The organism is Bifidobacterium sp. ESL1130 (genome assembly GCF_058507935.1).
The window spans coordinates 1,441,787-1,672,472 of sequence record NZ_CP196379.1 but is presented as its reverse complement, the minus strand read 5'-3'; the positions used below and the strand labels follow the sequence as shown (position 1 = coordinate 1,672,472).

Annotated in this window: 171 protein-coding genes, 5 tRNA genes and 5 pseudogenes (2 of these 181 cut by a window edge); 125 read left to right on the top strand and 56 right to left on the bottom strand. The window is 57.7% G+C overall.

From position 1 onward, the window contains the following. Window positions 1–4,827, bottom strand: partial view of an RCC1 domain-containing protein gene (locus tag ACSYSO_RS06550; RefSeq protein WP_489760309.1) — the 5' portion only. Its footprint begins 243 nt before the window's first position; 4,827 of the gene's 5,070 nt are visible here — the first part of the coding sequence; the start codon lies at window positions 4,825–4,827; the stop codon falls past the left edge of the window. A 477-nt stretch (window positions 4,828–5,304) separates the two neighbouring features. Here ACSYSO_RS06550 and obgE point away from each other — a divergent pair, with 477 nt between their 5' ends. From obgE to ACSYSO_RS06470, 16 genes are all read left to right on the top strand, one after another. After that, window positions 5,305–6,981 carry a GTPase ObgE gene (gene obgE / locus ACSYSO_RS06545; RefSeq protein ID WP_489760308.1) on the top strand — a complete coding sequence of 559 codons (1,677 nt, stop codon included), beginning with the start codon at window positions 5,305–5,307 and terminating at the stop codon, window positions 6,979–6,981. A gap of 26 nt (window positions 6,982–7,007) precedes the next feature. Continuing rightward, window positions 7,008–8,138: a glutamate 5-kinase gene (proB, locus tag ACSYSO_RS06540; protein WP_489760307.1), complete on the top strand. Its 1,131-nt coding sequence runs from the start codon at window positions 7,008–7,010 to the stop codon at window positions 8,136–8,138. Between the two features lie 221 nt (window positions 8,139–8,359). Beyond that, window positions 8,360–9,565 (top strand): pyridoxal phosphate-dependent aminotransferase, encoded by a 1,206-nt coding sequence (locus ACSYSO_RS06535; protein WP_489760349.1) that lies wholly within the window; start codon window positions 8,360–8,362, stop codon window positions 9,563–9,565. Window positions 9,566–9,602: 37 nt separating this feature from the next. Continuing rightward, window positions 9,603–9,731: a hypothetical protein gene (locus ACSYSO_RS06530; protein WP_489760306.1), complete on the top strand. Its 129-nt coding sequence runs from the start codon at window positions 9,603–9,605 to the stop codon at window positions 9,729–9,731. Continuing rightward, window positions 9,730–9,805 (top strand) — tRNA-Trp (locus ACSYSO_RS06525). The genes ACSYSO_RS06530 and ACSYSO_RS06525 overlap by 2 nt, the downstream gene beginning before the upstream one ends. 31 nt (window positions 9,806–9,836) lie before the next feature. Beyond that, a complete protein-coding gene (gene secE / locus ACSYSO_RS06520; RefSeq protein ID WP_489760305.1) occupies window positions 9,837–10,061 on the top strand; it encodes a preprotein translocase subunit SecE in 225 nt (74 codons plus the stop codon). A 48-nt stretch (window positions 10,062–10,109) separates the two neighbouring features. Beyond that, window positions 10,110–11,027: a transcription termination/antitermination protein NusG gene (gene nusG / locus ACSYSO_RS06515; protein ID WP_489760304.1), complete on the top strand. Its 918-nt coding sequence runs from the start codon at window positions 10,110–10,112 to the stop codon at window positions 11,025–11,027. A gap of 528 nt (window positions 11,028–11,555) precedes the next feature. Beyond that, entirely contained in the window at window positions 11,556–12,572 is a 1,017-nt protein-coding gene (gene add, locus ACSYSO_RS06510; RefSeq protein WP_489760303.1) for an adenosine deaminase, read from the top strand. A gap of 1,345 nt (window positions 12,573–13,917) precedes the next feature. Further along, the gene (gene rplK / locus ACSYSO_RS06505; protein WP_489760302.1) at window positions 13,918–14,352 is read left to right on the top strand and encodes a 50S ribosomal protein L11; all 435 of its coding nucleotides are present in this window, start codon (window positions 13,918–13,920) and stop codon (window positions 14,350–14,352) included. A 13-nt stretch (window positions 14,353–14,365) separates the two neighbouring features. Further along, window positions 14,366–15,061 carry a 50S ribosomal protein L1 gene (rplA, locus tag ACSYSO_RS06500; protein ID WP_489760301.1) on the top strand — a complete coding sequence of 232 codons (696 nt, stop codon included), beginning with the start codon at window positions 14,366–14,368 and terminating at the stop codon, window positions 15,059–15,061. A gap of 187 nt (window positions 15,062–15,248) precedes the next feature. Continuing rightward, complete coding sequence (locus ACSYSO_RS06495) at window positions 15,249–16,169, top strand: HAD family hydrolase (protein WP_491701710.1); 921 nt, start codon at window positions 15,249–15,251, stop codon at window positions 16,167–16,169. A 202-nt stretch (window positions 16,170–16,371) separates the two neighbouring features. Beyond that, window positions 16,372–17,307, top strand: a complete 936-nt coding sequence (locus tag ACSYSO_RS06490; RefSeq protein ID WP_489760298.1) for a phosphate/phosphite/phosphonate ABC transporter substrate-binding protein — start codon at window positions 16,372–16,374, stop codon at window positions 17,305–17,307. 127 nt (window positions 17,308–17,434) lie between these two features. After that, complete coding sequence (gene phnC / locus ACSYSO_RS06485; RefSeq protein ID WP_489760297.1) at window positions 17,435–18,193, top strand: phosphonate ABC transporter ATP-binding protein; 759 nt, start codon at window positions 17,435–17,437, stop codon at window positions 18,191–18,193. Beyond that, a complete protein-coding gene (phnE, locus tag ACSYSO_RS06480; protein WP_489760296.1) occupies window positions 18,193–19,008 on the top strand; it encodes a phosphonate ABC transporter, permease protein PhnE in 816 nt (271 codons plus the stop codon). Before phnC ends, phnE (ACSYSO_RS06480) begins: the two co-directional genes overlap by 1 nt. Further along, a complete protein-coding gene (phnE, locus tag ACSYSO_RS06475) occupies window positions 19,008–19,853 on the top strand; it encodes a phosphonate ABC transporter, permease protein PhnE (RefSeq protein ID WP_489760295.1) in 846 nt (281 codons plus the stop codon). Before phnE (ACSYSO_RS06480) ends, phnE (ACSYSO_RS06475) begins: the two co-directional genes overlap by 1 nt. 84 nt (window positions 19,854–19,937) lie before the next feature. Beyond that, the gene (locus tag ACSYSO_RS06470; protein WP_489760294.1) at window positions 19,938–21,308 is read left to right on the top strand and encodes a metallophosphoesterase; all 1,371 of its coding nucleotides are present in this window, start codon (window positions 19,938–19,940) and stop codon (window positions 21,306–21,308) included. A gap of 1 nt (window position 21,309) precedes the next feature. Here ACSYSO_RS06470 and ACSYSO_RS06465 read toward each other — a convergent pair whose 3' ends face one another. The 4 genes from ACSYSO_RS06465 to ACSYSO_RS06450 all read right to left on the bottom strand — a co-directional run bounded on the left by ACSYSO_RS06465 (window position 21,310) and on the right by ACSYSO_RS06450 (window position 24,608). Continuing rightward, the gene (locus tag ACSYSO_RS06465; RefSeq protein ID WP_489760293.1) at window positions 21,310–22,122 is read right to left on the bottom strand and encodes an amino acid ABC transporter permease; all 813 of its coding nucleotides are present in this window, start codon (window positions 22,120–22,122) and stop codon (window positions 21,310–21,312) included. Further along, window positions 22,113–22,796: an amino acid ABC transporter permease gene (locus tag ACSYSO_RS06460; RefSeq protein ID WP_489760292.1), complete on the bottom strand. Its 684-nt coding sequence runs from the start codon at window positions 22,794–22,796 to the stop codon at window positions 22,113–22,115. The genes ACSYSO_RS06465 and ACSYSO_RS06460 overlap by 10 nt, the downstream gene beginning before the upstream one ends. A gap of 15 nt (window positions 22,797–22,811) precedes the next feature. Further along, window positions 22,812–23,792, bottom strand: a complete 981-nt coding sequence (locus tag ACSYSO_RS06455) for a glutamate ABC transporter substrate-binding protein (protein WP_489760291.1) — start codon at window positions 23,790–23,792, stop codon at window positions 22,812–22,814. Between the two features lie 207 nt (window positions 23,793–23,999). Continuing rightward, on the bottom strand, window positions 24,000–24,608 hold the full coding sequence (locus ACSYSO_RS06450) for a C39 family peptidase (protein ID WP_489760290.1): 609 nt from the start codon (window positions 24,606–24,608) through the stop codon (window positions 24,000–24,002). Between the two features lie 332 nt (window positions 24,609–24,940). Here ACSYSO_RS06450 and ACSYSO_RS06445 point away from each other — a divergent pair, with 332 nt between their 5' ends. Both ACSYSO_RS06445 and ACSYSO_RS06440 read left to right on the top strand, forming a co-directional pair. Further along, a complete protein-coding gene (locus ACSYSO_RS06445) occupies window positions 24,941–26,542 on the top strand; it encodes an amino acid ABC transporter substrate-binding protein/permease (RefSeq protein ID WP_489760289.1) in 1,602 nt (533 codons plus the stop codon). A 142-nt stretch (window positions 26,543–26,684) separates the two neighbouring features. Next, window positions 26,685–27,452 (top strand): amino acid ABC transporter ATP-binding protein, encoded by a 768-nt coding sequence (locus tag ACSYSO_RS06440; RefSeq protein WP_489760348.1) that lies wholly within the window; start codon window positions 26,685–26,687, stop codon window positions 27,450–27,452. Between the two features lie 32 nt (window positions 27,453–27,484). Here the strand turns inward: ACSYSO_RS06440 and ACSYSO_RS06435 are convergent, their stop codons facing one another. Together ACSYSO_RS06435 and ACSYSO_RS06430 are read right to left on the bottom strand one after the other, a co-directional pair. Further along, complete coding sequence (locus tag ACSYSO_RS06435) at window positions 27,485–28,399, bottom strand: nitroreductase family protein (RefSeq protein WP_489760288.1); 915 nt, start codon at window positions 28,397–28,399, stop codon at window positions 27,485–27,487. A 119-nt stretch (window positions 28,400–28,518) separates the two neighbouring features. Then, a tRNA-Lys gene (locus ACSYSO_RS06430) sits at window positions 28,519–28,591 on the bottom strand. A gap of 152 nt (window positions 28,592–28,743) precedes the next feature. On the opposite strand from ACSYSO_RS06430, the gene ACSYSO_RS06425 reads away from it, so the two are divergent. Continuing rightward, window positions 28,744–30,468 carry a C69 family dipeptidase gene (locus ACSYSO_RS06425; protein ID WP_489760287.1) on the top strand — a complete coding sequence of 575 codons (1,725 nt, stop codon included), beginning with the start codon at window positions 28,744–28,746 and terminating at the stop codon, window positions 30,466–30,468. A gap of 91 nt (window positions 30,469–30,559) precedes the next feature. Here ACSYSO_RS06425 and ACSYSO_RS06420 read toward each other — a convergent pair whose 3' ends face one another. Beyond that, window positions 30,560–31,276: a TetR/AcrR family transcriptional regulator gene (locus tag ACSYSO_RS06420; protein WP_489760286.1), complete on the bottom strand. Its 717-nt coding sequence runs from the start codon at window positions 31,274–31,276 to the stop codon at window positions 30,560–30,562. Window positions 31,277–31,638: 362 nt separating this feature from the next. Here ACSYSO_RS06420 and ACSYSO_RS06415 point away from each other — a divergent pair, with 362 nt between their 5' ends. The 4 genes from ACSYSO_RS06415 to ACSYSO_RS06400 all read left to right on the top strand — a co-directional run bounded on the left by ACSYSO_RS06415 (window position 31,639) and on the right by ACSYSO_RS06400 (window position 42,044). Further along, window positions 31,639–32,670, top strand: a complete 1,032-nt coding sequence (locus tag ACSYSO_RS06415; protein ID WP_491702078.1) for a glycosyltransferase family 2 protein — start codon at window positions 31,639–31,641, stop codon at window positions 32,668–32,670. 306 nt (window positions 32,671–32,976) lie between these two features. Continuing rightward, window positions 32,977–35,874: a glycoside hydrolase family 3 protein gene (locus ACSYSO_RS06410; RefSeq protein WP_489799881.1), complete on the top strand. Its 2,898-nt coding sequence runs from the start codon at window positions 32,977–32,979 to the stop codon at window positions 35,872–35,874. 399 nt (window positions 35,875–36,273) lie between these two features. Continuing rightward, a complete protein-coding gene (locus ACSYSO_RS06405) occupies window positions 36,274–39,213 on the top strand; it encodes a glycoside hydrolase family 3 protein (RefSeq protein WP_489799883.1) in 2,940 nt (979 codons plus the stop codon). A 323-nt stretch (window positions 39,214–39,536) separates the two neighbouring features. Beyond that, the gene (locus ACSYSO_RS06400) at window positions 39,537–42,044 is read left to right on the top strand and encodes a glycoside hydrolase family 2 TIM barrel-domain containing protein (protein WP_491701709.1); all 2,508 of its coding nucleotides are present in this window, start codon (window positions 39,537–39,539) and stop codon (window positions 42,042–42,044) included. A 158-nt stretch (window positions 42,045–42,202) separates the two neighbouring features. Here ACSYSO_RS06400 and ACSYSO_RS06395 read toward each other — a convergent pair whose 3' ends face one another. Beyond that, a complete protein-coding gene (locus tag ACSYSO_RS06395; protein WP_491701708.1) occupies window positions 42,203–44,116 on the bottom strand; it encodes a hypothetical protein in 1,914 nt (637 codons plus the stop codon). Window positions 44,117–44,490: 374 nt separating this feature from the next. After that, the gene (locus tag ACSYSO_RS06390) at window positions 44,491–46,383 is read right to left on the bottom strand and encodes an isopeptide-forming domain-containing fimbrial protein (RefSeq protein ID WP_491701707.1); all 1,893 of its coding nucleotides are present in this window, start codon (window positions 46,381–46,383) and stop codon (window positions 44,491–44,493) included. 542 nt (window positions 46,384–46,925) lie between these two features. Here ACSYSO_RS06390 and ACSYSO_RS06385 point away from each other — a divergent pair. Beyond that, on the top strand, window positions 46,926–50,981 hold the full coding sequence (locus ACSYSO_RS06385) for a DEAD/DEAH box helicase (RefSeq protein ID WP_491701706.1): 4,056 nt from the start codon (window positions 46,926–46,928) through the stop codon (window positions 50,979–50,981). Window positions 50,982–51,105: 124 nt separating this feature from the next. Here ACSYSO_RS06385 and ACSYSO_RS06380 read toward each other — a convergent pair whose 3' ends face one another. The 3 genes from ACSYSO_RS06380 to ACSYSO_RS06370 form a co-directional block, all read right to left on the bottom strand. Then, window positions 51,106–52,326 carry a helix-turn-helix domain-containing protein gene (locus ACSYSO_RS06380; protein WP_491701705.1) on the bottom strand — a complete coding sequence of 407 codons (1,221 nt, stop codon included), beginning with the start codon at window positions 52,324–52,326 and terminating at the stop codon, window positions 51,106–51,108. A 186-nt stretch (window positions 52,327–52,512) separates the two neighbouring features. Next, on the bottom strand, window positions 52,513–52,968 hold the full coding sequence (locus ACSYSO_RS06375) for a hypothetical protein (RefSeq protein ID WP_489760481.1): 456 nt from the start codon (window positions 52,966–52,968) through the stop codon (window positions 52,513–52,515). 98 nt (window positions 52,969–53,066) lie between these two features. After that, window positions 53,067–54,074 (bottom strand): hypothetical protein, encoded by a 1,008-nt coding sequence (locus ACSYSO_RS06370; RefSeq protein WP_489799897.1) that lies wholly within the window; start codon window positions 54,072–54,074, stop codon window positions 53,067–53,069. 190 nt (window positions 54,075–54,264) lie between these two features. Between ACSYSO_RS06370 and ACSYSO_RS06365 the strand changes: the two genes are divergently transcribed. Then, the gene (locus ACSYSO_RS06365) at window positions 54,265–54,801 is read left to right on the top strand and encodes an NADPH-dependent FMN reductase (protein ID WP_489760479.1); all 537 of its coding nucleotides are present in this window, start codon (window positions 54,265–54,267) and stop codon (window positions 54,799–54,801) included. Between the two features lie 85 nt (window positions 54,802–54,886). After that, a tRNA-Ile gene (locus ACSYSO_RS06360) sits at window positions 54,887–54,960 on the top strand. Between the two features lie 78 nt (window positions 54,961–55,038). On the opposite strand, the gene ACSYSO_RS06355 is transcribed toward ACSYSO_RS06360, so the two are convergent. The 3 genes from ACSYSO_RS06355 to ACSYSO_RS06345 all read right to left on the bottom strand — a co-directional run bounded on the left by ACSYSO_RS06355 (window position 55,039) and on the right by ACSYSO_RS06345 (window position 57,444). Then, entirely contained in the window at window positions 55,039–55,674 is a 636-nt protein-coding gene (locus tag ACSYSO_RS06355; RefSeq protein WP_489760484.1) for an ECF transporter S component, read from the bottom strand. 238 nt (window positions 55,675–55,912) lie between these two features. Then, window positions 55,913–56,650, bottom strand: a complete 738-nt coding sequence (locus ACSYSO_RS06350) for a response regulator (protein ID WP_489760477.1) — start codon at window positions 56,648–56,650, stop codon at window positions 55,913–55,915. 164 nt (window positions 56,651–56,814) lie between these two features. Further along, window positions 56,815–57,444: an NAD(P)H-dependent oxidoreductase gene (locus ACSYSO_RS06345; RefSeq protein ID WP_489760475.1), complete on the bottom strand. Its 630-nt coding sequence runs from the start codon at window positions 57,442–57,444 to the stop codon at window positions 56,815–56,817. Between the two features lie 123 nt (window positions 57,445–57,567). Here ACSYSO_RS06345 and ACSYSO_RS06340 point away from each other — a divergent pair, with 123 nt between their 5' ends. From ACSYSO_RS06340 to ACSYSO_RS06325, 4 genes are all read left to right on the top strand, one after another. After that, window positions 57,568–58,347 (top strand): ABC transporter ATP-binding protein, encoded by a 780-nt coding sequence (locus tag ACSYSO_RS06340; RefSeq protein ID WP_489799903.1) that lies wholly within the window; start codon window positions 57,568–57,570, stop codon window positions 58,345–58,347. Beyond that, window positions 58,344–59,783: an FtsX-like permease family protein gene (locus ACSYSO_RS06335; RefSeq protein ID WP_489760472.1), complete on the top strand. Its 1,440-nt coding sequence runs from the start codon at window positions 58,344–58,346 to the stop codon at window positions 59,781–59,783. The genes ACSYSO_RS06340 and ACSYSO_RS06335 overlap by 4 nt, the downstream gene beginning before the upstream one ends. Before the next feature lie 66 nt (window positions 59,784–59,849). Further along, complete coding sequence (locus tag ACSYSO_RS06330; RefSeq protein ID WP_489760471.1) at window positions 59,850–60,110, top strand: AbrB/MazE/SpoVT family DNA-binding domain-containing protein; 261 nt, start codon at window positions 59,850–59,852, stop codon at window positions 60,108–60,110. After that, window positions 60,107–60,478 (top strand): type II toxin-antitoxin system PemK/MazF family toxin, encoded by a 372-nt coding sequence (locus ACSYSO_RS06325; RefSeq protein WP_489760470.1) that lies wholly within the window; start codon window positions 60,107–60,109, stop codon window positions 60,476–60,478. The genes ACSYSO_RS06330 and ACSYSO_RS06325 overlap by 4 nt, the downstream gene beginning before the upstream one ends. 82 nt (window positions 60,479–60,560) lie before the next feature. Here the strand turns inward: ACSYSO_RS06325 and ACSYSO_RS06320 are convergent, their stop codons facing one another. Next, window positions 60,561–61,076 (bottom strand): ClbS/DfsB family four-helix bundle protein, encoded by a 516-nt coding sequence (locus ACSYSO_RS06320; RefSeq protein WP_489760469.1) that lies wholly within the window; start codon window positions 61,074–61,076, stop codon window positions 60,561–60,563. Window positions 61,077–61,427: 351 nt separating this feature from the next. On the opposite strand from ACSYSO_RS06320, the gene ACSYSO_RS06315 reads away from it, so the two are divergent. After that, complete coding sequence (locus tag ACSYSO_RS06315) at window positions 61,428–62,078, top strand: ABC transporter ATP-binding protein (protein ID WP_491701704.1); 651 nt, start codon at window positions 61,428–61,430, stop codon at window positions 62,076–62,078. A gap of 176 nt (window positions 62,079–62,254) precedes the next feature. Then, window positions 62,255–64,324: an FtsX-like permease family protein gene (locus ACSYSO_RS06310; RefSeq protein ID WP_489760467.1), complete on the top strand. Its 2,070-nt coding sequence runs from the start codon at window positions 62,255–62,257 to the stop codon at window positions 64,322–64,324. Window positions 64,325–64,359: 35 nt separating this feature from the next. Here the strand turns inward: ACSYSO_RS06310 and ACSYSO_RS06305 are convergent, their stop codons facing one another. Continuing rightward, window positions 64,360–65,685, bottom strand: a complete 1,326-nt coding sequence (locus ACSYSO_RS06305) for a sensor histidine kinase (protein WP_489760466.1) — start codon at window positions 65,683–65,685, stop codon at window positions 64,360–64,362. Window positions 65,686–65,855: 170 nt separating this feature from the next. Here ACSYSO_RS06305 and ACSYSO_RS06300 point away from each other — a divergent pair, with 170 nt between their 5' ends. The 7 genes from ACSYSO_RS06300 to ACSYSO_RS06270 all read left to right on the top strand — a co-directional run bounded on the left by ACSYSO_RS06300 (window position 65,856) and on the right by ACSYSO_RS06270 (window position 74,115). Then, complete coding sequence (locus ACSYSO_RS06300; RefSeq protein ID WP_489760465.1) at window positions 65,856–66,761, top strand: ABC transporter ATP-binding protein; 906 nt, start codon at window positions 65,856–65,858, stop codon at window positions 66,759–66,761. Continuing rightward, window positions 66,758–68,428: an ABC transporter permease gene (locus tag ACSYSO_RS06295; RefSeq protein WP_489760464.1), complete on the top strand. Its 1,671-nt coding sequence runs from the start codon at window positions 66,758–66,760 to the stop codon at window positions 68,426–68,428. The genes ACSYSO_RS06300 and ACSYSO_RS06295 overlap by 4 nt, the downstream gene beginning before the upstream one ends. 72 nt (window positions 68,429–68,500) lie before the next feature. Continuing rightward, the gene (locus ACSYSO_RS06290; protein WP_489760463.1) at window positions 68,501–69,130 is read left to right on the top strand and encodes a DNA-3-methyladenine glycosylase I; all 630 of its coding nucleotides are present in this window, start codon (window positions 68,501–68,503) and stop codon (window positions 69,128–69,130) included. Window positions 69,131–69,187: 57 nt separating this feature from the next. Further along, window positions 69,188–71,488 (top strand): DUF2207 family protein, encoded by a 2,301-nt coding sequence (locus tag ACSYSO_RS06285; protein ID WP_489760462.1) that lies wholly within the window; start codon window positions 69,188–69,190, stop codon window positions 71,486–71,488. 137 nt (window positions 71,489–71,625) lie between these two features. Continuing rightward, window positions 71,626–71,838 (top strand): 50S ribosomal protein L31, encoded by a 213-nt coding sequence (rpmE, locus tag ACSYSO_RS06280; protein ID WP_489760461.1) that lies wholly within the window; start codon window positions 71,626–71,628, stop codon window positions 71,836–71,838. A 111-nt stretch (window positions 71,839–71,949) separates the two neighbouring features. After that, window positions 71,950–73,041, top strand: a complete 1,092-nt coding sequence (prfA, locus tag ACSYSO_RS06275; RefSeq protein ID WP_489760460.1) for a peptide chain release factor 1 — start codon at window positions 71,950–71,952, stop codon at window positions 73,039–73,041. Window positions 73,042–73,050: 9 nt separating this feature from the next. After that, window positions 73,051–74,115 carry a N5-glutamine methyltransferase family protein gene (locus tag ACSYSO_RS06270; protein ID WP_489760459.1) on the top strand — a complete coding sequence of 355 codons (1,065 nt, stop codon included), beginning with the start codon at window positions 73,051–73,053 and terminating at the stop codon, window positions 74,113–74,115. A gap of 159 nt (window positions 74,116–74,274) precedes the next feature. Here ACSYSO_RS06270 and ACSYSO_RS06265 read toward each other — a convergent pair whose 3' ends face one another. Next, window positions 74,275–74,931: a sugar O-acetyltransferase gene (locus tag ACSYSO_RS06265; protein ID WP_489760458.1), complete on the bottom strand. Its 657-nt coding sequence runs from the start codon at window positions 74,929–74,931 to the stop codon at window positions 74,275–74,277. A 167-nt stretch (window positions 74,932–75,098) separates the two neighbouring features. On the opposite strand from ACSYSO_RS06265, the gene ACSYSO_RS06260 reads away from it, so the two are divergent. The 7 genes from ACSYSO_RS06260 to ACSYSO_RS06230 all read left to right on the top strand — a co-directional run bounded on the left by ACSYSO_RS06260 (window position 75,099) and on the right by ACSYSO_RS06230 (window position 83,916). Beyond that, a complete protein-coding gene (locus tag ACSYSO_RS06260; protein WP_489760457.1) occupies window positions 75,099–75,797 on the top strand; it encodes an L-threonylcarbamoyladenylate synthase in 699 nt (232 codons plus the stop codon). Window positions 75,798–75,801: 4 nt separating this feature from the next. Further along, window positions 75,802–76,956 carry an MraY family glycosyltransferase gene (locus ACSYSO_RS06255; protein WP_489760456.1) on the top strand — a complete coding sequence of 385 codons (1,155 nt, stop codon included), beginning with the start codon at window positions 75,802–75,804 and terminating at the stop codon, window positions 76,954–76,956. Between the two features lie 111 nt (window positions 76,957–77,067). Next, window positions 77,068–78,615, top strand: coding sequence for an IMP dehydrogenase (gene guaB / locus ACSYSO_RS06250; protein ID WP_489760455.1), 1,548 nt, complete (start codon window positions 77,068–77,070; stop codon window positions 78,613–78,615). 391 nt (window positions 78,616–79,006) lie between these two features. Next, window positions 79,007–79,714: an oligoribonuclease gene (gene orn / locus ACSYSO_RS06245; RefSeq protein ID WP_489760454.1), complete on the top strand. Its 708-nt coding sequence runs from the start codon at window positions 79,007–79,009 to the stop codon at window positions 79,712–79,714. A gap of 21 nt (window positions 79,715–79,735) precedes the next feature. Continuing rightward, window positions 79,736–81,145, top strand: coding sequence for a PIF1 family DEAD/DEAH box helicase (locus tag ACSYSO_RS06240; RefSeq protein WP_489760453.1), 1,410 nt, complete (start codon window positions 79,736–79,738; stop codon window positions 81,143–81,145). 50 nt (window positions 81,146–81,195) lie between these two features. Further along, window positions 81,196–83,016 (top strand): proline--tRNA ligase, encoded by a 1,821-nt coding sequence (locus ACSYSO_RS06235; protein WP_489760452.1) that lies wholly within the window; start codon window positions 81,196–81,198, stop codon window positions 83,014–83,016. A 327-nt stretch (window positions 83,017–83,343) separates the two neighbouring features. Beyond that, window positions 83,344–83,916, top strand: a complete 573-nt coding sequence (locus tag ACSYSO_RS06230; RefSeq protein ID WP_489760451.1) for a single-stranded DNA-binding protein — start codon at window positions 83,344–83,346, stop codon at window positions 83,914–83,916. 261 nt (window positions 83,917–84,177) lie between these two features. Here ACSYSO_RS06230 and ACSYSO_RS06225 read toward each other — a convergent pair whose 3' ends face one another. Further along, entirely contained in the window at window positions 84,178–86,259 is a 2,082-nt protein-coding gene (locus ACSYSO_RS06225; RefSeq protein ID WP_489760450.1) for a M13 family metallopeptidase, read from the bottom strand. Between the two features lie 134 nt (window positions 86,260–86,393). On the opposite strand from ACSYSO_RS06225, the gene map reads away from it, so the two are divergent. Then, window positions 86,394–87,170: a type I methionyl aminopeptidase gene (gene map, locus ACSYSO_RS06220; protein ID WP_489760448.1), complete on the top strand. Its 777-nt coding sequence runs from the start codon at window positions 86,394–86,396 to the stop codon at window positions 87,168–87,170. Between the two features lie 204 nt (window positions 87,171–87,374). On the opposite strand, the gene dapD is transcribed toward map, so the two are convergent. Beyond that, the gene (gene dapD / locus ACSYSO_RS06215) at window positions 87,375–88,337 is read right to left on the bottom strand and encodes a 2,3,4,5-tetrahydropyridine-2,6-dicarboxylate N-succinyltransferase (RefSeq protein WP_489760446.1); all 963 of its coding nucleotides are present in this window, start codon (window positions 88,335–88,337) and stop codon (window positions 87,375–87,377) included. A 175-nt stretch (window positions 88,338–88,512) separates the two neighbouring features. Here dapD and ACSYSO_RS06210 point away from each other — a divergent pair, with 175 nt between their 5' ends. The 13 genes and pseudogenes from ACSYSO_RS06210 to ACSYSO_RS06150 all read left to right on the top strand — a co-directional run bounded on the left by ACSYSO_RS06210 (window position 88,513) and on the right by ACSYSO_RS06150 (window position 103,899). Then, complete coding sequence (locus tag ACSYSO_RS06210) at window positions 88,513–88,641, top strand: hypothetical protein (RefSeq protein WP_491701703.1); 129 nt, start codon at window positions 88,513–88,515, stop codon at window positions 88,639–88,641. 54 nt (window positions 88,642–88,695) lie between these two features. Beyond that, on the top strand, window positions 88,696–89,817 hold the full coding sequence (gene prfB / locus ACSYSO_RS06205; protein WP_489760482.1) for a peptide chain release factor 2: 1,122 nt from the start codon (window positions 88,696–88,698) through the stop codon (window positions 89,815–89,817). A gap of 202 nt (window positions 89,818–90,019) precedes the next feature. Then, window positions 90,020–91,112 (top strand): annotated as a pseudogene (ftsE, locus tag ACSYSO_RS06200) (cell division ATP-binding protein FtsE); the annotation flags it as partial. Between the two features lie 205 nt (window positions 91,113–91,317). Next, window positions 91,318–92,241, top strand: a complete 924-nt coding sequence (gene ftsX / locus ACSYSO_RS06195; RefSeq protein WP_489760445.1) for a permease-like cell division protein FtsX — start codon at window positions 91,318–91,320, stop codon at window positions 92,239–92,241. A gap of 96 nt (window positions 92,242–92,337) precedes the next feature. Further along, window positions 92,338–93,678 carry a CHAP domain-containing protein gene (locus ACSYSO_RS06190; RefSeq protein WP_489760444.1) on the top strand — a complete coding sequence of 447 codons (1,341 nt, stop codon included), beginning with the start codon at window positions 92,338–92,340 and terminating at the stop codon, window positions 93,676–93,678. A 140-nt stretch (window positions 93,679–93,818) separates the two neighbouring features. Then, window positions 93,819–94,304, top strand: a complete 486-nt coding sequence (gene smpB / locus ACSYSO_RS06185) for an SsrA-binding protein SmpB (RefSeq protein ID WP_489760442.1) — start codon at window positions 93,819–93,821, stop codon at window positions 94,302–94,304. A gap of 202 nt (window positions 94,305–94,506) precedes the next feature. Then, window positions 94,507–96,132 carry a cell wall-binding repeat-containing protein gene (locus ACSYSO_RS06180; protein ID WP_489760440.1) on the top strand — a complete coding sequence of 542 codons (1,626 nt, stop codon included), beginning with the start codon at window positions 94,507–94,509 and terminating at the stop codon, window positions 96,130–96,132. A 292-nt stretch (window positions 96,133–96,424) separates the two neighbouring features. Next, window positions 96,425–97,345: an ABC transporter substrate-binding protein gene (locus ACSYSO_RS06175; protein ID WP_489760439.1), complete on the top strand. Its 921-nt coding sequence runs from the start codon at window positions 96,425–96,427 to the stop codon at window positions 97,343–97,345. Window positions 97,346–97,595: 250 nt separating this feature from the next. Continuing rightward, window positions 97,596–98,588, top strand: a complete 993-nt coding sequence (locus ACSYSO_RS06170; RefSeq protein ID WP_489760437.1) for an amino acid ABC transporter permease — start codon at window positions 97,596–97,598, stop codon at window positions 98,586–98,588. Window positions 98,589–98,601: 13 nt separating this feature from the next. After that, a complete protein-coding gene (locus ACSYSO_RS06165; protein ID WP_491701702.1) occupies window positions 98,602–99,441 on the top strand; it encodes an amino acid ABC transporter ATP-binding protein in 840 nt (279 codons plus the stop codon). An 82-nt stretch (window positions 99,442–99,523) separates the two neighbouring features. Continuing rightward, a complete protein-coding gene (gene glmS / locus ACSYSO_RS06160) occupies window positions 99,524–101,413 on the top strand; it encodes a glutamine--fructose-6-phosphate transaminase (isomerizing) (RefSeq protein WP_491701701.1) in 1,890 nt (629 codons plus the stop codon). A 52-nt stretch (window positions 101,414–101,465) separates the two neighbouring features. Next, window positions 101,466–102,407 (top strand): pseudouridine synthase, encoded by a 942-nt coding sequence (locus tag ACSYSO_RS06155; RefSeq protein ID WP_491701700.1) that lies wholly within the window; start codon window positions 101,466–101,468, stop codon window positions 102,405–102,407. A 79-nt stretch (window positions 102,408–102,486) separates the two neighbouring features. Further along, window positions 102,487–103,899 carry an ABC transporter substrate-binding protein gene (locus tag ACSYSO_RS06150; RefSeq protein WP_489799957.1) on the top strand — a complete coding sequence of 471 codons (1,413 nt, stop codon included), beginning with the start codon at window positions 102,487–102,489 and terminating at the stop codon, window positions 103,897–103,899. A 135-nt stretch (window positions 103,900–104,034) separates the two neighbouring features. Here ACSYSO_RS06150 and ACSYSO_RS06145 read toward each other — a convergent pair whose 3' ends face one another. Further along, window positions 104,035–104,802 carry a type III pantothenate kinase gene (locus tag ACSYSO_RS06145; protein WP_491702077.1) on the bottom strand — a complete coding sequence of 256 codons (768 nt, stop codon included), beginning with the start codon at window positions 104,800–104,802 and terminating at the stop codon, window positions 104,035–104,037. A 306-nt stretch (window positions 104,803–105,108) separates the two neighbouring features. Here ACSYSO_RS06145 and ACSYSO_RS06140 point away from each other — a divergent pair, with 306 nt between their 5' ends. After that, the gene (locus ACSYSO_RS06140; RefSeq protein WP_491701699.1) at window positions 105,109–106,707 is read left to right on the top strand and encodes a glycosyltransferase family 39 protein; all 1,599 of its coding nucleotides are present in this window, start codon (window positions 105,109–105,111) and stop codon (window positions 106,705–106,707) included. Window positions 106,708–106,729: 22 nt separating this feature from the next. Here ACSYSO_RS06140 and ACSYSO_RS06135 read toward each other — a convergent pair whose 3' ends face one another. Next, window positions 106,730–107,488: a hypothetical protein gene (locus ACSYSO_RS06135; RefSeq protein WP_491701698.1), complete on the bottom strand. Its 759-nt coding sequence runs from the start codon at window positions 107,486–107,488 to the stop codon at window positions 106,730–106,732. A gap of 305 nt (window positions 107,489–107,793) precedes the next feature. Here ACSYSO_RS06135 and nusA point away from each other — a divergent pair, with 305 nt between their 5' ends. From nusA to ACSYSO_RS06105, 6 genes are all read left to right on the top strand, one after another. Further along, window positions 107,794–108,948 (top strand): transcription termination factor NusA, encoded by a 1,155-nt coding sequence (gene nusA, locus ACSYSO_RS06130; RefSeq protein WP_489799992.1) that lies wholly within the window; start codon window positions 107,794–107,796, stop codon window positions 108,946–108,948. 241 nt (window positions 108,949–109,189) lie between these two features. Further along, window positions 109,190–112,045, top strand: a complete 2,856-nt coding sequence (gene infB, locus ACSYSO_RS06125) for a translation initiation factor IF-2 (protein WP_491701697.1) — start codon at window positions 109,190–109,192, stop codon at window positions 112,043–112,045. 163 nt (window positions 112,046–112,208) lie between these two features. Next, window positions 112,209–112,802, top strand: coding sequence for a 30S ribosome-binding factor RbfA (gene rbfA / locus ACSYSO_RS06120; RefSeq protein WP_491701696.1), 594 nt, complete (start codon window positions 112,209–112,211; stop codon window positions 112,800–112,802). Next, window positions 112,795–113,982 (top strand): tRNA pseudouridine synthase B, encoded by a 1,188-nt coding sequence (locus tag ACSYSO_RS06115; RefSeq protein ID WP_491701695.1) that lies wholly within the window; start codon window positions 112,795–112,797, stop codon window positions 113,980–113,982. Before rbfA ends, ACSYSO_RS06115 begins: the two co-directional genes overlap by 8 nt. A gap of 89 nt (window positions 113,983–114,071) precedes the next feature. Then, window positions 114,072–115,277: a riboflavin kinase gene (locus ACSYSO_RS06110; protein WP_491701694.1), complete on the top strand. Its 1,206-nt coding sequence runs from the start codon at window positions 114,072–114,074 to the stop codon at window positions 115,275–115,277. 119 nt (window positions 115,278–115,396) lie between these two features. Further along, window positions 115,397–118,669 carry a glycoside hydrolase family 2 TIM barrel-domain containing protein gene (locus ACSYSO_RS06105; RefSeq protein WP_491701693.1) on the top strand — a complete coding sequence of 1,091 codons (3,273 nt, stop codon included), beginning with the start codon at window positions 115,397–115,399 and terminating at the stop codon, window positions 118,667–118,669. 168 nt (window positions 118,670–118,837) lie between these two features. On the opposite strand, the gene ACSYSO_RS06100 is transcribed toward ACSYSO_RS06105, so the two are convergent. The 4 genes from ACSYSO_RS06100 to ACSYSO_RS06085 all read right to left on the bottom strand — a co-directional run bounded on the left by ACSYSO_RS06100 (window position 118,838) and on the right by ACSYSO_RS06085 (window position 122,798). Then, the gene (locus ACSYSO_RS06100; RefSeq protein ID WP_489799993.1) at window positions 118,838–119,575 is read right to left on the bottom strand and encodes an amino acid ABC transporter ATP-binding protein; all 738 of its coding nucleotides are present in this window, start codon (window positions 119,573–119,575) and stop codon (window positions 118,838–118,840) included. Window positions 119,576–119,721: 146 nt separating this feature from the next. Next, window positions 119,722–120,570 (bottom strand): amino acid ABC transporter permease, encoded by an 849-nt coding sequence (locus tag ACSYSO_RS06095; protein ID WP_489799994.1) that lies wholly within the window; start codon window positions 120,568–120,570, stop codon window positions 119,722–119,724. Window positions 120,571–120,751: 181 nt separating this feature from the next. Beyond that, on the bottom strand, window positions 120,752–121,609 hold the full coding sequence (locus ACSYSO_RS06090) for an ABC transporter substrate-binding protein (RefSeq protein WP_491701692.1): 858 nt from the start codon (window positions 121,607–121,609) through the stop codon (window positions 120,752–120,754). A 325-nt stretch (window positions 121,610–121,934) separates the two neighbouring features. Next, window positions 121,935–122,798, bottom strand: coding sequence for an ABC transporter substrate-binding protein (locus ACSYSO_RS06085; protein WP_491701691.1), 864 nt, complete (start codon window positions 122,796–122,798; stop codon window positions 121,935–121,937). Between the two features lie 224 nt (window positions 122,799–123,022). Between ACSYSO_RS06085 and ACSYSO_RS06080 the strand changes: the two genes are divergently transcribed. After that, window positions 123,023–123,820, top strand: coding sequence for a 5'-methylthioadenosine/S-adenosylhomocysteine nucleosidase (locus ACSYSO_RS06080; protein WP_491701690.1), 798 nt, complete (start codon window positions 123,023–123,025; stop codon window positions 123,818–123,820). A 139-nt stretch (window positions 123,821–123,959) separates the two neighbouring features. On the opposite strand, the gene ACSYSO_RS06075 is transcribed toward ACSYSO_RS06080, so the two are convergent. Then, on the bottom strand, window positions 123,960–124,481 hold the full coding sequence (locus ACSYSO_RS06075) for a cupin domain-containing protein (RefSeq protein WP_491701689.1): 522 nt from the start codon (window positions 124,479–124,481) through the stop codon (window positions 123,960–123,962). Between the two features lie 135 nt (window positions 124,482–124,616). Further along, a complete protein-coding gene (radA, locus tag ACSYSO_RS06070; RefSeq protein ID WP_491701688.1) occupies window positions 124,617–126,032 on the bottom strand; it encodes a DNA repair protein RadA in 1,416 nt (471 codons plus the stop codon). A 342-nt stretch (window positions 126,033–126,374) separates the two neighbouring features. On the opposite strand from radA, the gene ACSYSO_RS06065 reads away from it, so the two are divergent. The 5 genes from ACSYSO_RS06065 (at window position 126,375) to ACSYSO_RS06045 (ending at window position 128,995) form a co-directional block, all read left to right on the top strand. Continuing rightward, window positions 126,375–126,782 (top strand): cupin domain-containing protein, encoded by a 408-nt coding sequence (locus ACSYSO_RS06065; RefSeq protein ID WP_491701687.1) that lies wholly within the window; start codon window positions 126,375–126,377, stop codon window positions 126,780–126,782. A gap of 1 nt (window position 126,783) precedes the next feature. Continuing rightward, complete coding sequence (locus tag ACSYSO_RS06060) at window positions 126,784–127,269, top strand: MerR family transcriptional regulator (RefSeq protein WP_491701686.1); 486 nt, start codon at window positions 126,784–126,786, stop codon at window positions 127,267–127,269. Between the two features lie 43 nt (window positions 127,270–127,312). Beyond that, the gene (locus ACSYSO_RS06055) at window positions 127,313–128,002 is read left to right on the top strand and encodes a hypothetical protein (RefSeq protein ID WP_489799977.1); all 690 of its coding nucleotides are present in this window, start codon (window positions 127,313–127,315) and stop codon (window positions 128,000–128,002) included. Between the two features lie 357 nt (window positions 128,003–128,359). After that, the gene (locus ACSYSO_RS06050; RefSeq protein ID WP_003817716.1) at window positions 128,360–128,449 is read left to right on the top strand and encodes a 30S ribosomal protein bS22; all 90 of its coding nucleotides are present in this window, start codon (window positions 128,360–128,362) and stop codon (window positions 128,447–128,449) included. A 369-nt stretch (window positions 128,450–128,818) separates the two neighbouring features. Next, window positions 128,819–128,995, top strand: coding sequence for a hypothetical protein (locus tag ACSYSO_RS06045; RefSeq protein WP_491701685.1), 177 nt, complete (start codon window positions 128,819–128,821; stop codon window positions 128,993–128,995). Window positions 128,996–129,688: 693 nt separating this feature from the next. On the opposite strand, the gene ACSYSO_RS06040 is transcribed toward ACSYSO_RS06045, so the two are convergent. Further along, window positions 129,689–130,669 (bottom strand): mucin-binding protein, encoded by a 981-nt coding sequence (locus ACSYSO_RS06040; RefSeq protein ID WP_491701684.1) that lies wholly within the window; start codon window positions 130,667–130,669, stop codon window positions 129,689–129,691. A 1,106-nt stretch (window positions 130,670–131,775) separates the two neighbouring features. Between ACSYSO_RS06040 and tpx the strand changes: the two genes are divergently transcribed. Next, window positions 131,776–132,282: a thiol peroxidase gene (gene tpx / locus ACSYSO_RS06035; protein WP_489760692.1), complete on the top strand. Its 507-nt coding sequence runs from the start codon at window positions 131,776–131,778 to the stop codon at window positions 132,280–132,282. A 169-nt stretch (window positions 132,283–132,451) separates the two neighbouring features. On the opposite strand, the gene rpiA is transcribed toward tpx, so the two are convergent. The 4 genes from rpiA to ACSYSO_RS06015 all read right to left on the bottom strand — a co-directional run bounded on the left by rpiA (window position 132,452) and on the right by ACSYSO_RS06015 (window position 137,833). Beyond that, window positions 132,452–133,150 carry a ribose-5-phosphate isomerase RpiA gene (gene rpiA, locus ACSYSO_RS06030; RefSeq protein WP_489760707.1) on the bottom strand — a complete coding sequence of 233 codons (699 nt, stop codon included), beginning with the start codon at window positions 133,148–133,150 and terminating at the stop codon, window positions 132,452–132,454. Between the two features lie 244 nt (window positions 133,151–133,394). Beyond that, window positions 133,395–134,636, bottom strand: coding sequence for a ribonuclease H family protein (locus ACSYSO_RS06025; RefSeq protein ID WP_489760693.1), 1,242 nt, complete (start codon window positions 134,634–134,636; stop codon window positions 133,395–133,397). Between the two features lie 276 nt (window positions 134,637–134,912). Further along, on the bottom strand, window positions 134,913–136,586 hold the full coding sequence (gene pgm / locus ACSYSO_RS06020; protein WP_489760694.1) for a phosphoglucomutase (alpha-D-glucose-1,6-bisphosphate-dependent): 1,674 nt from the start codon (window positions 136,584–136,586) through the stop codon (window positions 134,913–134,915). Between the two features lie 125 nt (window positions 136,587–136,711). Continuing rightward, entirely contained in the window at window positions 136,712–137,833 is a 1,122-nt protein-coding gene (locus ACSYSO_RS06015; protein ID WP_489760695.1) for a diacylglycerol/lipid kinase family protein, read from the bottom strand. 134 nt (window positions 137,834–137,967) lie between these two features. Here ACSYSO_RS06015 and serS point away from each other — a divergent pair, with 134 nt between their 5' ends. Together serS and ACSYSO_RS06005 are read left to right on the top strand one after the other, a co-directional pair. Next, entirely contained in the window at window positions 137,968–139,254 is a 1,287-nt protein-coding gene (serS, locus tag ACSYSO_RS06010; protein WP_489760696.1) for a serine--tRNA ligase, read from the top strand. A 233-nt stretch (window positions 139,255–139,487) separates the two neighbouring features. Then, a tRNA-Ser gene (locus tag ACSYSO_RS06005) sits at window positions 139,488–139,572 on the top strand. An 84-nt stretch (window positions 139,573–139,656) separates the two neighbouring features. Here ACSYSO_RS06005 and ACSYSO_RS06000 read toward each other — a convergent pair. Continuing rightward, window positions 139,657–140,472 carry a Fic family protein gene (locus tag ACSYSO_RS06000; protein ID WP_489760697.1) on the bottom strand — a complete coding sequence of 272 codons (816 nt, stop codon included), beginning with the start codon at window positions 140,470–140,472 and terminating at the stop codon, window positions 139,657–139,659. A 488-nt stretch (window positions 140,473–140,960) separates the two neighbouring features. Between ACSYSO_RS06000 and ACSYSO_RS05995 the strand changes: the two genes are divergently transcribed. The 5 genes from ACSYSO_RS05995 (at window position 140,961) to cydC (ending at window position 148,778) form a co-directional block, all read left to right on the top strand. After that, a complete protein-coding gene (locus tag ACSYSO_RS05995) occupies window positions 140,961–142,136 on the top strand; it encodes an NAD(P)/FAD-dependent oxidoreductase (protein WP_489760698.1) in 1,176 nt (391 codons plus the stop codon). A 45-nt stretch (window positions 142,137–142,181) separates the two neighbouring features. Beyond that, window positions 142,182–143,639, top strand: coding sequence for a cytochrome ubiquinol oxidase subunit I (locus tag ACSYSO_RS05990; protein ID WP_489760699.1), 1,458 nt, complete (start codon window positions 142,182–142,184; stop codon window positions 143,637–143,639). Next, the gene (cydB, locus tag ACSYSO_RS05985; RefSeq protein WP_489760700.1) at window positions 143,636–144,673 is read left to right on the top strand and encodes a cytochrome d ubiquinol oxidase subunit II; all 1,038 of its coding nucleotides are present in this window, start codon (window positions 143,636–143,638) and stop codon (window positions 144,671–144,673) included. The genes ACSYSO_RS05990 and cydB overlap by 4 nt, the downstream gene beginning before the upstream one ends. Window positions 144,674–144,772: 99 nt before the next feature. Next, window positions 144,773–146,830: an ABC transporter ATP-binding protein/permease gene (locus tag ACSYSO_RS05980; protein WP_491701683.1), complete on the top strand. Its 2,058-nt coding sequence runs from the start codon at window positions 144,773–144,775 to the stop codon at window positions 146,828–146,830. Window positions 146,831–146,834: 4 nt separating this feature from the next. Next, window positions 146,835–148,778, top strand: coding sequence for a thiol reductant ABC exporter subunit CydC (gene cydC, locus ACSYSO_RS05975; RefSeq protein ID WP_489760702.1), 1,944 nt, complete (start codon window positions 146,835–146,837; stop codon window positions 148,776–148,778). A 588-nt stretch (window positions 148,779–149,366) separates the two neighbouring features. Here cydC and ACSYSO_RS05970 read toward each other — a convergent pair. The 3 genes from ACSYSO_RS05970 to ACSYSO_RS05960 all read right to left on the bottom strand — a co-directional run bounded on the left by ACSYSO_RS05970 (window position 149,367) and on the right by ACSYSO_RS05960 (window position 152,551). After that, window positions 149,367–150,845, bottom strand: coding sequence for a mucin-binding protein (locus ACSYSO_RS05970; RefSeq protein ID WP_491701682.1), 1,479 nt, complete (start codon window positions 150,843–150,845; stop codon window positions 149,367–149,369). Window positions 150,846–150,945: 100 nt separating this feature from the next. Continuing rightward, a complete protein-coding gene (locus ACSYSO_RS05965; protein ID WP_491701681.1) occupies window positions 150,946–151,158 on the bottom strand; it encodes a hypothetical protein in 213 nt (70 codons plus the stop codon). Between the two features lie 442 nt (window positions 151,159–151,600). Further along, a complete protein-coding gene (locus ACSYSO_RS05960) occupies window positions 151,601–152,551 on the bottom strand; it encodes a DsbA family protein (protein ID WP_489760704.1) in 951 nt (316 codons plus the stop codon). Between the two features lie 290 nt (window positions 152,552–152,841). Here ACSYSO_RS05960 and ACSYSO_RS05955 point away from each other — a divergent pair, with 290 nt between their 5' ends. Beyond that, window positions 152,842–155,148, top strand: a complete 2,307-nt coding sequence (locus ACSYSO_RS05955; RefSeq protein WP_489760705.1) for an alpha-galactosidase — start codon at window positions 152,842–152,844, stop codon at window positions 155,146–155,148. Between the two features lie 99 nt (window positions 155,149–155,247). Here the strand turns inward: ACSYSO_RS05955 and ACSYSO_RS05950 are convergent, their stop codons facing one another. Continuing rightward, window positions 155,248–156,486: an ROK family protein gene (locus tag ACSYSO_RS05950; protein ID WP_489760689.1), complete on the bottom strand. Its 1,239-nt coding sequence runs from the start codon at window positions 156,484–156,486 to the stop codon at window positions 155,248–155,250. Window positions 156,487–156,704: 218 nt separating this feature from the next. On the opposite strand from ACSYSO_RS05950, the gene ACSYSO_RS05945 reads away from it, so the two are divergent. The 15 genes from ACSYSO_RS05945 (at window position 156,705) to fmt (ending at window position 176,526) form a co-directional block, all read left to right on the top strand. Beyond that, window positions 156,705–158,036 (top strand): ABC transporter substrate-binding protein, encoded by a 1,332-nt coding sequence (locus ACSYSO_RS05945; RefSeq protein ID WP_489760688.1) that lies wholly within the window; start codon window positions 156,705–156,707, stop codon window positions 158,034–158,036. Between the two features lie 14 nt (window positions 158,037–158,050). Next, window positions 158,051–158,977: a carbohydrate ABC transporter permease gene (locus ACSYSO_RS05940; RefSeq protein ID WP_489760687.1), complete on the top strand. Its 927-nt coding sequence runs from the start codon at window positions 158,051–158,053 to the stop codon at window positions 158,975–158,977. 10 nt (window positions 158,978–158,987) lie between these two features. Next, a complete protein-coding gene (locus ACSYSO_RS05935; protein ID WP_489760686.1) occupies window positions 158,988–159,986 on the top strand; it encodes a carbohydrate ABC transporter permease in 999 nt (332 codons plus the stop codon). Between the two features lie 245 nt (window positions 159,987–160,231). Continuing rightward, window positions 160,232–161,605 (top strand): tyrosine-protein kinase domain-containing protein, encoded by a 1,374-nt coding sequence (locus ACSYSO_RS05930; RefSeq protein WP_489760685.1) that lies wholly within the window; start codon window positions 160,232–160,234, stop codon window positions 161,603–161,605. Window positions 161,606–161,952: 347 nt separating this feature from the next. Further along, window positions 161,953–163,635 carry an ABC transporter substrate-binding protein gene (locus ACSYSO_RS05925; RefSeq protein WP_489760684.1) on the top strand — a complete coding sequence of 561 codons (1,683 nt, stop codon included), beginning with the start codon at window positions 161,953–161,955 and terminating at the stop codon, window positions 163,633–163,635. Window positions 163,636–163,663: 28 nt separating this feature from the next. Then, on the top strand, window positions 163,664–164,635 hold the full coding sequence (locus tag ACSYSO_RS05920) for an ABC transporter permease (protein WP_489760683.1): 972 nt from the start codon (window positions 163,664–163,666) through the stop codon (window positions 164,633–164,635). Then, window positions 164,632–165,705, top strand: coding sequence for an ABC transporter permease (locus ACSYSO_RS05915; protein WP_489760682.1), 1,074 nt, complete (start codon window positions 164,632–164,634; stop codon window positions 165,703–165,705). The genes ACSYSO_RS05920 and ACSYSO_RS05915 overlap by 4 nt, the downstream gene beginning before the upstream one ends. Then, the gene (locus ACSYSO_RS05910) at window positions 165,695–166,492 is read left to right on the top strand and encodes an ATP-binding cassette domain-containing protein (protein WP_489760681.1); all 798 of its coding nucleotides are present in this window, start codon (window positions 165,695–165,697) and stop codon (window positions 166,490–166,492) included. Before ACSYSO_RS05915 ends, ACSYSO_RS05910 begins: the two co-directional genes overlap by 11 nt. A 23-nt stretch (window positions 166,493–166,515) precedes the next feature. Continuing rightward, window positions 166,516–167,325: an ABC transporter ATP-binding protein gene (locus ACSYSO_RS05905; RefSeq protein ID WP_489760690.1), complete on the top strand. Its 810-nt coding sequence runs from the start codon at window positions 166,516–166,518 to the stop codon at window positions 167,323–167,325. Between the two features lie 195 nt (window positions 167,326–167,520). After that, window positions 167,521–169,458, top strand: coding sequence for a DNA helicase RecQ (gene recQ / locus ACSYSO_RS05900; RefSeq protein WP_489760680.1), 1,938 nt, complete (start codon window positions 167,521–167,523; stop codon window positions 169,456–169,458). A gap of 167 nt (window positions 169,459–169,625) precedes the next feature. Beyond that, a complete protein-coding gene (gene rpoZ / locus ACSYSO_RS05895) occupies window positions 169,626–169,916 on the top strand; it encodes a DNA-directed RNA polymerase subunit omega (RefSeq protein ID WP_489760679.1) in 291 nt (96 codons plus the stop codon). Window positions 169,917–170,148: 232 nt separating this feature from the next. Next, window positions 170,149–171,372 (top strand): methionine adenosyltransferase, encoded by a 1,224-nt coding sequence (gene metK / locus ACSYSO_RS05890; protein WP_489760678.1) that lies wholly within the window; start codon window positions 170,149–170,151, stop codon window positions 171,370–171,372. A gap of 118 nt (window positions 171,373–171,490) precedes the next feature. After that, window positions 171,491–172,795, top strand: a complete 1,305-nt coding sequence (locus tag ACSYSO_RS05885) for a class I SAM-dependent methyltransferase (RefSeq protein ID WP_489760677.1) — start codon at window positions 171,491–171,493, stop codon at window positions 172,793–172,795. Between the two features lie 149 nt (window positions 172,796–172,944). After that, window positions 172,945–175,401, top strand: a complete 2,457-nt coding sequence (locus ACSYSO_RS05880) for a primosomal protein N' (RefSeq protein WP_489760676.1) — start codon at window positions 172,945–172,947, stop codon at window positions 175,399–175,401. A gap of 144 nt (window positions 175,402–175,545) precedes the next feature. After that, window positions 175,546–176,526 (top strand): methionyl-tRNA formyltransferase, encoded by a 981-nt coding sequence (fmt, locus tag ACSYSO_RS05875; protein ID WP_489760675.1) that lies wholly within the window; start codon window positions 175,546–175,548, stop codon window positions 176,524–176,526. Between the two features lie 133 nt (window positions 176,527–176,659). Here fmt and ACSYSO_RS05870 read toward each other — a convergent pair whose 3' ends face one another. The 11 genes from ACSYSO_RS05870 to ACSYSO_RS05820 form a co-directional block, all read right to left on the bottom strand. After that, window positions 176,660–177,502, bottom strand: a complete 843-nt coding sequence (locus tag ACSYSO_RS05870) for an inositol monophosphatase family protein (protein ID WP_489760674.1) — start codon at window positions 177,500–177,502, stop codon at window positions 176,660–176,662. A gap of 169 nt (window positions 177,503–177,671) precedes the next feature. Further along, complete coding sequence (locus tag ACSYSO_RS05865; protein ID WP_489760673.1) at window positions 177,672–177,956, bottom strand: HU family DNA-binding protein; 285 nt, start codon at window positions 177,954–177,956, stop codon at window positions 177,672–177,674. 153 nt (window positions 177,957–178,109) lie between these two features. Continuing rightward, on the bottom strand, window positions 178,110–180,557 hold the full coding sequence (locus ACSYSO_RS05860; protein WP_491701680.1) for a lysylphosphatidylglycerol synthase transmembrane domain-containing protein: 2,448 nt from the start codon (window positions 180,555–180,557) through the stop codon (window positions 178,110–178,112). Continuing rightward, window positions 180,554–181,999, bottom strand: a complete 1,446-nt coding sequence (gene purB / locus ACSYSO_RS05855) for an adenylosuccinate lyase (RefSeq protein ID WP_491701679.1) — start codon at window positions 181,997–181,999, stop codon at window positions 180,554–180,556. Before purB ends, ACSYSO_RS05860 begins: the two co-directional genes overlap by 4 nt. Before the next feature lie 106 nt (window positions 182,000–182,105). Then, window positions 182,106–182,711, bottom strand: coding sequence for a DUF6466 family protein (locus tag ACSYSO_RS05850; protein WP_491701678.1), 606 nt, complete (start codon window positions 182,709–182,711; stop codon window positions 182,106–182,108). Next, entirely contained in the window at window positions 182,708–183,745 is a 1,038-nt protein-coding gene (locus tag ACSYSO_RS05845) for a vWA domain-containing protein (protein ID WP_491702076.1), read from the bottom strand. Before ACSYSO_RS05845 ends, ACSYSO_RS05850 begins: the two co-directional genes overlap by 4 nt. A gap of 25 nt (window positions 183,746–183,770) precedes the next feature. Next, window positions 183,771–184,853, bottom strand: a complete 1,083-nt coding sequence (locus ACSYSO_RS05840) for a vWA domain-containing protein (RefSeq protein ID WP_491702075.1) — start codon at window positions 184,851–184,853, stop codon at window positions 183,771–183,773. 26 nt (window positions 184,854–184,879) lie between these two features. Continuing rightward, window positions 184,880–185,461, bottom strand: a complete 582-nt coding sequence (locus ACSYSO_RS05835) for a hypothetical protein (protein WP_491701677.1) — start codon at window positions 185,459–185,461, stop codon at window positions 184,880–184,882. Continuing rightward, a complete protein-coding gene (locus ACSYSO_RS05830; RefSeq protein WP_491701676.1) occupies window positions 185,458–186,420 on the bottom strand; it encodes a DUF58 domain-containing protein in 963 nt (320 codons plus the stop codon). The genes ACSYSO_RS05835 and ACSYSO_RS05830 overlap by 4 nt, the downstream gene beginning before the upstream one ends. 5 nt (window positions 186,421–186,425) lie before the next feature. Next, a complete protein-coding gene (locus ACSYSO_RS05825; RefSeq protein ID WP_491701675.1) occupies window positions 186,426–187,508 on the bottom strand; it encodes an AAA family ATPase in 1,083 nt (360 codons plus the stop codon). A 66-nt stretch (window positions 187,509–187,574) separates the two neighbouring features. Beyond that, window positions 187,575–188,309 carry a uracil-DNA glycosylase gene (locus ACSYSO_RS05820; protein WP_491701674.1) on the bottom strand — a complete coding sequence of 245 codons (735 nt, stop codon included), beginning with the start codon at window positions 188,307–188,309 and terminating at the stop codon, window positions 187,575–187,577. A gap of 136 nt (window positions 188,310–188,445) precedes the next feature. Between ACSYSO_RS05820 and ACSYSO_RS05815 the strand changes: the two genes are divergently transcribed. The 9 genes and pseudogenes from ACSYSO_RS05815 to ACSYSO_RS05775 form a co-directional block, all read left to right on the top strand. Then, window positions 188,446–189,111, top strand: coding sequence for a LytR C-terminal domain-containing protein (locus ACSYSO_RS05815; RefSeq protein WP_491701673.1), 666 nt, complete (start codon window positions 188,446–188,448; stop codon window positions 189,109–189,111). A 316-nt stretch (window positions 189,112–189,427) separates the two neighbouring features. Next, the gene (locus ACSYSO_RS05810) at window positions 189,428–189,718 is read left to right on the top strand and encodes a cold-shock protein (protein ID WP_489797908.1); all 291 of its coding nucleotides are present in this window, start codon (window positions 189,428–189,430) and stop codon (window positions 189,716–189,718) included. A gap of 392 nt (window positions 189,719–190,110) precedes the next feature. Then, a complete protein-coding gene (gene groL, locus ACSYSO_RS05805) occupies window positions 190,111–191,739 on the top strand; it encodes a chaperonin GroEL (protein ID WP_489797910.1) in 1,629 nt (542 codons plus the stop codon). A gap of 443 nt (window positions 191,740–192,182) precedes the next feature. Then, window positions 192,183–192,773, top strand: coding sequence for a TPM domain-containing protein (locus ACSYSO_RS05800; protein ID WP_491701672.1), 591 nt, complete (start codon window positions 192,183–192,185; stop codon window positions 192,771–192,773). A gap of 66 nt (window positions 192,774–192,839) precedes the next feature. Beyond that, window positions 192,840–193,574: a response regulator transcription factor gene (locus tag ACSYSO_RS05795; RefSeq protein ID WP_489797912.1), complete on the top strand. Its 735-nt coding sequence runs from the start codon at window positions 192,840–192,842 to the stop codon at window positions 193,572–193,574. Window positions 193,575–193,588: 14 nt separating this feature from the next. Then, a complete protein-coding gene (locus ACSYSO_RS05790) occupies window positions 193,589–195,340 on the top strand; it encodes a sensor histidine kinase (RefSeq protein WP_489797914.1) in 1,752 nt (583 codons plus the stop codon). Between the two features lie 65 nt (window positions 195,341–195,405). Continuing rightward, window positions 195,406–195,795, top strand: coding sequence for a cold-shock protein (locus ACSYSO_RS05785; protein ID WP_489797916.1), 390 nt, complete (start codon window positions 195,406–195,408; stop codon window positions 195,793–195,795). Window positions 195,796–195,798: 3 nt separating this feature from the next. After that, window positions 195,799–196,833, top strand: a complete 1,035-nt coding sequence (locus ACSYSO_RS05780; RefSeq protein WP_491701671.1) for a DUF3027 domain-containing protein — start codon at window positions 195,799–195,801, stop codon at window positions 196,831–196,833. 117 nt (window positions 196,834–196,950) lie between these two features. Beyond that, window positions 196,951–199,497, top strand: a pseudogene (locus ACSYSO_RS05775) (ATP-dependent Clp protease ATP-binding subunit); the annotation flags it as partial. Window positions 199,498–199,963: 466 nt separating this feature from the next. Here ACSYSO_RS05775 and ACSYSO_RS05770 read toward each other — a convergent pair. Next, a complete protein-coding gene (locus ACSYSO_RS05770) occupies window positions 199,964–201,367 on the bottom strand; it encodes a DUF349 domain-containing protein (RefSeq protein ID WP_489797922.1) in 1,404 nt (467 codons plus the stop codon). An 86-nt stretch (window positions 201,368–201,453) separates the two neighbouring features. On the opposite strand from ACSYSO_RS05770, the gene hisS reads away from it, so the two are divergent. The 8 genes and pseudogenes from hisS to ACSYSO_RS05730 all read left to right on the top strand — a co-directional run bounded on the left by hisS (window position 201,454) and on the right by ACSYSO_RS05730 (window position 213,181). Then, window positions 201,454–202,857 (top strand): histidine--tRNA ligase, encoded by a 1,404-nt coding sequence (hisS, locus tag ACSYSO_RS05765; protein ID WP_489797924.1) that lies wholly within the window; start codon window positions 201,454–201,456, stop codon window positions 202,855–202,857. 442 nt (window positions 202,858–203,299) lie between these two features. Beyond that, window positions 203,300–205,096, top strand: a complete 1,797-nt coding sequence (gene aspS / locus ACSYSO_RS05760) for an aspartate--tRNA ligase (protein WP_489797926.1) — start codon at window positions 203,300–203,302, stop codon at window positions 205,094–205,096. Between the two features lie 300 nt (window positions 205,097–205,396). After that, a pseudogene (locus tag ACSYSO_RS05755) lies at window positions 205,397–206,131 on the top strand (amino acid ABC transporter ATP-binding protein); the annotation flags it as partial. Window positions 206,132–206,214: 83 nt separating this feature from the next. Next, window positions 206,215–207,069, top strand: coding sequence for a glutamate ABC transporter substrate-binding protein (locus tag ACSYSO_RS05750; RefSeq protein WP_491701670.1), 855 nt, complete (start codon window positions 206,215–206,217; stop codon window positions 207,067–207,069). Further along, the gene (locus tag ACSYSO_RS05745; protein ID WP_489797929.1) at window positions 207,066–207,743 is read left to right on the top strand and encodes an amino acid ABC transporter permease; all 678 of its coding nucleotides are present in this window, start codon (window positions 207,066–207,068) and stop codon (window positions 207,741–207,743) included. The genes ACSYSO_RS05750 and ACSYSO_RS05745 overlap by 4 nt, the downstream gene beginning before the upstream one ends. Window positions 207,744–207,747: 4 nt before the next feature. Further along, complete coding sequence (locus ACSYSO_RS05740; protein WP_491701669.1) at window positions 207,748–208,884, top strand: amino acid ABC transporter permease; 1,137 nt, start codon at window positions 207,748–207,750, stop codon at window positions 208,882–208,884. 213 nt (window positions 208,885–209,097) lie between these two features. Further along, on the top strand, window positions 209,098–211,653 hold the full coding sequence (locus tag ACSYSO_RS05735; RefSeq protein WP_491701668.1) for a DEAD/DEAH box helicase: 2,556 nt from the start codon (window positions 209,098–209,100) through the stop codon (window positions 211,651–211,653). A 67-nt stretch (window positions 211,654–211,720) separates the two neighbouring features. Next, window positions 211,721–213,181, top strand: a complete 1,461-nt coding sequence (locus ACSYSO_RS05730) for a replication-associated recombination protein A (protein WP_491701667.1) — start codon at window positions 211,721–211,723, stop codon at window positions 213,179–213,181. A gap of 229 nt (window positions 213,182–213,410) precedes the next feature. Here ACSYSO_RS05730 and ACSYSO_RS05725 read toward each other — a convergent pair whose 3' ends face one another. Then, window positions 213,411–214,766, bottom strand: coding sequence for a metal-dependent hydrolase family protein (locus ACSYSO_RS05725; protein ID WP_489797936.1), 1,356 nt, complete (start codon window positions 214,764–214,766; stop codon window positions 213,411–213,413). A gap of 486 nt (window positions 214,767–215,252) precedes the next feature. On the opposite strand from ACSYSO_RS05725, the gene ACSYSO_RS05720 reads away from it, so the two are divergent. From ACSYSO_RS05720 to ACSYSO_RS05690, 7 genes are all read left to right on the top strand, one after another. Next, window positions 215,253–215,885 (top strand): helix-turn-helix transcriptional regulator, encoded by a 633-nt coding sequence (locus tag ACSYSO_RS05720; RefSeq protein ID WP_489797938.1) that lies wholly within the window; start codon window positions 215,253–215,255, stop codon window positions 215,883–215,885. A gap of 60 nt (window positions 215,886–215,945) precedes the next feature. Further along, on the top strand, window positions 215,946–216,437 hold the full coding sequence (locus tag ACSYSO_RS05715) for an S-ribosylhomocysteine lyase (protein WP_489797940.1): 492 nt from the start codon (window positions 215,946–215,948) through the stop codon (window positions 216,435–216,437). Between the two features lie 172 nt (window positions 216,438–216,609). Next, entirely contained in the window at window positions 216,610–217,149 is a 540-nt protein-coding gene (locus tag ACSYSO_RS05710) for a GNAT family N-acetyltransferase (RefSeq protein WP_491701666.1), read from the top strand. Between the two features lie 75 nt (window positions 217,150–217,224). Continuing rightward, window positions 217,225–218,583: an alanine racemase gene (gene alr, locus ACSYSO_RS05705; protein WP_489797943.1), complete on the top strand. Its 1,359-nt coding sequence runs from the start codon at window positions 217,225–217,227 to the stop codon at window positions 218,581–218,583. Between the two features lie 60 nt (window positions 218,584–218,643). Continuing rightward, complete coding sequence (locus ACSYSO_RS05700; protein ID WP_489797944.1) at window positions 218,644–219,924, top strand: deoxyguanosinetriphosphate triphosphohydrolase; 1,281 nt, start codon at window positions 218,644–218,646, stop codon at window positions 219,922–219,924. Window positions 219,925–219,959: 35 nt separating this feature from the next. Continuing rightward, complete coding sequence (dnaG, locus tag ACSYSO_RS05695; protein ID WP_489797946.1) at window positions 219,960–222,044, top strand: DNA primase; 2,085 nt, start codon at window positions 219,960–219,962, stop codon at window positions 222,042–222,044. Window positions 222,045–222,155: 111 nt separating this feature from the next. Further along, on the top strand, window positions 222,156–223,277 hold the full coding sequence (locus ACSYSO_RS05690; protein WP_489760823.1) for an SLC13 family permease: 1,122 nt from the start codon (window positions 222,156–222,158) through the stop codon (window positions 223,275–223,277). Window positions 223,278–223,316: 39 nt separating this feature from the next. On the opposite strand, the gene ACSYSO_RS05685 is transcribed toward ACSYSO_RS05690, so the two are convergent. Beyond that, a complete protein-coding gene (locus ACSYSO_RS05685) occupies window positions 223,317–224,492 on the bottom strand; it encodes an ATP-binding protein (protein ID WP_489760822.1) in 1,176 nt (391 codons plus the stop codon). A gap of 192 nt (window positions 224,493–224,684) precedes the next feature. Here ACSYSO_RS05685 and ACSYSO_RS05680 point away from each other — a divergent pair, with 192 nt between their 5' ends. From ACSYSO_RS05680 to ACSYSO_RS05665, 4 genes are all read left to right on the top strand, one after another. After that, window positions 224,685–225,878: a thiolase family protein gene (locus ACSYSO_RS05680; RefSeq protein WP_489760821.1), complete on the top strand. Its 1,194-nt coding sequence runs from the start codon at window positions 224,685–224,687 to the stop codon at window positions 225,876–225,878. An 82-nt stretch (window positions 225,879–225,960) separates the two neighbouring features. Beyond that, on the top strand, window positions 225,961–227,226 hold the full coding sequence (locus ACSYSO_RS05675) for a hydroxymethylglutaryl-CoA reductase, degradative (protein ID WP_491701665.1): 1,266 nt from the start codon (window positions 225,961–225,963) through the stop codon (window positions 227,224–227,226). 47 nt (window positions 227,227–227,273) lie between these two features. Continuing rightward, window positions 227,274–228,437: a hydroxymethylglutaryl-CoA synthase gene (locus ACSYSO_RS05670; protein WP_489760819.1), complete on the top strand. Its 1,164-nt coding sequence runs from the start codon at window positions 227,274–227,276 to the stop codon at window positions 228,435–228,437. Between the two features lie 151 nt (window positions 228,438–228,588). After that, window positions 228,589–228,665 (top strand) — tRNA-Arg (locus ACSYSO_RS05665). An 80-nt stretch (window positions 228,666–228,745) separates the two neighbouring features. On the opposite strand, the gene nhaA is transcribed toward ACSYSO_RS05665, so the two are convergent. From nhaA to ACSYSO_RS05650, 3 genes and pseudogenes are all read right to left on the bottom strand, one after another. Then, window positions 228,746–229,927: a Na+/H+ antiporter NhaA gene (nhaA, locus tag ACSYSO_RS05660; RefSeq protein ID WP_491701664.1), complete on the bottom strand. Its 1,182-nt coding sequence runs from the start codon at window positions 229,925–229,927 to the stop codon at window positions 228,746–228,748. A gap of 308 nt (window positions 229,928–230,235) precedes the next feature. Beyond that, window positions 230,236–230,346 (bottom strand): annotated as a pseudogene (locus ACSYSO_RS05655) (transposase-like zinc-binding domain-containing protein); the annotation flags it as partial. A 184-nt stretch (window positions 230,347–230,530) separates the two neighbouring features. Continuing rightward, window positions 230,531–230,686 (bottom strand): annotated as a pseudogene (locus tag ACSYSO_RS05650) (hypothetical protein); it runs 55 nt beyond the window's last position.

Here is a 230,686-nt window from a genome sequence, read left to right as displayed (position 1 = left end):
GGTTTTCTTAGCGCCATTAGCCTCTGTCCATTGCAGCGTCATGTTGACCGTGCCCGGCGCATGGGCCGGCGTGTTGACGGTCCAGTTGCCGTCCTGTGTCCTGCTGAACGCGGTGCCGGACTTGTCTCCAAAGGTGAGGAGAGCGGGCTGGGGTGCGGGCAGTGACATGGTGACGGGCGTTCCCGTGCCGGAGGTGCTCCCGGTGCCGAGCTGGCCGTCGCCGTTGGCTCCCCAGGTGTAGGTGTTGCCGTCAGATCCGATGGCGGCACTGTGATATTGTCCTGCGCTGAGTTGAGTGAAGGTGACGCCTGCCGGAGCCTTGACCAGTGCCGGTGCCGCCGCGTTGCCGGTACTGGTGCCGAGCTGCCCGTTGCCGTTGTTGCCCCATGCCCAGGCATTGCCGTTAGAGGCGAGTGCGAGCGTGTGGTAGTTCCCGGCCGCCACATGCGTGAACTTGATGCCTGCCGGAAGGTTCACGGTGCTGACGGCCACGGGTGTGTGGCGGTCGGTGGAGGTGGCGTCCCCAAGCTGGTAGTAGGCGTTGTGGCCCCAGGCATAGACGCGGCCGTTGGTGCCGATGGCGTCGGAGAAGTAATATCCGGCGCTGACTTGGGAGAATGTGATCCCTGCAGGCATCTGCACCTTGGTGGGCGCGTTGCGCTGGACGGTGTCTGCGGTGCCGAGCTCGCCCTTGTTGTTGTTTCCCCAAGCCCAAGCATTGCCTGCTGAGTCAAGGGCCAGGCAGTGGGTGCTTCCGGCGCTCAAATGGACAAAAGTCGCACCATCGGCAAGGCCGGAGGCGTCTACTCTGTCGGGTGTGTCGTGGCTGTCGGCATCGCTGGTGCCGATGCCGAGCTGTCCGCTGCCGTTGTTGCCCCAAGCGTAGGTGTTGCCGTCGGAGCCTATGGCGATGGCGAAGTCTGACCCTGCACTGACCGAGGTGAACATGACGCCGTTGGGCGTGCATACTTGGGTCGGCGTGTTGTGGTTGGCGGTGTCTGCGGTGCCGAGTTGGCCGTGGTTGTTGTTGCCCCAGGCGTAGGTGTTGCCGTCGGAGCCTATGGCGATGGCGAAGTCTGACCCTGCACTGACGGAGGTGAACGTTACTCCCGAAGGCGCCTGAACTCTGGCGGGCGTGGTGTGTTTGGCCTTGTCGCTGGTGCCATTGCCCAGCTGGCCTTGGGCATTGTTGCCCCATGCCCAGGTGTTGCCGTCGGACCCGAGTGCCAGTGAGAATCCTGCTCCTGCGCTGATGTGGGAGAACCTGACGCCGCTTGGTGAGGCGAGGGTTATCGGGGTGTCTCCGGTATCGGGGACACGTGCCGGAACGGTTCCGGTGACAGCCCAGTCGTGGCTCCAGTGGGCTTGCAGCGTTGTGTCGGCGCTCAGCGGTGCTGAGAAGTCGAATGGTGTGTTCGATCCGGTTTGGTACCAGCCGTCAAAGTGCTGGCCGGCTTTGGCAGGGGAGATAAAAGCGGTGGCTGCTGACGCGCCGTCTTGTATGGTGTGGCACCACAGGCCTGCTTTGCCGGAGCATGGCACGATTCCGGAGGGTAGGGCTGTAGGCATGGTCCCGCCCTTGGGATCGTAGGTGAGTTTGTGTGTGAGTTCATAGGTGAAGCTGAACGTGGCCGGTGGTTGGGCTGCGCCGCCGAGCTCCCATTCAACGTTCATCGGCACGGTGCCGGCTGTATGGGCCGGTGTGGTGAGAGTCCATGTGGTGTCGCTGGTGTTTGGCGTGGAGACGGAACCTGTGGCTCCTCCAAAGGTGACGCGCGTGGGGCGGGGTGTGGGCGTTGCTGCGGTGACGGGTGCGGAGCGGTTGGTGGTGGTGCCGTCGGCGAGTTGGCTGAATTGGTTGTCTCCCCAATCCCAGGTGTTGCCGTCTGATCCGATGGCGGCACTGTGGTATTGTCCCGAACTGATTTGCGTGAATTTGACGCCGTTGCTGTAGACCTGCACGGGCGTGGATCTGCTGGTGGTGGTGCCGTCGCCGAGCTGCCCGTAGGCGTTCCAGCCCCAGGCGTAGGTGTTGCCGTCGCTGCCGAGAGCCAGGGACTGCCACTGGCCTGCGCTGACGGCGGTGAAGCTGATTCCTGCTTGTATGTCTGTCAGCTTGGTGGGAGTGCTGCGATCGATGGTGTCTGCGGTGCCGAGCTGGTCGAAGTTGTTGGCACCCCATACCCAAGTGGTGCCGTCGGATCTGGTGGCAAGGGAGAAGCAGTTTCCTGCGCTGACGGAAGTGAAGGGGTCGCCGTCTGATGACGTGACGGGAATCGCCGTAGTGATACCTGTTGTGTCACCGTCGCCGATTTCGCCACGGCTGCCGTCACCCCAGGCGTAGATGTTGCCGTCGCTGCCGATTGCCAGACTGTGGCTGGTTCCTGCGCTGATGGAGGTGAAGGTGACATCTTCGAGCTGGAAGAAGCCGATGATTTTCGAAGGTCGGGAATTTACGGTAACTCCTGTGTCGCCGTTGCTGAGTTGGCCATGGGTGTTATCGCCCCATGCCCAGATGTTGCCGTCTGCGCTGAGGGCGAGGGCGAAGTCGGAGCCTGCGCTGACGGTGGTGAAGGTGATGCCGTTGGGCGTTTGGACGTGAGTCGGTGCGTTGCGGTTGGTGGTGGTGTTGTCTCCGAGTTGGCCGTGGGCGTTGTCTCCCCAGGCATAGATGTTGCCGTCGGAGCTGAGGGCGAGGGCGAAGTCGGAGCCTGCGCTGACGGAGGTGAACGTGACGCCGTTTGGCGTGTGTACTTGGGTTGGTGTGTTGTGCTGGGCGGTGTCGCCTGTGCCGAGTTGGCCGTACGCGTTGTTGCCCCATGCCCAGATGTTGCCGTCTGAGCTGAGAGCTAGTGAGAATCCTGCTCCTGCGCTGATGTGGGAGAACTTGATGGCGGGTGGTGCAGTGAGCGTTATTCGTGTACCGCCGGTATCAGATCCGTGCGTGGGGTTTGGTTTGGCGGTGATCCAGTCGGGGCTCCAGTGGGCTTCGATGGTGGTGTTGGTGGTGAGTGGCTGGGAGAAGTCGAATGGGGCGTGCGATCCGGATGTGTACCAGCCGTCGAAGTGTTGGCCGCTTTTGGTGGGCAGTATGAAAGCGGTGGCTGCGCTGGTTCCTTTTTTCACTGCGTGACACAGTTGGCTAGTGTTGCCGGAGCATGGTGTGATTCCGTTGGGTAGTGAGGCGGGCGTGGTTCCGCCTTGGAGATCGTAAATAAGCATGTGATGGTCGTGGTAATAGGTGTAGTCGAGACTGATTGGTGTCTGGCTTACGTTCCGTAAGCTCCATGCGATGTTCACTGTCGCTGTTCCTGCCTGGTGCGGAGGCGTGGTGACGTACCAGGTCGTGTCGGTATTGCGGCTCAATGATGTGCCGGGAATCCCGTCAAAGCTGACACTGGTGAGCTGGGGTACTTCGAGCATTGGGAGGCTGTAGGGGAGGTCGCTGTTCGTGGTGTTTCCATTGCCAAGCTGATCTTGCTCATTGTTCCCCCAAGTACTGGCGTATCCGTAGGCGTCGAGATTAAGGCAATGGGAGCCTTTCAGGCTTATTTGTGTGTTTGAGTTACCAAGGTTGCGTACCGCGGTGGGGACGTAGCGGCTGGTGGTGTCTCCGGTGCCGAGTTCCCCGCTTTCGTTGTCTCCCCATGCGTAGACTTGTTTGTCAGTGCCGAGAGCCAGAGATGTGAAACTTCCTGCATTAATGTCGGCAAAACCCACACCCGCCGGCATTTGCGAGGTGTTGATGCGGGTGGGTGTGTAATGGTCGTTTCTATCTCCGGTGCCAATCTGTCCGAATCCGTTCATGCCTCCCCACCCGTAGGCGTTGCCGTAGGTATCGATGGCAAGCGAGTGGGTGAATCCTGCACTGATGTGTGTGAATCTGACGCCGATGTCAGCCACTGGAGTGGGTGTGTAGTGGTCGGTGGTGTCTCCGGTGCCGAGTTGTCCGTAGGTGTTCGAGCCCCAGGCATAGATGGTGCCGTCTGTGCTGAGGGCTAGCGAGTCGCCGGAGCAACTGGCGCTGATTGCGGTGAAGGTGGTTCCTGCGGGAAGTGCCTCGGTATTGATGCGTGTGGGTGTGTAGTGGTCGGTGGTGTCTCCGGTGCCGAGTTGTCCGTAGTTGTTCCAGCCCCAGGCGTAGATGTTGCCGTCGGTTCCGAGGGCTAGTGAGAATCCGTTCCCTGCGCTGATTTGCGTGTAGTGCATACCACCGGTTTGCACTTGAACGATTTTGTGCGGATCGCTGTTTCCTACTCCAAGTTGCCCGGTGTTGTTGGCTCCCCAGGCGTAGGTGTTGCCGTCGGTGCTGATTGCCAGAGAATGGCTTCCTCCTCCGCTGATTTGACTGAATTTGATGCCTGCAGGGAGAGAAGAGGTATCCAGTTTGGTGGGTGTGATGTTTGTGGCATCGGAATAGGGGTCTGCCTGATGTTTGCCGTTGTATCCCCAGGCATAGATGTTACCGTCTGATCCGATGGCAAGAGAATGCACGAATCCTGCGCTGATATGTGCGAATGTGACCTCTGGGACTGTGATATTCGCACTTGTACCGCCGGTATCCGGGCCATGGTCGGGGGAGATGGAGAACCCTTGTGAACTTGCTGAGCGGGTGAGATTGCTGTGTGCGGAAGTGTGTGCTGCAGCGGTTGTTTCGGTCTGCGCCTCGGCCCTGGCTGGCCGGGGAAGTGCTACGAGCAGTACCGTGCAGGCTATCGCCAATGCGGTTGCGGTAATCGTGGCGGTGATACGTTGGCGGTGGGTAGTACCCTCCACTGTATGCGTCCCGGGCGTTCTGCCGCCGGCGTTGTTGTAGTGGATGCTCATGCGCGGTCTCCTCATGGCGCCGTGCGCTACAGGCGTGGTGCCGGATGATCCAAGATGCTAAACTTATTAAACAATATTAGGTTAGATGTCTAGGCGTTAAGGGGAGTTATGTGCAAGTACTCCGTGTTGTGCGTCTCATTTCTGTAGAAAGGGTATGTGACGGAATGTGAGGCGACTTCCGCGATTTCCCTGCGATGATGCGGCTATTGCGTATTGCAGGCGGGCGCCTTGCGTTGTGTGAACTGTGAATGATGCGACAATAGATGCTGATACGACGATAGATGTTTGCGGCCGGTAATATAGGAAGCCACTCGCCGGCAGAGTGCGAACCATGCACGCGTCTTATGCTTGCGGTGACACCGATTCGTGCTACGCCGTATAATGACGAGCATTACGGATGACTGGGTGCGTTTGCATAGACGAAGAGCGTTATTTCGCGGCGAGTGCCCATAGGACTACTTCGAGGGGATTATTGTCGTGGATTTTGTAGATAGGGTCACCGTCCATGTCAAGGGCGGCGATGGCGGCAACGGTTCCGCCGGTATCAAGCGTGAGAAATACAAGCCGCTTGCCGGCCCCAACGGCGGCAACGGCGGTGACGGCGGTTCGGTGATCTTCGAGGCCAGCGCCAACGCCAACAGCCTGCTGGACTACCGTTTCGTGCCTCATCGCACGGCAGACAGTGGCACCATGGGCTTGGGCGACACCAAGGACGGTTCAAAGGGCAAGGACGTCGTGTTGCCGGTTCCGCCGGGGACGGTGATTTTCGAAGCCAAAGGCCAGGTGGGCGAGAGCAAACACCCCGGGCGTCAGCTGGCCGATCTGCGCCATGAGGGCGACCGGTTCGTAGCTGCCCATGGTGGTATGGGCGGTTTGGGCAATGCCGCGTTGGCGAGCAAGACGCGCCGCGCACCCGGCTTCGCTTTGCTCGGCGAGCCCGGTCAGGAACGAGACGTGATTCTGGAACTCAAATCCATTGCCGACGTGGCGCTGGTGGGCTTCCCCTCGGCCGGCAAGTCGAGCCTGGTGGCTGCCATGAGTTCCGCCAAGCCGAAAATCGCCGACTATCCGTTCACCACTTTGGTGCCGAACCTCGGCGTGGTGAACCGTGACGAATACCGTTACACCATCGCCGACGTGCCCGGTCTGATTCCCGGTGCCTCAACCGGCAAGGGCTTGGGGTTGGAGTTCCTGCGCCACATCGAGCGCACCGAGGTCATCGCCCATGTCATCGACTGCGCCACGCTGGAGGCCGGCCGCGACCCGATGTCGGACTATCTGGCATTGGAGAAGGAGCTGTCGCTCTACGCGTCTCAGCTCAAGCTGCCGTTGGGTGTCATTCCCATCGCCGAGCGCCCGCGCATCGTCATTCTCAACAAGACCGATGTGCCTGAGGCCAAAGAGCTCGCACAGTTCGTCAAACCGGAGTTCGAGAAGCTCGGCCTGCCGGTGTTCATCATCTCCACGGTCAGCCATGAAGGCATGGATGAGTTGGGCTGGGCACTGGGCAAAATGGTGACCGAACTGCGCGAACGCTTGGCGCAAGAGCAGCAGGAGGACGATGAGCGTGTGCTGATCAAGCCGCTCGAAGAGCCTCGGCGCCGTCGCAGAAGGGACGATGAGCGTGGAGGTTCGGGAGACTTCCACGTGGAACGCGAGACGAACCGTGCCGGTGATGTATGGTTCCGCGTCACCGGGCGCAAGCCGGAACGCTGGGTGCGTCAGACCAACTTCGACAACGATGAGGCAGTCGGCTACTTGGCTGACCGCTTGGCCGGTCTGGGTGTGGAAGACGCGCTGCGTCACGCCGGTGCCCGTCCCGGGGACGAGGTTCGTATCGGAGAAGGTGACGACTACATGGCCTTCGACTGGGATCCGACCATCGCTGCAGGCGCGGAAATGCTGGACGGCACGCAGCTGGGTGCCCGCGGCAAGGACCTTCGCCTTGAAGACGGTGAAGACAGTCGTGCCCACCGGCGTACGAACACCGAACGCCGCCGTGAATATCACGAGATGATGGACGCCAAGACCGCGGTACGTTTGGCCATGCATCAGGAACGTGCCGCAGGGCATTGGGCAGACCCGCGCATAGACGACGATCGCCACGACGAGCAGGCCATTCTCGGCGGGCACGAAGCGGACCGCGACGAGTAACAGTAAAGCGTAAAGAAGGAACAGCGGTGAATGAGCGGGAGCAAGAGGTACGGCAAGCGGTGGCGCATGCCGAAACCGTGGTGGTCAAGGTAGGGTCCAGTTCGCTCACCTTGCCTTCCGGTCACCTTGACGTGGCTCGTCTTGAAGCCTTGGTGCAGGCGTTGGTGCAGGCGCGTGAACGCGGCACCCATGTGGTGCTGGTCTCCTCGGGCGCCATCGCCGCAGGTTTCGGGCCGCTCGGTTTCGATACTCGCCCGCAAGACGTGTCCACCAGTCAGGCGGCCGCCTCGGTGGGGCAGGGGCTGCTGATGGCGCATTACGAGCGAGCGTTCGCCAGTGCCGGCGTACGCGTCGGGCAGATTCTGCTCACCGCCAGCGATACCGCACAAGCTTCGCGGTACCGCAACCTGCAGCGCACGTTCGACCGTTTGCTCGGCCTGGGCGTGGTGCCTATCGTCAACGAGAACGATGCGCTCGCCAGCAATGAGATTCGCTTCGGGGACAACGATCGCCTCTCCTCTCTGGTGGCCAATCTGACGCGTGCTGACGCCTTGGTGCTGCTCACCGATGTGGACGGCCTGTACACGGCACCGCCTTCAAGCCCCGGCGCTGAGCGTATCGGATTTGTGGCGGACGCCGAGTCGGCCGGGCAGCGCGTCACCATTTCCGGCAGTACATCGGGACTGGGCACAGGTGGCATGGTTACCAAACTCGAAGCTGCCCGCGTAGCCTGTGCCTCCGGTATTGCTGTGGTGCTCACCAGTGCCGCCAACGCCGGCAGGGCGCTCGCCGGGGAGCGGGTCGGTACGGCCTTTGCGCCCACATCGCATCGGGACTCGTCCAAACGCTTGTGGATCGGCTATGCCTCGAGCCCGAGGGGGGCTCTTGTGGCAGACGCCGGTGCCGCGCAGGCGGTGCTTTCCGGAAAAGCGAGTCTGTTGTCTGCCGGAGTGCTGGAGGTTCACGGTGACTTCTCCTCTGGTGACATCGTGTGGATCGACGACGAACAGCGGCATCACTTAGCGAGGGGAGTTTGTGATTTCGACTCGGAGGAGGTTCCGCGCACGCTGGGACGCACCACTGCTCAACTCAGCAGGTTGCTGGGTGAAGGGTACGCTCACCCGCTCGTGCATCGGGACAATCTCGTGCTGGTGTAGACGGTGACGGCGGTTTAGACGGTCTAGACGGTTTAGACGGCGAACGTGGTGATTGCCGTGCTGCAATCACGTTGCGGGCATCGTGCGTGTTGTGTGCGGCGTGAGCCATGGTATGCGTGGATTGCTGGTTTGCCAGATTATCAGATTGCTGGTGATGCCACCGATTGGTGAGACCAAGATGGTCTGTGGAGCGGTCATGCCGTAGAATCGAATCCATGACTATGGCAGACTGGCAAGTATTAAGTGAACGCATCAACGAGGTGACGCCGAGCGCCACCCTCGCCGTGGACTCCAAAGCAAAAGCGATGAAAGCCGCAGGGGTTGACGTCATTGGCTTTGGTGCTGGTGAACCCAACTTTCCCACCCCCGAATATGTGGTGCAAGCTGCTGTGGCTGCGTGCCGGGATCCTAAAAATCATCGCTACACGCCTACCGCCGGGCTGCCTGAGCTGCGGGAGGCGATTGCGGCTAAAACGCTCAGAGACTCGGGATATGAGGTTGAAGCCAGTCAGGTGGTCGTGACCAACGGCGGCAAGCAGGCGGTATATGAAACCATGCAGGTGTTGCTTAATCCTGGAGATGAGGTCATCATTCCCGCCCCATATTGGACCTCTTATCCAGAAGCGGTGAAGTTGGCCGGAGCCAAGCCGGTTCCGGTGTTCGCTCCGGCAGAGCAAGGGTTTGAGCCGAGTGTGGAAGCTATCGAGGCTGCGCGTACCGGGCGCACCAAAGCCATCATCGTCAACTCTCCCAACAATCCTACCGGTGCGGTATGGAGCCAGGAGACGCTCGAAAACATTGCCCGGTGGGCTGTGGAGCACCACGTTTGGGTCATCTCCGACGAGATTTACGAACACCTGACGTATGGCACTGCCAGCAATGTCGCCATCGGAGCGGTATATCCGCCCGTGCGCGATCAGCTCATTGTGCTCAACGGCGTGGCAAAAACCTACGCTATGACCGGCTGGCGTGTGGGGTGGGCCATTGCGCCCGCGCCGGTCGCCCAAGCCTTCTCCAAACTCCAAGGTCATCTCACTTCCAACGTGGCGAACGTCTCCCAGCGTGCGGCGCTCGCGGCGGTATCGGGTTCACTCGACGCGGCACACGAGATGCGAGAGGCATTCGGTCGGCGTCGGCAGGCCATTGTTGCGGCGCTTCGTGACGTGCGTGGTGTTACCTGCCCGGAACCGATGGGCGCGTTCTACGCTTTCGCTGATATCACTCCTCTGCTGGGGGAGCCGGTGGGGCCGAACGGTTCCGTGGCAACTACCTCCGCGGAGTTTGCTGCTCTATTGCTCGACGAAGCCCATGTGGCGGCTGTGCCGGGCGAGGCGTTTGGTGCTCCCGGATTCCTGCGTTTCTCCTACGCTCTGGCTGACGATGACTTGGCTGAAGGTATGCGCCGTTTCAAGCAGTGGGTGGGCTGAGTGCTTTTCGGCACGCTGCATATGGATCAAGTGCAAGATGGGACTTGTGAGAGGTGACTCGCCGAGCGTGAGTGCGCTGGACGAAAGTGCCGGTCTGCGCTATAGTGGTGACTCGGCGATTTCCAGCAGTCCCCAGCTTCGGGTACGCTGGACTACGTTCACCTAGGGAAGTGGCGCAATTGGTAGCGCAACGGTCTCCAAAACCGTAGGTTGTGGGTTCGAGTCCCGCCTTCCCTGCCACGCAATGCGAAACCCAAGACGAAGGATGGAAATGGCTAAGGCAAAAAAACCGAACAATGGCAAGCCAAACATTTTCATGCGCATCGGCCTGTTCATCCGTCAGTGCATTGACGAGCTGCGCAAGGTGGTCACCCCCACCGGTAAGGAGCTCGCCGGATGGTCTGTGGCAGTGTCCGTTTTCGTGTTCATCCTTATGGTCGTGGTTTCGCTGATGGATCTCGGGTTCGGCAAGCTCACACTGTTTATTTTCGGCTGAGCTGCAGCGCCAGGTCGTTGACCGTGTAACGAAAAGGTGACGAATAGCATGAATGAAGAAGTCAATCTCGAGAACCTCGATGCTCTGCCGGATATTCCGATGAGCGAGGGTAGTTCCGCAGATGCAGAGGCCGAAGCTCGGGCCAGTGAAAGTGCCGACGAGGTGATGGCGCAGGCACTGAACATGGGCGGTGACAACGCTGATGACGGTGTCGATGCCGATTCGGCTGCGCTGTCTCAGTCAGGCGCGTCTGAGGAAGGCACAGAAGAATCCTCCGATGCAGGCAAAGGCGATGAACCGCAAGCGGAAGATGCCGATGCTGCCAAGCAGGAGACACCTGCGGGAACGGATGCCGGAGCCTTGGCCATTGAGGAGTTCTCCAAGAGCCTGCGCGGTCTCGAAGGCAAATGGTATGTGCTGCACACCTACTCCGGGTATGAGAAGCGTGTGAAGACCAACGTGGAGTCCCGTATTCAAAGCTACGGTCTGGAAGACAAGATTTTCCAGGTCGAGGTGCCGCTTGAGGAAGTGGAGAAACATACGGATAAGGGCAAGAAGGTCATCACGCGTGTGCGTGTGCCAGGCTATGTGCTCATCCGCATGTACCCCGACGACGATGCACGCCGCATTGTGCGTGAGACCGAGGGTGTGACCGGCTTTGTAGGCCCCAGCAAGGAGCCGGCGCCGCTGACCCGCAAGGAAGTCGTGGAGATGATGGCTCCGATGATTTCCTCCCAGGCGCTCAAGGAGGCTGGCGACAAGCCTGCCGCAGCCAAGAAGCGTACGCTTGAGGTCTCTTATGCTGTGGGCGACCAGGTCACGGTTACTGACGGTCCTTTCGCCACGATGGCGGCTGTGGTTTCGGGTGTGGAGCCCACCACGCAGAAGCTCACCGTGCTGGTTTCCATCTTCGGCCGAGACACGCCTGTGGAGCTGGGCTTCGATCAGGTCGAGAAGATTGCCTGATATCGACAGACGTTTATAGCAGCGGGCGCTTGCACTTCTTGTGCAGGCGCCCGTTTGCGTTACTGCGTTACCCGTTATCTGTGTTGTTGCGTTGTTTGCACTGTCTGTGCTGTCTTGCGTTCTGTGCTGTGTGCGCATTTGTGCAACCGGGCCACGTGTGTTCGATGGCAAGCCATCTTGTGTGCTGCTCGCATACTACTGGCTTATGTTGCCCCATACTCGGGGCAGGCATCTCGGTGGAATTGCAGCGTGCCGGTGTGCGGATGATGGCGAAGTCACCGCTGACTATGCGTTAAGGGTGGTTTCGTCATCACGTACTGAAGTCGTTCTTGCTATAGTGCCGCCAGCTGCATGCTGAGTGTCGGCTCGCCGGAATGACCTAGGGCAGCCGCCGCTCCGGTTCGTGCACCGCTCCTCCTCACCGCTGCGCCTCTGCAGCTCCGCCTCGCAGCAGCGTTTGTGGGCACGAAATTGATATAATAGTGATGCAATTTACACACAATTGACACATCACAGAAAGAAATTCTCATGTCAGATGTAGCATTGCCATCCTTCGTTCACGACCTGCCCAAAGCTGAGCTTCATGTTCATATTGAGGGCACACTGGAGCCGGAGCTTAAGCTCGCACTGGCTCAGCGCAACGGTATTGAGCTTGAATACAACAGCGTGGAAGAAATTCGCGCCACTTACAACTTTGACGATTTGCCTTCATTCCTCGCGTCCTACTACTCCGGCATGAATGTGCTGCAGACCGAGCAGGATTTCTACGATCTCATGACGGCATACCTCACCCGCGCGCAGGCCAACGGCGTCAAGCACGCCGAGATTTTCTTCGACCCGCAAGCGCACACTAGCCGTGGTGTCGCCTTCAACACGGTGATTGACGGTTTGCTGCGTGCCATCGACGATTGCGATGCGGTGGACGCCCAGCTGGTCATGTGCTTCCTGCGCGATATGTCCAAGGAATCCGCGCGCCGCACGCTGGCTGAGGCTGAACCGTACCGTGACCGTATCTTGGGGCTGGGGCTTGACTCCGACGAGCATCATCATCCGCCGCTCAAATTCGCAACGCAGTTTGCAGACGGTGTGGCGCAGGGCTACCACATCACCATGCACTGCGACATCGATCAGGTGGATTCCATCGATCACATCAAGCAGGCGTTGGAAATCATCGAGGTGGAGCGCATCGATCACGGCACCAACATTGTGGAGAACCCGGATTTGGTTGCCTTTGCCAAGGCCAAAGGCACGGGCTTCACTAGCTGCCCGATTTCCAACAGCTTCATCTGCCCGCAGAACTGCAAGTCCAAGGAGATTCGCGAACTGCTTAACGAAGGTGTGAAGATCAGCATACATTCTGACGATCCTGCCTACTTCGGCGGCTACATTGCCGACAACTACCTGCTGCTGGGGCAGGAGCACGGCTTCAGTAAGGAGGAGTTGGCACAGTTGGCGCGCAACTCGTTCGAGACCTCGTGGATCAGCGAGGAACGTAAGGCTGAATATCTCAAGCAAATTGACGATTTCATGGCCGCAGCTGTGTAACTGCTCGTCCGTGTAGCTGCGTAGCTGTGGGCTGCAGACCGTGCAACCGCATGACCGTGGGCTGTGCGACCGCGTGGTTGTGTGACACTATATTTGTGTAACCGTGGCTATGTTGCTGCGCAACTGTGTTAGGACCAGCTCGATGTTGCACCAGACCTCGCCTAGCTGATAGGCGAGGTCTGTTCGTATGTGGTGCGTTTGCTGAGCTGGGTGAGTTAGGAGCAGAGTGCGCACCCAGCCCGTCGTTGAGCTGGAGTGAGCGTCGGTTCTGTTGCGCAGGGTGAGTGCCGTGCACCCAACCCGTCGCTGAGGCGGTGTGGGTGACGGTTGTGTTGCGTGAGGCGAGCGATGTGCTACTAAACCGTCGCTTAACAAGTTCGAGTGTCGATTCGGGTACGCGAGGATACAGTGATGCAACGGAACCAACAGTTACTGCTCAAACCTGAGCGTCGGTTTTGTTGCGTTGGGTGCGGAGTGCGCGTCCGAACCGTCGCTGAGTTGGTGTGAGCGTCGGGTTTTGTTGCGTTGGGTGCGCGGTAGGGGCTGGTGTCTGGTGCGATGCGTGGTATTGTGGCCGGATTGTACCTGTTTTGTGGTTTGTTTCTGAAGATGGGTACGGTTTGGTCAAGTAAGGGTGTGATATTGACCGAAATGTACCCGTTTGATGTGTGATATCCGAATTGTGGACATGGCTTGTTTGTGAAGGTTGGGTTTGGAGACCGTATCGTACCTGCTGTGGTGGTTGTGGTGGTTTGTGGGTACGGTTTGGTCATGAAGGTGGGGGGTTGGTGGCCGTACCGTACCCGGTTTGGTGGTTTATTGCGGAAGATGGGTACGGTCTGGTCAGGTCAGGGCGCAATATTGATTGAAATGTACGCGTTTGATTGTGATATCCGGATTGTGGGTACGGTTTGGACATTGGACATTGGACGTTGGACGTTGGGCAGTGGCCGATGACCGAGGCACCAAGAGCAAGCGAAGCGGGCGGATGAATGCGTGCTTGAGACAAATGAAATAGACAAGACAAATACAGCAGACGAGGCAAATGAACATGCCCGAGGCAAGCGGAACAGATGGACCGTTGCAAGAGAGCCTGTCATTGATTCTGAAGCGTAATGCTTGTCGGGCTTGAGAGGGACAATGGGAAAGCTTGCGCCTGGAGGGGAGACCCGCTAGCACAGCACAGCAATATCGATTGCGGGAGGAGACTTCCGGACACGGTGGCGCGCATGGTGAGTCGGCCAATAACCGGCTGAAACCAAGCGGAACGGCAGAGGTCGTAACGCGCGTGCTGCTGAATAGGGAAGCGACCGTTGGTACCGCACGAAAGAAAAGGAAGCATAGTATGGCTGCCAAGAATAAGAAGGTCACAGCTTTAATCAAGCTGCAGATTGAGGCCGGCAAGGCCAACCCGGCCCCGCCGCTCGGCCCGGCTCTGGGTTCGCACGGTGTGAACATCATGGACTTCTGCAAGGCGTACAACGACGCCACGAAGGACAAGATGGGCCAGGTTATTCCTGTTGAGATCACCGTCTTCGAAGATCGTTCCTTCACCTTCATCACCAAGACCCCTCCGGCCGTGGCACTGCTCAAGCAGGCTGCCGGCATCAAGAAGGGTACCGACAATCCTCTGACCACCAAGGTCGGCTCCGTCACCAAGGCTCAGGTTCGCGAAATCGCCGAAACCAAGATGCCCGACCTGTCGGCGCGCGACATTGAAGCTGGCATGAAGATCATCGAGGGCACTGCGCGCTCGATGGGCATCACGGTGAACGAGTAAGGGAGAGAAACAGATGGCTAAGAAGCACTCAAAAGCGTATCGTGAAGCGGCCGAAAAGGTCGATTCGAGCAATCTGTACACCGCCGCCGAGGCGGTAGCGCTCCTCAAGAGCATGCCCAAGCGTGGTTTCGACGAGACCATCGAGGCTGTGTATCGTCTCAACGTGGATCCTCGCAAGGCCGACCAGCTGGTCCGCGGCGTAGTCAACCTGCCTAACGGCACTGGTAAGACCGCCAAGGTGCTCGTGTTCGCTCGCGGCCCCAAGGCTGCTGAAGCGACCGAGGCTGGCGCCGACATCGTGGGCGATGACGAGCTGGTGACGAAGGTTCAGGGCGGGTTCCTGGACTTCGACTCCGTGGTTGCCACCCCCGACATGATGGGCAAGGTCGGCCGTTTGGGCCGCGTGCTCGGCCCCCGTGGCCTCATGCCGAACCCCAAGACCGGCACCGTGACCATGGATGTGGCCAAGGCTGTTGCCGACATCAAGGGCGGCAAGATCGAGTTCCGCGTGGACAAGGACGGCAACTTGGCGTTCATCATCGGCAAGATGTCGTTCGATGATGCCAAGCTCACCGAGAATTTCCAGGCTGTGGCCGACGAAATCAAGCGCCTGAAGCCCTCCACGGTGAAGGGACGCTACATCCAGGGTGCCACCATCACCTCGACGATGGGCCCCGGCATTCCGCTCGACATCGCCACGCTGCTCTAAGCGAGGCTGATGCGGTAGGCGTCTGCTTGCAGGCGCTGGGATGACTGCAAAAGCGGTGAGACGGTTGAGCTGTCTCGCCGCTTTTGCTTTTCTGAGGTTTCTGACAGTTCCATCACGTTAACAGTGTCCCATTCGAAAATGTGAGGTACGGGCGTGTTATATCTCTCTCTAAGCTATAATCGGACTTATGCCATTAGAGGAATCGCTCTTGCAGGAGTTCTCCACTGGTCGAACACAACGGCCAATTCCTTCTAACAAGTTATACCTCGGGACGGTGGTCTTCGACTTTGATGGCACCATAAGTCTGGGGGATGGCCCCGTTCTTGCTTACGCGCACCATGCATTCGCACATCTCGATGAGCCACGACGAGCTGAAGCAGAACATATGCTGTACCGCTATCTGCATGCTTTAGCAAATCCAGCGAATCCAGCGAATCCAGTAAATCCATCAGATTCTGAGGATTCCGCGAACTCAGAAGGGCCAAAGAACTCAGAAGGTCCAACGAGCCCAGAAAATTCAAAGATCTCAAAGGGCCCAGAAGATTCCGCGCAGGGTGAGATTGCGGGTGCAGTGGATTGGAACGACGGCTACGATGCCGTCGTTTCTTTGTGTGGGGAGTCTGTAGGGCCCGAGCTGCGCAATGAAGCGTACCTGGCCAGTCGTGAGGATCTGGCGTCCGGCTCAGTTTCAGTGCACGCTCCACATGGACTCCATGAGTTCCTTGAGACATTGGGAGAGCTGGGGTGCCGCCGTGTGTTGCTCTCCAATTCCCCGACGACCGGATTGGTGCAAACCCTGCAGCGTTTCGGGGTCGACGGCCTGTTCGATGAGGTCATTGCCTCCGCCGGCAAGCCTTCCCATTGGAACGAACATCTCGCTTATCTCACTGCTACCGCGCGCTCAACGCACTTGTTGAGCATCGGCGATTACTGGAGCAATGACGTTGAACCAGTGGTCGCACAAGGTTTTCAGGGAGCGCTCATCGGCGAGCGCACACCTGAATCATCTGTCTCAGGTCCGCATCCAACCTATCAGGCTGCGACGCTACCTGAGCTGTATCAGCCCATTATTGATGGGTGCTCGGCGTGGAGAGGGGAGGATGCTTGACATGACACCGTAAGTGTGCCGTTTCGTTGTGGACATACCGTTGCGTATGTTGATCGTTTGTAGTACTCAGCTGTATCAGCTATCTCAATATTTCATCGTTCATTATCGTTTCATTCATTAGTTCATCTTTCTTCGATAATCAATATCCACCTCATCGTTTCGCTACACAATGCATAGTGGTTGCTCTCGAAAGGACCATGTCATGAAAAAATCCTCCAAACTACTCAGAACGATGCTCGCTGCGGCTGCGGTCGTTGCGGTCAGCGCCTCGCTGGCGGCGTGCGGTAGTTCCAGCTCTGCCAAGTCGGACGACAAGCCGCTGACGTTGCAGTTCGTTCCCACCAACAACGACGGTTCCATGCAGGCCAAAGCCAAGCCGTTCGCGGACTATATGACGCGCAAGCTCGGCCGCACGGTCAAGGTGACGCTGGCCACCGACCACACCACCATTGTGGAGGCCATGTCTTCCGGCAAGGTGGACATCGGCGTCATGCCTCCGGCCGCTTATGTGCAGGCCAGGGATAAGAAGGCTGCCAAGGCTCTGCTGACTTCCGAGCGCGGTGGGTACGACCGCAAGACCGGCAGGCCGACGCCGGACAAGATGGTGAGCTCGTACAAGGCCGAGGTGCTGGTGCGCTCCGACAGTCCCATCAAGACGTTGAAGGATCTTAAGGGTAAGAAGATCGCGACGCTCAGCCCCGGGTCGGCCAGTGGCTACATTTACCCGGTGGTGGAGATGCGCAGCAAGGCTGGGGTGGACCCGGTCACCCAGTCCACGCTGACCACCGTCAACGATATTCCCAGCGAGCTGACCGCGGTGCTCGGCTCTCAGCAGGACGCGTGCTTCGGGTTTGAGGGGACGAGAAACGCCTTCGGCGACAAGTTCCCCGGCCATGATCTGTACAAGGAACTGCGAGTGCTGTACCTCACCGACGGTGACATTCCCAACGATGCCATCGCGGTGAACCCCAAGATGGATCAGGCCATGCAAGACAAGGTCAAGCAGGCGTTCCTTGACATGAAGAACGACAAGGAAGGCAAGACGGCGATGAAGATGTGGAACCATGATGGTTACAGTCCCGTCAACGAGAAGACCTATGACACCATCGAAAGCTACATCAACAAGGCGGCGGAGTAGACGCTGATATAACGACAGGGGCTGCGCGAGTTACTTGAGCGCAGCCCCTGCCGGCCCGTTTGCCTCGCCAAGATTCCAGATTGCGAGGCTGGGCTCTTGGCGATGAACGAGCAACAACGGAGACATCATGATTGAAATAGAACATGTCGTGAAACGTTACGACAACGGTACCGTCGGACTTGACGACATCAGCCTGAAGGTGAACGATGGCGAATTCGTGGCCATCATCGGGCCGAGTGGAGCAGGTAAGAGCACACTGCTGCGCTCCGTTAATCGGCTGGAAGACACGACTTCGGGAGATATTCGCATCGACGGCGAGTCGATCACGCACGCCAGCCGTCGCCAGCTGCGTAAGATGCGCTGTGCAATCGGCATGATTTTCCAACAGTTCAACCTGGTCGGCAATGCCACGGTTCAGAAGAACGTCATATCGGGGCGTCTTGGCCGCTATTCCACCCTGCAAACGCTGTTTGGCATCTTCCCCAAAGAGGATTATGCGTTGGTCGATCAGGCATTGGATAACGTCGGGCTGCTCGACAAGGCGCAGGAGCGCAGCGACCAGCTCTCCGGCGGCCAGCAACAGCGCGTCGCCATCGCCCGTTCCCGTGTGCAGCAGGCTCGGTTGCTACTGGCCGATGAGCCGGTTGCCTCGCTCGACCCGGTCACGTCCCAGACCATTCTCGACGACTTGCAGGTCTTCAACCGCGAGGAGCATGCCACGGTGCTGATCAGCATCCATTCGGTGGAGTTTGCCAAACGGTACGCCACGCGCATCCTGGGCATGCGTCGAGGTCGCATCGTCTTTGACGGGACCCCCGACGAGCTCAGTGACGACATATTCGCGCAAATCTACCAGTCCGCTTCCGACAGCGGCGAGGAGCGGTGATGGCACAGACAGTATCAACGGCCGCATCTGCTCGCCGTCCTCTCTCGCAGACCGTCCATCGTTCGTTGCTCAAGCGTGCGCTGACTTTTGCCGTGCTGGCCATATGTGTGCTCGCCGCTGCGAATATCACGGAAACCGACTTGGGTGAGGTGTTCTCCAACGCCGACCAGGCCGGAGACTTCTTCTCGAAACTGTTACGCCCCGACTGGGGATTCTTCCCGACACTGTGGACTCCACTGCTGCAGACGATCCGCATGTCGGTGGTGGGAACGGTGATCGGACTGGTGTTCGCTGTGCCGTTCGCATTTCTGGGCACGAAGATTGTGACTTCCAATATGGCGGTGACCGGTGTGGCCAGGTTTGTCATGGACATCATCCGCACCATACCGACCCTGCTGCTCGCCGCGCTGATCGTCACCTTCGTGGGCATCGGGCAGGTCAGCGGTGTGGCCACCATCGCCGTGTTCACGTTCGGCATCGTCGGCCAGTTGGTCTATCAGGCCATTGAAATCAGCAATCTCGGCCCGGTCGAGGCCGCACGGTCGGTGGGCGCCAACCGTGTGCAAATCGCTTGGACCGCCATCGCTCCGCAAATCATGGACGACATCGTAGGGTACGCCATGTATGTGTTCGAGATCAACATCAGAGCCTCGATGGTGCTCGGCTATGTCGGTGCCGGCGGCATCGGCGTGATGCTCAACTCCTCGTTGAGCCTCATGCGCTACGACCGTGTATCCCTCGTCATCCTTACTGTCCTGGTGCTGGTCGTCATCGTGGATACCTTGAGCGAGGCCATCAGAAAGGCGGTACGCTGATGAACAAGGTGGCTGCAACAACTGCTTCACGTCCCTCCGGCAATGCCGGGCATCGTTCCGCTGCTTCTTTGACAGCCATGCAATGGCTGAAACGGGCAGGCTACGCGCTCATGGTCCTGGTGGTGGTCTGGGCCTTCGCCACGGTGGATTACTCAGATAAAACACCGATGTCGTTCAGCACGCTCGGCACCACGCTCGGGCAGCTCCTGCATCCCGACTGGGGGTATGTCTACGACGGTTCGGGCGAGGATCTGGTGTCCCTTATGCTCGAAACCATCGCCATTGCGTTTTTGAGTGTCATCATCTCCACGGTCATCGCGTTCCCATGGTCGTTCATCAGCGCTACTACGCTGTGGCCGCATGCGCGTATCGTGCCCAAGGTCGCCAAGTTCATCACCGATGTGCTTCGTGCGTTCCCCGAGCTGGTCTACGCCATCATTTTCGTCAAGGTGGTCGGCCCCGGTCCCGCCGCAGGCGTTCTGGCATTGGGCGTGCATCAAATCGGCATGCTGGGCAAACTGTACACGGAGTCCATCGAGAACATGAACGATCAGCCGGCCGAGGCGATGGCTTCCGTCGGTGCAGGGTTTACCAAGACTCTGCTGTTCGGTCGTATTCCGCTGTTGATGCCCATTTTCGCGTCGCTGTCGCTTAATCATTTCGAGATTGCGGTGCGTTCCGCCGCCACGCTCGGTTTGGTCGGTGCAGGCGGTATCGGTGCCCCGCTGATTTTCGCCATTCAAAACCGGCAGTGGGACCGGGTGAGCATCCTGCTGTTGGGCATCATCGTGGTAGTTGCGGTCATCGACTTGGTGACCGGGTGGCTGCGCAAAAAGCTGCTCTAATCGATGCCTGCTGAACTCGATCAACGCGTTTAAAGCGTCTAACTCGTGCATCTTGCGGGCGGACGCATCGGTGAAGGAGATTGCATGACTGAAGTCACAGTGCTGGGAACCAGCGATTTGCACGGTTTTGTCCCGGCGGCTCTTGGGAGGGCCGCCGGGTGGGATGGCGACGATCCGTCCGTGGCAGGAGGGCACGCCGCCGGTATCATGGCGGGTTCTCTGGCCATGCAACGGTTCGACCCAGCCACGAGCATCCTCATCGATGCGGGGGACTTCTTCCTTGGCAGTGCATACACGTCGTTCTTGGAAGATGACCAGTGTGCTGCCAAGTCTTCCGTTCCCTCGCCGCTGTCCGATATGGCTGTGGAATTCGGGTATGCCGCTATGGCCCCGGGCAACCATGATTTCGACCATGGCTCGGACTTCCTGCGCAGGCAGGTGCCGGTGCTGGGGGAGCGTCTGGTGTGCTGCAATGTGACCGATGCGGACGGAGTCCCTCTCTTCCCCGCGTACCGCATGGTGCAGGTCGCTCAGGTGCGCGTATGCGTGATTGGAGCGGTTACAGGAGCGTTGCCGCAACTGACGGCATTCGCCAACACCGCCGACATCCATGTGCTCAATCCTGTGGAGTGCGTGCGTGACACCGTGACGCAGGTGCGGCAGGATTGCGATCTTGTTGTGGTGGCCTATCATGGCGGCATCGAATGTGACATGGGCGACGGGCATCCGACCGAATATGCGACCGGTGAGGATGAAGCCTACCGTATGCTCAGCGAGGTGCCGGGCATCGACGGCCTGCTGTGTGGGCACCAGCATCGGACCGCTTGCGGCGAGAGCCAAGGCGCGGTATATGTGCAGCCGGGCTACCAGGGCTCCCACGTTGGCTGCATGCGCTTCACCATCGGCGATGATGGCAGCGTGCTTTCGCGAGAGGCCAGTCTGATTGACATGCACGGAATGGATCCGGGTCATGGTGCCGACGAGCGCCGAGATGCTGATTGGGGTGGTCCCGGCAGTCGGGATGACGCGAACTTCCTGGAGAGCGGGCAGGAGGATCTTCTTGCCCGGCAACTGCGTCTTGAGGACTATCGGCACTGGATGGACGAGTCGGTGGATGTCTCCGGTTTTGCGCAATACGTGGCCGACAAGACCGGCATTGCCTCGTACCGGTACTCCTTCATGCCGCACGGCGGTGTGATTGCCCGGAAAGACTTCAAACGAGCGTTCCCGGCCCCGTACTCGCTTTCGGTGTTCCACCTCGGCGCCGAACAATACCGCCATTATGCGAATGCCGGTCTCATCGGGCATATCGGCGAGGCCGAACCGCAGGCCGACCCGCTGGGCGGGTATCGCATCATTACGAATGATCCGTCGGCCTTCCCTGCATATCGCTTGGAAAGCCGCACGGTCGACAACCTCTTCGACGAGTACCTGCACTACTGCAACGGTTGCTGATCTACTGTTTCCTGCCCATACGGTAGGTCAGCCAGCGTGCGAAGCGTGAAATCGCGTAGTTGACCAGGATGTAGATGATCGCAGTGACGAGGTAGACCGGCAGCAGGCTGTTGTAGTTGGCGATGATGACCTTGGTGTTCTGCATCATCTCCGGATAGGTGACCACATACCCGAACGTGGTGTCCTTGACCACCACGACCAGCTGGGTTACCAGAGTGGGCACAATGATCTGCATCATTTGTGGCAAGATGATGTGACGGTAGTTCTGCCACTTGGTCAGACCGATGGACAGACCGGCTTCTTTCTGCCCGGTAGGCACCGCCTGCACGCCGGCGCGATACACCTCAGCCAGCACTGCGGAAGCACCCAGAGAAACGGGTATGACCACCATCCAGTATGTGCTCAGGTGGATGCCGAACTGACTGGGTACCAGGAAGAAGAAGTAGATGAACAACAGGGTCGGTGTGCCCCGGACGAACTCAATGACGGCCGTGGCAATCCAACGAATCGGCGCAATGGTCGAGATGCGTCCGAACATGAGGACCAGACCGCCCACCAGTGCGATGGCTCCTGCTCCCAACGCGGCGCGAGCGGTTCCCACGAAACCTTGCCCCAAGAACTTCCACACGTTCACGTTGGCGAACAGGCTCCAATACATCGGGTCGAACTGGCCGTTCGCGTCAAGCTGCATGACCACCCAGACCACCAGAGCAGCCACGGCCACCAAAGCGATGGCGGTGCCGATGGCAATACGTCGCCGTGCGCGCGGCCCGGCGGACTCGAACAGTGCGGATTCAGTTGGTGTCATCGCCATAGCATGACCTTCTTCTCCAAGAAGCGACCGATGGCAGCAATGACCAATCCAGTACACACATAAAACAGCGCTGCGACGAAGAATGTGGGAATCCCCAAAGATTCGTCGTTGTTGATGCGCGATACCAAGCCGGTCAACTCAACGTGAGCCAACGGCACCATCGCTCCGGTCGAGGAGCTGATGATCAGCGAGATGAACAGAGTGACCATAGGCTGCACCACGGCTCTCAACGACTGCGGAAGCACGATGGAAGAAACGATATGGCGGAACGAAAGACCCAACGAGCGGGCCGCCTCAATTTGCCCTACGTCAATGGCGTTGATGCCTGAACGCAAGTTGTCGGAGCCGAAGGCCGAGCCGACCAATACCAGTGTGACAATTACGCTCGGCTCGTAGTCAAGCACCACACCCACTTCCGGCAGTGCGAAGACGATGAAAATCAGCAGGCTGAGCACTGGAATGTTACGGAATACCTCTACGTACGCGGAAACCGCAGTCCGCAGCGGAGGGATGGGACTCACCCTGAACACCGTGAGCACCAGCGCGAGCGCCAGAGCCAAGACGAACGAGATGACGCCGATGCGCAGTGTCACCCCGTAACCGGACAAGTAATCTCGCCAGTAATGCTGAAGGAGAAAAAGGATGCTGTCCCATCCCGAATTTGCTTGGGTCATACGCCACTGAACCTGTTACTGAACCGTTGGGGGAGTGGGGGCTTTGTCAACGCCGGTGCGGTCGCCGATGGTGAGTTGCCACAGCTTGGCCCACGTGCCGTCATCGATGATTTTCTTCAACCAGGCATTCACGAACGTGGTGGCATCGCTGCCCTTAGGCAAGCCGATGCCGGCGGGATCCTCGGTGCCGAAGCCTTCGCCGACCACCTTGAGCGACTTCGGGTCCTTTGCTACGTCTCCGAGCAGCAACGACTGTGTGACCACATAGGCATCCACGCGCTTCTGCTTCAGCGCCTGCACGATTTCGGCATCGGTCTGGAATTGTTGGATCTTGGCTTCTGGGGCATACTGTTTGACGATCTGGGGGCCTGTGGAGCCTTCCTGCACGCCTACGGTCTTGCCGGCCAGATCCTTGACATCCTTGATGTCGTCGTTGTTTGAACGCACCAGAATGCCCTGCTTGGAGCTGTAGTAAGGTCCGGCGAAGTCAACCTTTTCCTTACGCTGGTCGGTGATGGAATACGTGGCGAACACAGCATCCACCGTGCCGTTCTGCAGCACAGCCTCGCGAGTGGAGGAATCTACCACGTTCACGCTGGTCTTGGCGTCCCCGAGGATATATCGTGCCAGCAGTTGAGACAGGCCGGCATCAAATCCACGTAGCTTACCGTCGTCCGGGCTTTGCAGCGAGAACAGTGTGGAAGTCTTGACCGCGCCCACTTTCAGTGTGCCGTCCTTCTTGACCGATGCGGCCCACTTGTTCGCATTCACATCAGCTGCGGAAGCCACGTCTCCGCTCTTGATGAGAGCGTCGTAAGCCTTGGTGTCCAGCGGCTTGCCGACTGAGTTTTTCGTCTCGCTTTGCGCCGAGGACGAGGATTTGTTGTCGGCTTTGGTGTCGCCGGTGGCGCCGCAACCGGCCAACAGCATACCGGTTGCAGTGAGCGCTGCTATAAGAGATGCGGTTTTCTTGACATTTCGGGTAAGGACGGTCATGGCACTACTCCTTCTCTTGATTTTCGCCTCAAGTTGAACGTACGGATGCTGCACGCCGGAGCGAGGCTTCCAGTAAGTATAAAACAAGTTGGTTACGGAAATGGGCGGACACGGGTATTTACGATATTGATGTTGCTTATGCTGGACTATCAGCAAACCCCATCACACCGGTATGGCGGATGCCGGCAATTCGTACGGCGCCAGCTATCATGCATCGCCACGGTCAACAATGATGACGCGACGTTGGTGCTCGTCGTTGACCAAGGCGTACGGTCGGCGCTCACCGCCGTCGAACAACCGTACGGAGATAAGGCGATTGGCGCGTCCGGGCTTGTTTTCGATACGTTGGACCTGCATTTCATCGACAGCTGAATTCAGATAAGGGTCGAACACCTCCACCGCGTCCTGGCCGTCAGGAAGCCGAGAGAATCCGGTGACGAGCACATAATGGCCATTCATCTTGTTGGACCAGATACGTGCCATGCCGGCTCCCCCATCTTGTATCGCAGTGCGCAAAGGGCTTCCGGCTGCACCGGCCAGAGCCTGATCTCCCCGATACAGCTGTGCTCGTATGGGGAATCGTCCCGTCTCGCCGTACATGTTAAGCATGTCCATCAGCGCCAACATGGCGCTTGGTGAGGTGCCGTTGCCGGCAAAAGTGCCATCGGGATCGTAATTGTCCATCGTGCGGGTGAACACGGACCACACCACGTCCGGGCGCAGCTCCTCACGCTCGTACAGGTAGCGCAGCGCGTTGAACACGGTGGTGGGGGCGCATGTGTAGTCGGTGGACTGGTAGATCAAATCGTTTTTCATGATTCCCCTCACTTGCCGGTAGCAGGAACACAGGCTGTGCGCGTCTGTACAACAAGTGTAATGCCGGGCCGGAGTGTTGCGTGACTGTGTTCGGTCTGTCTCGGCGGTGATATATCTGTAACATACACGAAAACGGAATTGCTATAGGATGTTGCCATATCGTAATGAGACCGGACAACGAATACGGCATTAAGAGTTACTAAAAGCGGATGTTTGCTGAGCATCGCAGGCGAAGACCAAACATGAGTCTTGCTGAGCGTCAGTGAACCGCACAAACTGTTACGTCGAAAAGAAGGATATTTATGACTGGTTTTCCACATAGGACAACACATGTGAAGACGCGGGGATCGGCACATCAATGGCTCGCTTTCCTGCTGGCCGCACTGATGGTCGTGGCCAGCTTCGGCTTCTCTGTCGCATTCCCCGATGATGCACAGGCTTCCACTGCTGTGAGCGCAACGGCTGCAACGCAAGCCGAAGGCGCAAACAAAGGCATTGACCAGTCCGGCAAGTCGAGCGTCACCGACGAGACGAAGGCGCTCGCAGCCAAGGCCAAGGGGCGGCACTACACCATCGCCACGGATACCACATTCGCACCTTTTGAATTTAGGCAAAACGGCAAGCTCGTTGGTATCGATATGGACATTGTCAACGGCATCGCCAAAAGCCAAGGGTTCACCGTCACCATTCAGTCGCTTGGCTTCAATGCGGCAGTGCAGGCTTTGAGCTCGAATCAGGCCGATGGCGTCATCGCAGGCATGTCGATGACGGACGAGCGGCGCCAAGCCTATGATTTCTCCGACGCGTACTTCCAGTCCGGTGTGCAGATGGCCGTCGCCAAGTCCGACGACAGCATCAAGGGATACCAGGGGCTGAAGGGCAAGACGGTGACAGTCAAAACCGGTTCCGAAAGCGAGACCTACGCCAAGTCGATCAGTGAGAAGTACGGTTTCACTGTAAAGCCTGTTGACCAGTCGGCCACAATGGTTGAAATGGTCAAGTCCGGCAACGCCGCCGCCATGTTCGACGACTATCCGGTGCTCGCTTACGGCATCTCGCAAAACAACGGGCTGAAAGCCGTCACGCCCAAGGTTCCGGAAGGTTCCTACGGTTTCGCCGTCAACAAGGGGCGTAATGCTGAACTGCTCGCGGCCTTCAACGTCGGTCTTGCACAGCTGCGCGAATCCGGACAATACGACAAGATACTTACCACCTACTTGGGGGACAACGCCACTGGTTCGAAAGACACCAACAGCGTCAAAACCGTCAAGAAGGTAGGATTCTGGGATTTGGTCAAACAGTCCTTCCCGGCATTGATGACAGGCCTGAAAAACACGCTTATCATTACGGTGCTCTCGTTCGTGGTCGCCCTCATTCTTGGCTTGGTGTTCGGGCTGATGCGTGTCAGTGAGAACAAGATCCTTCAGTGGATTGCCAGGATCTATACGGCCATATTCCGCGGCACACCAGTGCTGGTCTGGGCCTTCTTCTTCTACTTCGGCATCCCGCAGATGGTCGGTCACTCGCTGCCGCACTGGCTGTGGATCTCCGGCTTGCTCACGCTTTCGCTCAACTCCGGCTCATACCTGACGGAAATTATCCGCGGATCCATTCAGTCGGTGGATGTCGGTCAGACCGAGGGGGCGCGCTCGCTGGGTATGACCAGTGGGCAGACCATGCGTAAAGTCGTGCTGCCGCAGGCCATTGCCTACGCCACACCGTCCGTGATCAATCAACTGGTCATTCTGCTCAAGGATTCCTCGCTGCTGCTCACCATCGGTTTCGCCGACCTGCTCTACCAGGCACAACAGCTCTATGCGGCGAACTTCCGCGTTACGGAGACACTGCTTATGGTCGGTGTCATCTACTTCGTGGCCATCACCGTGCTCACGTGGCTGGCGAACATTGTCGACCGACGTTTGAACAAGAAGTGAACCGCGAATCCACAACGATGATGCGACGATGAGAGAAATGCTGATGAGAAGAATGATGATGGGAGAAACCATGACGGACGAGATGATGGGTGTAGCCGGAGGAAACGCTACAGTATCGGGTGCGACCGCAGCTGATACTGCCATGACCGACGGCGCTGCAGCCGGCACAGCAGATGCAGGTGAACTGGTGGTGAACGTGCGCGACCTGTGCAAGAGCTACGGCGATACGCAGGTGTTGAAGCACATTGACCTGCAGGTGCGCAAGGGTGAGGTGGTGTGCATCATCGGGCCTTCGGGCGCCGGCAAATCAACGTTGCTGCGTTGCCTCAATGGCTTGGAAACGCCGACTTCGGGGTCGGTTGTGGTCAACGGTGAGGATATTGCCTCCAGGGACGTGAACATCGACAAGGTGCGCGAGCAGATCGGCATGGTGTTCCAGCACTTCAATCTGTTCCCGAACATGAGTGTGGAAGAGAACATCACGCTCGCTCCCACCATGGTGCGCAAGACACCCAAGGAGGAGGCTCGCCGAACCGCAGCCCGCTTGCTTGATTTGGTCGGACTGTCGGAGAAGAAGGATGCCATGCCGTCCTCTCTTTCCGGCGGTCAGCAGCAGCGTGTTGCCATTGCGCGGTCCTTGGCTATGAATCCGTCGATTATGCTCTTTGACGAGGCCACGAGTGCTCTTGACCCGGAGATGGTCGGCGATGTGCTTGAAGTAATCCGTCGTCTGGCGGATCAAGGCATGACGATGATTCTGGTTACTCATGAGATGGGTTTTGCGCGAGAGGTGTCCAGCCGCGTCATCTTCACCGATAGTGGTGTGATTGAGGAGCAGGGCACACCCGATCAGATTTTCAACCATCCTAAGAGCGAACGCCTGAAGTCGTTCCTCTCAAAGGTGCTGTAACAACCTAATCCGTCTATCGACCCGGGGTTGGATCACTGTTGATTTGCCGTGCGCCAGAGCAGCTGGTTGAAGTGTTCTGGCCCTGCGCCAATCTCGAAGTTGTACATGGCGCAGCCCAACCCCACGTGGGCGAAAAGCCCCTCGCTCGCTCGGGCGCTTACGGTCGCCTCGCCGTTCGTTCCGCTGTGCAAAGTGAAGACGAACGGCTGCTGGTTGAGCGATGTGGGAGCACGCATCGCGGCTTGCATGCCGTTCAGGAACCACTGCGGTGCCGGTTGGGATTCTCCCGCAGTTTGCGTCGGTGCAGCGGTTGTGCCGGGTTTGTCTGTGTTGGGTGAGCTTGCGCTGGGTAGGTTTACGCTTGGCGAGCCCGTACCTGTGCTGTTCGCTTCTGTGCTGGAGCAACCGCAATCCAGCGACATGTCATCGGGAATCTCGCACAATTGAGTCATGGCTTTGCTGCGACATTTCGAAATCCTGCCTGCGGGATGGCCGAACGCCAACACCCAGATGATATGTTCGCCCGGGTTGAGGTCCCACCAGCCATCGGTGGCATTGTCGAGCACGGCCCACGAGGTCGCCAGGCCTAGGCTCACCAGGAACACGCTCAGGTGCTCGCCCCAGTATCCGACGTTCGTTTGCAATGCGATTTCGTCGGCATCCTCTGCTGTTCCACTTGTGGCGGCGTGCTTGAGTTCGTCTCCAGTGAGTCCCTTGCCTTTGCCGATCAACACAATGGCGTTGTGGACATTGCGGAACCTGCCGTAATGCGTTTTGCAGCCCATGAAGGCGTCGTCCAATCCGCTTGTCATTTGGATGTGCAATCCGGAAGCTGCGTTGCAGACCTCGATTTCATGCTGGATGCGGGCCAAGGTTTCGCCATCGACGGCCTCGTCGGTGTAGGAGCGCACGGAATGTCGTTGTTCCAGATCCTCAAGTGTGTTCATGCTTACTATTTTCTCATGCTGCTGGAACTTAGCGTTTCGTGTTGGCTGCTGTGAATGGCCAATACACGGTACTAAGCACCTACATCGCTGAAAGTCGGGAATGCTGAACACAGCAAAAGTGCCCCCCGTCGGACTCGAACCGACAACCCACGACTTAAAAGGACGCTGCTCTAACCATTGAGCCAGAGGGGCACGAAAAGCCATTATACAGCGTTGCTTGACGAGACACACGGAAGTCTCTCGTTTTGTGAATTTGACTCTCCGGCGTTGCCGCCTGTCAAATTTGAATTGTTGTGGTATGTATGGTGCGGGCATGGGTAGTGGGCAGTAGGTAGAATCGGGCTATGTCTTGTACCACTCTTCTTGTAGGAAAAAACGCTAGCTACGACGGGTCCACGCTGATTGCGCGTGACGACGACTCCGGTCACGGTCGCTATGATCCCAAGCGTTTGGTGGCTGTGCGCCCCGAGGATCAACCGCGCCACTACCGCAGCACGCTCAGTCACGTTGAGATTGATCTGCCGGATGATCCCTGCGCGTACACGATTGCTCCCGATGCCTTGCGTGACCGCGGTATTCTGGCCGAAGCTGGTGTGAGCGAGCGTAACGTGGCAATGAGCGCCACGGAAACCATCGCCGTCAACGAGCGGGTACTCGGAGCCGATCCGATGGTCGAGCTGCGACAGGCGCGCACCGAACATGCCGCCGCCAATGGTTCCCAATCGCAGGGTGATGGCGGTGAGCTTGCCGTAGATCGGTTCTGGCGGTTGCACGGTGAGGCTGAACCGTATGACGGCAGCATTCTGGACACGGGCCTGCAGGTCAATGATTTGCTGCCTTCCGATGTGGCACCCAGTGCCTTGAGCGACATTCCCTCCGATGCGCAGGTGCGCGAAGAGGTTCCGGGGGGAATCGGCGAAGAAGATATCATCACTCTGGTGTTGCCGTATGTGCACACGGCTCGCCAAGCGGTGGTGCGCTTGGGGTCGCTGCTGGAACAGTACGGAACATATGAAGCCAACGGTGTGAGCATCTCTGATGTGAACGAAGTCTGGTACGTGGAAACCATCGGTGGGCATCACTGGATTGCCAAGCGTGTGCCGGACGACTGCTACGCCGCGATTCCCAATCAGCTGGGCATTGATGATTTCGATCTTGAGGCGGCACTTGCCTATGACGGTGATGAGCAAAAACCGTGTGATTTCCTGTGCTCGCAGGATATGCGCGAGTTTATTGCAGCCAATCATCTTGACCGGTCCATGGAGAGTGGGGAAGACCGGTGGCGTCACATGAACCCGCGCCATGTGTTTGGAACGGCCACCACCAAGGACCACATCTACAACACGCCTCGTGCTTGGTATATGCAGCGTTGCCTGAACCCGAGCGATGACTGGGATTCGCCGGACGCGCGTTTTACTCCCATCTCGGAGGACATGCCCTGGGCGCGCGTGCCTGAGCGTAAGGTGACGCTCGAAGACATGGACATGGTGCTCAGCTCCCACTACGAAGACACACCGTATGATCCTTACGGGCGTCTGGGGACCGAAGAGACTCGTCACCGGTATCGTCCCATCGGTATCAGCCGCACAGGCCACATGGCCATCATGCAGATCCGCCCGTACATGCCGGAATCTTACCGTTCGCTGATGTGGCTTGCCTTCGGCGCGCAACCCTTTACCTGCCCGGTGCCGTTCTATACGTCAGTGGCCGATACCCCTGCCTACTTGCGTGATACCACCGGTGAGGTGGACACTAACTCGTTGTATTGGACCAACCGTTTGATTTCGGTGATTGCCGACGCGCATTACAATCCCAACAGCAATGCGCTCGAGGCGTTCCATGAAGATGTGATGGGGCACGGGCACATGTTTGTGGACCAAACAGATCAGGCTGCTCACACGGTTGCGCAGTCAACGTCTCGCCAAGCGTTACCAACGTTGCTGGAACGTGCAAATCAGCGCATGTCGGACTACTTGCAGGCGCGCAATCAGAAGCTGCTCTCCCAAGTGCTCTTTACGTCGAGCGACCTGATGAACAATGCTTTTGCGCTCTCCGACCGCCCTCGCTGACATAGTGCGCTAGATATTGGTCAGGGGCAGCATGCCTGTTGAATTCGTTGGAGACAAGGCTCCCGAGTTTGCGGCGCTGCCCCTGGTGTGCTTACTCGGCGGGGCTGTCGGGACTGTTGGAATTGGCGGTGCTGCCAGCGTTGTCGATATTGTCAGCCTTGGCGGCACTGTCTATAGCTTTGCCGTTGTGGCCTTCGAATCGCAACTCCGGCTTGGGTTCGAGCCGGGAGAGACCGTGCCATGCCAGGTTGACGATGTGCGCGGCGATTTGTTCCTTGTTGATTTTTGGGTGGCTTGCCCAGTATTGCCCGGTGAATACGGTCATACCTACGAGCATCTGTGCGTAATACGGTGCGGTTTTGACGGGCAGATGATGGGCTTTGAATGCTTTGCCCAGCAGCTCTTCGACGTGCATGCTCACGTCTCCCAACAGCGAGCTGAAAGAGCTGGCCGGATCGGTGCTGGGGGAGTCTCGCACCAGCACTTGGAATCCTTCGGCATTCTCTTCGATGTAGGTGAGCAGTCCCAATGCGGTGCGCTCCACGATTTGGCGGGGATGCTCGTCGTTGGCTGACAGCGCGTTGATCAGGGTGTCGGTCAGCTTGCGCATCTCGCGATCCACCACTACGGCGTACAGCCCCTCTTTGCCTCCGAAGTGCTCGTAGACAATCGGTTTGCTCACTTTGGCGGCAGCCGCTATCTCCTCTACGCTCACCGCTTCGAAACCCTCTGCGGCGAACAGTGCGCGCCCTATGGCTATCAGCTGTTCGCGTCGTTGATATGATGTCATTCTCGAAGTGTTGGCCATACTGTCATCATACAGAATCTCCGCCCTTAGGTTTGCGGCCGTACCATGTTCTTCGGCGGCAGCTGCGATGAAGTGTGAGTGGAATTCTCGCTGCTGGTAAAAGCGGTGAAGCGATGTCTGCGCAGTGACGGCGCGCCGAACGCCGGTTTCGTGGTGGTTGTCAGCAGTGCTCAGTCTATGTGTGAAAGGTTACATTTCGTGTGATGGGCTTAGCGGCTCGGCTCAGGTGGTGCTAGATTTGTCTTGTTGTCTGAAGTCGGGCACATCGTACTTATTGAGGAACCATGCATCACAACAGCACTGCCGCATCTTCGCCGAGCCCACTCGGTACGCCTTTCCATGCGTCGCAAACGGTTGCGGCAATACCCTCCGGTGATGTAACGCTTACGTTCGTAGTCCCTGCATACAACATGGAGGACTATCTGGAACGCTGTGTCAACTCGCTGACGGCCACCGGTTCGGACGACGTGGAAGTGCTGGTGGTGGACGACGGTTCGTGCGACGGCACTGCGGCATTGGCTGATGCTTTGGCTGCGGCCAATCCTGGCGTAGTGCGCGCGATTCATCAAAACAACAAGGGGCATGGCGGCGCCACGAACGCCGGTGTGGCCCAAGCCCGCGGAGCCTATGTCAAAGTGGTGGATGCCGACGACTGGGTGGATGCAGGATCTCTGTCTCGTATGCTTGACGTGTTGCGCGCCCAGCAAGGCTCAACCAATCCGGTTGACATGGTGGTCACCGACTACGTGTACGACAAGGTGGGCAAGCGGCGCAAGCATGTGGTGCGGTTCAACCGTGTGATGGATGCCGACGTGCGTCTTGAATGGGATGACCTGCATCGTTTCGGCATCGCGCAATACCTCATCATGCACGCGTTGACCTTCCGTACCGAAGTGCTGCGTCAGGCGCATACCATCCTGCCCGAGCACACGTTCTACGTTGATTTCATCTATGCGTATCAGCCGCTGCCGTGGGTGTCTTCGCTCATTTATCTGGACACTCCGCTGTACCACTATTTCATCGGCAGGGACGGTCAGAGCGTACAAACCGATGTGATGGTGAGCCGTGTGGATCAGCTGGTGCGCATCAACCGCATCATGGCCGATGCCACGCCTGAACCCGGCATGGTCTCGCGCGGATTGTACCGATACATGATTCACTTCCTGTCCATCAACAGTGTGGTCGCCAGCGTGTTCCTCATCCTGTCGAAGGACCCGCACAATTACGAGGTGAAGCGCCAGATGTGGGACAATCTCAAACAACATTCGCCCGCCATCTCTCATGATGTGCGCAAGCAGTTGCCTTCCTTGGCTATCAACCTGCCTGGAGCCACCGGACGCTGGCTCATCCGTTACGGCTACCGTGTGGCCGAAAATGTGATCGGCTTCAACTGATTCCGAGTTCTTCTTGCATGGGACCTTCTCTCATGACAGGCACCGCAGCCTTTTCGGGCTCGTGACCGAGCAAGGAGATGTCTTCTCTCTGCCGAATATACGGTTATATGACGTTCGGTATGCACGAATGCACTGCGCTGCGAAGATACGCAGGTTGTGCTGATATTTTGACAGCTTGGCAGTTTTGCTGAAACTTCAGGTGCTTGAAGTTTGTTTGCTGGAATCAGACGCATGTGCCGTTCCTAGTCTTCCGCAATGTAGCGGTGATGTGTCAGAGAGATTTCAGTTATCCAAAGAAGGAGAAACATGCTCGGAGTCAATATCGACGACGTGATGGCCGTCGTCAAATCAATACGAGTGGAACTGGTGGTGATCGCAGCGGCGCTGGTGCTGGCGCTGATCGTCACCGCCGCAGTCAACAGGCGTACGGTGCAAGACCGTGCGGTACGTAAGCTCACACACTCGAGCGCCTGGGTTGCAGCCGCGCTCGCCAGCATCGCCGCCGTGGCCACCATGCTCTCCGGGCCGTTGAACAGCATGATCACCATGGCCACCGCGACCAAGCACACGCTGTCACAGTCCAGTATCTCCAAGACCAACAAGCTCGCGGTCGACATCGAACGCGAAGGCATCACCTTGCTGCAGAATAACGACGACATGCTGCCGCTGTCCAACAAAGGAGCTTCCAAGAACCTCAACGTGTTCGGATGGGCGTCCACCAATCCGGTCTATGGCGGCACCGGTTCCGGAGCGCTCGACGAATCATATTCCACCACATCGCTGCTCGACGGTTTGCAGCAGGCCGGATATAAGACCAACACCGACCTGTCGAAGTTCTACACCGGTTACGCCAAAGCCCGAGGCGTCATCGGCGTGACCGAAGCCGACTGGACGCTCCCGGAGCCTCCTGCTTCCAACTACAGCGACTCCATGATGAACGGCGCCAAGCAATTTTCCGACACCGCCATGGTGGTCATCTCCCGAGTGGGCGGCGAAGGCACTGATCTGCCCACCAATATGAACGCCAAAGGCATCACCTACCACAACAACTCCAAGGACTATGCCGACTTTACCGACGGTCAACACTATCTTGAACTCGACAAGTCAGAGAAAGACATGCTCGACCTGGTGTCGCGCAACTTCAGCAACGTCGTACTGGTCTATAACGGCGCCAACGCCTTCGAGCTGAACTTCCTCAAGGATTATCCCCAGATCAAGTCGGCGCTGTGGGTGCCGCACCCCGGTCAGGCGGGCTTCAAGGCCTTGGGCGAAGTGCTCAACGGCTCGGTCAACCCCTCGGGAAAGACCTCCGACACCTTCCTGACCGACATGAAACTCACGCCGTCATGGAACAACTTCGGTGATTTCCCCTACAACAACGTCCAGGAGTTCCAGATTGAATCGGCCAGAGGAACACGCTCGCCCCGATTCGTCAACTACACCGAAGGCATCTACGTGGGGTACCGATACTACGAGACCGCCGCGGACGAAGGGCTCATCAACTACGAGGACGTGGTGCAGTACCCGTTCGGCTACGGCCTGAGCTACACGAACTTCGACCAGCACATGGGCGAGGTGACCTACAGCGGGCATAAGGTATCGTTCGACGTGACCGTGACGAACAAGGGCAAGAACGCCGGCAAGGACGTTGTCGAAGTCTACAGCAATCCGCCGTACACCGACGGCGGCATCGAGAAAGCCAGCGCCAACCTCGTTACCTTCGCCAAAAGCAAGGAGTTGAAGCCGGGAGAGTCCCAGCGCATCCACATCTCCTTCAAGGACGATGACCTGGCGTCCTACGACTATAGGAACGCCAAGGCCTACGTGCTGGAGCAGGGCGACTACGGCATCTCCATCCGCTCCGACAGCCATCATGTCATCGGATCGCACACGCTGAACGTTCCCGACACCATCACCTACAACACGAAATCGAACACGCACGACGGCGACAAGGTGCCCGCCACCAACCAGTTCGACGACGTGGCAGGCAACGGCGTCAACTATCTGAGTCGTGCCGGGCATTTCTCCAATAGCAGCGCAGCGCTCGCAGCCCCGACTGACTATGCGATGCCCGACAATGTGAAGAAGACCTACTACAACAACGGCAACTACGATCCGAAGAAGTTCGATAACCCCGGCGATACGATGCCGACCACCAGTGCCAAGAACAATGTGCGTCTGGCGGATCTGCGCGGCAAGTCCTTCGATGACGGTCAATGGGACAAGTTGCTCGATGAGTTGAGCTTCAAGGACATGGACACGCTCATCGCTGACGGCGGCTATCAGAACGCTGCGATTGCATCCATAGGCAAACCGCGTATGTCCGACGTGGACGGTCCGGCGGCGTTGAAGGACAACTTCACCGGAGTGGGTTCCATCGGATTGCCTTCGAACGTGACGGTGGCCTGCACCTGGAACAAGGACATCGCGCACCGCTTCGGCGATGCGATCGGCACCATGGCACGCGATATGAACGTCTCCGGGTGGTATGCGCCTTCGGTCAATATGCACCGCAGTCCCTTCGGCGGCCGTAACTTCGAATACTTCTCCGAAGATCCGGTGCTCACGGGGGATATGGCTGCCCAGCAAGTGCTGGGAGCCGCCGACCATGGCATCTACAGCTTCACCAAGCATTTCGCGCTCAACGAGCAGGAAGTGCAGCGCAACGGTCAGCTGTGCACGTGGAGCAACGAGCAGGCCATGCGTGAGATCTATCTTAAGCCGTTCGAGATGGTCATGAAACAATCCAGCAAGACCCCACAGGCGTTGATGGGTGGGTTCAACTATGTGGGCAACACATATACCAGTGCGCAAAAGGCGCTTAATCAAACGGTGCTGCGCGGTGAGTGGGGCTTCCGAGGAATGATGGTGACCGACTACTTCTCCGGGCCGAATTACGGCTACCAGAATGCCGACCAAGTGATTCGCGGCGGCACCGACATCATGTTGGCCAGCACCGAGACCACCAACCATGTCACCGACCACAGTGCCACTTCGGTGATCGCCATGCGCCGTGCCTGCAAGAACATCCTCTACACCACGGTGAACAGTTGGATGTTCGAAAACGGTGAGCCCAAGCAGGCAACGCCGGCCTGGAAGATCGCCTACATAGTGACTGCTGTTGTCCTGGTGCTGGTGGCGGTTGTGCTGGAAGCGGTGGCCATACGGCGCTTTCTTGCACGTCGCAAGAAGCAAAGGGCATAGTGACTGCTGCCCTTGACAGGTGTTGAGAAAACGGCGGTGATAACGATGGAGCGGAAAGGAGAGTGATGCATACGAAAGTGAGTGGTTGGGGTTCGCGGTAGCCTCCTGAGTTCCTCGCCACTCACGCTCCATCGCATACCGCTTGTGGAATGTGGCTGCGCAAAACATGCACACCACGCTACAGTTTGTCGTTTACCCCTTATTCTCACAGCTCTTTCTGATGCAATAGACAGCAAGGCATAATGGGGTGCAGACCCTACGCTCGCGAAGGGATGCGAGTTAAGGGTTCACCTGATGGTGTGCGCGGCAAGTGGGCTGTGTGCGCCTGACTATGGTCGTCGACAAGAGCTGTCGGCGGCTCGCCTTGATCTCTGCGGAGATTCAAGAAGGAGGCAGACCATGCTGCAAATCAACATGGCTGATGTCGTCAACGTCTTGAAGTCGCTTATACCATATTTGGTGGTAATCGGCGTGCTTCTGGTGCTGGCTGTCGTCATCAGCGTCGCCGTCAATAAAAAGACGGTGAAGAACGTGGGCACACGCAAGATGGTGCGTAGCCAGACATGGCTGATCGTGATGGTTGCGATTGTGGCCGCAGTGTCGACGATGATGAACGGGCCGCTGGTCACGCTGCTCAACAACGCGTCGGCCCAGAAGTACGAGCTGCAGGATTCCACCAAGGCTCGCGCCCAGAAGATGGCTGAGGACGTGCAGGCTGAAGGCATTACCATGCTGCAGAACGACGACTCCAACCTGCCTCTCAAGGGCAAGAAGGTCAACGTGTTCGGCTGGGCTTCCACCAACCCCATCTACGCGGGCACCGGCTCAGGCCAGATGAACGACCAGTACAAGACGGTCTCCCTGCTCGACGGCATGAAGAACGCCGGCCTGCAGACCAACACCGAGCTGTCGGACATGTACACCAAGTACGCTCCCAAGCGCCCGGTGGCCAAGGTCATGTTCGGCCCCGAATGGGATCTGCCCGAAGTTCCCGCCAAGCAGTACAGCACGCAGACCGTGGACAACGCCAAGAAGTTCTCCGATGAGGCTGTCGTGGTGCTGGCCCGTCAAGGCGGCGAGGGTCTCGACCTTCCCACCAACATGAAGGCCGAAGGCGTTCCCTACAACAACAACTCCAAGGACTATGAGGACTTCAAGGACGGACAGTCCTTCCTCGAGCTCGATCAGACCGAGAAGGACATGATCGACCTGGTCACCAAGAACTTCCAAAACGTCACCGTGGTCTACAACGGCGGCAACGCGATGCAGCTGAGCTTCGTCAAGGACTACCCGCAGATCAAGTCTGTGGTATGGTGCCCGCCTGCCGGCCAGACCGGTTTCAACTCGCTGGGCAAGGTGCTTGCCGGTAAGATCAACCCTTCGGGCAAGACCTCCGACACCTTCCTGCAGGATGTGAAGAAGGGCGTCACCAACAACAACACCGGTGACTTCAAATACACCAACGTGGACGACCTGGCGCAGGAAGTGCGTGGCTTCAGTGGCAAGACCAACACGGTCAAGCCGACCTTCGTGAACTACACCGAGGGCATCTACGTGGGCTACAAGTTCTATGAGACCGCCGCCAAGGAAGGCCTCATCAACTACACCGACTACGTGCAGTATCCCTTCGGTCACGGCCTGAGCTACACCAAGTTCGACCAGAAGATGGGCTCCATCTCCCACTCGAACGGCAAGGTCTCCTTCGACGTGACCGTCAAGAACACCGGCGACAAGGCCGGCAAGGACGTCGTCGAGGTCTACTACAACCCGCCGTACACCGAGGGTGGCATCGAGAAGTCCAGCGCCAACCTGGTCAAGTTCGACAAGACCAAGGAGCTCAAGCCCGGTGAGTCCCAGACCCTGAAGATCTCCTTCAAGGACGACGACATGGCTTCCTACGACGAGAACAAGGCCAAGGCTTACGTGCTGGAGCAGGGTGATTACGACATCTCCATCAACTCCGACTCGCACACCGTGCTGGATTCCAAGACCGTGAACATTCCGTCCACGATCACCTACAACTCCAAGTCGAAGACCCACAACGGCGACAAGACCGTGGCCACGAACCAGTTCGACGAAGCCAAGGGCGAGGGCGTCACCTACCTGTCCCGCGCCGGCCACTTCGCAAACTACGCTCAGGCCACCGCCGCTCCGACGAACTTCACCATGAGCGACAAGGTCAAGAGCGAGTTCACCAACAACGGCAACTTCCAGAAGGCGTTGAAGAACAACGACTCCGACAAGATGCCGACCACGGGTGCGAAGAACAACGTGCGTCTGGCCGACCTGCGCGGCAAGGACTACAACGATCCTGAGTGGGACAAGCTGCTCGATGAGCTGACTATGAAGGATATGGACTCCCTGACCGCCAACGGCGGCTACGGCACCCCCGCCGTGGACTCCGTCGGCAAGGTACAGCTCACCGACGCCGATGGCCCGGCAGCTCTGAACAACAACTTCACCAAGGTCGGCTCCATCGGTCTGCCGTCCTCCGTGTCCGTTGCCTGCACCTGGAGCCACAAGATCGCCAACGACTTCGGCAAGATGATCGGCGACATGGCACACGACATGAACGTGACCGGTTGGTATGCTCCTTCGCAGAACATCCACCGCAGCCCGTTCTCCGGTCGTAACTTCGAGTACTTCTCCGAAGATGCCGTGCTCTCCGGTTACCAGGCCTCCGGTGAGATCGCCGGTGCCGAGTCGAAGGGTGTGAACGCTTTCATGAAGCACTTCGCGCTCAACGATCAGGAGACCAACCGTAACAACATGTGCCTCGAGTGGGCCAACGAGCAGGCCATCCGTGAGGTCTACCTCAAGTCCTTCGAGATGAGCGTCAAGCAGGGCGGCGCCACTGCCGTCATGAGCTCCTTCAACTACATCGGACCCACCTGGTCCGCTGCAAACCCGAAGCTCATGACCACCGTGCTGCGCGACGAGTGGGGCTTCAAGGGCTTCGCCGTCACCGATTACTTCGCGGGCTACGGCTACATGAACGCTGACCAGGCCGTGCGTGCCGGCAACGACACCATGCTGGCCACCACGAAGACCTCGAACCACGTGACGGACAAGTCCGCCACCTCGGTCAAGGCCATGCGTCAGGCCTGCAAGAACATTCTCTACTCTTCGGCCAACAGCTGGGTGTATGAGAACGGCGAGCCCAAGGTGCCGACCCCGATGTGGAAGACTGCGATGTACGTGGTCTGGGCCATCGCGGCAGTGCTCTTCATCGTCCTGGAGATTGTGGCCTTCCGCCGCTTCTTCAAGCGTCGTGCACAGAGCAAGGCTCAGGTAGCTGCGGCCACGGCTGCGGCAGAATCCGAGCCGGGACAGGAGTAAGCCTCCATCCCGCACCGTTCTCGCTCAGGCTTCCTGAAAGCCTGATTTGAGAGCAGGGGCAAACCGGTCTCCGGCTTGCGCCAACGCTAACGGGCAGTTGCAATTTCGGTTGCGACTGCCCGTTTTGTATGTGCTGGCGGATCAACTTGCTAGCTACCTGTTCTGCACATGCCGATAGCCGCGCATGATGAGCGTGGAGGTCTGGCTGATATCAGAGTGTCTGACTTAAGAAGGCCTGATTTAAGATACGTCCGGCATAGCGTTGAGTAGACTTGACTGCATACTGGCATATGGTTCGATGCCGAACCGGGAAGTAGGGGAAGATGCGTCGGTTGGATTTCAATGACGGGTGGAGTTTCCGGCACCTTGACACGGATGAGCCTTATGAACCAGTCACTCTGCCTCACGACGCCATGCTTGCCGAACCGCGCGCCCAGCAAGCTCCTTCCGGTCGCCATGCAGGCTGGTTTGAAGGGCGCGACTACGAGTATGTCAAGCGGTTTGTGCCCGAACCTTCGTGGCAGGGGATGGCGCTGCTGCTGGAATTCGAAGGTGTATACCACAACGCCGAAGTGTGGGTGAACGGCGAACGGTTGGTATTCAGGCCGTACGGGTACACCAATTTCTATGTCGACCTCGAAGACAAGCTTTATTTCGATCGTGAGAACGAGATACGGGTAGTGGCTCGCAATGCCGATCAACCCAACAGCCGTTGGTATTCAGGCGCTGGCATCTACCGTCCGGTGGGTCTATGGGTGGGTCCCGCAGGCCACGTGGAAGTCAACGGCGTGAGCGTTGCCACAGTGAGTGCCGACCCTGCGCGTGTGCAGGTTACGGTTCAGGCTACGGTGCCGGGTGAGGCGAGGGTGCGACTGTATCCGCTGGATGATGAACCTGACACCTGCGCTGCCGAAGGAACCGTGGACCTGCCTGCGGGCAAAGGTGCTGTGAAATTGGAAGTTCCGCAAGCCCGGCTGTGGTCTGTGGACGAGCCAAATCGTTACCGCTGCCGTGTGGATTTCCTGCCAGCAGCGGCACCGTCCCAGCAAACCGCAAGCCAGAGCGATGCCGCAGAGGTCACCTTCGGCATCCGAACACTGGAATGGGGCGAACACGGTCTACTGATCAATGGCGAACGCGTCATCCTCCAAGGAGCCTGCGTGCACCATACCAACGGTATTTTGGGGGCGGCGGCCTATCCGCAGGCCGAAGAGCGCAAGGTGAGCTTACTCAAACGGCAGGGGTACAACGCCATACGCTCCGCCCATAACCCGTGCTCAAAATCCATGCTGGAAGCGTGCGACCGCCTCGGCATGCTGGTGGTGGACGAATACGCCGACCAATGGTATATCCACAAAACCGCATACGATTACGCCTCCCAGCTGCCCCACTGGTGGCGCGCCGACCTGGCGGACATGGTGGCAAAAGACCGTAACCATCCTAGTGTGATCATGTATTCCACCGGCAACGAAGTGAGCGAAACCGCTCAACGAAGAGGCATTCGGCTGGCAGAGGAGATGAGCGAGCATCTGCACCGGCTCGACCCCACGCGCCCGGTGACCTGTGGCGTCAACATCTTCTTCAACCTGCTCAGCAGTCTCGGGTTCGGCCAATATTCCGATGCGAAGGCGCGGCATGAGATCGAATCGGCGCACAAGCATGAAGCTCACCAGTATGTGCCCGGTGAGAGGCCGAAGAACGGTGCGGTGCGCAGCATCGTTAGGCATGGTGCGCAGCGTGCCGGCACCGCCGACGTTCAGCGTGCGGTCGGCAGCGAATTCTTCAATCAGATGGCCGGGCTGCTTGGTGCTGATGTGATGAAAACAGGAGCGGCATTGCCTGCCTGCGACGCGGTGACCCGAGATGCCTTTGCTCGCATGGATGTGGCCGGATACAACTACGGCATCACGCGGTATCGCAAGGATTTGCAGCGATACCCACAGCGTCTCATACTCGGCACCGAGACCTTCTGCTCGGATGCATACGAGTTTCGGGAGCTGGCCAAAGCGAATCCCAGGCTCATCGGTGACTTCGTCTGGGCAGGCATGGATTACCTGGGCGAAGTGGGCGTGGGAGCATGGGAGTGTGACGATTACGCAGACTTGGGCAGCGACTTTGGTTGGGTTTCAGCGGGATCGGGCCGTCTCGACCTCAACGGATCGCCGCTTGGGGAAGCGCTATATACGAGGGTTGCTCTCGAAGAGGAGTCCGGGCCGCTTATTGCGGTCAGGCCGCCCACGCATGTTGGGAGCAAGCACTCGCCCAGCGCGTGGAAAATGAGTGATGCCGTACCCTCGTGGAGCTGGAACGGGTGCGACGGGATGCCAGCCTATATAGAAGTGTATGCGCGCGCCGCCACAGTGAAACTATGGCTCAACGGTAAGAACATCGGTACACGGCGACTGCACGGCGGCTGTGTGGCCCGATTCGCATGGCCATGGGCTCCCGGCGTTCTGGAAGCAGCGGCCTACGATGCCCGTGGTGTGGAAATCGGACGGCACAGGCTGGTCAGCGCAGGGGAGGATACCGAACTGCGGCTGGATGTGGAAACCGGGACTGCACAACAGCGGGTAATATTCGTCAACGTGCGCTACACCGACAGCCAAGGCACAATCAAACCCATGGCTCGCGGCACGCTGCACGCACAGGTATCTGGCGACGCGCAACTGCTGGCGTTCGGCAGCGCCGCACCATTCAACCGAGGCAGTTATCTCAGCGGTGAGAGCGAAACCTACTTCGGTCAGGCGCTCGCTGTGGTGCGAGTCGGAGGGTGTGACCGTCCCACTCTGACCGTGAGCGATGGAACCCATTCAGTCATGTGCGCGTTGTGACGAGGTAGGGTTTTCCATATATTAGCGGCATTGGCATCGGCATCGGCAGTGGCTTTGCGCGCTGCGAGAGATGCGAGAGATGCGAGTGCCCCTCCGGTTTTTCTTGACCGGAGGGGCACGTTCAGTCGAAGCAGAGAGCCTGGTAAACGAGGCTATTGCTACGAGACTTGTTCAAACTGTTGCTTGAGCGGCAGCACTGCGCTCTGCTTGTCGGAGAGTTCATCGCTCGCCTTCATGTTCTTCACGCTAGAAGCCGGCGCGTAGATGACTTGCACGTCAGCAGGCTTGGCTAAGCCGAAGTTCGTCACTGGGCAATCTAGCCCAGCAGTGCCCCAATTGCGTGCGCTGTTGTAGTAACAAGTCCTTAGGGTGATGGAGGGCAAGGTGAGTGCGGGAACGGTGGCGGTGTCAGACCAACTATGGCCGCCATCCACGGAAACTTTGTATCCAGACATTCTCGGCGCATTGACTGCCGGCAACTGGCTGGTCGGAGACCATTGATCCAAACCAGCCGACGTGAAGGCAATAGTATTGGTGAAACGTTGCAGCTGTTCGCTTTGATTGTCGCGCAACCGAGAAGAAGGTGCAGAAGTCCAACTGTATGCCCCGTAATATCCCACGCGTTGTGTGCTGTTCGATATGGGTGCTCTCCGCCACCACACGGCATTTCCCTTGGCGTCTTTGACGGTGACTTTGATGCTGCGTTGGGCCACTGGCTGCTTACCGTTAGGACTGTTACGCAGGAAGTTGGCACCTGCGGTAATCGAGTCTTTAATCATGCGGTATTGCACAGATGTGTTCAGGCTGCCATCCAGCATGGAATTAAGACTGTCATTATTGTACTGCATGACCAGCGGGCCGTTGATGTAGTCTCCTCTGCTGTCTGTGGATTGCGTAGGGTCGAGAGGATGGGTCAGTCCAAGGACGTGGCCGAGTTCGTGATTCATGTGTCTGACCCACGCCTTGTTGACAAGATCGATCCAGTATCCGTTGGCTTCCTCAAATGTTGAGCCTTGCGTGCATTCAAGATATGCTCCGCTTCCGCACCAGTTCCAACCCACTGCTGTGGTACGCTGCTGGCTTGGTTGAGTTTCATTGTCACGTTCGAAAGAGTATCCGCGAGTAAAGAACCCTCCTGGTGTGGCTTTCTTTGCAAACTCGGCAATATCGTCGTTATAAGAAGTCGTATTGATATTGAGTGTCTGATGGTTGGCTGATGCGGCGACTCCCTTGCGGTAATCGGTCGATAGCTGGAGGCATTGAATATAGTCACGTTCGGCGTTGGCAACGATTTTCCCGGATTGGTTGGTTGGAGTAAACGTGAGTTGTGATTTGAGCAGGAAGAAGTCCTTGCCGAGCAGCAAGTTCCAATTTTGCATGGAGCGTTGAAGGACTCCTGTCTTTAAGAAGGCGGCTACGTCAGCCGGTACTGTTTCATCGTTGAAGATGATGTGAGGATTATTGGAGATGAGTGAGAGCTGTTCTCCCAACGATGCATAGCTGGAAAGCCAGCTGAAAAGGTTCGTTTTGCGGTAGCACAGGTGCAGTGAAGCGTAGTTGTCGTTATCTGCGCTGCACCAGTAGGGAATCTGTGCGTTGTAGTCCTGTTTGACACCGTTGATGGAGATGCCGTCGGTGGTGCCTTGTGACGAGGGGGAGGCTTTAACCGCACTGGATGTGTATGTGGGGTTTTGCTGGGGAACCTGTACGCTGGAATTTTCAAGGAAGGTGATGCCTGGAATGGCCACGTCTCGTGGAGCTTCGCTGAGTTGTCCAGCAGGTACGTTTTCGGAATGTCCGGGGCGGGGCTGGGAAGCGGCTCGCGATGCTCCGCCAGAGGAAGAGCGAGTGGTTGGATTGTCTGGCGATTCTTGGGTTGTTGTCACTCCGATAAGCGAATCAATGTTGTCGGTTTGAAGATCAGTATCTTGGCTGTTGGGTTGTGATAGCGCGGTTGGGAATGACAGTTCCGCTGGTTCCGCAGCCTGTGCGGTCAGTGGTGCTGTCAGCCCTAGGGTGAGTGTTGCGGCTCCTAAAGTGGCGAGGAGTCGTTTTGAGTTGAGGTGTGTCATTGGAGTGCCTTTGGTTGAGGGTGCAGGTGTATTCACGCACTGCTATCAGGAAGGGGCACTGCTCATCTGTTACATCTCTAAAACTACTTTTCCCTGCCTGAATGTGTGAATCATCTGGAACGCGGTTGCGTTCTGTTTCAGTGTATCAGTGATGAGCCGATGGGAGACGGATATTGCAAGAATATGAGACTGACGCTGCAACTTCATGGTGCGGGTGCAACAGTACATGGCTGCAATGGTATGTTGCCGTAACGGTGCATGGTCGTAACGGTGCATGGTCGCAGGGCGCAATACAAAATTGTCCCCTCCGGCCAGAGCCGAAGGGGACAATCTCTGAATTCAGTTGTTAGTGCCTAGGCACTGAGCGGTGAGGCTCAGATGGCGGCAGCTACAACCTGCTTCTGCATCTTCTTCTTGTAGAAGGTCAGCGTGCCAGCGGCACCCAGGAGCACAATGGCCACGATGACGGCGAGAATGACGCCGGCGCCACCGGTCATAGGCAGCTGGGTGATGCTGTTGACGGAGTAGACGGTCACCACGTAGAAGGCAGTTGCGCCATCGATGTCGGTGGGGGTGCTGTTGGCCGCTACGAGACCCCAAGCATCGCCACTGTTGGTCCAGTTACCGTGAGTGGATACCGTGCTGGTGGAAGGATCTACAACCTCGTCAACGGTGACCGTGAACTCGGGCTTGAAGGTGTTGGAGTAGCCTTCGGGGCCAGCGGTCTGCGTGATGGTGTAGGTGCCCTTGGGCAGGTAGGTGATCTGCAGGATGCCATCGGCACCGGGATCGGTCACGGCAGCGCGAGGCACAACCATCTCAGTCACGGACTGAGCGGTGATGGCGGCACCTTCGGCACGGACGTACTCGCCGTTAGCGCCGAGGTTGAAGGTGACAGGGTTGCCAGCGGCATCCTTCATGGTGTACTTGGCGCCGGCGATGAGGCTCTCGTCAGCCTTGGACTTGTTGTCGAGCTCAAGCTTGTAGGTCTTGGCGCTGGGGGTACCCTGGGGGTAAGTAGCCTCGGTCGTGTAGCACTGAGGATCCTGGCTGGAGACGGTGGAGCAAGCAGTGTAGCGAGCCTTGTTGGACCAGCTACCGGTACCATCGTCAACTACCTTCATCTTGTAGGTGATGGTGATGATGGAGTCGAACTCGAGACCCTGATTCTTCACTGCGTTCGAGAGATCGAAGATGATCTGCGAAGTACCGTCGCCGGTCCAAGGGCTAGCGGGATCGGGAGCCGGAGTGCCCTCGATACGAATGGAGTAGTCACTCGGGGAGAGCACTGCTTCAGCAGCGCCCTTCTTCGTGGCCTTGATCTCAACATTGGAGGAGCCTTGCCACTGCAGACCGGTGCTCGGCGTATCCTTGATGAGCAAGGTGTAATCAGTAGCTGCGGCGGTGTTCGGCACGTGCTGCTTCAGTGTGTAGGTCAGAATGCTGCCGGGGCCTTCGGCGCCGGTTGCATTCGATTCCTTGGTCAGGCCGGGCTTCTCGTTCTTCATGTTGATGACGCCCAAGGGCTGGGCAGTGAAGGAATAGCCGCCAGTCTTCTGAGGAGCGGTCGCACCGTTGCCGACCGTGGTGCCCACAAGCATGGGAGCTGAGGAGCTGTGGCCAGTGGCAGGATTGGTGGAAGGCATGGCAGTGGTGTCAATGACAACGTAAATGCCCTCAGTGAGACCCGGAATGGAAACCGAAGCCGCGCCGGCTGCTGCTTCCGTGGTTTCCGTAGCTGCCGCAAGCGCAGCCTTGAAGGATGCGGTGTTCTGCAGCTTGGTCACGAAGTGGCGAAGAGCGCCGTCATAAGCGTGAGCGCCGTTCGACGTGGTGTCGACGTTGTTGGTGGCGGAGGCATCGGTATAGCCGAGCCAGTGCTCAGCAACCTGGCCGATGGCGTTGCCGGTGTAGTGAGGGTCAACTCCAGCGGTGCCGCCCGTGAAGCCCATGTTTTCGCCAGCAGCAGCCATCTCGCCGAGTACGGCGGCGGCATCGCTCTGGATGGCGGGGACGGTGTTTACGGAAACGTTGGTGAGGTCGGTGCCGTCGGTCTCAGCATCGGCGTATCCGCCAACCTGCACGGCCTTGAACTTGTGGCCGGACAGAGGATTGAGGGCATCTGAACCATTAATCGTGATAGTAGCACCGGAGCCAACAGGCAGTACGGTGGACGCAGCCATGGCGGAGCCGCTGACTGCAGTCAGGCCGAGCGAGGCGGCAACGATGGTTGCCAGACCCAGCGAGAGCTTTGATGATTTCTTCAATGTGAATCCTTTCAGGAAACATTTGCTGTACATGATTGGGCGAGCCCTAAGCCGCCCGCCCTGTCCAGGCGAATGAATCGTTGATATTATTCATGAAACTTTCGTTGTTATGTTTCGTAGCGCGTGCCACTCAGCATAAGTTTCAGGCTTCATAAGAAAGATTAGCATGCTAAGGTGCCTCCATTTTCCTCAAATTACCGCCATTTTTCAGACGTACAGTAGGAAACTGTCTAGTAAAATATGTGCTTACCTGAAAAAAGCCTGATAAAGCATAAAATAAATAGACATATACACGAGCGGCGACTATTGAGAATTTCTAAAATGTGATGCAAGTCACAAAAAGGAGTGATGGACTTCTGGTTTTCTGTTGATATATCAGCCTTTTGTGATGAAAAGTATCCTGAGAGAAAGCTGGGAATCGAACTCTTCCTCAGTGGCTCTCCATGTTGCAGGTTGCCGCATACAGAGGTAGAATCAAACTTTGCGTTTGCGCGGCCTGAAATCCGCGTTGTTGTGTATTGGGACATGATGGGAGGCCTACTGTGGACTGGCATGCTTCGGTGTATGGGTCAAGGACTGGTGGCTCCGGTGGATTTGGTGTTGATCCCACAGAATACTCCTTCAGCGGGTTTGATGAAGGGTATGAATACGACGATACCTCATATGAAGACGACAATGAAACCGGCTCCACGTTTGGTGCCGCAGGCCATCATCCGGTATCGGATACCACGCTTAAGGCTAGCGCTGGCAATGCTTTCTACCGTGCGCAGGAGATTATCGACAGTGGGCGCATGAACTCGTTGAACTGTGAATCAGAAGGAAAAGCGCTCCAACTGAGCTGTTCTGTGGATTCTGCAGGGCTCGACGGGGAATACGCAGTGTGGGCGAAAATCGACGAAACGCGCGGTGAAATCGTCGATTCGAGCTGTACGTGCCCGGCATATGGCAGGTATGGAAAGACGTGCAAGCATGTTGTGGCTCTCATCATGCGGTACAATCGACGTCCGCAGGATTTCGATCCGCAAAACCCCGTGGGTGCAAGGAACGGTTCTGAATTGTCTCTCCAAGCAGGCAGAAGAGTACGTAAGCGGACCTCATATACGCTGCAGCAGTTTATGGCGGCGCAAAGTTCGGCGCAACAGGAACAGGCAAAAAACCGGCAGCTGGAACTGCTCAAAGCCGTGGGCAGCAAAGCTTCGGGAGAAGGAATGGCTGGAGCTCAGGCAAGTCTCACCGTGACCCCCGGCAGCGTGGTGCTTCGCCCCTTGCTTGAGGATTTTCGTTCGGGACGTTGGGGTTTGCGCCTGCACATTACCGTCCCGCGGCGCAACATCTCGTATGTGGTCAAAGATATTTACAATCTGGTCGACGCAGTGAAGAACGGTAGGTTCTTCTCGTACGGTAAGAAACTGGCGTTCGTGCATACACGCGATGCGTTCGATGAGCGCAGTCGTGAGCTGCTGCATTTGGTGGAACGGGCAGTGGAGATTCGCAGTTCCATCACTCTCGGATACGATTATTACAGAACTAAAAGCGACAATGCGCACGTGGAATTGTCCGACGATGAGGCGGCGGAACTACTGAATCTCTATGTGGATCAGGATGCCACATTCGACTTTGCGGCCAGTGGCGGATGGCATACGGCGGCTACCCCCATGCATGTAGTGGACGGTGACCCGGACTTGGGCATTGAGATTGTGCCGAGTGATGTTCGTGATGAAGCCGGGCGCCGGACGGGTGTATCTGGCTCATATGGTGCCTCTGGAGTGAGGAATCGGCAGGCGGCCTCTCCTAGTGGGGGGCAAGGGTATGTGATTCGTCATCGGTTGAGCGTGGACCGGTTCATTGTGGGGTCTGTGGCGTCGTTCGTCATAGTTCATCCCAGCGGCGAAAGTGCGCTGCATGGAACGCAGGGGCAGGCCGTCCATCGGTGTTCGCAGAGCATGGTCGCCGAGCGTGAAGTGCTCACTGTGCTGTGTTCGCCCAGTGGTTCTGTGGAGGGCAGCGAATTATATTTGGAATCACGCGATGTGGAGGAATTTGCGCGCACGGTGTTGCCACAGCTGGTTCCTGTGCAACGCAAGCAGACAGATATGAATGGGCTTGCGGCGCAAAGCGAGATTGAGGGGCAAACGTCGTCGCATCAAGCGGATCATGACGCACTCGTGTCTGCCTCCACAGATTCCGGTACCGGTGTACAAGCACATGGAGCTGTGGTGGTGGTGCCTGATGAACTTTTGGCGTTGCGCCAGACTCCGTGTGAGATCGAGACTTATCTGGACCGTGACGAATACGGAGTGACCTGCGACATTCAAGCGCGCTACGGCGAAGAACGATTCCATGTCTTTCTCGGCATCGGCCCCAACGAGCCGTTGACTCGAGATAAAGACACCGAACGTTTGGCTGTGGAAGCTGCCCGTCATTACTTCCCGGCGCCGGACGGTATCTTTGCGCGAATTCGTGAAAGCGACGACGACGCCATATATAAGCTGCTCAACGAGGGGCTTCCCGTATTACGCAGCATTGGTCAGGTGTTCTGCACGCCTGCGTTTGATGGGTTGCGCACCGTCTCTCATCCGGTACTGAAATTAGGCCTGAGCGTACGTTCGGGGCTGGTTGAGATCTCGCCGATCGCCGATGAAATCGACCCTGCGGAAGTGCCGGCACTGCTCAAAAGCTACCATAAACGCCGTCGGTTCCACCGTTTGAGCAACGGAGCGTTCGTGGATTTAAGCCAGATGGACGCCAGTAAGCTCGACGAGGTAAGCGCTGACTTGGGGCTCAAACCCGGAGAACTTTCCGCCGGTCCAGTTGCCGTGCCAGCGTACGAAGCCTACTATCTGGACGCACAAGCCGACGAAGACGATAAGAGCGACGAATTCCGCTCCTATTTGAACGGAATGAAAACCGTTGATGCGGCGCGTTACCAAGTGCCCGAGTCTCTTAAGTCGGTGCTTCGGCCTTACCAGCAGGAAGGTTTCCGCTGGCTTAATGCGGCCTGGGACAAAGGGTTTGGCGGCATCCTTGCTGACGAGATGGGACTGGGGAAAACCGTACAGACGTTGGCGTTCCTGCTCTCCCGGGTCGATGAACAACGCGGAATAGGGCCCAATATTATTGTCTGCCCGGCGTCACTGGTGTATAACTGGGCCGCAGAATGCGAGAAATTCGCATCCGGTCTCAACGTTGCCGTGATGGCAGGGACGAAGAGTGAACGACGAGACGTGCTGCAACGCGTCGCGGCAGCGCAGAAAGATTCTGGCAAGGATTCGAGGAAGGTCGCGGACGCTGGCGGCGGCAGCGACGATACCGGCAACGGAGACGATACTCGGGTGCGCGCCGACGTGCCAGACGTACTGATTACCTCCTACGACTTGCTGCGTCGCGATTTGGAAGACTACCGTACTCTGCGCTTCTCGTGCATGGTGCTCGATGAGGCGCAATACATCAAGAACCACACCACCAAAGCCTCGCAGGCGGTGCGCAGTCTCAATGCGCAGCACCGGTTCGCGCTCACCGGCACGCCCATTGAGAACCGGCTTTCCGAGCTGTGGAGCATTTTCGACTTTCTTATGCCAGGCATGCTTGGATCATACAAGCATTTCCGGGAGCGGTTCGAGATGCCCATCATGAGTGGCGATGCCATAGTACAGAAGAAGTTGCAAGCGTTTGTTGGTCCATTCATTTTGCGGCGACTCAAATCGCAAGTGCTCAAGGATCTGCCCGACAAGATCGAGAACGTCATCACGGTACGATTGGAAGGCGAACAGCGCAAACTGTATGCAGCACTGGAACAACAATTGCGCGCCACGCTCAACAAGCAGCGAGACATCGAATTCAAAACGGGCAAGATTCAGATCTTGGCACAGCTGACCCGCCTGCGCCAAGCGTGCTGTGATCCGCGTTTGTTGTTTGACAACGTAGGCGTAAACGAAGTGAAACATGAAAGCCGGGCATGGGGGGCACCGGCACGAGACACCGCTGTGGACGAAGTGGAGGCAGGAGCAGCGCTTGATGCCGAGGCCACAGCCGCCGCAACTGCAGGCAGTGACGGCAAGCGTGCGCGAGCTGTGCCGTCGGCAAAATTGGATGCGATCGAAGAACTGGTGTCCAGCTGCCAGGATGCGGGGCAGAAGATGCTGATCTTCTCCCAGTTCACCAGCTTCCTTGACTTGGTGGCGCAACGGTTGCGGCGCGCGCACGTGGAGTATTACACCATCACCGGTGCCACTGCCAAACGCAAACGTCTTGAACTGGTCGACCAGTTCAACGCAGACTCCACTCCGGTGTTCCTCATCTCGCTCAAAGCCGGCAACACCGGTCTCAACCTTACGGGCGCGTCGGTGGTAGTGCATGCCGATCCATGGTGGAATGCCGCGGCACAAGATCAGGCCACGGACCGCGCCCACCGCATCGGTCAGAAAAACGATGTGAACGTGTATCAGGTGGTGGCCAAAGACACCATCGAAGAGCGCATTCTGGAAATGCAACGTACCAAAACCGATCTGGCGAGCCGATTCGTCGATGAAGCCAGTTCGAATTCCAGTGGCGGCATGGCCAAACTCAGCAAAGACGACCTGCTGGCGCTGCTGGGGTGAGACCGGCGGACGTTTTTGGGGCGCGGGCTGCTTCTATAACTGTGATATGCCGGTTTTGTTGTTTTGAGATGAGTGTCTTCATTGGTGGCCCTCCGCACAAGTGCGGAGGAAGGGGGTGGCGACGCTACCGTAACCCGCCCTTGTGCAAGGTGAGCGCGGGGCGTTGGAATGTCACGTTCTCGTCCGGATGTGGATTGTGTGATGTAACTGCCATGATTCTGCCGAAAGACAGGTCATGGATCTCTTGAGGAACCAATCCAGTTTCCTCGCTGAGCGTGCGTATCGAAATGCCTTTTTTCCTGTTTGACTCAGCAATGAAATTGAAAATCGTTGACTGTTCCGGTTCAATGCCGCGTGGTTCGGCGGTGCGATATCCCAATGAGGTGAGTTGTGAACAGACTTTTCGGTATGACCAGTCGGAGAGGCGGCCTAAATCGTGTGCACGGTGCGCCATAGCCATCGCAGAGACCTTGAAATATCGTTTTGCGTTGAGGATTTCTTTTGTTCCGCCCTCTGGAGGTATGAGGGACAGTACACGGTGCGCGGGCATGAGTAGTGCTGATGCGAATGCATGAGCCTCTTGCTCAATATCGCGCGGACGTGCTTTGTGGTGTGGAGCAGAGGCATCTGCGTCGAACGGGCGCTCACTCAACCCTGACTCGTGCATGACAAGATGGCCTAATTCATGCGCGATGTCGAAACGTATACGTTCTGCTGATTTTACAGTATCCACAGCAATGTATGGAGTATCCTGGAATACAAAGCTGAATGCATCGACTGCCTCATCCACGGGGGGCAAAGAAAATATCCTTATACCGTGTGATTCGGCTAGTTTGGTAAGGCTAGGCAGTGGATTTTCTCCATATCCCCAATCGCTGCGCAGCAGGGAGGCTGCATCCTGAGGGGAGAGGTTCTCTCCATTGGTGATGTCGAAGTTCAGTGGTGGCAGAAAAAAGTGTGCCTCAATCCAAGCGAATAACAGCAAGGCATAACGACCATGTCCGACTGCAGATTTCCGCTGTAAAGCAGTGGATTTTCGCATTGAACGGAACCAAACCTGACTTTCGTCAAGGTCGGTGACATGCAGTGTCTCTGGAGTGATGTCGAAATATGAGGGCATGACGTTGAGTGCCTGCGCGAGGTGTGTTCTGCTTTCTGCTGGGGCACCTGTCTTTTCGTAGTTTGATATGGTGCGCTCCGTGACACCCATGGCGTCGGCAAGACGAACTTTAGTCAGTCCGGCCGCTTCTCGCGCACTGGTGATTCGCCCGGGGTCAAGCAGGGAGCGGTGGGGATTATCGCTCGGAAATGGAGACAACGATATTCTCTTCTCCATTGCCGTCATCGTGGTGCTCCTCCATTAATTGCTCGGGATAGGAAGTATTCAAGCCTACCGGGTCAAGGATTATACGCTCACTCCACCCTTGAACGATATTGTTTGTGCTGACCGAGGATGGGAGCGATACTTCGATGTGTGCGGTGTCGTCAGGATTTTTGTGATAGACAATCAGCCATAGCGTCCCATGTTGCGCTATCTCTCGCCGGATAAAGAAACTCGAGAAGATGTCATCCTCCGCGCTGTTGCCTTCTGCACCTCTGTTGCGGTGGTGTTGCATAGGCTGACGCGAGGATGGGCTGAGGGGTCTTTCGCGCGTGAAAGGTTATGGACGACGGCAAAACCAATTCCGAGTCGTGAATGATAGGCGCGAGGGGAGGCGTTGATGTCGGTGAGGAGTTGTGCATCCCATTCTGGAAGGATGTCAAGGCTATCGCGCAACGCTATGACGAAATGATGATAGAACATCGCGCCTTTCGCACTTTGCTGTGCGTGCAAATCATCGATTCCGGAAGCCTCGCGCAAGGCGAGCGTTGCGGCTGATCGTATGAGGGAGGCAGGGAAGCCGAAACGGCGTTCTATTTCTGCGTCAGCGTCATCGTGCTGCACTCTCCGGTAGTTGCCGGCGAAATCTGCTTGTATTGTTCCCATCGCCCCCTCGATTCTATGTAGAAAACCGGAAATATATGAACTATGATACATGTGCGGCTACGTATGGTCAACTTGATGTGTGGATACTGCGTTTGATGTTATTGAAAACTCGCATAACGGCGTCTGTGGGTGGCGCTCATCCAGGGGTCGGGCCGATAGGTGGAGTCGAGATCGTCAGGCGGGATGGTGTTGATGTGAGTGGTTGCGGTACTCGCAGACATGATTGAATCCAGAAATACCGTAGCTCCTTCAGCGAGGCGTTCGGATATGTCTCGGGAGGAGCCTGCCTCGAATGGGTATGGAGCCGTGCACCAGACAGGGTTGACTTCCAAGATAACGGGTTTTGAGGGGCGGGATGACAACTGATCTAAAGCGTTTGACGAGAATGCGACAATCATGCTGGCAGTGCCGATATGCGCGGCTTGAGCGGCCTGCTCGGCGGCTTGCAGTGCCGTGTCTCGGTATGACATATGGAACCTGGCGCCGTCGAACACTGTTGTGACGGACTGTTCCTGGCTGGTGCGCTCGGCAAGGCCGATGCTGCCGGTCGGATGATGGACGCAGTATCCGCTTGCGGCAACGGCACGCCCTGCATGTACGAGAACGCACCATTCTTCACGAATGGAGGCAACATGGCCGTTGAGTTCGATGACGGATTCGGCAGGGGCTGGTGAGAGGTCGTGCTGCAATTCGTTCAACGTGCGGCGGGCGGCTCGAAATCCTGTGATGCGGCCCTGACGCAATCCTGACCATGGGCGGCTGCCAAGAGCGGACGGATAATCGGACCAACGGCGTATGGTGCCGACATCAGCAGCGATGCAAGCGCGTCCCAGTAGGTGTTGCTGCACATGCTCGGCCCAATCCGTACGAGGGGTTGCCAGCTGCAGATCGGATGCGCCATGCCTGGTACGCCACGCGTTCAACGCAACCAATAACTCGGGCGCAATCCACACGCCGTCCGTCTTTCCGATATCTTGCAGTGGGGATAACCCATGGTGGGTGTGCAGTTGGTATCGCGGTGGGTGCAGCCTTGCGTTGAGACTGGTAAATTCGTTGCTTACCCAAGTGAGCGGGCTGATCACATGGAGTGTGCTTGGCTCTTGCATGGTGCTTCCCTTCGTTCACAGGTGACCATTGCTCTCGCATATTCCATTGTATGGTGCGTATTTCCTCCAAGCGCAACGCGTGCAACACGCATGGGAGCATACTAGGCTGGGATGTGGAGACGGGTTCGTCGGCTGGCCTGAAACGTTGGTGCCGTGCGGATTCGTGCATGTGAATAACAAAGGAGTAATCATGGTCAAGATAGCTGTATTCGTAGGGTCACTGCGCAAGGACTCCTTCAATAAAAGTCTGGCTGAGAACGTCGAACGCTTGCTGCCCGACGGTGTGGAATTCACCTATGTGAACATGGATCTGCCGCTGTACAACCAGGATCTGGACGATAGCATGCCGGCCGAAGTGTTGAACTTGAAGCGGACAGTGGAGGATTCTGACGGTGTGCTGTTCGTCACCCCGGAATACAACAGAAGCTTCTCAGGCGTGATGAAGAACGCTATTGACTGGGCTTCGCGCCCTTGGGGCAAGAGCTCGTTTGCTGGCAAGCCTGCTGCGATTATCGGTGCGTCCATGGGCGCCTTGGGTACGACTCAAGCACAATCCCACCTGCGCAACGTGGCGCTGTTCCTTGACATGAAGCTTATGGGACAGCCGGAAGTGTATTTCAACGCGGCCTCAGGGCTGGACGATGAAGGGAATGTGGTTGAGGAGTCGAAGGACTTCCTGCGCAAGTTCGCGCAAGCATTCGCTGAGTTCGTGGAGAGCAACAAATAGCCGTTTGCATAGCGTGTTGTGCCTGAGCGTTTCGTATGGTCGGCGCTTCTGCTAAGCTTCTTGATGCTGGCGTTCGCGCCGGCGTGGGGCTGTAGCTCAGTCGGTTAGAGCATCGGACTCATAATCCGTCGGTCCTCGGTTCAAGCCCGAGCGGCCCCACTTAGCGGTGTGTCAGTTTTCTGTTTGCCTAGTTTGGTTTGTGTGCGGCATGAGTGACAAACCACCGACAGCGTCTGTTCACGCTTTGTGAGCCCGTACTTCACGGCCTGAGGCAAAACGGTCGAGTGCCCCGGTTTTGGCAATGGCGAGGAATAAGAACCAGCTCATCACTCCGGCGATAACGATGCCACCGATGATCTCGCACACCATGTGCGTGATGCCGCGCGGACTGAGGAACGCCACGCCTTGGAAGCGGAACAGAAGCACATAGATACCGTATTCTACCGCGGTGAGTGCTCCGGAAACAACGGTGAGAATCAGGTTGAAACGGCGGTAGCGCATCAGTGCGAACGGAATTTCGGCGCACAGTCCTTGCAGCAGCGCTGAGATGAACACGAACGAGAACGAATACTGGTTGCCGAACAGCATTTCTGCACTGCTACCCACAAAATTGACGAAGATTGCCGCGCCGGGTTTGCGAATGATCAGTACGGCGAGTGGGCCGGAAAAATACCAGAAGGCATGCAGCAGACTGGCGATGCCGGGTAGGATGGCTCCGAGCAGGGGCGACAGTGCGGAATAGGCGAAGTTGAATCCCCAAAACACCACACCACAGGCCACGCCTAATGCTGCTCCGACGGCGATGTCGGCGGTTCTCCAGCGCAGGCGATGTGATGTGGGTGAAGCAAGTGGTGAATGTTGAGATGGTTGAATGCGATTTTGGGCATGGTTGTCCACAGTGTTCCTCGTGTTTCAGCTGCGCACAGTGTATGAATAGCAGACGTCCCCTTGACCTGCGCAGCCCGGGCGGAGACGCCGGTTGCCACTCTAGCAGTAAAGGCGTCTGCGCAACGCCTGTGTTCGTAAATAGGTAACACAGGTGAGATTGAGCACGATATCATTCGAATTTATAGCAACGCTGGCCAATGCGCTAGCTAGTCCAAGGTGCTAGTTAGTTCAATGTGCCGTTCATGAGCGCTGTGAGTTCTGTGCGGTTGCGCACGCACAGGACTTGGAAGATATGGCTTATGTGGTTCTTGACAGTGCCGGTGGAAAGGAACACGGCTTTTGCGATTTCCGAGTTTGTCTTGCCGGATGCAACGAGATAGGCTATTTCGCGCTCGCGTTCGGTCAGCTCATCAAGCAGCGTTTGTGCTTCGAGAGCAGGTGCGGTGCCGAATGACTTTGGCAGGGTAGAGCTGGTGTCGGTACTCGCGAATATCGCATCGGGTGCAGCTGTGCGTGAGCCGTTGGCAATCACCTGCATGGCGCGGGGTACGGCGCTCGCGCCAAGTACCTGTCCGCCGGTTGCCGCCGTGCGGATGGCCTGTTCGAGGTCGGCTGCTGAAACGTCTTTCAGTAGGTAGCCCACGGCTCCGGCCTTGAGTGCGTTGATCAAGTTGTCGTCCTCGTCGAACGCGGTGAGCAGGATGCACTTGATGGTGGGGAAGCGCTGGTCGAACTGCGCGATGAGCTCCGGTCCGCTCGTCCCTGGCATGCGTGCGTCCACGAGTGCCACGTCGATATCCGGGTGAGCCGCGGCCAGGTCGAGCGCTTCGGCGGCATCGCGTGCCGCCCCGACCACTTCGATGCCGTCCATGTCGTCCACGAGCAGCGAGAGCCCGGTGCGTATCAGCTCCTGATCGTCCACGATGAGCAGCCCGACCACGCCAGATGTTTGCTCATTCATCCGTACTCCCATGCCCTATGACGCAATACCAAAAGTCTGTGTGAAACGTAACTTTCTCTAGTATAGTAGGGAACGTTTGAAAAGAAGGGAACTTTTCCTATCTACTAGGGAAAGTCATCTCGATGCCCTGTCCAGCAAAGACGCTTGTGTGCTTCGCGTCAGCCTCACGCTTGGCGTTGCGTCTCTTGTTGTTCTTGTGCCAGCAAGGAACCCAGCACTTTAATCTTCTCGATATGTTTGGCTGCGTGAGCGCGGGCTGCAGCCGAATCGTCGCCCATGCTCAGCTCGTCCACGTACACCAGCTCGGCATTATCCACGCCGCAGTAGTGGTGGAACATGTAGTAGATGATCTGCTTGTAGAGTGCATCGTGAATGCCGTTGTCGCGGTACCACTGCTCGGAGCTGCCGGTGAGCATGATGACGCGGAAGGTCTTGTCAGCGATGGCGCTCGGGCTTTTGTCCGGATTGTAGCCGAAATGACGGCAGAGCACCCGCTCGGTGAAGCCTTTCATCATCGCCGGCATGGTGCACCAGTAAATCGGAAAGACCAGCGCGATCACGTCGGCATCCTCGATCTTGCGCTGCAGTGCCGCCGCGTCCTCGGGCATCGGGCCTTCGTTCAGGTATTGCTTGCGGTCGGCCAGGGTGTAGGTGGGGTCGAAGCCGATTTCGTGCAGGTCCACGAACTCGGTGTCTGCGCCGGCCTCGGCCCCTCCCTCCAGGAACGCCTTGCCTACGGTTTGCGTCAGTGAGTTTGGCTCGGGATTGGCCGTAAATGTCAGTAATTTGGTCATACGCTCATTCTAGTTCCGTTCATGCTAAGCGGTTCAGCCATGGTATTTCAGGGTTCGATATGACTTTCGGCATATCACTCACTGTGCTGTAAAGCGGCAAGATAGTAAGCGAATGGTTGAACTATGGCTATGAGCGTACAGGAGGGAATTTCGATGATGAGCGCTGATGTGGTGAACGGTTCGGGTGCGCAGCCCGGCGCCATGGTGGTGGCGCAGCATCTGGGCAAGAGTTTCGTTTCCGGCGACGGGACCGCCACGCCGGTGTTCAGCGATCTTGCCTTCAACGCAGGCAACGGCATGACTGCCATTACCGGCCCGTCCGGCTGCGGGAAGAGCACGTTGCTGTACTGCCTGTCCGGGTTGGAGCCGATTTCGCAAGGTGGCGCTTGGGTACTGGGTGAGGCGATTCATGATAAAAGTCAGAAGGATTTGGCGCTGTTCCGCCGTTCGCACATCGGTTTCGTGTTTCAGGCCTACAATCTCGTCCCGTCCATGAACGTGCGCGACAACATTGAACTGCCGCTCAACCTCGCGGGTCGCAAAGTAAACCGGGCGGCTGTTTCAGAACTGATTGCCAAGTTCCGTATGGATGGTCATGAAAAAGACGCCGCCGGCTCCCCCTCGGGAGGCGAGCAGCAGCGGGTGTCCCTGATTCGCACGCTGGTGGCCGACCCTGACGTGGTGTTCGCCGACGAGCCCACCGGGGCGCTCGACCAGCGTACCGGGCAGCTGGTGTTTGACGAGCTCAAGGCGTACTCCCACCGGCCCGGCAAATGCGTCGTCATCGTCACCCATGATCCGCGACTGGCAAGCCTCAGCGATGTGGTCTATACCATGCGGGACGGCAGATTCGTCGGCGCGGCGGATATGCAAGCTGCTGCGCCGCAGGGGGCGCGCGCATGAAGTGGGCATGGAATGACCTCAAAACCAACAAGGGCATCTGGGCCGGGGTGCTGCTGGTGCTGGTCGCTGTGCAGACCATCCTGTGCGCCTTGAGCGTGAGCATGGGCGTCAACGACTACTACATGGGGCTTTCGGTCAAGACGCGCGACCCGGCCAAGTATCTTGCCTCAGGCTTAAGCATGGTGTATGCCACGGCCATCGCGCTGGGTTGCTTGGTCATCATGCAGACCTTGCAGGCCTCGATCCGGCAGCGCAGGCAGGGGTTGGCTTTGCTCTCGCTCTTAGGGGCCACGCCTCGGCAGGTGTTGCTCATCACCATGGCGCAAGTGCTGGTGCTGACCCTGCTGGCGTCGCTCGTCGGTGCGCTCGTCTCGCCATTGCTTGCCCCTCGGATCATCGATTTCTATTCTCCTGGTGCGCGTCTGCCTGTGCCGTTCACCTTTACGTGGCGCAATTTCCCGCGTTCTGTGCTGACCGGGCTTGCTACTGGGGCCGTCGTGGCCTTGCTGGCCACGCGCCTGACGCTGAAGGAACTGGAGCAGATGGTCCCGGTCCAGATGCTGGCTCGCGCGCAGGGCGATGCTCCTCAAGCAACTGCCACGCGTGTGCGAGGCAAAGTCGCGTTTGCCATGGCATTGCTCGTTCTTGTGATGCCGATCGTTCTGGCTCTCTATCTTTCGCGCGGCAGTTCTCAAGCGTTGAGTAAGGAGCAGGTTGTCACCGTCCTCAATTTCATCGGTTCCGGCCCGGTGCTGGGCATCATTCTACTGCTCGTCGCCTTGGCCCGTGCTGGCGGACCGGTTATCGGCGCGATCACCAGATTCTGGACCCGACTGGTGCCGGTGAAGTCGGCCATCTGGAAAATAGCGCGCTCGCAGGCTGCGGTGCGCAGCCGTGGCAAGGCGTTCAGTGCCACCATTGTCGCTCTGGCGTCATGCATTTTTCTGGCCGCCGGTATGCTCGCGGCCGGTCAGACCAGTACCGCCGCAGTGCGAGCCGTTCCGGGTTTGGAGAACCTCACGTCCGGCGGTCCAAAGGAGATACTGTCCGGCCTGTGGGCTGCGCTGCTTATCGCTTTCATCGGCGCTCTCGCCAGTTTCGCCATATCTGCCAGCGAGCGCAACCTCGACCTGGCCCTTGTTTCCGTGGCTGGTGCAAGTCCCGACCAACTCATCGTGCTCTCTGTCTTGGATGGCTTCATCCTCATGATGACCAGTATCATCATCGCGCTCGGAGAAACGGTCATGGTTGCGCTCCTCACCGCAGTGGCCTATATGCCGATATCCGGCAGCTTCGCACCCGTCGTTCCGTGGGGCCTCCTCGCCGCCGTGAGTGCGCCAATCGTCGTCATTGGGTCATTCGCCACATACGTGACAGCGCGCAGCGCCCTGCAGGAGTCGGCCATCGCCACCATCCAGACCACCATCGGCGAATAGCTGAGTGCGAGTGGTGTGTAAGGTATATACTGGGATATACGTTATGTGTTGTGATGGGAGGCTGCTATGACTACATTGACGCTGTCGAAATGGGGTAACGCCGAAGGTGTGCGTATCCCCAAAAGTATACGAGAACAAGTGGGGTTGAAGGACGGCGAGCAGGTCGAGGCCACGGTCCGCAACGGTTCCATCATCTTGAAGCCGGTTCGTACGAACATGCGGGTCATTCATGTAACCAATCTGGATGACTTGTTCAAGAATCGGAGTGAGCCTTACCGGGCGAGCGAGGACCCGTTCGGTGCGCCGGTAGGGGAGGAAGCGCTGTGAACTGGCATTATGGTGACGTGGTATTGGTGGGTCTTGACCCCTCCAAAGGTCATGAGCAAGCCAAGCAATGCCCTGCGGTAGTGGTGAGCAATGACGGTTTCAATCGCAACTGCAGCACGACCGTGGTGATTCCCATTTCGCATGGTAGGCCGGATTTCGAACTGCATCAACCATTGAAGAAGACCAAGCGGGAAGACGGTGAAGGGTGGATTGACGGTTACACCCAAATCGAGCAAATTCGGGCGCTTGACTTAAGTGCTCGTGAGGCTCGTAGAATCGGCCGTCTATGCGACGAAGACATGGACGTTATTACCTCACGCATCCTCGGCTGCTACGTTCAGCCCAACATGATGGTCATTCCGGTGTAGCTGTCTTTTTACTCATCTCTGAACGCAGATGCAGACAGTAATAGACCGTGCAGTGATGTCATGATTGACGTTTTGCCCTCAATTAGGACTGAGTTACCAGCTTTTTCCACTTTCGGATTTTGGGCCGGAAATTGGTGAAAGGAGCCACGGTGTTGATGTGCACCCATTTCCAAATCGGCCACTGGGCGCTATTGTTGGCCCATTGACGTTGCCCGGCTTCCAGGAATTCGGTTTGGCTGAGCGTTGCCACCCACTGGCACACCTGGGCGACTAATTGATCCAACTGTTTGCGTTGCTCTTTCAGTGTTTGCTTGCCGTAGTCCTGATAAAACTGCTGATACAGTCCGCCTAAATTGTTCCACTTGTAGCCGGGGGCCGGGGTTATGACAGTTTTGCCTTGGCTCTCATCGTGTTCCCAAGCCAGCAGCAACGTCAACCAGCCGATTTGATATGAAATCATTTGCGACGGTGTTTTATCGACACCGTCTACCAACACGTCGCGCTGCTCCTCGGGTACGGAATCGAACTCGGCAATGAACTTGTCATACCTGTTGTTGATTTCGCCGACCAGTTCTTCCGGGTTGGCATACGTGCGCATGTGCATCTCCTAATCTATAGGGGTGGTTTTTACAGCGTAGCATAAAGCTTATTTTGGCGCGTCTGAGGTGGGCGCTTTCTCATTTATCAAGGGAACAATGAGGGTGACTTGAGCGCCTGATGGATTTGCGATGCTGACTTCGTTGATGCCGTTGCTTCGGTCAGGGTTTGTTCAGGATATCCACTGTACAGACCATTGCGGGATTCAGGGTTCGACATGACGTTTGGCATATCGCTGTCCGCGCGTTTTCTCGGCATGATGGACGGTAGGTGCTCGGACGATGGACGACGGAACGGCAGGGAGAGTGATCTGACGAAGATGACAACGAGAACAGAACGCGCAAGGAATGCTGTGGGAACGGTGAACGATGAGGGTTTGCGGGACGACCCGCTGCAACTCAGTGGTGTTTCGTACCGCTACGGGAACGATGCCTCAGACTCCGCTCCTGGCATTGAAAACGTGGATCTCACCTGCGATCCGGGCTCGTGGACCGCGGTGATGGGGCCGAGCGGAGCGGGAAAGTCGACGTTGCTGTATTGCGCTTCGGGCCTGCTTCCGGTAGCACAGGGGTCGGTGCGCGTGGCCGGGCAAGACCTGACGACGATGGGTGAGGGTGAATTGACGCGCCTGCGGCGGGACCATATCGGTTTCGTGTTTCAGGATTACAACCTGGTGGAAGCGTTCACCTGCCTGCAAAACGTCATGCTTTCCGACCTGTTCGGCGGCAGACGCATTGAGTCAGACACAGCGGAGCAGGCGCTCGCCGCGGTGGGGCTTCAAGGCTGCGCAGAGCGTTATCCCAGTGAGCTTTCCGGCGGTCAGCGTCAGCGGGTCGCCATTGCTCGTGCGCTCGCGCTCCAGCCGGCCATCGTCTTCGCCGACGAGCCTACCGGCGCGCTCGACTCGCGCAGTGCCGCACTGGTGCTGGACGCGTTCTCGCGCATGGTGGAGCAGGGGCGCACAGTGCTCATGGTCACGCACGACCCCAATGTGGCCGCATGAGCCCAGCGCACGGTTTTCCTGCTTGACGGGCACGTGGAATCGGTGCGCAGCGGCGCCAGTGCTCAGGAACTTTCGGATCACCTCGTGCAGATGGCGCAGCAAGTACAAGCGTAGGAGCGTACGGGCGGCGCTGGGCGCGGTCATGCACAGGGTGTGCAGCCTCAGGCGGTGACACAATGAGCGCGAATGTCGATGATGCGATGGTGCTGGTCACGAGCGCCGGCGAATCTGGCGGAACCGGTAAAACCAATGGCGCCAACGAAGCCAACGGAATCGGCACTCGGCATCCTTCCTTCGCTTCCATGGTGAAGGCGCTGGTCAAGGCCCACCGTGCCTCCTACGCGGTGTTGTGCCTGGCAACGGCCTTGGCTTCTGTACTGACGAGCATGCTGCTGCAGATCCTCGGTTCCGCGCTGGCCCGCGATGGCGAGCCGGACCTTACCGGTATGAGCATGTACCAGCGCATTGTGGTCGATGGCGACTATACCTCGGCGATTATGCTTGCCGGCATCTCGGCGGGGTGCTGCATCTTGGTTGCGGTGTTTCTGACGCTCTCCTCGGTGTCGTTCCTGGTGCAGGAGCGCCGGCGCGAGTACGGGTTGATGCGGCTTGCCGGGCTCTCTCGCCGGCGTGCCATTACGCTTGCATTGGGCGAGTTTTCGGTGCCACTGGTACTGAGTACGGCATTGGGCACTGCCCTGAGCATGCCATTGGTCACTCCGGTGGGCCGTTTCTTTGCCTATGCTTCGCAGTGCTCGACATTGCAGACGCGGGCCCGGCTCAGTTTCGCGCTGCTTGGATTCACCCTGATGCTGGCGGCAAGCTTGCTTGGTGTGATGTTTTCCATGCGTTCCCTGCTGCGTGAGGCGCCGCTGTCCCTCCTGCAGCAGCAAAAGCTCGGCAAACGTGGAGTCGACAAGGTGCGTGGCACTGTGGCGGTGGCGGCATTCGCGCTTGCCATGGTGCTGGTGGTCTCTCCTATACCGGCGATGACGTTGGATGTGCGCACCATGCTGCTCGTCGTTGTGGTGATCGTGCTCGCCTATGCCGCCGCCCCAGTTTTGGTCGCCGCGATTGCGGTTCCAGTGGGTTCGTTGGTGAGACTGGCTTCGCGGGGTAGCGCCCGCGGTTCAGGGCTATTGGCTGCTCAGCGTTCGCGCCGGGAGACCGAGGGGTCGATTTCCGTGGCGATGCCTGTCATCATGGTACTAACTATCGTTGTCTCATTCCTGGGGCTTTCGCGTGCCGGTGCGGCAGGAGGTGCGATTCTGACTCTCGACCCGCTCAAAGCGGATGTGGTTGTCTCTACCGACAACGTGGCTCACGAGAACGCCATTGCCCAAGCCGTGAGCCGCCTAGGCAAACAAGCAAGTTCAGTACAGACCTACCGGACCCAGCGCTGGCTGGCGGAAGGATCCAGTGAGATTGTCAATGTCGCGTGGGCCGATGTCGCGCAGCTTGCCGACGAGGGCGGCAGGGCCAGTGTGCCTCATGTGACTAAAGGAAGTTTGCAAGACCTAGGTCCTGGCCGGGTGGCGATGAGTTCACAGGTAGTGGGGCACAAGCTCAGCGATACGGTTCAGCTCATTGACGGGCACGACCGCCAGCACGCTGTACGCGTGGTGGCGCTTATCGACCCGCCGCAGGGCATGCCGGACCTGCAGATGGACTTTCTGGCGCTGAACGGTACACTGCCGCAAACTGGAGACACTAACTGCGGTATCGCAGCCATTGCCGCAGCCTCGATGCATGATGTTCCTCGTATTGTGCGGCAGATCAAGAGCGCCGTTCCAAACGACGTGCGAGTAGAGACCAAACGTGAGTTCTCGGACCGATACATTGCCAGAGGACTGTCTGGGCAGAAAGCACTTTCCGTGATGATTGTGGGCGGGGCGGCGCTCGCGCTCATTTTCCTTATGCAGGCGGTCGCCATCATGCTGAGCGAACGGCGCGCTCAGAACCGACGGCTCCATCAGCTCGGTGTGATGAGCGGCTCGCTCACGCTTGCTGCCGTGCTGGAGACGCTGATTGACGTGGTGGTGGGTATCGTGATTGCCGTGGCGGCGGTGGCGATGGTGATGGTCGGCATCGCTTTCGGTTTCAACCGCGAGGGCATACCGGTTCGCGCCATGCCCATACCGTTCGGCTCGTTCGTGTGGCTCGCGCTGGCCCTGCTGGCAGTGGGGCTTGCGGTGACGCTGGTGTGCTCCTGGCTTGTTGCGCGCAATGGTTTGGTGCGAGGTTGAGTCTCAAGTTGATTGCAGACGCGCTGGTTTCGGGTTTACGGTTTCGCTGATGGGGCTGTTCGGAACGGTTGTGGTTGCGCGGAACGGCACGAGGCACGAGGTGCCACGAGCGTGATATCTGTGCCGCCCAAGGTCTGTGATTCGCCGACGGTCATGCTCCCGCCAGCCTCCTCGAAACGACGGCGCAGCGCCGCCAGTCCGAAGCCGTGATCAGCGTCTGCCTCGTCCATGCCGGGCCCGTCATCTTCCACAGTGAGGCGCGTGGAATTGACGCCGACGGTGAGACTGATATGCACATTCGTGGCGTGGGCGTGGCGCACTGCGTTGGTCAAGGTCTCCTGCAGTGCGCGGAACAGCAGTGTCTGTTCGGTCTCGCTTAAGAGCGCGGTGTCTCCGGTGATGCCGGTGGTCATTTTGAGGCCAGCCCCGGTGAAGGAATCGGCCATGCGTGCGATGGTTTCGTCATTGAGCTGTTGTCCAAAGGCTGAGGGGCTCAATGCCCGGGCCAATTGCCGCACTTCGGCAAGCGCATCCTTGGTGATGCTGTCCGCACGATTCACCGCTGCCTTTGTTGACTCGATATCTGCGAGCATTGCCGGTTTATTGCTGGTATCAGAGTCAGTGAATAGCGCTGTCGGGGATGCGTTGGTGTGTGGCGATTGGTCGTGCTGCCCCGATGGTGTGTCTTGCCGTGCGGGGTCTTCTGCTCGTGTCAGTGCACTCAGCGCCGATTCGTGGGCGTAATGGACGGCCGAGAGCTGCTGGCCGAGTGAGTCGTGCATCTCGGAGGCCATGCGCGCCCTCTCGCGTGAGAGAGTCAGCGACTCTATGGTGTCCACACTGCGCCTCAGCTGGTCATTGGCTCGCTGCAGCTTGGTGGACTGGGAAGTGAACACCATGAAGAGGATGCCCGCGAACAGTACGTAGACCGAGGACATGTAGTAGTCGTATTCTCGGTAGGCGCGCATCATATTGAGCATGGGGGAGAGCACCCACATCACGGGTGAGGCTACCGTGATGGTGACATAGCCGAACGCCTCATTGAACAGCAGCGACATTTCGGCGATGACGATGTAAGTCAGCAGATAGCCTCCGCGGCGCAGGAACGGAGCTGACCAAATGCATACTGTAATAAGCAATACCGCTAGTATTCGCTGCGCTGCCAGCTTTGGCACTTTGCGAATGCCGACGTACAGAAAGATGATGAGTAAGGGCTGGGCAATGAGCAGGGCAAGCCTACCCATATACGCCGAGTCCGGTATGGCGAAAACCACCCCGAGCGCAAACACCATCGTTGCGTACTGGGGGAAGGTCCGTGCCGGCTCCTGCCGGGCATGCTGCACACGTTCCTTGAAAGTCATACCGCTACTATACCGATGTTGCATGATGCATCGAATCAGGGTGGGTATGTTCAGTGGGTATGTTCAATAGGCGGAGTTTGGCTAAGTTTGGGCAGGTGTGGAATGTTGGTTTCGTTGACGAAACTGGTCGTATCAAGGCGGCATAGTAATAAATTCGGTATATTAAAACCATGAGAGATGATATTGAACACAATGTGGTGCGTCGCGTACTCCCTGCTCAGCAAGCGACTGCGGTCAGCATCGTAGGGCTGTGCATGAGTTTCAATGGCAAGCGTGCGGTTGCTGATCTGAATCTGACCATCCCCGCCGGTTCGTTCTATGGGTTGGTGGGTCCCAACGGCGCAGGCAAGACCACCACGCTACGTATGCTCACCGGACTGCTCAAACCTGATGCCGGCACCATCAGCGTGCTTGGGCATGACGTATGGAGCGATATCAATGTGACCAAACGACTGCTCGGCGTCATGCCTTCGACAGAACAGATTTTCAACCGCCTCACTGGTCTGCAGCTGCTTGTCTATTCTGGCATGCTGCGTGATATGAAGCGAGACGAGGCTGTCAAGCGTGCCCAGGATCTGCTTGCCGCTTTCGACATGAGCGACAGTGCGAACACCATGGTCAAGGATTATTCCACCGGCATGACCAAGAAGATCTGCCTGGCCAGCGCCATGATTGCCGATCCGCGCATTCTGGTGCTCGATGAACCTTTCGAATCGGTCGACCCGGTTTCATCGGCCAATCTCAAAGATATTCTGCTCGAGTACGCTGCCACGGGCGGCACGGTGATCATCTCCTCGCACGTCATGGCGCTGGTGGAGTCGATGTGCACCCATGTGGCCGTCATCGACCACGGCCAAGTCAAGGCCGCCGGTACCCTCGCGGAGGTTTCCGTCGGTGAGGACTTGGAAGACCGCTTCCTGGAGCTGGTAGGCGGTCGCCATGGTGCCGCGCACCTGGAATGGCTGACTGGTGGTGCGCAGTCTGGCGACGTTGAGGGCGTTGAAGGCACTAACGGTACTGACGCCGCCGGTCAGGTTTCACAGCCCACGGCACAAAGCGAAGGAACCGCACGATGAAGACGGCACTCACTATCGTCCAGATGCGCTGGGCCATCACGTGGGCCACGCTCAAATCCTCCGCATGGCAGCTCGCGAACTACGTCATCACCTGGCTGCTCGCCTTGGCTGTGGTCGTCGGCATCGGGCAAGCAGCATTCGGCGTAAACCGTGCGTTCTCGACAAGTATCACACCTGCGGACGCGACCCCGCTTATGCGCAACATCGTGGTGATTGTGGCACTCGTGTTCTCCTTGCTTGTCATCCTCATGCAAGTGCTCTACACCGGGCAAGGTTCCGGCCTCGACCCGAAGCATTTCGAACTGTACGGCATCCCCGATGCGCAGCTCCAAGGCGGCATGCTGCTCTCTGGCCTCTCCGGCACGCCCGCAATCACCTGCCTGTTGGCACTGCTGCTTTGGTCGGTGGCTTATATTCCGCTGGGTCCGGCAGCGTTCGTCATGGCTCTGTTGGCGGCGCCGCTGTTCGTGGTGACGCTCATGAGCATCTCCAAGTTGTGCGTCTCACTGATGAGTCTGGTGGCGCGATCGACCACCGTGATGACCTTGGTTACGCTTGTCTTCTGTATGGGTATGGGTGCCGGTTCTGGTTATCTTTCCTCGACGACTGCCTTGATGGGCGGAAGTGCAATTGTGGCAAAGATTACAGCCATATCCGCTGCTCTTACGAACTTCGCCGGCTTTGCAGCCTGGACTCCGTTCGCTGCAGCTATGCAACTGCCGTTCGACGCAATGGACGGCAACGCCATCGCCATCGTCGGCAGGATTGTGGTGCTTGCTCTCACATGTGTGTTGTGCTTCATGGGTTCCGTATGGTGTCTGCGGTTCGAGCGTACGCATACACCGAAAGTGCGTGAGGCCAAGCGAGTCAAAGGCATCGGTGCCTTCGCTTGGATGCCAGAGGGCCCCTCCGGGGCGATAAGCGCACGGTTGGTCGCTTGCCTCAAGCACGACCCACGCCAGTCGATGCTGCTGGTGATGCCGTTGCTGTTTGTAGCCATATCCGTTGTGCCGCTACTGTTCAAAGCGCCTCCTTTAGCATCTGCGACTTGGATGATATTACCGATCGCATCGTGCTTCATGATGATGTGTGAGAGCAATGGCCTGGCGTACGACGGCCAGGGGCTGACCATGCAAGTGCTCGCAGGGGTGAGCGGGCGTGACGACCGGCATGCCCGAGTGCGCGTCCAGGTCGTATACTCCACGATATACATCGCCGTGCTGGCTCTGATACTGCTTGCGGTATCCGGAGAATGGAAGACCGGTGCAGGTTGGCTGCGGTTTGCCTGTTTTGCTGCCATCAGTCTGGCCATTGCTTGGGCGATGCTGGGGCTGGCGGAAATCTCGTCGTGCACGATGCTCTACCCGGTGCCTTCACTGGAACGCCCGCTCAACACGCCTCAGGGCAGGGCCACGGCCCAGCTCGTTTTCCCGCTGCTCTATGCGCTGCTTACGTTTGTCGTCATGATCCCGACCCTGGCGGTGACGTTCGTTGGTCTGTTCGCAGTAGACTTTGGCGTTTTCTATGTTCCGGCCATTGCCATCACCGCCGTAATCAATGCCCTCATCGTCCTGGTGGCGGGCACGCATATCGGTGCCAAACTCTACGACAAGCGCCAGCTGCGCATCCTTGATACTCTGGAAGGTTACGCCACGCTTCAGCAGTAGGTTGGCGATGAATGGACTGCGGTTTTGTATAATGCATGGAAAATGTGCATCGACAGATGATGAGGTAATGCCATGCGCGATGAAGAGGTGACCGGCCCGGGCGACAGCGAGATGCAGACGCAGGCGCGGACCATTGTAGTGGGCCGGGACGGTGTGCCGCGCTGTTTCTGGGCATACACAAGTGAGTTGGAGATCGTCGACCACGACGAGGTATGGGGCAGGCCGTGCCGCGACTCGGACGAGCTCTTTGCACGTCTGTGCTTGGAGGCTATGCAGGCCGGGCTGTCGTGGAGCACCATTTTGAAGAAGCAGGCGCGCATGCGCGAGGTGTTCCACAATTTCATACCCGAAGAAGTCGCGCGCATGGATGGGGAAGTGCCGTCTTTGCTCGACGATGCCGGCATCATTCGTCACCGTGGCAAGATCGAGGCGGTCATCGCGAACGCCAAGATTGTTGTAAGCATGAAGCGCGACGGGGTCTCGCTGGCGGATTACCTGTGGGACCTGGTGGGCGGCAAGACGTTTGTGCGGCGTCCGGCCGCAGTGGAGCAGGTGCCGGCGATCACGCCCGAAGCCCAATCCATGAGCAAGGCGCTGAAAAAGCTTGGGTTCAAATTCGTAGGCCCTACCACTATGTACGCGTTCATGCAGTCCGCGGGCATGGTTGACGACCATCTTGACGGATGCTTCCGCGCCGGGTGAGTACGGCTGGTGCAAGCAATGCCGGTTGGAACCGTTGACTGACGACAAAGGATGTGTATGCCGAAAACACTGACCCGCAAAGCGGTCAACGATGCAGTGACGGTCGCGGTGATTGCGGTGGTCGCCGTTGTGGTGCTCCTGCTCCTCACCGTTGGGTTTAAGGGCGGCTCCCGGGACCGTGATGTCACTTACCGTTCGCTCGATTACGATGCGGTCGTCCACAAGAACGGCGACCTGCGGTTCACTGAGCACATCGATGTTTCCTTGCCTCACCGCAGCGCCCCGTGGCACCAGCTGTACCAGCGCTACCAGCTCAGTGACGAGCAGCTGAGCGCCATCACCGACGTCTCCGTGAAGGACGTTGCGACCGGCAAGGTATACCGGCACGGCACCACCGATTCCAAAGCGAACCTGGAGCGTGACGATTGGGATGAGGTGGATGCCGGCAGCTGGTACGCCTCCGTCAATGCCGACGAATGCAAGGACATGGACCTGTGCGCCTATAGACCTGCGGCAATGACGAGCAGCGAGTTCGACGCTGTGGCCAAGGATGCTCTCGTCGAAGACAAATACGGCGGTGAAGACGGTAAGAGTGGCGGCAATGTTGCCAGTGCCGATGACGATGCTGATGGCAGTGATGCCGACGAGGATGGTGATGACGAGACTTCGTCGAGCGATTCCAGTAACGGCCGTGCAGGGGACACTGTGGAGATCGGCTGGAACATTCCGGTCACCGACTCCGCGAGCAGCATGAAGTTCGATGTCTCCATGACTTTCAAGGACGTGGTGAGCGTTTATGACGATGTGGCGTACTTCAAGTGGGAACCGGTCGGTGACGACAACACAACGTTGATCGATACATTGAGTGCCGACGTCACGCTGCCGCAGGGGGTCGTCCCTGCTCGGTCGTGGGCGTGGCTGCACTACGGCGGGGCGAGTACCACGTCACGGGCCGCGGACGGGCACTTGAGGTTCGAAGCCAAGAGCGTGGAGCCGGAAAACCATGTCGATCTTGTATCGATGTTCGACCGTGCCGCGATGGGAACGGTCAGGCATCGCCAGCATGGCGAGCGCAAGGACGACATCATGGAGGAGGAGCGGCACGAGGAGGATTCTGCGCACTATGTTGCTCGCAGCAGGGGCGAACGATACCTCGCCTATGGTGTGAGCAATATGGTCGCCATAGCGCTGCTACTGGCCGCTGTAGTGCTGTCGAACCGTAGCGTCATGAACTTTGACGATGTCCGGTACAACCGCGAAATTCCTGGCATCAGTGCGTCGAGTGCGGCGAAACTGTATGGCTTGGTGAAAGGGCGGGAATCCAAAGTCGACTCGAGGAGCATGTCCGCCACGCTGCTGGAACTTGCCGGCATGCATCTCATCGCCCTGTATCCCGGATCGCACACATGGTACGGAAACGTCGATGGTCGCACTGCCGACAATGTGCAGGCCGGGATGATGGCACGGCAGCAAGGCGGGAACACGACGACGATCGTCATGACCGAGCGGCGGCCAGATGATGCCGGCCCGACTCTGTCGGATTCGCAGCGCGCGCTGCTGACCTTCCTGCAGGCGTGTGCGCATCGGTTCAATGCGCCTGTGTTCGATTTGCAGCAGGTTGGTAATGAGCTTGAACGTTGGAAGCACGGTGCCAAGTTGCATGCGCGATTCGCCACCTGTGCGCAGCGCGAATTCAGGCGTCAACGGCTGGCTCGCCCCGACTGGCTTGTGGCTCTGGCAGTGGTGGTGACGGTGGTGGCGTGCGTGACGGATGTGGTATTCCTTCTGTATGTGTGGTGGTATGAGGGATGGGGTTTCACGCTCCTGATGGGGCTTCCTGTCATGTTCTGCTACTTGGTTCTGCTGCAGCTTCCCCGTTATGCCAAATTGACAAGCAAGGGCGTGCGTGAGACTCGTCAGCTGCTGGGTTTGGAACGTTATCTTGACGATGTTGATGCAATGGCATCCGATCCTCCCGATGTGCGCCTGTGGAGCCGATACCTCGTCTATGCCACGGCAATAGGCTCGGACCGGTGGTTCATCGAACGCTTGGAGCGAGCCTACCCTCAGCTGGATGATGGTGACTGGCTTGACACACATGTCAGTGACCTGCCGCTGTACTGGTACTGTCGTGTGCCCGATAGGCTCACCGAATCCGACTCCACAGCTTCGTCGGATGCGCGAGGTGGTTTCGATTTCACCGATTTCGGGGCGCAATTGGCCTCCGGTCTTGACGATGTGCAGGCCAGCGTTGAGCATGTGCTCTCATCCGGCAGCTCGTCTGACGGCAGCTTCTCCGACGGCGGTTTTTCAGGCAGCGGCGGCGGTGCCGGCGACGGTTCATTCGGCGGCAGGTAGCGCGTGCCGCCGGCCGTTCGCCGTGAGACAAGCGTGCTGATGCGTCGAGGCCAATGGCTATAGTACTTACAGTTCCGGTTCACGTCTGACCAGCGGGGTTAGGCGACCCGGGTCACCTGAATTCCTTAGGAGACATTATGAAGCAGGGTATTCATCCTGATTATCACACCGTACAGGTCACATGCTCGTGCGGCAACACGTTCGTCACTCGCTCCACCGTTGAGGGCGACCACATGACGGCTGATGTGTGCTCGAGCTGCCATCCCTTCTACACCGGCAAGCAGAAGATCCTCGATACCGGTGGCCGCGTTGCACGCTTCGAGCGTCGCTACGGCAAGAAGAGCAAGTAGCATTCTTCACGCGCCAGCATGGCAGATTGGCTTGGGTATTCAGGCCTTCTGCATGCTGGCGTTTTTGTATGTACAGGCAAGGGTGCGACAGGGCGGAAATAGGTAGGGTAGATGGCAGACGAACAGTTCGCAGCAGCGGTCAAGGCTGAAGAAGAGTACAACGGCATCGAAGCGCAGATGAGTCAGCCTCAGGTTGCCGTCGATCCTGCGGCCATGCGCAAGCTTGGACGGCGCAGGGCCGAACTGGGGTCCATCGTCACTGCGTACCACGAATATTGCAGTGTGCGCGACGACCTGGAAGCAGCCAAGGAAATAGCCGAGGAAGACCCGGATTTCGCCGCCGAAGCCAAAGAGCTGGAAGCCAAGCTGCCGGGCGTGGAAGAGCAGCTGCGCACTGCGCTCATTCCGCGAGACCCAGACGACGCGCGTGACACCATCATGGAGATCAAGGCCGGTACCGGTGGCGACGAGGCAGCCCTTTTCGCCGGCGACCTGCTGCGCATGTATACCCGGTACGCCGAGAAGCGCGGCTGGACGGTTACGCTTCAAAGCCAGAACGGGACTGAGCTTGGTGGCGTCAAGGACGTGCAGATAGCCATCCGTGCCAAGGGCAACCCGGCGCCGGAAGACGGTGTGTGGGCAAGCCTCAAATATGAGGGTGGCGTGCACCGTGTGCAGCGCATTCCCGTCACCGAGTCGCAGGGGCGCATCCAGACCTCAGCAGCCGGTGTCATTGTGTTCCCTGAGGCTGACGACGATGACGATGAGATCGAGATCGATCCCAAAGACCTCAAAATCGATATCTTCATGAGCTCGGGCCCTGGCGGTCAGTCGGTCAACACGACCTATTCGGCCGTTCGTATGACTCACATTCCCACCGGTGTGGTGGTGAGTATGCAAGACGAGAAGTCACAGATTCAGAATCGTGCTGCCGCCTTGCGTGTCCTCAAGTCGCGTCTGCTCGCCATGAAACATGAGAAAGAAGCTGCCGAAGCCGCCGACATGCGTCACTCGCAAGTGCGCTCGCTTGACCGTTCCGAGCGCATTCGCACCTATAATTTCCCCGAGAACCGCATCGTGGATCACCGCACGAACTACAAGGCGTACAACCTCGACCAGGTGCTCGACGGCGACCTGCAGGCCGTGATCGACAGTGATATTCAGGCTGACGAAGCTGAACGATTGGGTGCGAATAAAGGCTGAGGGGTGCGGATGAGCACGACCGAATTGCTCGACGGTGCCGTACGCGCTCTCAAAGCGGCCGGTGTACCGACGCCGATGCACGATGCGAAGCTGCTGCTGGCGCATGCGTTCGGGGTCGAACTGCGAGATGTGGATACGGCGCTGCTGCTTGGCCGTGATGTGCCTGCTGGCAAGATCGATGGGTTTCATTCAGGCGCTCGCTATTCAAGCAGCCAAGATTGTGCTGGCGATGGCGAAGCGGCACAGCGAGAACATGATGACAACACGGCGGATGAGAAGGCTCGAGAGCAATTCTTCTGGCAAATGGTGGATCGACGCGCCGCTCGTGAACCTCTGCAATACATTGTCGGTCATGCGCCATTTCGATATTTTGACTTGCTGGTGGGGCCCGGAGTCTTTATTCCTCGCTCCGAAACCGAGACGGTGGTGCAAGTTGCGCTCGACTGGCTGACCGAGCAGCGCATACCCGCCCCACGATTGGTGGATTTGTGTGCTGGCAGTGGGGCTATAGGTCTGGCTCTCGTCAGCGAGGTGCCGGATGCCGAGGTATGGGCTGTGGAGCAGTCAAACGAGGCTTTGGTCTGGACGCGGCGCAATCGCGATGCGGTGCTCGGAGTACCGGCATCATCGCAAACCTTGGTTTCGAGTCCCGTTAAACCCGGCACTGCTGCCGCGGGTTCGGCTCAGCGAGATCGTGATGCAAGTCGATATCACCTGTTGCAAGGCGATGCCACAGCTGCCGAGACATTGTGTGAAATGGACGGTACCATCGATGCGGTGGTCACCAACCCGCCCTACGTGCCCGCGTCACAGGTTCCTGAACAGCCCGAGGTACGTGACCACGACCCAGCGATGGCGCTCTATGGTGGTTCAGATGATGGGCTGCGCATTCCCGAGCTCATCATTGCCCGTGCGGCAAAACTGCTTCGTCCTGGTGGTTTGCTGGTCATGGAGCACGACATCAGTCAAGGCAAAGCACTCGTCCAAGCCGCGCAATCGCAGGGTTTTGACCGTGCTGCCACCGGCAATGACCTCACTGGCCGGCCGCGATACCTATACGCGTTCAAGAGCTAGCAGACAAGCCTGTGTCTCGTTCCGTGAGTACATGCAACGAATAGTGTGCAGTTACCGATTTGCGGAATCGTTGAAATATCAACGATTCCTAATAACGATCTTGCCGTCTGACCCGGCAAGAGTGCTCACGGAACGAAATGGGATGTTGATAAGGCGTGCCTACTGCGCATATTCCTGATAGATGGCCGCATCGGCATCTCCGATGGTGCGAATCACCCGTGCAGGGTTGCCCACGGCCACGCTGTTGGCAGGAATATCGCGTGTCACCACCGAACCTGCGCCGATCACACACCCGTCGCCGATGGTCACCCCACCGATGACCGTCACATTGCCGCCGAACCAGCAATTCGATCCAATGGTAATGGGCTTGGCGAACTCATAGTCGTAGTAGCTGCCGTCGGCGCGACGGCGCATGTTGCGATCTTGCCAACGGATTGGGTGCGAGGCCGGCAGCAGGGAGACGTTCGGTCCGAAGAGCACGTCACTGCCGATGGTGACGGGCGCACAGTCGAGTATGGTCAGGTTGAAATTGGCATAAACACGGTCGCCGAATGTGGTGTGGCATCCGTAATCGAATGCGATGGGGCCGGCGATGTCCAATCCTTCGCCGTGGTGGGGCAGTAACGAGTTGAGTATATGTTCACGTTTCGAGGCGTCGCTTCGAGGTGTTGAGTTGAATGTGGAGCACAGGTCGGCGGCTCTCACGCGCATGGCTTCGAGCTGAGGGTCGGAAGCGTCGTAGATTTTTCCGGCGAGCATCTCGTCGAGTTCGCTGTCATGCGGCTGTTCCAGTTCAAACGGTGGTACTGATGCCATGCTGTCCTCCATTGGTATCGCTCGTGGCATGTGTTGGTTGATGATGTCATTGTATCGCATTGCAGTGAGGTTTGAAGTGTGTGAGTTGTGCCGCATATCGCACGGCATTGAGGGTGACGAAGTCGCGGCGCAATGGTGCAATTGGACAAGAGATTTGCGGAGGCGTCATGAGCGAGATATGCGAAATCAACGAGTCGTCGTTGGCTGGGGCAGGAGAAGTGATAAAAGCCGGTGGACTGGTGGTGCTGCCGACCGACACGGTATATGGCATTGCCTGCAACCCGTTCGATTCCCGCGCGGTGGCACGCATATACCAAGCCAAGCAGCGTCCGCTTTCCAAGCCGTTGCAGGTGCTCATGAGCTCCGTTGCCGACCTTGAGCGGTTGGGCTTGTATCTGTCCGAACCGTTGGAACGACTGGCTGAGGCTTTTCTCCCCGGCCCCTTTTCTCCGATTGCTCAGGCGCGTGAAGGCTGCCGGCTTGCGACTGTGGAATCGGACGGACACGGTCAACGTACTCAAGGGGTGCGTGTGCCTGACAGTGAGCCGTGTCTGCGAGTACTGCGCGAGGTTGGTCCGTTGGCGTGTTCGAGTGCTAACCGGTCAGGGCAGGAGAGTGCACAGACTGTGCATGAGGCATTCGCTGCGTTCGGCGATGATGTGGATTTGTATCTCGACGGTGGCCCCACCGGCGGGCACGTGGCGAGCACTGTGGTGATGGCGAATGACAGCGCACGGTACGGCGTCGAGATCGTTCGGGAAGGCAAGATTTCCTCAGCCGAAATTCTGTCGATATTCGCCGGTGAAGGCGCCGAGTGTGGCAACGCATCCGCTTCCGCAATGTCGAACTCTGACGTGCAGGGGTGAGCGCATGAGAGTGTATCTGTTCATCGCGGCCATCGCCGGCGGCGTCACATGGCTGGTCACACCTTTGGTGCGTCACTTGGCCATTCGCATCGGTGCCGTAGGTCAGGTGCGCGCCCGGGACGTGCACACTGTGCCGACTCCCCGCATGGGCGGCTTGGCCATGCTTGTCGGTTTTACGGTCGCACTGCTGTTTGCTAGCAGGATTCCTTTCATTTCCGGGCTGTTTGCGGGTTCACGCCAGGCTTGGGTGGTGTTGGCCGGTGCGGCGATGATCTGCCTGCTGGGCATGGCGGATGACTTGTGGGATTTGGATTGGATGCTCAAACTTGCCGGTCAGCTGCTCATCGCCGTTTTTGTGGCGTGGGGCGGGGTGCAGACCATCTTCCTGCCCTTCGGTTCGCTGGTCACCGCTTCTCCCAGCATCTCCATGGCCATCACCGCATTCCTTATCGTCGCTTCAATCAATGCGGTGAACTTCGTCGACGGTCTTGACGGTCTGGCCTCGGGCATAGTGGCCATAGGCGGTATCGCCTTTGCTATTTACTCGTACATCATTGCTCGCTCGTCGCCCAGCTATGCGTCCATGGCTATTTTGCTCGACGTGGCGATGGTCGGCATGTGTGTGGGTTTCCTGCTGCACAACTGGCATCCGGCGAAACTGTTCATGGGGGATTCAGGCTCCATGCTCTTGGGATACCTCATCACTTGCGCTTCAATTATCATGACCGGCCATCTCGATCCGGCATCGGTGCACACCAGCATCTATCTGCCGGTGTTCATGCCTATTCTGCTGCCGTTGTTGGTGCTGTTCCTGCCGTTCCTGGACATGGTGCTGGCCATTGTGCGTCGTTTGGCGAAGGGGCAGTCGCCCATGCATCCCGACCGCATGCACCTGCACCATCGCATGCTGCGCATCGGGCACAGCGTGCAGGGGGCGGTGCTGATTCTGTGGGGTTGGGCGGCTCTGATTTCCTTCGGTTCCATCATGATTCTGTTCTTCAAAGTGCGTTATGTGGTCAGCGCCATGATCATCGCCGCAGTGGTACTGACGGTGTTTACGATGATGCCGTATCTGCGACGAAGAATGCCGGAATGGCGTGAGGAAAATGCTGCGGCTGCTCTGCACGCGGCCCAAGAAGAAGACGAGAACGAGCGGTAGGCGGGCCCACCTTTCACTGAGATCGATTATTGCTGCAATGTCTGTTTCGCACGGCGCGCAGCGGGCTGTCTGACGGTCGCGTATGTCATATGCCGACCATATAGTTGTGCCATGGTTTTAGATTCAACACGTGATTCTGGTTCTTCGTATTCACCGTTACCTGACAAGTTCTCCCAGCTGGGTTTGGCATATGATGATGTGCTGCTGTTGCCCAACGAGACTGATGTGATTCCCTCTCAAGTGGACACCACCACGCATCTGACGCGTGAGATCACCATGAAGGTTCCTGCAATTTCCGCTGCGATGGATACCGTGACCGAGTCCGACATGGCCATTGCCATGGCCCGCAACGGCGGTATCGGCGTGCTGCATCGCAATCTCTCCATTGACGATCAGGCCGCGCAGGTCGATATCGTCAAGCGCAGTGAGTCCGGTATGATCACCGACCCGCTCACCGTCAATCCCGACGCCACGCTGGCGGATCTCGACAAGCTGTGCGGTCGCTTCCACATTTCCGGTCTGCCGGTGGTGGACAATGACAGCAAACTCGTCGGTATCATCACCAATCGTGATATGCGTTTCATCGCCGCCGAGGACTACGACCACTTGAAGGTCAAGGACGTGATGACTCGTGAGCATCTCATCACCGGTCCGGCTGACATCTCCCGTGACGACGCACACCGCCTGCTGGCGCAGCATAAGATCGAGAAGCTTCCCCTGGTGGATGCTGACGGCACTCTGGCCGGCCTGATTACGGTCAAGGATTTTGTGAAGACCGAGCAATACCCGGATGCCACTAAGGACGACCAGGGCCGTCTGCGTGTGGCCGCCGGCATCGGCTTCCTTGGGGATGCATGGCAGCGTGCTTCGGCTTTGATGGAAGCCGGCGTGGACGTGCTTGTGGTGGATACCGCTAACGGCGAGGCTCGTCTGGCGCTCGATATGATTCGACGTATCAAGTCCGATCCGGCCTTCGCTGGCGTGCAGGTCATCGGTGGCAACATCGCCACTGCCTCCGGCGCCCGAGCCATGATCGAAGCAGGCGTGGATGCGGTCAAGATCGGTGTCGGCCCCGGCTCGATCTGCACCACCCGCGTGGTGGCCGGTGTCGGTGTGCCGCAGCTCACCGCGGTCTATGAAGCGGCTCAAGTATGCCAGGCCGCTGGTGTGCCCTGCATCGCCGACGGTGGTATCCATTATTCCGGCGACATTGCCAAGGCGTTGGTGGCCGGTGCCTCCACGGTCATGCTCGGCGGCACGCTCGCCGGCTGTGAGGAAGCTCCGGGAGAGAAGGTACTGCTTCACGGCAAGCAGTACAAGATCTATCGTGGTATGGGCTCGCTCGGTGCCATGGCGCCACGTGGCAAGAAGTCCTACTCCAAGGATCGTTACTTCCAGGCCGATGTGACCAGCAACGACAAGGTCATTCCCGAGGGTGTGGAAGGCGAAGTGCCGTATCGCGGGTCTTTGAATGCTGTGCTGTACCAGATGATCGGTGGCTTGCACCAATCCATGTTCTACGTGGGTGCGCACAATATCAAGGAAATGTGGGAGAAGGGACGTTTCATCCGCATCACTGACGCCGGTTTGCGTGAGTCTCATCCGCACGACATCGTGATGACGGCCGAAGCTCCGAATTACAACGGCTTCCATAACTGATTTCCCTTCAAGGCAATCCCGGAGTTATTTGCGGATACCCTGCATTTTCGAACCCTCAAGGCCGGTAGGCCGAGCTTTACTCGAAAATACAGGGTATCCGCAAATAACTCCTCTTGAGGAAGGTGCTCGTTTCGCGCGCTGATAGTAGGTGCTGAGTCAGCAGTGGTGAGCTGGCGTAGACCATCAATGTCATGGCGATGATGGTTGTCTCTGCGAGAGTTGTGGACAGACACGCGTTGCGCCGGCGTAGGCTTGGCCGAACGGCCTTGAGTGTCCGGCGCAACGTATGTCTGCACACAGCCCGGACTCGTGCGGCCTAACTACACGCAATATGCGTCGTTGCTGCGCGGTAAAATCGTGAGTTCTGTAGAGCGAGGAAAGGTGGGCCGGGATGGCTGAGAACAATGAGGATTTGACATTCAGCGCGGAAGATTCCCGCATGATTTGGATTGACTGCGAGATGACCGGGCTTGACATCTTCAATGACGAGCTATGCGAGGTTTCCGTAGTTCCCACTGATTTCAACATGAAGGTGCTCGACGAAGGCATCGACTTGGTGATTCGTCCTAGCCAAGCCGCGGAAGACCATATGAACGATTTCGTGCGCAACATGCATACCTCTTCCGGTCTCGTGGACGAATGGCACAAGGACGGTTTGAGCCTTGAGGAGGCCGAACGGCAGGTCGTGGCCTATGTCAAGCGTTTCCTGCCCACACGCGGCAAAGCCCATCTTGCAGGAAACTCCGTCGGCTCCGATAAAAAATTCCTCGACAAATACATGCCAAAGCTCATGAAGCAGCTGCATTACCGCGTGATTGACGTGAGCACGATGAAAGAGCTGTCGCGCCGCTGGTACCCTGCGGTCTACAACAACAAGCCGGCCAAGCATGGCGGACATCGCGCGTTGGCCGATATCATCGAGTCGATCGATGAGCTGCGTTACTACCGTGAAGCCTTCTTCGCCCCGGCTCCCGGGCCTGACAGCAATCAGGCCAAGGCGCTCGCGGCTGAGGTGGAGAGCACCAGTTTGCTGCGCGTCTATGAGAACAACGGCAACCCGGTCGAAGACCCGAATCACCCGCAGAAGGCCGATTATTAAAGCGTCGCAGAGGAGTGAGTGATGAAACAATCTGAAGCGTTGACCATACTGAACGCTGGAGCGAACGTTTTCATCACCGGTGCTCCTGGGGCAGGAAAGACTTACGTGCTCAACGAGTTCGTGCGTCAGTCTCGTGCCAACGGGCTGAATGTTGCCGTCACCGCATCCACCGGTATCGCGGCCACTCATGTTGACGGCCTGACAATCCATTCGTGGAGTGGCGTCGGTATCGCGCAAGTGATGACACCGCCACTGCTGAAACGTATCCGAGCTCGTCGTAGCCGCAAAATACAAGCGGTTGACGTACTGGTCATCGACGAGGTCTCCATGCTGCATGCCTGGCTGTTCGACATGGTGGATGAGGTATGCCGTGCCTTGCGCCACAACCCCGAACCGTTTGGCGGATTGCAGGTGGTGTTGTCGGGCGACTTCTTCCAGCTGCCTCCGGTGCGTCGCTCTGGCAGGGCTGCTGAGATGCCCAGCCCAGAACTGGAAGCGTTTCGTGACGGATATACTGCTGCAGGCAAAGATCCGGAGGGGTTCGTCACGCAGTCGTTGGTATGGGACGAGCTGAATCCGGTTGTCTGCTATCTGACCGAGCAGCATCGTCAGGACAGTGGCCGACTCTTGGACGTGCTCACCGATATTCGCGAAGGGGCAGTGAGTCAGGACGACCGTGAAGTGTTGGTTGGCCGGCAAGGTATCGCACCGCAAGAAGGTGAGATTGCAGTGCATCTTTTCCCTGTTAACAAGCAGGCGGATGCACTGAACGATCTTCGTTTGGCGCAGATTCAAGATGAGACGCACGGCTACGATGCCGAGTCTGCCGGTGCTGCAGATCTCGTTGCCCGTCTGAAGAAGAACATGCTCGCCCCTGAGCATCTGGTGCTCAAAACCGGAGCTACGGTGATGGCGTTGCGCAACGATACCGACCGGCAGTTCGTCAATGGTTCCATCGGAACGGTGAAGGGATTCGTAGACCAGGACAAGGGTGGATGGCCGATCGTCACCTTTGAGAACGGCAATACTGTCACGATGAAGCAAGCGTCGTGGGACATGATGGATGGCGATACGGTGCTCGCTTCGGTCAAGCAGGTGCCGCTGCGCTGCGCATGGGCCATTACCATCCACAAGTCGCAGGGCATGACGCTCGACCGTGCGGTGATGGATTTGCGCCGCACATTCGTGCCAGGCATGGGATATGTGGCGCTTTCGCGTGTGGAGGGGCTGGACGGCTTGTATTTGGAAGGCATCAACGACCGTGCGTTCATGGTCGCACCGGAGGCGGTGATGTTGGACGGTGATTTGCGTGACCGTTGCCAGTCGGCGGTCGCTTTGCTGCAAGATCAGGGGGCGTTGGCATTTACTCGAGCGGCTCAGAGTCAGAATGGAGCCTCAGACGATGAATTCAGTCAGGATGAGCTGTTCTAAGAGCATGGTTGTCTTGTGCTCTTGTCGGCTCGGACGCATATTTTTGAGGTATGATTAAAGCACTTCGTATGTCCCAATTGTTCCTGCGCACACTGCGTGAGGATCCGGCCGATGCCGACGTTGATTCCGCACGTCTGCTCCAGCGCGCCGGCTACATCCGTAAAGCGGCCCCGGGCGTATGGACGTGGCTGCCGTTGGGGTTGAAGGTGCTCAACAAGGTCGAGGCCGTGGTTCGCGAGGAGATGAACGGCATCGGTGCGCAAGAGGTGCACTTCCCTGCGCTGCTGCCGCGGGAACCGTACGAGGCCACTCACCGTTGGGAAGAATACGGTGAGAATATCTTCAGGTTGAAGGATCGCCACGGTGCTGACTATCTGCTGGCGCCCACGCACGAAGAGATGTTCACGCTGCTGGTCAAGGACATGTACTCGTCTTACAAGGATTTGCCGCTCACGCTCTACCAGATTCAGACCAAGTACCGCGACGAGTTCCGCCCGCGTGCAGGACTGGTTCGCGGCCGAGAATTCATCATGGAGGACGGTTATTCGTTTACCCTCGATGAGGACGGGCTGAAGCAGGCATACGTCGACGAGCGTGACGCGTACGAGCGCATCTTCCAGCGGCTTGACTTGGACTATGTGATGGTGCATGCTGTCTCCGGTCCGATGGGTGGTTTCGAGTCTCAAGAATTCCTCTCTCCATTGGCCATTGGTGAGGACACCTTTGCTCAGGCTCCCAGCGGCAAGGCTTGGAATGTGGAGGCGTTGAAGACTCCTGATGTGCCTGAGATTGATTGCTCGGGTACGGCAGCCATGGAACTCAAGCCGTTGCCTGATGCTCGTTCGATTGACGATATGGTGTCGCAGTGCCAGTCTCTGTATCCGCGTGAGGATGGTCGCGCTTGGGAGCAGGCGGACATGCTTAAGAACGTGATTATCGCGGTCAAGCATGCTGAGGACGACGAGCATGATGAGCCGTGGCGCGAGATTGTGGCGGTAGGTCTTCCCGGCGATCGCCAGATTGATATGAAGCGTCTCGAAGCTCAGTTTGCTCCTGCGGAGATTGAAGAGGCGAGCGAGGATGACCTCAAAGCACACCCCGAGTTCGTCAAGGGCTACATCGGGCCGATGGTGCTCGGGCCCCAGGCTCGTGCCGAGGGTGCTGATGTGGAGCAGCCGGTGCGTTATCTGCTCGACGCGCATATCGCTCGTGGTTCGGCCTGGGTGACCGGTGGCGACCAAGAGGGCTTGGACGCATTCAACATGGTGTATGGGCGCGATTTCGAGGTTGACGGTACGGTTGAGGCGGTTCAGGTTCGTGAGGGAGACATGAGCCCTGATGGTTCCGGTCCGTTGTCCTTCCAACGCGGTGTGGAGATTGGCCAAGTGTTCCAGCTGGGACTCAAGTATTCCGAAGCTCTGGGACTCAAGGTGCTTGATCAGAACGGTAAGGCCGTGCCGGTCTGGATGGGCAGCTACGGCATTGGGGTGTCACGTGTCATGGCGTGCATCGCCGAGTCGCATCATGATGAGAAGGGCTTGGCGTGGCCGGTCGATATTGCTCCGGCTCAGGTGCATGTGGTGGCCACCGGCAAGAAGGAAGAGGCGTTCGAGGCCGCCGAATCACTGGTGGAGCAGCTGGAACAGCAAGGCATTGAGGTTATTTACGACGACCGCAGAAAGGTGTCTCCGGGCGTCAAGTTCAAGGATGCCGAGCTTGTCGGCGTGCCGTTGGTAGTGGTTGCTGGGCGCGATACCATCGAGAACGGTACGCTTGAAGTACGCGATCGCACCGGTGAACAGGTGCAGAGCGTGCCGGCTGAAGATGCGGCGGGCGTTATCGTCTCGAGGCTTGAGGCGTTGCGCGCGTAACAACCTGGAGGTATGAGCAATGATCGGGGTCGGCGGTTACCGCTGACCCCGTTTTGTTATGTAGTTGTGCAGATATGTAGAAGATGTCTATTTGTTGTGCTGATGATGTCTAACTGAGCTCTCGGGTTATCCACAGACACGCCGGGGTGCTGACCTTTCGTCCACAATACTCTGTTTATGACCGGTGCCGAGGTGAGATGCCGCATACTGGTATCACCGCAGAGGCAAGGCGGACATTGGGTTGAACAGCGCAAGCGTCCATTCTGCAAGGATGGGTTGCTGATAATTGCTTTGTCTCTGCAGTCAACTTGATAGACAGGAGACACTATGCAACGGGCAACGGTTACTATCAGCGGTTTTGTAGGTGCAGATCCAGAACGCTTCGGCAGAGAACAGGAACTGCTTGGCTGCACATTGCGCGTCGGATACACCCCGAGATATTTCAATCAGACGAGCGGCCAATGGGTTAACCGGCCTACGGTGTGGATTGCCGTAAAAGCGTTCCGCACATTGGCGCAGCACGTGGTGGATAGCGTGCACAAAGGGGACCCTGTTATTGTCACCGGTTCGTTAGGGGCCGAGGAGTGGAGCGTGAACGGTGAAACTCGCAGTCGTCTCGTGTTGGAAGCGGCTGGTATCGGGCATGATTTGTCACTGGGAACGGCGACGTTTGTCAAGCACAGCGCAGGGCGTGCTGAACATGGATCTGCAGAAGGCACAACAGAAGTTGACAACGCGGCGCAGACAGACCGCGAACCCTTGGAACAACATGTTCAAGGTGCAGAGCCTACCGACATACGCGATAAGCACACATTGCCGTGGGAAAACGAATCATCTCACGCAGCATCGGGTGAGATGATTCCCATACCTGCTGATGCCACTGGTGAGGACCCATACTGATACAAACGGAACAATGCGCGAATCAGATGATGCTGATGCCCAGGCATATACGGGGTGGACCTGCGTTGTGTAAATTTCTTTTCGATACACTGATCGAACAGCGGTCTGTAGCGACGTGACCGACAATGTGGCATCATGTCGGTCACGTCGATCGGCGGATGCCAGCACCAGTTGCAGGATGCCGTTTCCACCTCGGTGGTGTGCGTCCGCTGCGCACTTAGGAGAACGTGTGTAATGGCGGACGCACACCAAAAGTTGCTACTACCAGATGTGCACGCGATCTTGTGGAGCCAGCCAGAGTGCGTTATCCGGCGTAACGTCAAACGCCTGATAGAACAGGTCAACGTTTCGCGCTATGCCGTTGGTACGGCACTCCGAGGGAGAATGCGGATCGATCTGCAAGTACTGCTCGGTGAGCTCATCGCGCTGCTTAGTGCGCCAGATGGAGGCGTAGCTGAGGAAGAAGCGCTGCACACCAGTGAACCCATCCAGCACTGGGGCACTTGCCAGTGCCTGTTCAATGCCTTCTGCAGAGCTGTCAACCGGCTTGCCGGCGGCTTTATCCAGTGCGAATGCGTACGCCTTGAGTGAGATGTTGACGCCGCTCAGATCGCCGATGTTCTCGCCGATGGTAAGAGCGCCATTCACATGAGGCGCCTGATCGGGATTATCGGCATACTTGTCGAGCAGCTGGGAAGGGGTGAATGCATTGTACTGCTCAATCAGTGCGGCGGTAAGTTGTTGGAAATTCGCCTTATCTTCGGCGTTCCACCAATCGTGGAGCTTTCCGTCACCGTCGTACTGACTGCCCTGGTCGTCGAATCCGTGTCCGATTTCGTGTCCGATGACGGTGCCGATGCCGCCATAGTTGGCCGCGTCGTCCGCATCCGGATTGAAGAACGGAGGTTGCAGGATGGCCGCAGGGAACACGATGACGTTCATGGACGGGTCATAGTAGGCGTTTACCGTCTGCGCGTTCATTTCCCACTCTTCACGGTCCACAGGCTTGCCGACCTTGGAAAGCTGGATTCCATTCTCGAAGAAGGATGCCGCACGCAGATTCTCCACCAGAGAGGCATCGGCGCTCAGCGTGAGAGCGCTGTAGTCACGCCAGTGGTTGGTATAACCGATCATCGGAGTGAATTTAGAGAGTTTTTCCAATGCCTTGGCTTTAGTCTCCTCGCTCAGCCACGTGCTGTGCTCGATGGAGACGTGGTATGCATCGATAAGATTGGTGACGAGCTGTTCCACACGCTGCTTGGAGGTCTCGGGGAAGTGGCGCTTGACGTATTCGCGTCCGATGTCCTCGCCGCAGATGCCGTTAACCAAGGAGACACCGCGCTTCCAACGATCACGTTGTTGCGTGGTGCCGGAGAGTACACGACCATAGAAATCGAAGTGCGCCACATCAAAATCGTGGCTCAGCGCACTGGACCAGCCTCGGATAAGCGAAACCGAAGCCCACAGTTTCAAGTCTTCTAAGCTGGTGCGGTTCCAGAACGCGTCCAGACCGGAGAAGAAGCTCGGTTCGTGCACGATGGTCCTGGCCATTGCGGCTTTCAAATCAACCGGCTGAGTACTGCTCACCGTGGTGCCGTCATAAGACTGCTGCCACGCTTCAATCCATGCGGTAAGGTCGAAATGCTCGAGTGACTTGGCAAGCGCATCGAAGTCGGTGGGGTTGTAGGTCTGCTGGGAGTCACGCGTCTTCACATTGTCCCAATGGTGGGAGGCGATGGCGGTTTCCACTTCCAAGAAACGACTGGCTTGGGAAGATGCTTGACTGGCATCGGATGCACGGCCTGACAATTCCAGCAGCTTCGCCACCATGGCGGCGTACTGCTCGCGAACTGGCTGATACCGGTCTTCTCGATAATAAGCCTCATCGGGCAGTCCGATGCCGCCTTGTTCCAAGTGCAGAATATTCATCTCAGGATTGTCTGGGTCACCATACACGCCGAATCCAAACAAGCTCGGTCCGTCGGCAGGGTCGAGCGCGCCAAGCGCCCGAGTCAGGTCAATCTTGCTGTCTGCCTGATCGATGCGTTCCAAATCGGCGCTGATGGGCCCGATGCCCGCCTCTTCGATGGCATCGGTGTTCAGGAAAGAACGGTAGAGCGCCTGGGACTTGTGTGCCGGGCAGTCAGCATCCTCGAGAATGTCGCGAACCTGGCGTTCCGCATCCTCGGCGAGCTTGTCGAACGAACCGTAGCGGGCCCGGTCTTCGGGAAGGCTGTAGGTGTCCACCCACGGCCCGTTCACGAAACGGAATAAATCGTCTCCCGGTGTAATGACCGAAGAGAACGAGGAAGGATCAATACCTGAAATGTGAGAAGTAACCATGTCACCACTCTACGTGGCTTCGATGACACCGGCACCTGAGCATAGGTATGGCCCAACCTCGTGGCAGCACAGTGTTGCGGCGGGGCATTGTCGCTGTAGTTTCGATGTTGGGAACGCGCAGTAGGGTTAGAGGCATGATTGAACTGAAGACCCCCGCCGAGATAGAGGCGATGAAACCTGCCGGACGCCTTGTCGGCAGTATTTTGAAAGAGCTCAAGGAAGTCACCAAGGTCGGCACGAACCTGCTTGAGATTGACGACATCGTGCGCCAGCGCATCGAAAGCTGCAAAGGCGCCGAATCCTGCTATGTGGATTATGCGCCCGACTTCGGCACCGGCCCGTTCAAGCACTACATCTGCACCTCTGTCAACGATGCTGTGCTCCACGGTGTGCCCTACGACTACAACCTCAAGGAAGGGGACCTGCTCAGTCTCGATCTTGCCGTGAGCGTGAACGGTTGGTGCGGGGACTCCGCCATCAGCTTCGTGGTCGGAGCTCACCCTGATCCCGAAGATCTGCGTCTTATCAAATGCACCGAGGACGCACTTGTGGCAGGCATCGCCGCAGCTCAGCCGGGCAATCGTCTGGGCGACATTTCTTCTGCGGTGGGCGAGGTGGCTCATGAGCAGGGTTACAGTGTCAACCTTGAATTCGGCGGGCATGGCATCGGCCGTGTGATGCATGCCGATCCGCATGTAGCCAACGATGGTCGGGCGCATCACGGCTATAAGCTGCGTCCGGGCCTGACCATCGCCATCGAGCCGTGGTTTATGAAAACCACTGACGAAATCTACCAGGATCAGGGTGATGGCTGGACGCTGCGCAGTGCCGACGGTTCGCGCGGTGCTCACACCGAGCACACCATCGCCATCACGGAACACGGTCCTGAAATTCTCACAGTCCGCGAGTAGATAGGATACATTTTCTGCGCATAGTGCTTATTGGGTTGACTCTCATCATGCCCACGTAAGCGGAGCTTGATGAGAGTGCGCATGTATCAGGCTTTGCAGTCTGGCGATACTTACCGCATATGAGTAGATTCAAGCACGGCCTCTAGCAGCCCTTGCGAGTGCGAGATGGTTGCTAGAGGCCGATTTGTATTGCAGATTTTGGTTTTAGTTCTTGTGAAGTTTATCGTTGAGTTCGATACCTGTCTTGCGGTGGCGCGCTTCAATGGTGCCGGTCACGGAGTTGCGGATGAAGAGGATGTTGTCCTTGCCGGAAAGATCTGCACCCTTGACGATCTCCATCGGCTCTCCGGCAGCCAGCTTCGCCTTGTCGAACAGGGTGATTTTCGTACCGGCGGTGACATAGAGACCGGCCTCCACCACGCAGTTGTCGCCAAGACTGATGCCGATGCCTGAGTTTGCTCCAAGCAGGCTGTGTTCTCCGATGGAGTTGCGCAACTTGCCGCCACCCGAGAGAGTGCCCATGATTGAGGCACCGCCACCGACGTCGGAGCCGTCGCCCACCACCACGCCTTGCGATACACGGCCTTCGATCATGGAAGTGCCGAGCGTACCTGCGTTGAAATTGACGAATCCGGCATGCATCACGGTCGTGCCTGCGGCCAGATGTGCACCAAGGCGTACACGGTCGGCATCGCCTATGCGCACGCCTTCGGGCACCACGTAATCCACCATGCGCGGGAACTTGTCAATGCTGAGTACGGTCACGTCGTTGCCGGCAGCCATGGCGTCAAGTTTGCGTTGTGCAAAATTCGGCACGGCAAACGGACCCATATTCGTCCATACTACGTTGGAGAGTTCGGCGAAGATGCCGTCAAGGTTCAGTGTGTTCGGCGCAGCCAAGCGCATGCTGAGCAGATGCAGACGCAGATAGGCATCTGCGGCACCATTGACCGGGTCGTCAAGATTGGATTGCACGAACATGGCCTCACGGCGTATGCCTCGTGCATCCGCCTCATTGCGAACTAAAGTGCCGAAACGATGATTCGGCATCGAACTCTTGTCCGGTACTTCGCCGAGATGGGCTTCGGGGAACCACACATCCAGTGTTTCGCCTTGTTCGTCGATGGAGGCCAGACCCCAGCCCCACGCTTTGCGTTGTTCGTTCATACATCCTCCTGCAGGTATTGGCCGAAACGCGCACTGCCCGTTACGGAACTGATTACTGCTTAGTGTAGCGGTGCCGCGTGCCTACATCATAGTTCTTGCGGTATGTCTTTTGATCAAGTATGGGATTGATTCACAAGGCATGGCGAAATCAGGCGTCACAGATACAATGGCGAGCGTGAATGACTATAGGAATGAGCGGGAGCGGAGGGCGAGGCGCGAGCGAATGACGAAGCTGACGTGCATCGTCGTTGTGGTCGCCATGCTGCTGGCGGTGGTCGTTCCTGCGATATTCTCCGTGTTTTGATTGACTTGCCGGAACCGGCACAGATAATCGGTAGGCAGTGAGTAAGGGCGAATGATGGCAGATTTTGATTTTTCACAGAGCTTGGGCGAAGCGCGCACCAAGTTCGATTCGATATCCCAGGCGCTGGATGTGGATCGGTTGAAGTCCCAGATTGATGAGTTGGGACAGGAAGCAGCCAAACCGGATTTATGGGATGACACCGCGCACGCGCAGAAGGTGACCAGTCAGCTCTCGGCGCTGCAGGGACAGTTGAAGAAGCTGGAATCCATCGGAGCCAAGCTCGATGACGTGGAAACGTTGTTTGAGTTGGGGCAGGAAGAGGATGATGCCGATTCCATGGCGGAGGCCAAAGCGCAAGTGGCTGTCGTGCAGGCTGAGCTCGACCAGATGGAGATTCAGACGCTGCTTGACGGCGAGTATGACGAGCGTTCCGCTGTGGTGACGATTCGCTCGGGTGCCGGCGGCGTGGATGCGGCAGACTTCGCGCAAATGCTGCTGCGTATGTATCTTCGCTGGGCCGAGCGCAACGGCTATAAGGCGAAGGTGATGGATACCTCATACGCTGAAGAGGCGGGCATCAAATCGGCCACATTCCAAGTGGATGCGCCCTATGCGTATGGCAGACTCTCGGTGGAGGGAGGCACGCACCGTCTGGTGCGTATCTCGCCGTTTGACAATCAAGGCCGGCGTCAGACCAGTTTCGCGGCAGTTGAGGTCGTGCCTCTGGTGGAGGCCACCGACCATATTGATATTCCGGATTCAGATATTAGGGTAGATACGTACTGCTCGTCCGGTCCTGGCGGTCAGGGAGTGAACACCACGTATTCCGCGGTGCGCATTACCCATTTGCCCACGAATATTGTGGTGACGATGCAGGATGAGCGAAGCCAAATCCAGAATCGAGCCGCCGCCATGGCTGTGCTGCAATCCAGGCTGCTGGTGCTGCGCCATGAGGAAGAGGCTCGCAAGAAGAAGGAACTGGCCGGCGACATCAAAGCCAGTTGGGGTGATCAGATGCGTTCCTACGTGCTGCACCCTTACCAGATGGTCAAGGATTTGCGTACCGGTTTTGAAACCGCGCAGACTCAAGCGGTGTTTGACGGTGACATCGATGGATTCATCGATGCCGGCATTCGCTGGCGGCATGAACAGCGGCGGCAGACTGCCGAGAGCTAGCGTATTCACCCTGAAACAAGGGAAGAATGCACCGGTGAACTCACATAGTTCATCAGGTATTTGGGCAGATATGTATGCGGTACCGTCAGGTGTCGTGAAGTTGTAGTGTTATGGGTTGTATGGATTACACAGGCAACGCCTGTCAGGCCGGAGTTCAGGGTACATCTCGTACCGGGGCTTCTTCCGAACTGAAGGAGAGCGGATGGCGCTAATCACACTGGACAAGGTCACGAAGATTTATCCGAAGGGCACCAGAGCAGCACTGGACTCGATCGATCTGAACATCGATCGAGGAGACTTCGTCTTCTTGGTGGGTGCTTCGGGCTCAGGCAAGACAACGCTGCTGAGTTTGTTGTTGCGAGAAGAAGAAGCCACCGACGGGGAGATTCGTGTGGCCGGCAGTGATCTGCGACGTTTGACGTCCCGTCAGGTGCCGCAGTACCGGCGTTCCATAGGGTTCGTGTTCCAGGATTACAAGCTGCTCAACAACAAGACCGTGTGGCAGAATGTCGCGTTTGCCTTGGAAGTGATCGGCACCAATCGGTCCACGATTCGCTCCTTGGTGCCCAAAGTGTTGGAAACAGTTGGTTTGAGCGGCAAAGAGCGGAGTTATCCTCATGAGCTTTCTGGTGGAGAGGCGCAGCGAGTGGCCATTGCTCGCGCCTATGTGAACCATCCGCAGTTGCTGTTGGCCGATGAGCCTACAGGAAACCTCGACCCCACCACTTCGCTTGGCATCATGGAGGTGCTCGATGCCATCAACCGTACCGGCACCACGATTGTGATGGCCACGCACAACGAGGAAATCGTCAACTCGATGCGCAAGCGCGTCGTAGAGCTGCATAACGGCAAGATTGTGCGTAACGAGGCTCATGGTTCCTATGATTCGGCTCTGTACTTCCCGGATGCCGAAGTGGAGTCGAAAGCCGCGCAGGTCATCGACCCGGTGATGCATAACTCCGTACCGGTTCCTGCTGCAGCGGCTCCAAGCAGGGCGCAGGCGCCACAAGACTCAGTATCTGCGGTGCAGCCATTGCAAGTGCAGCAGACGATGCAGGGGACTCAGGCGGCACCGGCAATGCAAACAGCACAGACGGATAATCGTTCTGTGCGACGGCGCAATCGTTCCGAAGACACTCGTCAGGCTATGGATGCGGTAGTTGATGCGGTAAATGCTACTGCCAGCGGCGATGATGGTATTGCCAGATTGGCCAACTCAGTGCACTCAGGCAGAACAGGGCGGTACGGCGAAGTGTTCCAATCAGCTGAGACCACGATGACATGGGGGCGCGGCATCGGCGATTTGAAGCCCAAGGGTGGCGCTCGCAAAGCTGGTGCAGAGACTTCCATGAAAGAGCAAGTTCAGCAGCATGTCAAAGAAGAAAACGGGGTACGGAACGAGTCTGCTGCGCGTCATGCCGAGAATGGGAGAACTGCTCGCAGCCAATCAAATGGTTCGGCAGAGCGACAGCAGGGTACAGATAGAGGAGAAGGTCAGCAATGAGATTGCGGTTCATTATTTCGGAAACATGGACGAGCCTTCGTCAAAATGTCTCCATGATTTTATCGGTGATGCTGGTCACCTTCATCTCTTTCGTTTTCATCGGTGCTTCAGCGCTCATGCAGGCCCAGGTTACCAAGGCCAAGGGCGACTGGTACAAGGAAGTAGAAGTCGTGGTGTGGCTGTGCCCGGATGGCACCAGCCAAGTGGCCAACTGCTCCAGTGGCAAGGCTCCAACGCAAGGGGAAATTGTTGATCTGGAGAACAAAATCAACAGTGATCTGAGCGATGTGGTATCCAAAATCACCTATCAGAGCCGCGATGAGTTCTACAAGAACACGTTCCTCAAACAGTACCCGGATGGCGTCTATCAAGGACGGACCTTGACCGCGGCCGACATGCAGGATTCTCTGCGGCTCAAACTCAAGGATCCCACAAAATACCAAGAGGTGTCTGAGATACTCACCGGCAAAACGGGAGTGGAGGAAGTGCTGGATCAGCGTCAGATATTCGACCCCGTGTTCAGCATACTGAACAAAGCGACAGCAGTCACTGTTGTGCTGGCTGTGGTAATGGTGATCGTTGCGGTGCTGCTGACCGGCACGACCATCCGCATGAGTGCGGCGAGCCGAAAGAACGAGACTGAGATCATGCGGTTTGTTGGCGCTTCGAACTGGACGATACGATTGCCGTTCATCCTAGAAGGTGTATTTGCATCACTCCTAGGATCGGTGTTGGCATCCGCGGCGCTGAGCGCCATTGTACAAGTGTTCATCACCGATGGCATCGCCAAATCGGTGCAATGGATGCCGTTCATTGACCAGACCACAGTGTGGTTGACGGCGCCTGCGCTGATTGTGGGTGCCGCCGTGCTTTCGGCCATTGCCTCCGCAATATCGCTGCGACGTTATCTGAAGGTATGAGTTGTTGCCTCGAAATGTTGCAATTGCTCGTGCGACACGGGTTCAAGCTTAGTCCTGTACAATGGGTGCTTAGTTGCATAAGGATGGTGAATTTCTATGGGTAGGATGCGGCGTGTGAATGTGGTGGCTGGTTTGTTGGTGTCGGCTGTCACAGTGTTGAGTTCGGGTGCGTTCGTGTTGTCGGCTGGTGTGCCGCAGGCGCGGGCCAGTGTGGTGAATGAGTATCAGCAGCGTGTGGCTGAGCAGGCTGATTTGAAGAAGCAGTTGGCTGGTGTGAATCAGGATTTGGCGAATCAGATTCTGCAGCTTGATGATTTGACGTCCAATAAGATTCCTGATGCTCAGGCTGATGCTCAGAAGGCTGAGGATTCTGCGTCGCAGGCGAAGAGTCTGGCTCAGTCCACGTCGGATAGGTTGGCTGCTGCGAAGAAGGATAAGGCTAATCTGGAGCAGCAGATCAGGCAGACCGGTGCTGATTATGATGATGCCAAGGCCGGTGTGGCTCAGCAGGCTCGGGATAGTTTTCATGGTTCCGAGGCGTCGACGGTGATGGATGTGGTGACGAAGTCTTCTACGACGCAGGATTTTGTTGATAAGATGCAGTCTTCTGCTGCGGTGACTCGTAGTGAGGCTAATGCGGCTGCAGACGATGCCGTGACGTTGAACACTTCACAGAATCGTAAGCAGCGGTTGTCTGCTATTGAGCGGGAGATTGGGAAGTTGAAGAGTCAGGCTGATGTGCAGGCGGCTTCGGCTCAGCAGGCGTATGATGCTGCTTCTGCTAAGCAGGCGAGTTTGCAGGCGTTGCGTGATCAGAGTGCTGCTGCTCGTGAGAGGTTGGAGTCTCAGAAGAGTCAGTTGACGAGTGCTTCTGCCAGGCAGGCTGCTGATATTACGATTTTGGGTGCGAAGATCGACCAGATGAACCAAAGTGTAGCTCCGCAGTACACCACTGTAAACGCCCACTCAGGAGGAGCACAGCAGGTTTCTACAGGGAAGGCGCCAGCTCAAGTCGCTCCTGCGCCTAGTGCCCCCTCAGCTGGTTATGCTGGTCATCCGTCAGGTGATTCTGGTCAAGGTTATAGCTCGTACCCAGGGCGAAATTGCACATTGTGGGCTTATATACGCCGTCACCAGCTTGGATTGCCTGTAGGTGATTATTTTGGTAATGGCGCACAGTGGGCAGATTCTGCGCGGCGTAAAGGGTATAGTGTTGATCGTACTCCGCGAGAAGTCGGCGACATAGTGGTGTTTGCTGCTGGACAAAGTGTAGGCGGACATTGGACTGCTGATTCTACTTGTGGGCATGTGGCGATTGTGGAGGGTATCTTCAGCAACTCGATTGTGATTTCTGAAGGCGGCAAGGGTTTTGCGACCTTCCCGGCACGTGAGACTTTGACTGGTAATTTGGGAGCTTATGAGTATATTCATCGCTGATTACTCAGATAGGTTTATAGGGCATTGAGTTGAAAGTACGTCACTGCTACGTGGTGGTGTTTGCTGCATGTCAATCATGTACAGTTGGGATAAGAGATACCGTCTTAGACAGAGTAGTGGACACAAGGTTGGGGACAAGTATGGCGAATAACAAACAGCCTATTGAGGTGAATGTTGCACAGAATCGCAGAGCGCGCCATGACTATGTTATTGAAGACACTTACGAAGCAGGTGTGGCTCTGACTGGAACTGAGGTGAAGTCGCTGCGTGAGGGCAGGGCTTCGCTGGCAGAGTCATTTGTTTCCATCGACAGGCGTGGCGAAGTATGGCTGGAGAATGCCAACATTCCTGAGTACTTTAACGGTACATGGAACAATCACGCTCCCAAGCGTAAGCGCAAGTTGTTGCTGCATGCTGCTCAGATAGCCAAACTCAGCCGGCAGACCGATGCCAAGGGATATACTGTTGTGCCGTTGCGCTTGTACTTCAAAGGAAGCAGAGTGAAAGTCGAGGTTGCTCTAGCTCGAGGTAAGAAAGAATATGACAAGCGACAAGCCTTGCGTGAGGAACAAGATAAGCGCGAGGCCCTGCGTGTGATGAGGTATAAGAACCGTCTTCCATATTGATTGCAGCATAATTGGGAACACCAGTTCACCTCATATTGAATGTCTGGATGTAACAAGTGTTGTCGAGTTGAATTAGTTTATGTAATATAGATCACATGTGCAACATAGTGTTGTGCACGGTCGCCAGAAGTTGAGAGCGATGCAACGCAGTTTCTTAATAGCATGTTAAGGATGTCCCATGTCAAAAAGACACGTAGGATTAATGAAAAAATTAGCAGCCAGTATTGCCGCAGGTACAACGTTACTTGCGTCATTTGTGGCATCCGCAACTTCTGCACAAGCAGATGATGTTTCCCAGTCGACAATCTCGAGTAACGCGGTGTCTGCCAAGACGGCATGCGTACCTGATAAGTCTACGGTGCGTCAATGCTTCCCCGATCCTAACTTTGCTGAATTGATGTCGTGGTTTACTAATACAAAATCAGATAGTATTTTGACCAGTAAAGCGATATCTAAAGTAACATATATCGATACAGTGTTCACTGGTCCTAATCCTCATCCGAGTTGGGAATTAATTAGTGCAATTAAGAGTATTGAGGGTATACAAGTATTCACGAGCTTAACAAGTATACACTTTATTGGAACGCAAGTATCTGATCTGACTCCTCTTCGTGATTTACGGAAGCTCACATACTTAGATTTGAGTGACAACCGTATTAGCAATATTGATGCATTGCAAGGTTTAACAGGTCTAACGGTATTGTTTATCAAAAATAATCAGATTCGGAATATTCTGCCTTTGAAAACATTACTCGAATCAATGAAACCTGTTGCAAGGCTCGATCTCGATATTAGTTATAATCCGATTACTGATTTTTCTCCTATTCAGGGGTCAGCATGCCAAAGTAAAATCAGCAATATACAATTTGGTGTCACTCCTAAGAAACTAGCAGGTAATCTTCGATACGACACGGCCAGTCAGGTAGTGTCGGAAGCTTTTCCTGGCAAGTCCTCGACAGTGATACTGGCGAGCGGCGATAACTATCCTGATGCGTTGTCTGCTGCCGGTCTGGCAGGTGGATTAAACGCCCCAGTGATGCTCACGGATCCAGCAACTTTGTCAGTACAAGCCAAGAGCCAGATTACTCGTCTAAAGCCGTCCCGCGTAATTATTGCCGGTGGTACCGGTGCGGTCTCGGCACAAGTGGAACGTTCGGTTGCTGGTTTGGTTCCAGCGAATGGCGTGGTTCGTATAGCAGGAAGCACAAGGTACGATACAGCTGCCAAGATTTATGAGCAAGGTGCTTCCACCTTTGGTGTGAAGTGGTCTGATACTGCCATTGTGACTACAGGCGGTGGATTTGCGGATGCGCTTTCCATATCTCCCTACGCATATGCAAAGAAATCTCCTATTTTCCTTGCTGACAGTAACTCTGGGTTGGATGCTAAAACGGTTGCCGACATCAAAGCACGCGGGTTTAATCGAGTAGTGGTGCTCGGTGGTACTGGAGCAGTTCCGTCAAAGGTGGAATCGCAAGTGCGCTCCGCTGGTGTGCGCAGTGTGGACCGGGTTCAGGGCGCAACTCGATATGCCACTAGTGGGGCAATTGCCAAGTATGCAGTCAAAGACGGTACACTAGGCTTCTCAAACCCAGTATTTGCAACGGGTGCTAATTTCCCGGATGCTCTTGTTGGTAGTGCTCTTGCTGGTTCTAAAAAGTCAGTGTTGGTGCTTACTAATCCAGATAAGTGGGACGATAGCGATGTCAAAGCGACGCTGAACTGGATGGGTCAAAGTAAATTCAGTATCAAACAGGCGTATCTGCTCGGCGGTATTCTGGGTGGTGATATTTGTGGCAGTCTAGGTTTGCCGTTGTCCGCCGCATAGTTGCTATAAATAAATTGCAAAGTGTTGAGGGTGTCCAGCAATGAAGAGCTGGACACTCTGCTCATATTAGATCGGCAATGGTGCCTGGTCGGGAATCTTTTCCATTAGGTGTGAGTGGATGTAGTGATGTGCCGTCGAGCTTGTATAAGCTGTGTATGAAGCAGCTCTAAATGATCAAAATATGTGGTGGTGTGAATATTGATATGAGTATGAATAAATATTCTTTCTTGTGGATAGTATGTGTTATGCTTGAGTGAACGGTAATACAGATTTGCTAGGGGAGAGGTGGTATATGGTTCGGCAATATGTAAAAAACATATGCGCTGCAGCAAGTGCATTGGCGTTGTTGGGATCTCTAGGAGCGTGCGGTACCTCTGACGCCCGAGGTGCGAATGCCACTATTCCTGGCTACGATGTGAGCCATATAGCTGCAGACCCGGAGGTCATGGCGAAAGTGCCGAAGGAGATCGCCGAAGACGGCATATTGACCGTGGGCAGTGAAACAACTTATGCGCCTGTGGAGTTCGTGGCGCAAGACGGCAAAACGTCCGTCGGTTTTGAGATTGACATCGCCAAGGCCATAGCCAAGGTGATGGGATTGCGTGAGCAGACAATCTACACTCCGTTTGATTCCGCCATTCCAGGAATCGGATATAAATACGATGTAGGCGTCTCCGGTTTTACCATCACTCCAGATCGTATGGAGGTTGTGGATTTCATCACCGATTATGCCGGTGGCTCACGGTTTGTCACGCAGCAGGGCAACCCACGCAAGGTGGATATCAATCACCTGTGCGGTACAACCGTTGCCGTGCAGACAGGCACCATGCAAGAAGAAGATTTGCTTGATGCTAAGCAACAATGCAAAGTCAAACAGGATAAGCCACTGCACGTTCAATCAATGAGCTTGCAAACCGACGTAACCACTGCGGTGACAACCGGCAAAGCCGATGCTTTCTATTCGGACGCTACAGTTGGCGGATACGCGGTACAGCAAACCGGGAAATCATTGCAAGAACTCGGCAGTCAAATTGGTGTCATCCCGCAAGCCATAGCTGTGAAGAAAGGGGATACTGCAGCGGCCAAAGCCATGCAAGCCGCCCTTAATAAGCTGATTGACGATGGCACGTATATGAAAATCCTCAAATATTGGGGCGTGGAGTCCGGAGCTATTGAGCGGGCGGAGATCAATCCTGAGGTGGATGATGACTGATGCTCAGACGTGTATCGAGACCGAGGGAAGTCCTTGCGCGATTCGTTTGGCTAGACGACGATGTGCGTGTGGATCCGCTTATCGGGGTTTAGAGCGACATTCAAGAGCGGGCTGACGAGCAATCAACCGTTACAAGGTTCATCCGCAGTGGCATAAGTAACGTCACTTCCAATAATTATCCGTTTCTTTATCTACAGCAACACTACATACCGCGTATTGCTTTGAGCGGTCACCTAAGAAAGAAGGCGCCATGCATCATCAGCGTACCCAGCAATCAGAGATACCGAATCCCATCGAGGCGTTGCCGGTCAAGCGTCCTGGGTCTATCGTCGCCGGCGTCATCGTGGCTTTGCTGGCGCTCGGACTGGCACACGGATTGGTCACGAACGACAAGCTCGAATGGCCGGTAGTTTGGCATTACCTGTTTGACGAGAATGTGTTGGACGGCATCGGCTGGACATTGATTCTCACCGTTGGTGCCATGATAATAGCCATAGTGCTGGCAGTCGTGCTGGCCGTGATGCGCAAATCAGTGAACCCGGTACTGCGCGGTGTCAGCTGGTTCTACATCTGGTTCTTCCGTGGCACGCCTGTCTATACGCAGCTGGTGTTCTGGGGGCTGTTCGTAGTGCTGGTGCCGAGGATCTCCTTAGGTATTCCTTTCACGGATATCACGTTCTGGTCAATCAGTTCGCAAGACCTGAACAATCTCATCGAGCCTGGCTTCTTGGCGGCACTGCTGGGACTGTCCCTCAATGAAGCGGCTTACCTCGCGGAAATCGTGCGCACCGGCCTCGATGCGGTTGACCTAGGCCAAGAAGAAGCCGCGCAGGCGTTGGGTATGAGTAGCGGTCAGATTATGCGCCGCATCATTTTGCCGCAGGCTATGCGTATCATCGTGCCGCCAACAGGCAATGAGACCATCGGTATGCTCAAAACCACCTCACTGGTCATGGCCATTCCTTTCACCCTTGAACTGCAGTTTGCCACCACCACCATTGCGAATCGCATCTACAAGCCCATTCCGTTGCTACTGGTGGCCGGTATCTGGTACCTGCTCATTACCTCGGTGCTCATGGTACTGCAGTCCAGGTTGGAAAAATATTTCGGCAAAGGGTTCAGTAAGCAGAGCAGCGTACAAACTGACGGTGCTGCATCAGCGGGTGAATCGAATGTCGAACCCGGCAACATCGCCGCTTCGGACAAGACGGTAGATAGCGCATTTCTCGGTTTGAATGCATAAGAAAGGCTTTAACATGTCAACAGCAACAGTACAGCCTAGTAAGGCAGCAGTGGCAGAACAACAAACCGGCAGCGGGAACGCCACGGTTCCCGCAGTCAAGGCTCGAGGGGTACACAAGGCATTCGGCTCAGTGCATGTACTTAAAGGCGTTGATTTGACCGTCGAACCAGGCACCGTAACCGTGATTCTCGGCCCCTCTGGATCGGGAAAATCAACCATGCTGAGGCTTATCAACCAACTGGAGACCTTGAGCGCCGGCAGTATCGAAGTCAACGGTGAACTCATGGGCTTCAAGCATGTCAATCGCGGTGGGGAAGACAAGCTGCAGACGCTCAATGAAAAAGAGGTGGCTGCGCAGCGAGCACAGTTGGGTATGGTATTCCAACGTTTCAATCTCTTCCCGCACATGACCGCTCTGGAGAATGTGATGGAAGCGCCGGTCCATGTAGCCAAAGTGCCCAAAGCACAAGCGCAGGAGCAAGCGCTCAAAGAATTGAAGAGAGTCGGGCTGGCTGATCGTGCTGACTATTATCCGATGCAGCTCTCAGGCGGACAGCAGCAGCGCGTGGCCATCGCCAGAGCTCTTGCCATGAATCCCAAGATTATGTTGTTCGACGAGCCTACTTCTGCGCTCGACCCCGAGCTGGTCGGCGAAGTGCTCAAAGTGATGCGCGGCCTGGCTGATGACGGCATGACCATGATCGTAGTGACTCACGAGATCGGCTTCGCCAAGGAAGTGGCCGATCAGGTCGTCTTCATGGATGGCGGTGTGGTGGTGGAGCACGGTGGCTCCGACATTATCGATCATCCGGATAGTACCCGGTTCGCTGAGTTCCTGAACCACGTGTTGTAGTCAGATTCTCTTAAGCGCTGTGACATGACTCTCATGAAAAAGAGTGTTGCTTTTTCATGAGGGTCACGTACCATGGGGCAGTATGTGTGGAATCGTAGGATATGCAGGTTGCATGACCGCGTGCGGCAAGCCGCTTGACGTGTGCATGGAAGGCCTTGCGCGTTTGGAATATCGTGGCTATGACTCGGCTGGGGTGGCCGTGGTTGCGCCAGGACTGGAGCGCGCTGAAGTACGCAAGAAAGCTGGCAGGCTTGCCAATCTGGAAGCGGATCTTGACCACAATCCGCTTCCGGCAGCGACCTCGGCCATCGCGCATACCCGTTGGGCTACTAACGGTGAACCGAGTGACGTCAATGCACATCCGCATGCCAGCGAAGACGGCAACATCGCCATCATTCACAACGGCATCATCGAAAACGCCGGTGAGCTGCGTATGAACCTGCAGACCCAAGGCGTCACATTTTTATCCAAGACCGATTCCGAAGTGGCAGCCAAACTGCTTGGCCGTGCCGCCAACGACATTATCGAGTCGACCGGCAAACCCGACCTGTTCGAGGCACTGCGCCGTGTAGCCCGTATGTTGGTTGGAGCGTTCACCATTCTCGCGGTCGATTCCAGGCAGCCTGACATCGTGGTGGGTGCCCGTCATGATTCCCCATTGGTTGTGGGACTGGGAGAGCATGAGAACTTCCTCGGATCCGACGTAGCGGCTTTCGTGGCCCATACCAAAGAGGCCATGGAATTGGGCCAGGACGAAGCGGTGTGCATCAGCGGTGAAGATGTGACCGTGACTGACTTTGAGGGCAACCCGGTCACGGATTCCAAGCGGTTTACTGTGGATTGGGATGCCGGAGCTGCGGAGAAGGGCGGCTGGGATTCGTTCATGGACAAGGAAATCCATGAAGATCCGGCAGCAGTCAACGATACCCTGCTCGGCCGGTTCAATGCCGACGGCGACATCGTGCTGGACGAAGTGCGTATCGAGCCGGAGGTGTTCCGCTCGGTGGACAAGATCATCGTGGTGGCGTGTGGCACCGCAAGCTACGCCGGCATGGTGGCCAAGTACGCGATTGAACATTGGGTACGTATCCCCGTCGAGGTGGAGCTGGCTCACGAGTTCCGCTACCGAGACCCGATCCTCACCCCGCGCACGCTCGTGGTCGCGATTTCACAGTCGGGGGAGACCATGGATACCCTGATGGCGCTGCGGCATGCACGTGAACAGGGGTCTCGCGTGCTTGCCATCTGCAACACGCAAGGTTCCAGCATTCCTCGCGAGTCCGATGCAGTGCTGTACACCCATGCCGGGCCGGAGATTGCAGTGGCGTCCACCAAAGCATTTGTGGCTCAGATCGTGGCGGCGTACTTGCTTGGCTTGTACTTGGCTCAGGTGAAGAACACGCTGTACACCGATGAGATCCACAATATTGTCTCTCAACTTAAGGCCATGCCGCAGAAGATTCAGTGGGTGCTTGACACGCAGAGCGATACGGTGAAGAGTGCCGCCGAGCGATTGCTGAACGCTCATTCGTTCCTCTTCCTGGGGCGCCATGTGGGCTATCCGGTCGCTATGGAAGGTGCACTCAAGCTCAAGGAGATTGCATACACCTTCACGGAAGGTTTTGCTGCCGGGGAGCTGAAGCACGGGCCGATCGCGCTTGTGGAACCCGGCGAGCCGGTTGTGGTGATTGTGCCCTCGGCCCGAGGGCGGGATACGTTGCACAGCAAGGTCATTTCGGGTATCGAAGAGGTGAAGGCGCGCGGTGCATTCACCGTGGCTATCGCAGAAGAAGGCGACCCGGATGCCGAACAATACGCCGATGTGGTCTTCTGGCGGCCTCCATGCCCCACACTGCTCAGCCCGCTGGTCGACGTGGTGCCGCTGCAGTTGCTCGCGCTTGATATGGCTGGTCTCAAAGGCTACGACGTGGACAAGCCGCGCAACCTTGCCAAATCGGTGACTGTCGAATAGACGAATAGCGGTGCTGTTGTGATGCACATACCGTGCGTGGGATTGATGTACGATGCGTGACAAGGAAGGTCGGGGCGAGGATCATGGTCGCGGTCGTGCTCACCGGTGGGTGACTCACGAGCCGGAAATTCCATTCGACATGCCGATACTCTATGCCGACGCGTCCATCATTGTGGTGGATAAACCGCATTTTCTGGCCACTACACCGCGCGGCATGTGGTACCGGCAGACTGCGCTCATTCGTTTGCGTGAGCAGTTCGGAGATGAACGCATCGTCCCCGCTCATCGATTGGACCGCATGACGGCTGGAGTGGTGCTGTTCGTGCGTGAACCGAATTTGCGAGGTGCGTATCAGATGCTGTTCCAAGAGCATCGTGCCGTCAAAACGTATGAATGCTTGGCTCTGGCAGCACCTCTTGTTCGTCCCCCAACAGGGACAGTTGCCTGCCTCGATCCGCCGAGCGTTTTCCCGCTGCGCCGCCGCTCGCACATCGTCAAGGAACGAGGCCGCCTGCAAGCTTACGAAGTGCCCGGAATTCCCAATGCGGAAACCGACATTGAGCTGGCTCATAGCAATGCCATTGCTCTCAAGACCGGTTCTGCCAGTGTGGATATGCCAGGTTTGCGCGGTAGTGGTGCCGGCGTCGATACTGGTACTGGTATCGATGCCAGTAGTGGTACCGATGGTATAGATATGACTCAGCATCAGCATATTGGCCGCACGCGTTCGCACACATTGTACCGGCGCTACGTGTTGCATCCTCGAACCGGCAAAACCCATCAGCTGCGGGTGCATATGAGCGCACTTGGGTTGCCGATAGTCGGAGATGACATGTATCCCGAGCTTCGGACGCGTGCATACGATGATTTTTCACAACCGCTCGAGCTCGTAGCACGCTCCCTTGAATTCTCGGATCCGGTTACTGGTGCACCGCGGTGTTTTCTCTCGCGTGTGCCGCTGGGCATGTCGTCAACCACGCATTGCGCGGTTTGACCGGCACAGTCCAGTGGCTGCAGCACAGTGGAAGACAACAAGACCGGCAACAGGGATCGAATCGAAGGGCAGGAGGCGCATGGCAAAGCGAAGGGGAGCGTGGAAGCGTGCAGTCGCGGCGCTGTGCGTCTCAGCGGTAATGCTGGCGCTCGGTGCCTGCGGCCAGCAGGATACGCGAACCGTGGTCAGCGTGTGGTCCTGGGAGCCGAGCATGCAATCCGAGGCGCGTGCGTTCGAGAAAGACAACCCTGACATTCGTGTCGATGTGAAGAACCAGAGCGGTTACGACAACCTCAACACCGCCATACAGGACGGGTACGGCCTGCCCGACGTGGTGCAGCTGGAATACTACGCGCTGCCGCAATACGCGGTGAGCGGGCAGCTGCTTGATATGACCGATATGACGCAATCCTACAGTTCTGCCTTCACACCTGGCACGTGGTCGAGCGTGCAACTCAATCAACGCGTGTACGGCGTTCCTATGGATTCCGGACCCATGGCGTTCTTCTACAATCAGGAGGACTTCGAACAAGCAGGTGTCGACGCCACCGCCATCCATACGTGGGATGACTACTATCGTGCCGCCAAGAAGCTTAAAGCGATCGGCATCACCATCGCAGCCGACTCCGGGGACGCCAGCTTCTACAACGCTATGATCTGGCTGGCGGGAGGCAACCCGTTCAGCTCTTCTGCGGACGGCAAAACCGTGACGGTGAATTTGGGTAAAGACGGCGGCACCATGAGCTTCACCAAATTCTGGCAGAAGATGATTGATGAGGGACTGGTGAACACACGCCTGACCACGTGGTCGGACGGGTGGAAACGGGCGATAGGCTCAGGAAGCGTGGCATCTGTATTTTCCGGTGCATGGATGCCGTCGATGCTGCTGACCGATGTGCCTGGATCTGCAGGTCTGTGGCGTGTGGCTCCCATGCCTACCGCAGACGGTAAACCCGGAGGGGCTGAGAATGGTGGATCGGCGTTGAGTATTCTGCAGTCGAGCCGCAAACCTCGGGCGGCATTGCGCTTCATTGAATACGTATGCCACAGCAGGGAAGGCATCGACCGTCGTGTTGAAGGCGGCGCATTCCCCGCGGATGTGCAGACCTTGTCCAGCAAGGCGTTTCTTGAGAAGACGACGGTCAAGGACTCGCGCGGAGTCGATGTGCCCTACTTTGGCGGGCAGGAGTTCAACCGCGTGCTGTCTGCTGCTGCACAATCCGTCTCGTCAGAACATCAGTATCTGCCATTTGAGGTGTATGCGCGCAGCAATTTCCGATCTACGGTCGGCAAGGCATATGAATGGTCGAGTAAAAAACTGGTGTTTGATCAGACGCAGAAGCGTATTGAAGAAGGGCAGACCAACGCTGACGGCAGTCCGTTGCAGTTGCCGGAAAATCCGGGCACTGAAGTGAGTCTGAAAGATGGCATTGCCCAGTGGCAGGCCAATCTCAAGGAGTATGGCGTCAATCAAGGCTTTACGATGCGCTAGGATGTGCGCTCGCGACTTGCTGCAGCGATACCGTGTGTGTAGGTTCAGCCTTGGCATTGGGGTATGCGGTGCCTGCACTCAGACCGCATACCCCAATGAGGCAGATCCTTATGGTTGATAATTGTCGGTTGCCGGCTACTGCTTGTTTTTGCGGTGGATGAACTCCATGCCTTTGAAGATGAGATCGGGGTCGTAGACATCGATCATGTCGGTATGGTCGGCGAGTATGGCGCCCAGGCCTCCAGTGGCCACTACGGTAAAATCGGAACCAATCTCTTGGTGGAACTGGTCGATGATGCGTTCGGTGCCACCAAGGAAACTATAGAACAGGCCTGCTTGCATAGCGGTTTTGGTCCCCGTGGCAAGGATGGAATCCGGTTGGGTGATTTCCACCTCCGGCAGTTGTGCCGTGCCGTTCCACAGTGCTCCGGCAGCGGTTCGCAGACCGGGGGCGATAAGACCGGAAGTGATGGAGTGCTGTTCGTCCACAAAGTTGAACGTGGTGGCTGTGCCGAAATCGGCTACGAGTACGGGTCCGCCGTACAGGTAATATGCTCCCACGCAATCGGCCAGGCAGTCGGCGCCAAGTGACTTGGGGTCGTCGAGCCTGATGTTCAGACCGGATTTTACGCCGGGGCCGACCACCATGGGCTCGAACCCCAGGAACTTGACGATGCTGGCTCGAAACGAGTGCATGACCTGCGGCACCACGGAAGAGATGATGACATCGTCGATGTTGTCCGGCTTCAGGCCGTCGAGCGCGAGCATCTGCACCAACGTCAGTCCGTATTCGTCCGAGGTCTGGCCTCCGTTGGTGGTGAGCCGGTATGTGCTCACGATTTCGCCCCGATCCAGCAGTCCGATCACGATGTTGGTGTTGCCTATATCCACTGCAATGAGCATGATGCCGAGCCTTTCGTCTTGTGGCTTCATCATATGGGAGGCCGTGCACACCAGAATACGAACGCTGAAGACTGACTGGCAGACAGGTGTGGTGCAGGACTCGTTGCCTGCGTATATGTACTGCCAAGAAATGCGTGACCCTGAGTTATCCCTGAATTATCATGCATCGCACCTCAAACGCATCTTTGCTGTGCTAGTGTTGCTCACACTGTTGGAATACCAACATGGGAGGGAAGAGTGATGCGCCACACATCATACCGCGAGAGCAGGCAGGGAGGATTGAATGCGCCTGCTTGGTGGAGCAGAGTGAACCATTGGCCGTTGTGGCCGCTGACGTTGGTGTCGTTTGCGTTGAGTGCCGCGTTGAGCCAGATGGCTGGTCGCCGTGCGTCAGTATGGTTCGACGAAGGCTATTCGATTACCATAGCTCAACGCCCGGTTCGAGAGATGTTGGCTCTTACTGCGGTGGACACTCATCCTCCGCTCTATTATTTGGTACTGAAGCTTTGGGCGGGTGCAACCACATGGGATGAGTGGGCGTTACGTTTGCTCAGCGCCCTATGCGCGGGTGCTGCCGTGGCTCTGATGCTGGTTCTGGTCAGGGACTTGGCCGGAACTCGTGTAGCCTATCTTGTCGCTCCATTCACGGTATTGGCTCCATATCATGTGCGGTTCGGTTTCGAGATTCGCATGTATGCCATGGCGAGTCTGATAGTGGTGGCGGCCACGGTGGTGTTGGTGCGTGCGGTGCGTTCGCACAAACGGCGTTATTGGGTGGCTTATGCTGTATTGGTGGCGTTGGGCATGTATACGCTGTACGTCACAGCGATGGTATGGGCATCGCACGTGCTCATGTTGACGGTTCGCTCGGTGGTCCAGCGCCGAGGATGGCGCTGGATATGGGCATATGTGCTGGCTGTGGCGCTGTTTGTGCCGTATGCCCCCACAGCAGTCGATCAGCTGATACATCCTTCGCTCAACCCATTCCTTGGACAAGGCGTGACATTGCGTGCTTTGGCGGACACACTCTCCCTGCTGATATTCGGGCGTTCAGGCACCCGCTTCATCGGTACACTGCAATCGGTGATATGCTTGGCTGCCGTTGCTCTGGTGGCAGTCGGGTTCCGACGGATCGCCGGTGATTCGCGCTCGCAGCATGCGCGCAACGTTGTCGGTGTGCTGCTGGGTTGTGCCATATTGCCGTTTGCTGCATTTGCCTGTATTGATGCGCTGCGTGAATCTTTTGGTGCAACGCCCATGTTTGTGCAACGGTATTCATCATTTTTCTCACTGTTCAGCTATGTGCTCCTTGGTTTCATTTGTGCGATGCTGGTAGAAAGAGCGTGGAAGCAGCAGGTGCAGGCTGATCAGATATCTTATGAGTTGAACCGCGGCACCGAGTCGGGCGAGACCGGGGTAGCGGACGCGCAGCACGGCAGGAGTGTGTGGAGTAAGCTCAACACTCCCCGCGTCAAGGCAATGGCGGCATATGTATGTGCTCTGATGGTACTGATGATTGGTGTGGTTCATGTGAGTCAAGACGGCAATATCGACTTTGTGAACGGTACAGCACCGCAAAACAAGACGATTCGTGAGCATGTGGAGTGTTCGCCGGACAATACCGTGGTGGCTGCGGACGAGTTCGCTTACATCGAGGCACAGTATTACTACCATGGCTGCGACATGAGATTCATGGAACCGCATGAGGTGACATCCCGGGGCGGTTTTGCCCCGCTTCACGGCAGTCAGGCGCAGATTCGCTCCACACGAGAACTGCACACCAAAAAGGTCACGGTGCTGTCTGCCGCAAGTGTCGCAAAGCCGCTACAGGACAAGCGCTATCGGCAAATCAGCACGCAAGAGTTCGGTATGCAGAGGCTCAGCGTGTACGAGCTGCGATCCTAGCAAGCGCCGCGGTTCGTTATGCCTAACGGTATAGCGCTGCGTCGAATGCCGGATAGCCCAAAGTGAAAGCCAGATACGCACGGGACGCGGCAACCTCAGACAGTGCTTTGAGCTCGGCCTGAGACTGTGAGGTGTGTGTTCTGGTGTCATGCGTGCCATGACCGGGAGTAGCGCCTTTGTTGTGGCCTTCCCTGTCTCCGTCAGACTGTTCTGATGTGGGGGACAGTGCCTCGATGGTTTCTCGTGCGCAGTTCATCTCCACAATCGAAATGGTGGGGGCACGCAGTCCGTTGGTTTCATCCACGCTGTTTTCCGGATGCTCAAGCAGGGCATTCGTATCGTAGACACCTTGCCGGGGGTCAGGGTTCACATGCGCCAGACTGAGCACGCTGGAGGCGATGGCCTTGTGGTTGTCGCTCAGGGCCAGAGTGGCGCCAGGCATGTGTTTCGCAGCGAGCACTTGTGTGGCGAAGCCCGCGCGATCTTCTGCCTGAGCCATGGAAGAGAAGGACTTGGCCGCAATATTGGTTTCCTGCAGCGAGTCAAGTGCGCTCAGCGATTGTGTGCGTGCGTTGACTTGTGCAGGCTCGGGGTCTGCTATTCCCAGCAGCCCGGCCAGTGATGCTCGCTGGAACGATGCCTGGGCGCTTTTCATTGTGCCTTCGGCGAAGCGAGAAGGGCATGTGGAAGCTGCCTCGATCCACAATCCCTGTGCTGCATCGGCGGCCAGGTATCGGCGCGCGATGGGCACCTGACCATCTGCAAGATTCGAGTCCTGCACAGCCGCAGAATACGCTGATTCGCAAGCGCTTGTCGCTGAGGTGTCGCGAGGTGCGGCGGACACACCGGGCGCCGAACACGAGGCCAGCATCGGCAGTAGGGCAAGCGTACAAAGCGATGCTAAGACACGTCGAAGATGTCCGTGAAGTGCCATGAAAACAGAAAAGCGTGTCTGCATAACCACCTAGAATAATGCTTTACTGTGACTAAGCGGGCGAGGGTCCGTCGGGCTGCTTGAGGGCGGCGGCGTAGGTAGTGCAGAATATTGGTGAGAACATAACTTCATATGAGGAGGTCTTGGCGACCATGGAACTAGACCTGGCAGGAATACATCAGCTGGCGGCAGAGCAGGGAATTGATTCCCAGACGCTGGACGATGCGCTTACCGAAGCGTTGCTGTTGGCATATAGCAAGAACCCGCATGCGGCGGCAAGGGCACGTGTGCAGCTTGACGAACGCGCTGGAGAATTCATTATCTGGGCACGCGATGAGCATCGTGACAAGCCCACTGAAGAGAACCCGCATCCGGCGGTGGAGTGGGGTGAAGAATACGACGATACTCCACAGGACTTTGGCCGTCTTGCCGCATCCACTGCGCGACAAGTGATTCGTCAGCTGTTCCGTGACGCTGAAGACGAGCGTGTGCTTGGTGCGTTCGCAGGTCAGAAGGGCAACCTCATTACTGGAGTTGTGCAGCAGGACAGCAAAGACACCGCCAACGTGCACATCGCTGTCGGTGATGTTGAGGCCATTCTTCCCAAGCGCGAGCAGGTTCCGGGAGAGAGGTATCGCCACGGGCAGCGGTTGCGCGTCTATGTCGTTACTGTAAGCCGTGGATTGAAGGGGCCGGAAATCGTCGTTTCCAGATCGCATCCGGAGCTTATCCGCAAGTTGTTTGAGCGCGAGGTTCCCGAACTGGTCTCCGGAGCGGTTTCCATCATGGCTATCGCCCGTGAGGCGGGTGCGCGTACCAAGCTTGCTGTGCGAGCCAACACCGAGGGGGTGAATCCCAAGGGTGCATTGATTGGCCCGGGAGGCGCTCGTGTGCGCGCGGTGATGGAGAACATCGGTTCAGAGAAGATTGACATCGTGGACTGGTCGAAGGATCCGGAGCGGTTCGTGGCTGCGGCCTTGTCACCGGCGGTGGCTACCGGTGTCAACGTGGTGAGCGAGAAAAACAAGACCGCTGTGGCATACATTCACGACGATCAGCTTTCCCTTGCCATTGGCAAAGAGGGGCAGAATGCCCGCCTTGCAGCCAAACTCACAGGCTGGAAGATCGGCATCGAATCGTCAGAGAAGCATGCGGCTGCGATGGCAGCTGAAGCCAAGTTAGCTCCTGTGGTTTCCGCCTCTGCAGCTCAGGGTGCTGACTCAACTGATGATGTCAATGTGGCAGGTGCTTCCGACGCTGGTGAGGTGTCGGAGACAGCCGAGGTGCCGTCGGGCCAGGAGCAGTAGCAACTTACACGTGTTCCGGTGCCGACACGGTTGGCACCGGAACATGTTCGCGGCATCCAGCGTCACGAGTATGCTGGGTACTGGAAAACCGAGTGTTGGCGCGCAGTGTGTCGGCATCGGACAGAGACGAGGTAACACGATCATGGTCGAACGATGAGTCAGGGTAAGCTCGCCGTCATCGGGAACTGAATCGCGTATGCATATGCGCGGTCTGGTTCCCACAATATTAGGAGAACACTGAGTGGCAAAACAGCGCGTATATGAACTCGCCAAAGATCTTGGCGTGGACAGTAAAACCGTTTTGAATAAGTTGAAAGATATGGGGGAGTTTGTCAAGTCGGCATCGTCGACTGTCGAAGCTCCTGTGGTACGTAAGCTCAAGGCCGCCTTCCCGGCGCAGAATGCCGGGGGCAAGAGCGAAGAACAGCATGGTTCCAAGGCCGTGACTCCGGCCAAGAAGTCAGCACCGGCCGCTGGCGCACCCAAACCGGGTGCCGCTTCGGGAGCTGCAAAACCAAAGCCCCAGTCCGACGGACAGAGTGCAAAGCCCGATGCTCCCAAGAGCGCTTCGGCTCACTCCAACGCAAGGCCGCAATCTGCTCCTCGCTTCTCCGCCAAGCCCGGTCAGTCCCGTGCAGGAGCGCATGGCGCAGGTCGTCCCGACGGCGGCGCGCGTCCCCGTTCCGGGGGCAAGCCGGATGCGCGCGGTGGTGCCCGTCCTCAGGGTGGTGCTCCTCGGCCAGGTGCCGGTGCCCCTCGCAATGCGGGTGGTGCACAGTCCGCTCGTCCGTCTGCTCCAGGGCAGTCGGCTTCCGGTCCTCGTCCAGGCAATAATCCGTTCAATCGCAACCAGGGTATGCGTGCCCCGGTTCCCAGCGATATTCCTCGTCCTCACCCGATGGCACGTCCCACTGTGGGCAACGGCCGTGGTGGTCGTGGAGGCGGACGTCCTACGGGTGGTCGCGGAGGTTTCCACGGCGGTCCTCGTCCCGGCAATGGCGGCACTCCACGCCCCGGGCAGTGGGGACACACCCGTCAAGGCCAAGGTGGAACCGGCGGCGATCAGAATCGCGGAGGTAGGTTCCAAGGTGGTCAGGGCGGCCCCAGCAACTTCCAGGGTGCAGCTCCGTCGCACGGTCCCAGCAGGGGCGGCCGCGGTCGCGGCGGTGCAGCAGGTGCGTTCGGGCGTCAGGGAGGCAAGTCTTCCAAGGCGCGCAAGAACCGTTTGGCAAAGCGTCGTGACTTTGAGGAGATCAAAGCACCGACCATCGGCGGTGTTCGCATTCCCACTGGCAACGGTCAGGTAATTCGTCTGCGTCAGGGTGCCACACTCGCTGATTTGGCCGAAAAGATCAATGTCAATCCGGCCGCTTTGGTCACGGTGATGTTCCACTTGGGTGAGATGGCCACGGCCACACAGTCCCTCGATGAATCCACGTTCCAGATTTTGGGCGAGGAAATCGGCTGGACCATCAAGATCGTGTCCGCAGAGGAAGAGGATAAGGAGCTGCTGCAGCAGTTCGACATCGACCTGGACGAAGAGGAACTGCAGGAGGATGAGGATCTCAAGCCTCGCCCGCCGGTGGTTACCGTCATGGGTCACGTCGACCACGGTAAGACCCGTCTGCTTGACACTATCCGCAAGACGAACGTGATAGCGCGCGAGGCCGGCGGCATTACCCAGCGTATCGGTGCCTACCAGGTGGGTGTCGAGTTCGAAGGCAACGAGCGCAAGATTACCTTCCTCGATACGCCAGGCCACGAGGCATTCACCGCCATGCGTGCGCGTGGTGCCGAAGTGACGGATATCGCCATCGTGGTGGTGGCTGCGGATGACGGTGTGATGCCGCAGACCGTGGAAGCCATCAACCACGCCCAAGCGGCTGACGTACCGATCGTGGTGGCCGTCAACAAGATTGATGTGGACGGTGCAAACCCGGACAAGGTGCGTGGCCAGCTCAGTGAGTTTGGTCTGATCCCCGAAGAATACGGTGGCAACACCATGTTCGTCGACATCTCCGCCAAGCAGGGCACGAACGTTGACAAGCTGCTCGAAGCGGTGCTGCTCACCGCTGATGCCGAGTTGGATCTGAAGGCCAATCCCGACATGGATGCACGTGGTGCCACCATCGAAGCTCGCCTTGACAAGGGCCGTGGCGCCGTGGCGACAGTGCTGGTGCAGTCCGGTACGTTGCGCGTGGGCGATTCGATTGTGGCCGGAACGTCGTACGGACGTGTGCGTGCCATGCTCGACGAGAACGGCAACCCGATGGACAAGGCCGAGCCTTCTACTCCGGTACAGGTTTTGGGTCTCACGTCGGTGCCCAGCGCCGGAGACCTCTTCCTCGTGGCTCCGGACGACCGCACCGCCCGCCAGATTGCCGAGAAGCGTCAGGCGTCCGAGCGCGCGGCTCAGTTGGCCAAGCGTCGCAAGATTGTCTCTCTGGAAAGCCTCAAGGAACAGTTCGCCAAGTCTGAGGTCGATATGCTCAACATCGTCATCAAGGGCGATTCCTCCGGTTCCGTCGAGGCTCTGGAAGAGTCCCTGATGAAGATCGAGGTCTCCGACGAGGTCGGCATCCAGGTCATCCACCGCGGTGTGGGCGCCATTACCCAGAACGACGTGAACCTTGCAACGGTCGACAAGGCCGTCATCATCGGCTTCAACGTGCGGCCCAACCGCCAGGTGGCGGATTTGGCCGAGCGCGAGGGTGTGGAGATCAAGTACTACTCGATCATCTACAAGGCCATCGAAGACATCGAGGCCTCTCTCAAGGGCATGCTCAAGCCGGAGTACGAGGAGGTCACCACCTCCCACTCCGAGATCCGCGAGATCTTCCGCTCCTCCAAGTTCGGCAACATCGCCGGCGTCATGGTCCAGGACGGCGAGGTCAAGCGCGGTACGAAGGCACGCATCCTGCGCAATGGTGTGGCCACGGTCAACGACCTGGAGATCTCCTCGCTGCGTCGTTTCAAGGACGACGTGCAGTCGGTCAAGGAAGGCTACGAGGCCGGTATCAACCTCGGCTCCTTCAACGACATCGAGAACGGCGACATCATCGAGACCTTCGAGATGCAGGAAATTGAGCGCAAGTAGCGAGCACCCGCAGCGCGGTCAGGCTTTGTGCCGACGCGCTGCGGGCATGCTTTGCGGGGTCGCGGTATCGGCGAACTGCCGGCGCGATTGGTGACGCACCACAGCACGGCACAGCACAGTATTGCACAGTAAGTGAGTGTGCCGTGCATAGTAGGAGGTAATTGTGGCAGGAGACAGCCCGAGGGCCGCACGTATTGCGGCGTTGATACAGCGTGTGATCGCATCCACCATGGAGCGCGAGCTGCACGACAAGCGTTTGGACGGGGTCACCATTACCGACGTGCGAGTGTCCGGAGACCTGCAGCAGGCCAAAGTGTACTGGACCCAGCTCGGCCAGGAGGGCAAAGCACAAGGTGAGCGTAAGCGTGCGCAGCAGGCGCTGAACCAAGCCACAGGCAAACTTCGTTCACTGGTCGGTACCAAGGCGGGATTGAGGCTGACTCCGAAGCTGCAATTCGTCTACGACGAGGTGCCTAGCGAGGCGCATGAGATCGAAGATATTCTTGCCGTTGCCCGCAAGCGCGATGAGGAGACAGAAAAAACGCGCGCTGTGGCGAGCTATGCCGGGGGAGAGGACCCGTACGAGCACCCTCGCAAGAAGACCGCCGAAGACTTCGAAAACCGTCGTGCCGAAGCGCAGGAACATTTTGCCGGCAACCCGTATGCCGATGTCGAAAATGACATGCAGAATCTTGACGACGAAACTTCCCGGCAGGAAGCCGATACGTTCGACTCTGCCGATGAGGCCGATGAGTAAGGTCAAGCAGGAACCTTCCGGCCTGTTGGTGGTGGACAAGCCACAGGGCGTGACCAGTCATGATGTGGTAGGGGCGGTGCGCGGCGCGCTGCATATGCGCCGTGTGGGGCATGCCGGCACGCTCGACCCGATGGCCACCGGAGTGCTGGTGATCGGGTTCGGTCATGCCACCCGTCTGCTCAACTATATCGTCGACCACCACAAGACGTATGCGGCCACGATTCGTTTGGGGCAGACCACCACTACCGATGATGCCGATGGCGATATCGTGCAAAGCGTGCCCACGCTGCTGGGCCTGCGCGCACATCATGGCGCAGATGCGCAGGCTGAGCATGTGCCAGTGAGTGAACCGCCGGCAGGCAGTGTCGCCGAACACGGACAGATACGGTCTAACTCAGGCCGCATCAGTGCAGAGCAACACTACGCGGATACCGAACAACCGGTGCTAATCGATGCTGAACAGATTAAGCAAACGATAGCAGAACACCTGACTGGGCGCATAGAACAGGTGCCTAGCGCCTATTCTGCGATTAAAGTCGATGGCAAACGGGCTTACGATTTAGCTCGCTCTGGAGTGGAGGTCGAGCTTACAGCTCGCGAGGTGACTATTTCGGACTTTCAAGTGCTGGCAGTGAGACAGACGAATCCCACTATTGGCGCTGCGCCTGTCGTGGACGTGGATGTGCAAGTCAGCTGTTCTGCCGGCACCTATATCCGTTCTCTCGGGCGCGATTTGGGACAGCTATTGGGCACCGGTGGGCATTTGACGCGTCTGCGCCGTTTACGCATAGGGCGTTTCGAATCAGATGGTCTCAACGTGGTCACCGCTCATGTTCAGCCGCGCACGTTCACCAATCGTGAGGGTGAACAGGTGACCCGCAACCGGGTGGTGCTCGATGCCGATCGTGACGCGCTGTTGGAACGTGCCTACTCGATGCTCGAGGCTGTGCAGGCGGTTATGCCTACGCTCGAGGTTGATGCGCGAGAAGCGCAGGATTTGCGTTATGGTCGTAGATTGAAGCGCATCTTCAGCGAGACTGGCGAAACCAGCGATGTTAGTGCGGCGTACATACCGCAAACCGGTGAGGTCATCGCTTTGGTCAGTGCTGCCAGCCGGGATGAAGTCAAGCCAGTAGTGGTATTCCCAGCCCAGCCTGCTACACCGACCAATCCTGCCTAATTTACGGCCGACTGAAAAGTGGACTGTCGCATGCGTCTCCGGGCTGCTACAGTGGAGATGTTACAAGCTGATGCAGGAGAATTGACCAGATGAACGTTACGAGATTACAGCCTGACGAGTCGGGATTGGTGGATTGGCCATTGCTGAGCCGCACTAGGCATGCGGTGGTGACCGTAGGGTCGTTCGATGGTATGCACCAGGGGCATCAGGCTGTCATCAAGCGTACGGTGGAACTGGCAAAAGCTGACGGTTCATTTGCCGTGGTCATCATGTTCGATCCGCGTCCCGGTGTGGCGCACGGGTACGCTGCGTCGCACGCCGGAGCCGATGTGCCAGATGATTTCCACGATGCAGGCGCGCTGAGTTCGGTGAATGATCGTCTGCGCATATTCGAGCGTATGGGTGTAGACCATGTGCTCGTGGTGCACTACACCATGGCATTCGCGGCGAAATCATATCGTTTCTTCCTCGGGCAGCTGGTTGGCAAGCTCGGTATGAACAAACTGGTTTTGGGACACGACGCCACGATGGGCGCCGGTGCCAGCGGAGGAGTGGAAGACATTGACACGTTGGCGCAGGCCGCGGGTGTGTTCGAACTTGAGGTAGTGGATGACTGCGGTCCAGGATACACGCGCGTGCCCAGGATGATCGAAGCTCATGCCCCGCTTGGATTGGGCGAGCCGGCCGACCCGCGTGCGGGTATGAGCAAGGCCGATTTCCGTGCTTGGAGCAAGTCGGTGAACAGTGTCAACGTGCGTGTGTGGAGCTCATCCAACGTGCGCTACCTGCTCTCCCAAGGCTGTGTGCGTGCCGCAGCCGATGTGCTGGGACGTGAGCCCAGCGTGGAAGGCGAAGTGGTCCATGGCGAGCAGCAGGGTCGTGCGTTGGGTTTCCCCACTGCCAACCTCGGCGCGCAGATTGACGGATATGTTCCGGTGGACGGTGTGTATGCCGGTTGGCTGGTGGATTTGGGGCCGGCGGACGCGCAGACGAGCTTCGAACATGACCGGATGCGTATGATGCCCGGCTCACAGTGGCGTTGGCCGGCGGCCATCTCGATAGGTACCAAGCCCACCTATCGGGCTGAGCTGGGGCAGATCGAACGTGTGGTGGAGCCGTATGCGATCACCGACGACTGGCTGGAACTGTACGGCCACCGGGTGCGTGTGGAGTTCACGCAATTCTTGCGTGCTCAAGTGGACTTCGGTGGCAGTGACGAACTGGTGGCCGCCATGAAGGACTATGTGCAGCAAACGCTGAGCGTCAACGGTGGGCAGGATGCGACCCTAATCTAACCAAATCCATGTTCGCTTTTTCGTTAAATCCGAAATATCTTGGGGACGATGGCACGCAGAGTAAAATGACACGTTGAGTGCGATCAAAGCGGATCCACTACAACGAGGTTAGGAGTATCGTGTTTATCCAACGATGGTATGAAGATCTGACACGGCTGCACGTGGGGACCGAACCCGCGCACGCCTACTTTATCCCTGATGCCGAGCCGGCTGACCTGCGCGGTGAGCGGAGGGAACATTCCGACCGCTTCGTCAGTTTGGACGGCGACTGGGCGTTCCGCTACTATCCGAGCATCTACGATCTGGATGCCGAGGTGTCCACGTTCCTGAGCCATGGCGAAAAAGCCTTCTATGATGCCGATTTTCAGGTCGAACCAGCGCTTGCGGACGAGGGTACAGCCGCAGAGAGCACCGGGTTCACCAGCATCACCGTACCATCGGTCTGGCAGATGAACGGGTATGACCACCAGCAGTATACCAACGTGCGTTATCCCTTCCCCTTCGACCCGCCCTACGTGCCGCAGGACAATCCGTGCGGCGTCTATTTGCGCGACGTTGATTATGATCCTAATCCTCACGCACCACGGGCGTTCCTCAACTTCGAAGGCGTGGACTCGTGCTTCTACGTGTGGGTGAACGGTGAGTTGGCCGGATACAGTCAGGTGAGCCACGCCACGAGCGAGTTCGAAGTAACGGATTTGCTGCGACCGGGACGCAACCGCGTGGCGGTGCTCGTGCTCAAGTGGTGTGACGGCAGCTATTTGGAAGATCAGGACAAGTTCCGTATGAGCGGCATCTTCCGCAGTGTGTACCTGTTGCGCCGACCTCAGGCCGGCATTCGCGACTACTTCGTGCACACGGCACTTGCTGCCGATTTGAGCGAGGCTAAAGTCAGCGTAGACATCGACTTCCTCAAAGCGTCCGGCGTTTCGCGCTCGGACAACGCTGAGACGTGCACCGCAACGGGCGCCGGCGTAACCTGCCCGGTGAAGGCTTCGCTGTACGACCAGAACGGGAAGCTGCTGGAGAGCAGCGAGGTGAACGTAAACCCAGACGGCGGAACGGCTAGCGTGTCGTGGACGGTGTCGCAGCCAAGCCTGTGGAACGCCGAACAACCGAACCTGTACCGGGTGGAGCTGGAAAGTTTCGCCACAGATGGCGGGACTGACCCCAGTGAGGTCATTACCGATTTTATCGGCATTCGTGAGGTGCACGTGGATGATGGCGTGGTCAGGGTTAACGGCCAGCCGGTCAAGATCCACGGCGTCAACCGTCACGATGGCGACCCGGTCACCGGTTTTGCGATTGACCAAAACCAGCTGATGCGCGATCTTAAGCTCATGAAGGAGCACAACGTCAACGCAATCCGCACCAGCCACTATCCCAACGCGCCCCTGTACTACGCGCTGTACGATCAGCTTGGTTTCTATGTCATAGCCGAGGCGGACATCGAGACGCACGGTATCGAAGAGGCCATGCTGGAATCGGGAGAGGGGATGAGCGCAGACACCTGCTGGAACGGCCATATCGCCGATGAACCACGGTTCGCCGACGCCATCTGCGACCGCGTGCAGCGCAGTGTGGAACGGGACAAGAACCACCCCGGCATCGTCATCTGGTCGATGGGCAACGAGTCCGGCTACGGGTGCGGCTTTGAGCAAGCACTGGCTTGGACCAAGCAACGTGACGGGAGCCGACTGACCCATTATGAGTCCGCAATCCACGGCGCGCCGCGCGAGGGGCTCGACTATACCAACCTTGATCTGCACTCGCGCATGTACCCTTCCATCGAGCAGATCGACGCCTATTTCACGCCCGAAGGGCCGCACGGCGTCTGCTCCACCGGCGACGACGGCGACCATGGCACCAAGCCGTACTTCCTGTGCGAATTCTGCCATGCCATGGGCAACGGTCCGGGCGACCTCGAGGAATACTTCGAGGCGATCCAGCGCTACCCGGGCATGCTCGGCGGCTGCATGTGGGAGTGGGCGGACCATGCCATCGACGTCGGCCGGGATGTGCACGGCCACAAGCAGTACCTCTACGGCGGTGACCACGGCGAGTTCCCGCACGACGGGAATTTCTGCATGGACGGCCTCGTCTACCCCGACCGCACGCCGCACACCGGTCTCAAAGAGTTCAAGAACGTCTTCCGTCCGGCGCGCGTGGTCTCCTTCAACGCCGGCTCTGGTGAGGCAACACTGCACAATTACATGGACTTTGTGAACTTGGCCGAGTATCTGACCATCTCGTGGTCGCTGCTGGTGGACGGCGAGCAGGTGGGTCATGGCGAGGCCGATGCTCCCGACGTTGCTCCTCATGGCGACGGTGCGGTGCGTCTGCCTGTTGGAGAGGTGCCGTCAGCCGGCAAAGTGACGCTGCTGATCGGCTACCGGCTCAAGCGGGCCGAAGCGTTGCTGCCGGAGGGTTTCGATTTGGGCTTCGACGAGGTGGCTGTAGCCGTTGATGGTCGGCGCAACGAGAAGGCTGGTCGACTGCTTGAGGCTGGTAAAGGTGAATCTCAGGTCGCGCAGCCCACGGTGTCCCAGTCTTCTGCAGAAATCGTGGTGCAGGGAGCTGACTGGCGTTACACGTTCGACCGTCGCACCGGCCTCATCGCCACCATGTCGGTGCGCAACCGCAACCTGCTGGTCAAGCCCGCCGAACTCAACATCTGGCGTGCTCCCACCGACAACGACCGCAACATCAAACTGGATTGGGTTGCTGCCGGCTACGACCGTACCCACGCACGTGCGTATACCTGCGAGGTGCAGTCCGAACCCAGCGGGCGAGTGACGGTTCGTGCGGACATCGCACTGGCGGCCGACGCGCTCCAGCCGTGCGCACGCGTGCAAGCCGTGTGGTGCATTGCCTCGGATGGCACGTTGAAGGTCACCCTGGACGTGACTCGCCAAGCTCAGGAATTCCCGTTCCTACCGCGTTTTGGACTGCGTCTCTTCCTGCCAAAGGCTATGGGCCAGGTGGAATACTGCGGCTACGGGCCGTACGAGAGCTATCAAGACAAGCATCGTGCCAGCCGCTACGGCCGGTTCTCGTCGAGCGCAGCGAATATGGTCGAGCATTATCTGCGGCCTCAGGAGAACGGTTCACACTGGGGTTGTGACACAGTGGAGGTGAACGATGGCGATGCCGGCCTGAGTGTGGCGGCTGAGACACCGTTCTCCTTCAACTGCTCGCCATACACGCAGGAAGAACTGACCGATAAGGGCCACGACTATGAGCTGGAAGAGGCGCCGTACACCGTGCTGTGCCTTGACCACGCGCAGTCGGGTATGGGTTCCAACTCGTGCGGGCCTGAGCTTGCCGAGCGTTACCGGCTCGACGACGAGCAATTCAGTTGCTCGTTCACGCTTGTGCCACAAGTGGTGTAAGTCTACGGTCTGGTGGTATGCGCAGCTCAACGTTGCTGCGCATACCACCACACTCTTCTTGAGTTTTCGGATGACTTGGCGCGTGAGGTGTTGAACAGCTGATATGCAACAGCCTAGGCTCTATTGGTGGGGCCTAGGCTGTTTGCTATTCCGCGCGCTGGCGGTGGGTTAGATCCCTCTGAAATGGCTGAAGAACGCGCGGGTATCGGCATCTTGCGACTCGTTCATCACCGCTTGCGGTGTGCCGTTCTCTGCAATGACGCCTTGGCGTAGCAGGATCACACGGTCTGCGGCATCGCGGGCGAACTGCATTTCGTGGGTGGCCATCAAAATGGTGGTGCCCTGTTCTTTGAGTTCCTGCACCATGCCCAGCACCTCGCCGACCAGCATGGGGTCGAGCGCCGAAGTGATCTCGTCGAGCAGCAGCAGTTCCGGCTCAGTCATAAGCGCACGTGCGATGGCGACGCGCTGCTGCTGGCCGCCGGAAAGCTGGTCAGGGTAGGAGTGAGCCTTGCCATCCATGCCGATGCGTTTGAGCAAGCCCATGGCTTTCTCTTCAGCCTGCTCTTTGCTCCAATGGTGTACTTTGATGGCACCAAGCGTCACGTTTTTCAGTACCGTCATGTGGGGGAAGAGGTTGAACTGCTGGAAGACCACGCCAATGCGCGAACGGCTCTGGTCGGCGTTCACTGCTGGGTCGGTGATGTCGGTGCCACCCAGCCAGATTTGCCCATCGTCCACCTGCTCCAACAGGTTGATGCACTTCATGAGTGTAGATTTGCCGGAACCGGACGGGCCAAGCAACGCCACCACCTCATGCGGCTGGATGTTGAACGATATGCCGCGCAACACGTGGTTGCCTCCGAACGACTTGGCCACGCCATCCACACGCAATACCGGTTGCATGTTGGGGGTTGTCGTCTGCAGGTCGGACTGCTGTTGTGCTGCGTCTTGCTTCGACGACGCTGTTTGCGGTTCTGATGTGGTATTGGTCATGCTGCTTTCTGACTCGTTCTCGATTGGCGTGCTGATGTGCGGTGCATGCTCGGAGGTCATACGGTGCCTCCGCTCTGCTCACGCCGGCGCAATCTGGCGGAATACCAGTCGTTGAGGATGATGAAAGGCACACTGAGCAGAATGAACAGCAGGCTGGCCACCACATAAGGCGTGTAATTGTATGTGCGAGCCACGGCGATCTGTGCGGCGCGCACTGCGTCCACCACGCCGAGCACGGAGATGAGCCCCACATCCTTTTGCATGGAGATAAAGTCGTTCATGAGCGCCGGCGCCACTTTGCGCAGGGCTTGGGGTATGACGACCAAACGCACTGTCTGAGCGCTGGTCAACCCCAATGATCGGGCAGAGGCACGCTGTGAGGGGTTCACATCTTGGAAACCGGCGCGCAGTACCTCGCCGACGTATGCCGAATAGGACATGACCACGGCTATGGTACCGAGTACGACCGGCGGAATGCGGCCGAAAATATTGAGTCCGGGAATGCCGAAACCGATGAGGTACAGCACCACGAGCATGGGAATGCCGCGCATCACGGTGGTGTAGATGGTCACCAGCGCGCGCAAGGGGAAGAGCACAGCGGCCTTGCTGGTGCGGATGACGGCGATGAGGGTGCCGAAGATGGCCACTCCCACCACAGCGATGGCGAGTACGGCGACGTTGACCCACAAGCCTTTGAGAATGGAGGGGAAGGATTGGACGAAATAGTGCCCGGAGAAGAACGATTCCTTGACGTGCGGCCAGCCGGGGGAGAACCTGAGCGCGATGACGATGACGGCGACGAGCACCAAGGTGCTCACCACGCTCACCGCGGTGGATTGGTAGCGTTGCCGACGCCGGAATTCCCGGCGCTCCAGTTCCACTTCGCTTACGGTGCTCACGCTCATCTCATGGTGAGCCAGCTTGCCCTGCGTAGGTTTTTCCGAAGTGCTCTGCGAAGTCGGCGTGGATCGGTCGGAAACCGATGGTGTGTTATTCATACTGTCTGTCTGGTCCTCAGGGTTGATGGTGGATAAAGGGTAAAGCCCTGTGGGCAGGTTTGCTTGGCACTGCCCACAGCCAAGAGTACTACCTGAGTTCCGGCACGTCGGTGGTGTACTCTTTAAGCCAACGGTCCTGTAGCTTCTGCAGTTCGCCGTCGTTCTTCATCTCGTTCATGGCCTTGGTGACGGTGGGCGTGAGTTTGGAGTCTTTAGGCAAAAGAACACCGATGCCGTTGGGGTCCTGTGAGCCGGGAATCTGACCGATCACCAGGCCGTCCTGCACCTGTTTCGTTTTCACGACATTGACGGCGGTGGGAGTGTCGAACACCACGGCGTCCACTTGGCCGGCACTCATGGCCTGGGCCACGGTCGCATTGTCGTTGAACACCTTGATGTCGTCCTTGATCTTCGACTTGGCGATGTCGAGACTGATGGAACCGACCATGGCGCCGATGGTGGCGTCCTTGAGTTCGCTGATTGATGTGGCTTTGGCAAACTTGGAATCCTTGCGGGTCACCACGCTTTCGGTCATGTTGAAATAACTGGGGGAGAAGTCCACAGCCTGCTTGCGTTCCTTGGTGATGGAGAATTGCTGGACGTTCATATCCCAATCCTTGGCACCCGGGGCAGTGGCCGCGTCGAAGGTGCTGCGTGTCCACTTCACGTCCTCTTTGGCGAAACCGAGACGCTTGGCCAGAGAGTAGACGACGGCGGCCTCGTAGCCGCGCCCGCTTTCGGGCTTGTCGTCAAGCACCCAGGGCGAGTAGGCGGGTTCGCCGGTCGCCACCGTGAGCGTGCCGTGGTTTACGGTCATCTGTTTGACGTCGTTGGGGTCGGATGGTTCGGCTGTGCCGCCGGAGCCGCAGCCGGCTGCCAATGCCAGTATTGCCACAGCGCTGACGGCCGCGATAGCACGTGAGAAATGATGGTTCCAAACACTCATGATGATGCCTCTGCCTAATGGAGAATCGTATATTTCGTTGAGTTGGATAGGATGATGTCACTCGGCTGCGCGAGTCTTCGGACGAGGAACCGCGTTGCCGGAAACACTGCCCATGTTACCCGTACCGTTCTACAGGTCTTGGGAGTACGGGCATCTGCCCATCGGTCTGTCTCTTGTGCGGAGGGGTGAAGCTGGCTCTCTTTGGGATATGACTTTCCATGTTGTGTGGAATCTGGTTTATGCATAAAACAAGCGCGGCCCCACCATCGGTATGGTGAGAGCCGCGCCTGTCTGAGAGTCCGGTGCGCCTGAAAGTCCGGTGTGCCTACTTGAGCATAGGTATGTCAGTGGTGTACTCGGCCAGCCACTGGTTCTGCAACTTGTCCAGCGTACCGTCCTTCTTCAGTGCATTCACGGCTTTGGTAACGGCCGGAGTGAGCTTGGAATCCTTGGACAGCACGAAACCGGTGCCTTCCGGATCGTCAGAACCTGGAATCTGACCCACCACTACGGAATCCTTCACCTGATTCTCCTTAACCACATCCACTGCAGTAGGGGTGTCAAGTACGATCGCGTCGATCTGATTGGAATCCAGCGCCTCGGCCAATGCCGCGTTATCGTTGAAAATCTTGATGTCCTGCTTGATCTTCGACTGGGCGAAGTCCAGGGAAGTGGAACCGACCATGGCTCCAACGGTGGCATTCTTGAATTCGCTCACTGACTTGGCGCTCGCCAGTTTGGAGTCTTTGCGCACCACGATGGACTGCTTGACGTTGTAGTAGCTGGGGGAGAAGTCGACCGCCTGCTTGCGCTCTTTGGTGATGGTGAACTGCTGGATGTTCATGTCCCAGTTCTTGGCGCCGGGGGCCGTGGCCTCATCGAAGGTGGTGCGCACCCACTTTACGTCCGAGTTCTTGAAACCCATCTCCTTGGCTACTGCATAGGAGAGTGCCGCCTCGTAGCCTTTGCCGCTTTCCGGCTTGTCGTCGATTACCCATGGGGCATAGGCGGGCTCTCCGGTGGCGATGGTGAGAGTTCCGGGCGTTGCGGTCATTTGTGTGGGATCCGAGGAATTGGCAGGCGCGCTGGAGGATTCGGAACCACACCCTGAGACCGAGAGTGCGAGTACGGCCGCTGCCAATGCCGACGCTGTGTTGCGTAGAATATGTTTGCCATTGAACATGCTCATGTGATTGTCCCTTAACCTTGCCGTGCCCATGATGATTCGACTGCACACGCGTACCTGCGCGGAGCCGGAAGCTCCACCATTCTATGGTTACCACCCTACTGGCGCATTGCCGGTTTTGGGTTGGAACGGTGGTGTGAATGGGTACGAATAGAGGCCTTGCCTGGTGATGTCTGCGGCTCCAAACGAGCAGTGGGTTTGGGTGTGACATGCATTACCATAGAGCTATGAGTACTCCTACTGTTGCTGTGCAATGTGCGATTCCTGAGGAATCCGCAAAAATCGTCGAATCTCTGCAAGATGCCACCACTGAGACCATCCATCACAACGTAGTGACGACCGGCATGTATGCCGGCAAGCATGTGGTGGTGGTCATGGGAGGCATGGGGATGGCCAACTCGGCTGCCGCTGCCCAATTCATCATCGACCGCTACGACCCGCAGGCTCTGATTTTCAGCGGTATCGCCGGTTCCATCAACCCTGGTTTAGACATTGCGGATGTGGTAGTGGCGCGTGAGCAGCACTATGCGGAAAGCAACATGGAAGTCATCGCCGATTGCGAGCCGTTCCTCAAATTCTTCCCCTCGGACCCTGCACTGGTCGCCGATGCCGAACGCGCCGCGCAGGAGCTTGGGCTCAACCGTGTGGCCTCACAGGCCGAACTGCGCGAGCAAGGCAGTGCAATGGCTGGAACGCTGGCCTTGGACGTCCACGTGAGTGCCGACCATCAGCCCAGTTATGTGGTAGGCAACCTCTCTACCAGCGATCGGTTCAACACCGATCCGGATGTATTGCGTGAGCTGATAGCGCGCTTCGATGCCGAAGGCGAAGCCATGGAAGAGGCTTCGGCAGGTCAGGTGTGCGCTCGTTGCGATGTGCCGTTCCTGTGCATTCGTGGCATCAGCAACCCGTGCGGCGATTCCTACAGTGACCTGAACACCCAGCAGCGCAGCATGCAGCGTGCGGCCGACGCCGCCGCCGACGTTACCTTGGGTACACTGCGCCAGATGGCAGAACGTCTCTGAACGCTCTGTTGATCACAAAATAAATATGTGGCGATGTGCGCCAGACGTACCGGAGCACATCGCCACCATTGTGTTTTCGTACCATTACGTTCTTGCGCGTGCCGCACACAGACATGGCGGCGGATTGCGCGCAATGAGGCTATTCGAGTGTGAACCCGTCGAAGGAGAAGCCGGGACTCACCACGCATGAGACGATGGCGTCTCCGGTGCCCGGAACAGTGCGCTGCCAGTAGCCCTTGGGAATCACATACTGTCCCACCGGTTCCTGACTGGGAGCTGCGGCAGTATTGCCGTTCTTCGCGTCGTCGGCATCGGCCAAGCCCTGGCCAAGCGTAACGCGGGTAATATGTTCAGGATCGCTGGTCGGGGCTTCGCCGTCACCGCCCAGTTCCAGCGCGACGGTAGCTGGGCCGTGCCACAGCCAAATCTCGTCCGCATCGACTTTATGCCAGGCACTTGCATCCCCTTGTGCCAGCAGGAAGTAAATGAGTGAGGCCAAGGGGCGGCCTGCATCCTCACCATCCTGGGTGCCTTGCGAGGCCTGCCGGCTCAGCCAAGTCTGCTTGTACCATCCACCTTCCGGGTGTGGCTCGAGGTCGAGGGTGCGCACCGCGCTGCGAGCATAGTCGCTCATATCTTCCAAGGGGATGCTGTTGGCCATATTGACACTCCTACATGAATAATGAATCGGGCGGTGCCGCTGTGGCAACACAGCTTACGGCACACGGACGGACGTTGCCGTCACATTCATTGTAATGGGCGGGTGTCACCGTGTCGGCGGTACCATGCCGGCGGTTTACAGTCCCATGGCGTCCAACGCGTCGCGCAGTGAAGCGACCTCCACCACTTCCAAGCCGGGCACTGCCTTCAACGTGCGCTGACGACCGCGGGTTACCGGGACCACGGCCTTGGTGTACCCCAAACGTGCAGCCTCGTTCAACCGGTGTGCCAGCTGGGGGACGGGGCGTACCTGTCCGGTCAGTGATATCTCGCCGATCGCACACGTGGCGCGGTCGATCGGGCGAGCCTTTGACGCGCTCGCCAATGCAGACACGATGGCCAAGTCGCACGCAGGTTCTTTGGCCAAACCACCGGCGATGGTGGAGACATACAGATCGTTGGCGAGCAGATTGACCTTGCCGTGGCGGTAGAGAACAGCCGAAAGCATGGCAAGACGGTTCTGATCGATGCCGTTGGTGTTGCGTCTGGGGGTGGGGAGCACCGATTTGGTGACCAACGCCTGCACCTCGATGGGCAGGCTGCGGTGACCGTCGAGTGTGAATGTTACGCACGTGCCCTCCACCGGAGCATCATCGGTGGAAAGGAAGAGGCCGGAAGGGTCGGTGACCTCTTCGATGCCCTCGCCCGACATATCGAAACAGCCCACCTCGTCGGTCGGGCCAAAGCGGTTTTTGCTCGCGTGCAGCAGGCGCAGTGCCGTCTGGCTGTCGCCCTCGAACTGGCAGACCACATCCACCAGATGCTCCAACGTGCGCGGTCCGGCGATGGTGCCGTCCTTGGTCACGTGCCCCACCAACATGACCGGGACGCCGATCGTTTTGGCGGTGTCGATGAGTGCGCTTGCCACCTCACGTACCTGAGTGGAGCCGCCGGAGATGCCATCAACATCTTGGGAGACGATGGTTTGCGCCGAATCCACAATGGCCAAGCTCGGCTTATGCTGCTCGATGAGCGCCAAGGCCGTGGACAGGTCGGTGGTGGCGGCCATGAGCAGGTTCGGTTCCAGAGCAGCGATGCGTGAGGCACGCATGCGCACTTGTGCTTGGGACTCCTCTCCGGAAATATAGAGCACCGGTTGCCCGGGTTTGGAACGGGCGATGTTGCCTGCGGTTTCGAGCAGCAGCGTTGATTTGCCGATGCCGGGTTCGCCTGCTACCAGTACCACCGAACCGGCTACGATGCCACCGCCCAGCACACGGTCGAACTCGGAAAATCCGGTGGACGTGCGCTGCTCGGCGTCGGCGCTGATGCCGGTGATCGGCATGGCCGCTGCGGCGCCGGCCAGTGGTGCGACACCAGCCTGTGTGCGCGAGGTGCGGCCCTGAGCGGCGGTGCGTTTTGCGGCTGCCGGTCGTGCTTCGTGAAACTCCTCAACCGTGCCCCATTGCCCGCATTCAGGGCAGCGCCCGTACCATTTTGCCCCATTCCACCCGCATTCGGAACAGACGTATTGCGTTGTGCTTTTTGCCATGGTTCCGACGCTAGCCGTGCCGGCCGACCCGGTCAAGTCGAACTGGCGAATATGTGGATTTGTGGATTTGTGGATTTGTGAATAAGTAATGATGTTGTGGACTATGAGGACTATGCGGATGTGCGGCCTGTGTGAATCATGACGTTGTGAATCGTGTGGACTGTGGGGTAAGGATGTTTGGAGACCAAGGCTGTGGATAAGTAGATTATGCTGTTTGCACAGCAAAGATGTGGATATGTGGACACGATGTTGAAATAGCGTCGGTTTGACTTCAAGTACTTGAAGTTTTTAGTCTGTTCATATTGCTTCATAGCATAGCACTTCAACAATTAAGGAGCACCCGTGCCTATCACCGAATCCACCAACCCCAGCCCATTCCCGCTCGGCGACTCCAACGACGCCTACGCCCAGTACTTCACCGGCCAAAGCTACTTGGCACCGCTGGGCGGAGACGAGCATGTGGGCGTAAGCAACGTTACCTTCGAACCCGGGTGCATCAACCACTGGCATGCGCACCACGGTGCGGCACAAATCCTTCTTGCCGTGGGCGGAGTGGGCTACTGCCAGCTGGAAGGCGAACCTGTACGGCGCATGGAGCCTGGCGACGTAGTGGTCGTTCCCGCAGATACCAAACACTGGCACGGAGCCAGCCCCAACAGTCCTTTCGCTCACATTGCGGTAATGGCCGCGGGCGCATCAACCGACTGGCTCGAACCGGTAGATGAGCATGAATATGCAAAGCTGGCCTAGCATGAACGACGAGCATAACACTCGACGCCAATGGCATTCCATCAAAGAAGCGTCGCTGTATTGTGGGCTGCCCGAAAGCACGCTGCGCTACTACGAGCAGATCGGCATCGTATCTGGCATTGCACGAGACCCCTCTTCGGGACATCGCGCGTACAGCGATGACGATCTTGCAGCGCTCACCACCGTGGCTTGTCTCAATGCCACCGGCATGCCTCTGGCAGACATGCGGGCATATATGGCCAACCGGGAGGACGGGCAGGTTGGCGCTCGCGCCGAGATGGATCTGCTGGAGCGGCAATGCGACCGGTTGGATGAGGAACGAGAATTTCTCAAGGCAAGGCGTGAATACGTTTCGCTAAAAATCGAATACTGGAGAGCAGTGGATGCCGGCGATGACGAAGCGGCGAAGTGTATCGGCTCTCGTGCGTCGGAACTTGCGGCACAGTTGAGCCAGCGGGCGGCGAAGAGGGCGAACGCCGGCGCTTGAAAGACTCCGTGAAGCGTCAGCCCGCTATGAAACAATGAGGTCTATGACGAGCAATCACAAGTCTTCCTCCCACCGCAAACTCATTGTTGTGGTGGCGTGCGCCGCCGTTGTGGTGGTGTTGGCGCTGCTGTCCGCATTCGTGTGGCCCGGGTGGGCGTTGAATAAGAACGTTCAGCCGGTGGCTCCTGAGCAAAGCGCATCCGCTCCCACCACCCCTTCCATCAAAGCGAAGGAGCTGCCGAAGGGGTCCACGGAATTGCTCAAGTCCATGCCCGATAGCGTGCTTAATTTTGCGCGCGTTGAGGTCTCTCCGAGTGATGGGTGGAAAGCATCCACGCCTTTGGAGGAATATGCCATGACTTATTCGACCGGTAAAAAGGCCGATGATGTTGAGGTTCGCGTGGCCCAGTGGCCAAGCGATGACAAGGCCAAGAAGCAGTATGAGACGCTCTCCAAAGGTCTGTCCGGTGTAGATGTGGCTTCGGGGGATGTGAAGGTTTCCGGCAATGTCACTGGTGCGTATGTGGTCAAGGAGACATCGGGCAAGAATGATGGTGCGGCATCGAGTGATGCGTCTGGTGCTGGCGATGAGAAGAAAGACGGCAGCGCTGATGCCAAGGTGAAGAGCCACAGTGGCGCCACCACGGCCGTGTGGCGCAACGACACAGTGGTGTTCGAGGCCACGGGCTCAAAGGATTCGGTGCTGCGTTTCTACCAGAAGTTCCCGTTGTAGGCGGGAGTTTCTGGTTGTGGGCGGAACTCGCGCTGCAGACGGAAAGCTTGCACGGGTGGAGGTTCGCGCAGTAGGTGCAGTAGTGTGGCGGTGTTGCAGGTGGGAAGCTCGCGTTGCAGGAGGGGAGTTTGCGTTGTAGGAGGGGAGTTTGCGTTGTAGGCGAAAGCTCGCTTTGTAGTCGGGAAGCTTGCGTTGCAAGTGGAGGTTCGCGCAAGTAGGTGCTGTGTGGCTGTGCTGCAGGAACAATGCGCGGTGAGCTCGCAGTGGATGGCGTGCACAGTGGGCAGCGTGAAAGTCGGCTTCTTTGTGTATAGTAGGGAAAGTTGCAATCGTATAGTCTAGGAATGGAGGCTTCAGATGGGTTCCGTCATCAAGAAGCGCCGCAAGCGGATGAGCAAGAAGAAGCACCGCAAAATGCTGCGTAAGACTCGTCACCAGCGCAAGTAGCGACGGTCTGCGGTATCCTAGCGATACGCAAGGAGTAAAGGCTCGAACCTTCTGGGTTCGGGCCTTTTTGTATGTTCGAGGTCTGCGCCGCAGATTCAGAATTAACGAGGGGTCACAATCGGAATTGGGACCCCTCGAAAGTATGAGGACAGAACAAGAAACTGCCCTATCAGTTGGGAATCATTTCCGTAATAAGAAGTGTTATCGCCGCCTCAACAATCGGAAATGCTGATAGACATTCATCAACTGACAAACCTCACTATACCTGATACGCTTGAACTTGTCGAACGTCCTTCCTGATAGCTGGGCAATCGACCGGTCGACAATCGTCGACGTGACACTGGTCACGCCGCGATGGTGTGATCATAAATGAAAGGCACGGTTGTGCGTAACAAGAATGAGGGGCCTAGTTCGGGTTCGTTAGTTGAGTTGATGATGGTGTTGGCGGTTGTACTGGCCGCTAAAGTGCATCCTGGTGTTGCTGATGTAGTGATACTGGCGCTGTGCTGGTTTGCCATAAGAGGCGGTGACAGCGAGTTGAAGTAGGGGAGCTGCTGCAGGTATTGAGAAGTATGCTCCTGTGGCTCATGTTTCTGCCCGTCCTGCACTTTGTGGGGCGGGCCTCCTCATGTGTGGATGCGGTACTGCTGAGGAAGACTATCGTATCTGTGCGTATGGTAATGGCGTGATTTGTTCGCTGTCGAGCATTGAGTAAGTGAATCGTATCCAACGCGTAGCGGTGCTGCTATGCTGCAGAACCGTCGGTGAAGTGGGGTTAGTGTCGGTTTTGTTGCGTGCTGGTGCTGAGCCGCGGCGGAACCGACGGTGAAGTGCGGTTAGCGTCGGTTGTGTTGCGTGGTGGTGTTGTTGCGCAGCGGGACCGACGGTGAAATAGATTCAGCGTCGGTTTTGGTGCGCAGGCGTATTGTTGTGCGGCGGAACCGTCGTTGAAGTGGTGGCAGTGTCGGTTGTGTTGCGTGGCGGTGTCAGTGCGCTGCGGAACCGTCGGTGAAATAGATTTGGTGACGGTTCTGGTGCGTTGGGTTGTGTGGGGTGGATGGTGACAGCTGTGGAGTTGTGCCATCCACCCTGTGTTCCGTCGTCTGCTGGTGAGAGAGGTTGTGGCTGGCGACGGAAGTCTGGCGGGTTTGGTTGTTGGTTGTTGGTGGAAGTGTGAGGGGTGGTTGGTGTGGGCAGGGTTGCCGTGCCCACACCAGCCACCCCCTTTGTGGCCGTCGTCTACCGTGTTGAGAGAGAGTTGTGGTGGCGACGGAGTATTGAGGAGACCGCGACAAGTACGACAGCGGTTACTAGTCCGGTGAGTGTGATTGTGGTTGTGTTGGTGGTGGTTCCGGTGAAGGGGAGTGCTTTGATGGTGGGTATGTAGGTGATGGTGATTTCGGTGGTGCGGTTGGTGAGTTGCGGGTCGGTGGGACTGGTTGGGTTGGTTGGGTCTGGTATGGGGTTGCCGTCGGTGTGGAGGGTGGACTGCGCTTGGGTGGTGAGCGTTTGTGTGGTCCATCCGTCGAGGTGTGGGCTGTTTGCTTGTGGGTAGTAGCCGGTGGTTTTGGTGGTGCCGTCATCGGTGTTTGTTGTGGTCCAGTTGGTGTATGTGGTGGTTCCGGTGACCGGGTTGGTGGTTTTGGTGCGGGTCCAGGTGATGGTGTCCACTTGGTCTGGTGCTGCTTGGGTGTGGTCGTTGTGTTGGTAGTGGATGGTGCGTGTTTGTGTTTTGGACTGGGTTTCGGTGATGAGTTTTGAGCAGTTGATCCAGTAGTCCGAATGTCCTGGTTGGTAGGTGGTGTTGATGGTGCAGGTGGTGTCGTTGCATGATAGGCCTGGGCTTGCTGGTTGGGCATAATAGCCTGCTGGTATACGTGCGGTCAATGTGGCGTTCAAGGGGTCGTCTTGGTATCCGTTGAAGGTTTGTTGCATGCTGGTGTTTTCGGTTCCGTTGATGTTCCAGTGGATGGTGGCGTTGGCTGCTGCTTTGTGGTAGGTGATGGTGGTGATGGCGTTGGTGGCGTTCATCAGGTTGTTGCCGTAGACGGGTGTGCCGGCACTGTTGACGGGGTTGGGGATGGTGACCATGCGTGTGGTGGGGTTGTAGGTGCCGTTGGTGACGGTGATGTCGTATCCGGGGATGTTGGGTGCGTAGACTTGGTTGTAGGAGGGTTGCACACTGGCGTTGGTTGGGTAGTTGCCGTTGAGTTGGTACACTGCACCCGTAGCCGCAGGACAAGTAACAGTGTATAAAGCATCAGCTGTTTGATCTGGTGTCACCGTTATCACTCCGTTTCCCATGTCTGTGCCGCCTCCTGCATTTGAGAGTGTGAGTTTGGCTGGCCCTACGTAGTATGGGGTGTTGGCGAAGTTGGTTCCGCTGATATTTGCACCGTAGTAGCATTTTGTGGTATAGGATTTGGAAGTGTCGACTTTGTAACCTCTCTTGACGTACGCGAAAGCTTTCGCTTGCGTGAATGCTACGTTGGTGAGGGTGATGTTCTGTGAAGTGTCGCCTTGTGTGGCGGTGCCGTTGGAGTATCTGAATTGCGTGGTGCTGTAGGCATGGTAAACGCATGCACTAACTATGGTTTTTGTTCCTTGATAATGCGGGTCTTTTGGTGGTTTTCCTGCTGGTAAACCGTCAACCGTAGCTGTGTAATATCTACTGTCTGTTGTAGCAACAGCACATGAACCGTCGCCTTGTGCGGATATGCCGGGCAGGGTGGCATCCGGTTGCGATTCTGCTTGAGCAAGTGTCGATGAAGCATCAGCGTCTGCGTTGGCGTCTGTACTGTTTTGACTGGTATTGGAAGAATCTAGAAGTGGTGTGCTGGAAGTTAGAGGTTCAGACTCGCTGGGGGGGGGGTGATATTTAATGCTTCTGCCGAGCTTGCGGAAGCGGCAGGTGAAGTTGCGGTGGTGCTATCTGCAGAGTCGGCACTTGTGCTGGAAACTGACGACGCGTAGGCGGTGATGCCTCCGGCAAGGGATGCAACCGCTACCATTATGGTGACAACAGCGGCAAGAGTATGGCCTTGGCGCGAATTCGTCACACCGTGGCTTATGGGAGACATAGCAATCTCTCTTTCTGTGTCCAAACACCACAACGACACATTGTCGAGTCCTTCATTGATGCAGGCATGTCAGCAAAGTGCTGCATACATGCACATATTTCTATAGTTTATTACAGCTCTGTGACATCGGTAACAAGCGTTCTGGCGGTAAGGTCAAGTGCCGTGACATGAATGCGCTGTTGCGCCCGTTCGCCCTTGCCGACAGCGTAAATGGTGGTTGCAGCCGGGCTGTGGGAGAATGGCCATATGACACAAATTACATTGGATGGCAATCCCACGCAAACCGTTGGCACGCTCCCCGAGGTAGGCTCCGCTGCCCCTGCGTTCACCCTGACCGACAAAGACCTCAACGACTTCGATTCCGCCAGCCTTGCCGGCAAGAAGATCGTGCTCAACATCTTCCCCTCCATCGACACTGACGTGTGCTCCATGTCGGTGCGCAACTTCAACAAGGTTGCCGAAGAATTCGACGACGTGACCGTGCTCTGCGTCTCCAAGGATCTGCCGTTCGCCACCGCTCGCTTCTGCGGTGCCGAAGGCATCGACGGGGTCATCGCCGGTTCGGCCTTCCGTTCCACGTTTGGCGAAGATTACGGCATCACCATTGCCGATGGTTCCATGCGTGGCCTGCTGTCGCGCTGCGTGGTGCTCATCAACTCCGATGGCACCGTGGCCTACACCCAGCAGGTTCCCGAAATCGGTACCGAACCTGATTACGCTGCTGCGCGCGAGGCCATCGCCAAACTCAAGTAGGTTTTCTGCGAGTAGCTCGGCAACAGCTACTCACGCGATAGCATGCAAAAGTCCGGCACGCATCCCTATAACTTCGGATGTATGCCGGACTTGAGTTATTGCTGCCATCGCTGCCGGCCGTCCCTCCTAGAGCGGTGATATCGGCCGGTGCGAGGCTGAGCGTGCGGTATTACTTATTGCTGTTCTGCATGACACGCGGGCCGTTGGGGTTGCCCACAATCACCGTGTCCACCATGTGCAGGAACAAGCCGTGCTCCACCACACCCACGGTGTTGATAAGATCTTCGGCCAACGCTTCCGGCTGGTCGATGCGTTCCAAGTGCAAATCCACCACGAAATTGTTCTCGTCGGTACGTACCTCTTTGCCGTCGTCATCCAGCCGCAGCACTGGCTTGTAACCCTTTTCTTCGAACAGCTTCACCACGTGGCCTGCGCCAAAGGGGATCACCTCGACCGGAAGGGGGAATGCTCCGATGGTGTCCACCACTTTCGACTCGTCCACGATCCACACGATCTTGTCGGAGTTCGTGGCCACGATCTTCTCCCACAGCAAGGCTGCACCGCCACCCTTGATGCCGTTGAAATTGCTGTCCACCTCGTCAGCGCCATCGATGGTGACGTCGATATGATCCACGTCGTCAATATCTACGATCTTGATGCCGTAGCCTTCTGCCTGCTCCTGTGTGCGGCGGGAAGTGGTGACACCGGTGAACTGCAAACCTTCCTCCTGTGTGCGGCGGCCGAGTTCGTCCACCAGGAATTTCACGGTCGATCCGGTGCCGAGGCCGACGGTCATGCCGTTCTCCACGATCTTTGCCGCTTCGATGCCTGCGGCCTGCTTGAGCCGGTCCTGTTCTGCCTTGTCCATCATGCTCCTTACTGCTGTCGAGGCCAATCCTGGCCTTCGATGTGAGGTATCTCTCTCGTATACTACCGGTTTTGTGGTACTTTGCCGTCGCGTGATGTCGGCGCGTATATCCGGCGCATACCGTCATAATCTATGGAAACTACGGCGAACGGTAGAGCAATTTTTCGGACATTGTCACATATTCGCGCGTGAGGGCGATGCGCGGTACGGGTGGCAAATTTTACGATATGCGGCAGATGCGTGTTTAGCGCGTGGCTATGAAGAAGGGGGACGACTGGAGCATGACGGTGCCGTCGCCCTCCACCAGCGCGTCTACTTCCACAAATCCATGGAGATGACGGGGTTGGCCGGTGTAGGTGGGGCTGCTGGAAGGGGGAGGGGAGACCTGCAATGTACCGGAAATGGTGAGCCCCGATGCCGTCATGTTTGCAGGTGCTTGGGCGCCGGATGCGCGGTTGCTGGCACTGCCCTGAGGGGACGCCGGCGGCTGATTCTCGTCTGTGGCGGTTGGAGTGGCGGGAACGGTAGAAGTGGCAGCAATGTCTGGAGCGGTGGAAACGTCAGGAACGGTAGAGGCAGCAGAAGCGGCGGAAACCGTAGAGGTGGCAGAAACGGTTGGAGCGGCAGAAGCAACAGGAACGTTGCTTGACTTGGTTGCATCGCCGTCGTTCAAGGCACTGCCTGAGGGCTGACCTGCGTGGGATTGGCCGAAGTCATAGTCGGCAACGCCTTCCGGTTCGTTGAGCAGGTCCTGCAATGCACGGCTGGTCCGTCTGGTGTGATCACCGGAATTATCGGTATCAGTACTGTTATCGGTATTGGTATTACTCCCAGCGCTGGTGGGGCGCTCCGTCTCGAAGTTCGGGCTTGACTGCTCGCCGCGGCCCAAGTGATACTCCTCATTGGTGATTTCGCCGTCGATAAGCAACTGCGCATCAGCAGGAATATCGACCCCTCGAGCGTAATCCGAAGCCAGTAATGACTGCCAGCCCTCCAAAGGGAGATAACCGTCGCGAACTCCGCTTCGAGCATCTCCGGAGTAGGTGTGCGCCAAGTCGTCCACTTTTTCGTTCCCGGGATTGCCGTTGTGACCTTTCACCCACACGAATTTCACCGGCCCCTCGCGCTGCGCGATCTCAGCGTCGATGGCCTTGATGAGCGGCGCGTTCTTCACAGGTTTTTTCTGCGAGTTCTTCCAGCCGTTCTTCTTCCATCCTTTCACCCATTTGGTGGAGCAGTTGATGGCATACTGGGAATCGGTCTCAATGGTGAGCGGCTCGTCGCCTGGATGCGCGCGCAACGCCTCCAGCACAGCCACCAGTTCTCCGATCTGATTGGTGCCGTTCGTGGCGCCGCCGGCATCACAGTCGCCGTCATGGCTGTGGCCGGGCGTGCGCGCCGCATGGGGAGCGTGGTCTGCCCAAGCCCATCCCATTGGGCCGTTTGGGTTGCCGAGAGCGCTGCCATCAGTGGAGACTGTAATCATAGGTCATAGTTCCTTAACGTTTCGACTCGATTGGCTGGGCGCTCTATATTTTCGAGTAAAGACTTGGCCGAGCGGCCCGGAGCGTTCGAAAATACAGAGCGCCCAGCCAATCGCTTGCATGGGCAGGAACGTCGTCGGACGCTCATCCCATATGGTGTGTCATGCTGCGCACTACTGTACCGCGAATGTCGAACGCATGTCTGTGGGGACACGGTGTTGCTGACATTCATACATGATTGATATGGCGCCAGCAACACCAACGGTGGGTCGTGCGCCTCACCCCAGCGCGGCGTTCACCACCGTTTCGGCCTCGCTGAGCACCTGTTCCAAGGTTTCGGGGGAGGTGAACGACTCGGCGTAGATTTTATAGATGTTTTCGGTACCGGAGGGCCGGGCGGCGAACCAGTTGTTCTTTGTGGCCACTTTGAGCCCTCCGATGGGGGCATTGTTGCCGGGGGCTGTTGTCATGACGGTTTCGATTGGTTCGCCTGCCAGCTTGGTGGCGGTGATGTCGGAGGCGCTCATGGTGCCGAATTTCTGCTTCTGCTCCAGTGTGGTCGGAGTGTCAACGCGCCGGTACCAGCTTTCGCCGAACTGTTCCACTTGCTCTTGATGCAGTTGGGCTGGGTTCTTGCCAGTGACGGCGGTAATCTCCGCTGCCAGCAGGTCGGGAATGAGCCCGTCTTTGTCTGTGGTCCACACGTGGCCATCGCGGCGCAGGAAGCTCATGCCGCTGCTTTCTTCGCCGCCGAATGCCACGGTGCCGCTGAACAGTGGGTCCACAAACCATTTGAACCCTACTGGCACCTCTATCAGCGGTGCTCCCAACGAGGTGGCCACGCGGTCGACAAGGCTTGACGACACGACCGTTTTGCCGACGCCGGTGCCTTCGGGCCAGTCGGGACGGTTGCCTCCGAACAGGTATTGCACGCACACTGCCAAATAGTGGTTCGGGTTCATGACCCCCCAGTTGGGGCAAACGATGCCATGCCGGTCGGCATCGGGATCAGTGCCGCCCACCAGATCGTACTTGTCCCAAGCGCCGTTGTTGAGCGATTCCACCAGGCCCTTCATGGCATAAACGGAGCTGGGGTCCATGCGGATCTTGCCGTCGTGGTCCAGCGTCATAAACCGCCAGGTCGGATCCACTTGGGGACGCACCACGTCGATGTTCAAACCATATGCCTCGTTGATGAGCGGCCAGTAGTTCACTGAAGCGCCGCCCAAAGGATCGATGCCCAGACGAACGCCGGACGATCGGATCGCATCAAAGTCGATGACATTGCCGAGGTCGCTCACGTAGTGTTCTCTAAAGTCGAATCGTTCGACGAACTCGGACTTGACGGCCTGCTCGTAGGGTATGCGCTTGACGTCCTTAACATGTCCCAGCAGTTCGTTGGCGCGCCGTGCGATCTGCTCGGTGACTTCAGCGGGAGCCGGTCCTCCTGTGACGGGATCGTACTTGAAACCACCGTCGGTGGGAGGATTGTGCGAAGGTGTCACCACGATGCCGTCGGCCAGTCCGTCTCCGGTGAACCGCTGAGAACCGTCTGCGGCACGGTTGTGGGTCAAGATGGTCTGGGAGATTACGGGAGTGGGGACGAAATCTTGACGTGCGTCGATGCGCACGTGCACGCCGTTGGCTACGAGCACCTCTATGGCAGTGCGTTCGGCTGGGCCGGAGAGCGCATGGGTGTCGCGCCCCAGATAGAGCGGGCCGTTCACGCCGGCCTGCCGCCGGTATTCGGCAATGGCTTGGGAAATCGCCACGATGTGTGCCTCGTTGAATGAGACCTTCAGTGATGAGCCGCGATGACCGGAAGTGCCGAATGAAACTCGCTGCTCAGGCACGGAGGGGTTGGGGACGGCGTCGTAGTAGTCGGCGATGACCTTGTCGACGTCAATCAGGTCGGAGGGGGTGGCGGGCATACCCGCATTGTTTGCTACCATGCCTCTATTGTGCCACGATTGCATATCATGTTCAAGTTTGTGTTATTTTGAGCGATTGATGATATATTGTGTGCACATTTGAAGCCAAAGAGTGCTCGACTGCTGTCACCTCGCCGCCTTTGCACTCAAGCGGCAACCTTCTCGTCCGTAACCTTCTCACCCTCACTGGGCTGCGGAGCCCGCACAAACAACGAGCGATGCTCGACGGTGAAACGGATATGACGCGTCCTCTTGAGCGTATCCCCATCCACCTCGGCCAGAGCGGGCTTCTTCAACAGCACTTCAGCGCACACGCCCTGAATCTGATCAATGGTGGAATTGGTGGACAGCGGGCTTTGCTGCGCCTTGCCGGTAATGGTCTGGTGCATCACGTCCCCGAGCAGGTTGGCCCAACCCAGCAGGCCGCCTGTGGTGTCGATGATTTCGAAATCCAGCAGGCCGTCGTCATAGCTGGCATCGGGAATAAGGGAAAACACCGGAATCTGCCCGCAATTGCCGCTCATCAACGTGCGAAACTCCAAACCGGCAGTGGTGTGCTTGGTCCCGTCGGCCTTCGTGATCGTCACATCGCCACGATACTTGGGCGCGAACAGGTTCTTCATACCGCCGGCAAAATAGGCCAACCAGCTCAGGCTTTTCTTGAGCTTCGGGTCGGTATCGTCAATCATCTGCGCATCAAAACCGATGCCGGCGATGATCAGGAACGCGTGAGGGTGCGTCTCGGTCTCATCGTCCAGCAAAGACATGCGCCCCACATCAATGAGCGTTCCGCCGAGGGACGTGGCCACAGTGAGCGCTGCGTCGATATCGTCAATCGGAATGTTCATGTTGCGCGCAAAAAGATTGCCCGTACCGATGGGAATGATGCCCAACGCATGACCGGACCCGCTCAGCGCGCTCGCCACGGTGCGCACTGTACCGTCGCCCCCCACGGCAATCACCACGTCGGCACCCTGTTCCAGCGCCTCGAGTGCGCAAGCGCGACCATCCTTGTCCAGTGTGGTGTCGAAAAAAGCAGGGTCTCCCAAAGCATGAGTACGGCAGAACTGGCGAATCTGCGCTTTGGCCTGCTGGGCTCGAGGCTTGGACGGATTGATCACAAACGCGTAATGGACTTGGTCTCCGGCTCTGGCACTCAGCTCCCGATCCCGGGCTTCGCGTTTGAGATGACGTTGCACCAGTACCACAGCCAGCACCACGAGCGCGGCCAGCGCGACTGCGAGGACAATGGCTGTGGCAAGAGGCATGGATACCGATCCTTGGTCTGGGCTGCAGAGATGCCTCCACTCTAGTACGAGCGAGAAACGATTACGCGCTCTGCGAGTCGTCGAAGATCCGCGCGAGCCGCCTGCGTGTCGGCTTGAAACAGTAAACTCAAATCATGCTAGATATCCAATACATTCGTGAACATGCCGACGTGGTGAAGGAGTCCCAGCGCAAGCGCGGAGAGTCTGTGGAGCTCGTCGACGAAGTGCTGAGCTCAGACGAGACGCGGCGCTCTTCGCTGAAGGAATTCGAAGAGGCGCGCGCTCGACAAAAAGCCATCGGCAAGCAGGTGGCATCCGCAGCTGCCGATGAGAAAGCGCAACTCATCGCACAGACCAAAGAGCTGGCCGAGCAGGTTTCGCGCTACAAAGCTCAGGCGGATGCGGCCTCCGGCGAATACACGAAAGCGATGTGGAAACTTTCCAACGTGGTGGAGCCTGAAGCGCCGGAAGGTGGCGAAGACGATTATGTCGTCGTCAAGAAGGTCGGTACCATTCGTGACTTCGCGGCTGAAGGATTCGAGCCCAAAGATCATCTGGCATTGGGTGAGGGCGTAGCGGGCATCGATATGAAGCGCGGCGCCAAGGTTTCCGGCTCACGGTTCTACTTCCTGCGCGGTGCGGTGGCCAGACTCCAGATAGCCATGCTGACCATGGCGGTCGACCAGGCGGAAGCGGCCGGTTTTACCTTGGCCATCACACCTACGTTGGTACGTCCCGAAGTCATGGCCGGCACCGGCTTTTTGAACTCTCACGCCGACGAAATCTACCGTCTGCGTGAGCCCGATGACCAGTATCTGGTCGGCACCTCGGAAGTGGCGCTCGCCGGCATGCATGAGAATGAGATCCTCGATCTGTCGAACGGCCCGCTCAAGTACACCGGCTGGTCCAGCTGCTACCGGCGTGAGGCGGGTGCCGCGGGCAAAGATACCTCGGGCATTATCCGCGTTCATCAGTTCGACAAAGTGGAGATGTTCGTCTACTGCAAGCAGGAAGAAGCACACGACATGCACCAGCAGCTGCTGGGCATGGAAGAGGAGATGCTGGCCAAAGTGGAAGTGCCCTACCGCACCATCGACACCGCTGCCGGCGATCTTGGTTCCTCCGCTGCACGCAAGTTCGACAACGAGGCTTGGGTGCCCACGCAAGGTCGCTACCGTGAGCTCACCTCCACCTCCAACTGCACCGAGTATCAGGCGCGTCGTCTCAACATCCGCGAGCGTATGGAAGACGGTTCCACACGCTCCGTCGCTACGCTCAACGGCACGCTGGCCACTACGCGTTGGCTGGTGGCGATTCTTGAAAATCACCAGCAGAAGGATGGCTCCATTGTCATTCCGCAGGCCATGCGGGCGTACATGGGAGGCCGAGAGGTGATTGAACCGACTCGGTGGGAGGCGTAGGGTTTCTTTAAACTTGCGTCGCGCTGGGTCTCGGTACCTTGTATTTTCGAACGCTCCGGGCCGCTAGGCCGAGTCTTACTCGAAAACACAAGGTACCGAGACCCAGCGTTTTTCGCAGTGAAGAGGCTTTTGAGATGGCGTAGCAGATCGACATCCATGGCGTGGAAGCGTTGCCAGTGTTGTCGTTGGCTACTTGGTCTGCTATAGTTGCGACTTGCACGCAAGATGTGCACGGACGGGTGTCTGAGCGGTCTAAAGAGACGGTCTTGAAAACCGTTGTGGGGAAACCCACCGCGAGTTCGAATCTCGCCCCGTCCGCTTTTATATAGTCGCTTTCATCATATGTTAGACCCCTCAATTACCGGCCGCACTCCGACGTTATCTGTGTCACCGTTGCTGTGCTTACTCCGGCTGAGTCTGGGCGTCGAAATCCGCGGTGTCGGTAACTGATGCGAAATCGTAGATGAATTCGTTGCCGGCATCGAACTGGTTGAGTACCTCGTCGCGGTACCGAGCCCGGCTGTCGTGCATGAACCTGCTCAGTGATTCAGGTGTGCTTGCCGTCCAGTTTGCCAAGGCGTCAAAGTACGGCGATTTCTGGTCGTCGAAGATAACCGGTGGCAGTGCTCCGATGCGCAGCGACTCCTTGAATATGAGCATTCTGCCAATGCGACCGTTGCCGTCTGAGAAGGGATGGATGCGCTCGAAAGCCACATGAAAATGGGCGAGTTGTCCGTCGGTGCCGGTGAAATCGTCCATGAGTGAGAACAACTCCTCCATGGCGGGACGCACACGATTCGGCGGTGTGGTGGTGACTGGATCGAACAGACCTATCTGGTTGGGGTGCTGCTTGTATTCTCCGACTCCCCACATGTCCGGCCTGAGTTCCTGACTGGTTCGGGCTTTGAGCGCGGCATGCATGCCGGTGACCATGCTGTGGCTCAACGGCTCCTGGTAATGGTCGAGCATCAGATCGAACAGATGGAAGTGATTTTGCGTTTCGATGATGTCGTCTGCGCGGATGGGGGTGGAATCGTCTGCCGGAGTCAAGGTGCCGGTGTCATACAGCTGCTGCGTCTGTCGCCGGGTTAGGGTGCTGCCTTCCATATGGTTAGAGTTGTACGTCAGCTGGATGGACGTCCAGTAGTAGGCGCCGTGGGAGATGCGTTGGTCGCGTTCGGTCTTGAGCCATTCGCCCAACGATGATGTTGCGGTCATGATCGCCTCCTGGATTGCGTGTGTGTTGCCGTATGTGCGACGCCCGATGTCACTTATACTAGTGCAATGGTCTTGCTTTGCAGGAGGCTCCGTCGTTGTTTTGTGCAAATTCGCAGCCTTACGCATATCGGTTTGATCAGGTGCGGACGCAAGCAAGCTCTCGGTAAACCGAACGCACCGACTGTGAATTTCGGCACACATGATATGGGCACGGTTACGCTGTGAGAGTCATGCTGCGGATGCCTATTTTTCAGAGCTGGGTGCGAGTTGGCTGAAAAACACGTTACGAGTGCCTTCATCGTTGCAATTATGCGAGAAATGCAGTGGTATACTGGAATCCAAACGATGAGTAATGGGACATAGATGGTTATGTCGCGTTGTTCATAGTCCACCATACCATGTGTCTCGGCAAAGACGAATGAGATGCTGGAAACCGGTGGCGGTATATACCGCACCGGTTTTGTCATGAAATGAGAAGGGAAACGGGAATGAAAACCGTAGTTATCCTCGGCGCTGGTTACGCAGGCATGCGGGCTGTGAAGAAGTTGGCACACGCTCACATCGATGCGCGCATCGTACTGATCAACAAGAATCCATACCACTATGAGTCCACTCAGCTCCATCAGGTGGCCGCCGGCACCAAGGATCCTGCGGATGTAACATTCAACATTCGTGATGTGGCGCCGAAGAACGTCGAGGTCATCATCGACGAGGTCACGCAGGTGGATCGAGAAAACCACAAGGTGCTCCTCAAGAACGGCGAACCGGTTGCCTACGATTATCTCATGAATGCCTTGGGCTTCGAATCCGAGACGTTCGGTATCTCCGGCGCTGCCGAATACGGCTATTCACTGGTTGACATCGATACGGCACTTGCCGCTCGCCGTGAGCTCGAAGACAACCTGAAGCGATACAACACCAGTCATGACGAGAACGACCTGCACATCGTGGTGTGCGGTGGCGGCTTCACCAGCATCGAATACTTGGGCGAGCTGGTATGGCGCATGCCCCATCTGGTCAAGGAATACGGTCTTCCTGCAGACAAGATCAAGATTGACTGCATCGAGGCATCGCCCCGCCTGCTGCCCATGTTCGACGAGAAGCTCTCCAACTGGGGCGTCAAGTACTTGGAAAGCCACGGCGTCACCTTCCACGTAGCCACTTCGATTACCGAAGTTCGTGACAACGGGGTGTCCTGTGGTGATGTGGATTATCCTGCCAGTACAGTGATTTGGGCCACAGGTGTGCGTGGCAGCGAAGTCATCGCGCGTTCGGGCTACGACCAGAAGCGCAACCGCGTGGTGGTGGAGGACGACCTTACTGTGGCCGGCGAACCGAACGAGTTCCTCATCGGCGACGTTTCGGCAGTCAAGGATCCTTCAAACGGTCGCCTGTACCCGACGACAGGCCAGATTTCCATCGCTCAGGCGGATTGCGCTGCGGCGAACCTGGTGGCCACGATGAACGGCCAGCCCACCAAGAAGTTCGTGTACAAGAGCCTGGGCACCGTGTGCTCGCTAGGCCCGCACTGCGGCATCGCCTCGCTTGATGCGTTCGGCCACATGAAGCTCAAGGGTGCCAAGGTGCAGATCGTCAAGAAGATCGTCAACGACCGCTCCGTGCTGGAGTTGGCGAATGTGAAGACTATGCTGGAAAGCAACTAGTCTTTAAAGGGTTTAGAGGTTAGACAAGAGAGAAGGGAGAGACACATGACGGTTTTGGGACTGTCGCGCTTTCAGTTTGCGATGACGACGGTATTCCATTTCTTCTTCGTGCCGTTGAGCATCGGCTTGGCGTTCACGGTGGCCATCATGGAAACGCTGTACGTGTTCAAGCGTAAGGCCGTGTATCAGCGTATGGCCAAGTTCTGGGGGAATATCTTCCTCCTGAGCTTCGCGGTCGGCATCGTCACCGGCATCATCCAGGAGTTCCAGTTCGGTATGAACTGGTCCAACTATTCGCGCTTCATGGGCGACATCTTCGGTGCACCTCTGGCCATTGAGGCGCTGCTCGCGTTCTTCATGGAGTCCACGTTCGTAGGTGTGTGGATGTTCACGTGGAAGCGGTTCAAGCCCGGCGTGCATGTCATTTTCATCTGGCTTACCTGGCTGGGTTCCACGCTGTCCGCCATCTGGATTCTGGCAGCGAACAGCTTCATGCAGCACCCGGTCGGCTTTAAGATCGACCCCAAGGACGGGCATGCCAAGATGACCAATTTCGCGGCCATCATCGGTAACCCGCAGCTGTGGCGCTCCTTCCCGCACGTCATCACCGGCGCGCTGCTCACCGGCAGCTTCGTGGTGGTTGGCATGAGCGCCTTCGGTCTGCTGAACAAGAAGCAGGCAGCTAACAAGGCGTTCTACGTGCGCTCTTTGCGCGTCTCCGCCATCATCGCGTTGGTCTCCTCCATCCTGGTCATCATCGCCGGCGATCTGCAGACCGGTTTCATCATCGACGACCAGCCGATGAAGTTCGCGGCCACCGAAGGTCTGTACGACGACTCGGGAGACCCGGCCTCGTGGACCATCATCGGTTTGATCAACGAGCAGGCCAAGACCACCAAGGGCATTGAGATTCCCGCCATGCTTTCCCTGCTGGCCTACCATAAGCTCAGCGGAGCGGTCAAGGGCATGAACACCGTCAACCAGGAACTGCACCAGCAGTTCGACGCCAAGTTCGGCTCGGACATGAACTACTACGTGCCCACCAACGTGCTGTTCTGGAGCTTCCGCTTCATGGCCGCCGTCGGTTTCGCTACGCTGATTCTTTCGATTCTGGCGCTGTGGTTCACCCGCAAGTCCAAGAACACGCTTGCCGACAGCCGTTGGAAGCTGTGGATTTTGGGCATCTGCATGTATCTGCCGTTCATCGGCACCACCGGTGGCTGGCTCATCACCGAGCTCGGCCGCTATCCGTGGCTCGTCTACGGCCTGCTGACCATCGCCGACGGTGTATCGCCGACGGCCACGGTGGGTAGCCTGCTCTTCACCAACATCGTCTACTTCCTGCTCTTCGTGCTGCTCGGCGGCGTGATGATCTTCTACGCGCGTCGCACCCTGCATCAGGGGCCTGAGGCATTGGAGAAGGAAGAAGCGTTCGAAGCCGAACCGGTGGCCGGGAAGGCCGCTCAGCAGGCTTCGGTACAAGGAAAGGTGGCACTGGCATGAACGGCATGAGTTTCCTGCAACTGCTGTGGTTCTTCGTCATCGCATTGGTATTCGCGATTTTCCTGTTCCTTGACGGACTGGATTTCGGCGTGGGCATGGCCACGCGCCTGGTGGCTCGCAACGGTGACGAACGTGCGCTGTACATGCGTGCCGTCGGCCCGCACTGGGACGGCAACGAGGTATGGCTCATCACTGCAGGCGGTGCGATGTTCGCAGCGTTCCCGCTGTGGTATGCAAGCCTGTTCTCCGGCTACTACATCCTGCTCTTCCTCGTGTTGGTCGGGCTTATTCTGCGTGGTGTCTCCTTCGAGTTCGCCGGGCATGCCATCACCGACCGTGAGCGCAATGTATGGCAGTGGGCCAACTTCATCGGCAGCACGGTGGCGCCCTTCCTCTTGGGCATGATGCTCACCAGCCTCATCCAGGGGGTTCCCATGGATGCTGAAGGCAATGCGCGCATCGGCTTCTTTGGCGTCGTCAACTGGCTGTCTGTGGTCGGCGGCATCGCCACGGTGTTCTTCTGCTTCCTGCATGGCCTGCACTTCCTGAGCCTGAAGCTGGATGCCGAACGTTCCCGCCACATGCTCAACATCAGCGAGAAGCTGTACTGGATCGCCTACCCGGCGCTGGTGCTCTTCGTCATCCTGGTGTTCTTCATGACTGACTTCTACCAGGCACGCACCTTCTCTACGCTGTTCATCACCGTAGTGATTCTCGCGGCCACGGTAGGCGGCCATGTGGCGGCCACCAAGAAGCGGGGCGGCTGGGCATTCATCTCCAGCGGCGTGACGTTGATGGGCGTTATCGCCTTCATCTTTAACGGACTGTTCCCGCGCGTCATGGTCGCCAAGGATTCCGCTCTGAGCATGCTGGCCAAGGATGCTTCGGCCTCACCGTACACACTGCAGATCATGACTGTTGTGCTGTGCGTGCTGCTGCCGATCGTGCTGATTTACTTTGCATGGAGCTACTCTCTGCAGCGCAAGCGCTTGGTAAGCGACCCGGTCGTGAAAGCGCAGGCTGTACAGGCCTGAGTGTGACTGGCCGCACAACTTGCGGCCAAGCACTAGGTTAATGCCCGGTGCCTTGTAGTATGGAAGTGCTGTATTGCGCTCATCTACAGGTGCCGGGCATTGCTGTATGTTTCAGGCCTCGAGGCAGATTTGCGCGACAGGTGCCCAGGAGACGGCATAGGGTCGGCATCGGTACAAGACCGGTGCGGCAACAGTTGGGATGATACGGTGATTGATAAGAGTTTGTTTACATTTACGGGAGTACGGCGTACGTTGGGGCTGCTGTCGTTGCTTTCTTTGGTACAGGCGTTCTGTATTGTCGGACAGGCGCACGGATTGACGAGCGGCCTTGTTCAAGTGTGGAAGCTTCACACTGTTTCGTCACTGTGGGGACCATTGGCAGAATTCTTCTCCTGCTATCTGCTGCGTCAGCTTATCGACGTGGCCAAGCAGCGCCTTGCTGCCAACCAAGCGGACGCGGTGGTCACCGAGCTGCACCCGCGCATCCAAGAGAAGGTATTCCGTCTGGGACCTGCTTCTCTCGCCCAGCGTGGCACCGGTGCCAGTGTGACCATGCTCATTGACGGGCTTGACCAGGTGAAGAACTACCTGCAGATTGTGCTGCCGAAGATGACTGACATGATGCTCATTCCACCGGTCATTCTGGTATACGTATGGATTCAGCACTGGGTGAGTGGTTTGGTGCTGCTGCTCATGTTCCCGTTGCTCATCTTCTTCATGGCCATTCTCGGGCTTGCCTCGCGAGACCGTTCCAACAAACAGTATGCACAGTTCCGCATCCTCAACTCCAAGTTCGTGGACAGCATCCTTGGCTTGCCAACGTTGAAGATGCTGGGCGTGAGCGAGCAGTACGAGGACGAGATCTACAGTGTGAGCGAGCAGTTCCGTAAACGTACCATCAGCGTGATTCGCGTGGCCATGACCTCCACCTTTGCGTTGGACTTCTTCGCCACGCTGGGCATCGCCATCATGGCGGTGTTTCTTGGCATCGATCTGATCGACGGCAAGATGGCGTTGGCTCCCGCCATGCTCGCACTTATTTTGGCACCGGATTATTTCCTGCCCATTCGTCAGTTCGGCGAAAATTACCATGCCACCCTGGACGGCAAGAATGCCATGTCGGACGTGATGGCGTTCTTGAACACGCCTGATCCGGATGTGGACGAAAGCCTGGAATGGGATGGCTGGAACGAGCACAGCGAGCTTCATATCAGCGGCTTGGATTTTGCTTACGATGGTGCCAAGGCCGAAGAGAGCGACGCTCAATCAGCCGGACATTCCACGGCCATGCAAGCAGTGGAGCAACAGCGCCCTGCCAAGACGCGGAACAGCGACGGAGATGTGCCGGAGGATGGAATCCATGAACCGGACGACGCCCTGCATGATGTATCGCTGGATGTCAGTGGTTTCGCCAAAGTAGCGGTGATAGGCCGTTCCGGCTCAGGCAAGACCACTCTGGTGGACGTGATGGCTGGGTTCAACCAGCCCCAACGAGGCGCCATCGAACTGGATGGCCATGAACTGCACCACTTCAACGCTCCGGCATGGCAGCGTCATGTCAGCTATATTCCGCAAACCCCTTACATTTTCAGCGGCACCATCGCTGACAACATCCGTTTCTATGTTGAAGACGCCACCGAACAAGCCGTGTCTGAGGCTGCTCGCCAAGCTGGCCTTGACGGCTGGCTTGCTCAGCTGCCGGAAGGTTTGGAGACACGCATCGGAGAAGGAAACAGGGGTGTGAGTGGTGGTCAGGCGCAGCGCATCGCGTTGGCACGTGTGCTGCTTGACAAGTCTCGTGAGATTCTGCTGTTCGACGAGCCTACCGCACATTTGGACATTGAAACCGAGTATGAGCTGAAGCAGACGCTGCTGCCCATCATGGAAGGCCATCTTGTCATCTTCGCTACACACCGCCTGCACTGGCTGTCCAATGTGGACCAAGTGGTGATGCTCGATCACGGGCATGTGGTGGAATCCGGTACTCCGGAAGAACTGATCGGCTCTGGGGGCCCACTCGACGAGCTTATCGTGCAGATGGGCGGCAATCGCATCGATGGTTATCGTCGGGAATCGGGCATGGATAACGGTGCGAAAGGCGTGTCTCAGGCAGCGACGCAGCACAAGAACGAGCGAGAGGACGAGGACGGTGAGTGAGCGCATGAGCGAGCGGAATGACAGCAAGAACAAGACATCGGGCGATGGTGTGTCAGCGCAGACTGAACAGCGGCGCGGCACGTCGCCGGCGGTGCATGGCGAAGAACAGATACATACCACCGGTGCGGGCGAAGCACAGACCGGTCGTGTCGAGGCGCAGACAGGGGACGCCCGGCACACGCGGCACACCGATTACCATGCGGTCTGGGACCATGACCACTGGTTCTGGCCATATCTCAAGCAGCACAAGGGCAAGCTCGCTTTCATCTTTTTTCTTGGCGTGATGACGTTTGTGTGCGGTGCCGGACTCATGTTCACCTCCGGCTACCTCATCAGTCGTTCGGCGCGCCACCCATACAATATTCTCATGGTCTACGTGCCTATCGTGCTCACCCGTGCGTTCGGCATCGGGCGTCCAACGTTCAAATATGTGGAACGCCTCAAAAGCCATGACTGGGTGCTGCATGTGGTCTCCAAACTGCGCGTGCAACTCTATCGCACGCTCTCCAAAGACGCTGCATTCCTCAGTGAACATGAGCGCACAGGTGCTGTGCTGAGCCTGTTGGCCGATGACTTGGACCATCTGGAAGACTTCTACCTGCGTACCATTTTCCCGACAATCGTGGCATATGTGGTGTGGCTGGCAGTTACCGTGGCGATGGGTGTGTTCTCATGGATCACCAGCCTGCTGCTGTTCATCATGCTGGCTTTGGTACTTGTTCTTATCCCCATGATTTCGCTGAACTTCTCCGACGGTCATTACCTGAGTGAGAAAGCGCAGCAGCGCAACGAATACACTGCGGTAACCGAAAGCTACCTGGGGCTGAGCGACTGGGTAATCAGCCACAAGAACGCTCGCTTCTCCACAATCGGCAGTGAAGAGTTCGTACAAATCACCGCCAGCAAGACGCAGCAGAAGCGGTTTGAGCGGTGGCGCAATTTTGCCATTCAAATGATTTTCGCGCTCATTGCGGCAGGTCTTCTGGTGGGAGCCAGCTTCACTATGACCAGCTCTCAGTCGCTTGCCAATTGGGCGGCAGCCGTGGTGCTGGCGGTGTTCCCTCTGGTGGACTGCTTCATCGTTGTGGCTCAGGCAGTGGCGGAAGTGCCTCTCTACACGGATTCGCTCTCACACCTCAATGGCTTGAGCGAACGTGTGGAAGCGCGACAGGAGGAACCGGTGGAGCAACGTCAGCTCGACGGTGCGTTGCAGACCATCGATTTCAACCACGTCACGTTCTCCTACGGGCCGGGGCAGCCAGTGCTGCTCGACGATTTTTCCCTGCATATCAAAGCGGGGGAGAAGGTGGCATTGCTTGGTCCTTCCGGTGAAGGCAAGACCACGATTCTGCAGCTGCTGCTGGGCGACTTGCGGCCCGATGCCGGTGAGATTCTCATTAACGGCATCCCTGTGGCCGCACTGCAAGACGAACGCCCCCGCATCTTCGGGTACCTCAATCAGCAGGCGTTCCTGTTCAATGAGTCTGTGGCATACAATGTGCGTGTCGGCGTTCCTGAGGCGAGTGACGACGACGTGTGGGCCGCACTCAAAGCGGTGCAGCTTGACGATACGGTGAGGGCGCTGCCCGAGGGTATCGAGTCCACGGTGGCGGAAGCCGGGCAGAGCCTGTCCGGTGGGCAACGGCAGCGGCTTGCCTTGGCGCGCATCGTACTTAAGGCAAGCCCGGTGGTGCTGCTGGATGAGCCGACCATCGGCCTCGACCCCATCACCGAACGCGGCATCATGGATATGGTGATGCAAGCCGCCGGTGAATGCACGCTGTTGTGGGTTACTCACCATTTGCAGGGGCTGGAAGACGCGGATCAGGTAGTGTTCCTTGAGAACGGCCACATTGCCATGCAGGGGCGTCCATCCGAACTGTACCAAACGAACAACCGTTTCCGTGAGCTCTACCGGCTAGATGTCGGCGATCTGGCCGGCATGTGATGCAGAGGTTGCAGTGGTTTGCGCGGTTTGCGCGGGTTGTGCAGGTTGCAACAAAGTGGCACAGGCTGCACAGGCTGCACAGGCTGCACAGGTCTGCTGCTGCAGAGCTGTCACTAGAGTACGGTTAGCGTCGGTTCTGTTGCGTGGAGGTATTGTCGTGCGGCGGAACCGACGGTGAAGTGCGGTTAGCGTCGGTTGTGTTGCGTGGTGGTGTTGTTGCGCAGCGGGACCGACGGTGAAATAGATTCAGCGTCGGTTTTGGTGCGCAGGCGTATTGTTGTGCGGCGGAACCGTCGTTGAAGTGGTGGCAGTGTCGGTTGTGTTGCGTGGCGGTGTCAGTGCGCTGCGGAACCGTCGGTGAAATAGATTTGGTGACGGTTCTGGTGCGTTGGGTTGTGTGGGGTGGATGGTGACAGCTGTGGAGTTGTGCCATCCACCCTGTGTTCCGTCGTCTGCTGGTGAGAGAGGTTGTGGCTGGCGACGGAAGTCTGGCGGGTTTGGTTGTTGGTTGTTGGTGGAAGTGTGAGGGGTGGTTGGTGTGGGCAGGGTTGCCGTGCCCACACCAGCCACCCCCTTTGTGGCCGTCGTCTACCGTGTTGAGAGAGAGTTGTGGTGGCGACGGAGTATTGAGGAGACCGCGACAAGTACGACAGCGGTTACTAGTCCGGTGAGTGTGATTGTGGTTGTGTTGGTGGTGGTTCCGGTGAAGGGGAGTGCTTTGATGGTGGGTATGTAGGTGATGGTGATTTCGGTGGTGCGGTTGGTGAGTTGCGGGTCGGTGGGACTGGTTGGGTTGGTTGGGTCTGGTATGGGGTTGCCGTCGGTGTGGAGGGTGGACTGCGCTTGGGTGGTGAGCGTTTGTGTGGTCCATCCGTCGAGGTGTGGGCTGTTTGCTTGTGGGTAGTAGCCGGTGGTTTTGGTGGTGCCGTCATCGGTGTTTGTTGTGGTCCAGTTGGTGTATGTGGTGGTTCCGGTGACCGGGTTGGTGGTTTTGGTGCGGGTCCAGGTGATGGTGTCCACTTGGTCTGGTGCTGCTTGGGTGTGGTCGTTGTGTTGGTAGTGGATGGTGCGTGTTTGTGTTTTGGACTGGGTTTCGGTGATGAGTTTTGAGCAGTTGATCCAGTAGTCCGAATGTCCTGGTTGGTAGGTGGTGTTGATGGTGCAGGTGGTGTCGTTGCATGATAGGCCTGGGCTTGCTGGTTGGGCATAATAGCCTGCTGGTATACGTGCGGTCAATGTGGCGTTCAAGGGGTCGTCTTGGTATCCGTTGAAGGTTTGTTGCATGCTGGTGTTTTCGGTTCCGTTGATGTTCCAGTGGATGGTGGCGTTGGCTGCTGCTTTGTGGTAGGTGATGGTGGTGATGGCGTTGGTGGCGTTCATCAGGTTGTTGCCGTAGACGGGTGTGCCGGCACTGTTGACGGGGTTGGGGATGGTGACCATGCGTGTGGTGGGGTTGTAGGTGCCGTTGGTGACGGTGATGTCGTATCCGGGGATGTTGGGTGCGTAGACTTGGTTGTAGGAGGGTTGCACACTGGCGTTGGTTGGGTAGTTGCCGTTGAGTTGGTACACTGCACCCACAGCCGCAGGACAAGTAGCATTATACGTATCGATGTTCATCGATGGAGACGCTTGTGAAGACTTGGTGAGTTTGCTCAAGCCTGTGTAGTATATAGTGCCGCTGAATTTGGTTGTGCCGATAGCTTCATTGTAAAAGCAGTGTATCGTATACGCTTTGGAGGGGTCTACCGTGTACCCCTTTTTCACATATGCTGTCGCTTTTACTTGCGGGAATGCTACGTTGGTGAGGGTGATGTTTTGTGAGGTGTCGCCTTGTGTGGCGGTGCCGTTGGAGTATCTGAACTGTGTGGTGCTGTAGGCGTGATAGACACACATCTGCACGGCGGTCTCCTGCGTGAGGATTTTTCCTCCCCTTACGTCCGGATCGGGGAAACCGTCAATTGTGAAACGGAAATTGAGCGTATTTACTTTGGTGATGCCACACGTGCCATCGCCGAGTGTGGATATGCTGGGGGAATCTGTGCCTGCTGCTGGTTCGGATTCGCTCAATGATGCGTCAGCCTCTGCTGTGGCTGTTTGTGTATCGCTGCTGTTGGTATCGGTGGAGTCTAGGAGTGGCGTGCTGGGAGAGGTTGCTGGTACTAGCGGTTCAGACTTGCTGGGGGGGGGGGGTGATATTTGATGCTTCTGACAGATTGCTTGCGCTGGAAGAGGCGTTGGTGGCGGAATCTGCGGTGGCGTATGCGCTGACACCGCCGCCTAGGGCGATGGCTGCTGCAAGAGCGACGCCGGCGGCGAGCAGTGCGCGGTGGTGCCTGGACGAGCCGGCATGGTTGCTCGGGGTGTCGGTGAAGAACGTCATGGTTGTTTCCTCTCCAGCTTTCCGCAACTCACAACACGTTGCTATTTCATGACCAAACTGATGCATACAGGTGCACGATGCATATATGCTGTACTCCAGCGTACGGCAGCATCGTGACATAACTAACAATCTCCTCGAACACTATGACTGTTCGTTCATCATTTTAGGCCCGTACAAGTAGCTGAGCATGACGGCGACGCTGCCGCGTGGTAATAGGCGATGATGACGCCTTGCAACAGAGAGGTGTCTGTGGTGCCGTCAAACGAACTTGCGGAGATGGGGTAGCTGTGATGATGAGGCCAGTGTGGCACCAACCAATCTGGTAGTAGCGACGATTATCGCGATATCGGTAGGATGCCGCCGCTGAGAAATAAGCAAGGCCGCCATCGTCGGGGCGGATGGCGGCCTTACTTTCACTTGCGCGGTAGGGGCAGGTGTGCGATCAGGCCTTCGGCTTTTCGCTGGCGCCGATGGACGGCATAACGCCTTCGGTCCCAGCATCGCCTGCCTGCATACCGATGGCCTTGAAGAACGCAGTGTTCACGTCGGTACCGTCTCGTGTGGCGGCGACGCGGTCCCAATAATTGCCGTTGATGGTGATGGTGGGGGTGGCGAACTCGCCCTTGCGACTGCCTTCTGTGGGCAGTACCGAGGGGCGCAGGGGAGTGTAGACCGCCAGTGCCTCAATCCATTTGGTGTAGTCGCCCTTCACCGCCTGCTGGGCCACTTCCGGGCTCACTCCGGCTTTCTGGGCCTGTGCTGCGATGGCGTCGTTGCTGACGGGCTTGTACTGCTGGCCTTCTTTTGGTTGGAACCCTTCGTCGTAGAGCGCGGCGATGAATCCGAGCACATGCTCGGGATCCTTGTCGGCCACGTAGGCCACGGCGGAGGCGGCACGCGTCGAATACTTATCGGTGGAAAGGTCGTCGAAGAGTGAGCTGGGGTGAATCTCGAAGTTGATCTGACCGGCATTCAGCATCTTGGTCCACGTGGGGAGCATCTGGCTGTCGAGCACGCGGCAGGCTGGGCACATGAAATCCACATACAGGGCCACGGTCGGCGCGGTCTTCACCGGCTTGCCGATCCCGTCTTTGGAAAGCAGGAAGCCACCTTCGGAGTTGGAATGTTCGGGCTTGGTCTTGACGGCGGTGACGTTGGTGCGTGCCTGGCGCAGACTCACCTGAGCGCTGTTCTCGCTTGGTTTGGCGGTTGCTGCCTCGCTTTTGGCGGGCTTGTTCACGGCCCACACTACGGCAACGATGGCCACGACCACGGCAATCGCCGCTACCACCACCGAAATACCGATAGCGGTGGCTGTGCGCTGCTCGTTTGGGCTGATGTTGTTTTCCAGTGACGCCGATGCGGAAGGTGCGGACCCCTTCTTCTGTGCCATGTTGATCCTTGTCGTTGTAGGGTTCGGGCGGCCTGCTCTGGTTGGAGTTGCTGTGGCCTGTTGGTGTTTTGTCTTGATGTGCCGCGTGTTGAATGGCGCATAAGATCACTACATACGTTATATCAAAATAGTGATATACGCCACTCTATGGCATGGGGGCGAAAAAGACGGGGAATTTGCGATTTACTTGCGCTGTGCAAACAACACGCAGCATATGGCAAGAAAAACAGTGTGCGGTAGAGTTTTCATACTCAAGTAATGTCAAATGACGACATATGAAAGGAAGTGCAATGGCGCATATTGAATTGTTTACACCATCGTCTCGTGATGAGGCATCGTCCGGTAGCGTGGACATCAAGATTGCCTATGGCGAAGACACCGAGACAAAATCAGCGTTCGCGCTGCTGTTCGTCGATGCGGAACTACCGCGTTTGGTGCACTGGGGAAGACCCCTTGCCCATCCGGATTCGTTGCTAGCCAGTTATGCGGCGCAGCACCCGCAGCGTGTTTCCGGCGCGCTCGATGAGACGAGTTGGCCCAGCATCCTGCCGTCCCAAGCCGAGTCGTGGAGTGGTGCCTCCCGGTTGAGCGTGAGCCGTGACGGCCGTGAGCTGTTCGTCAAGTTCGCAGTGCACAGCGTTGCCGTAGAGCAAGCGGCGCGCGCCTCTGGGGAATCGGTGCCGTCGTTGGTGGTTAAGGCCCAAGACAGTGAACAGGGCGTGAACCTGACTTGGACGCTCGAGATTGACGCTCAAGGCCTGCTTCGTCAGCGTGCCAGCATTGCCAATAGCGGCGAGGGTGCCCTGTCGGTCAAGCATGTCGAGCTCGGGTTCTCGGTGCCTGACCGTGCGCGCGAGATATTGACCACCACAGGTCGACACTTGCGTGAGCGTTCCCCACAGCGCACGTCGTTTGCCGTGGGGCGGTTCGAGAAGAACGCGCTGGTCGGTCGCCCGGACTTTGACGCTTCTCTGCTGCTCACTGCCGGTGTACCCGGGTTCGGGTTTGAGCATGGAGAAGTATATGCGACGCACGTGGGCTGGAGCGGCAACAGCGTGCTGGCCGCTGAGCGTACGCCGTATACACAAGGTGTGATTGGCGGTGGCGAGCGACTGTTCGATGGCGAGATGGTATTGCAGTCTTGCCAAGACGAACATGATGACTTCGGCAACGATGATATTGCCTCGGAAGATATTGTTGACCCTGCGACTCAATCTGTGTACCGCACACCATGGGTGTATGGAGCTTATGGCGAGGGGCTCAACGAGGTGGCCGCACGCTTCCATGGGTACGTGCGTCAGGCGCATCGTTCATTTGCGTCGCGCCCGCGCCCGGTGATCCTCAATACATGGGAGGCGGTGTACTTCCAGCACGACTATGACACTTTGGCCAATCTGGCTGACAAAGCGGCACAGGTCGGCGTGGAACGCTTTGTGGTGGACGACGGTTGGTTCGGTTCTCGCCGCAATGACGAACGCGGCCTTGGAGACTGGCAAATTTCGCCGCAGGTGTGGCCTGAAGGGCCGAAAAGCCTGGCGGCGCTGGCGCAGCACGTCCACTCCAAAGGCATGGAGTTCGGCCTGTGGTTCGAGCCGGAGATGGTCAATCCTGATTCGGATATGGCGCGCAAGCATCCGGATTGGATTCTTGCACCGACCGCTGGGCGGCTTCCCATGCAAGGTCGCAACCAGCAAGTGGTCGATCTCACCAACCCGGATGCCTTTGCCTATATCTACCGGTCCATCGACGTTCTGATTGATGAGCTGGGCATTGACTACATCAAATGGGACCACAATAAGCTGGTGACCGAAGCGGTCTCCCCGCGTTCCGGACTTCCCGCAGTGCACCGCCAGACGCTGGCGGTATATAAGATCTTCCATGACTTGAAAGCCGCGCATCCCGGTCTGGAGATTGAAAGCTGCTCGTCAGGCGGTGGTCGCATCGACCTGGGCATCCTCGAGCAAGCCGACCGTGTTTGGGCATCCGACTGCGTGGATCCGGTGGAGCGTGCCGATATCCAGCGCTACACGTCGCTTCTGGTACCCCCTGAGATGATCGGCGAACACGTGGGTGACAGCCCCGCCCACTCCACTGGACGCGCAACCAGTTTGCAGATGCGAGCCGGCATGGCGTTCTTCGGCCATATGGGGGTTGAGTGGAACCTGCTCAAACAAGATCAGGCCGATCTGGACGCTCTTGGGGATTGGATTGCCGAATACAAGCGTCGTCGTGATGATTTCCATAGCGGCGCAGTGGTTCATGCCGACAGCGCAGACGCTTCGGTGCGTCTGGACGGCGTGGTGAGTGCGGATAAAGCCAGGGCGACCTATCGATTCACGCAACTGACTTCCTCGCAAACCTATCCTGCGGCACCAGTGTGTCTGCCTGGTCTGGACCCGCAGGCACTCTACCAAGTCAGACCGCTCGGCGTCAGTCTTAACCTTGATGTGCCGGGATTGGCCAATGGGCAGACGCCGCTGCTGTGGTGGAATGAGGACGGCGTGCAGATGGACGGTGAAGCCTTGCAGAGCTTTGGCATTCGTCCGCCGAGCCTGAACCCGGCTCAAGCAGTGATGTTCGAGGCGGTACGTGTCTGATCGGGCATAAAGCCGATTCGGGGGTTTGCGCAATATTGTTGTGATATTGCGCAAACCCCGAATTTTGTGGTAGTAGGCAATGCGCCGCGAGTGCGTGTGTCAATTAATGTACGTAGTTATGGCGTGTGCCGCGGCGGCCTGTGCCCACTGGTCCCATGAACAGTCGAGAATCTTGAAATCAACCGGAGACGCTTGCGTGGGGCGGTGTGCGTTGATGCCGCGGCGCACCGACTCGGCATTCTGGTGGGCCAGGAACGATATCTCACCGCTGACCAACACCTTGGACGGCATGGCAAAGTTGGCCATGACCGCAATGAATGTGCCCAAGCGGAAGCACAGCTTGTTGAGCAGCTTGCGCGCCTGCGGTGATTCGCCGTGCAATGCAGTAAAGAAATCATCGGCACTGGAGGTGATGCCGATCATCTCGGAATATTCCGTGGCAATGGAGTTGGTCGTCAGGCACTGCGAACAACCCACATGCCCGGCATAGCACATCGGCCCCTCATGGTCGATGGGTACGTGGCTCACCAGACCGTAGCTTTTGTCGCTCGGACTCACCGGTTTTCCGTTCTCGCACAGCGCGTACCCCACGCCGGATCCGACAGTGACCAAAGCAAGACGTGGTACGCCCACACCTTCGCTGAACCAGCTTTCATATAGGAGCAGTGAATCAAGGTCATTGAACACCAAGGTGGGTATGGCGCATTGCTGTTGCACCATATCGGCGAGCTTCACCTCTCTATCCCAATGTAGAAACGGCGCATAGGTGACGGTACTGCTCTCGACGGGATGACCGCCAAGACTGATGCCGAGCAGGCACGGGGCGATGCCGGCTTGCTGGGCGCAACGCAAGGCAAGAGAGGCAATCTGGCTGGCTACGGCGTGCGGATCGCAGTCCGGCAACGGTTCGTTCAAGGCGGAGCTGAGTGGATGGCACAAAGCGTCGGTAGCGATGGCGGTAATGCCGTTGTTGTGTATGTTCACACCGATGAACGAACGTTGCGAAGCGCGCAGGCGCAGGTTCGTCTGTGGGCGTCCGCGTTTGGTGGAGGGGGTGCGGTCATAGGCTGGTATACGTTGCATTTCCTCGGTTTGCATGGTGCCCACGTGGCTGGCATATTCGTTCCTTATCGCCGGCTCCGCCTCGGGCCCTGCTTCCTCGATGACCTTATGGTACAGCAGATCAGAGGTGATGCGCGAGAGTGAACCTTGGGTGAGACCGAGCATGCGTGAGAGCGTGGCGCGAGAGATCGGGCCGTACTGGGCGATGGTGCGCGCCACCTCGTGAGTGGAATCGGAACCCTCAAACCAGTGATATATCGAAGTGTCGGTGTTCATAAGTTTCCTGCCTGCGTGTGTGGTGTGCGGCGTCTGAATCGCCGGCGCGTATTCTCGTGCGGGAAGAATTACTTTCCTTACGCATCTAAAATACGCGCTTTTAATTGTGCTGTCATGCAGACACTCATCAGGTGGGAAACATAAATCTTTCATGCTTATCTAGAACGAGGCATTGCGGTGTAGCTGCCGCGGTCACAGATAAGCGAAGGAGCTTGGCGATGGGCAATAAGATTCATCTCGATTCAGGCGAGCGGGCAGCCTCGCCAGGTAAAGCTGCCGGGAGTGCAGGGCGTGCCAGAGCGACGTTGCTTAAAGTTGCATCCGCACTATGCGCAATGGGTGTGCTCCTAGGCATGGCAGGGTGCGGTTCGTCGAAGAGCGACCAAGTCACGCTGGACTTCTTCCAATACAAGTTTGAGGCGGCGGACCAGTTCAAAGCCATGGCCAAGGAGTTTGAGGACCACAATCCGGACATTAAAATCAGTATCAACAACTCCGCCAACGCGCAGACCGACCTGCGCACCCGCTTCGTCAAGAACCGTGTGCCTGACGTTATCACCTTCAACGGTGACATTAGTTTCGGTATGTTTGCCGCATCCGGCGTATTTCATGACTTCACGGATGACCCGCTTGTCAAAGAACTGAACCCCGGCATGGTCACCATAGCCAAAAACCTCGTGCAGACCACAGACCGCTCCAAGAAGCGCCTCTACGGTCTGCCTTATGCCGGCAACGCCTCCGGATACATCTACAACAAAGCGTTGTGGCGTCAAGCCGGCGTTGACCCAGACAATCCGCCCCAAACATGGAACGACTTCACTGCCATGCTCGAAAAATTCAAAGCAGCAGGCATCAACCCCGTCCAAGGCTCGCTTGCAGATTCCTGGACCGCCCAAGCACCTCTCGCATCCTTTGCCGGAACACTGGTTCCCGAGTCGCAATACGGCAAGCTCAAAGACGGAAGCACTGATTTCAAAACCATATGGACCCAGTCTGCACAGCGTGAGGTCGATCTGTTCTCATATTCCACAGCGGATAAAGGCGTGACCTATCAGCAGGCCACGCAGAACTTCGCCAAAGGGCAGGCCGCCATCATTCCCCTCGGCACCTACGCGATACCGCAGATTACCATGATCAGCAAAGACGTGGAACTCGGGTTTGCACAGATGCCTGCGACCAACGATCCCAAAGAACAAGTGCTGACCGCCGGCGATGATGTGATGCTCACCATCGGCGCGAACACCAAACATCCCAAAGAGGCCCGCCGATTCGTGGAATTCCTCATGCAGGAACGACAACTCAATACCTATGCCGATGCACAGGCCGCGATCACGCCTTCCAAGAAGACGCACTTCGGCGACCCTGCTCTGACCGGTGTCTCGAAATTCTTCTCCAGTAATCGCGTGGCCGACTTCTGCGACCATTACATCCCCTCGTCCATCAACATCGGCGGCTATCTGCAGACCATGGTGACGAGCGGCAACGTCGATAAATTCACCAACTCGATGCAGAGCGAGTGGGACAAAGTGCAAGCTCGGACATTCGAGTAGAAAGGGAGGTCATCATGTCAAACACAGCTGCGAAAACCGGTGCAGGCAAAGCGCAACACCGCCGCAAGTCATCATTCTCCAAACGTAAAGTGGAACCGGCGTATTACTGGATGGCCGTTCCCGCGGTCATTGTCTTCGCGATCTTCCTCTATGTGCCGTTCCTGCGTGGTGTGGCCTACTCGTTCACGAACTCGCAAGGGTACGGCGACTATAAGTGGATCGGCCTGAACAACTACGCCGCGCTCTTCAAGGATGGGCGGGTGGGGCACGCCTATCTGTTCACCATCGCCATCGCGGTGGTCATCACGGTGCTCATCAACGTCATCGCGCTTTTCCTGGCAGTGGCGCTCAACGGTCGCATCGCCTTTAAGAACGGGTTCAGGGCCATCTATTTCATCCCCTACACGCTGGGTGTGCTCGTCATCGGGTACGTATTCAAGTACATTTTCATGACACCGCTGCCGGCTTTGGGCAAAGCGCTGCACATAGGCTGGCTTTCCGAATCGTTGCTGACCAGTGACAAATACTCTTGGATACCTATAGTCTTCCTGGCTGTATGGCAGGGAGTCGCCTACTCGGTACTGCTCTATCTTGCCGGCCTGCAGACCATCGACGACGAAATCTACGAGGCGGCCGCCATTGACGGTGTCAACGCGTGGCAGAAATTCTGGAAAGTCACCTTCCCCCTCATCGGGCCCTTCCTGACCATCAACCTGGTGCTCTCCATGAAGAACGCACTCGGCACCTTCGACCAAGTGGTGGCCCTCACCGAAGGAGGTCCCGACTCGAAAACCGAGACCGTGACCTATCTGATCTGGAAAGGCGGTCTGACCGGCGGCGAATACGCCTACCAGACAGCCAACGCCGTACTCTTCTTCGTGGTGCTGGCGCTTATCGCCTTTGTGCAACTCAAGATTTCCAACCGCAACGAGCAGGATTAAGGAGCCGACGATGACCGATAGCACAAGCGCGACCGGAACAAACGAAGCCGTCTCGGCAGCACATACCACATCAGTGACGATGAATGCGGGCACAGCACCATCGTTCACACCGATATCACCAACGCAGCCACATGCAGCCGCGGCTTCGGCAGGTGGGCCGGGCAACCGGAAAGCAAAGAAGAGGAGAGTGCACCGGCGTGACCACAACATCAACTGGTGGCTCACGGCCGCTCTTGCCGTGCTCTCACTGACGGTGCTGGTGCCACTCTATTTCACCGTGGTAACGGCGCTGAAGACGCCGGGCGAGGCCGGAACCTTCAGTTTGCCGACCAGCTGGCAATGGCATAATTTTGCAGATGCGTCCGCCAAGGTGAACTTCCCCAAAGCGGCACTCAACTCGGCTGTCATCACTGTGGCGGCTGTGGTGCTCACCTTGGTGACCAACACCTTCGTGGCATACGCGGTGGCCAGAAACATGGACAAACGGTTCTTCCGGTTCATCTATTATTTCTTCATCGCAGCCATGTTCGTGCCCTTCCCGGTGATCATGCTGCCGCTGGCCAAGCAGATGGGCGCCCTGCATTTGGACAACCCATTCGGCCTCATCATCCTGTACACCGTACTGGGCCTGGGGACCAACCTGTTCATTGCCACCGGATTCATCCGTTCGATTCCCGTCTCTCTTGAAGAAGCGGCACGCATCGACGGGGCGAGCACGTGGAAGATTTTCTGGAAGATCATTTTCCCGCTCATGGGGCCCATCAACGCCACCATCGCCATCATGACCGCGTTGTGGGCGTGGAACGACTTCCTCATGCCGCTCATCGTGCTCACCGACCAGACCAATCAAACGATTCCGCTGGCGCAGTACGTATTCAGCTCCCAATTTGCCACCAACTACCCGATGGCATTCTCCAGCTACCTCATGGCCATGGCTCCCATCCTCATCGTCTATATCTTCGCTCAGAAGTGGGTGGTCGGCGGTGTGATGCGCGGCGCAGTGAAATGACAGGACTCCTGCGGTGTGTCGCCATGGTGCCTCTCGATCGTGCGCGCAACAGCAAAGGACGGGGTGGATTGGTTGGAGCCCGTTTGGCCTTGTGAAATGACACGGCAAGGTTGCGTTGTGGAGAGGTGAATTACTGCCCGCTGCAGCTCTGAAGAAGGGTTGCTGTGGGCAGTTCTTCGTGTAGGCTTGGCTGAGACAATAATTTGGGTGGTTGGGTACCGCTTTGGGTTGAAAGGCATAGGAGAATGACTCTGGGGACTCTCTTCAGTACGTTGAAGCGATATGCAAAAGCGGTGATTGCCACATTTGTGGCGGTGGTCGTGATAATCATGATCGTTACGTTCATCATGCCGTCCAAGTACACCGCCAGCGCGCAGCTGCTTGCCACCTACAAGACCGCTGATGTGAGCGCGCAAAGTCTGAGCACCGGTGCCAGCTACATGAATTCGCAAGTTGCCAACTATTTGCAGATCGCCAAGTCGGAAAAGGTTTTGGGGCCTGTGGCAAGCGATTTGGGTCTTGGCAAGTCTGGGGCCGGGCTGTCTGGAGAAGTTACCGTCACCAACCCGACCGGAACGCAGATCATCAACATAACGGTGACGGATAAGAGCGGACAGGATGCCGCCAACATCGCGAACGGTGTGGCTGAGCATCTGGCGAAATATGTCTCTCACATGAACGATGCGAACAAGAAGGATGCAAAAGCGTCCCCCATCGAACTGCAGACCATGCAGAAGGCGACTCCGCCCAGCTCTCAGAGTTCTCCGAACATCAAGGTGAACTTTGTGCTGTCCCTGCTCCTGGGTGTCGTTGCCGGTATCGGTGTGGCCCTCGTCTTGGAGATTCGCCGTACCAAGTTTGATTCCGCTGAGGAAGTCTCCCAGCTTCTCGAGACCCCGGTGCTCGGCGTGGTGCCGGAATCGCCGAGCTTCAACAACAGTGAGCCGGTCATTGTGGCGCATGGCGAGAGTGCGATCAGTGAAGAGATGCGCAGCATGTGCTCGAATATCGAGTTCGCGCTGAAAAACAAGACGGAACAGGAAGAGGCAGGACGACTGCTCATCGTCACTTCCGCCACTCCGGCGGAAGGCAAGACCACTGTCTCCATCAACATCGCAGCCGCTCTGGCTGAACGGGGAAGTCGTGTGCTGCTCATCGAAGCGGACCTGCGTTCTCCCTCGGTCGCGAACCGTTTGAAACTGGCCACCATGACCGGCCTGTCCGACGTGCTGCGCCAGTCGGTGCGTCTGCGTGAAGGTATCGTCAAATATTGGAAGCCGAACCTTCATATCCTGCCTGCAGGCAAGATTCCCAATAGTCCGAGCATCCTGCTCGGTTCATCGCTGATGACCGAATTGATTGACCAAGCGCGTTCCCACTACGACTTTGTGGTTGTCGAGGCCACGCCTATGGAAGTCTCCAGCGACGCCGCCATCTACGCTACGGTTGCGGACGGTGTGGCTTTGGTGACTCGCAAAGGTGTGTCGAACAGCAACGATGTCAAGGAATCGGCGGACACTTTGCGCTCGGCCAAGGACAACCTGCTGGGCATCGTGTTCAACGGGGACACGTCCAAGAGCATCGAAGAGAAGAACAAATACTATCTGAAGACCCGGTAGAAGCAAGGGTTTTACAGCGAGGGGTCGTCGGCAAGCGTGCGGACGACCCCTCGCTGCATTCCACACGAGCGTATACATGAGTGTGTGTTCTACGGGCGCAACATATCACAACAGATGTGCCGCGCGGCCTTCTCTAGCCAAAATATGCTGCTCCAAGAGTAACTTTTGGGGCAAGGTGCGCGATACAATATGCAGTGCAGACGACCCATCGCGGCGGCTAGCATACAACACATCACTGCGGTATTACCAATCGTGCCCTTCGGCATGGCGGCAAGACTACATGCTTGCACCGTGTTCGGGTAGGTACGAGTGCAATTCTGCGGCAAGAACACGGTACAAGAGGAATCATGGCAACTTCAACCGGTGCACACGATAACAACGGTGCAACCCAAACGCAGCAAGAACATACTGACCAGCAGCGAGGCGGCGCAAGTACTGACTCGTCGCTCGAAGCCAAGGCAAAGGGATCCAAGGGCGGATCCAACAACGGACGCACAGACAAGGGTGGCAGGAAGCACACTTGGCTGTGGGTGCTGCTGGCGGTGGTGGTGGCGCTCGTTGCGGTGTTCGCCGTGACGCGCAAACCGGCATCACAGAACACGGCCGAACCCAGCAAAGAGGTGAGCATCGGTCTCAAGCTTGCCCCAGCGAATCTCGACATCCGCAATCAGTCCGGCTCGGCGCTCGACCAGGCTCTTGTGGGCAACGTGTATGAGGGGCTTGTGGCTCGGGACCAAGACAATAACGTGGTGCCCAGTCTGGCGAAAAGTTGGGAGAAAAGCGCGGATGGTCTCACCTACACGTTCCATCTCAACCATGGCATCACCTTCTCGAACGGTGACGTTTTGGATGCCGAAGATGCGGCATGGTCCATCAACGAACTGGTGAAGAACGACTACCATGACGCAGAGTCGCTTCAGAACTTCAAAGACGCACAGGCAGAAGGCAACGATACCGTCGTGATCACTCTCAGTGCGCCATACTCGAATCTGCTGTGGGTGCTGGCGGGACGGCCCGGTCTGGTCTTCGACAAGGATGCACACTACGACGCCAAAACGCAGGCCGTCGGTTCCGGACCGTATACAGTGTCGAAATTCGTGGCCAACAGTTCCCTCACACTCAGCGCCAACCCCCACTACTGGGGCAGCCACAAGCCGCAAACGCAGACCGTGACCCTACGTTATTTCACCGACGACAATGCTGCAGTCAACGCGCTCAAATCCGGTTCCGTGCAAGCGTTGGCACCTATCACCGCCAACCTTGCCAAGCCCTTCTCGTCAGACCCCAAACACTATGAGGTGCATGTGGGAGAGGGAACCGATAAGTTTGTGCTGGCCATGAATTCCACTGGTGCCAAGACTTCCGACATTCGCGTGCGTCAGGCCATTCGCTTGGCGATAGACCACAAGGCCATTGTCGCTTCACGAGGTGGAGCCGACAAGCTCATGGGCGGTCCCATACCTTCTCTCGATCCCGGTTACAAGGACACCAGCGCCGCTGTTTCCAAGCCCAATCCGGACAAGGCTCGGCAATTGCTTAAGGAAGCTGGCTACGATCAGAACCATCCGCTTGAGTTGAAGCTGGAATATGCGAACACGTACGGCACCGAGCTCGGCGACCAGTTGCGCAGCCAGCTCAAAGCCGTGGGCATTGACCTGAAAGTGAACGTGGTCGAGTTCTCTACGTGGATGCAGGATGTGTACACCAATAAAGACTATGACCTCTCGCTCGTCGACCACAGCGAAAGCCATGATTTCTCGCAGTGGGTAAACACCAAGTATTACTACAACTACGACAATGCCAAGGTTCGGGACCTTTATTCCCAGGCGATGGCTGCCAATAGCGACAAGGAACGAGACGGGCTTCTGGCGCAGGCGGCACAGCTGGTGAGTGACGATGCCCCGGCGGATTGGCTGTTCAACTACCGCATCACCACCGCCATGGTTGCCGGGTTGAAGGGTATGCCGCTCAACCTCAACCAGACGCTGCTGCCGGTGTGGAATCTGACCTACACGCCTGCACAGGCGTAGCCTAGACTCACAGAAAGGCTGGCACGACATGAGGTTCGTGATTCGCCGGCTCGCCTTGTTTATCGTGGCGTTGCTGGGGTTGTCCGTCGTGATTTTCGCGGCATTGCGCGTGCTGCCCGGTGATTTGGCGCAAATCATGGCTGGGCTGAACGCCACTCCCGAGCGTGTTGCACAGCTGCGCCGTGAGATGGGGCTTGACCGCTCCTTGCCGGATCAGTATGCCGCTTGGCTGACGGGCTTGCTGCACGGCGACTTCGGTACCTCGCTGCTTACCGGTCGATCGGTGGGGAGCACCGTGGCCTCTCGTGCCGCGGTAACCTTCCCGCTCATCGGCTTGGGACTGGTGGTGGCGCTGGCTGTCGGTCTGCCGCTCGGGTATGCGTCGGCGATGGCGAAAAGCCCCAAAGCGCGCGCGTGGTTCCATGTGATTGGCATTGTGGGTGGTGCGGTTCCGGCTCTTTGGGGTGGTCTGCTGCTGATTCTGCTGTTTGCTCGAGGGACAGGACTATTCGGCTTCCTGCCTTCTCAAGGCTTTCCGGAAGATGGATGGTCACATCCTGGCCAGGCTTTGGCGTCGCTGATATTGCCGGCTTTGACGGTGGGCATCATCGATGGTGCCAGCCTGATGCGCTACACGCGTTCGGCTCTGGTGGATACGATGGCATCCGGGCCAATCGATCAAGCGATGGCATGCGGTTACACGCGAGCTCAAGCGGTGCGCACCGTAGGGTTTCGTCTGGCCTTGCCGCAGCTGGTATCGGTCACCGGTCTTATGTTCGCAGGCATGGTCACCGGTGTGATGGTGGTGGAGAATCTATTCGCTTTGCCGGGTATCGGCTCTGGCCTGGTCACCGACCTGGGCAATCGCGATCTGCTCGCAGTGCAAAGCGAACTGTTTATGCTGGCGGCGTTTTTCCTGTTCATGGGATTACTGGTCGATCTGCTGCACCGTGCGTTCGATCCGCGGCTCAGACATGCCGGCGAAGGGGAGGCACGATGACTCATCACACCAATCGGCAGCGTACCCGGCAGGGTGTCAGCGGTGCGGTGAGGCGCGCGTGGCACTGGTTGGCTGTGGTCATACGCACGGTATGGAGAAGTGGGGAAGGTAAGTTCTCGCTTATCGTTCTTGGTGCGTGGATCGTGATTTCCTTGGTGTCGTTGGTCTGGACTCCGCAATCGTTGTGGGCTACGGATGGGTACCGAGTCTGGTCGGCACCATCGGCCGACCACTGGCTGGGTACGGACGGCACCGGTGCGGATGTGCTGAGCTGGCTGATGGCGGGCGGGCGTACCAACCTGCTCATCGCCCTGCTGTCGGTAGTGTTTGCCGCGGCATTCGGTCTGTTGCTCATCGCCATGATGGTCTCTCGTATCACCGCGCTTTCAAGCGTGGCCGTGGTGGTGGTCGATGCTCTTATTTCCATTCCCACCATGCTTATTGCCTTGATACTCGCGGTGCCGTTGGGAGCTTCGATAACGGTGGTTGTGGTGGCTTGCGGAATCGGGTACGGCCTCAATCTGGCTCGTGTATGCAGACCTGCGGCGCTTCTGGCTGCACAGTCCGATTATGTTCAGTCGGCGCTGGCATCCGGATCCTCGTGGTTCTCGGTGCTGATGCGCCATATTCTCCCCAATATCATTCCCACGCTCACCGTGCAGCTCTCGTTGTCTGCTGGCACTGCGGTGCTTGCGGAATCGGGGCTGACCTACTTGGGGGTGGGAGTCCCTTCGGGCGTGCCCAGTTGGGGGCATTCGCTCGCCACATCGGTCAAGCTCATCAACATTTTCCCCCTCACCGTGCTCTGGCCGGGTTTGGTGGTTACCCTTGTGGTGGTGGCGCTTAATATGTTCGGCGACTCGCTGCGTGGCGCCATTGACCCGGTCTCGAACGCTGCACTGAGGGCTGAGAGTGCTCCTGTGGCAATGAGGACGGATACTGCAGCTCAGGCTGAGGCTGCGCATACGGCTGAGGCTGTCACTGCAACAACGCATACGCCTGGAGACCGGGATGCTGCTGATCAGAAACACGGTCAGGATGCGAGAGGAGGGAATACCGATGATTGTTGATATCCAACACATGAACATCAGCATTGCCGGCAGACCTATCGTGCGTGATGTGAACATGAACATCGGCGAGGGGGAGCGTGTAGGCCTCATCGGCTCCTCCGGCTCCGGCAAATCCATGATTGCCAAAGCCATGTTGGGATTGTTGCCTTTCGGATCTGATGTGAGCGTTTCCGGCTCCATCAACCTGTCAGGCACCGAAGTGGTCGGTGCTGACGAGCGCGAATTGGCTGCCATGAGAGGCCGATCAGTGGGAACCGTGTTCCAAAATCCTGGAGCTTCACTCAACCCGGTGAGCCGTGTGAAGCACCAAGTGGCATTGCCATTGACGTTGCACTACGATCTGTCCGACAGTGAGCGGCACGAACGGGTCAATACCATGCTTGCGCGCGTGGGACTGGACGAACAGACCGGTGAAGCGTATCCATCCGAACTTTCGGGCGGGCAGCAGCAGCGGGTCGGCATCGCCACGGCCCTGGTCACTTCGCCGCGGCTCATTGTGGCCGATGAACCCACTACAGCGCTTGATGCGTTGACGCAACGGCGCATTGTTGACCTGTTGGTGTCACTGGTGGACGATGCAGGTGCATCCATGCTGTTTATCACCCATGATTTCTCCGTGCTGCGCCGTGCCACGACACGTTGCTACGTGCTTGACGAAGGGCGCATCGTCGAGGAAGGCGAGACGGCAGCATTGTTGGAACAACCTGCCTCGCCGGCTGCGCAACGTTTGGTCGACGCCGCTCGAGTGCTCACTTTGCATACGGAACGTTCGGGAGATGTGTCGTGACGGTAACGAATGAAACAGGGCAGATGCTGCTGATCGGGGATCGTATCACGAGAACGTTCGGCCGCGGACGGCACCAAGTTGAGGCTTTGCACGAGGTCGATGTGGCGGTCAGCCGCGGCGAATGTTTAGCGATTATTGGCGGGTCAGGGTCAGGTAAATCCACCCTCGGTCGCATCCTGCTGGGGTTGGACGCCCCGAGCGATGGGCATGTGACGTTCGACGGACAACCGGTGGAAGGACGCCGCTCTGCCGGGTACCAAGCGCTGCGACGGTACAGCGGGTTGGTGTTTCAAAACCCGTTTTCCTCGCTGGATCCGCGCTGGACGGTGGCTCGGAGTGTGGCCGAACCGCTACATGATGCCGGAGGCAAGGCGCGGGGGAGCGCAGCAGATCACGAGACCTTTGGGGAGATGAGCACTTCTCCGGGCGAATGGAGAGAGGAACAGGTTCATCGTGCGTTGACCATGGTGGGCTTGGATCCGCAAGAGTTCATGAACCGGTATCCCTCAGACATGTCTGGTGGGCAGGCGCAACGTGTCGCCATTGCTCGCGCGGTGGTGAACCAGCCGAGGCTCCTAGTTGCTGACGAGCCGATGAGTGCGATTGACGTGGCTGCCCGCGTGCAGATTCTGGACGCGTTCGCTGCCATTCGTGCCGAGCGCCCGCAGATGGCGATGATCATGATTTCCCATGACTTGGGCGTGGTGCAGCATATCGCCGACCGCATTATGGTGCTGCATGATGGGCGTGTGGAAGAGCAGGGCTGCGCTCGGCAGGTGCTTGAAGAGCCGCGGTCTCCATACACACGTGCGCTGATTGCCGCTGTTTCATGACGTGAGGTTGTCGTTGTGCGCAATGGGGGGTTTACGCCCTTACTGAATGATTTGCAGCGGCGCTGTGAAACTGCGAAAACGGCTTGATATAGCCATTTTGAAGTTCGTCAGTGCGTACGCTTTGCCTTCAGCAGGGACGATTCCTTATTAGAGCATATCTCCCACCTCCTCAACAGGACGCTTTAGAATGGTCACATGACAGATACGCAACACGGCACTGCGCTCGCCGCGCTTAAGCAATACTTTGGCTACGACTCGTTCAGACAAGGCCAGGAAGCGTTGGTTGAAGCGATATTAGCTGGCCGCGACGTACTTGGTGTCATGCCGACGGGCGCGGGAAAATCCGTCTGCTATCAAGTTCCGGCCACCATGCTCCCGGGGCTGACCATCGTGATTTCACCGTTGATATCCCTGATGAGAGATCAGGTGGATGCGCTTGGGGATGCAGGCATTCCTGCGGCGTTCATCAACACCACGCAGACTGCCGACGAGCAAAGCGTGGTCTTTGCCCAAGCAATGCGCGGTGATATTCGTATGCTCTATGTGGCGCCGGAACGTCTGGAGACCGATCGGTTCCGAGACTTTGCTGCGCGTGTGTCGATTTCGCTCATCACCGTAGATGAGGCTCACTGCGTATCCCAATGGGGGCAGGATTTCCGCTCATCCTACCTCGGCATTGGCGAGTTTATTGCCTCGCTGCCCACCAGACCTACGGTGGCAGCCTTCACCGCTACAGCGACAGAGCGCGTGCGCCGGGACATCGTAGCGCTGTTGGGATTGAACGAACCCGAAGTCACGGTCACTGGCTTTGACCGCCCGAACCTGTACTTCGACATCATGAACATGCCTACCAAGCGCAAGAATCAGTGGATAGCAAGTTATGCGGCGAATCATGCCGATGAATCCGGCATTGTCTATTGCGCAACGCGCAAGGAGACCGAACAGCTTGCCGCTGATTTGAATGATCAAGGCATTCGCGCAGCTGCGTACCATGGCGGTATGGCGGCAGATGCTCGCGAGCGTGCTCAACGCGATTTCGTCACCGATCGCGTGCCGGTGGTGGTGGCTACCAACGCGTTCGGCATGGGTATTGATAAATCCAATGTGCGGTACGTGATTCATCACAATATGCCGGAAAGCATCGAGGCCTACTATCAGGAGGCAGGCCGCGCCGGTCGCGATGGCGAGCCGAGCCGATGCACGCTGCTGTGGAACGAGTCGGACATCGTTACCCGCCGACGGTTGATGGATATGGATTCGAACAACGAGCGGCTGAGTGCACAAGAGCAGGAGGTGGTGCGTGCCAGCCATCGTCGTCTGCTCAACGCCATGATCGGTTACTGCCGCACCACGACGTGCCTGCATCGCTATATGACCTCCTATTTCGCTGATCCAAACGGTGCTGCTGTTCTTCACTCGCCAACGAGTGAGGAGCGGGAATCTGTCAAGTGCGGCAACTGCGCCAACTGTGAAAGCGAGTTCGCCACCATAGATGTGAGCGACACGGCCCGCGCTATCAGCCGCTGTGTGCATGACCTAGGGCAGCGGTTCGGTTCGGGCAAGATAGTGGCGGTGCTGCGCGGTTCGCGCGCTCAGGACTTGGTGCAACGTGGGCTTGACAAGGTGCCGAGTTTCGGTATGTTGTCTGCGGTACCGGATGCGCGAGTCAAGGACGTGCTTAATCAGATGGCTACCGACGGGTTCCTCACCATTTCCGAAGGGCGTCTGCCTCTGGTCATGTTCGGCCCGCGCGCGGCAGAAACCACTAAGCCGGAATTTCACTATGAGATCAAGCGTGTGGAACGCAAGGGGAGTGCGTCTGCAGGCGCGGCATTCGGTTCGTACACGGATGATGGCGCTCGTGACGCTGTTTCTCGAAATACGCTGTCTGCGGATCAGACGCTCAGCGAGGACGAGGAGACTTTGTTCCAACGGTTGCGTGCCTTGCGCCTCGACATCGCCCGTGAGATTGGCAAACCGCCGTATATCGTCTTTTCTGACAAGACGCTGCGCGACATGGCTCGTATCAAACCGGTGACTTCCGCTCAGTTCTTGGCGGTTAATGGAGTGGGTGAGAACAAGCTCAACTTGTACGGTGAACGTTTCATGGATGCTGTGCGCTCGTTCGAGTAAGTTACGCGACGCTGGTATGTGTTCGCGGATGTGCGGCTGACAGACAGCGCTGGTTATACAAGTTCCGCACGCTTCGGTGCGCTCTGGGCATGTTATCGTGCCCGAGCGCTAAAGTGGAGGCCTCGAAGGCTATATATAGCAGTTTCACGATGTGGGGAGTTTTACCTATGGCATTTGGCACCGATTCTACGCCGAACGGACTTGTGGATCCGACGATTGACCAGTTGCAGGAGCATGTGGACGGCAACAAGTACTCGCTTTCCATCTTCGCGGCCAAGCGTGCACGTCAGATCAACTCGTACTTCACTCAGCTCAATGAAGGCCTGCTGCAGAACGTCGGCCCGCTGGTGGAGTACCAGAACCAAGAGAAGCCGTTGTCCATTGCGTTCCGCGAGATCAACGACGGCCTGCTTGAAGAGACTCTGGCAGAAGACGATTTGAACGAAGGCAGCCGTTAGCTGCTGCAGACCGGAGATGCCTGCGGTGTCTCCTGCTGTGTTGGGTGGACTACACCCCGGCATCGAGCCCCGCCATGCGCGGGGCTTTGTCGTATCTGCGAGACGAACGCAGGCATTGCTGAACGGCTTGAACAGAAAGGCGATAGGGGGCTGGGCGTAGCATTGCTGCAACGTATGTATACACGTCGGCCGCAGCGCAAGCCACGGCCGGCATGGAAGAAAGAAGTGAATAATGACAGCAGAACGCCGCCTCATCTCCGCGGAATCCGTGACCGAAGGCCATCCGGATAAAATCTGCGACCAGATATCAGATGCCATCCTTGACGACATGCTGGCCCAGGACCCCCACTCACACGTCGCTGTAGAGACATCGGCCGCCGTCGGACAGTTCTTCGTGTTTGGCGAAGTGAACAGCAAAGGCTATTCGGATGTGCAGCACATCGTGCGCAACGTGGTGAAGAACATCGGGTACACCAGCTCCGAAGTCGGGCTTGATGCCGATTCATGCGGCGTTCTGGTTTCCATCACCGGGCAAAGCAGCGAGATCAATCAGGGTGTGGCACGGCTTGATGAGGAGCAGGAGTCTGCAGCATCGCGAGAAGAGCGGTACGAAGCACAGGGAGCCGGAGACCAAGGCATCATGTTCGGCTACGCGTGTGATGAGACCGAGACGCTCATGCCGTTGCCCATCTATCTGGCGCACCGCTTGTCACAGCGCCTGACCCAGGTGCGTAAAGAGGGCATCGTCCCCAATCTTCGCCCCGATGGCAAAACCCAGGTTACCATCGAATATGATGAGCAGGGCAAGCCCGAACGCGTCGACACGGTGCTCATCTCCACCCAGCATGATCCGCAGGCCACGCACGAATGGTTGGAATCTCAACTGCGTGAGCATGTCATCGTTCCTGTACTTGCCGAAGTGTGCGGCGACAACATCGTCCATGACGACTTTCGTATGCTGGTCAATCCCACCGGCTCGTTCGTGCTCGGCGGCCCGGCGGCGGACTCGGGGCTGACCGGTCGCAAGATCATCGTCGATACCTATGGTGGTGCGGCGCATCACGGCGGTGGCGCCTTCTCCGGCAAGGACCCCAGCAAGGTGGATCGCAGTGCGGCATATGCCACACGTTGGGTCGCCAAGAACATCGTGGCTGCAGGTCTGGCGCACAAGGTCGAGATTCAGGTGGCGTATGCCATTGGTGTGGCACAGCCGGTGAGCATCAATGTCAACACGTTCGGCACCGCCATCGGCGGCGTGAGCGATGAACGGATTCAGGCTGCGGTGCGTCAGGTATTCGACCTGCGTCCTGCTGCCATCATCGATGAGCTCGACCTGCTGCGCCCCATCTACCTCAAAACCGCGGCATATGGTCACTTCGGCCGTGTGGATGCCGACTTCAGCTGGGAGAAGACCAATAAGGTCGATGAGCTGAAAAAAGCCATCTCGGAAAGCTGAATTTCCTTGGGAGAGTAGGGATGCACCACTAGGCAGCGGTGAATGCGCCACCTCATGAAGTGTCGAAACAGGGCAATACAGTGAATACTGTTTGGGAATTTTGATATGGAGGTGGCGCATGGCCGCTATGAGCGTGTCGGACATCATGAGTTTGTTCCTCGTCGACACAGGAAGAATCAACATTTCAGCGTTTGACGGGTCGTCATTCGGCCCGCAGGACGCTCCGCTGCACATTGACGTCAACAATTCGCGTGCCGTGTATTACATGGTGGATCATCCCAATGATCTGGGACTCGCGCGCGCGTATCTGCAGGGCGATATCAGCTCTCCGGAGCTGGTGCCGGGAGACCCGTACGAGGTGTTCAAGCAGCTGGTGGCTCTCAAGTCCGATGTGAAGAAGCCGAATCCCGCCGACCTGGCACGTGTCGTCGCCAGCGTCTATTCGCACGGCATCCATCACCCCGAGGCTCCGGCCATCGAAGGGCCAAGCCGTTGGAAGCGTAGGGCTGCCGGCCTCATGCCGCACACGGAAAAGGGTGATTCCGCTACCGTGAGCTATCACTACGACCAGTCCAACGAGTTCTATCGCCTCTTCCTCGGCCCCTCCATGACCTACACATGCGCCGTGTTCGAGTCCCCTGAGGACTCCCTCGAGGAAGCGGAGATACGCAAGCTCGATCTGGTGCTCGATAAGCTCGACCTCAAGCCCGGCGACCGTTTGCTCGACATTGGATGCGGTTGGGGTTCCATGGCTATTCGTGCCGCCAAACGCGGCATTCGTGTGCTGGGTGTTACCTTGGCTGGAGAACAGGTCAAATGGGCGCAGGAATGGATTAAGCGTGAGGGGTTGGAAGATCTCGCCGAGGTGCGTCAGATGGACTATCGTGACGTGCCGGAAGGTGATTTCGATGGCATTTGCTCTCTGGGCATGATGGAACATGTGGGCTTTAAGAACTATCCGGGCTACTTCCAGGAGATTTTCGACAAGCTCAAGCCCGGCGGACGTCTGCTCAACCATCAGATCACCCGTGTCAACTCGATGACCGGCAAGTCCGCAGGCGAGTTCATCGATCGCTACATCTTCCCGGACGGGCAGCTTGCCAGCCCCGGTGAGATTGAGACCGTGATCCACGACACCGGCTTCGAAGTGGTGGATCAGGAGAATCTGCGTCAGCATTACGCGCTCACCCTGCACCGTTGGAATGAAAACCTGGTGGCTGGCTGGGATCGTGCCGTGGAGCTGATGGGCGAGCCCAAGGCCCGCCTGTGGGGGCTGTACATGGCCGGATGCGCGCTGAACTTCGAACTGAACAACATTCAGATTCACCAGTTCCTATGCGTGCGCCCCGGAGGAGAGGCCATGACATCCACATATCCGCTGCGTCCGTGGTGGGTCAAGGATGCTCGCATCAAGTCCGAGTAAATAGGAGCCCATGCGTGGCAACGCCGCACATGGCGTGAGATGCACATACCTGACGTGGTAATCCCTTCGACGGGATGAAAGGCATGTGCCGATGGCGACGGTGTCAGACATCGTCGCCATCATTGGTATTGAGCGTAAAGGCGGTGAGTATGGCACAGGAGGCTGAGCAACTGGCACTGGCGGGGCTGGCTCCGCGCAAACGTCGCAAGCGTGCGCCGAAGGAACGTCATCCGGCTGGTCGCTATCCTGTGGCGCAGGTGGTGCTCGATGTTCAGGCTGCCCATCTGGGACGTACTTTTGACTACCTCATCGACGAGAAGCTCGACGAAGACGCCCAGCCTGGTGTCATGGTGCGGGTGCGCTTCGGCGGGCAGAAGCTCAACGGCATCATCTGGTCGCGCACCGCCACCAGCGACGCACCTGCGTCTTCGCTGCGCTACCTTGAACGTGTACTGAGCGGAGGCGTGCTGGTCGGCGATTCCATGCGCCGGGATATCGAACTGATCGCTCAGGCCTATGGAGGCACACTGGCCAACATTGTCCGTCTGGCGGTGCCTGCAAGAGTGGCGAAGGTGGACGAAGAGCAGCGCCTGGCCTTGGCAATCGGTAGGCAGTCCGTCACTGCGTGCGTCGAACAATCACCTCAAGACCATGAAACCAGCTCGCTTTCCGGTGCGCAACATACCGGTGAAGCACTGGGGGCGCGACAGGCGTTTGGCGGTGCCGGTACTTCACCTCGTCTCAATGAGGTGTTGATTGACCAAGAACTGAACCGATTGCAAGGCTGCTTTGACCATACGACCGCACTCCGAGATGCACTCGGCGAGCATGGATTTTCCCCATTTGTGGTAGATGCCATGCCGGGGGCGGGCCAGTGGGCTCGGGACTTGGCATGGATGACGGCGCGGTCGCTGCTGTCGGGGCGCGGCGCCGTGCTGGTTATGCCGTCCATGCGTGAAGTCAACGATATGATGCAAGCGTTGAGCGCCTACGGTCTTACCGCTTTCAGACGTACTCAAGCCGGTCATGGCGGTTTCACCGGTGATGTGGCATGCCTGAGTGCCTCCATGCCGCAGGCCGAGCGATATCGTTCGTATGTGGCGGTGGCGAATGGTCAAGTGCGCTGCGTGGTCGGTACCAGAGCCGCCATGTACGCGCCGATGGAAGGCGAAGCGCTGTTCGCCATCGTTGAGGATAGCGCCTACCAGTATGCCGACGGTATGATGCCATACGCATCTGCGCGCGGTGTGTTGCGACTGCGTGCCAAGGCGCATGCCGGTACGCTGGTGGTGATGGCACAGGCACGCAGTCCCATCAGCCAGTGGGAAAGCGGGGAGACCGGCATCGCACCGGATGCCGAGCAGGAGTATGAACGGTCGGATATGCCGCGTGTTGAAGTGGCAGATGAAGGCCGGGATGCCGGGGATAAAGCCGAACCGAAGCTGCAGTTGCCTCAGGTGTGTGAGACGCAGATCAGCGGGCGGAGCGTGGCGTTGCACCCGCTGCCGGCTGCGTTGAAAGAGGCAACCCCATGGACTCGGTGGTTCAACCGTGATGAGTTGAGCCGGTTGGCTGATTCGACCGTTGGTGCGCGTGTGCCACACAGCGCGGTGCGCATCTTGAGCGAGGCCTTGGAACGAGGGCCGGTATTGTTCTCCATTCCGCAGGACGGTATTGCACAAGCGCTCAGTTGCTCGCATTGCCACCGGCAGGCGCGTTGCCGCAAGTGCACCGGCCCGTTGCGTCTGGTGCATGGTGAAGCACCGCGTTGTGGCTGGTGCGGAGCCATGGCTTCTGATTGGTCTTGCCCGGCTTGCCATCAGACACGTATGCGATCGGTGCGTGTGGGAGCGGCTGGCACCGCTGAGGAATTGAGCCAGTTGTTCCATGGGGTTTCCATGGTGTTGTCCAGTCCGCATCAGGCGCAAGGTGTGGTTGCCCGGGTCCCTGACCGGCCACTGCTCGTCATTGCCACGCCCGGTGCTGAACCGCGGGTGGAATCCGACCGGAACCATCCTGACCGGCCCGGTTCCTATCAAGCAGTGGCTATTTTGGACGCATGGACGAGTCTGTACGCTCCCGGAATCGACGCAAGGCAAGACGCGTTGAGCGCATGGATGCGTGCCGTGGCGATGTGTGCCCCTCGAGCGCAAGGAGGACAAGCGCTTATCCTAGGTGAAAGTGATCCGGCCATTGCCATGTCGCTGGTACTGTGGGATTCTCGCGTACTCGCTTCACGGGAGGTCAAGGAGCGTGCCGAGACCGGCTTCCCGCCAGTGGTGAGTGCTGCCACGGTCTGGGGCAAGCGGGATGCCGTAATGCGGATGCTGCGGGACATCGGTGCGTTGGGTGGAGATTTTTCCGAAGTGCCGGTAGGGGGTGAAACGTTCCCTTCGGTACTGGGGCCGGTGCCGATTGCACAGCCACGTACCATGGACGCACGCGAGTTGGAGGCCACTCGCGACCGTGTCAAAGCCGTAGTGAGGGTACCCTTGGCGAGACGCGGTGAACTGGCACAGCGGTTGCACACGGCTTCGGCTCGGCACGTGGCGAGTCGTGAACCGGGAGAGTTGCGCTTCCAACTGGATCCCAAGGATCTGACCTAACGCAGTACAGGCATGAAGCGAGAATGCGGTGGAGGTTTCTGGTGTATTGGTTGATGTCCGTCCAACAGTGGGATGGGCTGGAATACAATGGCGGCAGACTGTTACGAGTCGGTTGGTGTGCCGACGGAAAACGAAGGGACTGAAATGTTGAAAGTATTGTTTGCAGGCACTCCTCAAGCGGCAGTGCCTACGTTGCGGTCGTTGTCGCAAGACACGGAGCACTTTGAGGTGGTGGCGGTGTTGACGCGTCCGGATGCGGTGCGTGGGCGCGGCCGGAAACTTACTCCCAGTCCTGTTAAAGAGGCTGCGCTTGAGCTTGGTATTCCCGTATTGGACAGCGATCCCAAGGATTCGGGGTTCGTCGAGCAGATTCAGTCCACCGGTGCCCAGGCAGGTGCCATTGTGGCTTATGGGAAAATACTGCGTAAACCGGTGCTTGAGGCTTTGCCATTGGGCTGGTACAACCTGCATTTTTCCCTGCTGCCACAGTGGAGGGGTGCGGCTCCTGTGCAGCGTGCCATCTGGGCTGGAGAAACGGTTACGGGAGCGACGGTGTTCCGTCTCACCGAAGGCATGGATACCGGTCCCATCCTGGCGCAGTCCACGCTTGGCATCGGCGCTCATAGCACTTCGGGTGATGTGCTGACGAGCCTGTCTCAAGACGGTTCCCGGTTGATGACCGCTGCACTGCAGGCTATGGCCAGCGGGGAGATTCTGCCGCAGGAACAGCCCGGGGGATCCTACGAAGTGGCAAGGAAGATCACTGCGGAAGATGCGCATATCCGTTTCGACGTTCCGGCATTCGCCGCTGACCGTCAGATTCGTGCATGTACACCTGATCCGGGTGCGTGGTGCCGCCTGCACGTCGATGGCGGTGCGGCCGGAAAGGATGCCGAGAATGCCGTGCTGATGCATGTGCTCAAGGCGCGCGTGGCCGAGGAAGATTGTGGTGCACCTGTCGGTCTTTTGCCGGGCGTGCTTGCCGTGAACAAGAAACATGTATGGGTGGGTACGCGCTCGCAGGCACTGGAGCTTGAAGAGGTTACCGTACAGGGCAAAAAGTCCATGAAAGCCGCCGACTGGGCACGTGGCGCACACTTGGGGTCAGGTGCGTTCCTCGATTAACAGAAGAATGTGCCGCAGGTTGGTGCCTGGCCTCAATGTGAGGCACCAACCACGTAATGCGAGGTGTCAACCGGGTTCGAGTTGGCGCCTCGCGACTTGATGCGGCATTCAAGCCCCGGTTTTGGTCTTCGGATCAGTCGTCCAGATCCTCAAAATAGGGGATGAGCTCGTCGATGATAAGCCCATTTGAGGCCACGATGTCGTTTTCGCCGCGCCAGTGGATGGTGTCCGAGCACCACTGGCTTACCTTGCCTTTGGCCTGCCGCACCACCACGGTGCCTGCGGAGACAGCGGGAATGTCCCATGGGTGTAGGTGTGGTTCGAAGTAGGCGTCGTAGGTACCGTCGGCCACTCGGCACAAATCCAGCGAGACCGGGCCGACTCGTTTCACATCGGCCGGTTTGCCGGCGATGCGGCCGAGCACTCGGAATGCTCTGCCGGATTCCTCAGGTATGTAGGGCATACCGAAACTGACGATGGATCCGTCGAGATGTGCCACAGTAGACGGCATGATGCGTTCGTGCCTGTCCCCGGCTGGGGTGCGTCGAATGCGTATGGCTCCCTCTCCCTCGGCTGCCAGGTAGGTGACGCCCAGCGCCGGTGCATGCACGACGCCCAGAATGGGGTGGGCGTGGGTTGCGGTCACGAACTCGAACAAAGATACGGTGATGGTCCATTCAGGCATGTTGCGGGTGAAGTTGCTGGTGCCGTCAACATTGCCCACACACCAGAACCGGTCGCCAGGTTTGCCGCGCTCTGGGCGGTCTCTCCACATGCCTTGACCCGGCGCAAGATAGGTAAGCCGGTTTTCGATGAAGCTGACGAGCTTCTTGTCGATGACTGATTCCAAGCGCGTTTTGGTGGCGGGAATCGGGGAGAGAATAAGATCATGCGGATTGGTCTGGCTTTGGAATGCATGCCGTCCGGCATCCTGCACAATACTGGCCACTTCGAGGGCTAGCTCTCTCAAATTCATCGGACGGGCCTTTCTGCGGTAACGGTTCTAAGAGCGATTATAGGTTCTGGCTTGTGCCTTTTCCATGAGCTGACACAATGTGAGCCACACAGGCGTATGGGCCTACAAACAAAGAAGTCCCTGACCGTGAGAGCGGGCAGAGACTTGCGATGCGTGGAGCGTCAATGACTCACTTGGAGGATACGGCCTTCTTGAGGAGCGATCCGGCGGAGATACGAACGCCGTAGGATGCCGGAATCTTGATGGTCTCGCCAGTGCGGGGGTTGCGGCCGGTACGTGCGGCGCGCTTCACGCGCTCGGCAGAGAAGAGACCGGTCAGTCGCAGGCCTTCACCGGACTGCATGGCTTCCACGAACACATCCTGGAAAGCGTTGACGGCCGCCTCGGCCTGAGCCTTGGTGAGGTTGGACTTCTGCGCGATCTTCGAGACGAGGTCTGACTTGTTGTATGCCATAGAAATGCGATCCTTTGATTACTCGGGGGCCTCCGCTCTAACGTGCGAAAACCTTGGTCACCCTTGAGTTTAGCGCATGACCCGGGCAAAAACGGCGACATGTCAGGGTTTTTCGGTCTTTTTTCCTAGAAAATTGCCTTTTTTGCGGCATTATTAGATTAAATTGTTTCTGTTTAACCATTTAAGTGCCAGAGCGCCGATGGGAATGCGCAGCCAATAGAACCCGACGCGGTACACCAATGTGGAGGAAAGCGCCACTGCGGCAGGAACTCCAATAGAGGTAAACGCGAAGGTGAGTGCCGCCTCGATGGCTCCCAGACCTCCCGGGGTGGGCATGGCCGATCCGAGGGTATTGGCCAGCAGGAATACAAACGTGGTCTCGATGGGGTTCGAATGGTATCCGAATGCCATAAGCGCCGCCCAGAAGCCCAAGCCGGTAGCGGCGTTGAGCAGTACGGCTCCCAGCACGCTCCACGCGAGCTTGCGAGGTTGCGAGAGTACATCCACCAGTTGGCGGGCGTACGATTTGAGCATCGGGATGTACTTGGTGATGATCAGGCGGCGCATCGGAGCAATCGCCATTGCCGCGCACAACACAAGCACAATGATGCCGATGACCACCACCAGCGTGTTGGTGGGAACGCCGCCGGAAAACATGTTGCGACCGGTGAACAGGCCCATGAAGAGCAGCAGGATGATCGTTGTGGCTCCCTGCACCACCCAGGTCACGCTCATGATGGCCGTTGCCGCAGTATTGGTGTATCCGCTCTTGCGCAAATACTGGAGGTTGACGAACGCAGGCCCCACCCCGGCGGGCATGGTTACGGCAGTGAAGCCGGATGCGGCCTGTGAGCAGAAGAGCGAGAAAGGACTGCGTCGATTCCTGTCCATGAACGCACCGAGCGTGAGGCCGGATGCGGCCCATGCGAGCATGGAGCAGCCCAGGCATATCAGAGCCCACCATATGTTCGCATGGGTGACCGCATCAATCACCTCGTCGGGTTTGAGCTGAGTGAAAATGACCGCCACCGCAATGATGAGCAACGTGATGGATAGGAATGATTTCACATTGAACCGAGCCAGAGTGACCGGTTCCGCCGGAGCTTCATCGCCACTGGGCGCCAGTGCGGTGAGACGTTCTCTCATTTGGGAGACAAGCTGCTTGTCCCAGCCGGGCAGAGTTCGTGTCTGTGCTGGAATGATGACTTTTTGCACAAACGGAGTGAGTGCCAGGAGCGTCTTGTCACCCCACACGCGCCGGGCCACGTCGATGGCGGTCTCTTCTCCCAAAAGCGCGGCGCACAGCACCAGCAGCTGCACTTTATCCACGGCCACATTGGTGCTGGAACTGGCGCAGTCGCCGTTCTGCCAACCCGCAATGATATGCGTGCCGTCGTCGAGACATGCCAAGGTATCTGGCGTGATGCGGCGATGTGTGTAGCCGCGGTCGTTGGCTCGGCTGAGATAACGCATGAAGTCGGCGGCGGCATCCTCACTCATATGAGCGAGGTCAATCGGTCGGGGAGTGCCGTCTTGGCGGAACACCAATACCGATGACTCTTCTCCTTCCACGACTCCGTAGGCATCGGGCACGGCAAGGCCGCAGTTGCGCAGCCCTAGAACCATGGAGAGATGGTGATGGGTGGCGTCGTTGGCCGAACGGTCGAGACGCATGGTCACGCCGCTGAAACGCAGCACCTGCAGCAGCTGGTTCCAGTAGCCGGTATTGTGCGGCTGCGCGTCCAATACCGAGATGATGTAATGCACACCCGCCCGGTCGGTGGCATCGTAGATACGTGAATTCTCGGTCAGATCATCGTCGAGCGCCGTCTGTAGCACACCGGTCTCATTGTTCGTGCCTTGCCGGCGGTGCAATGAAATCAAATCCAGCCCGATGCCTTGCACCGCCTGCACAATCTGTTGTCCCCACAGTCCTTTGCTGTAGGTGCCCATCGTAAAGCGCAGCACCATGCCGATGATGCGCCCCACTGTGAAGGATATGATGACCCCGATTACCGAATGCCAAGAGACGATGACCAAGATGACAGCCACTACGTAGAGTAGGTTCCAGCTCCACTTCACGCTGGAACGCACGCGTCTAGGGCCTGCCACCGTCAGAAACGCGCCGATGCCGGCGTAGATGTCGGGCAGTACGCTTGAGCCGGATCCCTCGCCGGGCGAGGTAACCGCTGCCAACAACGCAGGCTGGCCAAATTTGGTGAACAGCAGCGAGAGCGCCAATACCGTCGCATAGCCGCAGAACAGTGAGATGACGGCTACCGCCGATTGCATCCACTCACGATTGACCAGCAAATGGATGAGTACGCCGATGACGATGACGAACGATGCCATCTGCTGCAATACCGAGGATGGTACATCCATGATCCAGTCAATGGCGGCTCCGGCCGACCTGGCATCCACTTCTACTCCGCGGGTGATGCCGCGCATGTACAGCGCTACGAAAATCACCACCAGAGCGATGATAAACGATGCTGCAGCGTGCATCAGATCATTGAAATTATGGGTGCGCTCCGGGGCGGTATCGTCGATTTCCACTGCATGAACGTCGGTATCGCCGGTATATTCGCTACGATTCTTCATCGCTGATCGATGTCCACCAATACTGAGGCAAGACCGGTGTACTGCTGCGGAGTGAGTGCCTTGAGACGGGCGGCGCTGGCCTCGTCGAAGTCAAGGGAATCGATGAACTCCTCCACGTCATCGCGATCGATTTCGTGGCCGCGCATGAGCTCCTTGACCTTCTCATAAGGGTGATCCATCCCAGGCCTGCCGGCGAGTTCCTGCGCACGCATCGCCGTCTGAATGGGTTCTCCCAGCACTTCCCAGTTGCCGTCAAGCTCGCGGTCCATGGTTTCGGTGTTGGGACGTACGGAAGCCAAGCCTGCGTCCAGATTATCCAAAGCCAGCAGCGAGTAGCCCAGTGCGGCGCCGATGTTGCGCTGGGTGGTGGAATCGGTCAGGTCGCGTTGCCAGCGGCTTTCCACCAAGGTGGAGGCCAGCGTATCGAGTAGGGAACAGGAAAGCTCAAAGTTGGCTTCAGCGTTTTCGAAGCGAATCGGATTGACTTTGTGCGGCATGGTGGACGATCCCGTGGCACCGGCGACCGGTACCTGAGCGAATACGCCTCGGGAGATATACATCCACATATCCACTGCCAGATTGTGGCACACGCGGTTGGCGTGACTGATGGTGCCGTACAGTTCCGCCTGCCAGTCATGGCTTTCGATCTGTGTGGTGAGCGGGTTGAAGCTCAGCCCCATACGCCTTTCCACGAACTCGCGGGATACGGCTATCCAGTCGGTATCAGGGCATGCGGTTATATGCGCTCCGTATGTGCCGGTCGCCCCGTTGAACTTGCCGAGGTACTCCTGACGCTCCACATGCCGCAGTTGTCTGCGCAGACGGTGGGAGAATACCGCCAGTTCCTTGCCGAGTGTGGTGGGGGTGGCTGGTTGCCCGTGGGTCAGGGCGAGCATGGGAATATCTCGGTACTCACGAGCCTGGGCATCAAGACGGTCGATGAGACGGGTAGCGGCGGGCAGCCACACGTGTTCCATGGCGTGCTTGACGCAACGGGCTTGCGCGCAGTTGTTGATGTCTTCTGACGTGCAGGCAAAATGCACTAAGGTCTTGAGGCGGGGCAGCTGTGTGCCTTCCCCCAATTCGTCTTCTGCGGCGTCCAGGCATTCGTCGATATAGTATTCCACAGCCTTCACGTCATGGTGTGTCTGCGATTCGAGCTGAGCGTGGCGGGCTATGCCCTCCTCATCGAAGCCATCCGCGATGCCGCGCAGGTAGCATATCTCTGCATCGTTCAGCGGCTGTACGCCTGGGACGAGCTGTCGGTGGCCATTGTCTGCATACCCGTTGGCCAGGAGTATCATCCATTCCGTTTCAACGACGATGCGCTCTCGGTTGAGCGCAGGTTCACTGAGGTATTCGACCAGGGGAAGGGTCTGCCTGCGGTAGCGACCATCCAGCGAAGTCAAAGGAATCGAGGGGGAGATTTCGGTCAACTGCATGCTCTAAGGGTAGCGCCAGCCGTGAACGGCTGGCAGAAGCAGAATGTCCGTGCGCCCCAGCTGGGACAACACGGACATTCTGCTTCACAGGAGGTTCACCGGCACCTCACCATGGCTTGGTGTTCTGATCGCGTTTGGCATGGTTGCTGCCGTTGTTGTTGTTTCCGCTGGCAGGCTGATTCGCTGAAAGCAGCTCTTCGACCTGCGCTCGCTGGTCGTCGTTTAACGACCCTTTGCCGTCTTTCCCGCCGTTTGCGGACGCAGGGTCGGAAGCATTCTTCTCCGCCTCGCGTTTAGCCACGCGAATCTTGTGCTTGGTGGAGGAGGTGAGCGAGTGTGAAATCTGCGTATTCGATTCGACGCTCTGCCGGATTTGCGGGAGCAACAGCGGATTGAATTGCGAGGCGTCGCCAAACTGTTCATCGGTCTGCTGCTGCTGCACGGCGAGCTTGTTGAGGTCGACGGTGTCGCTTTTCGAGAGTTTCAGATTGCGATTAAGGCTTTCGGTAGCCTGGTTGTAGGTGCCGATGGCTGAGAGATTGACCGCTATCACGCCGGCACCGCACAAGGCCAGCACCGCAACTGCGACCAGTGCGATGCGTGCCCATAACGGCGTGCGGGTTTCGGCTGTCTTGGAGTCGCTGCTCGAGGTTTCCCCCTCTGCCGGCCTTGTGGCGGCGGGGGAGATATTGCGTTCTGCATCTGCACTCATATGAGCCTCCTGGAGGTCGAAAGCCACACGCCCATCTCGTAGGCGAGCAGTAGGGCGAATGCAATGGCGAACGGCCAGACCACAGGGTTGAGACGTTCGTGCTTGGTGGCCCCCTCGGTGATGTTCCAGTCGTCCGACCGTTCCACGGTGTCGGAAGCGTCGAGTTTGTGGCTCTTGTCCAAGAAAACGGTGTCACCGCTCATTTCATCGGCGATGGCACTGAGCTCTTTGGCATCCATTTTTGAGACGCCGGGCTGACCGGTGCTCGGGTCGGTGACCCAGCTGCCGGTGCTCACGTCGGTTCCTGAACCGGTGGGATCGGCGGTGATGGTGGGAATATTGCCACCTTGCTTGGAGCCGACTCCGATGGTGAATGAGTTATCGAGATACTGGCGCAGAGCGGAGAAAGACCTGCGGTTCTTCGATGAGGTATGCTCGCCGTCGGTGATGAGGTAGAGCACGATGGTGTCATGCTGGTGACTGGAACGTATGGACTTCAACGTCAGCAACAGCGGATCGAGTACGGTATCGAGAGTCGAACCTGCCGACTGGTCGGTGGCTTCGGCTCGCAGACCGTCAGCCCAGTTGCTGATTGCTTCGGTATCGGGGGTCAACGGGACATCCGTTGCGGCCTTCGCTCCGAAGTGCAGGGCAGTGAAGTTCGAATTCGGGTACAACTGCGTCAGGTCGTTCACGGCGTCCTGAGCGGCGGCGAGTCGGCTGATGGTGTCTGCCGAACCATAGTGGGCGTCGTCTACTGCCATGGAACCGGTCACGTCGGTGGCGATGACCACGTCGGTGGCGTTCACTGCTCGGGCTCGGGTGAATTCCGTCATGCTCGGGGTAAGCGCCATAATGGCCACCAATACGCACATCAGTGCGCGGCGTATGGTCGATCCCCGTGTCACGTCGCTGCTGCCGTCCTGCCCACGGCGGTATAGCACTACCGTCGCAACTGCCATGGCAATCATGACTACGGCGATGATGATGCCTACGGGCCATCCCAATGCCGGAGCGAGCGTGACCTGAGCCATGGTGGCGGCTTTCTGTTCGTTCATCTCAACGCCTCAACTTCCAGGTCAACGCCAGCCAGGCGCACAGTAGAACCGCTAGGGCAAACGTCCACCAGCCGGGTGTATCCACCATCAGTGCCTTGAGTTCCCGCTTCTGTGTTTTGTTCTTGCGCTTCTCGATGCTCTGCACCAGGTTTTGAATGGCTTTTGCGTCGCTGCCGTCGTCGGAGTAGGTGCCGCCATGGGCTTCGATGGACTGACGCATGTCATTCGCGTTCTTGCCGTCCTTTTCGCTCTGCGGGCCGGAGTAGAGTCCGTCCACGCTGATGCCTGCCTGAGAGGTGAGTTTAAGCGCGGCGTCGAGCGTGTAGGTTGATTTACCTGACGCGTTGTCCGTCGCAAGCACGATGGAGGCGGGACGGGGAGCGGGGGCGTTTTTGTCCGTTCGGCTGGTGCCATAGGTGAATCCGGGCAGCATGGCGGCACAGCTCACCAAGCCGTCCCCGATCAACGAGGTCATGTCCTTGCGGTTTTGTGTGCCCTCGATCAGATCGGAGAACTGCTGGGTGGTATGCGCATCCATTTTGTCGATCTTGTCTTGCGAGGACACCTTTCCCAAGATATCCGCCGCGGACTTAAGCTGCGATGAAGCCAGTTCGTAGTCGTCGGTCAGAGGAAAGAGTGATCGGGATGTGGAGTTGAACAGGCTCAGTCCGATGCGCTCACCTTTGAAATTATTGATAAGTTTGAGGTACTGGCCAAGTACCTCATGGTCGTAGGCCAGCATGGAGGGGGAGACGTCGAGACAGAGCACGATATCGCGACTGCTGGCTCGTTCATCTTCCTCTCTGACCTGGGAGGGGCGAGCTACCAGGGTGACGGCCAGTGCCATGGCCATTGCCATGATTCCTACGGCCACACGGTTGAGTACCTCCCACTGATGGAGCATATGCGAGGTGTATTCGGTGTTGAAATCCTGATCGAGATTGAAGATCAGCGCTTCGTTGCCTTTTGGCTGGTGCGGTGCCGCGTCACGCTTGCGTTGCACGATTTTCCATCCGATGAGGCACACCGCGCATACGGCGAGGCCAACGATCCAGGCCCAAGGCCAGTGCCAGGAGATCATCATGGACGCCGGCATGTTCACGGTTCGTGTCATGAGCGCCACCTTTCCACCAAGTTGGACACCCACTTGGCCGCTTGCTCCACACTGGCTCCTTGTGAGGGGTCGTTGCTGGAAGCGTGCGCGAATTCAGGTGGGTACAATGCGTTGATGGTTTGCTTGAACAGGTTCATGCCGTGTCCGATTTCGCCTCCCGCAGGTTCTCGGTCAATGTCTCTCAATGTGCTCGAAGTCAGATCTCTGCCGGTGGTCGCCGAGGCGAATTGGCGTGCGATGAGTGCAAGTTCCTGCACGGCGTCCTGGCGGGACAGTTTTTTCGCATCGTAGCGTTGCACCACATCTTCAATGCGCTTATGCCACGATCGTTTGTCGGTGGGACGGGGAAGTTCCGGCTCTCTCGGCTGTGGTGTGGACTGTTCGATGGGGGCTTCCGTCTTGCGCATGGAGAGCCATACCACCGTGGTGATGGCTATTGCCGCGATGACCAACAGCGCTATCAAGGCCACGATGAGCACGGTTGGCGTCGATATGGGGTCTTGAGGTTTGGGCATGGTCTTGGCGGCTTTGACCGTGTTTGACCATACCGACATGAAATGTGCGGGTGTTACCGTCATCGAATGCCTCCCATCGTAGTCGCAGACGGTGCCGCGAGCGGGGAGGGGGAACCCTGTTCAAGCGTCTGCGAAGCCAGGGCGACGAACGAGTCGAACATGTCCTGTGACCCGGAAGCCTGCAGCAGCGAGGCTTGGCAGGTGCGCAGCTCTTGTTCGAGTGTTTCCCGTTGATGTCTGCGGTGCTCGTCCGTCTGCCGAGCCGCGGTGGCATCTCGCATGAACGCGGGTATGCGGCGGCGCGACTCGCCTTCTCGAATGCGTACGTCATTGCCCAGAGCATGTGGTGCGAAGGGATTGAGCATGGAGATATTGACCAGCACGAAGGGGTGACGGGTGGCGATGCGGTGGATGGCGTCAAGATGACTCTCGTCGAGTGACCGTTCGTCGGTGGCGAGCACGATCATCGACCCGTCATCCACGCTGCGGCTGGCATAGTCCAGCAGTGCGGCAAGGTTGCCTTTGGCCTGCCAGTCGCGGTTAAGCCCTTGGTCTATGGTGCGCTCAAACTGCGCCAGACCGCCTTTGCACGGGATGCGGGTGATGGTGCTGTTATTGGCCAGCACCAGTGAGATGTCGTCATGGCGGCGGGAGCTGAGAGCTGCGTACATGCACAGGGCGTTTGCCGCTACGGCCCAAGCAGGTTCCCCTGAAGGACACGTTCCGGCCATCTGCTTGCCGGTGTCGAGCATGAGCCAGATGCGCGTGGTCACCAGTCGCTCGCGGTCCGTGACCATAGGGCGGCCTGCGCGTGCGCTGAGCTTCCAGTTGATGAGTCTGGCCTCGTCCTCGTCGGTGTATTCCCTGGTGCCGATGAGGTCTCCCACGCCGTTGCGCTGCATGGAAGCATGTTCACCTTCCAGTACGCCCAAAGCTCTGCGCACGGTAGGCAGATTCAGCGTACTTGCCATGCTCTCGATTTTGCGGCGCACGTTGGCGCTCTGGGTGGCTGCTGACGACATGATGCTCATGGAACGGGTACCGTTTCGACGATGGAGTCGATGATCTGGTCGGCGTTGATGCCTTGTGCCTGGGCTTCGAAGGTGAGGATGATGCGGTGCCGCAGCACTTCATGAGCAAATGCCTTGATGTCTTCGGGCACCACATAGTCACGTCCGGCCAGCAATGCCGTAGCCTGACCGATGCGAACCAGAGCGATGGAAGCACGTGGGCTGGCACCGAGACGGACCAGGGAGGCAAGCTGCTGGAGCGGGTGGGTGCCGGCGCCTCGTGAGGTAGATGCCAGATCGACCGCGTAGGCCATGATGGCATCCGAGACATGCACTTGACGTGCGGCGGCGCGCAGGAAGAGGATATCCTTGCTGCCGAGGGCCTCCTGCCCCATCTGCGAAGGGTCGAGTGAGTCGGATCCGCGCTTGGTGAGCATGTTGAGCATCTGCTGCTCCTGCTCGGCGGTGGGGTAGGACATGACCGACTTCATCATGAAGCGGTCCATCTGGGCTTCAGGCAGTGCATACGTGCCTTCTTCCTCGATGGGGTTCTGTGTGGCGATCACCATGAAGGGGTTGGGCAGGGCGATGCGCTGACCGCCGATGGTGGTGGCTCCCTCGGCCATGGCTTCAAGCATGGCCGACTGTGTTTTGGCATTGGAACGATTGATCTCGTCCAGCAGTACGAAATTGGCGTGAATCGGGCCGATCTGCGTGTTGAAGCGTTGCTTGGAGAAGTCGAACACCTGGGTGCCCACCAAGTCGGAGGGCATCAGGTCGGGGGTGCACTGGATGCGCTTGAACGTTCCTGAAGTCGAGGTGGCCAAAATCTGCGCGGCGGTGGTCTTGGCCAGCCCGGGTACCGACTCAATCAGCATGTGGCCGCCAGCCACCAGTGTGGTGATCATGGCCTCTCGCAGGTCGTCCTGGCCGACGAGTGAATGCGTGAACCTGGCACGCAGGCGGTTCGCCAAGGCTTTGGCTCTGTTCACATCGGCCGGGGAGAGGCTTGATGCGCTGGCGGCGGGTGCTTCGCCGGTAGGGGTGGTAGGCGTCGGATTATGCGCAGGCGACTGCGGACGCGGTGGGAATAATGCCATGGGCTTCGCTCGATTCTTTCTTCCGGGTTGATTCCAGATTGTGCGGTGTGGCCACTTATCGATGGCTCAGATTGTAGCGAGAGGTTGAGATGAGGAGGAGGGCAGACTCCAGTCGACAGGGGTTGCTCCCGCGGACTGCAGTGCGGCGTTCGCGCGCGAGAACGGCTTCGAACCAAAGAAGCCCCGCGAGGCGGAAAGCGGGCTTGGATGGGGGGATTTGATGATGAACGCATTGGTGAGTTTTGGCTCTAAGCTTTGCGCGTTACGCCCCCAGAGAATGGCCACAAACGGTTTGGGAGAGCCGTTTTCATCTCTGCGCGCATTCAAGGCGTCGATGGCGGCTTCGGTGATGCGCTCCCAACCTTTTCCCTGATGGCTATTCGGTCGTCCTGCCTGTACTGTCAAGCAGCGGTTCAGCAGCATCACGCCTTGGCTGCACCATGGTGTCAGATCTCCGTTTGATGGAATGGGCACCCCCAAGTCGTCGTGCAGTTCCTTATAGATGTTGTTGAGGCTTTTGGGGACGGGCTGTACCTCGGGGGCGGTGCAGAAGCTCAAACCGACGGGATGGCCTGGAGTGGGGTATGGGTCCTGCCCGACGATGAGCACCTTGATGCTGTCGAAGGGTATGGTGAACGCCCGTAGAATATTGTGACTTGCGGGCAAGTATCTGCGGCCTGCGGCAAGTTCGGCTCTCAGGAAGTCTCCCATGCGGTGAATGTCCGGTTCGACCGGAGCCAAAGCCTGCGCCCAGCCCGACTCGACGAGATCCGACAGTGGTTTGATATGCGCTTGAGTCATACTGCCACTGTAGGTTCCGGTGCCTATCTTGCTTTTTTGCAGTCGGTCAGGGAAGAGTTTTCGTGTTGCATGCCAAATGAATTTGGCTGCGCTGGACGGTACACTTGGGAGAGATAATAGGTAGGAAAGGGCGACTATGGCACGCGAGCGCAACGATACAGACGAGTCGTACGGCGAGGATATCTTCGATCATCCACCAGTTGGTCCTGTGGGGGCTCATCAGGGTGCGGCCTCATTCTGGGCGCGTACCATGCCCTATGTGATTGTCATCATTGTGGCTGCCGCTGCGGGCTTGTTAGTCTGGGGCATGCTGTCAGGTGAGCTTTCGCGCATCCATCTGCCGTGGAGTTCCGATACTGCGTCACAGACTACGGATTCTGACAAGCAGAAGGACTCTGATTCCGCTGACTCGTCCAAGGACGACGGTCAGTCGGATTCGGACAAGGACAAGAAGTCCGACGCGGACGATGTGCAGAAGGACTCTGATAAGAAGGAAGAGGAGAAGCCTGCGCAGAATCAGCCTGCACCGGCTGCTGCGAACAAGCAGACCTCCATCAAGGTCGCCAATGGCACGCAGATTGCCGGTCATGCGGCAGCCAAGCAGCAGATGCTTCAGCAGGCCGGCTATGCCAATGCGACTGCGGGCAATATTGCGGGTCAGGCTCCCAGCGCAACAGTCGTGTGGTATCAGAACGAAGCCGACAAGGCGACTGCGGAAGATGTGGCGAAGGTTTTGGGTATCGCTGCTGTTGAGCAGCAGACGGCGATCTCGGTTCCTGTCGAGGTGGTGTTGATGAACTAAGCCGCGATGGTTTGGGCCCGGATCGTTGCGATGGTGTCGCAACGATCCGGGCTTTTCTGTATTCTGCATGAGCCGTATTAATATACAGACGATAATGTTTGAAGTGTCTGGATTGGGTGGTTGTTTACTGGTGAAACGTCTACGTGTTATTGTGTAATTTCGCTCATGTTGTCGCTTTGCATTAATCCGGGCGTGTTGTGACAATAACCTATGCAAAAAGCATGTATACTCAATCTCTAAGCCGTGCTGGTGGAGGTGTAAGTTTTGCACTCCGCTGCTACAGTCCGCGGCTCGATTGAAGAGAGTGGTTTACATTATGGCAATAGGTACCGTGAAGTTTTTCAATTCAGGTAAGGGATACGGCTTCATCAGCCCTGATGATGGTGGTGAGGATGTTTTCGTTCACTACTCGGTTATTCAGAGCGATGGGTTCAAGAAGCTTGAAGATGGGGACAAGGTCGAATTTGAATTCGAGCAAGGTCAGAAAGGGTTGCAGGCCACGTCGGCCATCAAGATCGGCAGCGGCGACAGAAACGGTTATTCCTCTCGCCAGAGGAGAAGAAGCCGGTATGACCGGTATGACGACGATATGAACGCTGATTACTGATTGATGCTGCTGCATTTTTATCAGCGAGGTTTCATCGGGCAGTGTAGATGGGGCCTCGTTTTTTGTTGTGAGATTGAATTGTTGTGCGATGTGGCATGAGATAGGCTGTGTGGCTGGGTGAAGCGCGGGTGTGCTGTAACGGATTGCAGAAGGCGCTGAAGCGACGTCTTGACTTGTTTTGTGATGGTGTTCCGGTTTGCGGTGGCTGGGATGAGGTTTATGTTTCATGCCTTCAGCGCAATTGCGAACACAGTTGGCACTCGCAATGGCAGAGTGCTAAGATTGCCTGTTAGCACTCGGGGTGCGAGAGTGATAATCGGCAGCTGACGGTCGAGAGTCGCTTAAGCCTTGGGTGGATCGACAATAGCCGTGAACCTTATGTGGAGGAATAAATGGCAAAGATGATTGCATATGACGAGGAAGCTCGTCAGGGAATGCTGGCTGGTCTTGACGAGCTGGCCAACACCGTTAAGGTGACGCTGGGACCCAAGGGGCGCAACGTTGTGCTCGATAAGTCCTATGGTGCCCCCACCATCACGAATGACGGTGTATCCATCGCCAAGGAAATCGAACTTGAGGATCCATATGCTCGCATCGGTGCCGAGCTGGTCAAGGAAGTTGCCAAGAAGACCGATGACGTTGCCGGCGACGGCACGACCACGGCGACCGTCTTGGCTCAGTCCTTGGTGCACGAAGGGCTGAAGAACGTAGTGGCTGGCTCTAATCCGATTGCGCTGCGTCGTGGCATTGAGAAGGCTTCTGAGGCCATCGTCAAGGAGCTCATGGCCGTAGCCAAGGATGTGGAAACCAAGGATCAGATTGCCGCCACCGCCACCATTTCTGCTGCCGATCCTGAGATTGGCGACAAGATCGCCGAAGCTCTTGACAAGGTTGGCCAGGATGGTGTTGTCACCGTCGAGGACAACAACCGTTTCGGTCTCGATCTTGACTTCACCGAGGGCATGCGTTTCGACAAGGGCTACATTTCCCCGTACTTCGTCACCAACAACGACGAGCAGACTGCTGTGCTGGACGACCCCTACATCCTGCTGACCAGCGGCAAGATCTCCAGTCAGGAAGACATCGTCCACGTGGCTGAACTGGTCATGAAGTCCGGCAAGCCGCTGCTCATCATTGCTGAGGATGTGGACGGCGAGGCTCTGCCGACGCTGATTCTTAACAAGATCCGTGGTACGTTCAATTCCTGTGCAGTCAAGGCTCCGGGATTTGGTGACCGCCGTAAGGCCATGCTGCAGGATATTGCGGTACTTACCGGTGCTCAGGTCGTATCTGACGATCTGGGGCTCAAGCTCAACTCCATCGACATGTCCGTGCTGGGACATGCTGCGAAGATCATCGTCTCCAAGGAAGAGACCACCATCGTTTCCGGTGGCGGTTCCAAGGATGATGTCGATGCTCGCGTTGCTCAGATTCGCGCCGAAATCGACAACACCGATTCCGACTATGACCGCGAGAAGCTGCAGGAGCGTCTGGCTAAGCTCGCCGGCGGCGTAGCCGTTATCAAGGTGGGTGCTGCTACCGAAGTTGAGGCCAAGGAGCGCAAGCACCGTATCGAGGATGCTGTGCGCAACGCCAAGGCTGCCATCGAAGAGGGTCTGCTGCCTGGCGGTGGTGTCGCCCTGGTTCAGGCTGCCAAGAAGGCCGAAGGTTCCGAGGCAGTCAAGAGTCTGTCTGATGAAGAGGCCACGGGTGCGGCGATTGTGTTCCGCGCAGTCGAGGCTCCTATCAAGCAGATTGCCGAGAATTCTGGCGTATCCGGTGACGTGGTGTTCAACACGGTACGAGAGCTGCCGGAAGGCCAAGGCTTCAATGCAGCGACGAACTCATACGAGGACTTGCTTGAGGCCGGTGTCGCTGACCCGCTCAAGGTAACTCGTTCCGCTCTGCAAAACGCAGCCTCCATCGCTGGCCTGTTCTTGACCACCGAAGCTGTGGTCGCCAACAAGCCTGAGCCGCCGGCACCGGCTGCTGCTCAGGGCCAGGCTGACATGGGCTACTGAGTTGATTGACGGCGAGCAACGGTAATTGCTGGTGTTTGCCGATGGTCACTGCATCTGACATTCGTGCCTGTATGCCAATGAAAATGCGCGGACTCGTTTTGAATGAGGCCGCGCATCTTTGTTAGATACCCGTCTTTGTTAGATACCCGTGCATGCTGTTACACAGCCGGCTTGATTTCGTGATATCTTGCATTGCTCAGTACTGACACCACTCAGATGCTGATGGGTGCGGCTAGAATGAGTGATGGATAAGGCTGTACAAGGTGACGACACGAAGTGAGGCTGGAATGGTGCATACCAGGAACCGACACTATGGTCGCAACACTGGCGTGCATGGCGGTTCTGAGCATCGTGCAGCCGTCCTACTATCGTCCTGCGTTCGTTTCCTGTTGGCGTTCGTCTGTGCGTTGGTGGTCACGCTGTCGTGCACTGCCGTTCCAGGGATGGCTAAGCAAAAAGACGCAGAAACCAGCGGTACTGTGACCGACACACAGAACCTGCTCGGCAGTAACTACGGAAAAATCAACGATGCCATCAACGAGACGCACCATGCCACGGGTGTTGCCGTACGCTTGCTGTATGTGGCTAATTTTACTGGATCGAAGCATCCTGACACTTGGGTCTCGGATGCTTTGGAATCCACCAAACCAGAGCCGAACACAGTGCTGTTGGCAGTGGCTTCAGACGACGGACGCCTCGTAGTGGCGGTTTCCAAGAACTCAGATTCATGGCTGAAAAGTCAGAAAAACGTCGATAAATTCTCCGACGCAGCGCTGGAACCGTTGCAGAAAGCCGATGCCCCGGACTGGTCGGGAGCAGCATTGGCCATGATGAAGCAGATACAAAAAGTTAAAAAAGACCGGGAGAAAACGATATGGATTATCTCCGGTTCGGTGGCTGCCGTGGCTTTGGCGGCCGGCATCGTGCTGAGCTGGTGGCGTATCCGTAAACGGCATCCCCGCAAGAGGCCCAAACATCACGCAAAAAGCGTGCAGCGTCAGGCTGACAGCACAGCGAACGACACCGGTGAGTAACGGCTATGGGCGCAACGTGCAGAGAACATTCAGGAAATATACAGATGACAGCGGGAAGGTAGAGGCATGACAAAACCAATTGAAGCATCACTGGTAGTGGTGGATGACGAACCCTCGATTCGGGACCTGCTGGTTGCCTCTCTTCATTTTTCAGGCTTTGAAGTGGAGACCGCAGCTTCAGGCTCTGAAGCCATCGAGGTTATAGAACGGGTTCAGCCTGACTTGATCGTACTGGACGTCATGCTCCCGGATATTGACGGTTTTACGGTTACCCGTCGCATTCGTCAAGCCGGGGTGGAAGCACCCGTGCTGTTCCTGACTGCCCGGGACGATACGCAAGACAAGATTATGGGACTGACGGTCGGCGGCGATGACTACGTGACCAAACCGTTTAGCCTGGAAGAGGTGGTGGCCCGCATTCGAGCCATCTTGCGGCGCACTCACGAGCAGGAGGAGGTCGATCCCATCATCCGTGTGGGTGATTTGGAGATTAACGAGGACTCGCACGATGTGAGTCGAGCCGGTCAACCGATTGACTTGAGCCCCACGGAATACAAGCTTCTGCGCTATCTTATGGACAACGTAGGCCGCGTGCTTTCCAAAGCACAGATCCTTGACCACGTGTGGCAGTATGACTGGGGCGGAGACGCGGCTATTGTGGAATCGTACATCTCGTACCTACGTAAGAAGGTCGATGGTGTGGAGGTGGAATGCGCCGATGGCACGACCCGCAAGGTCGATCCGCTCATCGAAACCAAGCGAGGTATCGGCTACATGATCCGCGAACCGAAGAAAGCGTAAAGAAAGCGTAATTCATGACGTCCACAGCGCATCAGGAGCACGACACCGAACAAGGTGGGCATGGCCGCTATTCCGGCCTGCTCAATGTTGTCATGCGCAAAGTGGACGGCATACCGCTCACCGTCAAACTGGTGGCATGCATGCTGGTGCTGCTTGCCGTCGGTACTTTCGGCATCTCATTCACCATCCGTCAGCTGGTGGGCGACTACCTGATGGAGAAGACCGACAACCAGCTTCGTGACCAAGCGCCGCTCATCTACAACAACGCCAAATGGCTCGATCAGCGCAGAGGAGACGGCCGCAGCTCAGGGATCCCCAACGACTATTTCCTACAGTACCGCGACATGGAAAATCGCATCATCTACACCCCGCTGCTCCCCACGCTCAAGGATGATGTGCTGGCTGAACCGGACTTGCCGGAAAACGGGTCGATGGGCAGCGTGAAGCTTGGAGAGCCATTCACCGCGCAATCCAAACTCATCAGCGCCGGCCCGACGGCGAACTCGATGACGTTGCAGAAAGCCAAGGCGCCCTGGCGGGTGTTGGCGTTGGCCAGGCAGGACAAGCGCGACGATGGCACGTTGGTGACCACGCAAGTGGTATACATCGGTTTATCCATGAGCGACCAGATCGACGTGGTGGGCACACTCACCCGTGATGCCTTGCTTTTGAGTGTGGGCATCGTGCTCATCGGAGGCGTGGTGGGCAGCCTGCTCGTCAGACGTACGCTGGACCCGTTGAAACGCATCGAGAAAACAGCGGCGAAAATTGCCAACGGTGACTTGGGGCAGCGCGTTCCCACGGCGCCTGCGAACACCGAGGTTGGCTCTCTTGCCTCGTCGCTCAACGCCATGCTGGCGCGTATCGAACAGAGTTTCAAAGAACAGCGCGTGACCACGGAGAAAATGAAACAGTTCGTCTCCGACGCCAGTCACGAATTGCGCACTCCACTCGCCGCCATCCACGGATACGCCGAACTGTACACCATGCAGCGGCAGATGCCCGGGGCGTTGGAACGTGCCGATACCTCCATCGCACATATCGAGGATTCCAGCTCGCGCATGACAGTGTTGGTCGAAGACCTGCTGTCCTTGGCACGGCTCGATGAAGGGCGCGGCGTGGACACCACGCAGACGGTGGAACTGCATCAGATGCTCGGTGACGCCGTCGATGACCTGCATGCATTGGACCCCAAGAGGGACATTCACCGCGGCACTCTGGCGGTTGCACCGCAAATAGACGGTCAGCCGTCCCAGCTGGTCTTCAAGCAGGGACGGTTCCCCGATGTCGAGCTGCAGGGCGACGGCTCGCGGCTGCGACAGGTGGCGACCAACATCGTGGGCAACATTCACCGTTACACACCAGCCGATTCGCTGGTGGAAGTAGGACTGAACATCATCCGTTCGGGTATGGGTGCCGATGAGCTGCAGGATATGGAACAGACCTCGCTGTCGTTGGAACATTTCCTCGACATGGCGGTCGACCTGCACGAGGACGATCCGGGGCGGTTGTACGCGGTCATGATGTTCCGCGACCATGGGCCTGGAGTGCCCGAGGAGAAGCAGTCACAGATCTTCGAGCGCTTCTATACCGCCGATCCCTCCCGAGCCAGGGAGAAGGGCGGCACCGGTCTGGGCATGTCCATAGCCAAATCCGTGGTACACGCTCATCACGGATTCATCTGTGCCGGCACCACTCCCGGAGGAGGGCTTACGCTCACCATGATTCTTCCCGTAGCGCTTCGGGGCTCGCAAGCAGTAGAATAGGATGAGCAGTGTGCGCTGACGTTCGGTTATGCCGTTCGGCGGCGTTGAATCAAGAGAGGTGAACAATGCCCAGCGGGAAAGTACGGTGGTTCGACCAGAAGCGTGGATACGGTTTCATAACCAGCGATGAGGGAGGGGATGTATTTCTTCCTGCCTCGTCTCTGCCGCAAGGCGTGAACATGGTGCGCAAAGGCGCCAAGGTCGAGTTTTCGGTGGTGGACGGCCGCAAAGGGCCGCAAGCCATGGACGTGGAACTCAGCGGTCCCGCCCCTTCCATCGTCGAGGCCACACGCCCGGCACCGGACGACATGGCAGCGATCGTCGAAGACCTGATCAAACTGTTGGACGGTGCCGGCAACACGCTGCGACGCCACCATTATCCGGACGCGGCACAGTCGCGCAAACTCGCGGTGCTGCTGCGCGCAGTCGCCGATAATTTCGATGTACAGGAATAACGCATGACACAATCCATGACGGCCGCACAAGAGCTGGCTCAGGCAGTGGCGTTCGAAACCGCCGATGATCCTAGCCAGGTAGGGGACTTCCTTCAGGTCATTGACTTGGGGGAGGGCGTAAGCGACTTCAGGTTTGCCTGCCGCATGCGCGGTTATGAAGGTTGGCAGTGGGCGGTCACGCTCTTCCGTGATGCCGACGGGGCATGGAGTGTCAACGAAGCGTCACTCGTGGCCACCGATGAGTCATTACTGGCTCCTCAATGGGTGCCGTGGAAAGACCGCATCGAAGCCAAGGATATATCGGTCACCGACGCTTTGGGCACCGATCCCGACGATCCGCGTCTGGAACCCGGATACCAGGAATCGCAGGACGCCGACGAATCTGTCCCGCATGATGCCGATCAGGACGATGACATTGATGGTATCGGTGGCGCAGAAGGCGATGAAGGCGCAGAAGTGTCCGGTCGCAGCAACGACGGAGCCACTGCATACGGCAACAACGCAGATCATACCGCACAAGAAACGCAAGCAGCAGAGTCCCAAGACGGTGTCGGCGAGAGTGAGACCGCAGAAGAAACCGCCGAAAGCGATGCTGACAGCGGCGAGATGAGTGATCTGGATGAAGTGGTGGAGGAGTTTTCGCTCTCCCGGCGTCATGTACTGAGCGCATTAGGGCGCTCGCAGACCGCCAAACGTTGGTATCAAGGACAGCGCGGACCCAAATCCTTATCCACCAAGACCGCTGCCGGAAACGTGTGCAGCACGTGTGGGTTCGCGGTGCCGATGGTGGGAGAGTTGGGCACGATGTTCGCAGTATGCGCCAATCGGTGGAGTCCTGATGATGCCAAAGTCGTCTCGCTCGATCATGGGTGTGGTGAGCATTCCGAGATCGAACAGCCTGAGCCGTCGAGGCTTTGGATGCAGACGAAACCGGCGTACGACGATGTTCACATCGACGTGTTTGACCGTCACGAGGGGCGGAATGCCGAACGGGTGGAGTTGCTGGAAGACGTCATTGAGGATGCAGTGCAAAACTAGATGAATGTCTTGGTAGGGACAAGGTTGCGTTCTTAGCGCAATCTGCCTGGTGCGGAATAATCGTACACGTGAATCTGTAGAGTTGAGATAAGTACTGTCGACATTGGAAGGACAAGTATGTTCGAACGGTTTACCGACCGTGCCAGGCGCGTGATTGTGCTGGCGCAGGAGGAAGCGAAAACCCTTCAGCACAACTATATCGGCACTGAACATCTGCTGCTCGGCCTGATTAGGGAAGGCGAAGGCATCGCTGCCAAAGCGCTGGAAGCAAAGGGTGTTACGCTTGATGGCACGCGCAAGCAAGTTGAGGAGATGATCGGTAAGGGGAGTGCTGCTCCGGACGGCCATATTCCGTTCACGCCTCATGCGCGGCAGGTCTTGGAGTTGAGTTTGCGTGAGGCTTTGCAGCTGGGGCACAGCTACATCGGCACCGAGCACATTCTGCTGGGTCTCATCCGTGAAGGCGAGGGTGTGGGTACCCAGGTGCTCATCAAGATGGATGTGGATTTGGGCGAGTTGCGCAGCTCCACCATCGATTTGATTCGCGGCAATGGCGCCAAAGACTCAGAGAACGGCAAAGGCGAGCTGGCCAATGCCGGCGGTGTCCAGGACAAAGCCCGCAAAACCGGTTCTGCATTGCTCGATCAGTTTGGCCGTAACCTGACTGTCGAGGCTACAGAAGGTAAGCTGGATCCGGTCATTGGCCGTGCCAAGGAGATTGAGCGCGTCATGGTAGTGCTCTCCCGGCGCACCAAGAACAATCCGGTGCTTATCGGTGAACCTGGCGTAGGTAAAACCGCTGTCGTGGAGGGGCTGGCACAGAAGATTCACGAGGGTGACGTGCCTGAGACCCTCAAAGACAAGCAAGTGTATTCGCTCGATCTGGCTTCCATGGTGGCGGGTTCACGTTACCGTGGCGACTTCGAAGAGCGTTTGAAGAAGGTCTTGAAGGAAATCAAGACCCGCGGAGATATCGTACTGTTCATCGACGAGATCCACACCATCGTTGGTGCAGGATCTGCCGATGGAGCACTGGGAGCTTCCGACATTCTCAAGCCCATGCTCGCGCGTGGCGAGCTGCAGACCATCGGTGCCACCACCACCGACGAGTACCGCAAATACATCGAGAAGGATGCGGCTCTGGAACGTCGTTTCCAGCCCATTCAGGTCGAAGAGCCCTCGATCGCCGATACCATCGAGATTCTCAAGGGTTTGCGTGCGCGGTACGAGAACCACCATCACGTCACCATCACAGATGGTGCGTTGCAGGCTGCGGCTGAATTGTCTTCACGCTATATTCAGGACCGCAATCTGCCGGACAAGGCCATTGACCTTATCGATGAGGCTGGTGCCAGGCTGCACATCAAGCGGTTGACCGCTCCTCCAGAGCTCAAGGAGCTTGACAGCCGCATCGCCAAGCTTTCCGACGAGAAAGACGTGGCCATCAAGGATCAGGACTTCGAGAAAGCCGCTGAGCTGCGCGACAGTCAGGAGAAGCTGGAGCAGAGTCGCAAGGAGAAAGAGACCACGTGGCGCGAGGGCGGCAGCAACGTCAAGATGGTGGTTGATGAGGACGTGATTGCCGAGGTGGTGTCGAACACTACCGGCATTCCGGTCTTCAAGCTCACCCAAGCGGAGTCGAAGAAGCTGCTTGGCATGGAATCCTCGCTGCATAAGCGCATCATTGGCCAGGAAGAGGCCGTTTCTGCGCTGTCGCGCTCTATTCGGCGTACACGAGTTGGTCTCAAAGATCCCAAGCGCCCCGCTGGCTCCTTCATCTTTGCCGGTCCCACTGGTGTCGGTAAGACCGAGCTGGCCAAGGCGTTGGCACAGTTCCTCTTCGATGACGACGATGCTCTCATCCGCGTAGACATGTCGGAGTTCTCAGAGAAGTACGCCTCTTCGCGGCTCTTCGGAGCTCCCCCGGGATATGTGGGCTATGAAGAGGGCGGCGAGCTCACCGAGAAAGTGCGACGCAAGCCGTTCTCCGTGGTGTTGTTCGACGAGATTGAGAAGGCTCATCCCGACATCTTCAACACGTTGTTGCAAGTGCTGGATGACGGTCATCTCACCGACGGGCAAGGCCGCAAGGTGGACTTCAAGAACACCATCATCATTCTCACCACCAACCTCGGCACCAAGGACATCGCCAAGGCTGCAAACACCGGTTTCAGTGCGGGGACGAACGGTGAGACGAGCTATGAGCGTATGAAGGGACAGGTGACGAGCGAGCTCAAGCAGCAGTTCCGTCCTGAGTTCCTCAACCGACTGGATGACATCATCGTCTTCCGTCAGCTCACCGAACCCCAAGTGCGTCAGATTGTCGATCTGGACATCAAGAGTCTCAACGACCGTCTCTTTGAACGGCACATGTCGCTCGAGCTGAGTGATGACGCTAAGAACCTCTTGGCGCAGAAGGGCTTTGACCCGCTGCTGGGTGCGCGCCCGTTGCGCCGTGTGATTCAGCGCGACATTGAGGATGCCATCTCGGAGCAGATTCTGATGGGTCAGCTTGAGGACGGGCAGAAGGTTGTGGTCGATGCACAGGGAGAGGGCATCTTGGGAGAGTTCACCTTCCGAGGCGAGCGATTCGAAGACCCTACACTTGTCGAGGCCGAACGCAGTGAGTCTGCAGATGGTGACGCACAGAACACTGTCGAGTCTGACTTGACGGCGGTGCAATCCGGTGCCGGTCACGACGACTCTGCAGCAAGTGCCGCAGATGAGCGCACGGTTCCCGCTCTGCCGGTGCCTCCGCTGACGCCTCCGACTGCAGGTGCAGCCAGTGCCGATGGCAGCGATACCGGTCAGCACGAGACAGAAGCTGAGACTGACAAGGACTCAGACGCGTCACAAGACGAGTAACGCCTAGTGATACCTGCCGCACGAGGTGCGGTCATGTGTTGAGATGAACGAGGTGCATGAACCCCAACCGGTTCATGCACCTCGTGCTATCTGGCCATAGTGTTGATATCGTTTTCGTATCCTGATGCCTTGGTGTCTCGGCATCTTGACTCGCCAAACTGAATATAACAGCTTATAAACTGGACACAAACACGTGGGGGTGTGCACAGGATTTGTGCACACCCCCACAATTATCTGCGACTATATCAGTCGGCAGTGTTCGCCACTACTTTACAGCGTTCAGCCACTGCTCTTTGGTGGCTTTCTCCGCCTCAAGCTTTGCCTTGCGCTTGGCATCGCCTTCGGCGGCAATCTGCTCGTCGAGTGCCTGCAACTGTGCCTTGAGCTGGCTCTCAAAGCTGGAAACACGGGCGTCGGCCTCAGGGTCGCTCTTCTTCCAAGCCGCATCCTCAACCGCCTTAATGGCGCTGTCCACCTGGTCAAGGCCGTTTTCGATGCGGTGCACGTCGTTCCTAGGCACGTAACCGATCTGATCCCACTCGTCCTGAATGGAGGAGAGAGCCTGTCGAGCCTGCTTGGCTGCCTTCTCGTCAGCCACAGGGAGCAGCGCCTGTGCTTTCTTCAGCAGCTCCTCCTTCTTGGCCAGATTCTCTTGTTCGCTGGAGCTCATTTGATCGCGGTCGGCTTGACGTGCATCAAAGAACGTGTCAGCGGCCTGGCGGAAGCGTGCCCACAGGTCGTCCTCTTCACGGCGTCCTGCAAAACCTGCGGACTTCCAACGGTCCATCAGTTCATTGAACTTGTGCGAAGTGGCGCCCCACTCGGTGGAGTCTTTGAGTTCGTTGGCCTCCTTGATGATGGCCTCTTTGGCGGCCTTGGTCTGCTCACGGGCGGCATCGCGAGCCTTGCCCCACTTGCGGCGGCCTTGGTTGACCGCTGAGCGTGCTGCTGAGAAGCGTGCCCACAGAGCATCTGCAGTAGGCTTGTCGATGCGTGCGGTGGTCTTCTGGTGCTCCTGCCAACGCTCGAACAGCGCCTTCACCTTGTCGGTGGCGGACTTCCAATTGGTGGAATCTCCCAGAGATGCGGCCAGAGCCTCGGCTTCCTCGACGATGGCGGTGCGTTCTCTTATCGCCTTGGCGACAGCTTCCTGGCGAGCCTTGGCAAGCTCTTCCTTCTTGGACAGACCTTGTGCTTTGAGTTCCTCGTAGCGGGTATGCAACGCGGCGGTGTCACCCACGACTTCGGCATTGGTGATCTCTTCGCCGAGCGTTGCGATGGACTCGTCAATCTCGTGCGGCTTGATGCTCGGATTGTCCAAACGTGCGGCGAAGAGCTCCAGCTTGGCTTTCAAATCGAGGTAGCGACGGGCATAAAGAGTGAGCGCCTCTTGCGTGTCGGCTCCGGGGAACTGTCCTACTTGACGTTCGGTTCCTGCTTCCTTGACGAACACGCTACCGTTTTCGTCCACGCGGCCAAATGCCTCTGCTGCTTTCACATCAGCTTCGGAGTAGTCTTGCGTCTTCGGCGCTACGGGGTGGTTCATGGGCTTTTTGGCAAAAGCCAGAGGGGAGGGAGCGTGAGGTTTGGGCGCGCTCGGCGTGGCGGGTGAAGTGGCGGTTCCAGCGTCTGTGGTGGGTGTGGGTTGAGTGACTTGTTCGTCGGCCATGGCCAGCTCCTTGGGTCTGTCGTGTAGAGGCGGATACCGGAAGAAGGATGACCTAATTTCGGCTACCTCATTTATTATAAGGAGATATGGCTAAAGGTGCATCATTATCAGGGTTTCCCGAGTGGCTTCCCCAAGAGCGAGTAATTGAACAGCGCGTGATTGATACGCTGCGTCATGTCTTTGAACTCAACGGGTTCATAGGCATAGAAACCCGTGCCGCAGAGCCGGGTTCGAGCCTGCTGAAGAAGGGCGAGACCAGCAAGGAAATCTACCTGCTCTCACGCTTGCAGGAGGTTGGTCACGAGTCCGACACGCCGGTTGAACAGCGGTTGGGGCTGCACTTTGACCTCACCGTGCCGCTCAGCCGTTACGTGGTGGAGAATTCCGGACAGCTTACCTTCCCATTCAAGCGCTGGCAGATTCAGAAAGTGTGGCGTGGCGAGCGTCCGCAAGAGGGCCGGTTCCGCGAGTTTGTGCAGGCTGATATCGATGTGGTAGGCAACGGTGACCTCCCCGCGCACTACGAGGTGGAGTTGCCGTTGGTCATGGTCAGCGCCCTTGAGGAGCTGCGTGCCTTTGGTCTTCCCAAAGCCACGGTGCACGCCAACAACCGCAAGCTTTCTGAAGGATTCTATCGTGGTCTTGGCCTGAGCGATGTGGAAGGCGTGCTGCGTGAGATTGACAAGCTTGACAAGATAGGTGCCGACGAGGTCTCCAAACTGCTAATCAGCGAATGCGGTGCCGACGAGCGTCAGGCCAAAGCCTGTCTTGAACTCGCCGAGCTTAGTGCCGCAGATGGTGCGCAGCTGCGTGAGCGGTTCGATGCATTGTGTGTGGCACACGGTATCGCTCAAGACAGCGATGCCTATGCGCTGGCGATTGAGGGGCTTGACACATTGGCCATGATTGTGGACGAGGCTGCCGCCATTCGTCCGGGTTCCGTCATTGCGGATCTGAAGATTGCACGCGGTCTTGATTATTACACTGGGTCGGTCTACGAGACCTTCTTGGACGGCGCGGCCTCGCTCGGTTCGATCTGTTCCGGCGGTCGCTACGACAACTTGGCATCGCAAGGCAGCAAGAAGTACCCGGGGGTCGGTCTGTCCATCGGTCTGTCTCGTTTGGTGTCCTACATGCTGCACACCGCAGGCGCTGCCGCTTCGCGCATCTCCCCGGCTTCGGTGTTGGTTGCGGTGTGGGATGAGGCTAAGCGTTCCGGATCCAACGCCATCGCCGCGTCGTTGCGTGCCCGCGGTATCGCGGCGGATGTGGCTCCCACAGCGGCAAAACTGGGTAAGCAGATTAAGTATGCCGACAAACTCGGCATTCCGTATGTGTGGTTCCCGGCAGGTCAGAGTGATGATGCGTCCGATGCCATCGAGGGCGACTCGGTGAAGAACATCGTGACAGGAGAGCAGGTTCCGGCCAATGCCGATTCTTGGACTCCCGACGATCGGTACGCCGAGCAAAGCGTGTCTCTGGAGCAATGATTGAGCGATGGCTCGTCCAGCCAGTCGTCTTGCCTACCTCGCTCGCTCTTGGCTGAGTTCAGCGAGTAGTGGTAATTATCCTGGTCATTGTCTTTCTACCGTGCCTATTTCTGGCTGAGATAGATCGAAACGTACCCATACGCCGGCTGTATGCCTGTAAATGGGTACGTTTCGTTCACATTTAAGCTGATTTATGAACGAAACGTACGCATCTTGATCCGGTATCGCCTTGAGTGGGTACGATTCGGTCACCTGAGTGACATGATGCGAGCAGACGAGTGGTATTGGCGGCAGTGACGGGCGGTTGTCACGTCTGGGCAGCTCGCTAGTCTAAGAGCGGTAAAAACGTTGGCGTGGAACCGAATGCTGGTTCCATCAGTGGCCATGAATGCCCGGGAGCTGGACGCTCGCGGCTTCGCAGAGCAAAAGGAATAGAGGAAGTATGAGCCAGACGGCGTACAGGACACATCACGCAGCGCAGGTAGGAGAGGATCTCATCGGCCAGCACGTGACCCTCGCCGGTTGGGTGGATCGCCGGCGTGACCACGGCGGTGTGGCCTTCATTGATTTGCGTGACAACACCGGCTTGGTGCAGGTCGTCATCTACGATGAGGAGATTGCGCGCCCGTTGCGCAGCGAGTTCGTGGTGCAGATCGAGGGTGAGGTGCGTGAGCGTCCTGAGGGCAACGAGAACGAGCACTTGGGCACGGGCAAGGTCGAAGTAGTCGCCGAGAAGCTGACGGTATTGGCCAAAGCCGATGCGCTGCCGTTCCAAGTCTCCACAGCGCTGGAGAACGAGTCTGAGAACAAGCTGCCTGGTGAGGACGTGCGTCTGAAGTACCGTTACCTGGACCTGCGACGTCCGCAGATGCAGAGCAATCTGAAGCTGCGCAGCGACATGACACGCGCTGCTCGTCATGCGCTCGAAGATATGGACTTCACCGAGGTTGAGACACCGACCTTCATTAAGTCCACGCCTGAAGGTGCCCGTGATTTCGTGGTGCCGGCACGTTTGGTGCCTGGCTCCTGGTACGCGTTGCCGCAGTCCCCGCAGCTGTTGAAGCAGCTGCTGATGGTCGGCGGTGTGGAGCGCTACTATCAGCTCGCCCGCTGCTATCGTGACGAGGATTTCCGCGCGGATCGTCAACCCGAGTTCACCCAGCTCGACATTGAGATGAGCTATGTGGATCAGGAAGATGTGATGGCCATGGCCGAGAAGGTCATCGCCGCCATCTGGAAGACGCAAGGCTATGAGGTCAAACTGCCCATCCAACGCATCACTTGGCAGGACGCCATGGATAAGTATGGCTCCGACAAGCCTGATCTGCGCTTCGGCAATCCGATCGTGGAACTCACCGAGTACTTCAAGGACACCCCGTTCCGCGTCTTCCAGGCGCCTTATGTCGGCGCTGTGGTCTTTGAGGGTGGCGCGGACACCCCGCGTCGTCAGTTCGATGCATGGCAGGAGTGGGCGCGCCAGCGTGGTGCCAAGGGACTGGCTTATGTGCAGTTCAGCGCTGACGGTGAACTCAAGGGGCCGGTAGCCAAGAATCTGTCCGACGCCGAGCGCGAAGGACTCAAGCAAGCCACCGGTGCCAAGGATGGCGACGCTGTATTCTTCGCTGCAGGAGCGCGCGAATCCTCACAATTGTTGCTGGGTGCGGCCCGTGTGGAGATCGCCCGCAAGGCGGGGCTGCTCAAGCCTGACGAGTTCGCTTTTACGTGGGTGGTAGACTTCCCGCTCTTCAAGCGCACCGACGATCCTGATGATGACGATGTGGCAGTCGGAAACTCCAAATGGACTTCCATGCACCACCCCTTCACCATGCCTTCCGCAGACTGGATCGATACGTTTGACAAGGATCCAGAGCACGCCATGAGCGATTCGTACGACATTGTGTGCAACGGCGAGGAGATGGGCGGCGGTTCGGTGCGTATTCATCGCACCGATATTCAGGACCGTGTGCTGCAGGTGCTTGGTATCGACGAGGCGGAAGCTCAGGAGAAGTTCGGTTTCCTGCTCGAAGCGTTCAAGTATGGTGCGCCGCCGCACGCAGGCATTGCCTTGGGTTGGGACCGTACCGTGTCTCTGCTTGCCGGTGCAAGTTCCATCCGTGATGTCATCGCCTTCCCGAAGGCCGGTGGTGGACGTGATCCGCTCACTGGAGCCCCGGCGCCGATTTCGGATGCTCAGCGTGCTGAGACCGGTGTGGACTGGGAGCCTGACGAGGAAGAGTAAGGGCTCTCGAGTATGCACAATATGCATACTATGCAGTAAAGAGTAAAAAATACTCGGGCGTGCGGCTGACATGTAGCTGCCACCCGAGTATTTTCGTATCAGTAAGCAAAAAAGTGCGGAAAAAAATTCCTTGAAATATCAAGGAAAACAAGCTTATTTATCAAGTTTATGTCGGCTATATTGCGCATATTGCGAACGTTCGTAACAATGCATCGATATACTGATTCCATGGTAGAGAACACAGTACAAGACCCGCAGCAGGCGGGCACCGGCACCACCGGTTCCAATCAACCGACCGGCCGCGCGCTGGTCGAGCTCAAGCATGTTGAGAAGCACTTCGGTAAGCTGCACGTGCTCAAAGACATCAACCTTACCGTCAAGCAGGGTGAGGTGCTGGTCGTGGTGGGACCTTCCGGTTCCGGCAAGTCGACCATGTGCCGCACCATCAATCGCTTGGAGACCATTGATTCCGGAGATATTCTTATCAGCGGTCATGAACTGCCCCAGGAAGGCAAGGCCTTGGCCAATCTGCGTGCCGAGGTGGGCATGGTGTTCCAGCAGTTCAACCTGTTTGCGAACAAGACCATTTTGGAGAACGTGACATTGGCGCCGATCAAGGTGCGCCATATGGATCCCAAAGAGGCCAACGATTTGGCTATGGATCTGCTGGCACGCGTCGGTGTGGAATCGCAGGCCAACAAGATGCCGTCCCAGCTTTCCGGAGGGCAGCAGCAGCGTGTGGCCATCGCGCGGGCGCTTGCCATGAAGCCCAAGGTGATGCTCTTCGACGAGCCGACCTCCGCGCTCGATCCCGAGATGGTGAACGAGGTGCTCGACGTGATGATCAGCCTTGCCAAGGAGGGCATGACCATGATTTGCGTAACGCACGAGATGGGCTTTGCTCGTCGTGCCGCCGACCGCATCGTGTTCATGGCAGACGGAAAGATTCTTGAAGAGGGCACTCCTGACAACTTCTTCGATCACCCGCAGACCGACCGCGCCAAGGACTTCCTGTCGAAGATTCTGACGCACTGAGCTGAGTATCGAGTGTTGATTGACGTTGGTGTGGTGCCGCCGCACGAACGTGCTGCGTTATATAGGGAAGGATGTGAAACGCGATGAGACGAATGTCGAGACGAACCTCTCGCATATGGCAGCGCATGCTGGCACTGATGTGTGCGGTGGCTTGCGTGTTCACCGTGGCCGCGTGTGGCTCGGGGAGCGAAGAGGGGAAGATTCGGATAGGAATCAAGTTCGACCAGCCTGGTGTCGGATTCAAAAAGGCCGGCGCCTACGAAGGTTTCGATGTGGATGTAGCGCGCTACATCGCTCACGAGCTCGGGTACTCCGAAGGGCAGATCGTGTGGAAGGAGGCTCCCAGCAAGCAGCGTGAGGCCATGCTGCAGAACGGGGATGTCGACATGATTCTCGCATCCTATTCCATTACTGCCGAGCGCAAGAAGGCAGTCTCCTTTGCAGGCCCTTACTTTGTGGCCGGTCAGGATCTCATGGTGAGGAACGACGACCACTCCATCACCGGTCCCAACGACTTGGACGGCAAACGCCTGTGCTCGGTGACCGGCTCCACATCCGCGCAGGTCATCAAGAAGAAATATTCCTCAAAGGTGCAGCTCATGGAGCAGCCTGGATATGCGGAGTGCGCCACGGCCTTGTTCTCGGGCATCGTGGATGCAGTGACCACTGACGACATCATTCTTGCCGGTCTTGCCGCCAACGCAAGGGGTAAATTGCGATTGATCGGCAAGCCCTTCACGCAGGAGTATTACGGCATCGGTGTGAAAAAAGGCAACGACAAGCTGATTGACAAGATCGATACGGCTGTAAACCATATGGTTCAGGACGGTTCGTGGAAGCGTGCCATCAAGGACAACACCCGCGGGGTGAAGTACACGCCGAATGACAAGTATAACCCGCCACTGTCGAACAAGGGAGAAACGGGGGCTTCGAAATGAGTGATTTTGTACAATTGCTGAGTCAATACAATGTTCCCGGTGCGTTCCTAGTCAACATTGAACTGACGCTCTGGTCCGCGCTGTTCTCGTTGATTCTAGGTGTGGTGCTGCTCATGATGCGTATCAGCCCGATCTCGTCGCTGCGCACCTTGTCTGGCGCATACGTTGAGTTGTTCAAAAATATGCCGCTCACCATCATCATGGTCTTCATGGTGCTTGGCGCCTTCGGGCAGCTCAAGCTCACGTTCTCCGACAAGTTCTCAGTGAACTTCTTCTGGTTGGCTGTCACAGGTCTGTCGCTGTACACCGCGGCATTTGTTTGCGAGTCCCTGCGCTCGGGCATCAACACTGTGCCATTGGGGCAAGCAGAGGCCGGGCGTGCTTTGGGGTTGAGCTTCATGCAATCGGCGACGCAGATTATTCTGCCTCAGGCCTTCCGTGGATCGGTGGCACCCTTGGGTAACACGTTTATCGCGTTGCTCAAGAATTCGACCGTGGCCGCCGCCGCATCCGTGGCATCGGAGACCTCATCGTTGATGAGCACCATGATCGAATCCCACGCCAATTCCATCGTACAGATATTCCTCATCTTCGCATTGGGATATGTCATCCTCATCATTCCCATCGGCATCATCACCACGGTGTTGTCCAACAAGCTCGCGGTCAGGAGGTAAAGCCATGAGTGAAGCAAGTAAGCAAAGCTCTCTGCTGTTCGACGAGCCGGGGCCCAAGGGCAAACGCAATATTCTCATCCTCAACATCATCGGTGGCATCGCCATCCTCGCGGTGGCGGTGTGGGTGCTGATGAAGCTGCACAACCCCGAAGGTGGCGAAAATCAGCTGGATTGGCAGCTCTGGAAGCCGGCTTTGGACAGTGAGGCATGGACTGATTTTTATCTGCCTGGTCTATGGATGACACTCAAGGCATCCGTAGTGGCGGTCGTTGGATCGGTGCTGTTCGGCTTCGTGTTCGGCATCGGAAGATTGCTGCCCAATCCGATTCTCAAAGCGGTATCCGCCGTCATCGTCGAGTTCTGCCGCGCCGTACCGGTGCTGCTGCTCATGATCTTCTTCTGGCGGTTCTTCGCGGCCACCGGCATGCAAAGCGCCTCCTACTGGGCGGTCACGCTCGCGTTGATTCTCTACAACGGGTCCGTGGTTGCCGAGCTGATTCGCTCCGGTGTGGGCAATCTTCCCGGAGGTCAGCATGAGGCATCCTTGGCACTTGGTCTCACGCGCACGCAGTCCTTGATGACCATCGAAGTGCCACAGGCGGTCTATGCCATGCTGCCGGCAGCTGTCACCCAGCTTGTGGTGGTACTCAAGGACACCGCATTGGGCTCGATCATCATGTATACCGATCTGCTGCAGGAATCCCGTCGTTTGGGATCCATGTACTTCAACATCCTCCAGACGCTCGTGGTGGCTGCGGTCATTTACTTCGTGGTCTGCTGGCTGCTTTCCAAGCTTGCCGAGTGGCTGCCGTCGCGTATGCAGGTGCACACAGCCGCGCCGACCGAACCGGAACCTGTGGCACCTATCGCCATCATGGATCCCTCGAACGTCAACCAGATTGCCGTGGCAAAAGAAGCTGGTGAGGATCGATACGGCGGGGCGCCGATGCAACATCACGTGCACCATAGCGGTTCGAACGCTTCTGCACGTGGCTGGCGGCGTGACCGCTACCGTCAGGGTTACGACGCCACCCAGCCGGATTCGGAAATCGAGCCGCATTCATTCGAGCTGCCTGACTTCATCAGGCCGAAGACGGAAGCGCCTGAGTCGCGCTCCCAGAACGATAAGGACAAACGGTAACGTTTGTTCCTGACTAGTAGGCGCGCCTACTCGGGTAACCCGTTCTTGTACATGCGGAGCTTTCCTGCGTGTACTGGAACGGGTTTTGCATATCTGGTCAGTGCGGAGAAAAGTGTTGTTACCGTCCGCAGCTGTGCATGGCGTTGCCCGCAGAGCCGATATCGACGTGTGGCCCGGTTGGTCTGCATCGCAACCAGACACTAGGATTGAAGTATGACACAGGAACTTGGACACCTTGCCCCCACATGGCGCGACGAAACGGCGGAACTTGAGCCCGACGAGATTTACGACCGGTTCTTCGGATGGGTGCGCGACGAAAAACGCATCACCCCTTGGCCGCACCAAGAAGAGGCGGTGCTCGACCTTTTGGCGCAGGACCATGTCATTCTCAGCACCCCTACCGGTTCGGGCAAATCACTGGTGGCGCTTGGCATGCATTTCGCTGCGCTATGCACCGGTCGTCGCTCCTATTACACCGCACCCATCAAAGCGTTGGTGTCGGAAAAATTCTTCGACCTTATAGCAGCATTCGGGCGAGATAACGTGGGTATGATTACCGGCGACACCAGCATCAACCCAGATGCTCCCATCATCTGCTGCACCGCAGAGATTCTGGCCAACCAGGCCTTGCGTGAGGGGGAGCGGGCTGATATCGGCTGCGTGGCCATGGATGAGTTCCATTACTACGGCGATGCCGATCGCGGCTGGGCCTGGCAAGTGCCGCTGCTCACGTTGCCGCACACGCAATTCCTGCTCATGAGCGCCACCTTGGGCAATGTGGATTCCATCGCCGACAGGCTCGAAGAGATGACCGGGCACGACGTTGATGTCATTGATGACGCTCCGCGCCCGGTGCCGTTGAGCTACCGGTACACCGACAAACAGCTGGCAGGAACCGTTGAGCTGTTGGTGCAATCGCAGGACACGCCGGTGTATGTGGTGCATTTTTCGCAGGATGCGGCCCTTGAGACGGCTCAGGCGTTGGCAAGCACGGGTGTGTCGAGCAAAGAGCAGCGGCAGGCGGTCGCCGAAGCGATGAAAGGAACTCGATTCACCACGGCTTTCGGCAAGATTTTGCAGAGGCTGCTGCGCAACGGCATCGGCATTCATCATGCCGGCATGCTGCCGCGTTACCGGCGCCTGGTTGAACAGTTGGCGCAGCAGGGCTTGCTGCCGGTCATTTGCGGCACCGACACGCTCGGTGTGGGCATCAATGTTCCCATTCATTCCGTGGTGCTTACCGGGCTGACCAAATTCGACGGCACAAAGATGCGGCGGTTGCGGGCCAGGGAATTCCATCAGATTGCCGGTCGTGCCGGCCGTATGGGCTTCGACACTGAGGGTCTGGTAGTGGCAGAAGCTCCTGAATTCGAAGTCGAGAACGCCAGAGCCATTGCCAAAGCCGGAGATGATCCTAAGAAACTCAAGAAAATCAAGCGCAAAAAACCTCAGGAAGGCTTCGTTTCTTGGAATAAAGGCACCTTCGAAAAGCTCATAGAAGCGGCTCCGGAAACGCTTAATCCGCATATGAGCATCACGCATTCCATGGTGCTCAACGAGGTGGCTCAAGGAGGCGACGCCCGTGCCAGAGTGGATCAGCTCATTGATGATTCGGCGCAGAAACCAGAGCAGAAGGAATATCTGCACGAGCGTGCCGGTGAGATTTTTGACACCATGATAGACACCAACGTCATCGAGACCGAGCCTAATGGGCGAGGGGGAACCGACTATTTCCTCTCCGTCGATGTTCCGGACAATTTTGCGCTCGACCAGCCGCTTTCGCCGTTCCTGCTGGCCGCGCTTGAGCTGCTTGATCCGGATTCGCCCACCTATACGCTCGATGTGATCTCCATGGTGGAAGCCACGCTCGACGATCCCAAGCAGGTGCTCAAGGCACAGCAGAGACAGGCTCGCGACCAGGCGATGAGCGAGATGAAGGCCGATGGGCTCGACTACGAAGAGCGCATGGACAAGCTCCAGGACGTCACCTACCCCAAGCCTTTGGAAGATCTGTTGGGAGAGGCGTTCGAGCAATACCGCAAGGACGTGCCTTGGGCGGCTGATTTCTGGATCGCCCCCAAATCGGTGGTGCGGGACATGGTGGAGACCGCCAGCGATTTCACCGGGTATATCGCCCGATACAACATCGCCCGTTCGGAGGGTACGCTGTTGCGCTACCTCTCGGATGCCTACCGGTCTTTGGCTCGTACGGTGCCTGTGGAGAAGCGTAACGACGAATTGGAAGACATCATCGCATGGCTCAGTGTTCTGGTGCGTTCCATCGATTCGAGTCTGGTGGACGAGTGGGAGAACGCCGATAGGCAAGGGGCCGTTGATGCCCAGGCTCAGGCGCTCTCGGCTGTGGCGCCGCATGCCGAACAAGTGGTGAAGGACAGGCGTGGTCTCACCGTGTTGGTGCGCAACGCGTTGTTCAGGCGTGTGCAGCTCATGGACTTGGATCGGCCAGAAGAGCTCGGTGCGCTCGACAAGGACTGGGGGTATGGCGTCAACGAGTGGGAGGATACGCTCGATGACTACTATGATGCGCACGAGTATGTGGGCGTGGATCAGCAGGCGCGCAGTGCCGAACTGTTCGTGCTCGACGATTCCTTGGAAACCAGCGAGCATGTGTGGAAGGTGAGGCAAATCATTGACGATTCCGATGGGGACCGTGACTGGGCCATTGTTGCCACGGTGGATTTGGACACCACACAAGAGGGGGGAGAAGTGGTCTTCTTGGACTATCGAGTGGGGCCTCAGCAGGGGTGACTGCTGGAGTGAACGGAAGAAACACGATATTCGAACGTATGTTCGAACGATGGACTAGGGTGGAGATATGACCGAGGATCTTTTCAGTGCCGCCGATGCGCCGAGTGACGTGACCCGTCCACTCGCGGTACGTATGCGCCCTTCCGCCTTGGACGAGGTGATCGGGCAGGAACAGGTCTTGACGGAAGGCTCTCCGCTGCGACGACTGGCAAATCCCGCTTCAAAGGGCTCTCTGACCGCGCCCAGTTCCATTATTCTTTTCGGCCCTCCAGGAGTAGGCAAAACTACACTGGCTTACATCGTCGCTCAACAGTCCGGTCGTGAATTCGAAGAACTGTCCGCAGTCACATCAGGGGTCAAGGACGTTCGTGCGGTCCTGGATCGCGCTCACGAGCGACTGGTGGGGCGAGGCAAGGAGACGGTGCTGTTCATCGACGAGGTGCACCGATTCTCCAAATCCCAACAGGACGCACTGCTGCCAAGTGTGGAGAACCGTGACGTCACCTTCATCGGAGCGACCACGGAGAACCCGAGCTTCTCCATCAACAAGCCGTTACTCAGTCGTTCTGTGGTGGTGAAGCTGGAGTCGTTGGAACCGCAACAACTTGAGACCATGGTGGAACGAGCTGTGGCCGACCCGCGCGGGCTGAAGGGCGAGGTAAAGATCAAACCGGACGCCGTTGAGGAAATCGTGCGCATGGCCGGCGGTGATGGCCGTAAAACACTTACCATACTCGAAGCTGCAGCAGGTGCGGTGACGGGAGACGTTGCGCGGGCCAAGGGCGCTCGCAAACCCATCATCACCACCGATGTGGTTGCTACGGTGATGGACGAGGCCACAGTGCGTTACGACAAGGACGGTGATGATCACTACGATGTGGCCAGCGCTTTCATCAAGTCGATGCGTGGTTCGGATCCCGATGCTGCTCTGCACTATCTTGCCGTGATGCTCAGAGCAGGGGAGGACCCCAGGTTCATCGCCAGGCGCATTATGATCGCCGCAGCGGAAGAGGTCGGTATGGCGGCTCCGCAGATACTTCAGGTCACTGTGGCTGCCGCACAGGCCGTTGCCATGGTGGGCATGCCGGAAGCCCGGATTATCTTGGGGGAAGCGGTTATCGCCGTAGCTACCGCCCCGAAGTCAAACGCAAGTTACAATGCCATCAACGAAGCGCTGAAAGATGTGGACGCAGGCCATGTCGGCCAGGTTCCATTGCACCTGCGCAACGCCCCCACCAAACTCATGGAGCAGTGGGGCAACCATGACGGCTACATCTATGCGCACGACGTTCCGGGTGCCGTGGCGGCACAGCAATACATGCCTGATGAACTCAATGGCAGAGAATACTATCATCCCAACAATCGTGGCTACGAGCATGAAGTAGGGGAGCGTCTGGAGAAGATACGAGCCATACTGCACGGATCCGGTACATCTTCCGGTTCTGCGGCACCTCGTGACGAGATGGGAGAAGCCAGACAATCCCGTGGAACGGGTTCCGGGAGACGAAGCGAAGCGAATCAACACTGATGGAACCATGCGAATGCTGTCGATGCGCACCGTTTGGCTCTGATGCGCCGTGACGCGGTGATTATCAATGCCGGCCGCGCAGATGCCATCGGACTTGCATGCGCTGGAGGAATCGCTCAGCCAGGGAGGCACACGTGGTGTCGCCGCGGTGGTGAGAAGGCGGCTATGCTGAGCCGGTGAAGTGCCGTGCCGTTCCGTGTCGGCACTTCACCGGCGATATGCAGCAGGACTACAGATGGTAGATTTCGTTGAGTGTGGCGTCGATATCATCGAGATGCTCAACGCTGGGGCGGAACACAGGGTGTCCTGCAGCCACGACCAGCAGCGGATTCTCCAATGCGCGCAGATCAAGTATCGGATTACTCTCAAGCACGAGCAAGTCTGCGAATTTGCCGACCTCGAGCGATCCGGTCATCTCGCCTACGCCGAGAATATCCGCAGTGGTCTGCGTGCCTGCGCGGAATGCCTGTGCGTTGGTGAATCCTGCGAATTGGACGAACAGCTGCATTTCCAACCATGTGGCGTACTGTGGAACATACGGCATGGCGGTGTCGGTGCCCACACCGACCAGGATGCCGTTCTCGTGCGCGCTCCTGGCTCCGGCGAGCATGCCCTGAACCACGTCGTGGGAATTCTCCATCTGTACATCGGTGAGTCCCAGCTTGCTTTGTTCGATGAACTCCATTGGCAGTCCTGCGCTAAGGGTGGGTTCCAATGCCGAATAGCCGCGCAATGACTTGGGATTGTGCAGGAACAGATCGATGAGTTCATCGTTCAGCGCGCACCCGTGTTCGATGGTATCCACTCCCGCTTGCAGAGCGTTTCGGACGCCTTCCTGGCTTTGCGCGTGAGCCGCGACGATCAGGTTGGAAGCATGGGCCTGCTCGCAAATCACACTCATCTGTTCCACTGACATCTGCGGAGCCCCGGCTTCGCCCAACGTCTGTGAATCCGTTACGCCACCGGTTGCCGCGATTTTGATGGCACCCACATGGTGATCCAGATTGCGTTCCACGGCATCCCGTGCCTCTTCGACCGTGCTGCTTTCCAAGGCGATCAAAGGTGCGCCGTGGCCTCCCGGAATGGCGAGCAGCGGGCCGGACGGCAGAATTCGCGGACCTACAAGACGTTCCTCGCTGATTTGGTCGCGCAACGTGACCAGTTCATAACCGATGTCGCCCACGCTGCGGAAGGTGGTGACACCTGAGTTGAGCAGAGTCATCACGTTCTTTTTGCTTGTGGAATAGGCGTATGCGCGGCCTGGCAGGGTATGCAGGATTTTGACGAGCTTCTCCTGGCCTTCCGGCGTGGCGTTGTCGGAGCCAAGCGGCTTGCCGTCGCCGAACGTGTGTACGTGCCCGTTGACCAGTCCGGGGGTGACCACTTTTCCGGTCGCATCGATGCGGTGGTAGCCGGTGGGTACCTGAGCGTCATCGCTGGGTGATACTGCCTCAATGGTGCCTGTCGCTCCCACCTGCACAGTGGTGTTGTTTAAAGTGACGACATTGTCGCTTCCGGACGCTGCGGTGGGGGTGACCACTGTGGCGTGTTCGAGGGCGAACGGTTCGATAGTGTGTTTAGCCATGAAATCCTCCGACACGGTTGTGATGTCTCATACACCCACTCTACCCCAAGAGTCGCCGAGGCCGAGCGGTCTGGTTGTTGTTGGTATGCGGCAAGGATAAAACCTTTGCTGGGTGTGGCGTCTATTGGACAGTGAGCACACGAGCCATCTATACATGCGTTGCGGAAAATGCCACTTGAGATTTTGGGACAGCATTAGGTTTGACGGGTTTTGTCCCCTACAATCGGCCGCATGATTCCTTCTCGACCTTCGTATCATGCAGCCGAAATTCACGTCGGCTTTGTCGGGCGTTCTGCGCTTCGACTGCGTAGACTGCACGATGCGGTCATGTCTGGTGCTGTGGCGAAGACCCACGAATTGCACTGCTGGCAGGCGGTCCAATGCCACGTTGCCGCATATCACTGTCTGCACAGCGGCAACGCTACCGATGTGGTGATTGTGGATGTTAACGGAATGCCTGAGGAATGGCTTCGGTTCGTTCTGCGAATGCGATTGGCACGTCCTGACATCACCGTGCTCGGTATCGTGCCGCACCAGTCAATCACCAGGGATATGGCGCTGAAAAGTTCAGGGTTAACATGTCAGTATGGAGCGGTATGGCTGTGGGATTCGGAAAATCTGGAAGACATGCTCAAACGCATCATCAAAAATTCGCCACGGTTGCGTTCGGCGTTGGAATGCCGAGGCGAGACTGTGAGACGTGCGGGTTCGGTGAAACCGTGCCTGCGTGTCATTGATGCTGCTGAACAAGCGAGGCATTTCCCGACCAGACGTCCCAGATTATTCAGTCTGCATGGGCAACCTGACCAGTCGGCGACGCACCAGCCCGACCCGGAAACAGGATGGGAGGCTGCGGCGACCTTGGATCTGCAGGAGATGAATCGCAGACTCGACATCGTGGACCTACGGGACATTCGGTTGCGCACCGTCCATCTGACGGAACAGGAACACGCCGTGGTCAGCAGCGGGTTTGCGAACCTGAGCGCCCAACAGACGGCGCTTCGTCTGGGCATCTCCACCGGTACGGTGTTCACACACCGTCACAACATCATCACCAAACTCAATGCGGAGAACTGGGAGGACGCACTCAACACGTGCGGTGTGAGACGGTCGGCATGACTTAGCGTGGCTTGGGTAGAATGTTCCACATAGGCACCGACCATCTTCTAAGGAGAACCCATGACGCAAGACAACACCACACCACAGCCGGAAAGCTTCGAACTTGACCATACCAAGGTGAAGGCACCCTATGTGCGCTTCATCGACACCGAGACCGGCCCCAACGGCGATGTGATTTCCAACTACGACCTGCGTTTGGTGCAGCCCAACGAGAACGCCATCCCCACCGCCGGTCTGCACACCATCGAGCACACCATCGCGGTGCTGCTGCGTGAGCGTATTCCCGGCTACATCGACTGCTCGCCGTTCGGCTGCCGCACCGGCTTCCACCTGCTCACATGGGGCGAGCACAGCACCGAGGATGTGGCGCGCGCACTCAAGGAATCGCTGGAGTTCATCGCCAACGAAGCCACGTGGGACGATGTGCCGGCAACCGACATCAAGAGTTGCGGCAACTACCGCGACCACAGCCTGTTCACCGCCAAGGAGTGGTGCAAGGATATTCTGGCCAAGGGCATCAGTTCCGACGCGTTCGAGCGCAAGGTGGTCTGAGTTACCTGCAGCCACGCGCAAAGTTCCATCATTGCTGTGAACAGGCGCACGTGTGTCATCGCCTGCGGTTCGGTATATGCCCTGCCGCAGGCGATGGTGTTTTCTTGGGGACGGGCGAGCGCGTGGTATGGTGGTGGCGTTTTGCTGTGAAGTATCGAGGAGTATAGCAACCATGGAAACGCTACATGTTGAGGGCATGAGAATCAGAACGGCGTGTGAGGATGATCTGCCGGCTGTTCAGGCTGTGTACGCCAGGGCGCGCCAGCTCATGATCGATAACGGCAACCCGAACCAGTGGGGGCTCACGCACCCGCCGGAATCCATGGTGAAAGAAGACATCGAGCTGGGTAGGCTCATGCTGTTGGTGGATGATGAAGGTGAACACGGTGCCGAACGTCTACTTGCCCAGTTCGCGTTGTGCGAGGGGGTGGAGCCCACCTACCTTGAAATCGACGGCGCATGGCTTGACGACGATGACTATGTGTGCATGCATCGTCTCGCCTCATCGGGGCTGGTGCCCCACAGTGCCCGGGCATGCATTGACTGGACAGTCGAACGGTGCGGTAACGTGCGAGTTGACACCCATCCCGACAATGCCGCCATGCGACACGTCTTCGAAACCGAAGGGTTCACGCAGTGCGGTGTCATCCAAGTCGATCAGTTGGCGGATGGTGACCATGTGCGCATAGCCTACCAGCGGCACGACCGGTAAAGCCGCATACGTGGGTACCTGCCCTCGGTCTTGTCTGGAAACACAAACGTCATACTCCCGCGCGACAATGAGGCCATGACATTGAGTGCACTGGAACCGTGGGTTTTCTCCTCGCAGCAGGGGCAGGCGAATTACGAGGCCGCAAGGCGGCAGTACCCCGGCCAGGCCATCGTTGATATGGTGGCATTGCGCGACAACATGAGTACGCTTGTGCAAGCTGTCGCAGGTTCGCACGGCGACACCGAAGTGATGGGTGTGGTGAAGGCCGATGGGTACGGGCACGGGTTGGTACCGTCGGCTCTGGCCGCACTCGCTGGAGGTGCGACATGGCTCGGCACTGCACAGCCGAGAGAAGCGTTGATGCTGCGCATGGCGGGCATTGGCCCCGATCGGTGCCACATTCTGACTTGGATGTACAACGGCCGCGAGGCTCCATTGGCTGAACTCATCGCCAGCGACATCGACCTTTCAGTAGGTTCCCTGGACGGCATAGACGCGGTGGCGCAGGCTGCTCGCAAGCTGGGCAAACCGGCTCGTGTCCATGTCAAAACCGACACGGGTTTCGGGCGCAACGGGTTCACCGAACAGAGCTTCCAAACCGCGCTGGACAGTTTGGTGCCGCTTGCCAAGGAAGGCGTACTCGACATTGTGGGACAGTGGAGTCATCTTGCGGTGGCCGATGCTGTCGATGTCCCGGAATTTGTAGATGTCACGGATGCTCAGATCGAAGCGTTCCACCGGTTCACTCGCCGTATGGAACAGGCGGGTGTCGCTCCGAGAATACGTCATATAGCCAATACGGCAGCCACGCTGTCCCGCCCGGAAACCCATTTTGAACTGGTTCGCCCGGGCATCGGACTGTATGGGTATGAAGCGGATCCGGCCATGGGAACACCGGCACAATATGGCCTCACGCCAGCCATGACCTTGCAGGCCCAACTCTCCACCGTTAAAGAGGTGGAAGCCGAACATGGTATTTCTTATGGGCGTACCTATGTTACCGACGAGCGCACCAGCACGGCCATTGTGCCCCTTGGGTACGCGGACGGCATCCACCGTTCAGCCTCAGGATTTGACGAAATCGGAGCTCGGCACGAGCGTAAGGTCGGAGGGCCCGTGCGCGTGATGACCAAGCAAGGGCCTGAAATACTGCACGTTTCGGGACGGGTGTGCATGGATCAGTTCATTCTCGATCTGCACGGCGATGCCAATGCCCTTGGTGTGCGTGAGGGGGATACGGTGGAACTGTTCGGACCAGGGCGAGGCGAGCGGTTCGCAGAGCCTACCGCCGACGACTGGGCGCGCGCCGCAGATACCATCAGCTATGAGATATTTACCTGCTTGACTCCTCGTGTGCCGCGCCTGTATCTCAACTCCGCCAAGGTGCTGACCGCCCAAGACATGAGCCTGATGCCATCAAAACTGTTGCTGTGAGTGCAAAGTCACAGTGTTGCCGGAGTTTTGCAGCAGAGGACGAAAGCCAAGGAGATTGAGATGACAGAGCATGTGGAAACATTGCGTTCCGAAGGCTACAACGCTTTCGACGAGGAACGCTGGGCACAGGAACCTCCCAAATCGCAATCCCGAACGGCTTTCGAACGCGATAGGGCTCGTCTCATCCACTCTTCGGCGTTGCGCAGACTGGGAGCCAAAAGCCAGGTGCTTGTGGCCGGAACCGACGATTTTGCCAGAACCCGACTGACGCATACGCTTGAGGTGGCTCAGATCGGCAGGCAAATCGGTGCGATGCTCGGCTGCGATCCCGATGTGGTGGACTGCGCATGCTTGGCGCATGATTTAGGTCATCCTCCCTTTGGACACAACGGTGAACGTGCCCTTGCCGACATTGCCGGTGCCATAGGAGGGTTTGAGGGCAACGCCCAGACATTGCGTCTTCTGACCCGGTTGGAGCCCAAAATCTTCCACACCGACGGACGTTCGGCCGGGGTGAATCTGACCCGTGCCTCGCTCGATGCCGCAGTGAAATATCCATGGACGCTCGAAGAGGCGCCGCTGCACCCCAAAGGCGAGCGAAGCCTTAAGTTCTGCGTGTACCCCGACGACATGCCGGTGTTCCAATGGCTCAAGAGAGATGCTCCGCAGGACAGTAAACCCATGGAATGCCAGGTGATGGACTTGGCCGATGACATCGCCTATTCAGTGCACGACGTGGAGGATGCCATCGCCACCAACGCGTTCAACCCGCTGGCGCTCGCCGATGCGCGCATCATCGACGCGGTAATCGGCATAACGCGCGACTGGTACGGTGCACAATGGGATCCCGATAAGCTGCTCGAAGCCTACAGCAGGTTGCGCGCGCAGCACATGTTCCCATCGCATTTCAACGGTTCTCGTCAAGCGTTGGCGCAGCTCAAGAACATCACCAGTTCGTTGATCGGCCGGTTCGCAAGTTCGGTGGAGCGAGCTACGCGCGAACGGTACGGACAAGGGCCGCTCACGCGTTACAGCGCTTCGGTGGTCATTCCGGAGCACACGGAATATGAGATCGTGGCGCTCAAAGGCATCGCGGTCTACTTCGTCATGGCACCCAAAGAAGCGGAACCGATGCATCAGGAGGAGCACAGCATTGTCGAAGATCTCATCGATGTGCTCATGGCTGATTCGCCACGCCCCTCGGATGCACTCGAAACCGTGTTCCTTGAAGATTGGAATGAGTCCGGAAGCGACGAAGAAAGGCTGCGCGTGGCCGTGGATCAGGTGGCGAGTCTGACCGACGGTTCGGCGTTGACGATGCATTCCATTCTCTGCTCGTGAACCTGCGCCGACACCTGGCGCTAAGGTGAACAATTATGGCTGGCATGATTCAAAAGGAAGACGTGGAAAAGGTGCGCTCTGTGGCGGACCTCTACGACATCGTCTCGTCCACGGTAACGCTCCGAGCCTCAGGCACGGGGACGTTCATGGGACTATGCCCCTTCCATGATGAGAAGAGCCCCAGTTTCAGCGTCCGTCCCACGCTCGGCGTGTGGCATTGCTTCGGCTGCGGCTTGGGAGGTGACGTATTCGCCTACGTGGAGCAGCAGGAAAACATCGACTTCCGTGAGGCAGTGGAGCTGCTTGCCGATAAATATCATATTGAACTGCACTATGTGGCCGGCACCGGAGGCCCTGAACACACCGGTTCCAAACGCGCCCGGCTGCTGGAGGCCAACGAGGCCGCGCAAGCGTTCTTCACCTCTCAGATTCTTTCCAAGGAGGCGCTGCCGGCACGCAGGCTGCTGGGCGGGCGTAACTTCAGTCAGGCCGACTGCGAGCGATTCGGTTGCGGGTATGCGCCGCAAGGATGGGACAACTTGGTGCGTCACCTTGCCGGCAAAGGGTTCACGCAACAGGAGATGCTCGACGCCGGTTTGGCGAGGCAAGGCCAGCGCGGAGTCTACGATTATTTCCGTGGTCGTGCCACTTGGCCGATTCGCGATTCCACAGGCCGCACACTTGGGTTCGGTGCGCGCAAACTGTATGACGACGACAATGTCAGTTCCAAATACATCAACACGCCGGACACGCAGCTGTATCGAAAAACACAGGCGCTGTACGGCATTGACATAGCCAAGTCGAGCATCGTCAAAAAACGCCAGGTCGTCATCGTGGAGGGGTACACGGATGTGATGGCATGCCATCTTGCCGGCATCGACACGGCGGTGGCTACGTGTGGCACCGCGTTCGGTCAGGAGCATGCCAAGATCGTGCGCCGTCTGGTCGCAGATGATTCACTGGGCGCTGTGCAGCTGGTAGGACCCTTGCATGTAGACGGGCAGTCGCTCAGCTCGCGCATCGTCTTCACCTTCGACGGCGATGCAGCAGGGCAGAAGGCGGCCATCCATGCGTTCGGTCTGGATGCCGCGTTCCTATCGCAGACATTCGTCGCTGTGGCCGACGACAACCTTGACCCGTGCGATCTGCGCATCGAGCGGGGCAACGAGGCAGTGCGCGCGCTGATCAGCGGGGCGTCGCCACTCTACGATTTCGTGGTGAACAACGTCATCGACCGTTTCGACACCTCGTTCACCACCGGTCAGTTGGGGGCGGTGAAGGCGGTGGCTCCGCTCATTGCACAGATACGTGACCGTTCGATGCTCGATATGTACACGCGCAAGGCCACCCGCCGCATTGGAGTGGAGTTGGAGGTCATGCGCCGAGAAGTCAACCGTGCACGTCGCGAGCTGCATGTCAAGGATGACGACGCATATGCCACTAAACGGCGCAACGCCGTCCCGTTTGAAAACCGGAACGCAGACCCGTATTCGAACCCTGCCGCACGCAAGGCGCTCGAACGGCGCAACGCCGACAATCAGACCTATTACCATGTGGACGATTCGGTGTTTATCAGCGAGCAGCAGTTTATGGCCATGCTCATTCAAATGCCGCTTGCTGTGCCGCCGGACGGTTTTGCCAAGCTGAACGACGACAATTTTATGACTGACGTGTTCCGCTCCCTGTTCCAAGCAGTCACCGCTGCAGGAGGATTGCCGCAAGCAGACATGCCGCAAGGGCTGTGGATGCACAATCTGAACAAGGCTGCCGGCCCTGTGCTGTCCCAGGTGGTCACGGAACTGGCGGTGCTGCCGTTGCCGCTGCCTGAATCGGAAAGTTCGGGATTGCGCGCCACAGAGCAGTCAGGGCATGCCGGAGAGGGTGTGGATCCAGAACGTCAGCGGCTGCGCCATCCGAGCATGGAGGAGCGAAGGTATGCCGAGGAGTTGATGGCGCGGCTGCTTGATTTGGGATATATGCGCCGTATTGCTGCAGCAAAACGGCGGATGGCTCAGCTGGGTGACGGCGAGGAGAAACTGGAGTTGCTTGGACGCATCACGTCGCTGGAAACGGAGCGTAAGGACATGCAGGCGCAAGTGTACGGCAACACGACCGCGTAGCAAAAGCCATGCGTCGTCCTACAATGATGGTGAATGTGGCGGATATCCGGTATGGATTGCCGCCGGTCTGGGCGTGCAGGGGCACGCTTGGGCCTGGGTGTGGGGGAAGATATGAGCAGTGTGTTAGTCAGGCTGGTTAAGAACAACACCATTGCGGTGGTGGCCGCAGTGCTCGCCCTCATTTCCTGTTGCATCGTCCATCCAGATCGCCAATATCTCGAATATGTGCATGTCAACACCATCTCCCAGCTGGTATGCCTCATGCTGGTGGTGTGCGGTTTTCAGCGCATCGGTACTTTCCAGCGCATCGGTACGTCGCTGCTGCGGCGCGTAGGCAGCGAAGCCGGCCTGGTCATCACGTTGGTGGCGCTTACCTTCTTCTCGGCCATGTTCGTCACCAATGACGTCGCGTTGGTCACTTTCGTTCCTTTCGCCCTGTCGGTGCTGGCGATGGCCGGCATGGAGCGGGCGTCGGTGCTGGTGGTCACGCTTATGACCTTGGGTGCCAACACCGGCAGCATGCTCACGCCCATCGGAAACGCGCACAACTTATATCTCAAAGCGGTTTCAGGCATGCCTACCGGTCAGTTCCTCATGGTGATGGGACCGTATTCGCTGCTTTCTCTGGTCATGCTCATGCTCGCCATAGTCCTGGCGTTTCGGCGCCGTCGCATAGGGCACAGCTTCGACCCGTTGCTGAGCGAAGGGGGCTCTGGAGGCTGGCGTGCCTGGGTGTATATGGCATTGTTTGTGCTGTGCATTCTGGCTGTCGGCGGCTGGGTGCCGCTGTGGGTGATGTGCGTGGTGGTGTTTGCGGTGTTCTTGGTATGCGACCGTAGGGCGATTTTGAAAGTGGACTGGGGCCTGCCGTTAACGTTTATCATGTTCTTCATTTTCATCGGTAACATGCGCCGGGTGCCTGCGTTTGCTGCTCTGGTGGCTGCGCTGGTCAACAAGCAGCCATTGTTGGTGTCGGTGGGTGCCAGTCAGATTATGAGCAATGTGCCGACTTCGATTCTGCTGTCCGGTTTCTGCAGTCAGTGGAGGCCGTTGATCATCGGTACCAATCTGGGCGGTCTGGGCACGCTTATTGCGTCCATGGCTTCCCTTATTTCCTATCAACAGCTCACACGCAAATATCCTGACCGCAAGGGGCGTTATCTGGCGGTATATACCGCAGTCAATGTGCTCTTCCTAGCAGTGCTGCTCGGCTTGGCGTTCCTTATCGAGTAGGCGTTCGATCTGATGCAGCGCGCTTCGGTACAGTGCGTTTTATGCGCGGCTCAACCGGTAAACGGCTTCTTGCTCTTCGTGAACCTTCTCCAGCTTGCCCTGTTGGGTCAACGCGTGTAAGGCTTGCGCAATCGGACCACTGGGGGAGCCGAGCTTGCGCTCCACTTCGGCGCGCGTCAGTTGCACACCGCGTTGGGCGAAGAGATGCAGGGTAACCTCCTCGAGATTGTGTTGTGAAAGCTTTTCGACTTCCAAACCGAACTCGCTGCCTGCGGGTTGCGGGTGTGCGCCGTGTTCCCCCTGTTGCTTTTCTGATGCTGCATCGCCGTGTTGAGAGGCCAATACCAACGTGCTCAGTGGAGCCACTCCGATGACGCGCATACCGGCCAGCGCTGCTGCAGGATCGTCGGTGGTATAGGGCTTGGCGGTAGGGAAACGGTAGCGTTTGGCGTGCCCCGGCTCAGCTCCATCACCCGTTCCGGTCTGGTCGAGTTCTGCACTGCTAGATGACGAGCGCACCGTGGGACTAGGCCAGGCTTCACTGTCAAGTACCGGTTTGGGCAGCACCATGGCAAGGGAGGTCGGGCCGACTCGCAATTGCGGGCTCGCCATGGAATGCGCATAGGATTCGAGTACTCGCTGCACGCCGGTGCCGCAGTTCTCGCTCAAGTTGAGCCGTGCGAAAAGGTCGGCGAGCCACGGGTTGCGCGATTGACTTACCCCGTTGAGCAGATCGTTGACTTCCAGTCCACCCGTCAGTCCGCCCAACGAGACGATTTCTATACGCGAGTCGAACATGCTGATGAGGGTGGGGCCGCTGAGCATGTAGTTGCGGTGCAGCAGCGCATTGATCAGCGATTCGTGAAGCGCCTCCTTCGGCCACGCGTGGTCGGAATCATGATGTTCCAAACATGCCATGGCGTCATCGATTTGCTTGAGTAGCGAGCCTGAAAGGTCATCCCGTGCGGCCACGGTGGTCCTGAAGTCTCCCGCGAACGTCGTACATTTAACGTGGAATGGGCACTGGTCTGCCAGGAGCAAAGCGACGTTGGAGTATTGTCCATCCTCCAAGCGCAAGTGCAGCTCGCTTAGCGTCTCGTCGTTCCACGGTACGCCGGCTTTTTCGAACGCCGGCCGCGCATAGGCGAACGTCAGATCTTGCCATGTTGAGATCTGATGGTCGAAATCTTTGTGTTGCGAGGCATGAGCGGTCATAATGACATGCTACTTGAATGCTTAGAGCGTCAGAAGAAGAATCGGCTGTACGCATGTGGAGATTGTGTGAATCTTGTAAAAGGTTTGCGCGTGTGTGCCCGTCGCGAAGCATGTCGCTCTATAGTGGCATATGGTAACCCAACAGGGCCGTGTTTAATGCGGCGTAGGAATGACGAGTTTGAAAGAACGGGTATGGAGAGTTTGCGTCCCACAGACACGGTGATTATTGCGGCAAGCCGTACCGCTATAGGCAAGTTCCGTGGAGCTTTCGGCTCGACGAGTGCTGCCGAGATGGGTACGGCGTTGTGCACCTCCATGTTTGAACGCTCCGGCATCGACCCCGAAACAGTTGACCAGATGATTCTCGGCAACGTGCTCGCAGCCGGGTTGGGGCAGAATGTGTCCCGCCAAGTCGCTCTGAACTCAGGCATGAGAGAAAGCTCCACCGCCATGACGGTGAACCAGGTGTGTGGTTCAGGGCTGAAAGCCATTCGCCTGGCACAGTCGGCCTTGATGATGGGTGACGCGCGCGTGGTGGTTGCAGGCGGGGTTGAGAGCATGTCGTGTGCTCCCGCGTTGGCCAGACGCACCGGAAAAAAGAGCTTCGACACCTCAGCTTGGGGAGACAGTCTATTCGATGACGGGCTGAACGACGCGTTCCACGGCTATCCAGTCGGTCAGACTGCCGAAAACCTGAGTCAGCGATTCAACCTGAGCCGTACGGAACAGGATGAATACGCGGCGCGCTCGCAGCAACGCGCAGCGCGTGCACAAGAGCAGGGGTGGTTCGACGACGAGATCATTGCCGTGCATGTAGCATCATCCACGGGGGAGGGTGCTGAGGTAAGCAGTGATGAGTCGATACGTCCCGAAACATCCGCGCAGACTTTGGCCGGTCTACGTCCGGTATATTGCGAGAACGGCGTGGTGACAGCGGGCAACGCCTCACCAATCAGCGATGGAGCAAGCCTGATGGTGCTTTGCTCTCTTGAAACCGCACAGAGCATGGGTTGGCGTCCGCTCGCCCGCATCAGCGGATATGCCGAAGCCGGGTGCAACCCCGAAATCATGGGGTATGCGCCGGTGCCGGCAGTGCGCAGGCTCCTGGAACGCAACGGGCAGAATGTGGACGACATCGACCTGTTTGAAGTCAACGAAGCATTCGCAGCGCAGGCGTTGGTGGTGCAGCGCGAACTGGGGATCGCCGACGAGAAGTACAACGTGTGCGGTGGTGCGCTTGCGCTGGGGCACCCGCTCGGGGCATCTGGCGCACGCATACTGACCACGTTGGTACATACGTTGCAACGGCTTGACCTGCGCCGCGGCATCGCTTCGTTGTGCGTGGGCGGTGGTCAGGGCATTGCGCTTGAAGTTGAGCGAATATAGCGTTTGAAAATCGGTATGCGCGGTAGGGCTGTGAGATGGCACGTATTCATGAACGGCATAGTGCATGATGTGAGGAGACATGATGAGCGGTCGTAAATTCTATGAACTTACCACGTCTGAACGTGTGGCACAGCTGGCGAACGACGGCGTACTGAGCAAAGAGGATGTGCACCTCCTGGAGCCTTGCGCGGCGCTTCCCGCCGATATTGCCACGAACATGGTGGAAAATCAGATTGGCGTCTTTCCGGTCCCGTTCGGCGTGGCAGAGAATTTTGTCGTTGACGGACAGCCGGTACTGGTACCCATGGCCGTGGAGGAACCGTCCGTGATTGCCGCAGCCAGTAATGCAGCCAAGCGGTGCCGATCGACTGGAGGCTTCGTTACTTCTTCTGTTCGCAACGGCGTGGTAGGGCAGATTGTGTTCAGCGGTCATATGGATGCCGCACAAAGTTTCCTTGAGCAGCATATGGAGCATATTCGTACAGTGGCACATCAGGCGCACCCCAGCCTCCAAACGCATGGTGGAGGTCTGAGCGATGCGAGAGCGCTGACCTATAGCAGTGATGGTGAGGAATACACCGAATTTCGTCTCACTATCAATCCTGCGCAGGCCATGGGAGCCAACGTGGTGAACACTGTCAGCGAGGCAGTGGCCCACTATTTGGCAGATGAACTGCCTGAAATGGATTTGCTTATGGCCATTCTCTCCAACGAGGCACCGGGGCAGACGGCACGGGCACAAGCCAAGTTTCCTTTCAGTGCGTTGGCTACGGCAAGCATGGGCGGGCAGACCGTGGCACGGCGCATCGTCTCAGCCTATCGTTTCGCCCAGTGTTCACCGGCACGAGCCGCCACCAACAACAAAGGCATCATGAACGGCATCAATGCATTGGTACTGGCCACGGGCAACGACACGCGCAATATTGCCGCAGCTGCCTATTCGTCACTGACCGACAGCAAACGCACTTGGGCGTCGTGGAGTCTCGAAGAGGACTGCCTGGTTGGCAGTATCGAGATTCCATTGCCCATAGGTGCGGTGGGAGGAGCTATTTCCACATTGCCGATGGCCAAGCTCGCCATGCGTTTGCTGGGGTCGCCTGATGCTGAAAGACTGATGGGCATCATGGCAAGTCTGGGACTGGCCTCCAATTTGGCAGCAATGCGCGCACTGGTCACGCAAGGTATTCAAAGCGGCCACATGAATCTGCAATTCCGCAGCTTGGCGATTATGGCAGGCGCTCAGGAGCACGAGATCGAACAGGTAGCCGCGGAATTGAGAGCTCAGCCTTCCGTTGCCGGACTGGACCGAGCCCGCACCTTACTGGCTAACGTGCGGGCTGCACGATAGACAACACTTCGCCACTGTATAGACTGTACGAAAGGAACGTGAGACATATGACGACCGTAGGCATCGACAGTATGAACTTCTACACGCCCAATCAATACTTGGATCTTACCGATTTGGCGCAGGCCAGGGGAGTGGATCCGGATAAGTATCTGATCGGTATCGGTCAACGGCAGATGGCTGTGGCTCCGCTGGATCAAGATATCGCTTCCATGGGTGCCAACGCTGCGCAACCGTTGCTCGATGAGGAAACAAAAGCGAGTTTGGGACTGCTGATAGTCGGCACCGAATCAGGTGTCGATCAGTCCAAGGCGTCAGCATTGTTTGTGCACAGCATGCTCGCCTTGCCTGAAGCCATGCGCGTCATGGAGATTAAAGAGGCTTGCTTTGGGGGTACCGCAGGTTTGCAGACCGCGCTGGATTTCGTGCGGGCGCATCCGCACCGCAAAGCGCTGGTCATCGCCTCCGACATTGCCCGTTACGGGTTGAATACGCCCGGGGAAGTGACGCAGGGTGCCGGAGCCGTGGCCATGGTGGTGAGTGCCGACCCGCGAATACTGGCGATTGAGCCGAAATCAGTGGCCATGAGCCGCAGCACCTTCGATTTCTGGCGGCCAAACTACTCATCGGTAGCCTTCGCCAAGGGCAAGTATTCCGAAGAAGTCTATTTGGGCATGTTCACTTCGCTGTGGCATCGCGCCGCCAATGAGGGGTTGACGCAGGGTGCCGGGCTGGCAGCGCAGCTGTTCCACATTCCCTTCTCGAAGATGGGACGCAAGGGGTTGCGTACGCTTGAAGGCAAAGTGGATGCTGCTACATACGGCCGCCTGACCGCGCGGTTCGAGCACAGCATTGTCTACGGCCAGCAGGTGGGTAACATCTATACTGGTTCGCTCTATCTTGGCCTGATCTCGTTGCTGGAACAGGATGGCAGTTTGGAAGCGGGCGACCGCATCGGCTTGTTCAGTTATGGTTCAGGATCCGAGGCTGAACTGTTCTTCGGTACGCTGCAGGATGGCTTCCGCGAGAGACTCGATGCGCAAGGGCATCAGCGCATGCTGGAGCGTCGTAGAAGGCTGAGCGTGGAAGAGTATGAGCGCGAGTTCACCAAGACACTGGTTGAAGATGGGTCGTTGCAGGACATCGAAGCCAGCGACCCTGATGTGCCGCATCGTTTGATGCAAGTGAACCGCCACGAGCGGCAGTATTGTTAGTAAAACCCGGCTGGAGTCTGCGCGCCAGACGGGTTATGGATATTGTTCTGTTGGCAAGGTTGTTGCGTACCGGTACGCCTGAGAGTGTCGTTGCGTGAAGTCAGGTGGAGCGGCTGCTATACTCGTGAAGGCGCGTCTCGTAGAGATGCTCGGCCCCGTAGCTCAGTTGGATAGAGCAACTGACTTCTAATCTGTAGGTCGCCGGTTCGAATCCGGCCGGGGTCACCAGAACCGTTGAAATCTCAATGATTTCAACGGTTTTGTTTTACGCAGAGATATGTGAAGTCAGCGTAAAAGTCAGTGATAGATTACGAGTTGTTCTTCTTTTCCGTTGCTCTGAAGTAAGGGATGTGCATCGTGCAGGCACCCGCGCATGCGGAGGCGACGGAACCGATGAGCACGCCCAGGCGCCCGATATCATAGGCGGGGCCGGTCAGTGACAGCCCGGAGATAAGCAGCGACACGGTGAAGCCGATGCCGCAGAGCATACTGACCGGCACCAGGTTACGTAGCCTCAACCCGTCCGGCAGCCCCAGGCCGGTCCAACGCGTGGCCGCAGCCGTCGCAGCCATGACTCCCAACGGCTTGCCGATGAACAGGCCGGCCACGACAGCCCACAACAGTGTCTGAGAGAACGGGCTGGAATTCACTCCCGTGCCTGCCAGCGGAATCGCGGCGGCGAACAGCGCGAATACTGGCAGTACCACGGCATTGGTCAACGGCTGCACCCGTTCCTGCACGTACACCGAACGCGGTAACGGGTCGTCGCCGACCTTCCGGGTCGGCACCGACACGCCGAGCAGCACGCCGATGATGGTGGCCTCCACGCCCGAGTGCAGCATAAACACCCACGCGGCCAGAGCGACCACTATCATCAGCCACCATTGCGGCCTGCGCCAGCGGGCGAGCCACGCGAAGACGGCCGTGAGCAGCAGCGCCGCCAGCAGCATGACCGGCTTGATGTCTCCGGCGTAGAACAAAGCGATGACAAGGATGCCCAGCAGGTCATCGACCGTGGCAAGGGTGAGCAGGAAAACGCGCAGGAACCGGTGAAGCCCTTTGCCCGCGAGGGCGAACACGCATTGCGCGAAGGCGATATCCGTGGACACGGGTATGGCCCAGCCACGCAGATCGCCGGTGTCACCGCCCAGCACGAGCACGGCAGCGTAGATGAGTGCGGGCACCACCATGCCCCCGCACGCGGCGAGAACGGGCACTGCAGCAGTACGAGGGTTGCGCAGACTGCCCAGACGAACCTCCGTGATGAGCTCAAGACCGGTCGCGAAGAAGAACACCGTCAACAGACCGTCGCTCACCCACTGGCCCACCGACAGTTGCAGTCCCATTACGGCAGGCCCGATACGGCAATTGGAAAAATCAAAGAAGACCTGGCTCATCGGCGAATTCGCTAGCAACAGCCCCGCCACTGCGCCAAGCAAGGCCAGCAGACCGCCGACCATGCCCCGGTTCAAAAACTGAAGGACATGCATAACAGGACGGACGTTTTGCGTGTTGCTACGGTGTACGCTGGACTGCTGCGGCATATTCGGCTCCTCTGGAAAGACACACGACACCACCGATTCAACGGCAGCGGCCGACCAGTCTTCCCGGCACACCACATCAAAGCCTATGGCATATCACAGACGCGGCCATAATGGACAGCACACGAAACGCTGAGCGGGTCAAATTCCTTGGCCCTTGCATTTAAGGTCCAATCTCCGGCCAGGCCTTTCAGCTTGGAGCCGGACCCGGGGAATCGATAGACTCCCCAGGATCCCACGTCACCCGAGCGACAGAACGAGCAGGCCACGCATTTCCAACGCTGCGCACCCGAAGCGGCTCTTCCGTTCTTCTTCATCGGCCCATGGCATACCGGGCACAAACGGGCCCTCCTCGACGTGGTTCTCATACTCGCCATGCAACACCGCACACCCGCGATTAATGGCGACAGGCACTAAACACACCACGAAACACTTACTCCTACAAGGGCGGACAAGCAACTTAAACACCACGTTTAATTCCTATAGCCCGGACTTTTGGCTGATAGAGTTTGCGGATATGGGAAGACCCCCGGTTTAATGGGGTCTAAGGTGTTACTTGAACAGTTTGAGCAGGTCGCCGAGGCTGAAGGTGGTTTTTGCGGTAGACCTTGTTGTAAGCGGCTTTCTTGGGGTCTTTGATCCAGCCCATGCCTTTCTTCCCGTACCCGGGTATGACAGCTTTTTTGACTTGCTGTTTGAGCCTGCCCG

What these genes read in the sequence shown, in the direction of transcription:
- ACSYSO_RS06535 (WP_489760349.1), top strand. Translation starts at nt 8,360, where the DNA reads ATGGCAGACTGGCAAGTATTAAGTGAACGCATCAACGAGGTGACGCCG.
- ACSYSO_RS06530 (WP_489760306.1), top strand. Translation starts at nt 9,603, where the DNA reads ATGGGACTTGTGAGAGGTGACTCGCCGAGCGTGAGTGCGCTGGACGAA.
- secE (WP_489760305.1), top strand. Translation starts at nt 9,837, where the DNA reads ATGGCTAAGGCAAAAAAACCGAACAATGGCAAGCCAAACATTTTCATG.
- nusG (WP_489760304.1), top strand. Translation starts at nt 10,110, where the DNA reads ATGAATGAAGAAGTCAATCTCGAGAACCTCGATGCTCTGCCGGATATT.
- add (WP_489760303.1), top strand. Translation starts at nt 11,556, where the DNA reads ATGTCAGATGTAGCATTGCCATCCTTCGTTCACGACCTGCCCAAAGCT.
- rplK (WP_489760302.1), top strand. Translation starts at nt 13,918, where the DNA reads ATGGCTGCCAAGAATAAGAAGGTCACAGCTTTAATCAAGCTGCAGATT.
- rplA (WP_489760301.1), top strand. Translation starts at nt 14,366, where the DNA reads ATGGCTAAGAAGCACTCAAAAGCGTATCGTGAAGCGGCCGAAAAGGTC.
- ACSYSO_RS06495 (WP_491701710.1), top strand. Translation starts at nt 15,249, where the DNA reads ATGCCATTAGAGGAATCGCTCTTGCAGGAGTTCTCCACTGGTCGAACA.
- ACSYSO_RS06490 (WP_489760298.1), top strand. Translation starts at nt 16,372, where the DNA reads ATGAAAAAATCCTCCAAACTACTCAGAACGATGCTCGCTGCGGCTGCG.
- phnC (WP_489760297.1), top strand. Translation starts at nt 17,435, where the DNA reads ATGATTGAAATAGAACATGTCGTGAAACGTTACGACAACGGTACCGTC.
- phnE (WP_489760296.1), top strand. Translation starts at nt 18,193, where the DNA reads ATGGCACAGACAGTATCAACGGCCGCATCTGCTCGCCGTCCTCTCTCG.
- phnE (WP_489760295.1), top strand. Translation starts at nt 19,008, where the DNA reads ATGAACAAGGTGGCTGCAACAACTGCTTCACGTCCCTCCGGCAATGCC.
- ACSYSO_RS06470 (WP_489760294.1), top strand. Translation starts at nt 19,938, where the DNA reads ATGACTGAAGTCACAGTGCTGGGAACCAGCGATTTGCACGGTTTTGTC.
- ACSYSO_RS06465 (WP_489760293.1), bottom strand. Translation starts at nt 22,122, where the DNA reads ATGGCGATGACACCAACTGAATCCGCACTGTTCGAGTCCGCCGGGCCG.
- ACSYSO_RS06460 (WP_489760292.1), bottom strand. Translation starts at nt 22,796, where the DNA reads ATGACCCAAGCAAATTCGGGATGGGACAGCATCCTTTTTCTCCTTCAG.
- ACSYSO_RS06455 (WP_489760291.1), bottom strand. Translation starts at nt 23,792, where the DNA reads ATGACCGTCCTTACCCGAAATGTCAAGAAAACCGCATCTCTTATAGCA.
- ACSYSO_RS06450 (WP_489760290.1), bottom strand. Translation starts at nt 24,608, where the DNA reads ATGAAAAACGATTTGATCTACCAGTCCACCGACTACACATGCGCCCCC.
- ACSYSO_RS06440 (WP_489760348.1), top strand. Translation starts at nt 26,685, where the DNA reads ATGACCGACGGCGCTGCAGCCGGCACAGCAGATGCAGGTGAACTGGTG.
- ACSYSO_RS06435 (WP_489760288.1), bottom strand. Translation starts at nt 28,399, where the DNA reads ATGAACACACTTGAGGATCTGGAACAACGACATTCCGTGCGCTCCTAC.
- ACSYSO_RS06425 (WP_489760287.1), top strand. Translation starts at nt 28,744, where the DNA reads ATGTCTTGTACCACTCTTCTTGTAGGAAAAAACGCTAGCTACGACGGG.
- ACSYSO_RS06420 (WP_489760286.1), bottom strand. Translation starts at nt 31,276, where the DNA reads ATGGCCAACACTTCGAGAATGACATCATATCAACGACGCGAACAGCTG.
- ACSYSO_RS06410 (WP_489799881.1), top strand. Translation starts at nt 32,977, where the DNA reads ATGCTCGGAGTCAATATCGACGACGTGATGGCCGTCGTCAAATCAATA.
- ACSYSO_RS06405 (WP_489799883.1), top strand. Translation starts at nt 36,274, where the DNA reads ATGCTGCAAATCAACATGGCTGATGTCGTCAACGTCTTGAAGTCGCTT.
- ACSYSO_RS06400 (WP_491701709.1), top strand. Translation starts at nt 39,537, where the DNA reads ATGCGTCGGTTGGATTTCAATGACGGGTGGAGTTTCCGGCACCTTGAC.
- ACSYSO_RS06395 (WP_491701708.1), bottom strand. Translation starts at nt 44,116, where the DNA reads ATGACACACCTCAACTCAAAACGACTCCTCGCCACTTTAGGAGCCGCA.
- ACSYSO_RS06380 (WP_491701705.1), bottom strand. Translation starts at nt 52,326, where the DNA reads ATGACGGCAATGGAGAAGAGAATATCGTTGTCTCCATTTCCGAGCGAT.
- ACSYSO_RS06375 (WP_489760481.1), bottom strand. Translation starts at nt 52,968, where the DNA reads ATGGGAACAATACAAGCAGATTTCGCCGGCAACTACCGGAGAGTGCAG.
- ACSYSO_RS06370 (WP_489799897.1), bottom strand. Translation starts at nt 54,074, where the DNA reads ATGCAAGAGCCAAGCACACTCCATGTGATCAGCCCGCTCACTTGGGTA.
- ACSYSO_RS06365 (WP_489760479.1), top strand. Translation starts at nt 54,265, where the DNA reads ATGGTCAAGATAGCTGTATTCGTAGGGTCACTGCGCAAGGACTCCTTC.
- ACSYSO_RS06350 (WP_489760477.1), bottom strand. Translation starts at nt 56,650, where the DNA reads ATGAATGAGCAAACATCTGGCGTGGTCGGGCTGCTCATCGTGGACGAT.
- ACSYSO_RS06345 (WP_489760475.1), bottom strand. Translation starts at nt 57,444, where the DNA reads ATGACCAAATTACTGACATTTACGGCCAATCCCGAGCCAAACTCACTG.
- ACSYSO_RS06340 (WP_489799903.1), top strand. Translation starts at nt 57,568, where the DNA reads ATGGCTATGAGCGTACAGGAGGGAATTTCGATGATGAGCGCTGATGTG.
- ACSYSO_RS06335 (WP_489760472.1), top strand. Translation starts at nt 58,344, where the DNA reads ATGAAGTGGGCATGGAATGACCTCAAAACCAACAAGGGCATCTGGGCC.
- ACSYSO_RS06330 (WP_489760471.1), top strand. Translation starts at nt 59,850, where the DNA reads ATGACTACATTGACGCTGTCGAAATGGGGTAACGCCGAAGGTGTGCGT.
- ACSYSO_RS06320 (WP_489760469.1), bottom strand. Translation starts at nt 61,076, where the DNA reads ATGCGCACGTATGCCAACCCGGAAGAACTGGTCGGCGAAATCAACAAC.
- ACSYSO_RS06310 (WP_489760467.1), top strand. Translation starts at nt 62,255, where the DNA reads ATGAGCGCGAATGTCGATGATGCGATGGTGCTGGTCACGAGCGCCGGC.
- ACSYSO_RS06305 (WP_489760466.1), bottom strand. Translation starts at nt 65,685, where the DNA reads ATGACTTTCAAGGAACGTGTGCAGCATGCCCGGCAGGAGCCGGCACGG.
- ACSYSO_RS06300 (WP_489760465.1), top strand. Translation starts at nt 65,856, where the DNA reads ATGAGAGATGATATTGAACACAATGTGGTGCGTCGCGTACTCCCTGCT.
- ACSYSO_RS06295 (WP_489760464.1), top strand. Translation starts at nt 66,758, where the DNA reads ATGAAGACGGCACTCACTATCGTCCAGATGCGCTGGGCCATCACGTGG.
- ACSYSO_RS06290 (WP_489760463.1), top strand. Translation starts at nt 68,501, where the DNA reads ATGCGCGATGAAGAGGTGACCGGCCCGGGCGACAGCGAGATGCAGACG.
- ACSYSO_RS06285 (WP_489760462.1), top strand. Translation starts at nt 69,188, where the DNA reads ATGCCGAAAACACTGACCCGCAAAGCGGTCAACGATGCAGTGACGGTC.
- rpmE (WP_489760461.1), top strand. Translation starts at nt 71,626, where the DNA reads ATGAAGCAGGGTATTCATCCTGATTATCACACCGTACAGGTCACATGC.
- prfA (WP_489760460.1), top strand. Translation starts at nt 71,950, where the DNA reads ATGGCAGACGAACAGTTCGCAGCAGCGGTCAAGGCTGAAGAAGAGTAC.
- ACSYSO_RS06270 (WP_489760459.1), top strand. Translation starts at nt 73,051, where the DNA reads ATGAGCACGACCGAATTGCTCGACGGTGCCGTACGCGCTCTCAAAGCG.
- ACSYSO_RS06265 (WP_489760458.1), bottom strand. Translation starts at nt 74,931, where the DNA reads ATGGCATCAGTACCACCGTTTGAACTGGAACAGCCGCATGACAGCGAA.
- ACSYSO_RS06260 (WP_489760457.1), top strand. Translation starts at nt 75,099, where the DNA reads ATGAGCGAGATATGCGAAATCAACGAGTCGTCGTTGGCTGGGGCAGGA.
- ACSYSO_RS06255 (WP_489760456.1), top strand. Translation starts at nt 75,802, where the DNA reads ATGAGAGTGTATCTGTTCATCGCGGCCATCGCCGGCGGCGTCACATGG.
- guaB (WP_489760455.1), top strand. Translation starts at nt 77,068, where the DNA reads ATGGTTTTAGATTCAACACGTGATTCTGGTTCTTCGTATTCACCGTTA.
- orn (WP_489760454.1), top strand. Translation starts at nt 79,007, where the DNA reads ATGGCTGAGAACAATGAGGATTTGACATTCAGCGCGGAAGATTCCCGC.
- ACSYSO_RS06240 (WP_489760453.1), top strand. Translation starts at nt 79,736, where the DNA reads ATGAAACAATCTGAAGCGTTGACCATACTGAACGCTGGAGCGAACGTT.
- ACSYSO_RS06235 (WP_489760452.1), top strand. Translation starts at nt 81,196, where the DNA reads ATGATTAAAGCACTTCGTATGTCCCAATTGTTCCTGCGCACACTGCGT.
- ACSYSO_RS06230 (WP_489760451.1), top strand. Translation starts at nt 83,344, where the DNA reads ATGCAACGGGCAACGGTTACTATCAGCGGTTTTGTAGGTGCAGATCCA.
- ACSYSO_RS06225 (WP_489760450.1), bottom strand. Translation starts at nt 86,259, where the DNA reads ATGGTTACTTCTCACATTTCAGGTATTGATCCTTCCTCGTTCTCTTCG.
- map (WP_489760448.1), top strand. Translation starts at nt 86,394, where the DNA reads ATGATTGAACTGAAGACCCCCGCCGAGATAGAGGCGATGAAACCTGCC.
- dapD (WP_489760446.1), bottom strand. Translation starts at nt 88,337, where the DNA reads ATGAACGAACAACGCAAAGCGTGGGGCTGGGGTCTGGCCTCCATCGAC.
- prfB (WP_489760482.1), top strand. Translation starts at nt 88,696, where the DNA reads ATGGCAGATTTTGATTTTTCACAGAGCTTGGGCGAAGCGCGCACCAAG.
- ftsX (WP_489760445.1), top strand. Translation starts at nt 91,318, where the DNA reads ATGAGATTGCGGTTCATTATTTCGGAAACATGGACGAGCCTTCGTCAA.
- ACSYSO_RS06190 (WP_489760444.1), top strand. Translation starts at nt 92,338, where the DNA reads ATGGGTAGGATGCGGCGTGTGAATGTGGTGGCTGGTTTGTTGGTGTCG.
- smpB (WP_489760442.1), top strand. Translation starts at nt 93,819, where the DNA reads ATGGCGAATAACAAACAGCCTATTGAGGTGAATGTTGCACAGAATCGC.
- ACSYSO_RS06180 (WP_489760440.1), top strand. Translation starts at nt 94,507, where the DNA reads ATGAAAAAATTAGCAGCCAGTATTGCCGCAGGTACAACGTTACTTGCG.
- ACSYSO_RS06175 (WP_489760439.1), top strand. Translation starts at nt 96,425, where the DNA reads ATGGTTCGGCAATATGTAAAAAACATATGCGCTGCAGCAAGTGCATTG.
- ACSYSO_RS06170 (WP_489760437.1), top strand. Translation starts at nt 97,596, where the DNA reads ATGCATCATCAGCGTACCCAGCAATCAGAGATACCGAATCCCATCGAG.
- ACSYSO_RS06165 (WP_491701702.1), top strand. Translation starts at nt 98,602, where the DNA reads ATGTCAACAGCAACAGTACAGCCTAGTAAGGCAGCAGTGGCAGAACAA.
- glmS (WP_491701701.1), top strand. Translation starts at nt 99,524, where the DNA reads ATGTGTGGAATCGTAGGATATGCAGGTTGCATGACCGCGTGCGGCAAG.
- ACSYSO_RS06155 (WP_491701700.1), top strand. Translation starts at nt 101,466, where the DNA reads ATGCGTGACAAGGAAGGTCGGGGCGAGGATCATGGTCGCGGTCGTGCT.
- ACSYSO_RS06150 (WP_489799957.1), top strand. Translation starts at nt 102,487, where the DNA reads ATGGCAAAGCGAAGGGGAGCGTGGAAGCGTGCAGTCGCGGCGCTGTGC.
- ACSYSO_RS06145 (WP_491702077.1), bottom strand. Translation starts at nt 104,802, where the DNA reads ATGCTCATTGCAGTGGATATAGGCAACACCAACATCGTGATCGGACTG.
- nusA (WP_489799992.1), top strand. Translation starts at nt 107,794, where the DNA reads ATGGAACTAGACCTGGCAGGAATACATCAGCTGGCGGCAGAGCAGGGA.
- ACSYSO_RS06115 (WP_491701695.1), top strand. Translation starts at nt 112,795, where the DNA reads ATGAGTAAGGTCAAGCAGGAACCTTCCGGCCTGTTGGTGGTGGACAAG.
- ACSYSO_RS06110 (WP_491701694.1), top strand. Translation starts at nt 114,072, where the DNA reads ATGAACGTTACGAGATTACAGCCTGACGAGTCGGGATTGGTGGATTGG.
- ACSYSO_RS06100 (WP_489799993.1), bottom strand. Translation starts at nt 119,575, where the DNA reads ATGCAACCGGTATTGCGTGTGGATGGCGTGGCCAAGTCGTTCGGAGGC.
- ACSYSO_RS06095 (WP_489799994.1), bottom strand. Translation starts at nt 120,570, where the DNA reads ATGAGCGTGAGCACCGTAAGCGAAGTGGAACTGGAGCGCCGGGAATTC.
- ACSYSO_RS06090 (WP_491701692.1), bottom strand. Translation starts at nt 121,609, where the DNA reads ATGAGTGTTTGGAACCATCATTTCTCACGTGCTATCGCGGCCGTCAGC.
- ACSYSO_RS06085 (WP_491701691.1), bottom strand. Translation starts at nt 122,798, where the DNA reads ATGAGCATGTTCAATGGCAAACATATTCTACGCAACACAGCGTCGGCA.
- ACSYSO_RS06080 (WP_491701690.1), top strand. Translation starts at nt 123,023, where the DNA reads ATGAGTACTCCTACTGTTGCTGTGCAATGTGCGATTCCTGAGGAATCC.
- ACSYSO_RS06075 (WP_491701689.1), bottom strand. Translation starts at nt 124,481, where the DNA reads ATGGCCAACAGCATCCCCTTGGAAGATATGAGCGACTATGCTCGCAGC.
- radA (WP_491701688.1), bottom strand. Translation starts at nt 126,032, where the DNA reads ATGGCAAAAAGCACAACGCAATACGTCTGTTCCGAATGCGGGTGGAAT.
- ACSYSO_RS06060 (WP_491701686.1), top strand. Translation starts at nt 126,784, where the DNA reads ATGAACGACGAGCATAACACTCGACGCCAATGGCATTCCATCAAAGAA.
- ACSYSO_RS06055 (WP_489799977.1), top strand. Translation starts at nt 127,313, where the DNA reads ATGACGAGCAATCACAAGTCTTCCTCCCACCGCAAACTCATTGTTGTG.
- ACSYSO_RS06050 (WP_003817716.1), top strand. Translation starts at nt 128,360, where the DNA reads ATGGGTTCCGTCATCAAGAAGCGCCGCAAGCGGATGAGCAAGAAGAAG.
- ACSYSO_RS06045 (WP_491701685.1), top strand. Translation starts at nt 128,819, where the DNA reads ATGAAAGGCACGGTTGTGCGTAACAAGAATGAGGGGCCTAGTTCGGGT.
- tpx (WP_489760692.1), top strand. Translation starts at nt 131,776, where the DNA reads ATGACACAAATTACATTGGATGGCAATCCCACGCAAACCGTTGGCACG.
- rpiA (WP_489760707.1), bottom strand. Translation starts at nt 133,150, where the DNA reads ATGGACAAGGCAGAACAGGACCGGCTCAAGCAGGCCGCAGGCATCGAA.
- ACSYSO_RS06025 (WP_489760693.1), bottom strand. Translation starts at nt 134,636, where the DNA reads ATGATTACAGTCTCCACTGATGGCAGCGCTCTCGGCAACCCAAACGGC.
- pgm (WP_489760694.1), bottom strand. Translation starts at nt 136,586, where the DNA reads ATGGTAGCAAACAATGCGGGTATGCCCGCCACCCCCTCCGACCTGATT.
- ACSYSO_RS06015 (WP_489760695.1), bottom strand. Translation starts at nt 137,833, where the DNA reads ATGCCTCTTGCCACAGCCATTGTCCTCGCAGTCGCGCTGGCCGCGCTC.
- serS (WP_489760696.1), top strand. Translation starts at nt 137,968, where the DNA reads ATGCTAGATATCCAATACATTCGTGAACATGCCGACGTGGTGAAGGAG.
- ACSYSO_RS06000 (WP_489760697.1), bottom strand. Translation starts at nt 140,472, where the DNA reads ATGACCGCAACATCATCGTTGGGCGAATGGCTCAAGACCGAACGCGAC.
- ACSYSO_RS05995 (WP_489760698.1), top strand. Translation starts at nt 140,961, where the DNA reads ATGAAAACCGTAGTTATCCTCGGCGCTGGTTACGCAGGCATGCGGGCT.
- ACSYSO_RS05990 (WP_489760699.1), top strand. Translation starts at nt 142,182, where the DNA reads ATGACGGTTTTGGGACTGTCGCGCTTTCAGTTTGCGATGACGACGGTA.
- cydB (WP_489760700.1), top strand. Translation starts at nt 143,636, where the DNA reads ATGAACGGCATGAGTTTCCTGCAACTGCTGTGGTTCTTCGTCATCGCA.
- cydC (WP_489760702.1), top strand. Translation starts at nt 146,835, where the DNA reads ATGAGCGAGCGGAATGACAGCAAGAACAAGACATCGGGCGATGGTGTG.
- ACSYSO_RS05965 (WP_491701681.1), bottom strand. Translation starts at nt 151,158, where the DNA reads ATGACGTTCTTCACCGACACCCCGAGCAACCATGCCGGCTCGTCCAGG.
- ACSYSO_RS05960 (WP_489760704.1), bottom strand. Translation starts at nt 152,551, where the DNA reads ATGGCACAGAAGAAGGGGTCCGCACCTTCCGCATCGGCGTCACTGGAA.
- ACSYSO_RS05955 (WP_489760705.1), top strand. Translation starts at nt 152,842, where the DNA reads ATGGCGCATATTGAATTGTTTACACCATCGTCTCGTGATGAGGCATCG.
- ACSYSO_RS05950 (WP_489760689.1), bottom strand. Translation starts at nt 156,486, where the DNA reads ATGAACACCGACACTTCGATATATCACTGGTTTGAGGGTTCCGATTCC.
- ACSYSO_RS05945 (WP_489760688.1), top strand. Translation starts at nt 156,705, where the DNA reads ATGGGCAATAAGATTCATCTCGATTCAGGCGAGCGGGCAGCCTCGCCA.
- ACSYSO_RS05940 (WP_489760687.1), top strand. Translation starts at nt 158,051, where the DNA reads ATGTCAAACACAGCTGCGAAAACCGGTGCAGGCAAAGCGCAACACCGC.
- ACSYSO_RS05935 (WP_489760686.1), top strand. Translation starts at nt 158,988, where the DNA reads ATGACCGATAGCACAAGCGCGACCGGAACAAACGAAGCCGTCTCGGCA.
- ACSYSO_RS05930 (WP_489760685.1), top strand. Translation starts at nt 160,232, where the DNA reads ATGACTCTGGGGACTCTCTTCAGTACGTTGAAGCGATATGCAAAAGCG.
- ACSYSO_RS05925 (WP_489760684.1), top strand. Translation starts at nt 161,953, where the DNA reads ATGGCAACTTCAACCGGTGCACACGATAACAACGGTGCAACCCAAACG.
- ACSYSO_RS05920 (WP_489760683.1), top strand. Translation starts at nt 163,664, where the DNA reads ATGAGGTTCGTGATTCGCCGGCTCGCCTTGTTTATCGTGGCGTTGCTG.
- ACSYSO_RS05915 (WP_489760682.1), top strand. Translation starts at nt 164,632, where the DNA reads ATGACTCATCACACCAATCGGCAGCGTACCCGGCAGGGTGTCAGCGGT.
- ACSYSO_RS05910 (WP_489760681.1), top strand. Translation starts at nt 165,695, where the DNA reads ATGATTGTTGATATCCAACACATGAACATCAGCATTGCCGGCAGACCT.
- ACSYSO_RS05905 (WP_489760690.1), top strand. Translation starts at nt 166,516, where the DNA reads ATGCTGCTGATCGGGGATCGTATCACGAGAACGTTCGGCCGCGGACGG.
- recQ (WP_489760680.1), top strand. Translation starts at nt 167,521, where the DNA reads ATGACAGATACGCAACACGGCACTGCGCTCGCCGCGCTTAAGCAATAC.
- rpoZ (WP_489760679.1), top strand. Translation starts at nt 169,626, where the DNA reads ATGGCATTTGGCACCGATTCTACGCCGAACGGACTTGTGGATCCGACG.
- metK (WP_489760678.1), top strand. Translation starts at nt 170,149, where the DNA reads ATGACAGCAGAACGCCGCCTCATCTCCGCGGAATCCGTGACCGAAGGC.
- ACSYSO_RS05885 (WP_489760677.1), top strand. Translation starts at nt 171,491, where the DNA reads ATGGCCGCTATGAGCGTGTCGGACATCATGAGTTTGTTCCTCGTCGAC.
- ACSYSO_RS05880 (WP_489760676.1), top strand. Translation starts at nt 172,945, where the DNA reads ATGGCACAGGAGGCTGAGCAACTGGCACTGGCGGGGCTGGCTCCGCGC.
- fmt (WP_489760675.1), top strand. Translation starts at nt 175,546, where the DNA reads ATGTTGAAAGTATTGTTTGCAGGCACTCCTCAAGCGGCAGTGCCTACG.
- ACSYSO_RS05870 (WP_489760674.1), bottom strand. Translation starts at nt 177,502, where the DNA reads ATGAATTTGAGAGAGCTAGCCCTCGAAGTGGCCAGTATTGTGCAGGAT.
- ACSYSO_RS05865 (WP_489760673.1), bottom strand. Translation starts at nt 177,956, where the DNA reads ATGGCATACAACAAGTCAGACCTCGTCTCGAAGATCGCGCAGAAGTCC.
- ACSYSO_RS05860 (WP_491701680.1), bottom strand. Translation starts at nt 180,557, where the DNA reads ATGAAGAATCGTAGCGAATATACCGGCGATACCGACGTTCATGCAGTG.
- purB (WP_491701679.1), bottom strand. Translation starts at nt 181,999, where the DNA reads ATGCAGTTGACCGAAATCTCCCCCTCGATTCCTTTGACTTCGCTGGAT.
- ACSYSO_RS05850 (WP_491701678.1), bottom strand. Translation starts at nt 182,711, where the DNA reads ATGAGTGCAGATGCAGAACGCAATATCTCCCCCGCCGCCACAAGGCCG.
- ACSYSO_RS05845 (WP_491702076.1), bottom strand. Translation starts at nt 183,745, where the DNA reads ATGGCTCAGGTCACGCTCGCTCCGGCATTGGGATGGCCCGTAGGCATC.
- ACSYSO_RS05840 (WP_491702075.1), bottom strand. Translation starts at nt 184,853, where the DNA reads ATGATGATCTCCTGGCACTGGCCTTGGGCCTGGATCGTTGGCCTCGCC.
- ACSYSO_RS05835 (WP_491701677.1), bottom strand. Translation starts at nt 185,461, where the DNA reads ATGACGGTAACACCCGCACATTTCATGTCGGTATGGTCAAACACGGTC.
- ACSYSO_RS05830 (WP_491701676.1), bottom strand. Translation starts at nt 186,420, where the DNA reads ATGTCGTCAGCAGCCACCCAGAGCGCCAACGTGCGCCGCAAAATCGAG.
- ACSYSO_RS05825 (WP_491701675.1), bottom strand. Translation starts at nt 187,508, where the DNA reads ATGGCATTATTCCCACCGCGTCCGCAGTCGCCTGCGCATAATCCGACG.
- ACSYSO_RS05820 (WP_491701674.1), bottom strand. Translation starts at nt 188,309, where the DNA reads ATGACTCAAGCGCATATCAAACCACTGTCGGATCTCGTCGAGTCGGGC.
- ACSYSO_RS05815 (WP_491701673.1), top strand. Translation starts at nt 188,446, where the DNA reads ATGGCACGCGAGCGCAACGATACAGACGAGTCGTACGGCGAGGATATC.
- ACSYSO_RS05810 (WP_489797908.1), top strand. Translation starts at nt 189,428, where the DNA reads ATGGCAATAGGTACCGTGAAGTTTTTCAATTCAGGTAAGGGATACGGC.
- groL (WP_489797910.1), top strand. Translation starts at nt 190,111, where the DNA reads ATGGCAAAGATGATTGCATATGACGAGGAAGCTCGTCAGGGAATGCTG.
- ACSYSO_RS05800 (WP_491701672.1), top strand. Translation starts at nt 192,183, where the DNA reads ATGGCTAAGCAAAAAGACGCAGAAACCAGCGGTACTGTGACCGACACA.
- ACSYSO_RS05795 (WP_489797912.1), top strand. Translation starts at nt 192,840, where the DNA reads ATGACAAAACCAATTGAAGCATCACTGGTAGTGGTGGATGACGAACCC.
- ACSYSO_RS05790 (WP_489797914.1), top strand. Translation starts at nt 193,589, where the DNA reads ATGACGTCCACAGCGCATCAGGAGCACGACACCGAACAAGGTGGGCAT.
- ACSYSO_RS05785 (WP_489797916.1), top strand. Translation starts at nt 195,406, where the DNA reads ATGCCCAGCGGGAAAGTACGGTGGTTCGACCAGAAGCGTGGATACGGT.
- ACSYSO_RS05780 (WP_491701671.1), top strand. Translation starts at nt 195,799, where the DNA reads ATGACACAATCCATGACGGCCGCACAAGAGCTGGCTCAGGCAGTGGCG.
- ACSYSO_RS05770 (WP_489797922.1), bottom strand. Translation starts at nt 201,367, where the DNA reads ATGGCCGACGAACAAGTCACTCAACCCACACCCACCACAGACGCTGGA.
- hisS (WP_489797924.1), top strand. Translation starts at nt 201,454, where the DNA reads ATGGCTAAAGGTGCATCATTATCAGGGTTTCCCGAGTGGCTTCCCCAA.
- aspS (WP_489797926.1), top strand. Translation starts at nt 203,300, where the DNA reads ATGAGCCAGACGGCGTACAGGACACATCACGCAGCGCAGGTAGGAGAG.
- ACSYSO_RS05750 (WP_491701670.1), top strand. Translation starts at nt 206,215, where the DNA reads ATGAGACGAATGTCGAGACGAACCTCTCGCATATGGCAGCGCATGCTG.
- ACSYSO_RS05745 (WP_489797929.1), top strand. Translation starts at nt 207,066, where the DNA reads ATGAGTGATTTTGTACAATTGCTGAGTCAATACAATGTTCCCGGTGCG.
- ACSYSO_RS05740 (WP_491701669.1), top strand. Translation starts at nt 207,748, where the DNA reads ATGAGTGAAGCAAGTAAGCAAAGCTCTCTGCTGTTCGACGAGCCGGGG.
- ACSYSO_RS05735 (WP_491701668.1), top strand. Translation starts at nt 209,098, where the DNA reads ATGACACAGGAACTTGGACACCTTGCCCCCACATGGCGCGACGAAACG.
- ACSYSO_RS05730 (WP_491701667.1), top strand. Translation starts at nt 211,721, where the DNA reads ATGACCGAGGATCTTTTCAGTGCCGCCGATGCGCCGAGTGACGTGACC.
- ACSYSO_RS05725 (WP_489797936.1), bottom strand. Translation starts at nt 214,766, where the DNA reads ATGGCTAAACACACTATCGAACCGTTCGCCCTCGAACACGCCACAGTG.
- ACSYSO_RS05720 (WP_489797938.1), top strand. Translation starts at nt 215,253, where the DNA reads ATGCGATTGGCACGTCCTGACATCACCGTGCTCGGTATCGTGCCGCAC.
- ACSYSO_RS05715 (WP_489797940.1), top strand. Translation starts at nt 215,946, where the DNA reads ATGACGCAAGACAACACCACACCACAGCCGGAAAGCTTCGAACTTGAC.
- ACSYSO_RS05710 (WP_491701666.1), top strand. Translation starts at nt 216,610, where the DNA reads ATGGAAACGCTACATGTTGAGGGCATGAGAATCAGAACGGCGTGTGAG.
- alr (WP_489797943.1), top strand. Translation starts at nt 217,225, where the DNA reads ATGACATTGAGTGCACTGGAACCGTGGGTTTTCTCCTCGCAGCAGGGG.
- ACSYSO_RS05700 (WP_489797944.1), top strand. Translation starts at nt 218,644, where the DNA reads ATGACAGAGCATGTGGAAACATTGCGTTCCGAAGGCTACAACGCTTTC.
- dnaG (WP_489797946.1), top strand. Translation starts at nt 219,960, where the DNA reads ATGGCTGGCATGATTCAAAAGGAAGACGTGGAAAAGGTGCGCTCTGTG.
- ACSYSO_RS05690 (WP_489760823.1), top strand. Translation starts at nt 222,156, where the DNA reads ATGAGCAGTGTGTTAGTCAGGCTGGTTAAGAACAACACCATTGCGGTG.
- ACSYSO_RS05685 (WP_489760822.1), bottom strand. Translation starts at nt 224,492, where the DNA reads ATGACCGCTCATGCCTCGCAACACAAAGATTTCGACCATCAGATCTCA.
- ACSYSO_RS05680 (WP_489760821.1), top strand. Translation starts at nt 224,685, where the DNA reads ATGGAGAGTTTGCGTCCCACAGACACGGTGATTATTGCGGCAAGCCGT.
- ACSYSO_RS05675 (WP_491701665.1), top strand. Translation starts at nt 225,961, where the DNA reads ATGAGCGGTCGTAAATTCTATGAACTTACCACGTCTGAACGTGTGGCA.
- ACSYSO_RS05670 (WP_489760819.1), top strand. Translation starts at nt 227,274, where the DNA reads ATGACGACCGTAGGCATCGACAGTATGAACTTCTACACGCCCAATCAA.
- nhaA (WP_491701664.1), bottom strand. Translation starts at nt 229,927, where the DNA reads ATGCATGTCCTTCAGTTTTTGAACCGGGGCATGGTCGGCGGTCTGCTG.